General features: G+C 47.6%; 198 protein-coding genes, 5 tRNA genes, 1 other RNA gene, 1 pseudogene and 1 riboswitch (2 of these 206 cut by a window edge). Of the genes and pseudogenes, 98 read left to right on the top strand and 107 right to left on the bottom strand.

Translation table 11 applies throughout. The annotated features are described in order from the left end of the window. From HHX48_RS00970 to HHX48_RS00990, 5 genes are all read left to right on the top strand, one after another. Positions 1-196 carry the final stretch of a DUF3019 domain-containing protein gene (locus tag HHX48_RS00970; protein WP_191021775.1) on the top strand. Its footprint begins 197 nt before the window's first position, so the window shows 196 of its 393 coding nt (coding positions 198-393); the start codon falls outside the window, past its left edge; its stop codon occupies positions 194-196. Beyond that, positions 196-894: a response regulator transcription factor gene (locus tag HHX48_RS00975; RefSeq protein ID WP_191021776.1), complete on the top strand. Its 699-nt coding sequence runs from the start codon at positions 196-198 to the stop codon at positions 892-894. The genes HHX48_RS00970 and HHX48_RS00975 overlap by 1 nt, the downstream gene beginning before the upstream one ends. Further along, positions 887-2,098, top strand: coding sequence for a sensor histidine kinase (locus HHX48_RS00980; protein ID WP_191021777.1), 1,212 nt, complete (start codon positions 887-889; stop codon positions 2,096-2,098). The genes HHX48_RS00975 and HHX48_RS00980 overlap by 8 nt, the downstream gene beginning before the upstream one ends. 77 nt (positions 2,099-2,175) lie before the next feature. Continuing rightward, positions 2,176-3,141 (top strand): ribonuclease Z, encoded by a 966-nt coding sequence (locus HHX48_RS00985; protein ID WP_191021778.1) that lies wholly within the window; start codon positions 2,176-2,178, stop codon positions 3,139-3,141. A 176-nt stretch (positions 3,142-3,317) separates the two neighbouring features. Continuing rightward, positions 3,318-3,404: riboswitch (cyclic di-GMP riboswitch) on the top strand. A 79-nt stretch (positions 3,405-3,483) separates the two neighbouring features. Then, on the top strand, positions 3,484-6,531 hold the full coding sequence (locus HHX48_RS00990) for an NEW3 domain-containing protein (RefSeq protein ID WP_191022570.1): 3,048 nt from the start codon (positions 3,484-3,486) through the stop codon (positions 6,529-6,531). Between the two features lie 108 nt (positions 6,532-6,639). On the opposite strand, the gene HHX48_RS00995 is transcribed toward HHX48_RS00990, so the two are convergent. The 5 genes from HHX48_RS00995 to ssrA form a co-directional block, all read right to left on the bottom strand. Beyond that, positions 6,640-8,958, bottom strand: coding sequence for a DUF7507 domain-containing protein (locus HHX48_RS00995; protein ID WP_223857955.1), 2,319 nt, complete (start codon positions 8,956-8,958; stop codon positions 6,640-6,642). 516 nt (positions 8,959-9,474) lie between these two features. After that, positions 9,475-10,281, bottom strand: a complete 807-nt coding sequence (locus HHX48_RS01000) for a DsbA family protein (protein ID WP_191021779.1) — start codon at positions 10,279-10,281, stop codon at positions 9,475-9,477. Between the two features lie 33 nt (positions 10,282-10,314). Further along, positions 10,315-11,655 carry a sigma-54 dependent transcriptional regulator gene (locus HHX48_RS01005; RefSeq protein ID WP_191021780.1) on the bottom strand — a complete coding sequence of 447 codons (1,341 nt, stop codon included), beginning with the start codon at positions 11,653-11,655 and terminating at the stop codon, positions 10,315-10,317. 251 nt (positions 11,656-11,906) lie between these two features. Next, complete coding sequence (locus HHX48_RS01010; protein ID WP_191021781.1) at positions 11,907-12,152, bottom strand: DUF4235 domain-containing protein; 246 nt, start codon at positions 12,150-12,152, stop codon at positions 11,907-11,909. 345 nt (positions 12,153-12,497) lie between these two features. Continuing rightward, positions 12,498-12,854: a transfer-messenger RNA gene (gene ssrA, locus HHX48_RS01015) on the bottom strand. A gap of 278 nt (positions 12,855-13,132) precedes the next feature. Here ssrA and HHX48_RS01020 point away from each other — a divergent pair. Further along, positions 13,133-14,377 carry an NADH:flavin oxidoreductase/NADH oxidase family protein gene (locus HHX48_RS01020; RefSeq protein WP_191021782.1) on the top strand — a complete coding sequence of 415 codons (1,245 nt, stop codon included), beginning with the start codon at positions 13,133-13,135 and terminating at the stop codon, positions 14,375-14,377. Here HHX48_RS01020 and smpB read toward each other — a convergent pair. Beyond that, positions 14,374-14,847 (bottom strand): SsrA-binding protein SmpB, encoded by a 474-nt coding sequence (gene smpB, locus HHX48_RS01025; RefSeq protein ID WP_191021783.1) that lies wholly within the window; start codon positions 14,845-14,847, stop codon positions 14,374-14,376. The genes HHX48_RS01020 and smpB overlap by 4 nt on opposite strands. 207 nt (positions 14,848-15,054) lie before the next feature. On the opposite strand from smpB, the gene HHX48_RS01030 reads away from it, so the two are divergent. Continuing rightward, positions 15,055-15,483, top strand: a complete 429-nt coding sequence (locus HHX48_RS01030; RefSeq protein WP_191021784.1) for a type II toxin-antitoxin system RatA family toxin — start codon at positions 15,055-15,057, stop codon at positions 15,481-15,483. Beyond that, a complete protein-coding gene (locus HHX48_RS01035) occupies positions 15,483-15,830 on the top strand; it encodes an RnfH family protein (RefSeq protein ID WP_191021785.1) in 348 nt (115 codons plus the stop codon). Before HHX48_RS01030 ends, HHX48_RS01035 begins: the two co-directional genes overlap by 1 nt. Position 15,831: 1 nt before the next feature. Here the strand turns inward: HHX48_RS01035 and HHX48_RS01040 are convergent, their stop codons facing one another. Continuing rightward, positions 15,832-16,311, bottom strand: a complete 480-nt coding sequence (locus HHX48_RS01040; protein WP_191021786.1) for a MarR family winged helix-turn-helix transcriptional regulator — start codon at positions 16,309-16,311, stop codon at positions 15,832-15,834. 30 nt (positions 16,312-16,341) lie between these two features. Beyond that, positions 16,342-18,309, bottom strand: coding sequence for a BCCT family transporter (locus HHX48_RS01045; RefSeq protein ID WP_191021787.1), 1,968 nt, complete (start codon positions 18,307-18,309; stop codon positions 16,342-16,344). A gap of 305 nt (positions 18,310-18,614) precedes the next feature. Between HHX48_RS01045 and HHX48_RS01050 the strand changes: the two genes are divergently transcribed. Together HHX48_RS01050 and HHX48_RS01055 are read left to right on the top strand one after the other, a co-directional pair. Further along, positions 18,615-21,305: a TonB-dependent receptor gene (locus HHX48_RS01050; protein WP_191021788.1), complete on the top strand. Its 2,691-nt coding sequence runs from the start codon at positions 18,615-18,617 to the stop codon at positions 21,303-21,305. Between the two features lie 76 nt (positions 21,306-21,381). Further along, positions 21,382-23,343 (top strand): tetratricopeptide repeat-containing sulfotransferase family protein, encoded by a 1,962-nt coding sequence (locus HHX48_RS01055; protein WP_191021789.1) that lies wholly within the window; start codon positions 21,382-21,384, stop codon positions 23,341-23,343. Here HHX48_RS01055 and ppsR read toward each other — a convergent pair. Continuing rightward, complete coding sequence (ppsR, locus tag HHX48_RS01060; RefSeq protein ID WP_191021790.1) at positions 23,340-24,152, bottom strand: posphoenolpyruvate synthetase regulatory kinase/phosphorylase PpsR; 813 nt, start codon at positions 24,150-24,152, stop codon at positions 23,340-23,342. The genes HHX48_RS01055 and ppsR overlap by 4 nt on opposite strands. A gap of 188 nt (positions 24,153-24,340) precedes the next feature. Here ppsR and ppsA point away from each other — a divergent pair, with 188 nt between their 5' ends. Then, positions 24,341-26,713, top strand: coding sequence for a phosphoenolpyruvate synthase (ppsA, locus tag HHX48_RS01065; protein ID WP_191021791.1), 2,373 nt, complete (start codon positions 24,341-24,343; stop codon positions 26,711-26,713). A gap of 87 nt (positions 26,714-26,800) precedes the next feature. On the opposite strand, the gene HHX48_RS01070 is transcribed toward ppsA, so the two are convergent. Then, entirely contained in the window at positions 26,801-27,016 is a 216-nt protein-coding gene (locus HHX48_RS01070; RefSeq protein WP_191021792.1) for a PGPGW domain-containing protein, read from the bottom strand. Between the two features lie 183 nt (positions 27,017-27,199). Between HHX48_RS01070 and ydiJ the strand changes: the two genes are divergently transcribed. Next, positions 27,200-30,238 (top strand): D-2-hydroxyglutarate dehydrogenase YdiJ, encoded by a 3,039-nt coding sequence (ydiJ, locus tag HHX48_RS01075; protein ID WP_191021793.1) that lies wholly within the window; start codon positions 27,200-27,202, stop codon positions 30,236-30,238. Between the two features lies 1 nt (position 30,239). On the opposite strand, the gene HHX48_RS01080 is transcribed toward ydiJ, so the two are convergent. The 7 genes from HHX48_RS01080 to HHX48_RS01110 form a co-directional block, all read right to left on the bottom strand. Then, complete coding sequence (locus HHX48_RS01080; protein ID WP_191021794.1) at positions 30,240-30,698, bottom strand: GNAT family N-acetyltransferase; 459 nt, start codon at positions 30,696-30,698, stop codon at positions 30,240-30,242. Between the two features lie 62 nt (positions 30,699-30,760). Next, the gene (locus tag HHX48_RS01085) at positions 30,761-31,879 is read right to left on the bottom strand and encodes a cupin domain-containing protein (protein WP_191021795.1); all 1,119 of its coding nucleotides are present in this window, start codon (positions 31,877-31,879) and stop codon (positions 30,761-30,763) included. 103 nt (positions 31,880-31,982) lie between these two features. Further along, positions 31,983-32,789, bottom strand: a complete 807-nt coding sequence (locus tag HHX48_RS01090) for an adenylate/guanylate cyclase domain-containing protein (RefSeq protein ID WP_191021796.1) — start codon at positions 32,787-32,789, stop codon at positions 31,983-31,985. Positions 32,790-32,850: 61 nt separating this feature from the next. Next, positions 32,851-34,227, bottom strand: a complete 1,377-nt coding sequence (gene purB / locus HHX48_RS01095) for an adenylosuccinate lyase (RefSeq protein ID WP_191021797.1) — start codon at positions 34,225-34,227, stop codon at positions 32,851-32,853. A 12-nt stretch (positions 34,228-34,239) separates the two neighbouring features. Then, on the bottom strand, positions 34,240-34,869 hold the full coding sequence (hflD, locus tag HHX48_RS01100) for a high frequency lysogenization protein HflD (protein WP_191021798.1): 630 nt from the start codon (positions 34,867-34,869) through the stop codon (positions 34,240-34,242). Next, a complete protein-coding gene (gene mnmA, locus HHX48_RS01105) occupies positions 34,869-36,008 on the bottom strand; it encodes a tRNA 2-thiouridine(34) synthase MnmA (RefSeq protein ID WP_191021799.1) in 1,140 nt (379 codons plus the stop codon). The genes hflD and mnmA overlap by 1 nt, the downstream gene beginning before the upstream one ends. A gap of 100 nt (positions 36,009-36,108) precedes the next feature. Next, the gene (locus HHX48_RS01110; RefSeq protein ID WP_191021800.1) at positions 36,109-36,660 is read right to left on the bottom strand and encodes an rRNA large subunit pseudouridine synthase E; all 552 of its coding nucleotides are present in this window, start codon (positions 36,658-36,660) and stop codon (positions 36,109-36,111) included. A 375-nt stretch (positions 36,661-37,035) separates the two neighbouring features. Here HHX48_RS01110 and HHX48_RS01115 point away from each other — a divergent pair, with 375 nt between their 5' ends. Then, a complete protein-coding gene (locus HHX48_RS01115) occupies positions 37,036-39,258 on the top strand; it encodes an NADP-dependent isocitrate dehydrogenase (protein WP_191021801.1) in 2,223 nt (740 codons plus the stop codon). 673 nt (positions 39,259-39,931) lie between these two features. On the opposite strand, the gene cspD is transcribed toward HHX48_RS01115, so the two are convergent. Then, a complete protein-coding gene (cspD, locus tag HHX48_RS01120) occupies positions 39,932-40,150 on the bottom strand; it encodes a cold shock domain-containing protein CspD (protein WP_191021802.1) in 219 nt (72 codons plus the stop codon). A 204-nt stretch (positions 40,151-40,354) separates the two neighbouring features. Here cspD and clpS point away from each other — a divergent pair, with 204 nt between their 5' ends. After that, entirely contained in the window at positions 40,355-40,675 is a 321-nt protein-coding gene (gene clpS, locus HHX48_RS01125) for an ATP-dependent Clp protease adapter ClpS (protein WP_139756075.1), read from the top strand. A 27-nt stretch (positions 40,676-40,702) separates the two neighbouring features. Then, entirely contained in the window at positions 40,703-42,982 is a 2,280-nt protein-coding gene (gene clpA / locus HHX48_RS01130; RefSeq protein ID WP_191021803.1) for an ATP-dependent Clp protease ATP-binding subunit ClpA, read from the top strand. A gap of 74 nt (positions 42,983-43,056) precedes the next feature. Here the strand turns inward: clpA and infA are convergent, their stop codons facing one another. The 4 genes from infA to trxB all read right to left on the bottom strand — a co-directional run bounded on the left by infA (position 43,057) and on the right by trxB (position 45,894). After that, positions 43,057-43,275: a translation initiation factor IF-1 gene (gene infA, locus HHX48_RS01135; protein ID WP_108567227.1), complete on the bottom strand. Its 219-nt coding sequence runs from the start codon at positions 43,273-43,275 to the stop codon at positions 43,057-43,059. A 79-nt stretch (positions 43,276-43,354) separates the two neighbouring features. After that, positions 43,355-44,062 carry an arginyltransferase gene (locus HHX48_RS01140; RefSeq protein WP_191021804.1) on the bottom strand — a complete coding sequence of 236 codons (708 nt, stop codon included), beginning with the start codon at positions 44,060-44,062 and terminating at the stop codon, positions 43,355-43,357. After that, positions 44,059-44,808: a leucyl/phenylalanyl-tRNA--protein transferase gene (gene aat, locus HHX48_RS01145; RefSeq protein WP_191021805.1), complete on the bottom strand. Its 750-nt coding sequence runs from the start codon at positions 44,806-44,808 to the stop codon at positions 44,059-44,061. Before aat ends, HHX48_RS01140 begins: the two co-directional genes overlap by 4 nt. Before the next feature lie 117 nt (positions 44,809-44,925). Then, positions 44,926-45,894: a thioredoxin-disulfide reductase gene (gene trxB / locus HHX48_RS01150; RefSeq protein ID WP_191021806.1), complete on the bottom strand. Its 969-nt coding sequence runs from the start codon at positions 45,892-45,894 to the stop codon at positions 44,926-44,928. Positions 45,895-46,142: 248 nt separating this feature from the next. On the opposite strand from trxB, the gene yfbV reads away from it, so the two are divergent. Next, entirely contained in the window at positions 46,143-46,592 is a 450-nt protein-coding gene (gene yfbV, locus HHX48_RS01155; protein ID WP_191021807.1) for a terminus macrodomain insulation protein YfbV, read from the top strand. A 4-nt stretch (positions 46,593-46,596) separates the two neighbouring features. On the opposite strand, the gene HHX48_RS01160 is transcribed toward yfbV, so the two are convergent. Together HHX48_RS01160 and sppA are read right to left on the bottom strand one after the other, a co-directional pair. Further along, positions 46,597-47,124, bottom strand: a complete 528-nt coding sequence (locus tag HHX48_RS01160; protein ID WP_223857956.1) for a SprT family zinc-dependent metalloprotease — start codon at positions 47,122-47,124, stop codon at positions 46,597-46,599. After that, entirely contained in the window at positions 47,100-48,962 is a 1,863-nt protein-coding gene (gene sppA, locus HHX48_RS01165; protein ID WP_191021808.1) for a signal peptide peptidase SppA, read from the bottom strand. The genes HHX48_RS01160 and sppA overlap by 25 nt, the downstream gene beginning before the upstream one ends. A 300-nt stretch (positions 48,963-49,262) precedes the next feature. Here sppA and HHX48_RS01170 point away from each other — a divergent pair, with 300 nt between their 5' ends. Then, on the top strand, positions 49,263-49,814 hold the full coding sequence (locus HHX48_RS01170; RefSeq protein ID WP_191021809.1) for an NAD(P)H nitroreductase: 552 nt from the start codon (positions 49,263-49,265) through the stop codon (positions 49,812-49,814). 48 nt (positions 49,815-49,862) lie between these two features. Here HHX48_RS01170 and pyk read toward each other — a convergent pair whose 3' ends face one another. Beyond that, a complete protein-coding gene (pyk, locus tag HHX48_RS01175) occupies positions 49,863-51,299 on the bottom strand; it encodes a pyruvate kinase (protein ID WP_191021810.1) in 1,437 nt (478 codons plus the stop codon). A 323-nt stretch (positions 51,300-51,622) separates the two neighbouring features. Beyond that, a complete protein-coding gene (locus HHX48_RS01180; RefSeq protein ID WP_191021811.1) occupies positions 51,623-52,471 on the bottom strand; it encodes a MurR/RpiR family transcriptional regulator in 849 nt (282 codons plus the stop codon). 268 nt (positions 52,472-52,739) lie between these two features. On the opposite strand from HHX48_RS01180, the gene zwf reads away from it, so the two are divergent. From zwf to HHX48_RS01205, 5 genes are read left to right on the top strand one after another with little or no spacing between them, the layout of a single operon-like run. Next, positions 52,740-54,233: a glucose-6-phosphate dehydrogenase gene (gene zwf, locus HHX48_RS01185; protein ID WP_191021812.1), complete on the top strand. Its 1,494-nt coding sequence runs from the start codon at positions 52,740-52,742 to the stop codon at positions 54,231-54,233. A 1-nt stretch (position 54,234) separates the two neighbouring features. Continuing rightward, positions 54,235-54,927 carry a 6-phosphogluconolactonase gene (pgl, locus tag HHX48_RS01190; RefSeq protein ID WP_191021813.1) on the top strand — a complete coding sequence of 231 codons (693 nt, stop codon included), beginning with the start codon at positions 54,235-54,237 and terminating at the stop codon, positions 54,925-54,927. A 9-nt stretch (positions 54,928-54,936) separates the two neighbouring features. Beyond that, entirely contained in the window at positions 54,937-56,766 is a 1,830-nt protein-coding gene (edd, locus tag HHX48_RS01195) for a phosphogluconate dehydratase (RefSeq protein ID WP_191021814.1), read from the top strand. After that, positions 56,763-57,722, top strand: a complete 960-nt coding sequence (locus HHX48_RS01200) for a glucokinase (RefSeq protein ID WP_191021815.1) — start codon at positions 56,763-56,765, stop codon at positions 57,720-57,722. The genes edd and HHX48_RS01200 overlap by 4 nt, the downstream gene beginning before the upstream one ends. Continuing rightward, complete coding sequence (locus tag HHX48_RS01205) at positions 57,719-58,363, top strand: bifunctional 4-hydroxy-2-oxoglutarate aldolase/2-dehydro-3-deoxy-phosphogluconate aldolase (protein ID WP_191021816.1); 645 nt, start codon at positions 57,719-57,721, stop codon at positions 58,361-58,363. Before HHX48_RS01200 ends, HHX48_RS01205 begins: the two co-directional genes overlap by 4 nt. 65 nt (positions 58,364-58,428) lie before the next feature. Here the strand turns inward: HHX48_RS01205 and HHX48_RS01210 are convergent, their stop codons facing one another. The 3 genes from HHX48_RS01210 to gap form a co-directional block, all read right to left on the bottom strand. Next, the gene (locus HHX48_RS01210) at positions 58,429-58,998 is read right to left on the bottom strand and encodes a hypothetical protein (RefSeq protein ID WP_191021817.1); all 570 of its coding nucleotides are present in this window, start codon (positions 58,996-58,998) and stop codon (positions 58,429-58,431) included. A 164-nt stretch (positions 58,999-59,162) separates the two neighbouring features. Then, positions 59,163-60,014 (bottom strand): D-hexose-6-phosphate mutarotase, encoded by an 852-nt coding sequence (locus HHX48_RS01215; protein WP_191021818.1) that lies wholly within the window; start codon positions 60,012-60,014, stop codon positions 59,163-59,165. Between the two features lie 132 nt (positions 60,015-60,146). After that, the gene (gene gap, locus HHX48_RS01220) at positions 60,147-61,142 is read right to left on the bottom strand and encodes a type I glyceraldehyde-3-phosphate dehydrogenase (RefSeq protein ID WP_191021819.1); all 996 of its coding nucleotides are present in this window, start codon (positions 61,140-61,142) and stop codon (positions 60,147-60,149) included. Positions 61,143-61,385: 243 nt separating this feature from the next. On the opposite strand from gap, the gene malQ reads away from it, so the two are divergent. From malQ to msrB, 5 genes are all read left to right on the top strand, one after another. Next, on the top strand, positions 61,386-63,590 hold the full coding sequence (malQ, locus tag HHX48_RS01225; RefSeq protein WP_191021820.1) for a 4-alpha-glucanotransferase: 2,205 nt from the start codon (positions 61,386-61,388) through the stop codon (positions 63,588-63,590). A 59-nt stretch (positions 63,591-63,649) separates the two neighbouring features. Further along, on the top strand, positions 63,650-65,818 hold the full coding sequence (glgB, locus tag HHX48_RS01230) for a 1,4-alpha-glucan branching protein GlgB (RefSeq protein WP_191021821.1): 2,169 nt from the start codon (positions 63,650-63,652) through the stop codon (positions 65,816-65,818). A 3-nt stretch (positions 65,819-65,821) separates the two neighbouring features. Then, positions 65,822-67,918 carry a glycogen debranching protein GlgX gene (glgX, locus tag HHX48_RS01235; protein WP_191021822.1) on the top strand — a complete coding sequence of 699 codons (2,097 nt, stop codon included), beginning with the start codon at positions 65,822-65,824 and terminating at the stop codon, positions 67,916-67,918. A gap of 149 nt (positions 67,919-68,067) precedes the next feature. After that, entirely contained in the window at positions 68,068-69,618 is a 1,551-nt protein-coding gene (gndA, locus tag HHX48_RS01240) for an NADP-dependent phosphogluconate dehydrogenase (protein ID WP_191022575.1), read from the top strand. Positions 69,619-69,636: 18 nt separating this feature from the next. Beyond that, positions 69,637-70,038, top strand: coding sequence for a peptide-methionine (R)-S-oxide reductase MsrB (gene msrB / locus HHX48_RS01245; protein ID WP_191021823.1), 402 nt, complete (start codon positions 69,637-69,639; stop codon positions 70,036-70,038). Positions 70,039-70,164: 126 nt separating this feature from the next. Here msrB and HHX48_RS01250 read toward each other — a convergent pair whose 3' ends face one another. Beyond that, positions 70,165-71,037: a DUF2989 domain-containing protein gene (locus HHX48_RS01250; RefSeq protein WP_191021824.1), complete on the bottom strand. Its 873-nt coding sequence runs from the start codon at positions 71,035-71,037 to the stop codon at positions 70,165-70,167. A 130-nt stretch (positions 71,038-71,167) separates the two neighbouring features. On the opposite strand from HHX48_RS01250, the gene HHX48_RS01255 reads away from it, so the two are divergent. From HHX48_RS01255 to HHX48_RS01295, 9 genes are all read left to right on the top strand, one after another. Beyond that, entirely contained in the window at positions 71,168-72,613 is a 1,446-nt protein-coding gene (locus HHX48_RS01255) for a glyceraldehyde-3-phosphate dehydrogenase (RefSeq protein WP_191021825.1), read from the top strand. 110 nt (positions 72,614-72,723) lie between these two features. After that, positions 72,724-73,323 carry a TlpA family protein disulfide reductase gene (locus HHX48_RS01260; protein ID WP_191021826.1) on the top strand — a complete coding sequence of 200 codons (600 nt, stop codon included), beginning with the start codon at positions 72,724-72,726 and terminating at the stop codon, positions 73,321-73,323. A 151-nt stretch (positions 73,324-73,474) separates the two neighbouring features. Beyond that, entirely contained in the window at positions 73,475-74,602 is a 1,128-nt protein-coding gene (locus tag HHX48_RS01265) for a M14 family metallopeptidase (RefSeq protein ID WP_191021827.1), read from the top strand. Positions 74,603-74,661: 59 nt separating this feature from the next. Further along, on the top strand, positions 74,662-76,323 hold the full coding sequence (locus HHX48_RS01270; protein WP_191021828.1) for an alanine/glycine:cation symporter family protein: 1,662 nt from the start codon (positions 74,662-74,664) through the stop codon (positions 76,321-76,323). 132 nt (positions 76,324-76,455) lie between these two features. Then, positions 76,456-76,785, top strand: a complete 330-nt coding sequence (locus tag HHX48_RS01275) for a zinc ribbon domain-containing protein (RefSeq protein WP_191021829.1) — start codon at positions 76,456-76,458, stop codon at positions 76,783-76,785. After that, positions 76,782-77,066, top strand: coding sequence for a YeaC family protein (locus HHX48_RS01280; RefSeq protein WP_191021830.1), 285 nt, complete (start codon positions 76,782-76,784; stop codon positions 77,064-77,066). The genes HHX48_RS01275 and HHX48_RS01280 overlap by 4 nt, the downstream gene beginning before the upstream one ends. After that, positions 77,056-79,851, top strand: a complete 2,796-nt coding sequence (locus HHX48_RS01285; protein ID WP_191021831.1) for a DUF349 domain-containing protein — start codon at positions 77,056-77,058, stop codon at positions 79,849-79,851. The genes HHX48_RS01280 and HHX48_RS01285 overlap by 11 nt, the downstream gene beginning before the upstream one ends. Then, positions 79,848-80,066: a hypothetical protein gene (locus HHX48_RS01290; RefSeq protein ID WP_191021832.1), complete on the top strand. Its 219-nt coding sequence runs from the start codon at positions 79,848-79,850 to the stop codon at positions 80,064-80,066. Before HHX48_RS01285 ends, HHX48_RS01290 begins: the two co-directional genes overlap by 4 nt. Before the next feature lie 61 nt (positions 80,067-80,127). Continuing rightward, positions 80,128-80,481 carry a Fis family transcriptional regulator gene (locus HHX48_RS01295; RefSeq protein WP_191021833.1) on the top strand — a complete coding sequence of 118 codons (354 nt, stop codon included), beginning with the start codon at positions 80,128-80,130 and terminating at the stop codon, positions 80,479-80,481. Positions 80,482-80,703: 222 nt separating this feature from the next. On the opposite strand, the gene HHX48_RS01300 is transcribed toward HHX48_RS01295, so the two are convergent. Together HHX48_RS01300 and HHX48_RS01305 are read right to left on the bottom strand one after the other, a co-directional pair. Further along, on the bottom strand, positions 80,704-82,164 hold the full coding sequence (locus tag HHX48_RS01300) for a phospholipase D-like domain-containing protein (protein ID WP_191021834.1): 1,461 nt from the start codon (positions 82,162-82,164) through the stop codon (positions 80,704-80,706). Positions 82,165-82,591: 427 nt separating this feature from the next. After that, positions 82,592-82,930 (bottom strand): hypothetical protein, encoded by a 339-nt coding sequence (locus HHX48_RS01305; RefSeq protein ID WP_191021835.1) that lies wholly within the window; start codon positions 82,928-82,930, stop codon positions 82,592-82,594. A gap of 276 nt (positions 82,931-83,206) precedes the next feature. On the opposite strand from HHX48_RS01305, the gene HHX48_RS01310 reads away from it, so the two are divergent. Then, a complete protein-coding gene (locus HHX48_RS01310; RefSeq protein WP_191021836.1) occupies positions 83,207-83,683 on the top strand; it encodes an aspartyl protease family protein in 477 nt (158 codons plus the stop codon). 356 nt (positions 83,684-84,039) lie between these two features. Further along, a complete protein-coding gene (locus HHX48_RS01315) occupies positions 84,040-88,881 on the top strand; it encodes a PAS domain S-box protein (RefSeq protein ID WP_191021837.1) in 4,842 nt (1,613 codons plus the stop codon). Positions 88,882-89,050: 169 nt separating this feature from the next. Here HHX48_RS01315 and HHX48_RS01320 read toward each other — a convergent pair whose 3' ends face one another. Further along, positions 89,051-89,890, bottom strand: a complete 840-nt coding sequence (locus HHX48_RS01320) for a DUF2797 domain-containing protein (RefSeq protein WP_191021838.1) — start codon at positions 89,888-89,890, stop codon at positions 89,051-89,053. Between the two features lies 1 nt (position 89,891). Further along, positions 89,892-90,899 carry an asparaginase gene (gene ansA / locus HHX48_RS01325; RefSeq protein ID WP_191021839.1) on the bottom strand — a complete coding sequence of 336 codons (1,008 nt, stop codon included), beginning with the start codon at positions 90,897-90,899 and terminating at the stop codon, positions 89,892-89,894. 169 nt (positions 90,900-91,068) lie between these two features. Between ansA and HHX48_RS01330 the strand changes: the two genes are divergently transcribed. The 3 genes from HHX48_RS01330 to HHX48_RS01340 are packed head-to-tail and all read left to right on the top strand — an operon-like array spanning position 91,069 to position 93,805. Beyond that, a complete protein-coding gene (locus tag HHX48_RS01330) occupies positions 91,069-91,851 on the top strand; it encodes an SAM-dependent methyltransferase (protein ID WP_191021840.1) in 783 nt (260 codons plus the stop codon). 2 nt (positions 91,852-91,853) lie between these two features. Beyond that, positions 91,854-92,072, top strand: a complete 219-nt coding sequence (locus HHX48_RS01335; RefSeq protein WP_191021841.1) for a hypothetical protein — start codon at positions 91,854-91,856, stop codon at positions 92,070-92,072. Between the two features lie 5 nt (positions 92,073-92,077). After that, positions 92,078-93,805, top strand: a complete 1,728-nt coding sequence (locus HHX48_RS01340; protein ID WP_191021842.1) for a GGDEF domain-containing protein — start codon at positions 92,078-92,080, stop codon at positions 93,803-93,805. Positions 93,806-94,133: 328 nt separating this feature from the next. Here HHX48_RS01340 and fadE read toward each other — a convergent pair whose 3' ends face one another. From fadE to purM, 4 genes are all read right to left on the bottom strand, one after another. Next, on the bottom strand, positions 94,134-96,584 hold the full coding sequence (gene fadE / locus HHX48_RS01345; RefSeq protein ID WP_191021843.1) for an acyl-CoA dehydrogenase FadE: 2,451 nt from the start codon (positions 96,582-96,584) through the stop codon (positions 94,134-94,136). A gap of 178 nt (positions 96,585-96,762) precedes the next feature. Further along, positions 96,763-97,515 (bottom strand): DUF3108 domain-containing protein, encoded by a 753-nt coding sequence (locus HHX48_RS01350; RefSeq protein ID WP_191021844.1) that lies wholly within the window; start codon positions 97,513-97,515, stop codon positions 96,763-96,765. Beyond that, the gene (purN, locus tag HHX48_RS01355) at positions 97,475-98,122 is read right to left on the bottom strand and encodes a phosphoribosylglycinamide formyltransferase (RefSeq protein ID WP_191021845.1); all 648 of its coding nucleotides are present in this window, start codon (positions 98,120-98,122) and stop codon (positions 97,475-97,477) included. The genes HHX48_RS01350 and purN overlap by 41 nt, the downstream gene beginning before the upstream one ends. Positions 98,123-98,125: 3 nt before the next feature. Further along, positions 98,126-99,166, bottom strand: coding sequence for a phosphoribosylformylglycinamidine cyclo-ligase (gene purM / locus HHX48_RS01360; protein WP_191021846.1), 1,041 nt, complete (start codon positions 99,164-99,166; stop codon positions 98,126-98,128). A 195-nt stretch (positions 99,167-99,361) separates the two neighbouring features. Between purM and HHX48_RS01365 the strand changes: the two genes are divergently transcribed. Then, positions 99,362-100,765, top strand: coding sequence for a DUF2066 domain-containing protein (locus HHX48_RS01365; protein ID WP_191021847.1), 1,404 nt, complete (start codon positions 99,362-99,364; stop codon positions 100,763-100,765). Continuing rightward, positions 100,753-101,505, top strand: a complete 753-nt coding sequence (gene hda, locus HHX48_RS01370; protein ID WP_223857959.1) for a DnaA regulatory inactivator Hda — start codon at positions 100,753-100,755, stop codon at positions 101,503-101,505. The genes HHX48_RS01365 and hda overlap by 13 nt, the downstream gene beginning before the upstream one ends. Here hda and HHX48_RS01375 read toward each other — a convergent pair. Genes HHX48_RS01375 through arsC form a run of 4 tightly spaced genes read right to left on the bottom strand, consistent with a single transcriptional unit; the run spans position 101,502 to position 104,773 of the window. Beyond that, a complete protein-coding gene (locus HHX48_RS01375) occupies positions 101,502-103,397 on the bottom strand; it encodes a hypothetical protein (protein ID WP_191021848.1) in 1,896 nt (631 codons plus the stop codon). The two genes, hda and HHX48_RS01375, sit on opposite strands and share 4 nt — an antisense overlap. Before the next feature lie 13 nt (positions 103,398-103,410). Further along, positions 103,411-103,827 carry a DUF2069 domain-containing protein gene (locus HHX48_RS01380; RefSeq protein ID WP_191022579.1) on the bottom strand — a complete coding sequence of 139 codons (417 nt, stop codon included), beginning with the start codon at positions 103,825-103,827 and terminating at the stop codon, positions 103,411-103,413. Next, positions 103,827-104,420, bottom strand: a complete 594-nt coding sequence (gene wrbA / locus HHX48_RS01385) for an NAD(P)H:quinone oxidoreductase (protein ID WP_191021849.1) — start codon at positions 104,418-104,420, stop codon at positions 103,827-103,829. Before wrbA ends, HHX48_RS01380 begins: the two co-directional genes overlap by 1 nt. Then, positions 104,420-104,773: an arsenate reductase (glutaredoxin) gene (arsC, locus tag HHX48_RS01390; RefSeq protein ID WP_191021850.1), complete on the bottom strand. Its 354-nt coding sequence runs from the start codon at positions 104,771-104,773 to the stop codon at positions 104,420-104,422. The genes wrbA and arsC overlap by 1 nt, the downstream gene beginning before the upstream one ends. Before the next feature lie 84 nt (positions 104,774-104,857). Between arsC and HHX48_RS01395 the strand changes: the two genes are divergently transcribed. Further along, positions 104,858-105,379, top strand: coding sequence for a TlpA family protein disulfide reductase (locus HHX48_RS01395; protein WP_191021851.1), 522 nt, complete (start codon positions 104,858-104,860; stop codon positions 105,377-105,379). Here the strand turns inward: HHX48_RS01395 and bepA are convergent. Further along, complete coding sequence (bepA, locus tag HHX48_RS01400; RefSeq protein WP_191021852.1) at positions 105,365-106,828, bottom strand: beta-barrel assembly-enhancing protease; 1,464 nt, start codon at positions 106,826-106,828, stop codon at positions 105,365-105,367. The genes HHX48_RS01395 and bepA overlap by 15 nt on opposite strands. A 266-nt stretch (positions 106,829-107,094) precedes the next feature. On the opposite strand from bepA, the gene HHX48_RS01405 reads away from it, so the two are divergent. The 4 genes from HHX48_RS01405 (at position 107,095) to HHX48_RS01420 (ending at position 111,599) form a co-directional block, all read left to right on the top strand. Beyond that, positions 107,095-108,165 (top strand): AI-2E family transporter, encoded by a 1,071-nt coding sequence (locus HHX48_RS01405; protein ID WP_191022581.1) that lies wholly within the window; start codon positions 107,095-107,097, stop codon positions 108,163-108,165. A 161-nt stretch (positions 108,166-108,326) separates the two neighbouring features. After that, positions 108,327-108,791 (top strand): (2Fe-2S)-binding protein, encoded by a 465-nt coding sequence (locus HHX48_RS01410; RefSeq protein ID WP_317983463.1) that lies wholly within the window; start codon positions 108,327-108,329, stop codon positions 108,789-108,791. After that, positions 108,788-110,938 carry a xanthine dehydrogenase family protein molybdopterin-binding subunit gene (locus HHX48_RS01415; RefSeq protein ID WP_191021854.1) on the top strand — a complete coding sequence of 717 codons (2,151 nt, stop codon included), beginning with the start codon at positions 108,788-108,790 and terminating at the stop codon, positions 110,936-110,938. The genes HHX48_RS01410 and HHX48_RS01415 overlap by 4 nt, the downstream gene beginning before the upstream one ends. A 10-nt stretch (positions 110,939-110,948) precedes the next feature. Beyond that, on the top strand, positions 110,949-111,599 hold the full coding sequence (locus tag HHX48_RS01420) for an Isoquinoline 1-oxidoreductase subunit (protein ID WP_191021855.1): 651 nt from the start codon (positions 110,949-110,951) through the stop codon (positions 111,597-111,599). Positions 111,600-111,651: 52 nt separating this feature from the next. On the opposite strand, the gene bcp is transcribed toward HHX48_RS01420, so the two are convergent. Together bcp and HHX48_RS01430 are read right to left on the bottom strand one after the other, a co-directional pair. Then, the gene (bcp, locus tag HHX48_RS01425) at positions 111,652-112,116 is read right to left on the bottom strand and encodes a thioredoxin-dependent thiol peroxidase (RefSeq protein WP_191021856.1); all 465 of its coding nucleotides are present in this window, start codon (positions 112,114-112,116) and stop codon (positions 111,652-111,654) included. Beyond that, positions 112,094-112,654, bottom strand: coding sequence for a glycine cleavage system protein R (locus HHX48_RS01430; protein WP_191021857.1), 561 nt, complete (start codon positions 112,652-112,654; stop codon positions 112,094-112,096). The genes bcp and HHX48_RS01430 overlap by 23 nt, the downstream gene beginning before the upstream one ends. A gap of 160 nt (positions 112,655-112,814) precedes the next feature. On the opposite strand from HHX48_RS01430, the gene dapA reads away from it, so the two are divergent. From dapA to HHX48_RS01450, 4 genes are all read left to right on the top strand, one after another. After that, positions 112,815-113,699, top strand: a complete 885-nt coding sequence (gene dapA, locus HHX48_RS01435) for a 4-hydroxy-tetrahydrodipicolinate synthase (RefSeq protein ID WP_191021858.1) — start codon at positions 112,815-112,817, stop codon at positions 113,697-113,699. Positions 113,700-113,711: 12 nt separating this feature from the next. Then, a complete protein-coding gene (gene bamC, locus HHX48_RS01440) occupies positions 113,712-114,824 on the top strand; it encodes an outer membrane protein assembly factor BamC (RefSeq protein WP_191021859.1) in 1,113 nt (370 codons plus the stop codon). 13 nt (positions 114,825-114,837) lie between these two features. After that, positions 114,838-115,551 carry a phosphoribosylaminoimidazolesuccinocarboxamide synthase gene (purC, locus tag HHX48_RS01445; RefSeq protein WP_191021860.1) on the top strand — a complete coding sequence of 238 codons (714 nt, stop codon included), beginning with the start codon at positions 114,838-114,840 and terminating at the stop codon, positions 115,549-115,551. Positions 115,552-115,613: 62 nt separating this feature from the next. Continuing rightward, positions 115,614-116,465: a DMT family transporter gene (locus HHX48_RS01450; RefSeq protein ID WP_317983464.1), complete on the top strand. Its 852-nt coding sequence runs from the start codon at positions 115,614-115,616 to the stop codon at positions 116,463-116,465. 11 nt (positions 116,466-116,476) lie between these two features. Here the strand turns inward: HHX48_RS01450 and yfaE are convergent, their stop codons facing one another. The 4 genes from yfaE to ubiG all read right to left on the bottom strand — a co-directional run bounded on the left by yfaE (position 116,477) and on the right by ubiG (position 121,414). Further along, on the bottom strand, positions 116,477-116,749 hold the full coding sequence (gene yfaE / locus HHX48_RS01455) for a class I ribonucleotide reductase maintenance protein YfaE (RefSeq protein ID WP_191021861.1): 273 nt from the start codon (positions 116,747-116,749) through the stop codon (positions 116,477-116,479). Between the two features lie 8 nt (positions 116,750-116,757). Next, complete coding sequence (nrdB, locus tag HHX48_RS01460; protein ID WP_191021862.1) at positions 116,758-117,888, bottom strand: class Ia ribonucleoside-diphosphate reductase subunit beta; 1,131 nt, start codon at positions 117,886-117,888, stop codon at positions 116,758-116,760. Between the two features lie 56 nt (positions 117,889-117,944). Continuing rightward, the gene (nrdA, locus tag HHX48_RS01465; protein ID WP_191021863.1) at positions 117,945-120,266 is read right to left on the bottom strand and encodes a class 1a ribonucleoside-diphosphate reductase subunit alpha; all 2,322 of its coding nucleotides are present in this window, start codon (positions 120,264-120,266) and stop codon (positions 117,945-117,947) included. A gap of 446 nt (positions 120,267-120,712) precedes the next feature. Next, positions 120,713-121,414 (bottom strand): bifunctional 2-polyprenyl-6-hydroxyphenol methylase/3-demethylubiquinol 3-O-methyltransferase UbiG, encoded by a 702-nt coding sequence (gene ubiG / locus HHX48_RS01470; RefSeq protein WP_191021864.1) that lies wholly within the window; start codon positions 121,412-121,414, stop codon positions 120,713-120,715. A 360-nt stretch (positions 121,415-121,774) separates the two neighbouring features. On the opposite strand from ubiG, the pseudogene gyrA reads away from it, so the two are divergent. From gyrA to pyrF, 10 genes and pseudogenes are all read left to right on the top strand, one after another. Then, positions 121,775-124,216: pseudogene (gene gyrA, locus HHX48_RS01475) on the top strand (DNA topoisomerase (ATP-hydrolyzing) subunit A); the annotation flags it as partial. 260 nt (positions 124,217-124,476) lie between these two features. Next, positions 124,477-125,562 carry a 3-phosphoserine/phosphohydroxythreonine transaminase gene (gene serC, locus HHX48_RS01480; protein WP_191021866.1) on the top strand — a complete coding sequence of 362 codons (1,086 nt, stop codon included), beginning with the start codon at positions 124,477-124,479 and terminating at the stop codon, positions 125,560-125,562. Between the two features lie 4 nt (positions 125,563-125,566). Further along, positions 125,567-126,856, top strand: a complete 1,290-nt coding sequence (gene aroA / locus HHX48_RS01485; protein ID WP_191021867.1) for a 3-phosphoshikimate 1-carboxyvinyltransferase — start codon at positions 125,567-125,569, stop codon at positions 126,854-126,856. A 125-nt stretch (positions 126,857-126,981) separates the two neighbouring features. Then, complete coding sequence (gene cmk, locus HHX48_RS01490; protein WP_139756148.1) at positions 126,982-127,662, top strand: (d)CMP kinase; 681 nt, start codon at positions 126,982-126,984, stop codon at positions 127,660-127,662. A gap of 112 nt (positions 127,663-127,774) precedes the next feature. Then, the gene (rpsA, locus tag HHX48_RS01495) at positions 127,775-129,445 is read left to right on the top strand and encodes a 30S ribosomal protein S1 (RefSeq protein ID WP_191021868.1); all 1,671 of its coding nucleotides are present in this window, start codon (positions 127,775-127,777) and stop codon (positions 129,443-129,445) included. Between the two features lie 85 nt (positions 129,446-129,530). Then, the gene (ihfB, locus tag HHX48_RS01500; RefSeq protein ID WP_018981830.1) at positions 129,531-129,818 is read left to right on the top strand and encodes an integration host factor subunit beta; all 288 of its coding nucleotides are present in this window, start codon (positions 129,531-129,533) and stop codon (positions 129,816-129,818) included. Positions 129,819-129,975: 157 nt separating this feature from the next. Next, positions 129,976-132,327, top strand: a complete 2,352-nt coding sequence (locus tag HHX48_RS01505; protein ID WP_191021869.1) for a PilZ domain-containing protein — start codon at positions 129,976-129,978, stop codon at positions 132,325-132,327. 103 nt (positions 132,328-132,430) lie between these two features. Further along, positions 132,431-132,691 (top strand): LapA family protein, encoded by a 261-nt coding sequence (locus tag HHX48_RS01510; RefSeq protein WP_317983465.1) that lies wholly within the window; start codon positions 132,431-132,433, stop codon positions 132,689-132,691. Between the two features lies 1 nt (position 132,692). Further along, complete coding sequence (gene lapB, locus HHX48_RS01515; RefSeq protein WP_191021871.1) at positions 132,693-133,862, top strand: lipopolysaccharide assembly protein LapB; 1,170 nt, start codon at positions 132,693-132,695, stop codon at positions 133,860-133,862. Further along, positions 133,852-134,562, top strand: coding sequence for an orotidine-5'-phosphate decarboxylase (gene pyrF, locus HHX48_RS01520; protein ID WP_191021872.1), 711 nt, complete (start codon positions 133,852-133,854; stop codon positions 134,560-134,562). Before lapB ends, pyrF begins: the two co-directional genes overlap by 11 nt. Before the next feature lie 69 nt (positions 134,563-134,631). Here pyrF and ald read toward each other — a convergent pair whose 3' ends face one another. Continuing rightward, a complete protein-coding gene (gene ald / locus HHX48_RS01525; RefSeq protein WP_191021873.1) occupies positions 134,632-135,762 on the bottom strand; it encodes an alanine dehydrogenase in 1,131 nt (376 codons plus the stop codon). Positions 135,763-135,889: 127 nt separating this feature from the next. On the opposite strand from ald, the gene lrp reads away from it, so the two are divergent. The 6 genes from lrp to serS all read left to right on the top strand — a co-directional run bounded on the left by lrp (position 135,890) and on the right by serS (position 142,773). Then, entirely contained in the window at positions 135,890-136,375 is a 486-nt protein-coding gene (gene lrp, locus HHX48_RS01530; RefSeq protein WP_191021874.1) for a leucine-responsive transcriptional regulator Lrp, read from the top strand. Positions 136,376-136,555: 180 nt separating this feature from the next. After that, positions 136,556-139,126, top strand: a complete 2,571-nt coding sequence (locus HHX48_RS01535; RefSeq protein WP_191021875.1) for a DNA translocase FtsK — start codon at positions 136,556-136,558, stop codon at positions 139,124-139,126. Positions 139,127-139,136: 10 nt separating this feature from the next. Beyond that, positions 139,137-139,772: an outer membrane lipoprotein chaperone LolA gene (lolA, locus tag HHX48_RS01540; protein ID WP_191021876.1), complete on the top strand. Its 636-nt coding sequence runs from the start codon at positions 139,137-139,139 to the stop codon at positions 139,770-139,772. Further along, on the top strand, positions 139,772-141,082 hold the full coding sequence (locus HHX48_RS01545) for a replication-associated recombination protein A (protein WP_191021877.1): 1,311 nt from the start codon (positions 139,772-139,774) through the stop codon (positions 141,080-141,082). Before lolA ends, HHX48_RS01545 begins: the two co-directional genes overlap by 1 nt. Before the next feature lies 1 nt (position 141,083). Beyond that, positions 141,084-141,467, top strand: a complete 384-nt coding sequence (gene crcB, locus HHX48_RS01550) for a fluoride efflux transporter CrcB (protein WP_191021878.1) — start codon at positions 141,084-141,086, stop codon at positions 141,465-141,467. A gap of 10 nt (positions 141,468-141,477) precedes the next feature. After that, positions 141,478-142,773: a serine--tRNA ligase gene (gene serS / locus HHX48_RS01555; RefSeq protein WP_191021879.1), complete on the top strand. Its 1,296-nt coding sequence runs from the start codon at positions 141,478-141,480 to the stop codon at positions 142,771-142,773. A gap of 129 nt (positions 142,774-142,902) precedes the next feature. Here serS and HHX48_RS01560 read toward each other — a convergent pair whose 3' ends face one another. From HHX48_RS01560 to HHX48_RS01580, 5 genes are read right to left on the bottom strand one after another with little or no spacing between them, the layout of a single operon-like run. Next, positions 142,903-143,247 (bottom strand): TusE/DsrC/DsvC family sulfur relay protein, encoded by a 345-nt coding sequence (locus HHX48_RS01560; RefSeq protein ID WP_191021880.1) that lies wholly within the window; start codon positions 143,245-143,247, stop codon positions 142,903-142,905. A gap of 2 nt (positions 143,248-143,249) precedes the next feature. Then, entirely contained in the window at positions 143,250-143,504 is a 255-nt protein-coding gene (locus HHX48_RS01565) for a hypothetical protein (RefSeq protein WP_191021881.1), read from the bottom strand. Further along, the gene (locus tag HHX48_RS01570; protein WP_191021882.1) at positions 143,504-143,851 is read right to left on the bottom strand and encodes a DsrE family protein; all 348 of its coding nucleotides are present in this window, start codon (positions 143,849-143,851) and stop codon (positions 143,504-143,506) included. The genes HHX48_RS01565 and HHX48_RS01570 overlap by 1 nt, the downstream gene beginning before the upstream one ends. Then, positions 143,851-144,240: a sulfurtransferase complex subunit TusD gene (gene tusD / locus HHX48_RS01575; RefSeq protein WP_191021883.1), complete on the bottom strand. Its 390-nt coding sequence runs from the start codon at positions 144,238-144,240 to the stop codon at positions 143,851-143,853. The genes HHX48_RS01570 and tusD overlap by 1 nt, the downstream gene beginning before the upstream one ends. Before the next feature lie 50 nt (positions 144,241-144,290). Beyond that, positions 144,291-144,956, bottom strand: coding sequence for a Bax inhibitor-1/YccA family protein (locus HHX48_RS01580; protein WP_139756164.1), 666 nt, complete (start codon positions 144,954-144,956; stop codon positions 144,291-144,293). 249 nt (positions 144,957-145,205) lie between these two features. Here HHX48_RS01580 and HHX48_RS01585 point away from each other — a divergent pair. The 12 genes from HHX48_RS01585 to HHX48_RS01640 all read left to right on the top strand — a co-directional run bounded on the left by HHX48_RS01585 (position 145,206) and on the right by HHX48_RS01640 (position 154,690). Continuing rightward, a tRNA-Ser gene (locus HHX48_RS01585) sits at positions 145,206-145,297 on the top strand. Between the two features lie 99 nt (positions 145,298-145,396). Beyond that, positions 145,397-145,488, top strand: a tRNA-Ser gene (locus HHX48_RS01590). A gap of 253 nt (positions 145,489-145,741) precedes the next feature. Next, complete coding sequence (gene ovoA / locus HHX48_RS01595) at positions 145,742-147,838, top strand: 5-histidylcysteine sulfoxide synthase (protein WP_191021884.1); 2,097 nt, start codon at positions 145,742-145,744, stop codon at positions 147,836-147,838. Continuing rightward, positions 147,835-148,959 (top strand): aminotransferase class I/II-fold pyridoxal phosphate-dependent enzyme, encoded by a 1,125-nt coding sequence (locus tag HHX48_RS01600; RefSeq protein WP_191021885.1) that lies wholly within the window; start codon positions 147,835-147,837, stop codon positions 148,957-148,959. Before ovoA ends, HHX48_RS01600 begins: the two co-directional genes overlap by 4 nt. A 102-nt stretch (positions 148,960-149,061) precedes the next feature. Then, positions 149,062-149,760, top strand: a complete 699-nt coding sequence (locus HHX48_RS01605) for a pirin family protein (RefSeq protein ID WP_191021886.1) — start codon at positions 149,062-149,064, stop codon at positions 149,758-149,760. A gap of 360 nt (positions 149,761-150,120) precedes the next feature. After that, positions 150,121-150,765, top strand: coding sequence for a UvrY/SirA/GacA family response regulator transcription factor (gene uvrY, locus HHX48_RS01610; RefSeq protein ID WP_191022585.1), 645 nt, complete (start codon positions 150,121-150,123; stop codon positions 150,763-150,765). Positions 150,766-150,772: 7 nt separating this feature from the next. Then, a complete protein-coding gene (uvrC, locus tag HHX48_RS01615) occupies positions 150,773-152,590 on the top strand; it encodes an excinuclease ABC subunit UvrC (RefSeq protein WP_191021887.1) in 1,818 nt (605 codons plus the stop codon). A 58-nt stretch (positions 152,591-152,648) separates the two neighbouring features. Next, positions 152,649-153,215, top strand: coding sequence for a CDP-diacylglycerol--glycerol-3-phosphate 3-phosphatidyltransferase (gene pgsA / locus HHX48_RS01620; protein ID WP_191021888.1), 567 nt, complete (start codon positions 152,649-152,651; stop codon positions 153,213-153,215). 272 nt (positions 153,216-153,487) lie between these two features. Next, positions 153,488-153,563, top strand: a tRNA-Gly gene (locus tag HHX48_RS01625). 164 nt (positions 153,564-153,727) lie between these two features. Further along, positions 153,728-153,801: transfer RNA gene (locus HHX48_RS01630), tRNA-Cys, on the top strand. Positions 153,802-153,857: 56 nt separating this feature from the next. Beyond that, positions 153,858-153,944: transfer RNA gene (locus HHX48_RS01635), tRNA-Leu, on the top strand. Between the two features lie 212 nt (positions 153,945-154,156). Continuing rightward, a complete protein-coding gene (locus HHX48_RS01640) occupies positions 154,157-154,690 on the top strand; it encodes a hypothetical protein (RefSeq protein WP_191021889.1) in 534 nt (177 codons plus the stop codon). A 29-nt stretch (positions 154,691-154,719) separates the two neighbouring features. On the opposite strand, the gene HHX48_RS19005 is transcribed toward HHX48_RS01640, so the two are convergent. From HHX48_RS19005 to HHX48_RS01655, 3 genes are all read right to left on the bottom strand, one after another. After that, entirely contained in the window at positions 154,720-156,672 is a 1,953-nt protein-coding gene (locus HHX48_RS19005; RefSeq protein ID WP_191021890.1) for an acyltransferase family protein, read from the bottom strand. Positions 156,673-156,680: 8 nt separating this feature from the next. Continuing rightward, positions 156,681-157,106: a hypothetical protein gene (locus HHX48_RS01650; RefSeq protein ID WP_191021891.1), complete on the bottom strand. Its 426-nt coding sequence runs from the start codon at positions 157,104-157,106 to the stop codon at positions 156,681-156,683. A gap of 104 nt (positions 157,107-157,210) precedes the next feature. Beyond that, on the bottom strand, positions 157,211-158,080 hold the full coding sequence (locus HHX48_RS01655) for a glycosyltransferase family 2 protein (protein WP_191021892.1): 870 nt from the start codon (positions 158,078-158,080) through the stop codon (positions 157,211-157,213). 381 nt (positions 158,081-158,461) lie between these two features. Here HHX48_RS01655 and HHX48_RS01660 point away from each other — a divergent pair, with 381 nt between their 5' ends. The 6 genes from HHX48_RS01660 to HHX48_RS01685 are packed head-to-tail and all read left to right on the top strand — an operon-like array spanning position 158,462 to position 162,874. Further along, positions 158,462-159,307, top strand: a complete 846-nt coding sequence (locus tag HHX48_RS01660; RefSeq protein WP_191021893.1) for a sulfurtransferase — start codon at positions 158,462-158,464, stop codon at positions 159,305-159,307. Next, positions 159,304-160,008 carry a Sir2 family NAD+-dependent deacetylase gene (gene cobB / locus HHX48_RS01665; protein WP_191021894.1) on the top strand — a complete coding sequence of 235 codons (705 nt, stop codon included), beginning with the start codon at positions 159,304-159,306 and terminating at the stop codon, positions 160,006-160,008. The genes HHX48_RS01660 and cobB overlap by 4 nt, the downstream gene beginning before the upstream one ends. Before the next feature lie 6 nt (positions 160,009-160,014). Continuing rightward, on the top strand, positions 160,015-160,641 hold the full coding sequence (locus tag HHX48_RS01670) for a LysE family translocator (RefSeq protein ID WP_191021895.1): 627 nt from the start codon (positions 160,015-160,017) through the stop codon (positions 160,639-160,641). Between the two features lie 58 nt (positions 160,642-160,699). Next, the gene (locus HHX48_RS01675) at positions 160,700-161,440 is read left to right on the top strand and encodes a DUF2189 domain-containing protein (RefSeq protein WP_191021896.1); all 741 of its coding nucleotides are present in this window, start codon (positions 160,700-160,702) and stop codon (positions 161,438-161,440) included. Continuing rightward, on the top strand, positions 161,433-162,239 hold the full coding sequence (locus HHX48_RS01680) for a glucosaminidase domain-containing protein (RefSeq protein WP_191021897.1): 807 nt from the start codon (positions 161,433-161,435) through the stop codon (positions 162,237-162,239). Before HHX48_RS01675 ends, HHX48_RS01680 begins: the two co-directional genes overlap by 8 nt. Further along, positions 162,236-162,874 (top strand): DUF2987 domain-containing protein, encoded by a 639-nt coding sequence (locus HHX48_RS01685; protein WP_191021898.1) that lies wholly within the window; start codon positions 162,236-162,238, stop codon positions 162,872-162,874. Before HHX48_RS01680 ends, HHX48_RS01685 begins: the two co-directional genes overlap by 4 nt. A gap of 4 nt (positions 162,875-162,878) precedes the next feature. Here HHX48_RS01685 and rssA read toward each other — a convergent pair whose 3' ends face one another. From rssA to ccoN, 12 genes are all read right to left on the bottom strand, one after another. After that, a complete protein-coding gene (rssA, locus tag HHX48_RS01690; protein WP_191021899.1) occupies positions 162,879-163,775 on the bottom strand; it encodes a patatin-like phospholipase RssA in 897 nt (298 codons plus the stop codon). Between the two features lie 5 nt (positions 163,776-163,780). Continuing rightward, positions 163,781-164,710, bottom strand: coding sequence for a tRNA 2-thiocytidine(32) synthetase TtcA (ttcA, locus tag HHX48_RS01695; protein ID WP_191021900.1), 930 nt, complete (start codon positions 164,708-164,710; stop codon positions 163,781-163,783). A gap of 77 nt (positions 164,711-164,787) precedes the next feature. Continuing rightward, positions 164,788-165,717 (bottom strand): universal stress protein UspE, encoded by a 930-nt coding sequence (gene uspE / locus HHX48_RS01700; RefSeq protein ID WP_397541058.1) that lies wholly within the window; start codon positions 165,715-165,717, stop codon positions 164,788-164,790. A gap of 82 nt (positions 165,718-165,799) precedes the next feature. Further along, entirely contained in the window at positions 165,800-166,534 is a 735-nt protein-coding gene (fnr, locus tag HHX48_RS01705; RefSeq protein ID WP_191021902.1) for a fumarate/nitrate reduction transcriptional regulator Fnr, read from the bottom strand. Between the two features lie 20 nt (positions 166,535-166,554). After that, the gene (locus HHX48_RS01710) at positions 166,555-167,229 is read right to left on the bottom strand and encodes a sulfite exporter TauE/SafE family protein (protein ID WP_191021903.1); all 675 of its coding nucleotides are present in this window, start codon (positions 167,227-167,229) and stop codon (positions 166,555-166,557) included. After that, complete coding sequence (ccoS, locus tag HHX48_RS01715; protein ID WP_191021904.1) at positions 167,222-167,413, bottom strand: cbb3-type cytochrome oxidase assembly protein CcoS; 192 nt, start codon at positions 167,411-167,413, stop codon at positions 167,222-167,224. Before ccoS ends, HHX48_RS01710 begins: the two co-directional genes overlap by 8 nt. Before the next feature lie 6 nt (positions 167,414-167,419). Continuing rightward, entirely contained in the window at positions 167,420-169,795 is a 2,376-nt protein-coding gene (locus tag HHX48_RS01720; protein ID WP_191021905.1) for a heavy metal translocating P-type ATPase, read from the bottom strand. Beyond that, positions 169,795-170,274 (bottom strand): FixH family protein, encoded by a 480-nt coding sequence (locus HHX48_RS01725; protein ID WP_191021906.1) that lies wholly within the window; start codon positions 170,272-170,274, stop codon positions 169,795-169,797. The genes HHX48_RS01720 and HHX48_RS01725 overlap by 1 nt, the downstream gene beginning before the upstream one ends. A gap of 94 nt (positions 170,275-170,368) precedes the next feature. After that, entirely contained in the window at positions 170,369-171,328 is a 960-nt protein-coding gene (gene ccoP / locus HHX48_RS01730; RefSeq protein ID WP_191021907.1) for a cytochrome-c oxidase, cbb3-type subunit III, read from the bottom strand. 4 nt (positions 171,329-171,332) lie between these two features. Beyond that, on the bottom strand, positions 171,333-171,506 hold the full coding sequence (locus tag HHX48_RS01735; protein ID WP_139756190.1) for a cbb3-type cytochrome oxidase subunit 3: 174 nt from the start codon (positions 171,504-171,506) through the stop codon (positions 171,333-171,335). A 1-nt stretch (position 171,507) separates the two neighbouring features. Continuing rightward, positions 171,508-172,116 carry a cytochrome-c oxidase, cbb3-type subunit II gene (gene ccoO, locus HHX48_RS01740; protein WP_191021908.1) on the bottom strand — a complete coding sequence of 203 codons (609 nt, stop codon included), beginning with the start codon at positions 172,114-172,116 and terminating at the stop codon, positions 171,508-171,510. 14 nt (positions 172,117-172,130) lie between these two features. Next, positions 172,131-173,564: a cytochrome-c oxidase, cbb3-type subunit I gene (gene ccoN, locus HHX48_RS01745; RefSeq protein ID WP_191021909.1), complete on the bottom strand. Its 1,434-nt coding sequence runs from the start codon at positions 173,562-173,564 to the stop codon at positions 172,131-172,133. A gap of 187 nt (positions 173,565-173,751) precedes the next feature. On the opposite strand from ccoN, the gene HHX48_RS01750 reads away from it, so the two are divergent. Further along, positions 173,752-174,180 (top strand): hypothetical protein, encoded by a 429-nt coding sequence (locus HHX48_RS01750; protein ID WP_191021910.1) that lies wholly within the window; start codon positions 173,752-173,754, stop codon positions 174,178-174,180. A gap of 13 nt (positions 174,181-174,193) precedes the next feature. Here the strand turns inward: HHX48_RS01750 and bfr (HHX48_RS01755) are convergent, their stop codons facing one another. The 4 genes from bfr (HHX48_RS01755) to HHX48_RS01770 form a co-directional block, all read right to left on the bottom strand. Next, positions 174,194-174,661: a bacterioferritin gene (bfr, locus tag HHX48_RS01755; protein WP_191021911.1), complete on the bottom strand. Its 468-nt coding sequence runs from the start codon at positions 174,659-174,661 to the stop codon at positions 174,194-174,196. After that, entirely contained in the window at positions 174,658-175,137 is a 480-nt protein-coding gene (bfr, locus tag HHX48_RS01760; RefSeq protein WP_191021912.1) for a bacterioferritin, read from the bottom strand. Before bfr (HHX48_RS01760) ends, bfr (HHX48_RS01755) begins: the two co-directional genes overlap by 4 nt. Positions 175,138-175,254: 117 nt before the next feature. Beyond that, complete coding sequence (locus HHX48_RS01765) at positions 175,255-176,847, bottom strand: cation:proton antiporter family protein (protein ID WP_191021913.1); 1,593 nt, start codon at positions 176,845-176,847, stop codon at positions 175,255-175,257. 45 nt (positions 176,848-176,892) lie between these two features. Beyond that, positions 176,893-177,840, bottom strand: a complete 948-nt coding sequence (locus HHX48_RS01770; RefSeq protein WP_191021914.1) for an alpha/beta fold hydrolase — start codon at positions 177,838-177,840, stop codon at positions 176,893-176,895. A 255-nt stretch (positions 177,841-178,095) separates the two neighbouring features. Here HHX48_RS01770 and HHX48_RS01775 point away from each other — a divergent pair, with 255 nt between their 5' ends. The 3 genes from HHX48_RS01775 (at position 178,096) to HHX48_RS01785 (ending at position 180,625) form a co-directional block, all read left to right on the top strand. Further along, a complete protein-coding gene (locus tag HHX48_RS01775; protein WP_191021915.1) occupies positions 178,096-179,733 on the top strand; it encodes an FMN-binding glutamate synthase family protein in 1,638 nt (545 codons plus the stop codon). Positions 179,734-179,757: 24 nt separating this feature from the next. Further along, the gene (locus HHX48_RS01780; protein ID WP_191021916.1) at positions 179,758-180,183 is read left to right on the top strand and encodes a universal stress protein; all 426 of its coding nucleotides are present in this window, start codon (positions 179,758-179,760) and stop codon (positions 180,181-180,183) included. 82 nt (positions 180,184-180,265) lie between these two features. Beyond that, positions 180,266-180,625 (top strand): diacylglycerol kinase, encoded by a 360-nt coding sequence (locus HHX48_RS01785; protein ID WP_191021917.1) that lies wholly within the window; start codon positions 180,266-180,268, stop codon positions 180,623-180,625. Positions 180,626-180,644: 19 nt separating this feature from the next. On the opposite strand, the gene HHX48_RS01790 is transcribed toward HHX48_RS01785, so the two are convergent. From HHX48_RS01790 to HHX48_RS01810, 5 genes are all read right to left on the bottom strand, one after another. Next, positions 180,645-181,001 (bottom strand): hypothetical protein, encoded by a 357-nt coding sequence (locus HHX48_RS01790; protein ID WP_191021918.1) that lies wholly within the window; start codon positions 180,999-181,001, stop codon positions 180,645-180,647. Positions 181,002-181,153: 152 nt separating this feature from the next. Beyond that, complete coding sequence (locus tag HHX48_RS01795; protein WP_191021919.1) at positions 181,154-182,401, bottom strand: DUF945 family protein; 1,248 nt, start codon at positions 182,399-182,401, stop codon at positions 181,154-181,156. Positions 182,402-182,478: 77 nt separating this feature from the next. After that, positions 182,479-183,285 (bottom strand): EAL domain-containing protein, encoded by an 807-nt coding sequence (locus tag HHX48_RS01800; protein ID WP_191021920.1) that lies wholly within the window; start codon positions 183,283-183,285, stop codon positions 182,479-182,481. An 88-nt stretch (positions 183,286-183,373) separates the two neighbouring features. Beyond that, positions 183,374-183,904 carry a DUF421 domain-containing protein gene (locus HHX48_RS01805; RefSeq protein WP_191021921.1) on the bottom strand — a complete coding sequence of 177 codons (531 nt, stop codon included), beginning with the start codon at positions 183,902-183,904 and terminating at the stop codon, positions 183,374-183,376. Positions 183,905-183,962: 58 nt separating this feature from the next. Further along, positions 183,963-185,018, bottom strand: coding sequence for a tyrosine-type recombinase/integrase (locus HHX48_RS01810; RefSeq protein WP_191021922.1), 1,056 nt, complete (start codon positions 185,016-185,018; stop codon positions 183,963-183,965). Between the two features lie 984 nt (positions 185,019-186,002). Between HHX48_RS01810 and HHX48_RS01815 the strand changes: the two genes are divergently transcribed. From HHX48_RS01815 to HHX48_RS01825, 3 genes are all read left to right on the top strand, one after another. Beyond that, the gene (locus HHX48_RS01815; RefSeq protein WP_191021923.1) at positions 186,003-186,479 is read left to right on the top strand and encodes a hypothetical protein; all 477 of its coding nucleotides are present in this window, start codon (positions 186,003-186,005) and stop codon (positions 186,477-186,479) included. Positions 186,480-186,794: 315 nt separating this feature from the next. Beyond that, positions 186,795-188,186, top strand: a complete 1,392-nt coding sequence (locus HHX48_RS01820; protein WP_191021924.1) for a S8 family peptidase — start codon at positions 186,795-186,797, stop codon at positions 188,184-188,186. Positions 188,187-188,417: 231 nt separating this feature from the next. Continuing rightward, the gene (locus tag HHX48_RS01825; protein WP_191021925.1) at positions 188,418-188,729 is read left to right on the top strand and encodes a hypothetical protein; all 312 of its coding nucleotides are present in this window, start codon (positions 188,418-188,420) and stop codon (positions 188,727-188,729) included. Here the strand turns inward: HHX48_RS01825 and HHX48_RS01830 are convergent. From HHX48_RS01830 to HHX48_RS01840, 3 genes are read right to left on the bottom strand one after another with little or no spacing between them, the layout of a single operon-like run. Continuing rightward, on the bottom strand, positions 188,723-188,875 hold the full coding sequence (locus HHX48_RS01830; protein ID WP_191021926.1) for a DUF2256 domain-containing protein: 153 nt from the start codon (positions 188,873-188,875) through the stop codon (positions 188,723-188,725). The genes HHX48_RS01825 and HHX48_RS01830 overlap by 7 nt on opposite strands. Next, positions 188,862-190,403: a cryptochrome/photolyase family protein gene (locus HHX48_RS01835; RefSeq protein WP_191021927.1), complete on the bottom strand. Its 1,542-nt coding sequence runs from the start codon at positions 190,401-190,403 to the stop codon at positions 188,862-188,864. The genes HHX48_RS01830 and HHX48_RS01835 overlap by 14 nt, the downstream gene beginning before the upstream one ends. Positions 190,404-190,405: 2 nt before the next feature. Beyond that, positions 190,406-191,833 (bottom strand): cryptochrome/photolyase family protein, encoded by a 1,428-nt coding sequence (locus HHX48_RS01840; protein ID WP_191021928.1) that lies wholly within the window; start codon positions 191,831-191,833, stop codon positions 190,406-190,408. 79 nt (positions 191,834-191,912) lie between these two features. Here HHX48_RS01840 and HHX48_RS01845 point away from each other — a divergent pair, with 79 nt between their 5' ends. Beyond that, positions 191,913-193,184, top strand: a complete 1,272-nt coding sequence (locus tag HHX48_RS01845) for a DASH family cryptochrome (protein WP_317983466.1) — start codon at positions 191,913-191,915, stop codon at positions 193,182-193,184. Next, positions 193,181-194,647 (top strand): cryptochrome/deoxyribodipyrimidine photo-lyase family protein, encoded by a 1,467-nt coding sequence (locus tag HHX48_RS01850; protein WP_191021930.1) that lies wholly within the window; start codon positions 193,181-193,183, stop codon positions 194,645-194,647. Before HHX48_RS01845 ends, HHX48_RS01850 begins: the two co-directional genes overlap by 4 nt. A 4-nt stretch (positions 194,648-194,651) precedes the next feature. Here the strand turns inward: HHX48_RS01850 and HHX48_RS01855 are convergent, their stop codons facing one another. Then, the gene (locus HHX48_RS01855) at positions 194,652-194,912 is read right to left on the bottom strand and encodes a hypothetical protein (RefSeq protein ID WP_191021931.1); all 261 of its coding nucleotides are present in this window, start codon (positions 194,910-194,912) and stop codon (positions 194,652-194,654) included. A gap of 236 nt (positions 194,913-195,148) precedes the next feature. Here HHX48_RS01855 and fabA point away from each other — a divergent pair, with 236 nt between their 5' ends. Further along, entirely contained in the window at positions 195,149-195,667 is a 519-nt protein-coding gene (gene fabA / locus HHX48_RS01860; protein WP_191021932.1) for a 3-hydroxyacyl-[acyl-carrier-protein] dehydratase FabA, read from the top strand. Positions 195,668-195,712: 45 nt separating this feature from the next. On the opposite strand, the gene rmf is transcribed toward fabA, so the two are convergent. From rmf to HHX48_RS01965, 21 genes are all read right to left on the bottom strand, one after another. Beyond that, the gene (gene rmf / locus HHX48_RS01865; RefSeq protein ID WP_139756215.1) at positions 195,713-195,889 is read right to left on the bottom strand and encodes a ribosome modulation factor; all 177 of its coding nucleotides are present in this window, start codon (positions 195,887-195,889) and stop codon (positions 195,713-195,715) included. A 290-nt stretch (positions 195,890-196,179) separates the two neighbouring features. Beyond that, positions 196,180-197,931, bottom strand: coding sequence for a DUF3466 family protein (locus HHX48_RS01870; protein ID WP_191021933.1), 1,752 nt, complete (start codon positions 197,929-197,931; stop codon positions 196,180-196,182). Positions 197,932-197,943: 12 nt separating this feature from the next. After that, complete coding sequence (uup, locus tag HHX48_RS01875) at positions 197,944-199,884, bottom strand: ATP-binding cassette ATPase Uup (protein WP_191021934.1); 1,941 nt, start codon at positions 199,882-199,884, stop codon at positions 197,944-197,946. Then, positions 199,881-200,126, bottom strand: coding sequence for a glutaredoxin family protein (locus HHX48_RS01880; protein ID WP_397541053.1), 246 nt, complete (start codon positions 200,124-200,126; stop codon positions 199,881-199,883). Before HHX48_RS01880 ends, uup begins: the two co-directional genes overlap by 4 nt. Beyond that, the gene (gene rlmKL, locus HHX48_RS01885; protein ID WP_191021936.1) at positions 200,102-202,201 is read right to left on the bottom strand and encodes a bifunctional 23S rRNA (guanine(2069)-N(7))-methyltransferase RlmK/23S rRNA (guanine(2445)-N(2))-methyltransferase RlmL; all 2,100 of its coding nucleotides are present in this window, start codon (positions 202,199-202,201) and stop codon (positions 200,102-200,104) included. The genes HHX48_RS01880 and rlmKL overlap by 25 nt, the downstream gene beginning before the upstream one ends. Before the next feature lie 33 nt (positions 202,202-202,234). Then, complete coding sequence (gene pyrD, locus HHX48_RS01890) at positions 202,235-203,242, bottom strand: quinone-dependent dihydroorotate dehydrogenase (protein WP_191021937.1); 1,008 nt, start codon at positions 203,240-203,242, stop codon at positions 202,235-202,237. Positions 203,243-203,304: 62 nt separating this feature from the next. Next, the gene (locus HHX48_RS01895; protein ID WP_191021938.1) at positions 203,305-208,143 is read right to left on the bottom strand and encodes an NAD-glutamate dehydrogenase; all 4,839 of its coding nucleotides are present in this window, start codon (positions 208,141-208,143) and stop codon (positions 203,305-203,307) included. 190 nt (positions 208,144-208,333) lie between these two features. After that, entirely contained in the window at positions 208,334-210,655 is a 2,322-nt protein-coding gene (locus HHX48_RS01900) for an efflux RND transporter permease subunit (protein ID WP_191021939.1), read from the bottom strand. Positions 210,656-210,664: 9 nt separating this feature from the next. Then, a complete protein-coding gene (locus HHX48_RS01905) occupies positions 210,665-211,699 on the bottom strand; it encodes a WD40/YVTN/BNR-like repeat-containing protein (protein WP_191021940.1) in 1,035 nt (344 codons plus the stop codon). 63 nt (positions 211,700-211,762) lie between these two features. Continuing rightward, positions 211,763-213,130 (bottom strand): DUF1329 domain-containing protein, encoded by a 1,368-nt coding sequence (locus tag HHX48_RS01910; protein WP_191021941.1) that lies wholly within the window; start codon positions 213,128-213,130, stop codon positions 211,763-211,765. Positions 213,131-213,142: 12 nt separating this feature from the next. Next, entirely contained in the window at positions 213,143-215,209 is a 2,067-nt protein-coding gene (locus tag HHX48_RS01915; RefSeq protein ID WP_191021942.1) for a DUF1302 domain-containing protein, read from the bottom strand. Positions 215,210-215,395: 186 nt separating this feature from the next. Further along, on the bottom strand, positions 215,396-215,638 hold the full coding sequence (locus HHX48_RS19120; protein ID WP_191021943.1) for a DUF2835 family protein: 243 nt from the start codon (positions 215,636-215,638) through the stop codon (positions 215,396-215,398). Continuing rightward, positions 215,613-218,222, bottom strand: coding sequence for an aminopeptidase N (gene pepN / locus HHX48_RS01925; protein ID WP_191021944.1), 2,610 nt, complete (start codon positions 218,220-218,222; stop codon positions 215,613-215,615). Before pepN ends, HHX48_RS19120 begins: the two co-directional genes overlap by 26 nt. Before the next feature lie 13 nt (positions 218,223-218,235). Then, positions 218,236-219,711, bottom strand: a complete 1,476-nt coding sequence (gene nhaC / locus HHX48_RS01930) for a Na+/H+ antiporter NhaC (RefSeq protein ID WP_191021945.1) — start codon at positions 219,709-219,711, stop codon at positions 218,236-218,238. Positions 219,712-219,728: 17 nt separating this feature from the next. Next, positions 219,729-221,063 (bottom strand): sodium-dependent transporter, encoded by a 1,335-nt coding sequence (locus HHX48_RS01935; protein WP_191021946.1) that lies wholly within the window; start codon positions 221,061-221,063, stop codon positions 219,729-219,731. A gap of 87 nt (positions 221,064-221,150) precedes the next feature. Continuing rightward, a complete protein-coding gene (gene prc / locus HHX48_RS01940; RefSeq protein ID WP_191021947.1) occupies positions 221,151-223,190 on the bottom strand; it encodes a carboxy terminal-processing peptidase in 2,040 nt (679 codons plus the stop codon). A 3-nt stretch (positions 223,191-223,193) separates the two neighbouring features. After that, positions 223,194-223,859, bottom strand: coding sequence for an RNA chaperone ProQ (gene proQ, locus HHX48_RS01945; RefSeq protein ID WP_191021948.1), 666 nt, complete (start codon positions 223,857-223,859; stop codon positions 223,194-223,196). 15 nt (positions 223,860-223,874) lie between these two features. After that, the gene (locus HHX48_RS01950) at positions 223,875-224,165 is read right to left on the bottom strand and encodes a hypothetical protein (protein WP_191021949.1); all 291 of its coding nucleotides are present in this window, start codon (positions 224,163-224,165) and stop codon (positions 223,875-223,877) included. Further along, complete coding sequence (locus HHX48_RS01955) at positions 224,162-224,620, bottom strand: GAF domain-containing protein (protein ID WP_397541059.1); 459 nt, start codon at positions 224,618-224,620, stop codon at positions 224,162-224,164. The genes HHX48_RS01950 and HHX48_RS01955 overlap by 4 nt, the downstream gene beginning before the upstream one ends. After that, positions 224,617-225,351 (bottom strand): SIMPL domain-containing protein, encoded by a 735-nt coding sequence (locus HHX48_RS01960; RefSeq protein WP_191021950.1) that lies wholly within the window; start codon positions 225,349-225,351, stop codon positions 224,617-224,619. The genes HHX48_RS01955 and HHX48_RS01960 overlap by 4 nt, the downstream gene beginning before the upstream one ends. A gap of 93 nt (positions 225,352-225,444) precedes the next feature. After that, entirely contained in the window at positions 225,445-226,674 is a 1,230-nt protein-coding gene (locus HHX48_RS01965; protein WP_191021951.1) for a nucleoside recognition domain-containing protein, read from the bottom strand. A 152-nt stretch (positions 226,675-226,826) separates the two neighbouring features. Between HHX48_RS01965 and HHX48_RS01970 the strand changes: the two genes are divergently transcribed. Together HHX48_RS01970 and HHX48_RS01975 are read left to right on the top strand one after the other, a co-directional pair. After that, the gene (locus HHX48_RS01970) at positions 226,827-227,456 is read left to right on the top strand and encodes a hypothetical protein (RefSeq protein WP_191021952.1); all 630 of its coding nucleotides are present in this window, start codon (positions 226,827-226,829) and stop codon (positions 227,454-227,456) included. Then, entirely contained in the window at positions 227,457-228,185 is a 729-nt protein-coding gene (locus HHX48_RS01975) for a DUF3307 domain-containing protein (RefSeq protein ID WP_191021953.1), read from the top strand. A 50-nt stretch (positions 228,186-228,235) separates the two neighbouring features. On the opposite strand, the gene HHX48_RS01980 is transcribed toward HHX48_RS01975, so the two are convergent. The 3 genes from HHX48_RS01980 to tesB form a co-directional block, all read right to left on the bottom strand. Next, on the bottom strand, positions 228,236-229,354 hold the full coding sequence (locus HHX48_RS01980) for a pyridoxal-phosphate-dependent aminotransferase family protein (protein WP_397541054.1): 1,119 nt from the start codon (positions 229,352-229,354) through the stop codon (positions 228,236-228,238). A gap of 431 nt (positions 229,355-229,785) precedes the next feature. Beyond that, the gene (locus HHX48_RS01985) at positions 229,786-230,325 is read right to left on the bottom strand and encodes a gamma carbonic anhydrase family protein (RefSeq protein ID WP_191021954.1); all 540 of its coding nucleotides are present in this window, start codon (positions 230,323-230,325) and stop codon (positions 229,786-229,788) included. A gap of 5 nt (positions 230,326-230,330) precedes the next feature. Continuing rightward, on the bottom strand, positions 230,331-230,686 hold the end of the coding sequence (gene tesB / locus HHX48_RS01990; RefSeq protein ID WP_191021955.1) for an acyl-CoA thioesterase II. Its footprint extends 505 nt past the window's final position; 356 of the gene's 861 nt are visible here — the last part of the coding sequence; its start codon lies off the right edge, out of view; the stop codon is at positions 230,331-230,333.

Below are 230,686 nucleotides of genomic sequence, written 5' to 3' on the forward strand. Positions count from 1 at the left end.
GCCTCTGACCTGGGAACAATGCCAGCAGGAAGCGCGGCGACACGAAATAGATGTAGCGGTGCGTACCCGTCAGAATTTACAGGTCACCGCATTAGATGCACAGGATCGCCGGATACTGAGCGAAGCAACACTGATCCTGGCGACGTTTAAACCCGATGCGACACGCAAGCGCCGCCGCTTTTCCTGGAGTTACTGATGGCCAGCCCGGGTAAAAAAATCTTACTTGTTGAAGATGATATCCCGTTATCAGAACTTATTGCCGATTACTTACGGGAAAAGGGGCTGATTGTTATCAACGCCATGAACGGGGCCCAGGCGATTCAATATAGCCACGAGCAGGAATTTGATTTAATCGTGTGCGATCTGATGTTGCCAGACACTCATGGTTTTAAACTTGCCGAGCGAATTTGTGGTGACCAGCATTGCCCGCTGATCTTTCTTACCGCTGTCAGCGATGACGATACGCATATTTATGGCCTTGAGCTGGGTGCGGTGGATTTCATCGCAAAGCCGGTCAGACCGCCTGTACTGCTGGCCAGAATAAACGCGCAGTTACGCAAGCAACCGGTGGTAGAGGATGCCGCTATTGTCGAATTAGGAGATTACAAACTCGATTACCGGGCAAAAGGGTTATACCAGGCCGGACGCTCGATCGCGCTGACAAATCAGGAATTCGATATTTTATGGTTGTTTATAAAATATTCCGACAGTCCCATCAGTCGCGAATTTATGTTCCAGCAAATTGTTGGCAGACCGTATGATGGCAGTGACCGCGCGGCCGATCTGAAGATCAGCCGGTTACGCAGAAAACTGGCACAATCAGGCTGTAACGACCTGCATATAAGAACCATTCGCGGGCGTGGTTATATACTGAGTCTGGATAACCATGCGTAAGCAATTAGTCAGAGTGTATGCGGTGCTCATTCTAACGGTAGCCGGCCTGCTTGCCGGTGCCGGTGCGCTGTTTGAAATGCTGATGGTAAACCAGAACAGCTACCAGTTGTCGTTACCCCTGGTCTTTGAACAACATGTACAAACGCCGGATGCTGCCCGCGTTCGCGAGGTTAAACCGGCCACTGTCCAGTTTCCGCCATCACTGAGCGAAAAGCTTAATAAGGGCGAGATAGTGCCGGTTGTTCGTCATGACAATCACATTACTTACTATAAATTGCAAAGTGATAAGCTGCTGGCAATCGGCCCCATAAAGGACGACAGCGTACACTGGGAGCAGGCAGACCAGACATTTTCGCTGATGTTTTATATGATGCTGGCCCTGGTACTTTTGATCTTGCTGTTCCCGGTTGGCAGAGATATTTTGCGCGTTCAGCGCGCCGCTATTCGCTTTTCCCGTACGCCGCAGACTTTAAAGCTTGACGTAAAGCCTTCTTCAAGCGTGTATCCGCTTGCACAGGCGCTGGAAAATATGTCCGCACGAATTGTAGAGCTGCTGCAATTGCAGCGGGATTTATCTAACACGGTGGCCCACGAAATACGCACACCGCTGTCCCGAATGGAATTTGTGCTTCAGCAGATAGCTCCGGACATTGCGGTGCGTTATCGTCAGCGGCTGCAAAAAGATATTGAAGAGATAAACTTGCTGGTCACCGACTATCTGCAATATGCACGCAGTCAGCATCAACAACCCCCGCTGAATATTCAGGCGCAGTCTGGCGACGTATTGATGCGCGTGCTTAATGACAAGTTTGCATTTTATCAGACCCGGATCATGATTCATTACGACTGGGATGATACGGTTTGCCAGTACGATCTGGGTTTAATGCAGGTGGCAGCGCAAAACCTGATAATGAACGCACTGCGATATGCACATAAGGATATCCGGGTTACCTGGCGGGTTGGTGCACAATACTGCGAACTATGTGTAGCGGATGATGGTGCAGGTTTGAAGGGTAAGCACGCGGCCCTGAAAGACGCATTTAAACAGGGAGAGAATGGGACCGGTGACATGGGGTTCGGACTCGGATTGTATATCACCCATCAGATCGCGCAGCAGCACGGCGGTGAGTTGCATATCAGTAATGATGACGGGCTGGGAGGGGCACGGTTCACGCTAACCTGGCCATCTGGTGCCGCGGGTTGAGATGGCGCATGCGGACGATTACGCTTTTTAGCACATGACGTAGTATGAAGCAGAATAGGCAAAACAGGAGTGCGTCCATGCAGGTACAGATTCTGGGAAGCAGTTCAGGAACACCGACAAAACAGCGAAATGTATCGGGGTACGCGGTGTCTCGCGAGGATCTCAAACCCTGGTATCTGGTGGATTGTGGCGAGGCGACACAGCATCAGATCCTGAAAACCCGGTTGTCGCTTTTTCATCTTGAGGCAATACTGATCACCCACAAGCATGGCGACCACTGTTATGGTCTGCCGGGGCTGATTGCCTCGGCAGGACTTAGCGGGCGAACCCATCCACTAATTGTTGTAGCACCGGCTGAGGTACTTGCGTTTATTCGCGCCGCCATGGCGATGAGCGAATGGAATTTGCCATTTCAACTGCAGCTAAGTACACCCGAAGCACTGCGTGAGCATTCATTTAGCTGGGTGGCAATCCAGAGTTGCCCGTTGCAACACCGGGTGCCCAGTTTCGGCTATAAATTTACTGAAACGCACATTTCACGAAAATTAGATATCGAAAAACTTCAGGCGCAACAAATCGCCAGCGGGGCTCACTATAATCGACTCCAGCGGGGCGAAGATGTTGTATATAACGGGCAGCAACTTCTTGCCAAGACCTACAGCTATCTGGCCTGGCAGCCCAGAGTAATGGTTATTTGCGGCGACAACGAGACACCGTCATGCCTTGATCCTGTTATTGATGGCGTGCACCTTCTGGTCCATGAGGCCACATTTCTTGCTGATGACCTGCATAAGGTGGGAAGTCATACCGGACACAGTGATGTCAGACGCATCAGTGCTTATGCACAGGAAAAAGCGATCCCGGCACTGCTGCTCACTCACTTTAGCGCGCGTTACGCCCCTGGGGAAGGGATGCAGCGCCTGATTGATGAAGCAACAGAACACTACACCCATCGTTTATTTTTTGCCGCCGATGGGATGCGTATCAAACTCAGCAAAACTCTGGAGGCGGAATGCGTTCAAAATGACTTTAATGACTGTTGAGTTTTAACAGCGTCTATCTGTTTTCATGATTATTCGCTTTCTGCCTGTTGATTTATAAATACTTTTTTATATAGCTTAAATAGTAAACAGTTTTGTCATTGAGTGCTTGAAATCCAGATTGCTAAGATGCGCCTTCGCATGGACCTTAACAGGCCATGATGTAGGATTCGAAAGCACTCTCGAAACGGCAAACATTACGGAATTAAGGGACGCAAAATCACAGGCCCTGAACTGGTAAAACAGTGGGCAGCTGGATTACCGAAAGAGGCGCGTTGATAGAGCTCGGTCGCAATACCGGGAGCTTTCGAAGTGTTGTATAAACTTTGAGAGGTTCCCGTAGTGATGATAAGTAAAGGCGATGTAACGCCTGAAAAGCGTTTGTCTTTTTTCAAAGCCTGTGGACTGGCACTGATAACCAGCACACTGAGCTTCCACACCACGAGCATTAACGCCGCCGACAAAAATACAAAACCACAGCAGCATGTAGCCATCGGGGCCGGACAAAAACATGCCGGTCCTGACGAGCTAAAGGTGCAACTGGAACGGCAAACTGCCACGCTTGCTAAAAGGGTGCAACGCCGCGAAGCAAACAAAACCGCTCAGGATTATGAGCAGCAGCTTGATGCACTGATCACCGAGCGACAGCAGAACCAGTATGCTGTGCTGCAGCACGACCCCAATGCTGCGCTTCGCACCATCCTGCCTGCAGCTAAACGCAAGGGCATGCCAGCACCCATAAAGGCAAAGTTAGCGCAACAGGCTGAGCTGGTGGGTGAAGTGGATGTGGTGTATGAAGATTCAACGTTGCCGGGCCGAACCCGCTTGAAATACTACCTGACAACGAGTAAGCAAAAATTACGACTTTTCCTTCCTGACGACCAAAACCTACCACAACTACAAACCGGCAACACAGTGCGCGCCAAAGGGTGGCTGTTTAAAAATGGCGATCCGGCACGCCCGGAATCATCATTAGTGTTGGGGAACAAACACAGAGCTATTGATGTGCTTGCGGCCGGAAGCGATGTTGAAAACACTGCTACCTCTTCAGATGCCGCGCTAACAGGTACCACAGGAGAACAAAAAGTACTGGTACTGATGCTGAATTTCCAGGACAACACCAGTGCCCGCCCGTGGGCCATGCAAGAAGTTGAAAACATGGTATTTGGTCGTGTAAATGATTACTACCAAGAGACCTCCTATGGGCAAACCTGGCTCACAGGCGATGTGCGCGGCTTTTACACCTTACCGATCAACACTACTTGTGACTATTTTGGTTTGGACAGATATGCCCAGCAGGTAGCCGAAGACAATGGTATCGACCTGAGTCAGTATCAGCGCCTGGTCTATATGCTTCCAAAAAACGAAAACTGTACGTGGCGCGGGCAGGGCACCGTGGGCGGAAACCCCTCGCGCGCCTGGCTAAACGGTGAGCTCAACCTGTTGACCATCGGTCATGAGCTGGGGCACAACCTGGGGCTCAAGCATGCTAAAGAGTTAAATTGTGGTAGCGGCTATATAAGCGATGACTGTGTTGCGATTACCTATGGCGATACATTAGATATCATGGGTAAATCCGAGGGGCACTTTAACCTGTTCAATAAAGAGCGACTGGGCTGGTTGACGGCACAGCGCGGTGAAATCATCACTGCCGATGTTGATGGTAGCTATCAGCTGGAGCCCTATGAGCAGACCTCAAAAGGTTATGCCAAAGGCTTAAAGGTTCGCCGGGGCACCGATGCGACTACCGGCGATCCGCTATGGTATTACCTTGAATATCGTCAGGGCACAGGCTTTGATAGTTTTCTGTCAGGCAAGGCGGTGACTGACGGTGTGCTGGTGCATCTTAATAGTCCGCAGGAGAACCTGGCCAGCAGTCTGCTGCTGGACATGACGCCACGCAGTTCTATCTACGATCTGGATGATGCGGCGCTGACCAGCGGCAACAGTTATCATGATTCCGAGGCCGGCGTCACTATGACCACCGAGTGGGCCGATAACCTGAGCGTGGGCGTTAATATCAGCTATTCAGAACAGCAAAGCTGTGTTGCAGCGCAACCAGATATTGTACTGGGTTCAGACAGCAGTGTATGGGCCGCGCCGGGGGAAACTGTTTCCTACAGTGCAACACTGACCAATAACGATAGCGCTGAATGTGGTAACAGTGAGTATAACGTGTCTGCGCAGGTGCCACAGGAATGGAGTAATAGTCAGGAATTGGCAAGTCTGGCGCCAGGCGAAAGTGCGACGGTTACCGTCAATGTAACGTCAGATTCCACGGCTACAGAGGGGTTTTACGATGTCACTATCGTTGGTGTGAATACCAGCGATAGCGGTTATCAGGCGAGCACGACAGCATCCTATGTGGTCGAGACGCCGGTGGCTGAGTGTGTATCAGCAAATCCACAGTGGACACTGCATGACAACAGCTCAGCAGAGGTGGCCGCAGGTACTGCTGTGACTTATTCAGGCACGCTAATCAATCAGGACGATGCCAGTTGTGCCGCGTCCACCTTTGATATTAGTGCAAGTTTGCCTGCCGATTGGGGGGCTACCAGTCCCAGTGTAACGCTGCAACCGGGTGAATCACAGGCAGTAAACATTGATGTCGCCTCAGCGGCGGATGCCAGCGCCGGCGTGTATGATTTTAGCCTGATTGCACTGAATCGTGATAATAGCGGCTATCAAAGCTCTGCCAGCGCCACTTATAAGGTGGCTGCGCCCACATCCAGCTGCCAGTTGGCAGTTCCAAAGCTAAGCGTCATTGATGAAACAGGCGCTGAAGTTGAAGCCGGCGCTGAGCAGCTTTACCGCATCGACATCACTAATCAGAATCAGGACTGTGACGATGCAACCTATGATATAAGCATTGCGTCGCCAGACGGTTGGAACGCCAGCAGTAGCACCGTGACACTGGCCAGTGGCGCCACCAGTATCGTGGACGTGAGAGTGGTGTCATCGACCAGCGCCAGCGCTGGTAGCTATAATCTTGTGTTATCGGCCACCGATGTTGTGAATACAAGCTATAGCAGCACCAGTGAGTTGGTCTACCGCATCACAGAGCAGCAAAATACGGCGCCGCAAGCCAGGAATGACACTGCAATTCTGCCATCCAAGATCGCTATTTACATCAATGTGCTTAGCAATGACACGGATAGTGATGGTGATAGTCTGATTGTGAAAAGTGCGACACAGGGCAGCAAGGGCAGTGTGCAGATCCTCAGCGATGGCAGGATTCAATATACCCCGGCAAAGAACTTTAAAAATGGCGATAGCTTTAGCTATACCATCAGTGATGGCAATCTACAGTCTTCAGCGACCGTGACGATCAGTCTGGATGGCGCAGGTGGTGGCAACGGCGGTGGCGGCAACAAGGGGAAGGGAAAAAACTAATCCACATCTGAAGATCTATTCATTCTATTGGCGGTTGATAAAAAAAACCGGGGCATTATTGCCCCGGCTTTTTCATCTACACTATTAAGATTTTCCTTTGTCCTGTGACTATTCTACTGTCACAACCTGAATTGATACGTCGTTAGACGACGCGTCACCTTCATCATCTTCAACGGTAGCAATTACGTCTTCCAGGAAGTTGATTGGGTCGGTGTTTTCCAAACCAGGGATAAACTCAATGGTAAAGGCACAGGCGTATGTATCGCTGGGCCCGCCATTATAAGACAGTTCTTCGCCTTGATTACAAGCTGGATATCCAGTGCTGTCAAACGTACCGCCTGTATTATACAGCCTGAAATCTGCAGTTGTGTCTTCGGTGAATACACTAGGACCAGCAATACCTAAAGTAAGTGCAGTCAGCGTGACATTTTCGATACCGGCATTTTGCAGTTCAATTACGACCAGCATGCTGGCGGCAAATTTCATGTCTGCTGCGGGATCGCCGGGAAGGAAGGTCACAGTGGCATCATCTACTGCCTGTACGGCCTGACCATCTTCATCGGTACCGTCGATTGTAGCAACGTTGACATGGATATCGCCGGCATTACCAGTCAGATCCTGCGTAATTGTACAACTGGCGCTTTCACCGGGATAAAGTATGAAGCCTGCAAGCGATTCCTGCGGGATCGGTTGAGGGCCCACGGTACCATTACCATCATCACCGTCATCAAACATATCTACCATACATGCCCCGGTAAGGTTACCGAAGACATCATCGGTTAGCGTAGCAAACGTCACGCTATCCACCCCGGCATCATCAACGCTGAATTCAAAGGTAAAGTCGACAGCACGAACCTGGCTGGGATCATCACCTGTTTCAAGCACTTCGATAGGGTTGGCGGTTTTTACCAGCGTGATAGCAGATGGAATATCATTAATCAGCACCGTTTCAGACTCTGACGCCATGGCTTCATCCAGCTCATTATCCGTCGCTTTCGCAGTAACAGTGTTGGTATGTGAACCGGCACCGGTACCACTGATAAACTGCGTAAAGGTACAACTGTAGGTGCCGCCCAACGCAATCGTGCCGCCGGTACTACACGTGCCCTGACCATCCAGGTTACCGAACTGGTCATCCATCAGTTCAGTTAACAGAACAGGAGAATCCCATGCTTCGGACGTATTGGTAACATCGATGGTGTAGGTAACATTCGCACCTGCCTCTGATACCTGCGTGGGACTGGCAGTTTTCAACACGCTGATAGTGGGTGGCAGGTTAGTCACGTTGACCTGTTTTACGTTGCTGCAATGTTCACCATCAACACCGCCCACCGCGGCACAGCTATCGCTGTCGATGACAGGTGAGCCATTTTTGTCTTCCAGGGCCAGTTTGATCAAGTCGTCGTATAGCTCTGGGCTCTGATCATCCGGCAAGTCGGAATCAACAATTTGCACCGTGAACTGACAGCTATAAGTCGCACTGGGGGCTATCTCACCAATACCGTTTCCAACATTGGGTGGCTGGCTACAGTTGCTGGCGGTCAGATAAATACCATCGGCAGAACCTGCAGCACCTGTGGGGCCCCAAAGGTTTAGTGTGGTCTCATAACTGCCGTCTGCACTGGTGTCTACCAGATCTTCCAGAGAGGTAATAAATAACGCGCTTTCAGCATTGGGGTTGGTCAGACTAAGATCAAAGGTATAGGTGCCACCTGGCTCTGTGCGGGTGTTGGTGGTGACCAGATTTTTTTCTACAGTTGGTGGATCAGGTTTGATAAATACATCGATATCAAAGGCATCACAACGACATTTAGACGGTGTACCCGGTGCAGCGGGATCCAGCTCGGAACAATCGGCCCCATCTTTGTTATGCCAGGCCGCACAATAATTAAACTCGGCCTGTCCCGAATTATCGTCATCACGACAGAACATGGTAATGGTTTCACCAGTATACAGGTGTGTAGGGCTAAAGCCCGCGGCCTTACTGATATCGGCGCACGCATCCAGGCCCTCTTCCAGGTCAACACCAGGCCCATCGGTACGCCCGATCAGGACAGAGCAGGTATTGTCGGTATTAAAGTCCTGCGCGCTCCAGGAGCCTTCGGGCAAATATACCGAATAGTCGTAACGCTCGTTAGCGGTCGTGGTAATAGTCACATCGGCCTTAAAAGTGAACAGTTCACCCAGTACACATTCTACCGGCGTAGTACCATCGGTATTAGTGACATTATCGACCTTACTGACCCTGACATCATTCGCCGTACAATTAAGGCCAAAGCCCGCTTGTTCGGCCATACAGGCAGAATTATTCTGTTGCGGGAAAAAACTGGCGTAGGCGGGTGTGGTGCTGGTGGCATATATGCCGGCTGTGCTTACCAGAGCGACACCCATGGCTCTGACAAGCTGCTTACAGTTAAAAAGTTTCATAATCGTCCTCTGTCAATCGCTTATATTGATTTAACATCAGGTAAATTCAGCACTTTTAACCGCGGAAGAAGTTATCATTTTCAAAAAGTGAGTACCTTGCTTTGCAGCAGACCCCGGCATGTTCGCCGTGTTCAGATACTGTGAATGGCCGGTCGCTCCCTGATGGTGTCCATCGCGCAGAACCTTATCCGGTTTAATAAGGGGCAATGACCGTACCAGTTGTTTATGTGTATGTTTTTAAATTATTTTTATGGAAGTGAAGGGTGTGACTAAATCCAAGTGTTACATCTATGTAACACTTCTAACGCTTAATTAAAGAGCCATAGCGCATCAGATTTTTGGTTTTTTATCGTACTATCAATTGCTTAAAAGAAATTTTGGTGTGATTACCTGATGATATGAACAACCTGAACACTTAATAACACATTGAGTAGGCTGCAGATTGTAGATTAAGGAATAGGAAGGCGTAGCGTAACGCAGCGACAAGGTACTGCGTCACGCCGGGTAAAAACGCAATTATTCTCCCGCCTCCTGAGCAGGGGCACTGGCAAGTTCGTTTAACAGCGCTGCTAGCGTTTCATAACTTTGGGCGCCAACTAACAATTTAGGGGTCACCAGATCATTGCCTTCTACTTTACCAATAAGAAAGCTTGGGGTACCACGTATGCCCAGAGATGTGCCGTATTCAATATCCTGTTCTACCTTGGCAAGCACTGACTGATCTTCCAGACATTCCGAAAATTTGGTCATGTCCAGCGAAAGCTGTTGTGCACTGGTTCGATACAGTTCTTCGCCCAGCTTTTTCATGTTGCTGAACAGCTGTTTGCGCATTGGCCAGTAAGCATCCTGTTGTAAACTGCAATTGGCAGCAACCGCCGCACCTTTAGCCTTTTTATGAAAGCTTAAGGGGAAATCCCGGGTGATGTATATGACCTTTCCTTTGTCGATAAAATCGTTTTTAAGCCTGGAGAAGGTGGTATCGACAAAGTGCTTGCAGTAAGGACACTGATAATCAGAAAACTCAACAATAGCAAGCTGGGCCGTTGTATCGCCAAGCTGTGCCAGATTACCGTTACCTGCAAAGTCCTTCTGGGTAGATACCGTTCTGTAGTTCGGGCGTTGCGATTCGATGGCAATATTGTGAATATCCTGAACCTGACTGGCGATGGTGGCAAGCTGCTCTTTTAGCGCGGAAACTTCCTGTCTGAGTCCGCTGAGCTCCTCTTCAAGGTTGCCATCGTTGCTAGTTTGCGCGTTCGCTTTGCCGCAGACCATTAATAACGCAAAGAGTAAAAGGGTTAGTTTTGTGGGGTGGGTTAACATTGTGGTGTCCTCAGGGTTGTAACTTCGGGTTAGTTACAGCTTTATCTTGCACTTCTTAATCAAACGATAAAATGTGGTTCTTGAAACACTTAGCTCCCTTGCTGCTGCTGAAATGTTGTAGTTATTTTTTTTGATTGCGGCGAGGATAACTTCGGTGTCGACTTCTGCACGATGTTTAACCAAGTCAATCACGTCAGAATCCGGCAATGAGGATTTTGGCGGTGTAATAGCTAGGTCGGTTTCGGTAATTACATCGCTGTCACTCATAATAATGGCGCGTTGGATGCGGTTTTTGAGTTCGCGTACATTGCCGGGCCATGAGTATTGCTCCATTGCCAGTAACGCTGACTTGCTGAACCGGTACAGATGGCCCGCAGGCGTCAGTTTTTGTAAGCAATCGTTGGCAAGTATCGGAATATCACTGATATGATTTCGTAAACTGGGCAGTTCAAGTTGAATGATGTTGATGCGGTAATATAAGTCTTCTCTGAAAAGGCCCTCATCAACCGCATTTTCCAGGTTTACATGCGTGGCAAAAATGATTCGGCAATCTACCTCGGTAGGCTGGTTGCCCCCCAGACGATCAATATAGCTTTCTTCAAGAAAGTGCAGCAGATTAATCTGTAACTCCAGTGACAGGTCACCAATTTCGTCAAGAAATAGCGTGCCCTTGTGAGCACGTTCTATGCGTCCGATATACTGCTTGCTAGCCCCGGTAAATGCGCCTTTCTCGTGACCAAACAGCTCTGCATGTATCAACGTCGGGGGCAGGGCACCACAATTGACCGTTATGAAGGGGCCGTCTTTTCTGGGCGATAGTGAATGTATATACTGGGCACATAAGCCTTTGCCCGTGCCGGTTTCTCCACCTATCAATAAGGTTTCGTCGGTACAGGCAACTTTATCTAAATCCTCTTTGAGGCGTTGCATCTGTTCAGACTCCCCGAAGCAAAAGCCGTTGGCTTTTGCAGAGGAAGATTCATGCATCGTACGACGTTTTAACTGAGCCATGCCGTAGATATGGCCCAGTGTATGATCAAGCCTTGCCCAGTCGACGGGGAGGTGGTGGTAATCAAGAAAGTAATCGTTGAAACAATAGCTGATATCATCAAGCAGGCTGTCGCCATCACGAAAAAGGGCAAGCCAGAGCAGCGACCCCTGGCTCGCCGACAGCTGTTTGACAGCTTTCAATACAGATTGCTGTTCACTTTGACCCACCAGCGCAACAGCGACAAGACAGTTGTGTTTTTTCAGAATTTTATAAGCACAACAAACACTGCTGGCATGAATGAAATGCCAATCTGACAGATTTACCGGTGAATTGTTAAAGCATGTATCGTTAGTAAAATTTAATACTAATACATCACGTTCCATAATGGCCCTTGTGTATTGTATTAACGTTACTCACTCCATGTCCTATGCGATGAATAATGTTATTAAGAATTTATTAATATAAAGTCTAGAAGAGAAGAGCGTATTCGCAAGCACGTAATGGATTATGCGCTACACCGAACATAAAAGTTTAGCGCACGTTACGTGACGAACATTAAATGGCTGCGTTAATTATTGGAAACGAAACAAGTTTTAGACGATGCCACCTGAAAAGAAGTATCAATTATCAAACGTTACCTTGATTTGCGTTTATCTATAGCATATTGAACGGCCATGCGGGCAAGCCCGGCACCGATGCCTGACACCACCGCCCACGTCACGGCCTCTTTAAGGTCGGTATTTTCACTGACCTTGTCTTTAGGGGCTGGCTCATTGGTAACCTTTTCCCAGGACTTTTGTAACGATTTCCTTGCTAACATGCCTGCAGAGGCAGCGGCAAGTCCAACACCTACTGTCGCAATTAACTGTTTATTACTCATATTGTTCTCCATTGGTTAATAATGGGCGAGTTATCCTTTTGTTACGCTCAGGATTCGCAGAAGGTAAACCGTAATTACTCAGCAATTTGTGTACCGATAATAAACATGTCGTCTGGTAATTGTAGTGATCAACAAAACCGGTAGACCTTTTGAGTTAAACCCTTCATGTGGAAGTGACGTGCTAATCCTATTGGCGGAATTGTCCTCTAGGCTATCCATGGCCTTGACCCTTCGCTCGCTTGCGGCAATTCAGATTGTTCCAGACGTTTTGTGAACCCGTTACGCGTATACAAAGTCAGCAACTTCAAGACAAAAAAAACCACGCTAATGCGTGGCTTTCTTGTTTGGTGGAGCTGGCGGGATTTGAACCCGCGTCCAGAAAATGTCTACTTTTGGTACTACATGCTTAGTTTGTCTTTTGTTTAACTACTTCAGACCCCGACAAACAGGGTTCTTGGTAGCGGTCCTGATACTATTTCGCGGTTCAACCTCAGGAGAGTTTCCCTCGCTAGTTTGCTTATATGACCTTCCGAATCCACGCTAGCAAACAAAGCTGTGGTGGAAGGGCCTATACCGGTTATTAAGCGGCTAGTGCGTAGTTTTCGTCGTTTGCGACTATTTAAAGCGGATTTTTTAAGAGGCAATCCGCACCTCTGCATGCACCTCCAGCGTCCTAGATCCTGTCGAATCCTAATCAGCCCCTGAAGCGTGTTGCCATTAATCAGTTTACATCTACTTAAACTAACAGCGAACGGTCATTCTATCGCGAACGGGTACACCAGACAAGCGCTATAACCTGTGGTTCGCCTAAATTTCAGGCATTTAAACCTATTGTATTAACGATGAATGACTGTCTGTAAACAGATATGGTTATGTTTGTAAAAAAACCAACAGCCAAAACAAAATATCTTCTTCAAAGATGCAATTTATTGTATTTGCAGATAAAGTAAGCGGGCATTTTGAACTGACAGTTTTTATTTATGAGTGCCCATCAGATGTTATTCACGCCACTTACCCTGCCATGTGGCAAAGTCCTTCCCAACCGGATCGTAAAAGCCGCAATGGAAGAGAATATGTCTGGTGCCAACCTTTTGCCGGACCATAATCTTTTTTCACTTTACCGGTACTGGGCACATGGCGGGCTTGGCGCGATAATTACCGGTAATGTCATGGTGGAGAGACACGCCATGACCGGCCCGGGTGGTGTAGTGTTGGATGAAAACAGTCCGCTTGCACCGTTCGTCGAGTGGGCCAGAGTGATGCGCTCGGGCGGCAGCCTGGCGATTATGCAGATTAACCATCCTGGTCGTCAGGTGTTTAGGTCGGTTAATGACTACGCGCTGGCGCCCTCAGCAGTCAATCTTCAGCTTGGCAGATATTCTAAGCAGTTCGCGCAAGCCCGGGCAGCCAGTTGTGAGCAGATTTACACTATTATCCGACAGTTCGTCACCACTGCTGCGCGAGCAAAAGAAGCCGGCTTTGACGGTGTGCAAATTCACGCGGCGCACGGCTATTTGCTGTCTCAGTTTTTATCCCCGCGGGTAAACCAGCGTAACGACCAGTGGGGAGGCCGTCTTGCCAATCGTGCAAGGCTTTTAATTAACATCGTCAGTGAAGTGAAAGCCAAATGCGGGAATGATTTTGCTCTGTGGGTTAAGCTAAACGCATCAGATTTTCAGCGCGATGGCATGTCGCCTGAAGAAGCCAGGGAAGTCGTTGCCCACCTAAATAAACTCGGTGTTGATGTAGTGGAAGTGTCAGGCGGAAGTTATGAGTCTCCGGCTATGCAGGGGCGGACGAGCGACGACGCACCATTATCAAAAGAAGCGTACTTTGCCGATTTTGCCGCACAGATAGCCGCAATTGCTGACATGCCGGTGATGACAACGGGTGGCATTAGTCGGTTGCCGGTGGCTGCATCTGTCATTGAGTCGGGATGTTCATTGGTAGGGATGGCCAGTGCACTGGCTACCACACCGGATCTGGCTAAAAAGTGGCAGGAAAACCCGGAGTATCGCGGCGTTATTTTACGCTGTAACCGCAAAGATAAGACGCTCGCAAGCCTTATTACCATGTCGATGGTGCGAAGACAGTTACGCAGACTTGGCAATGATCTGTCGACACTTCGTAACCCGTCTGAACTCTGGAGTCTTGTACTGGACACTGCCCACCGGGCCAAAATGACCCGGCGGTACAAATCTATCGTTGAAAGCCGAAACGATTAAACGCTGTGTTTCATAACGCGTTCTTTCTGACGCTGCCAGTCACGCTCTTTCACGGTGTCGCGCTTATCTTTGGTCTGCTTACCTTTCGCCAGGTGTATTTCTAACTTGACCCAGCATTTTTTCCAGTACATTGCCGTTGCGACAATAGAGTAGCCTTGTCGATCGCGAGCACCAATGAGTCGATCAAGCTCCCGCTTATTCAGCAATAGCTTTCGGGCGCGCTCCGGCGCACAGATTACGTGCGTAGAAGCTTGTTGCAAGGGCGTAATACGACTACCTACCAAATAAGCTTCACCATTTTGGATGATGACATAGTTATCGGTAATGTTTACCTTACCCTCACGGATGCTTTTGATTTCCCATCCCTGCAGCGACATACCGGCCTCAAACTTATCTTCAAGGTGATAATCATGCCGTGCTTTTTTATTCAGCGCGATAGTCCCGCTGTTATTTGCTTTATTCTTTTTCATGCCCGCCATTATACTGATTGCGTTCCTGTTGTCTTTAGTTTCAACCGCGTTGAGACATCGTTATTACGCGAAGAACAATGATATGGGGCATTTCGACTAAATTTCAAAGGACAGAAACGGAATTTTAAGTCGTTGCTAAACGGTAGGTAAGCAAAATATCTCGTGGTAAACTAACGCTATAAGATTAATGTTGTTAGTGAATTTTTAATGCCGATTATTCAACGAAGCGCACTGGTAAATTACAGTGCTAAAGCGATGTATGACTTAGTCAATGATGTGAATGCTTACCCGGAATTTCTGCCTGGCTGCAAGGACAGTAAAGTTCTGGCACGTGAGCCAGATATGATGGAAGCATCGCTACTCGTGGCGAAAGCGGGGGTCAGACAGTGGTTCACGACCAAAAACACCCTTGAGCCGGCCCGACACATTCACATGCAATTAATAGACGGGCCTTTTAAACGGCTTACCGGTGGCTGGACATTTTCAGCACTGTCTGATGAAGCCTGTAAAATTGAATTAAATCTGGAATTCGAATTTACCAGTAAACTAACCGAACTTGCGTTTGGGAAAATTTTTAATGCGCTGGCGGCCAGCATGGTGAAAGCATTTACAGAACGCGCCAAGCAGGTGTACTGATGTCGCGTATTCTGAATACCGAGGTTGCGTTTGCCTTGCCCGGGCGACAATCAATTATTGAGGTCGCAATTGGTGAGGGGGCAACGGTTCGTGAGGTGATTGAAGCCTCTAAGATTGCGCAGATTTATCCTGAAATAGATTTGGATAATTTTAAAGTCGGGATTTGGAGTCGGGTTGTTAAATTAGATGCAACGGTATCAGATGGCGACAGAATTGAAATTTATCGCCCGTTAATTGCGGATCCGAAAGAAGTTCGAAAGCGTCGGGCTGAAAAAGCGAAAGAAGAGGGAAGGGCTGATAAGGTCACCGGCGGGCGACCTAATCAGGTAAAGGCTAAAGATAATTAATCTACAAATGCTTATCTGAAATACTGCCCACCTCTAGAAACGGCGAGGCATCAATCTTCTCTGCATCCATCATGGTAGCGATGCGCTGCATCGTCGCTACCATCTGACTTTGTTCCCACTCTTTTAACTGGTTAAAGCGGTTGATAAAGTGTTCCTGTAACGGGCGCGGGGCATGCTCCAGTGACTCATACCCCTTGTCTGTCAGATGAACACTTACCTTACGCTTATCCTTTGTGCTGCGTATACGCTTGGCCAGTCCCCGGGTTTCAAGTCTATCCAGAATATTGGTAATAGTCGCAGGGCTAAGATTAATACTATCTGCGATTTCCCGCACCATCACGCCCGGATGGGCTTCAATATTCTGCATTACCATAAGCTGTGGGCCGGTGAGGCCCACATCTTTGCTCAGTTGTTTGCTACGCAAATCAACTGCCCGGATAACGCGCCGAAGTGCTACCAATAATTCTTCTTCTTTACGCATGCACTCTTCCTAATCGCTCCTTACTAACTGTTACATCAGATGAAGGAAATGCTGGTGTTTATGATAATGGTCAACGATATCGTTGATTATTGCCAGTTTTGACCAACCCATTATATCATAGTTCTGACCACCTTCTCCCAGGTGCACTTCTGCCCGGCAATAGGTTTCTTCACTAGGCTTGGCATCTGCTTCTTCTGAAGGCAAGAATTCCGGCTGATCTTCGTGCGTGAGGTACACAGCATAAATAAAGTCAGTTTTGCCGGTCATATGCACCGTCATCCGTAATGAATCGTCTTGATCTAACAGTTCCACATCAAATCCTTGCGCTGTAAACTCCTCTTTTACGTCGCGAAGTGCAGGCTCAATGACTTTTTGCATAAAGCGGCGAACCGTTTTCTCATCGGGAAAACTGATGATATTTTCCAGACGCTCCTGCCAGTTACGATCAGCACCAACCGTAGGCGGTTGCATCGCAGTGATCTGTAAACTTTCTCGCTTATAACCGTCCAGGCGAAGTGCTTTCAACAAGCCATACATCGCAATAAGTAATATGACAGAGAAAGGCAGGGCCGAGATGATGGTCATCGTTTGCAATGCGCTGAGACCCCCGGCGTACAACAGGATGGAGGCAACTACGCCGACACCAATCGCCCAGTAAACACGCTGCCATAGCGGGGTGTCATTACGGCCATGTGAACACAACATGTCCACGACCATGGCGCCGGAATCACAACTGGTTACAAAGAAAATAATGATCATGAGTACGGCTAGTACACTGAGCACGGAGGACATCGGAAAGTTTTCAAGGAATACAAACAACGCCACTGACTCATCCTGATCAACCATGGTAGCGAGATTGGTTAATCCTTCAGTGAAAACAAGATCAATAGCGGTATTGCCAAAGATGGTCATCCATAACAGCGTGAACATAGTAGGGATAAGCAATACACCAAAGATAAATTCTCTGATAGTCCGGCCGTACGAAACCCGCGCTATAAACAAGCCAACGAAAGGTGCCCAGGCTAGCCACCAGCCCCAATAGAAAATTGTCCAGCCGCCAATCCAGTCGGTTTTTTCATAGGCGAAAAGATTCAGCGTATTTCTAACAATATCCGACAGGTACGCCCCCGTATTTTGTAAATACGCCTGTAACAAAAACACTGTTGGACCTAAGACAAAGATAAACAGAAGAAGCAGTAATGCTAAAACCATGTTTGTCTCAGACAAGCGACGAATGCCTTTTTCCAGCCCTGTGGCAACCGAAACGATAGCCATCAGGACGACAAACGCCATGATACCAATTTGAACTTCGTTATTGTTTGGCAGGCCGAAAACATAGTTCAGGCCAGCATTAATTTGTGCAGCGCCCAATCCCAGCGAGGTTGATACACCAAAGATGGTGGAGGTTACAGCAAATATATCAACCAGATCGCCTGGCCAGCCATAAATTTTATCACCGATTAAAGGATGTAATGCTGAACGCAATGTTAAAGGCAGATTATGGCGAAACGCGAAGTATCCCAGAACCAGTGCCACGATGGCGTAAATACCCCACGCGTGTACGCCCCAATGGAAAAAGGTCGTTTTCATCGCCTCTCTGACAGCCTCAGTAGTGCCGGGCTCTGCAGAAGGCGGGTTTTGAAAATGCATGATGGGCTCGGCAACGCCGAAGAACATCAGACCGATACCCATGCCGGCAGCAAATAGCATAGAAATCCATGTCGGCATGGAAAATTCAGGCTTGGCGTGATCGGGTCCTAAACGCAGCTCCCCAAAGCGGGAAACGCCCAGAAAAACCACAAATATCAGTATCAACGCTACCGTCATAATGTAGAACCAACTGCCGTTGGTGACTATGCTGTTCTGTGCATCCTGAAATATCTTGCCTGCCCGGTCGGGCCCAGAGGCGGCAAAGATCATTAACACGAATATCACTAGAGAGGATGAGATGAATACTCTTTTATTTAGTGGGCTGTCATTAGTGTCGTCACTGCTCACTTCTATATCCTTCTTTTGGTTAGCTTTTCAGCAAAAAACTGTCGGTGGACCTAAATACGACGCAATATACGTTATGGTGCATTCGAATTAAACTTTTGTCTTAATCGTTAGAGTTCAATTTGATTTTTTACTTTGAATAAGGCCAAATGGTAGGAATTGCAGTAAAAGATCAGCTAATGGTTCTGAAACCATCAGAAAAACAATAATAAATATTGCTGACATTAAGAACGCTGTAATCACTCTAACGGTTTTTTTCGTTAGAGCAATATCAAAAAATCAACGCTAAAACAGGAAACACACTAGCCATGAAAAAATCACAGCTAAGCTGCGCCATCCTGGCCGCGTTAGCCTCTACGCCAGTGCTGGCACAGGAAGAGAGCGCTAAAGCAAAAATTGAAACTATTGAAGTTACCGCGACCAAGCGAACAGAATCAATCCAGGATATTCCCGTCGCAGTTACCGCGCTAAACGGTGAGGCATTGGAAAACCGTGGTATCGATAGCTTCCAGGATTATGTCGAATTCCTGCCAAATGTGACTTTCCAGGGCACGGGCCCGGGTCAAAATGAAATATATATCCGTGGTGCGGCAACCACACAATCGAACATTATGTTGTCTTCTGTTCAGGCTCTGCAGCCTTCCGTTGCCTTTTATTTAGATGAGCAGCCAGTTTCCATGGCCGGTCGTAATCTTGATGTTTATGCGACTGATATCATGCGTGTAGAGGTTCTTCCGGGACCACAAGGTACATTGTTTGGTGCCAGCTCACAGGCCGGTACTGTGCGTATGATAACCAACAAGCCTAGTCACAGTGGTTTCTCTGCCGGTGTGGATACCAACATTGGTTTCACCAAAGGTGGCGAGATGAGTAATGCTGTTGAGGCATTCTTCAACATGACACTTACCGATAAGCTGGCCGTGCGCGTCGCTGCTTACAATGATCGCCAGGGTGGCTGGATTGATAATGTATTAAACGATCCGGGCAATGGTGGTTACATCGGCAGCGCGCAAGTGATAAGCCGTATATCCGGCGGTGTGCTGTCTGATCCTGCTGCGATGGATGCTAACCGAGTCAATAGCGACGGGGTTAGTTCTACTGATGCATCTGTGGTTTCACCAAAAAATGACTCCCTGGTTGAGGAAGACTTTAACGACGCAATTTATTCAGGCGCCCGGGTTGGTCTTTCTTATATCTTCAACGATCGCTGGGACTTGCTGGTTCAGCACACGCAACAAACATTGGATACAGAAGGCGTATTTTCTTACGACCCCAACCTGGAAGGTGAAAGTTCAACCAACCGTTTTCAGCCTGAAGAAAACAAAGATGAATTTGGTTTGACGACCTGGACCCTGGAAGGGCGGATGGACAAGCTGGATATGGTATATACCGGTGGCTATCTGGATCGTGAAATTGATACGCTGGCTGATTATACAGGCTATACCAATGGCGGTTTGTTCTCGGCGTACTATGTATGTAGTTACGACGGTGGCGACACAATTTCGGCAGAAGACGAACGCTGTCTGGATCCAACTAAATTCTATCGTGAAGATACCACGACTACCCGTTCTACCCATGAATTACGCTTTAATACCACCATGGATACGCCATGGCAGGTAACTGCTGGTCTGTTTTATGATGATCAGGAAGTGGCGACTGTCGGGCAGTTTAAAATTCCCAACACCGAACTATATCCGGACATGGCGCGCACGCTGGTAGGTAACGAAGGCATAAATTCTGATGACGGTCCTTTCCCCTCAGAAGTTGGCTTCGTTAATGATATCACGCATACCATCGAGCAAATTGCGGTGTTTGGTCAGTTCGAATATGAGTTGACTGACTCACTAACTGCCAGTGTTGGCGCGCGCTGGTATCAAATTGATGATGAGTATAAGGGGTCAACCTCTACCGTAGATGTTTCTCGTCGGGTTAAAGCCTTTGGAAGCCAGAATCCTGACGAACTTGCAGCCGTGGGCGAAGATCCGGACGCTGTGCTTGCAGCTATTGAGAGCGGGCAGCTTATCGTCGACGATCTGGGCAGTGATGGTGTACTTACCGTCGATGACACCATTTTCAAATTTGCTTTGGACTGGAAAGTGAATGACGATTTACTGCTATTTGCCAATTACTCAGAAGGTTTCCGCCCACCGGTCACTAACCGCGTTGGTGGTGGTCTTGCCTCCAGCCAGACAGGACGGTTCGAAAACTTCCGAATTCCGGTTTATTCATTAACGGATACGCTGGACAATTACGAGCTGGGCATGAAAGGTGACTTCCTTGACGGCATCCTGCGTGTTAACGCGACTGCTTTCTATTCTGAAATCACGGATTTGCAAACATCACGCTTTGACCCCACCAATATTTCGTTCCTAGTCTTCACGGATAACGTAGGCGATGCCGAAATCAAAGGTATTGATGCAGATGTTACCTGGCTGGCAACAGATGACCTGGTGATCAATGCCGCGTTCAGTGTGCTGGATACTGAGCTGGTCAGCATCAATGAAGAATTACGGGGTATTTCTGCCGGCGTTGGCGCTGAGTTGCCTTACTCTGCTAATTTCTCGGGCAATATCAATGCACGTTATTTCTTCGAAATGGACGAGGGGCGCCGAGGGTATGTAAACGGGTCGGTTAGCTACACTGGCGATCGTTTAGCCGGAATGGTGATGGATGCCTACGTGGTAGAAGATGCCACGCAGCTTATCTATGGCACTGGCTCTGGTCTTGAGATTCAGGAAGAAGCCGCCGTTTACGAAGGTGTAACTTATGCTGACCGTAATGGTGAAACATTTAAAGGCGGGCGTTATGTGCAGGAGTCTTACTTCCTGGCCAACGTCGCTGTTGGTGTGACAAACGATGAATGGAAAGCCGAACTGTATGTTGATAATGTGTTCGACGAAAGCGCCATTTTGAACATCGATACTCAGCAGTTCACGCCAAAAGTGGTCACCAACCGTCCACGTACAGTGGGTGTCAGACTGTCTTACGATTTCTATTAAAAATGATAGAGTAACGTGATGCAAAACGGCAGCCTGAAGGTTGCCGTTTTTTTCTGTGTAACAAAAAAGACCCGACATGCAACAAACCAATACATCCATGCAGATTAAACAGGCTATTCAGGCATCAGATTTTGACCGCGCGATAAGCCTTGCCCAAGAGCAGTTAAACGACGCTCCGCCTGAAAAGCAGGTTGAATTTCTTTATTTGAAAGCTGTTGCCCAGCGATTATCAAATGATGCTCAAAAAGCCACCCAAACGCTTGATAAGTTGCTGGAACTGAAACCGGATCACGGACGGGCCTACCAGGAACAGGGTTACTGCTTTATAGCGATGTCACTGCCGGATAAAGCGGCGGCTGCATTTTATCAGGCAACACGATTTAACCCTGCTTTGCTGACCAGCTGGCAACAACTACAACGCCATTACGCAAAAACTAACAACACTGCCGCGCTTAACATCGCCAGTGAGCAGTGCCGATTTTTGCAGCACCTGGACAGGCCCCTGGCTGGCGCCATGGATCTGATGTACGAAGGGCAACTGCATAAAGCTGAGCAAGTGTGCCGTCAGTATCTGCAAAAAAATAAACATCATTGTGAGGCGATGATGCTATTAGCAGAAATCGGTATCAGGCTGAAAGTGTATCATGATGCTGAGTTTCTTCTGGAAAGCTGTGTCGAACTGTACCCGGATGAACCCAGAGCCGCACAGGCGTATCAAAGTCTCTTACTGAAGCTGGGTAAATATCCCCGGGCACTACAGATTATACAAAAGCAACTTGACGCAGGTAAATCGGACCGGTCGTTACATCTGGCGTGGGCCAGTGCACTGTCAGGCGTTGGTGAACTGGAAAAAGCGATAACGGTTTATCGGGATGTGTTGTCGACTAATAATGATCAGCCCGGCGTGTGGCTGGCACTGGGCCATGTTTACAAGTCAGCCGGTCAACTTGAAAACGCTATTGATGCGTATCATCAGGCCGCCAGATTCAGACCTGACTTCGGTGATGCTTACTGGAGTCTGGCCAACACAAAAACATACAGATTCAGCGAATCAACGATAGCGGCTATGTATGACATAGTGCAGCAGGAAAGTACCCATCTGGATGATCGAATCCATTTATATTTCGCGCTGGGAAAAGCGTATGAAGATAGTGGCAATAACGCTTCAGCCTTTGCCTGTTATAACAAAGGTAACCAACTTAAGTCGCGCACACTCGATCTGGATATCCGTCGTGTAGAGCGAGCCATGCAAAGTCAGCAGGAAGCGTGCGCTGCGTCCTTATTCAGTCAACCCGTCGGCTATAAGGCGCCAGACCCGATATTTATCGTAGGGTTACCCCGCGCAGGTTCAACACTGCTGGAGCAAATTCTGGCCTCGCACTCGCAGGTGGATGGTACCATGGAACTGCATGATATTCTGGGCATCGCGTCACGTATCAGCGGGCAGAAAACCAGCTACCCCTATAATCTTGAGAGCCTGACAGATACTCAGTGCCAGCAATTGGGTGAGCTCTATATCCGTCAGACAGAAGCGTACCGACAGGGGGCACCGTATTTTATTGATAAAATGCCCAATAACTTCATCCATATCGGCTTAATAAAACGCATTTTACCCAACGCGAAAATTATTGATGCACGCCGCGATCCGTTTGCCTGCTGTTTTAGTGGCTTTAAGCAGCTATTCGCTGATGGGCAGGAGTTTACCTATTCGCTGGACACTATCGGTCGTTACTATAAAGGCTATGTTGCGCTGATGGACCACTGGCATCAGGTTTTACCCGGTCAAATCCTTACTGTGCAACATGAAGATGTACTGGACAATCTGGAAGTACAGGTCAGGCGAATGCTGGATTATCTTGAACTACCGTTTGAATCAGCCTGTCTGGACTACCACAAGACAAAAAGAGCGATTAAAACGCCCAGCTCAGAACAGGTTCGCCAGCCCATTTTCCAGACTGGCAGACATCAGTATAAAGCTTTTATTCCGTATCTTGAGCCGCTTTTCAATGCATTGGGAATGCGGCCCGAAGAACGTTAATACTTTCGCCGCTGAAGTCCCGTTTCAGCCAGAATCTTCGCCGATATTTCTTCCACAGAATATTTGGTGCTGTTAAGAAACGGGATTTTTTCGCGCCTGTAAAGATTTTCAACTTCCCGTAATTCCATACGGCATTGCTGCATCGATGCATATTTGCTGTTGGCCCTACGCTCAGAACGGATCTGGTGCAGACGCTCAGGATGAATAGTCAGCCCGAACAGTTTATCTTTAAAGCGACGTAGTGCGGGCGGTAACTTCAGCATGTCACCCATATCCTCTTCAGTGAACGGGTAGTTGGCAGCTTTAATACCGTACTGAAGAGCCAGGTAAAGGCTGGTCGGTGTTTTGCCCGACCGTGATACGCCCACCAGAATAATATCGGCGTTATGGTATTCCTTTAAATTAGAGCCATCGTCATTGGCCAGCGCATAGTTAACAGCCTCAATACGAATATCATAAGTGGTTTCATGAATGCTGTGAGTACGATGCTTTTCTGGTTTAGAAGGCACGCCCAACACTTTTTCCAGCGGGGCCACAAATTGGTCCAGAAAATTATAGTTGATGCCCACCGAGCGAGAGATAACTTTACGGACATCTACGTTCACAATTGTATAAAAAACGAGCGGCCTTTCACCGCTGTCTTGAAAACTTTCAGAAATTTCCTCTAAAACCTTGTAAGCATGTTCTTCAGTTTCAACGAACGGAATGGTCTTATGATTGAATTGCATGGGGAATAAAGATAGTAATGCGTGGCCAAACACCTCTGAAGTGATGGCAGTACCGTCGGAAATATAAAATGCTGTGCGCACAACCGGTCCTTTCTTTATGTTGTAATTTATTTACAAGGTTAATAAATATTTTACTTTCAAATTTTGCCCATTCTATGATGGTTCTGTCGAAAAGCCAGTACAAACAATAAATTGAAGCGTTGTGCTGGTGCAAGCATTTCGGTCCGATAAAGCGGACACCTACATAGACAAAGCTGGAGGCTCAGGCTGTGCAAGAACATGTACTTTGGTATCAAGAATTGGGGATGCAGGATGTGGGTCGCGTTGGCGGCAAAAATGCATCGTTAGGTGAAATGATTTCAAACCTCGCCAATGCCGGTGTTCAGGTACCCGGAGGGTTCGCGACAACTGCTGAGGCATTTAATGAATTCTTACTGCAAAGCGGTTTAGACGAAAGAATTCATAAAGTGCTTGATAGCCTTGATGTGGATGATGTTGACGCACTGGCTGCTGCCGGCAAAGATATCCGCCAGTGGATTGTGGACACGCCATTTCAGCCTGAATTTGAAAAAGCCATTCAGTCCTCCTTTGAGACCCTTCGGGGCGGTGCAGGCAATGAAGCATCATTTGCCGTTCGCTCATCTGCTACCGCCGAAGATATGCCAGACGCATCATTTGCTGGCCAGCAGGAAACCTTTTTGAACGTTAAAGGTTACGAGTCGGTGCTGGTTGCAATCAAACATGTTTTTGCTTCGTTGTTTAATGACAGGGCCATTTCCTATCGCGTACATCAGGGGTACGACCATAAAGGTGTTGCACTGTCAGCTGGCGTACAGCGCATGGTGCGCAGTGATATCGCTTCATCCGGCGTCATGTTTACGATCGATACGGAGTCAGGATTTGACGATGTTGTTTTCGTGACCAGCTCAGTAGGCTTAGGGGAAATGGTAGTGCAGGGCGCTGTAAACCCTGATGAGTTTTACGTGCATAAGCCTACACTGGCTAACGGAAAGCCGGCCATTGTTCGCCGTAATCTGGGTAGCAAGTTAACGAAGATGATTTACTCTGACGATGCTGCACATGGCAAGCAGGTTTCAATCGTTGATGTCGAGCGTGAGGACAGCATGAAGTTCTCGTTAACCGATGACGAAGTACAGGAGCTGGCAAAGCAAGCGGTCATTATTGAGAAGCATTATAAGCGCCCGATGGACATTGAATGGGCGAAAGACGGTATTGATGGCAAGCTCTATATCGTCCAGGCACGTCCCGAGACGGTGAAAAGCCGTGAAGACAGTCAGACCATTGAGCGTTATCAGCTTAAAGGCCAAAGTAATGTGATTGTTGAAGGTCGTGCCATTGGTCACAAGATTGGTGCGGGAACAGCGAAAGTGCTGGGATCTATTGAAGAGATGAACAAGATCCAGGCCGGGGATGTGTTGGTCACAGACATGACCGACCCTGACTGGGAACCAATAATGAAAAAGGCGTCTGCGATTGTGACTAACCGCGGTGGTCGTACTTGTCATGCGGCGATTATTGCACGTGAACTTGGCATTCCGGCCGTGGTGGGCTGCGGTAATGCTACCGACACACTCAAAACAGGCGATAAGGTAACGGTTTCCTGCGCAGAAGGTGACACCGGTTATATTTACGGTGCTGAGCTGGAATTTGATGTTAGTACCTCGCGCATTGATTCCATGCCGGATCTTCCGCTAAAAGTCATGATGAATGTGGGTAACCCGGACCGCGCGTTTGATTTTGCCCGTCTGCCCAACGAAGGGGTGGGACTGGCACGTCTGGAGTTTATTATTAACCGTATGATTGGCGTGCATCCAAAGGCGCTGCTTAATTTTGACGATCAGCCTGAAGAGTTGAAAGAAGAAATCTCAGACATCATCGCAGGCTATGATTCGCCCACTGAGTTTTATATTGAAAAACTGGTTGAGGGTATTTCAACAATTGGCGCCGCGTTCTCACCCAAGAAAGTGATTGTGCGTATGTCAGACTTCAAGTCTAACGAGTACTTCAATCTGGTTGGCGGTTATCAGTATGAACCGGATGAAGAAAACCCGATGCTGGGTTTCCGGGGTGCCAGTCGCTATGTATCTGAAGAGTTCCGCGATTGCTTTGCGCTGGAATGTGAGGCAATCAAGCGCGTGCGTAATAAGATGGGTCTGACCAACGTTGAAATTATGATCCCGTTTATTCGTACCGTTGAAGAAGGGCAACAGGTTATCGACCTGCTTGCAGAAGAAGGGCTTAAGCAGGGCGAAAATGGTCTGCGCGTCATTATGATGTGTGAACTGCCGTCTAATGCACTGCTTGCTGATAAGTTCCTTGATATCTTCGATGGATTCTCAATCGGCTCAAACGATTTAACGCAGCTGACGCTGGGTCTCGACCGTGACTCTGGCCTGATAGCCCATCTGTTCGAAGAGCGTAACGAAGCGGTAAAAGCCTTGTTGTCAATGGCCATACAAACCGCCAGGAAGCGCGGGAAATATGTAGGCATTTGTGGTCAGGGACCTTCGGATCACGAAGATTTCGCCGCCTGGCTGGTAAAAGAAGGTATTGATTCGGTCTCGCTTAACCCTGATACCGTAGTTGAAACCTGGCTTTATCTGGCTGAAAATCACCAGTAACACCAACATAAAAAAAAGCCGCGAAAGCGGCTTTTTTTATACAACAGACAAGAAATCAAAATTGATTTATACGTGTTTGTTAAACGCCTAACGAAGCTTTCTTGCCAGCAAAAATGCATCTGCCTTACAGGCACTGCGACGCATTCCGGTCTGAAAATATTTGAGTAAGGTCCGCGCTTTCGGCCAGTCATAACTGAGTATCAGCAGACCACCAAGCACCAGTAAAATTGAGCCTGGAAGAAGCGTGAGAATAATACCGGCGGCAAATAACGTTGCACCTAAGGTAAGTCTGAGTGTTTTCATATTATTTTATCCTGCCATTTTCTGATTTAATGATAATTAACTGGGCGCAGAAAGCTACACCCGGTATGTAAGAAGATGTAACAGGCGTATTTGTGTTTGGTCGAGGCCAATACCAGATCGCGCTAGAGCGAAGTATACACAACGGGTATACTAGTCATCTGTTTGTTGTAAGGAGTCACGCCATTGAAACTGCCACGCATAGCCCCGGAATCGAGCCCTGCAGAACATTATCAGGCTTATCTGAAGGCGCTTTCGGCTTCACGGTTTAACGGAGATATCGAGTATAGTTATGCCAGTCGCATGGCTGTGGCTACGGATAATTCGGTTTACCAGAAAGTCCCACAGGCAGTCATATTTCCTACCAGCGTGGAAGATTTAAAGTGTGCCGGGGAACTGGCGAATCAGCATAAAAGTGTGACGTTTTCTGCTCGTGGGGGCGGCACGGGCACCAACGGTCAGAGTCTGACAGATGGTATCGTGGTCGACTTATCACGCCACATGAACCGCATTCTCGAAATCAATATTGAACAGGGCTGGGTACGCGTGCAAACGGGGGTTGTAAAAGATGCACTAAATGATGCGCTGCGCCCTCATGGTTATTTCTTTTCGCCTGATCTGTCCACCAGCAACCGGGCAACCATTGGCGGTATGATTAATACTGACGCTTCAGGACAAGGGTCGCTAAAGTATGGCAAGACCAGCGATCATGTGCTGGGGCTGACCACGGTTCTGGCAAACGGCGAAACGCTGAAGACCACGCCACTTTCTGTCGAAGATGCGCAAATAAAGGCGCAGGGAAGTGATACACACGCCAGAATTTTACGTCAGGTATTAAAAACCTGCATTGAAATGCGAGAAGCGATTCTGGAAAAGTTTCCGCGGATGAATCGCTTTTTGACCGGCTATGATCTAGAGCATGCTTACGATGCAGAAAACCAGAAAATTGATGTTAGCCGTTTAATCGCAGGCTCTGAAGGGTCGCTGGGCTTTGTGGCCGAGGCGACACTGTCTATCACGCCTATTGCCAGGCATACCGCGCTGGTGAATATAAAATATGACAGCTTTGACTCAGCACTGCGTCATGCGCCTAAAATGATTGAGGCCGATGCAACTTCAGTTGAGACAGTGGACAGCAAAGTACTGAATCTGGCAAAAACCGATATTATTTGGCATTCCATCTCCGATTTAATTACTGATGTTCCCGACAAAACACTGCTGGGTCTCAACATGGTTGAGTATAACAGTACCAGTGTTGATGAGATAAAATCGCGTATAGCGGAGCTGGAAAATGCCTTAAATGCAGATATTAAAAGTGGTCAAAATGGTGTCATCGGCTATCAGCTGACATACGAACGTGCGGATATTCAGAAAATCTATGCGATGCGTAAAAAGGCCGTTGGCTTACTGGGAAAAACCGATGGCCCGCAAAAGCCTATAGCGTTTGCCGAAGACACCGCTGTACCGCCACAAAACCTTGCTGATTTTATTCGGGAATTCCGCGCTCTGCTTGACGGACATGGTTTGCAATACGGTATGTTCGGTCATGTCGACGCTGGCGTACTGCATGTAAGGCCAGCGCTGGATCTGTGTGATCCCAAGCAAGAAGCGCTGATGCATCAAATCTCAGACGAAGTTGTGGCACTGGTTGCCAAATACGGCGGCCTGATGTGGGGCGAGCATGGAAAGGGATTTCGCAGTGAGTATGGGCCAGCATTTTTTGGGGACAAACTGTTTGCCGAGTTGCGCAAGATTAAACGCGCTTTCGATCCGTTCAATAAAATGAACCCCGGTAAGATTTGTACGCCTCTCAATAGCGATGATGAGCTGGTAAAAGTGTCTGATACGAAGCGGGCCACGTACGACAGAACTATACCTGTGACGTTCAAAGCCTCGTTTGAACCGGCTATGAGTTGTAACGGTAACGGCTTGTGTTTTAACTATGACACCACATCACCGATGTGCCCGTCGAGCAAAATTACCCGTGACCGGCGTCACAGTCCGAAGGGGCGAGCAGGTTTGATTCGGGAGTGGCTGCGGCTACTGGCTAAAAATGGCGTCGATACGAATCAGCTTGATGCGTCGGCGTTTACTTCATCCTGGCTGGATAAGTGGCGCAATGCCCAGCGCAAGGACGACGATTTTTCACATGAGGTGTTTACCGCAATGGAGGGCTGTCTGGCCTGCAAATCGTGCAGTAGTCAGTGTCCGGTCAATGTGGACGTGCCCGATTTTCGGGCTAAGTTTTTGTCTATCTATTATCAGCGCTATGCCCGCCCGCTGAAGGACCACTTGGTCGCCAATATTGAGCGTATGGCACCGCTGATGGCTAAAGCACCCACCGTCATCAACTTTTTCCTGAAACGTAAATGGATGAACGGGTTAATGCGACAAACCGTGGGGTATGTCGACACGCCATTACTGTCGGTGCCCGCTTTAACCGAACGTATGCCTGCATCTGCGCAAACTTTCGATCTGATGGCGCTGCGTACCATGGATGCCACAGAAAAAGCTAAAAAGGTATTGATTGTCCAGGATCCATTTACCAGTTTTTATGATGCCCAGGTGGTGGCGGATTTTGCGGCGCTGGTAAGCAAACTTGGTTATGAACCGGTGTTATTACCCTTTAAACCTAACGGCAAGCCAGCACACGTGAAAGGCTTTTTAAAGGCTTTTGCTCACACCGCGGCTGACACAGCGCAGTTTCTGAATCAACTTCACGAACTTAATATGCCGATGGTGGGAGTGGATGCATCACTGGTACTGTGCTATCGGGATGAGTACACCAAGACTCTGGGCGAGCAACGCGGTAATTTTACCGTCAACACAGTGCATGAGTGGCTTGAATCGTTGCCAGAAGGCACTATTCGTCCCGGCCGACAGACGGATACGTCGCCGCTGGCATTGTTCAGTCACTGCACAGAGAAGACCGCTATGCCCACCAGTGAGAAAAAATGGCAGTCGCTATTTAAGCAGGCGGGCAGGCAGGTAGATATCGTTGCAGTGGGATGCTGTGGCATGGCAGGTACGTATGGTCACGAAGCAAGCCAGAAAGAAAAGTCACTGGGCATCTATGCGTTGTCATGGGAAACGGCTGTTGCCCGATATCCTGAACACGCCGTTATGGCAACAGGGTATTCGTGCCGAAGTCAGGTCCATCGCATCGACGGTTTTAAACCAGCGCATCCGCTGCAAAAATTGCTGGAAGAAGTACAGGCTCAGTAATTCAGTGCAGGTGATCAGCGTCAGGTAGTTTAAAGGAAGAAAGCGGGCAACTCATTGGTTGCCTGGCTATTCCCGCTTCCATAAATGCCGGACCGCTGCATACAAAGCCAAGACTTTCGTGATGACTAACACTGGTCAAATCGCAATTCATGGTCAACGTGGTGATATTAAGTGAATAAGCCAGGGTAACGAGGGCACCGAAAAGTTGTTTATACACCGGAAGGTTGCGATAGCCGATGCGAATAGCGACCCGGCCAATCTCGCCAGTAGGTTTTAATCGCGCGGTGGCAATGGCTTTGTGCTCGCCATCACTAATAATAATATGTAACGCGCTTTTATCGTCTTCATCGAACTCAGCATCCCGGGGAAGCTGCCATTCAAGCACAAAGACCTGTTCACGTAATTCAATAAGACGCTGACTCGCACTTTGCCAGTCAACCTGCTCAACCTGAAATGCCATAGTTTTGATCCGTATTCTGCAAAATTTAGAAAACTGTAGAATCCGGCTCACCGCAGGGAAAATCACTCCATTGCCCAATAGCCCTTATTAATAAGTGTAGCTAAAAGGTCGAATATTGTACAGTCCGGGTTGTCCGCCAGCGAAGCGGGGAGGGGCTGTCCGGCAAAGTTAGCCAGCATCATTTCTGTGTGCTTTTCCTGACATTGAAACGCTTCACCGTTGACGTAAAAAGTGAAAGGATCGCTGGTATGAGCATAGACGGGCCGGCACCCCGGGGCGGGTAAGATAGCGCATCCTTGATGAAGGTTAGCCACAACGTCGCTGCGGTTCACCAATTCATCAGGTACATCCTCAGGCAGGTATTGGTTGCTCAGAAAGCGGAGAAGGGCAGTATTACATGCGTCTGTTTCCAGCGCATTTTTTATCATTGCTTTAAGCTGGCAGAGATCTGCATCACTCACCAGAGCCGCATCGGATGTGGCCGCACGCATCGGGTCAGTGTACCGGATATTCTTAAGGTCGCTTTCATCAAACATGTCAGGCAGAACATCGAATAACTGTGACTGGTCTGGTGCTCGAAAACCGACAGAGTAGGTAAGACAATCTTCCAGTGCAATACCGTCGTGGGGCCATCCGGGCGGAATATAGAGCACATCACCAGGCTTGAGCACAGTATCTATGACCGGTTCAAAAGCCTCTATTTGTGCCAGCAAGGGGTGTGGGAATTGGGTCTCATAGTTACCCGGCTCGCCGACTTTCCAGTGTCTTTGTCCCTTTCCCTGAAGCAGAAAGACATCATACTGGTCAAGGTGGGGACCAACGCCGGCCCCGGCGTTGGCAAAACTGATCATTAAATCATCCATACGCCAGTGTGGAATAAATGAGAACGCGCGCATCAAGTCGCTGGCGTCTTCAAGATACTTGTCTACTCCCTGAACCAATAATGTCCACTTACCCGTGCATAAAGGGGCAAAATCCTCAAACGGGCCTTGCGTTACCTGCCATGTCCCTTCGACATTCTGAATGATTCTGCTATCAACGTCATCGTCTTCACTAAGGCCCGCAAGATCATGCTCATCCAGAAAGTCGGTAAAATCCGTAAATGCCTGTCTGAGAACGACGGGTTTTTTCTGCCAGTAAGTTGAGAGAAATTCGTTGATGTCAAAGTTGACTTTTTGCAAGGCTGATATCCGTAAGATTAAAAGGCAGAGTGTACCAAAACCTTTCGATGCACAGGCAACAAATTAAGGCGCGTCAGGTCGTTTTGTCACTAAAGCCAGGTTGTCAGCTTATTTCAGACATTAAGCGGCGCGTCACCGGGCAAACAGAGATGGTGCCCGGAATCGTTGCTTGCTCCAGACAAGCGGCACAATTTACTGTATTGCCCCAGACATCCAGATGCTTATTAAATCGCCCCAGACTATCAACGATTATCGGTCCCGTAGCGATACCGATACGCAATTGCAGCACCAGTTCGTATTGTATAGCCAGCGATTCAGTAACGCTGAGTATTGCGTGCGCAAAGTCAATACTGTTTCGAACGTGACGCCGGTCTGACTGGTTAGCAAAAGACAGACTTTCACAGGAAGAGTCTATGCCGCTCACAGCCAGATAGCCGTCACCGGTTGTCTTAATTTTCTGAATACCATAATGCAGACATTGTGTGTCCAGTTGCCAAAACAGTGCGTCCAACAGGTTAACAGTGACAGCATCGCCTAATTGCCTGCACAGCTTTTTATAACCCGCCAGGTCAGCAAAAATGACGGTAGCATTGTGTAAAAAAAGGCGCTGTGGTTGGCATACTGAAACGTGGGGCGCCGCCATCGTTATCTGTGGATATTCAGTCGGTCCAGTCATTTTGCGTGCAGATAAAGGCGTGTCCGGGGAACCGAAATAACGCCGGTGAATAATCGAGCCTGATATAACGCAAAGCCAGATAAGTGCCAGCCACGGCATGATAAAGCTGAGGGGCGCATTTACAATTAGCAGCATCAAGGTCAGGACTGAGGCAGCGACGATGTAATGCTGATGGTTACGAAGACTCGCCTTTAGCTGGCGAGCAAATAGAGTGGATTGTATCTGTAAGTTCATGGCGACTAGTCATACCGGCGAAAGAAAATAGTTCCGCCGGTATAAGTATCGCCCGAAACGACTACGCGTTGAGTAACTCGTCTACCAGTCGGATTGCATCACCAATATACGAGGCAGGTGTCAGGGCTTTCAACTCGTCTTTAGCACTGTCTGGCATATCCAGTTCGTCAATGAATTCGCTGATTGCCTGAGCATTGACCTTTTTACCTCGCGTCAACGCTTTTAACTTTTCGTATGGCTTCTCAATGCCATAGCGACGCATAACAGTCTGGATAGGCTCTGCCAGTAATTCCCAGTTGTTATCCAGTTCGTTCAACAGGCTTTGTTCGTTCACTTCCAGCTTACTGATGCCTTTCAACGAGGCCTGATACGCGATAACTGAGTAACCCACACCCACGCCTAAGTTACGCAATACCGTTGAGTCAGTTAAATCACGCTGCCAGCGTGAAATAGGAAGCTTGGTGGCAAGGTGATCAAAAATAGCATTTGCCAGGCCCAGGTTACCCTCAGAGTTTTCAAAGTCGATAGGGTTAACTTTGTGGGGCATGGTGGATGAGCCGATTTCACCCTCAACGGTTTTCTGTTTGAAGTGACCTAACGCAATGTAACCCCAGACATCACGATCAAAATCGATAAGAATGGTATTAAAGCGGCCCACTGCATCAAATAACTCAGCAATATAATCGTGAGGTTCAATTTGGGTAGTGAATGCATTCCAGCTAAGACCAAGACTGGTAACAAAGCGCTGTGCAGTTTTATGCCAGTCTATTTCAGGATAGGCAGACAAGTGTGCATTATAATTTCCCACAGCCCCGTTTATCTTACCCAACAGGGATACCGCAGCAATTTGATCGCGCTGACGTTGCAGGCGAACTGCAACATTCGCCATTTCTTTACCCATCGTGGTGGGCGATGCCGGCTGACCGTGTGTTCTTGCCATCATGGCGACGTCGCGGTTTTCTCTGGCAAGGCGCTTGAGCTCATCAATCAGCTTATCGCAGTAAGGCAGAATAACCTCGTCTCTGGCCTCTTTTAACATTAATGCGTGAGACAGGTTATTGATGTCTTCGGACGTACAGGCAAAGTGGATAAACTCGCTGACGGCGTGCAGTTCACTATTATTGGCAACCTGCTCTTTTAAAAAGTACTCAACCGCTTTTACATCGTGATTTGTGGTGCGTTCAATGTCTTTGATCCGCATAGCATCGTCAACAGAAAAGTTCGCCACGATATTGTCCAGCAACGCACTGGACTCAGCACTGAACGCCGGTACCTCTTTAATTTGCTCTTCGTTTGCCAGCATTTGCAGCCAGCGAACCTCTACCTGAACACGGTATTTCAGCAATCCATATTCGCTGAACATACCGCGCAAAGATTCACTCTTACTGGCATAACGTCCATCCACCGGGGAAATAGCGGTTAACTGGGTCAGCTCCACCTTACTTGCTCCTCAACTATTGATTAATTTAAGTGCCTGCGAAGCACTTCCTACAATGCGTTTACGATTAAACAAAATCTGACGGCGTCGTCCGCCCATCTGGCGCCACATTACCGCCGCCCTGACACCGGCCAGTAATAACGCGCGAACTCGTTGCTGATTGACAGGCTGGCGCAGGTGATCAGGGTTACCCGCTACCTGAATGCGTGGTGCCAGCGGGCTGATGATATCGGAATATATACTGGCCAGCGATCCGGCAATCTGACTGTCTTCAAAACTAACATGGGCGAGCTGACGCTGGACGTGAGAAATCCGGTTTCCCAGTTCTGCCAGCGCATCAGGTTTTGCCGCCAGTTTTCGTTCAAGGCCAAGCAGGCTGGCGATATAGCGGGTCAGCTCGGTATCTTTTGACGTAGACTTGTCAGATAATTGTGCCAGCAGTGTCTGATAACCGATTTTAAGGTTATCCAGACTGCCGAACACATGCTGTGGACTTTCCGGATCGGTAACCAGAATGCTCGACAGACTGGCCTCAAAAGCAACGCTATCGACGCTGCCGTTGCGAGCAACCTGCTTAACCAGTGCCGCAGCCTGACATACGCCGGCAAGCGCAAGATACTGTTCTATTTTCGGTTCTATCATCAGCGAATATAACTCTCGATAATGGCGCCACCCAAACACACCTCGTCCTGATAAAAGACGGCGGACTGTCCGGGAGTAACTGCTTTTTGCGGCTCATCAAATATTACGCGAACGGTATCGTCTCCCGCTGGTGTGACTGTGCAGGGAATATCATGCTGACGATAACGGGTTTTGACCGCTGCGCGAATCGGGCCGGTCAGAGGCTGACGGCTTACCCAGTGCAGTTGGTTGGCGACTAGTCCATCAGAATAAAGCCGCGGATGATCAGCACCCTGGCCAACGATCAAAACATTGCGCTGGACATCTTTGTCGACCACATACCAGGGTTCATCACCATAGTCTGCCAGCCCGCCGATATGCAAGCCTTTGCGTTGTCCTAACGTATGGTACATCAGGCCTTCGTGAGTACCGATTTCCTCACCTTCCGCGGTTTCAATTTTGCCGGGTTGTGCAGGCAGGTAGCGCGCCAGAAAATCTTTGAATTTGCGCTCGCCAATAAAACAGATGCCAGTAGAATCTTTTTTATCAGCGGTGACCAGACCTTGTGACTCAGCAATACGTCTGACTTCAGGCTTTTCGAGTTCGCCGACGGGAAACAGCGTTTTTGAAATATGCGCTTCGCTTAAGGTGTAGAGGAAGTAGCTCTGGTCTTTATTGTTGTCCAGGCCGCGCAGCATCTGCCACTTTCCATCCACAAGCCGACGCTGAACGTAGTGGCCCGTTGCAATAAAGTCGGCGCCAAGGTCCTCGGCGGCAAACTCCAGGAACGCCTTAAATTTGATTTCCTTATTGCACATGATGTCCGGGTTAGGCGTGCGACCCGCTTTGTATTCAGCAAGAAAGTACTCAAAGACATTATCCCAGTATTCAGCGGCAAAATTAATCGTATGCAGATAAATGCCCAGTTTATCAGCAACGGCCTGTGCATCGGCCAAATCATCTGCCGCTGCGCAATACTCATCGTTGTCGTCTTCTTCCCAGTTCTTCATAAACAGGCCTTCAACCTGATAGCCCTGTTGCTGTAACAGGTAGGCTGAAACCGACGAGTCGACGCCGCCGGACATACCGACGATCACTTTTTGCTGCGCAGGAGGACGCTGGGATGCTACTGGATTGGTCACCGTATTCTCTTTACTCATCATCATGTCTGTTGGAGGTCGCGGATTCTAACAAAAAATACCGTTTAAAGCACGGCTTTCGGGCTATCTCAGTGGGGATCGCCGTCGCTGAATTCAACCGTTATCGATCCAGTTTCAGAAAGCTACCGTTCTCGATTCCGTCAATGGTCCAGCTGCCTACGCGATAGCGGATCAGTCTGAGGGTGGGGAAGCCTACATGAGCGGTCATTCGCCGGACTTGCCGGTTGCGCCCTTCACTGATGGTGATGCTAAGCCATGACGTAGGAATGTGCTGCCTGAAACGCACAGGCGGATGCCGCTCCCATAATGCAGGTTCATCAATGCGTTTGACCTTAGCCGGCCGCGTGGGACCATCCTTAAGCGTTATGCCCTGACATAGCTGTTTTATGGCAAGGTCATCGATCTCTCCCTCGACCTGGGCGTAATAGGTTTTGCTGGTTTTTTCAGCCGGGTTAGCGAGTTTGTGCTGCAATTTCCCATCGTTGGTAAGTACCAGTAGTCCTTCAGAATCACGGTCAAGACGTCCCGCTGGATAGACATCCGGGACATCAATATAGTCTTTAAGCGTTGCCCGCCCATCACCGTCGGTAAACTGTGACAGCACATTGAAGGGCTTATTAAATAGCACCACACAGGATGGCTTTTTGGTCATTTAAGACTCCGGAGCATTGTAAAATATTGGCGTTAATGACCAGCAGTGTATCGAAAGCGAGGCCCATATGTCTGTTTGTGAATGGTCAAACCATCGCCGGTCAATTACAATCGAATGATCCTTGACCAGCATGTAATGGTAAGACTTGTAAGTAAAATATTCGTCCATATACTATTGAGCGCGGCATGTATTGCTCGGGTATCTGACTGTCATTTTTTGCTTGCTGGTCATGGGTCGAGTCGGGCGTTAACAGCGTTTAGCCCTGCAACAATATTACCATGCCTGTCGAGGCGGGGGACGAATTTTTGTCAATTTCATCTTTCGTATTCAACGGATTAAAACGGTACGGACGTACCGAAAACATTGAGGTATATAATGACTAAAGCCAAGTCGACTATCGTCTATACCAAAACTGACGAAGCGCCAATGCTGGCGACCTATTCGTTACTTCCTATTATTGAAAAATTTGCTGGCGCAGCAGATATCGACATCGAATTGAGTGATATCTCGCTAGCGGCGCGTATCCTGGCAAATTTTTCTGATTATCTGAATGACGATCAAAAAGTGCCGGATGCATTAGCGGAGCTTGGTGAGTTAACCCAAAATCCTAATGCTAATATCATCAAACTGCCAAATATCAGTGCCTCAATTCCACAGTTACGCGCAACTATAAAAGAACTGAAAGCGCAGGGCTTTGATATTCCGGAATTCCCTGATGACCCGAAAACGGATGAAGAAAAAGATATCCGCGAACGCTACGGCAAAGTTCTGGGTAGTGCTGTAAACCCCGTATTGCGTGAAGGTAACTCCGATCGTCGCGCGCCTACCGCAGTAAAGAATTTTGCGCGTAAGTATCCCCATTCAATGGGCGAGTGGAGCCAGGCGTCCCAGTCTCACGTTGCGCACATGCGTGGCGGCGACTTCTTCTCAAGCGAAAAGTCTACCACCATCGAAAAAGACGGTTACGTTTCCATTGAGTTTACCGATAAGCAGGGTAATAAGAAAACGCTGAAGCCAAAAGTTGATTTGCTTGCCGGTGAAGTGATTGATGGTATGTTCATGAGCAAAAAAGCGCTGTGCGACTTTTTTGAGGAACAAATTGAAGATGCCAAAAAGAACAATATTCTGTTCTCCCTGCACGTAAAAGCAACCATGATGAAGGTGTCTCACCCCATCGTATTTGGTCACTGTGTCAAAGTTTTCTATAAAGAATTGTTTGATAAATATGGTGAGTTGTTTGACGAGCTTGGCGTAAATCCAAACAATGGATTAGGTAGCGTTTACGATAAAATTGAAAGCCTGCCTGAGTCGAAGCGCTCTGAAATTCAGCGTGACATCAATGCCTGCTATGGTAATCGTCCACCTATTGCGATGGTTAACTCAGACAAAGGTATTTCTAATCTGCATGTACCCAGCGACGTTATCGTTGACGCCTCTATGCCAGCGATGATTCGTAATTCAGGACAAATGTGGGGACCGGATGGAAAACCACACGATACTAAAGCGGTTATCCCTGAAAGTACCTACGCCACGATTTATCAGGAAGTCATTAACTTCTGTAAAACGCATGGCGCGTTTGACCCGACAACGATGGGTACAGTACCTAACGTCGGCCTGATGGCACAAAAAGCAGAAGAGTATGGTTCGCACGATAAAACGTTCGAAATGGAAAGTGATGGTACCGTACAAATTGTCGACCAGGACGGTAATGTCCTGATTGAACATCAGGTAGAAGAGGGCGATATCTGGCGCATGTGTCAGGTAAAAGACCTGCCAATTCAGGATTGGGTGAAACTGGCGGTAACCCGCGCTCGTCAATCTGGTATGCCTGCCGTATTCTGGCTGGATGATGAGCGCGCTCACGATGCGCAGCTGATCAAGAAGGTAAATAAATACCTTCAGGAACACGACACCAGCGATCTTGATATGCAAATCATGTCGCCGGTACGCGCTATTCGTTACAGCATGGAGCGTGCGATGCGTGGTTTGGATACAATTTCTGTAACCGGTAACGTACTGCGTGACTACCTGACGGATTTGTTCCCTATTCTTGAGCTGGGTACCAGTGCTAAAATGCTGTCTATCGTTCCACTGATGGCCGGCGGCGGCTTGTACGAAACCGGTGCAGGCGGTTCAGCGCCTAAGCACGTTCAGCAGTTCGTTGAAGAAGGGCACCTGCGCTGGGATTCACTGGGTGAATTTTTAGCGCTTGCTGTATCGTTGGAAGATGTTGCTATCAAAAACGATAATGCCAGAGCAAAGATTATCGGCAAGTCGCTGGACAAAGCTACCGAGACGCTGCTTAACAACGGTAAATCACCTAAGCGTAAAGCCGGAGAGTTGGACAACCGCGGCAGTCACGTTTGGCTGGCACTATACTGGGCACAGGAAGTGGCTAATCAGTCCGAAGACAAAGAACTGGCTGCTCAGTTTAAAGACATTGCTGACAAACTCGAAAAGAACATCGACAAAGTTCTTGAAGAAATTGATGCAACACAAGGCAAAGAGCAGGATATCGGCGGTTACTACTACCCCGATCCTGAGAAAGTCTACAATGCAATGTCACCAAGCAAAACACTGCACGATATTTTAGGTTAATCCTGAAACACACAGCAAAAACCCGGCAACAGCCGGGTTTTTTTTAGTGTACGGACGTCTCTGACACTTTCGATGTGCTACGGTCAAAGCACTTACATGCCCTGAAAGCGGTCAACTAAGCGCTTCACGAGTCTTACAGGCTGCATCCAATGATTGCGGGTGGGATACTCGTTAAGTATGCAGTCAGGTGTTGTCCCGGCCTTTGTAATCACCATGCATTTACACAAAGGGCCTGAAAGGGTAAACCCTGGCAGATAACTTAGCCATCAATCATGTACCTGATTTACCGCTTTGGAACTAAAAATCAGCGTTGTTAGTGAAATGGGATGCTTTGCCGCGAAGCAGGGCAGTAGTTTTCACCGTGTCGATAATTAAAACACAGATACGCTTGTAGCCCGAAAGGCGCACGTAGGGATAAAGCGGAAAATTACGCCTCAGTTAATCGCAAACACGGGAAAGATAATTACACGCGCTGTGGCATTCGTTGTCTGTACTTACGCGTCAAATAGGAGTAAATAACGACGCGTGCTGCGGTTAAAAAGTGTAAGTGATAAGAGGTAGGCAGATACCTGTTTAAATTAGATGTTTGGAGTAAAAAAAGATTTTGAAACAGACATAAAAAAGCTTTTACTGTTATATGCAGTAAAAGCTTTTTGGCGTTTCTTTGCGGATTTTAACGCTCTGGTTCGTCCATTAAGCCGATGTTTTCAGCGTGAAGTCCTTTAGGGCCTTGCTGAACATCAAAGGTCACTTCCTGACCAGCTTTTAGAGAACGATAACCTTCCATTTGGATGGTTGAATAGTGAGCGAATATGTCTTCACCGCCATTTTCTGGCACGATGAATCCAAACCCTTTTGCGTTGTTAAACCACTTAACTTTACCAACCGCCATACTTCGACTTCCTCTTAATCCTTGAACTCACACAGTAATGCCCCCACAATAGATTTGAAGGGCAAAGTGTACAGTCATGCGTCACTTCACAACGGTACATCAGAAACTGTAGATATTTTAACCACTCAATGTCAAGCGTATTTTGAAGAATTAATCTTATTAAAAAATTCTGCGTAATATACGCTTAAGCACTATCCTATTACTATGAGCAAAGACAACGCGATCAGTATTGAAAGAGAAAAACTCAGAGAAGCGCAGCGTAAGAAGACGCAACCGCCTCCCATGTATAAAGTGTTGTTAAACAACGATGACTACACGCCTATGGATTTTGTCGTCGAGGTACTCACACGTTTTTTTAATTTGGATTCGGAGAAGGCCAATCAGATTATGTTGACCGTACATTATCAGGGGAAGGCAGTCTGTGGCATTTTCACTGCAGAAATTGCTGAGACAAAGGTCATGCAGGTCAATCAGTACGCAAGAAAGAATCAACATCCGCTTATGTGCACCATGGAACCGGCGTAGTAAGTGAATTAAATAGGGGCGAGCAATATGTTGAACAAAGAATTAGAGCAGACGTTAAACGACGCATTCGTGTTTGCCAGAGAGCATCGACACGAGTTTATGACGGTTGAACATTTGCTATTAGCATTAATGGACAATTCATCAGCGCAGGAAGCCCTCAAAGCCTGTGGCGCAGATATCGATACGATTAAAAACGAACTGATTGAGTTTGTTAAAGACACGACGCCTCTTATTCTTGAAGAACAGGTAGGCGAAAGAGAAACCCAGCCCACGCTTGGTTTTCAGCGTGTGTTGCAGCGTGCTGTATTCCACGTTCAGTCCTCAGGCCGGGATGAAGTTACCGGTGCCAATGTTCTGGTCGCTATCTTCAGCGAGCAGGAATCCCAGGCTGTATATATTCTCAAAAAATCCGACGTAACCCGTCTGGATGTTGTTAATTTCATTAGTCATGGCGTCAGTAAAGCGGATGATGAAGCGCCGGGTGCAACAGGTGAAACCAGCGAAGAAGCTGCTGAAGGGGAAGAGAGCGGCTCAGCACTTAGTAAATACGCCACAGATCTAAACCGGCAGGCTAAAGACGGTAAGATTGATCCGCTTATTGGCCGCGATTCTGAGCTGGAAAGAACGATTCAGATTTTGTGTCGCCGTCGTAAGAATAACCCATTGCTTGTGGGCGAGGCCGGTGTGGGTAAAACAGCCATCGCTGAGGGCCTTGCTTATAGGATCGTGAAGGAAGATGTGCCGGAAGTTATTGCAAAAAGCACCGTATACTCACTTGACCTGGGAGGCTTGTTAGCCGGCACAAAATATCGTGGTGACTTTGAAAAACGGCTTAAAGCGATTTTAAAAGAGCTCAGTGCAGATGAGCATGCGATTCTGTTTATTGATGAGATACACACAATTATCGGTGCCGGCGCAGCTTCCGGTGGCGTAATGGATGCTTCTAACCTGCTTAAGCCGAAATTAAGCAGTGGTGAATTACGCTGCATCGGTTCTACCACCTTCCAGGAATATCAGGGCATTTTTGAAAAAGACCGGGCATTGGCCCGTCGTTTCCAGAAAGTCGATGTCACTGAGCCAAGTGTCAGTGATACCACCAAGATATTGCTTGGACTGAAAAACCGATACGAAGAGCACCACAGTGTTCGCTTTACGCAAAAAGCGCTTCAGGCTGCTGCTGAATTATCCGCTAAATATATCAACGAGCGGCATTTACCCGATAAGGCCATTGATGTGATGGACGAAGCCGGTGCCAGCCAACGGTTGTTGCCACAATCTAAGCGTAAGAAAACCATCAATGTGTCTGACATTGAACAAATTATCGCGAAAATGGCCCGGATCCCGGAAAAATCGGTTTCCGCTTCAGATAAAGAAGTACTGAAAAATCTGAATCGTGATTTGAAAATGGTGGTATTCGGACAAGATAAAGCCATTGAGTCACTGACTGACGCGATCCATTTGTCTCGCTCAGGATTGGGCAGTGAAGAAAAGCCTATCGGCAGTTTCCTGTTTGCCGGTCCTACAGGTGTAGGTAAAACAGAGGTCACTCAGCAACTTGCTAAAATTATGGGCGTGGAACTGGTTCGCTTCGACATGTCAGAATACATGGAGCGCCATGCGGTAAGTCGTTTGATCGGCGCGCCTCCTGGCTATGTAGGCTTCGATCAGGGCGGGCTACTAACTGACGCTGTCATCAAAAATCCATACTCCGTAGTATTACTGGATGAAATGGAGAAGGCACATAGCGATATTTACAATATTCTGTTGCAGGTGATGGACCACGGTACCCTGACGGATAATAATGGTCGCAAAGTTGATTTCAGAAATGTTGTTCTGGTAATGACAACAAATGCTGGCGTACAGGAAACGGTGCGTAAATCGATTGGCTTTAAGCAACAGGATCACAGTCACGATGCGTTGAGTGAGATCAATAAGGTATTCTCGCCAGAGTTCAGAAACCGTCTCGATGCCATCATCTGGTTTAATCACCTTGAGACCGACATCATTCTTCAGGTGGTTGATAAGTTCATTATTGAGCTTCAGGCGCAACTTGATGTGAAAGGCGTATCATTGGATGTTACCAGTGACGCCAGGGCGTATCTGGCTGAAAAAGGTTATGATCGCTCAATGGGAGCCCGTCCGATGTCCCGGCTTATCAAGGAAGAAATTAAGAAAGAGCTGGCTAACGAGCTTCTGTTTGGTGAATTGAGCAAAGGCGGAAGTGTCAAAGTAGATTTAGGCGATAATAAGCTGGTGTTTACGTACACGGGGGTTGAATCTCAAAAAACCCAGGCTGAATCTAACTAAACAACATGACAAGAAACAAAAAACCCGGCAATTGCCGGGTTTTTTCTTATCGGTGAGATTCTTACTTACTGATATTATCTTGCACGATACACAATACGACCTTTAGTCAGATCGTAGGGTGTCATCTCAACAGTGACTTTGTCACCTGTCAGAATTCGAATATAGTTTTTGCGCATTTTTCCGGAGATATGCGCAGTGACCACGTGGCCATTTTCCAGTTCAACGCGGAACATCGTGTTAGGCAGGGTATCAAGTACCACGCCTTCCATTTCAATAGAATCTTCTTTTGCCATGTATAGCAGTTACCTCAGTAAGTCAAAATTTTGCCGCGCAGACCTTAACCAATCTAGCCTGATAAGTAAAGGTAAAACGCTATTTTTTATCAAAACGATGCCAGTCGTTATTGTAAAAACGTTCATTAGGCATGAAACGGCGCTTGTAATTCATTTTAGCACAATCATCTATCTGATAGCCCAGATAAAGATACTGCTTGTTATTCGCCTTCGCATGCAACAGTTGTTGAAGTATCATCCAGGTTCCCGGTGAATGCTGGAGTCTGTCCGGTGCATAAAATGTGTAAAGGGCGGAATAGGCCTGATGCTCATTACCGTTATCGATACTATCAGTTACGGCGACGGCAACCAACTCATCTCCATCGTAAGCTTCCACAAACAGGGGAGACTTCCACTCACATAGTACAAAACTCTCAAATTGTTGGCGGTTGGGCGGGTACATGGAACCATCTGCGTGACGCTTGGAGATATAGCGCTCGTAAAGCGTATAATACGATTCACGCGGTGCAAAACTTAAAGAAGAAGTGAGGTGGGCATTTCGGGACAAAACACGTTTCTGGCTTCTGGATGGGGTGAATTCATCCACCAGAATTCGAATTGACTGACAGGCTGAACACGAAGGGCAGTGCGGACGATAAATTTGTGCGCCACTACGCCTGAAACCTGCCTGAATAAGCTGACCATATCGCCATGCGAAGTTTTGGTCTTTTTCTGCAAACACCAAAAGTTGCTCGTGCTCATCCGGCAAATAGCTGCAACTGAATGTCTGGGTAATTCCGAATTTCATAGGGCAATCACCTGCTTCTGCCAACACTGTCGATAAGTGGGCATACGATCCCCGGTTTCATCTAAAGTCTGTGAGTGATCCTTCAGGCGCGAGATAAAATCCTCACGGCTAACAGTAATCGCTCCCAGGCTCGCCAGGTGTTCTGTAGGCATCTGACAATCTATAAAGGCCAACCCATGCGTTTGCATGTGTTTTACTAATGCGTACATAGCAAGTTTAGACGTATTTGGCTTTTTGTGGAACATAGATTCGCCACAAAACACGTTACCTACGGCGACACCATATAACCCTCCTGCCAGCTCGCTATTGGCATCCCATACTTCAATTGAATGGGCAAAACCCGCCTCATGCAATTGTATATAAGCGTTTTTCATAGCGTCTGTAATCCAGGTCGCTGACGAAGCATCGCTGCTGTGAAGATCCTGCCTTGGAATCGTGGCACATAGGTTTATAACGTCGCTGAAACATTGGTTTAATGTAACGATGTAGCGTTTTTGGCGAATGAGCTTGCGCAGGCTCCTGGCACAGTGAAATTGGTTTAGCTCTATGATGGCACGGGGATCCGGTGACCACCACAACAAGGGCTCATTATCACTAAACCATGGGAAAATGCCCTGACTGTAAGCACTTAACAGGCGTCGTACCGATAAATCTCCGCCAAAAGCCAGCAAGCCGTTAGGCTCAGTCAGTGCGGAGCTAACTGGAGGGAAGGGGGTATATTGGGTCAGGTAGGGAAGCTCAATCATAATAATAAGCGCAAGTCATTCTCAAAATAGTTATAGCAAATCCGCCGGCGTTCACTTTAAATTTAACTGTGGCATTAAAAAAGGGCCCGTCGGGCCCTTTTTAACAGATAAAGAAATTTACCACTGTGCGGCAGCCCTGACACCGTCAAGATACTTTTCTGCATCCAGCGCCGCCATACAACCGGTGCCGGCAGAAGTAATTGCCTGACGATAAACGTGGTCACTGACATCACCTGCAGCAAAGACGCCTTCAACTGATGTTTGGGTCGCGTTCCCTTCCGTGCCACTGTTAACTTTGATATAGCCATCTTTCATTTCAAGCTGACCTTCGAAGATGTCTGTATTAGGCTTGTGACCAATCGCAATGAACAAGCCCATTACATCAAGCTCTTCTTTGGCATCACTCTTCGTATCGGCAATGCGAATTTTCGTGACGCCCATCTCATCGCCCAATACTTCATCCAGCGTGCGATTCAAATGAAGAACGACGTTTCCATTTTCCGCCTTCTCGCGAAGACGCTGCTCAAGAATTTTCTCCGAGCGGAAGGTGTCGCGACGATGAACGACGTGCACTTCAGACGCGATATTAGATAAATAAAGGGCTTCTTCAACAGCCGTATTCCCACCACCCACGACAGCAACTTTCTGATTACGGTAGAAAAACCCATCACAAGTAGCGCACGCAGATACACCTTTACCTTTAAAGGCTTCTTCTGATTCCAGCCCCAGATATTTTGCCGAAGCGCCCGTTGCAATAATCAGTGCATCACAGGTATAGGTGCCGGAATCGCCATGCAAGGTGTAAGGCTTTTTCGACAAATCTGTTTTATTGATATGATCAAACACAATCTCGGTATTGAATTTTTCTGCATGCTTTTGCATCCGCACCATCAGGTCGGGGCCGGTAAGACCTTCTGGATCGCCAGGCCAGTTTTCAACATCCGTTGTTGTTGTTAACTGACCACCCTGCTGAATACCGGTAACCAATACCGGGTTCAGATTCGCCCGCGCTGCGTATACCGCTGCTGAATATCCTGCCGGGCCAGAACCCAGTATTAGAAGAGGCACATGCCTGGTCTCTGCCATTATAATCTCCAATCAAAACCTGCTGAATACAGATTTGTACAAACAATGAGTGTCTTTATTAGGGCAAAATTCTTACATTCAATAGTGAACGATGCAATCACCAACTAGAATGAATAATTTTTCAATATGGTTACCCGTATTGATGAGCTATAATCGAAGAGTCTGAGTATTAAATGTAAACAGCGCCAGTTAAGCAGTAATGACAGTGGGACAGGGTGATTACTGGCATGCGTCAAATGAGGTGATTTATGTCACAATCCGTATTGTCATTATTTCGCGACGGTCATGCGTACATGAGCACTTGGCCGGTTAAAAAAGAACTGTACCCTCACTTTCCCGAGTGCAAAGTCATCAGTGCTACACGATTTTCTATTGCCGTTATGCCGCCTGTGGCGGTGGTGTGCAGCGCTATGCTGATTAACACGCTTGGCAGTGATTATCTGCCCCAGACACTGGCTATCGGTGCTTTTTTTCTGAGCCTCCCTTTGCAAGGCATCTTGTGGTTGGGTCACCGGTCTAACCAATCTTTGCCCCCGTCGCTTAAAAATTGGTATCACGAAATTCACGGGAAACTACAGCAGGAAGGTTGTGACGTTCACAAACGTCAGTCTGAACCTAAATACCGGGAGTTGGCAGCGCTATTAAAATCAGCATTTGAGCAACTTGATAAGGTATTTACCCGTCGCTGGTTCGAATAACTGGCTATCGCTGCTGCCCCGTGTAAGCTAGTACGCTGTTGCATCTCCTGCATAAATATTGTTGCCTTTGGCGCATCACCTTATTGTGCCGACGAACTGATAAGTTAACGTCACCGCACTGGCAACGATAAATATATTCTTTCAGCCCTAAAGGCGTAAGGTCAAAACTGTGTGTGGTTCTGGCTGGCGCATCAAAAAGGTTATGCATAACCCACTGCCAGTGTTTGCCGTGAGGCGAAACCCGTCCATAAACCTGAAAGGTAATAAGATGACTGACTTCGTGCGGAATAACTTCGTCAAAATACGCCTGACGGTTATGCGTGAATAAAACGGGGTTAAAATTGATTTTGTTGATGGTGAGGTTGGCTGTCCCTGCATTTTTACCTGATTTTCGCCAGCTGACAGCAGGCCTTCGCAAGGGAGCTTTAAAATGCGCTTCTGCTAAAGAGAACAGCGCGAAAACGCGCTGTTCAACTTCATTTTTATCCTGCTGAGATATCACGTCTGTCAGTGCACCTGACACTGCAGGCATAAAACGTATACACCCATCGGGTCATTAAGCTGGTTAACGCTGTTGTAGTGCGACAGCAGTTGCTTAACCATTCCCATCATTGGTGTGTCGTTACCGACAAACTGACTCTTTGCTGCCCAGACCATGGCTTGTCCAAAGAACTCACGCCAGAACATCTCCTGCGGGCTAAGTTGTCGCTGGACGTAGGAAACTTCATATTCTTCCAGGCCAGCCAGGTCTGCAGCTGCAACAACCGCATCGTCGAGCTCACCCAGTTCATCCACCAGCCCTAGTTCCTTGGCTTTAGTGCCAATCCAAACGCGCCCCTGTGCGACGTTATCCACTGCCTCCGGCGTCATTTCACGGTTTTCTGCAACCATAGTGATAAAGCGTTGGTAGCTGCTCTCAACATTACGCTGCAATATATCAGCAAAACGCGGATCAAGTTCCCGGGCAGGGGACAAACCGGCAACTTCGGTTGATGCTACGCCATCACTGGATACACCAATGTAATCCAGTGTTTTTTCATATGTCATGAACATACCAAACACGCCAATTGAGCCGGTAATTGTGCTTGGAGACGCATAGATTTTATCTGCAGGGGCAGAAATCCAGTAACCGCCGGATGCAGCATAAGTACTCATCGAGGCAACAACTGGCTTACCGGCTTTTTGCAATTCCAGTACTTCCTGGCGAATCACTTCAGATGCGAAAGACGAGCCACCCGGGGAGTCGACCTGCAGTACGACTGCTTTAACGTTATCGTCAATGCGAGCCTGACGTAAAAGGCGTGCTGTACTGTCGCCGCCAATGGTTCCTGCCCCCTGTTCACCATCCAGAATCTGGCCTTTAGCAACGACAATAGCGACCTGGTCACCGTCTTTTTCAATTGATGGCATGGGGGGATTAATTACTTTCAGGTAGGCACCAAGCGTCGTTACATTCACACCCAGCTCAGAATCATCGCGACCAACCAGTTCGGCCAGTTCCTGACGAATATCTGTGCGGGTTTTCAGAGCATCGACCCAACCATTTTCAAGCGCATATTGTGCGAAGTCTCCGCCCGCGTCGTCGAACTTTTCAACCAGTACATCTAGCTTCTCATCAAACTGACTTTCCGGAATAGCACGCGCCGCCGCAACATCTTCTTTATATTGTTCCCAGTAGGTATCCAGCCATTCACGATTGGCTTCTTTTGCGGCATCAGACATATCGTTACGCAAAAACGGCTCAACCGCAGACTTGTAAGTGCCAACACGGAAAATATGGGTTGTCACCTGAAGCTTTTCCAGTAGATCCTTGAAGTAAAGTCCGTAGCGACCATAACCTTCAAGCAACAAGGCTCCCATCGGGTTTAAGTAGATTTTGTCGGCATGTGCCGCAAGATAATACTGACTTTGAGCAAAGTAATCGCCGATGGCATAAACGGGTTTGCCGGATTCTTTAAATGCATCAATGGCTTGTGCTACCTGACGAAGTTTGTCCAGGCCACCACCTTCGAATTCACCTAAATCAAGCACCAGTGCTTTTATGCGGTTGTCATCTTTCGCATTATGTAATGCCTTTTCCAAATCCCTGACTAACAGTTCAGGATTTTCAGGCTCATCACCGAATGCTTCTTGCATGAATTGTTCAAAAGGATCCACGGATTCTTTTTCAATTACCAATCGCCCTTGTAAGTTCATATATAAGGCGCTATCAGGGCTAACAGCCACCGGATCTTTATCGGCAGACACTGCTAAAATAATTGCAACCAGGATGAAAATGAAAATTACGTTAAAGAAAAGCTTTCTGCAGAAGTTTAATACTGTCCACAGTCCGACAAAAAGGGATTTCGTCCAGCTTCCGTTTGCTGCCATAAACTATTACTACCTATGAGATCTGTTGTTATTATGGTATCGAATCATAACTGATTCGCTACTTAAAATTGTAATCAATTGTTACGTCCTATCCACTGTACGAAATTACGGGCCTCCCAGACAAGCTATGAGAGCTGAATGGCGGTTATTCAGGACTGGCTTCGTACTGTGTTATTGGGTGGTTCAATTGTTTGATTTTCAGCCCGCAACGACAATATCATTGTACCTGATTTTAGGCTGGTCTTTTTGCATTGCGCCTCGTAGGATACAAGTTCTAATAATTATTAACGGGAGATGTCTATGGACGCTTTGTCCCTCTTACTGACACGTCGCTCACAGCCAAGGTTGAGTGCGCCGGCACCAGCAGGAGATGCCCTTGAAAATATCAAACAGGCCGCATTGCGGGCACCGGATCATGCAGCGCTGACACCCTGGGAATTTATTGTGTGTGAAGGAGAGGGGCGCGCCAGGCTGGGCAGTATATTTGAACAGTCCGCTATTCAAAATGACAAATCGCAAAAAGAAATAGAGCGGGCACCTCAGCTTCCTCTTCGCGCTCCAATGGTCATTATCGCAATAGCGAAGTTTACCGATCACACTAAGGTACCGCGTGTTGAGCAAATTGCTTCAGCAAGCTGTGCTGTGATGGCAATGCAAATGGCAGCCATCGCCCAGGGCTTTAATGGAATCTGGCGAACTGGTGCTTATGCCCAGTGTGACTATGTAAAATCGGAACTTGGGCTGACTGATGACGATGAGGTGGTGGGGTTTCTATATCTGGGTACACCGACGATGGATACCCCGCAGGCGCCTGCCCGCGACAGCAGCGAATACTTTTCTCACTGGAATTAAAAAAGCCGGTGTCAAAAGACACCGGCTTTACAATGTTGCGTTCGTCAACTAGTCAACTTTTACAATTTTCATTGCGTTGGTTGCCCCGATCTTTTCCATTTCATCACCATAAGTCATAACAACTGTATCACCCGGTGCAATTTGACCAATCGCTTTGAGAGCATCCATCACATCGGTTTTAAGTTTACCGGGTTCACTGTTGCGCGAATCAAAGTAAACCGGTTTTACACCGCGATACAGCGCCATCATGTTCAAGGTATCCTGATGACGTGATAGCGCTACAATTGGCAGGCTTGTTGTCATTCGGGACATTAACTTGGGCGTATTTCCGCTTTCTGTCAGAGCAATGATGGCACGTACGCTGGGCAGATGGTTTGCTGCATACACTGCCGATAAAGCAATGGTTTCGCTGACAGTAGAGAACACATCATCCATACGATGTTTCGACAATTTCACACTGGGGTGTGTTTCGGCACCTTCACAAACCCGGGCCATCGCCTGTACCGTTTCCACCGGGAAGTTTCCGGCAGCAGTTTCTGCCGACAACATAACGGCATCCGTACCGTCGAGAACGGCATTGGCAACATCCATAACTTCTGCCCGCGTCGGCATTGGGCTGTTGATCATCGACTCCATCATTTGTGTGGCGGTAATAACCACTTTGTTAAGCTGGCGAGAACGAGCAATAAGCTTCTTTTGCTTGCCGACCAGCTCGGCATCGCCAATCTCTACACCTAAATCGCCTCTGGCGACCATGACGGCATCCGAAGCTGTGATGATGTCGTCTATCGCTTCATCGCTTGCTACGGCTTCTGCGCGTTCGACTTTGGCACAAATTTGTGCATGACAGCCCGCCTGTTGCGCCAGCTCTCTGGCGTAGTTCAGATCTGCACCACAGCGCGGAAAAGATACCGCCAGATAATCAACACCAATTTTAGCAGCGGTTTTAATATCTTCTTTATCTTTATCAGTGAGTGCTTCTGCTGATAATCCACCGCCCTGGCGATTTATTCCTTTATTGTTCGACAGTTTGCCGCCTACCGTGACTTCTGTATGCACTTTGCGACCTTCAACCCGGATAACCTTTAGCTGAATGCGGCCATCATCAAGTAACAGAATGTCGCCATCGCTGACATCATCCGGCAATGCTTTATAGTCGATACCTACAGCGTGTTTATCACCCGCGTCACGATCCAGTTCGGCATCCAGAATAAATGCGTCACCGACAGCCAGTTCAATGGCGCCTTCCTTAAAACGGGCCACACGAATTTTGGGGCCCTGAAGATCGCCAAGGATAGCGACATATTTTTTCAGGTTTGATGCTGCTTCTCTGACACGCTTAGCACGCTCAATGTGGTCTTCTGCCTGACCGTGAGAGAAATTCATGCGGACAACATTTGCCCCTGCCTTAATGATGGCTTCGATTTTTTCTATCGAGTCGGTTGCAGGGCCCAAAGTGGCAAGGATTTTTGTTCTTCTGCTCATAATATTCGGTCGCTTCGTTGCTTAAATGAAAAAGACAGGGTGATCGTAACGCAACACCATAAAAATGTCGCCTTATTGTAATCACTTTTCGTAATTTTATTACAGAATAGTATGTGAATTTGACGTTATTGTGAATGCCGGAAAGTGTAAATTGCTACTGAGCATACCAGTAAAGGTCATTATTCATTCAGTCAGAAGGTAATAATAGATCATATTCTTCAGAACATGGAGGCACTTGTTGAGGGACTGGCGAAATGACGCCAGCTGAAAAGGCATGCCCGGCGGCCCGGGCATAGTCAGAATGAGGGGAGTAATAATGCGTGTCAGTCGCGCTTTTCGTAACGTGAATTGCGCAGCGTATCTTTTACCCGCTTCAGGTTTTCACGGAATTTGTTGCCTCGGCGAAGCGTAAATCCTGTTGCCAGTACATCGACCAGCGTTAGCTGAGCAATACGAGAGGCCATTGGCATATACATATCGGTATCCTCAGGCACTTCCAGTGACAGCACATAGCTACACTCATTGGCCAGTGGACTATCTGCCGACGTAATTCCCACAACGGTCGCATCATTGTTTCTGGCAATCTGGGCGATTTCGACAAGGTTCTTCGTTCTTCCTGTATGGGAAAATAGCACGACCACATCACCATCGTTACAGTTCATGCAACTCATACGCTGCATCAGTATGTCTTCAAAATAAACCACGGGGACGTTAAACCGAAAAAACTTGTTCAGCGCATCGTGTGCAACGGATGCTGAAGCCCCCAGACCAAAAAAAGAAATCTTTTGTGCCTGTGTGAGCAAATCCACAACCCGATTCACTACGTTTACGTCTATAGACTGACGTGCAACTTCCAGTGAAGCCATGGTGGATTCGAATATCTTGTTGGTATATTCCTGAGGACCATCGTTTTCATCAACATGACGGTTTACATACGGCGTGCCATTTGCAAGGCTTTGTGCCAGGTGCAATTTAAAATCAGGAAAGCCTTTTGTGTCTAAACGACGGCAAAAGCGGTTAACCGTTGGTTCACTCACATCGGACATTTTCGCCAGTGTTGCAATACTGGAATGTATCGCCGTTTGCGGGTTGGCAAGAATAACATCTGCCACCTTTTTTTCTGATTTACTGAAAGCAGATTTGCTTTGGGTGATTTTCTCGAGAATATTCATACGGCGTAAGCACTTAAAATAAGAGTCAGTCCCTTTTGATAGGCCTATACTACTTGATGTGCAGCCTGTGACAAGAGGAATGTAATTTTTTAACAACCGGGTAACGGGCGCGATTATCGGGTAATATTAGCTGCAACGATACACCAGTACGTGTAGAAGTTGTAATTTTACTACATTTGATGTTAACTATGCGCAATACCATCAGTGGAATGCCTGAAATGACTGCCTGGAAGTAGGGCATTCCCGCTATCATAAAAAGGTCGACAATATGGTAATGGATAATTCTTTTGAACCCTGTGATTTTGTGCTTTTCGGCACGATGGGGGACTTGTCGCGGCGTAAATTGCTGCCTTCACTGTATCAGCTGGAAAAAGCTGAGCTGATACACCCGGATACCACCATTATAGGTGTTGCCCGTCAGGAAATGTCTAAAGAAGACTATATCGCTGAAGTGAAATCTAATATTGAAAAGTTCAGTGATAAAGCATTGTGTGAAGATACCTGGAATCGTCTCTGTGAACGACTGGATTATATCTGTGTGGATATGAAAGATATCAACAGCTATAAAGCGTTTGATGACGTGGTTGACCCTAACCGGGTCATGGTTTGTTATCTGGCCACGCCGCCTGCTATTTATGGGGACATCTGTCGGGGTCTGCACGGTTGCGACATCATTGATAGTAGCGTAAGAGTGGTACTGGAAAAGCCAATCGGCCATGATCTGGATTCTTCTAAAGTCATCAACGATCAGGTTTCAGAATATTTTAATGAGTCACAAATTTACCGTATCGACCATTATCTGGGTAAAGAAACGGTTCTGAACCTGATTGCGCTTCGCTTTGCCAATAGTATCTTTGCGACGAACTGGGATCACAACTGTATCGATCATGTCCAAATCAGCGTAGCTGAATCGGTAGGTATCGAAGGGCGCTGGGGCTATTTCGATGACGCCGGCCAGATGCGCGATATGGTGCAAAACCACTTATTACAGATTCTGAGCCTGGTCGCTATGGAGCCGCCGGCCACTCTGGATGCAGACAGTATTCGGGATGAAAAACTGAAGGTGCTTAAAGCGCTACGTCCTATCGATGTCTCAAACATTAATGATGTCACAGTGCGTGGGCAATATACCGCCGGCTTTGTCAAAGGCGAGGAAGTGCCCGGGTATCTGGAAGAAGACGATGCCAATACGCGCAGTAAAACTGAGACATTTGTAGCAATCAAAGCTGAAATAGATAACTGGCGTTGGGCGGGTGTGCCTTTCTACCTGCGTACAGGTAAGCGCATGCCGACCAAAGTGTCTGAAGTGGTTATCTATTTCAAGCGTCAGCCACATAATTTGTTTGGTGACAGCTTTAACAGCCTGCCACCTAATAAGCTGGTTATTCGTCTGCAACCGGATGAAGGTGTGGAAATCACCGTGATGAATAAAATTCCGGGTCTGACCAGTTCGGGTTCCATGGATCTGCAAAAGTCCAAACTGGATTTGAGCTTTTCTGAAGCCTTCTCTGAGGAACGCATCCCGGACGCCTACGAAAAACTGTTATTAGAAGTCATGCTCGGTAACCAGGCATTGTTCGTTCGTCGTGATGAAGTTGAGCAGGCCTGGAATTGGGTGGATTCTATTCTTGATGCATGGAATCACACTGCTGAGCCGCCAGAGCCTTATCAGGCGGGGACATGGGGACCGGTTGCATCTATTGGCCTGCTGGCCCGCGAAAATCGTAGCTGGTATGAAAGCAAACTAACCAAGAAGAGATAACATGGCACTGACACAACAACATTTTGAATCACCTGAGGTACTGACATCGTCATTTGCAGCATCGTTAGTGTCTATTCTTGAAGAAGGTATCAGCACCCGTGGGCGCGCCAGTCTGGTGGTAAGTGGAGGCCGCACCCCGGTGGGCTTGTTTCAGACATTAAGCAATGCGGATATCGACTGGTCAAAAGTCGATATCACACTGGCTGATGAGCGCTGGGTTGATGAACAGGATGATGCCAGCAATACGAAGCTCGTCAAACAACACCTGTTACAGAATAAGGCCAGTCAGGCGCATTTTGTCTCGCCTTTAACCGACGATAAAGACGCCGATAGTGCAATCGCTGAAGTTGAATCACGCATTTCAAGTATGGCTCAGCCGTTTGATGCGCTGATTCTGGGTATGGGAGAAGATGGCCATACCGCGTCATTGTTTCCTTGCTCCGAACAAATTGAAGACGGACTGAATATGTCCAGCGGCAAAATTTGTATTGCCGTACAACCGACCACTGCACCCCATCAACGTATTTCACTCACGTTACCGGCATTGCTTCATAGCCGTAATATTTTTATCCACCTGACAGGGGATAAGAAAAAGTCCGTGCTACTGGATGCACTGGAAAATGATACTGAGATTCAAAAGCCGGTTACTGCAGTTGTAAACCGGGCACCGGTTACATTGATGTGGGCACCGTAGGAGAACCTTATGAATAATCAAATCGCCGAGATTACCCAACGTATTATTGAGCGCAGTAAGCCAACGCGTAAGGCCTATCTGGAAAAAATCGAAAAAGCGCGCCGTCAGGGTCCACACCGCGGCGAATTGTCTTGCGGTAATCTGGCCCACGGCTTCGCTGCATGTGGTGCTACGGAGAAGTCAGATTTACGTAGTATGACAAAAGCCAATGTGGCAATTATTTCTGCTTACAATGACATGTTGTCAGCACATCAGCCTTATGAAAATTATCCGTCAATCATTAAAGATGCGGTTAAGGAAGTCGGCAGTGTTGCGCAGTTTGCAGGTGGTGTGCCTGCGATGTGTGACGGGGTGACTCAGGGCAATGCAGGCATGGATTTGAGCCTGATGAGCCGTGATGTTATTGCCAAGTCTACGGCTGTAGCATTGTCTCACAATATGTTCGATTCAGCGATGATGCTGGGGATTTGCGATAAGATTGTGCCCGGGTTGCTGCTGGGTTCACTGGCCTTTGGCCATCTGCCTACTATTTTCGTACCTGCCGGTCCTATGCCGTCAGGGCTGCCCAATAAAGAAAAAGCGCGCGTTCGTCAGCAATTTGCAGAAGGCAAAGTTGGCCGTGAGGAGCTACTGGAAGCTGAGTCTCAGTCCTACCACTCGGCAGGCACGTGTACGTTTTACGGTACCGCAAACTCAAATCAGCTGGTTGTAGAGACGATGGGGCTGCATTTGCCGGGATCATCATTTGTGAATCCGGGCACGCCGTTACGTGATGCACTGACAAAAGCCGCAGCTGTTCAGGCTACCCGACTGACTGATTTGGGCGATGATTATATGCCAATCGGCCATATTGTCGACGAAAAGGCAATTGTTAATGGTCTGGTCGCGCTACTTGCCACAGGTGGTTCAACTAACCATACCATGCACTTGGTGGCAGTCGCTCGTGCCGCTGGTGTCATTATTACCTGGGATGATTTCTCAGAAATTTCAAATGCAGTGCCACTGCTTACCCGGATTTATCCTAATGGCTCAGCAGACATTAATCACTTTGTTGCTGCAGGCGGCATGGCTGTATTGTTTAAAGAGTTGCTGGATAATGGCCTGTTGCATAATGATGTAAATACAATTTGCGGTCGTGGTCTTGAGCGTTATACACAAGAGCCTCGTCTTGAAGATGGCGAGCTGGTCTGGCGCGATGGTGCCGGAGTCTCTGCTGATAAAGAGGTCTTGTCATCCGTAAAAGCACCGTTCAAACCTGATGGCGGACTTAGCGTACTTGAGGGAAATCTGGGACGCGCGGTTATAAAAACATCGGCGCTGCGCTCGCCTCACTGCCATATCAAAGCGCCTGCTGTGGTATTTGAAGACCAGTTTGAGCTTGATGAAGCCTTCCGCGATGGCGACCTGAACAAAGACTGTATCGTTGTTGTTCGTTTCCAGGGGCCTTCAGCTATAGGCATGCCGGAACTTCATCGTTTAACACCACCACTGGGTGTGCTTCAGGACCGCGGTTATCAGGTTGCTCTGGTTACCGATGGTCGTATGTCGGGTGCTTCAGGTAAAGTGCCTGCCGCAATTCATGTCACACCGGAAGCCTTTAATGGCGGCTTACTGGCTAAAGTACAAAATGGTGACATGGTAGAGCTGAACACGCAAACCGGTGAATTAACGCTGTGTGTTGAACAAAGTGAACTGGATGCACGCGAGCCGGCGAAAGCCGACCTTGCAAACCATCATGAAGGGATGGGGCGCGAGCTGTTCGCCGGAATGCGTTCTGTGATGACAGGGGCCGAAGAAGGCGCTTGTTCTCTGTTCTATACCCAGGAGCAGGCGCTATGAGTGAAAAATTCGTTGCCGATGTCGGGGGGACAAACATCCGCCTCGCCAGGGTGACTGAAGCCGGTGTTACAGATATCAAAAAATACATGTGCCAGGACTTTGCCAGTATTGATCTGGCAATTCAGGCATATTTTAAAGACTACAGCGACTATATGTTTTCTGACGGGTGTATCGCTATTGCTTGTCCTGTTCTTGGTGATCAGGTCGAAATGACTAATCACAGCTGGGCATTCTCGCAAAAAGCATTACGCCAGCAACTTAGGCTGACAAACTTATATGTCATTAATGATTTCACCGCCGTCGCGCACTCATTGCCTGGTTTATCTGATGACCAGGTTATACAGATAGGCGAGGGGACTGCGCAGGAAAACGGCAACATTGCGGTATTCGGTCCTGGGACCGGCCTGGGTGTTGAGCACATTACGATGACCGCAGCTGGTTGGCAGACGCTGGACGGAGAGGGCGGGCATGTGGATTTTGCGCCGGTTGATGAAACAGATATTGTTATCTGGCGTCATCTTCAGATGCTGCACGGTCGGGCGTCGGCCGAAGAAGTTATGTCAGGCCGCGGCATCCTTAACATTTATAATGCGCTGTCCGCTCAGCAGGGCGTTCCGGCGACAATTACCGATCCGGCTCAGGTCACTGAACAGGCCCTGGCAGGTACCTGTGCCATTTGCGAATCTGCGCTGACACAATTCTGCCGCATTATGGGTAGCTTTGCCGGTAATCTGGCGCTGAATATGGCCACAACGGGCGGTGTTTTTATCGGCGGCGGTATTGCCAGCCGTTTTGCTGACTTCATTCAGGACAGTGATTTTCGCGCGCGCTTTGAAGCAAAAGGTCAGATGAAACATTACGTCAAAAATATCCCCACCTTTCTGATAGCAGAGCCAGATCACGGGCTTTTAGGGGCGGCGGCATATCTACAACAACATATTGCGAGTGAATTATGACAACAAATTGGACTCTAACTCCGGCTGAGATTTTTGCTTCTGGGCCGGTAGTTCCTGTACTGGTAATCAAGGATGCGGATAAAGCCGTTCCATTAGCCAGGGCGTTGATGGCAGGCGGCATTAAAGTGCTGGAAGTAACGCTGCGTACTCCAGCGGCGCTGGATGTCATAAAGCGGATCGCGCAAGAAGTGCCTGATGCCCTTATCGGTGCCGGTACGGTGACAAACGCACAGCAACTTAAAGAAGTGATTGATGCCGGTGCGAAATTCGCCATCAGCCCGGGAATGACTGCAGACCTGCTTAAAGCGGGACAGGCATGTAGTATTCCATTGATTCCCGGAATTTCTTCTACTTCAGATTTAATGAAGGGTAAAGATGCCGGCTATACACATATGAAATTTTTCCCGGCAGAGGCTTCGGGTGGTGTGAAAGCTATCAAATCCATCAGCGGGCCGTTCCCGGATGTGACCTTTTGTCCAACTGGCGGTATTAGCCTGGATAATTACAAAGATTATCTGGCACTTAAAAATGTTGCTTGCGTGGGTGGTTCCTGGGTGGCGCCTGATGATGCCATTGAGGCAGGAGACTGGGATCGCATAACAGAATTGGCTAAGGCCGCTGTCGAAGGTGCCAACGCCTAATTTAAGGTGCTGAATTTGCCTTAAACAGAAAAGACCGCGCCGGCATAGCTGGCGCGGTCTTTTTATTATTCAAAAGTAACTGAACCCTGAAAAGGGATTACCTCGAGAACATTTTTGCCAAATTCCGGCTCGCTCGGACAGTTGTTGATTACACCATTTAGCATAATGGTGCCTTCACTCAGGTTGGCATATTTGCCCGTGCCTTTGACAAGATTAATCTGTTCCTGAATAACCAAAGGTGTACCTGTTGAACAAAACATATCGCCTGATTGAGGAATGAAAAAATCATTCTCTGATCGCAATGTATACTGATGATCATCATCCAGTAGTTTATGCGACACAAGCATTGTCGCCGGATCGATCTCACCTGCGACCAGGCCTTCTACTTTTATCAGATATTGCGTAGCGGCGCGTTCTCCCGCGCTCATGCTTCGCCATGCACTGTTAATCAGATAAATTTTGTATCTGCCAAGTTGCTGCGGTGCCTCACCCTGACTCGGGTCAGAAACTTCGAATGTTTCTACCGTTCCCTTAACTGGTACGTATGTACCCTGAACGACCTTAACCGATGCATGGGAGGTAAATGAGGCAGTAAAGAGGGCAGCAAGTGCAAGTAATTTAATCTGTGTTTTCACGGAGAGTTTCCCTACATAATAATTTGGTATATTTGTAATGCCTGAAGCAAAACTTATACGCAGGGAAACATGAAAAAAGGCTAATTTTATTTAATTATTTAATTATTCTTCTGAACAATAAGCTGTAGTGGCAAAACTGCTACTACAGCCTGGTTGGCGAATCGTTAAACCGGATGAATAATCTGGGTGAGCGTATGGCTCTGTTCCGGTGACAAGGAGTGGCCCTGAGTGCACGCCGTTTCAACACAAATCATTTGCTTGTAACCAAATGCATCCATATCTGAAATGGATGCTGCGCCTTGCCATGGATTCCATACGACGATGGAATCGTGACCGGAAGAGTTAACCCGGGTCAGCGCTTCGCCATTCTCATTGATAATAACTGACTTGGCAGCGTCCAGGTGAATACGATCAGTTTCCTGTTCAATTTTGTAATCAGCCGGCGTCGATTTAACGGCCCAGTTATCAGTTTTATCTTTGTAGTCGCCGATTAAACCTTCCAGCTGAACATTGTTAATATTGTTCACTTCAAAATATGTGTGCAACGCAGCATTGAAGGTGAATGGAACCAAGCCTTTATTTACAGTTTGTAAAGTGACTGTCAGTGTCTCACCTATAAATATTGTCAGACTGACATCACAATCATATTCAAAGCCGTCTGCGCGGGTAAATGATGGTGTAATGACAATTTCTGTCCCCTCTGACGTATCCTCACTGCTAACCAGCTTCCACACCTGAGAGCGCAAAAAGCCATGGGAAGGAAGCTCACCTTTTTCTCTGCCGTGATCGTCACTGAACCATGGCCAGCAAACCGGAATGCCGCCACGAATGGGTTTTTCACCTGTTTTAACCGCATGTGGGCTTAACCACAAACGTTCTTTGTTATCGATTTTAGGAACGTATGAGAGCACATGTCCACCATATAAACTGACTTGTGCGCAGGCGAATTCGTTATCGATGTTCAGATAAGTAATACCTGAAGATTCGTCTACATTAATACTGCTGGCAATGCTCATAGTTAAATCCTGTTTAAACCACTATTTACGTTTACGGACAATACTATACGGAATCCAATAAAAAAGGTGCGATTAAATCGCACCTTTTTATCAATCACTAAGCGCTATTTAAGGCGCCTGATTTTATAATCATTATTTGCTGATATGTTGAACCAAATCCAACACTTTATTCGAATAGCCCCATTCGTTATCGTACCATGCTACCACTTTAACGAAGGTGTCAGTCAGTGCGATACCTGCATCGGCATCAAAGACTGACGTGCGCGCATCACCCAGAAAATCATTCGAAACTACCGCATCTTCGGTATAACCAAGAATGCCTTTCAGTTCGCCTTCAGAGGCTTCTTTCATCGCCTGACAGATGGCTTCATAGCTGGTCGCTTTTTCAAGATTAACAGTCAGATCAACAACAGACACGTTGGGTGTTGGAATTCTGAATGCCATTCCTGTCAGCTTACCGTTAAGCGCAGGAATTACCTTGCCTACAGCTTTAGCCGCACCGGTCGAAGAAGGAATAATGTTCTGACCGGCACCACGGCCACCGCGCCAGTCTTTCATTGAAGGACCATCAACCGTTTTTTGGGTTGCTGTGGTAGCGTGCACGGTGGTCATAAGACCATCGACAATACCGAATTTGTCGTTCAGCACTTTCGCCAGCGGAGCAAGACAATTTGTAGTGCAAGAAGCATTGGACACGATGGTCTGGCCGTCATAGCTTGCGTGGTTAACGCCCATTACAAACATGGGTGTATCGTCTTTGGACGGTGCCGACATGACCACTTTTTTAGCGCCGGCATCAATGTGCTTCTGAGCTGTTTCTTTGGTCAGGAATAAACCGGTTGATTCAACCACTACGTCAACGTTCACATCGCCCCAGGCCAGATCAGAAGGGTCTTTTTCAGATGTAACGCGAATGGTTTTACCATTTACAACTAGCTGATTGTTATCAACACTGATACTGCCATCGAACATACCGTGAGTTGAATCATATTTAAGCAGGTATGCGATATAGTCTGTATCAAGCAGGTCGTTAATTGCTACAACTTCAATATCATCGCGCATTGCGGCTGCGCGCATAACCAGGCGGCCGATTCGGCCGAAACCGTTGATACCGATGCGTACTGTCATGACGTACCTCTACTTTTTTAAATGGTTTGAAATAAAATTACGTAAAGTATGGATCAAAATGGCATACTAAGCAAAAGAAAAAGATAAAATGTTGCAAAATTACGAAATGTAATCTATGCAATCGTATTCACTTTCGCTACACCACCGGTTTAAACAATAATGTTAATAGTTTGTAGGAAAGCGTCGTATATACTTTTTTCAATACTTACGCGCTAGAACCGCCAGATACAGGAATACGAATCAATGTCGAATCAAGTTTTGCAGAAACTGGTAGAGATGCGTGGCATCGAATCCAATTATGTCGATGCATGGGGTAAGCCCGCCACAATTGCAGATAGCAGTAAAGCTAAACTGCTCAATGCGCTGGGGTATGAAACAGAAAACGAGGCAGCGGTATTAGCGCAGGTAAAACACGATACCGCGGCATACTGGCAATCTGTCCTGGATCCCGTTCAGGTGCTTCGTCAGTCTCAACGTATTCATTTTACTGTGCGATTACCAATTGAATTGGTTAACGACACGTATACGTTGCTTTTGACCACTGAGTCAGGCAAACAGTTCAGCGAGGATTTGGTCCCGGTCGATACGCAGCTAATTAATGTCGCTGAAATTGATGAAGTGGAGTATCAGGAATACGCCATCGCGTTTGATCATGCGTTGGAAAACGGATATCACACGCTGCAGTTACTGGTAGAAGGCGATGATGAACCCGTGGGGCAGATGCGCGTGATTATGGCCCCTGATGCTTGTTATATGCCAGAGCAGGTTGTTGAGGGTAAAAAAGCGTGGGGACTGAGCGTACAACTTTATTGTGTGCGAAGTGAAAATAACTGGGGAATCGGCGATTTTTCAGATTTAGCCCGCCTGGTTAGCGATGCTGCCGGCACCGGTGCTGATTTTATCGGACTCAATCCAATTCACGCGCTTTATCCGGCAAACCCGGATGCGTGCAGTCCTTACGGGCCGTCTTCTCGTCGCTGGCTTAATTACCTGTATATTGATGTAACGAAACTTGATGATTACGATCACCCGGATGTTCAGGCATTGGTGAATACGGCTGAGTTCAGGGAAAAACTTGAACAGGTCAGACGCCAGGAATACGTTGACTATGCCGGTGTAGCAGAGCTCAAGCTTAAGGTGTTAGCCACGTTGTTTGAGGTTTATCATCAAAAATATCTTACCCAGAAAACACCACAACGTACGGCCTTTGCTGAATTTGTGGCTGAAGGCGGTGAAAGTCTCGATATGCTGGCAGTGTACGATGTCATGCAGGAACACCTCAAAGAGTTAGGTGAACCTTCCTGGGGCTGGCCAGTTTTTCCCAATAAGTTCAAAGAATATCATAAACCGGAAGTTGCGAAGTTTGCTAAAAGAAACAAGCAGCGCGTTCAGTTTTATCAGTTTTTACAATGGCAGGCGGCGCTGCAACTTGAACAGGCTAACCAGGTTGCGGTGGATGCAGGTATGACTATCGGATTGTATCGGGATCTTGCTGTAGGTGTCAGCGAAGGCAGTGCAGAGATTTGGGGTAATAAAGATCTTTACTGTGTTGATGCAAGTGTCGGTGCACCACCTGATGTATTAGGCCCACTGGGTCAGAATTGGGGACTTCCACCGATGGATCCCAAGCGCTTATATGAGCAGGCTTACCAGCCTATTGTTGACCTGTTTTCCTCGAATATGGCCTCCGCTGGCGCGCTGCGCATTGATCATGTCATGGCCCTGCTGAGACTATGGTGGGTACCCAAAGGCGATCATGCACGCGATGGCGGTTATGTTTATTATCCGGTTGACGATTTACTGGGCATACTGGCGCTGGAGAGTCACCGCAACAAAAGCCTGGTCATCGGTGAAGATTTAGGCACGGTTCCAGAGGAAATCCGCGGTAAATTAGCCGATAACGGCATTTATTCTTATCGTGTATTTTTCTTCGAACAGGCAGAGGACGGTGGTTTCTTCTCTCCTTCACATTATCCAGTCCAATCCATGTCGACGCTGACAACGCATGATATGCCAACACTTATCGGTTACTGGCACTGCCTGGATTTGGAACTGGGTAAGTCATTGGGCTTGTATCCCACCGACGAAATTCTGGAGACCCTGTACACCAGCCGGCACGAAGATAAGCAGGAAATACTTAATTCGTTGCACGGCCACCACGCGGTCGGCGACGATGTTGGTCATGACGTGAATGTTACCGGCATGAATCAGGCTCTGAACTTTGGTTTGCAAACGCACATGGCCACCGGTTCCAGCGCATTATTTAGTTTGCAGCTTGAGGACTGGCTGCAAATGGATAAACCCGTTAACATCCCGGGTACGTTTGACGAATATCCGAACTGGCGCCGCAAGTTAAGTCGTAATCTTGAGGACATTTTCAGCGATGGCGATATTCTTCATTTAGCGAATCGACTGACCCAGGCACGGCGTTCAGCCAGTACTGATTAAAAGCAAATAAAAATCAACAGGGTGTCTGAGCCGCTCAGGCACTCAAAAAGGAGTTGTCTATGCACGTTGAACAGCAGTTGGCCCGGGCGGGTTGCACCCATCCCTTTTCTGTTCTGGGCCCCGTTGAAACGTCTGAGGGCGTGCAGATAACGGTATGGAGACCCGATGCCGAATCTGTAACCGTGTGTAAAGTCGGTGATACCAGCTGCAGAACAACCCTTGAGCGCACGGGCGAGCAGGGACTTTTCAGTGGTGAGGTTAAAGGTTGTTCAGCAGAGGATATCTATCAGGTCATAGCACACTACGGGCAGCATGAATCGACAAGCCTTGATCCCTACCAGTTTCAGGATCTTGCTTATCATGCGGTGCACTTTATCGACCATGCACCGCAAAACCTGTACCAGCAAGCGGGCGCTCACTGTGTTCAGGCCGGTGACGATAATGCGGTTCGCTTTTGTGTTTATGCCCCGAATGCCTCTGCGGTTTCAGTCATTGGCGATTTCAACCAGTGGGATGCACGATTGCACCCAATGGAAAAGACAGAGATGGGCTATTGGGTATTGGTAGTACCACAGCTGTCTGTAGGAGAGCGGTACAAATTTCAGCTGAAGGATAATCAGGGCAACGATTTGCCCCACAAAGCGGATCCGATGGGGTATCTGGCCGAGCAGTATCCTTCCCATGCCTCAGTAATCTATGACCACAGCACCTATGATTGGCACGATGAAAACTGGATGAAACGCCGCGGTGAAAATCGTTACCATCAGCCAATGAGTATCTACGAGGTGCATTTGGGCTCGTGGCGTAAGCCCGATGATGGACGACGCTATCTTACCTACCATGAACTTGCCGATACGCTAATCCCTTACGCAACAGATATGGGGTACACCCATCTGGAATTGCTGCCGGTGTCAGAGTTCCCCTTTGACGGCTCTTGGGGATATCAGCCAGTCGGGCTTTTTGCCCCAACCAGTCGCTTCGGCAACCCCGATGACTTTAAATATTTTGTAGATAAGTGTCACCAGGCAGGACTGGGCGTAATTATCGACTGGGTGCCGGCGCACTTTCCCGAAGACGGACACGGTCTGGCGCGCTTTGATGGTAGCCATGTTTACGAGTATGACGATCCGCGTAAAGGATGGCATCCGGACTGGAATTCCTGCATTTACGATTTTGGTAAGGACACCGTCAGGCAATTTCTGGTCGCCAATGCACTATTCTGGCTGGATAAATTTCACATTGACGGACTGCGCGTAGATGCCGTTGCCTCCATGTTGTATCTGGACTATTCACGTAACGACGGAGAATGGATCCCCAACGTAGATGGTGGCAACCAGAACTATGAGGCAATAAGCTTACTGCGCTGGATGAATGAAGAAGTGTATCGTCACTATCCGGGCGCAATGACCATTGCTGAAGAATCAACATCTTTTCCGGGAGTGTCTCGCCCAACTGATGCTGGAGGGCTTGGGTTTGGCTTTAAATGGAACATGGGGTGGATGCATGATTCTCTGCACTTTATGGCCAAAGACCCAGCCTACCGGCGTTATCACCATGATGAAATGACATTTTCCATGGTCTACGCCTTTGATGAGAATTTTGTCTTACCGCTATCCCATGATGAGGTCGTGCATGGAAAAGGCAGTATTCTGGGTAAAATGCCCGGCGATGAGTGGCAGGCGACCGCCAATCAGCGCGCTTACGCGGCATTTATGTTTGCCCATCCAGGAAAAAAACTGAATTTTATGGGTATTGAGATTGCACAATACCGCGAGTGGAACCACGATAGTTCGCTCGACTGGCATCTTCTGGATTATCCGAAGCATCAGGGAATGCAACGTTTATACAAAGCGTTGAATAGTGCGTACACCAGCACGCCAGCGCTCTACCAGCTAGACCACGAACCGTCAGGCTTTCACTGGATTGATCATCATAATGCACAGCAAAGCGTGCTTTCTTTTTGCAGAAAAGGGGAGGCTGATAACGCGGTGGTAGTCGTGGTTTGTAATATGACGCCGATGCCCCGGGAGCAATTCAGAGTGGGCGTACCCAAACCAGGAACCTATTCGCTACTAATCAATACGGATGAAAAGAATTATTGGGGGAGCGGTTTTTCTGTGATGCAGGAGGTCGCTTCTCAGGATGAAGGCTGGAATGGACAGCCTCACTCAATTGAAGTGACACTGCCGCCACTGGCAACGGTTTACTGGCAGTTAAAATCAGATTAAATCATGCAGAATACCATCATGAGACAAACTGCCGGTACGGCAGAGCCGCTTGGGGCAACAATTACCGATTCGGGGGTCAACTTCGCGGTTTTTTCGCCAGAAGCCACCGAAGTGATTTTGTGCTTGTTTAGTGCAGATACTGAAGAACCGGTGAACGAATTTATTCTGGAAAATAAAACCGGCGATATATGGCACGGGCATATCAGCGGGATTGGGCATCATCAGCATTATGCATACCGTGTCAACCGCGGAGAAAATGCATTACTGGCGGCGCCAACCGATAAACTGTTGATTGACCCTTATGCGAAAATGCTCAGTCGGCCGATACACTGGAATGCCCGCCAGTATCAAAATGATTCTCACTTTATGATCCCCAAGGCGCTGGTTATTGATGAGCGAGCTTATCAGGTGCCCCGGCCTCCGAAACCGGCTATAGCGGACCACCAGCGCATTATTTACGAGACCCATGTAAAGGGGCTGAGTAAAGCACATCCGGATGTGCCGGAAGAGCAGCGCGGAAAATATACCGGCGCCTGTCACCCGGCTATTATCAAACATCTTAAGCAGCTTGGCGTGACATCGGTGCAATTTATGCCCATGGCAGCCTTTATGCCAGAACCTTATATTACCGAAAAAGGCTTAACTAATTACTGGGGCTATAACCCGGTGAGTTTTTTCGCACCGGAACCTCGCTACGCAATATCTGATGCATTAGGTGAGTTGCAGTATATGGTGGATCGGTACCACGAGGCCGGGCTTGAGGTTATTGCCGATGTGGTTTTCAACCATACTGCAGAAGGGGGCAAGGGAGGACCGGTACTCAGCTTTAAAGGATTTAGTCCTTATCATAGCTACCTGTTTGAACAGGCCCCGAATGGTGAGCTGGTGTATAGCAACCATTCAGGGTGCGGAAATACGGTGAACACTGCGTCACCATCTATGATGCAACTTGTCATGGACGCAATGCGCTACTGGTTAGACATTATTGGCGTTGATGGTTTTCGGTTTGATTTAGCTGTGTCGCTGGGCCGAAGTCCGCAGGTATTTTCTGCTCATTCAGCCTTACTACAGGCCATGCGCCAGGATCCGGTTGTAAAAAACGCTGTTTTAATTGCTGAACCATGGGATATCGGACCTGACGGCTATCAGCTTGGACAGTTTGGCCATGAATGGCTGGAGGTCAACGATAAGTTCAGAGATACCGTGCGAGCATTCTGGCGGGGTGACGAGGGGACTGCACCCGACTTTGCCACAAGGCTGATGGGATCTGATGATGTGTTTACCCGTGGTATCAGGCCGATTTACACATCAGTGAACAATATCACCTATCACGACGGCTTCTGTTTGCAGGATTTGGTGAGTTACGCCAAGCGACACAATCGCGCTAATGGCGAAGAAAACCGGGACGGGCACGGGCATAACTTGTCAGCCAATTATGGTATCGAAGGTGAGACAAAAGATGCTGATATCAATGCGACACGCGAGCAGCAAAAGCGTAACTTATTTGCCACACTGATACTCGGCCAGGGCACGCCACATGTGCTTGGTGGTGATGAGCTAAGCCGCACCCAGCAGGGCAACAATAATGCCTATTGTCAGGACAACGACATCAACTGGTACGACTGGAGTCTGAACAAGCGTAAGCAGGACTTTCTTGAGTTCTGCCAGTACATCATCGCGCTTCGGCAAAACAGTGACTTATTGTCACACCTGTTAATGGAAGGTGACGATTGGCAACAACAGGTCAATGTAAAACGAATTACCTGGTTTGTTCCTGATGGTTCGGAAAAAGAAATCGGCCACTGGCACGCATCAGATAATCGCTCATTTGCATTAGAAATTGTGGGTAAAGCACCCGGGCGCGGGCATGCTGAGCATTGGTATATTTGTTTTAATGCAGATACAGATGCTGTTCAGTTTACATTGCCAGAAACAGCGCAGCATTCAGGCTGGCGGTTAAAACTTGATACACACTATTCGTCTGTTCGCGAACAGCCTGAGCTATGCGTGCAAAAAGTGTATCACGCAGCAGGTCGCACAATGGCGATTTTTCACATTGAGAAAAACGTCCCCAATGTTGATACCTTAACCACTGTTTAAACAATGCTCATGTGAGAAAAAACACAGGCTGTACATAATCGAATACGATCCAATAAGCACTTTTTTTCGTTGAGAATCTTCCTTTAATAGTGTTGTGGCGCGCATCGGGTGATATCATGCGCAGCCATCTGCAACATAGGGTGGAAACCATGCAAAACGAAGATGGAAAGCAAGACGCACAACAAAAGTGTGATATCGGATTTATTGGTCTGGGCGTAATGGGCGCGAACCTGACGCTCAATCTGGCTGATAATGGTTATCGGGTCGCGTGCTTTGACCTGGATCAGACTAAAGTTGACGCTATCCTGGCTAAAGATAACGCTGAACGTGGTGATAAACCTGCACGCCTTGAAGGCTGTAATTCCTATACTGAGCTACTCAGCAAGCTCAAAGCTCCTCACCTTATCATTCTTTCAGTGCCTGCCGGCGATCCGGTTGATCATGTTTGTAACCACCTTATTGACGCAGGCATTAAAGCTGACGATATCGTGATTGATACCGGTAACAGTCTCTGGACAGACTCTGTTGAGCGCGAAGAACATTACAAAAGTAAGTTTATCTTCTTTACCACCGCCATATCCGGCGGTGAGGTAGGCGCGCGATTCGGTCCCTCGCTGATGCCATCTGGTAACCCTTACGCCTGGACCCGCATTGAGCCAGTCCTAAAAGCCATCGCAGCGAAAGTTGATCCGGAAACCGGCAAGCCGCTGGAAACATATACACCCGGCCAGCCTGTAACTGAAGGCGAGCCTTGCGCGACTTACATCGGTACCATGGGCGCCGGACACTATGTAAAGATGGTCCACAACGGTATTGAATATGCTGATATGCAGCTTATCTGCGAGACCTATCAGATAATGCGTACCGCACTTCACATGTCTGCTGCTGAAATTGCAGAAGTGTTTCGTCGCTGGAACGACGGAAAGCTTAACAGTTACCTGATGGAGATTAGCGCAGAAGTGCTTGAACAGGCGGACCCTGAAACCAAACAGCCTCTGGTTGATGTGATCCTTGATAAAGCCGGTCAGAAAGGCACCGGCCTGTGGACGGCGGTTAGTGCGTTGCAGGTGGGAAGCCCGGCGCAGACGATAACGTCAGCGGTTTTTGCCCGTAGCATTTCCGCGCTTAAAGAAGAGCGCGTGGCCGCCAGTGAAATTCTTAAAGGACCGCATGCACCAGCAATGTCTGATGAAGAAAAAATGGAAGCGGTTCATAAACTGGAGCAGGCGCTTTACTGCTCGAAGATTTGTGCTTATGCCCAGGGCTTTCAGCTTATGGCGACGGCGGCCAATGAACATGGCTGGGATCTGGACTTTGGTGAAATAGCCAAAATCTGGCGGGCCGGCTGTATTATTCGCGCGGTGTTCCTGCAATCCATTGCTCAGGCGTATGAAAACAACGAAGGTCTCAAAAATCTGTTGCTGGATCCGTTTTTTGCTGACCAGATAACAGAAATGCAGTCGGACTGGCGTACATCTATTGCTGATGCCACGATGGCTGGCATACCCTGTCCGGCAATGATGTCAGCGTTAAGCTATTATGACTCTTACCGTTCAGCAGTATTGCCGGCTAACCTGCTGCAGGGCCAGCGGGACTACTTTGGCGCGCATACTTTCCAACGCGTGGATAAACCTGCAGGTAAGAAGTTTCATCTTAATTGGAGCGATCCGGATCGTCCCCAGGTTGCTATTAAAAAATAAGCAAAGTGAGGAGGCAGTATGCGAAAAGCCAATCAGACTGAACTAACAGATGAAGAGTACAAAGTTATTCGTCAATCTGGTACCGAGCGGCCGTTTTCGGGTGTGTTACTTGATGAAACCCGCGATGGCGTGTACGTGTGCAAGTCGTGCGGTGCGCCTCTGTTTCCTTCAGACACGAAATTTGATGCCGGGTGTGGCTGGCCCTCGTTTTATCAACAGGCTGAACAGGATAACGTGGGTTACCGTGATGACAGCTCTCACGGCATGTCACGTACAGAAATTTACTGTAAGCAATGTGATGCGCATTTGGGCCATGTTTTTCCAGATGGACCGCAGCCTACTGGTCAGCGATACTGCGTAAATTCAATATCCATGAATTTTAAAGCAGAGGGCGATGAGGATAATCCGGTAAGAGGATGATGCCTTCACATCTGGTTATTATTTAAACTGGTCAGACCGATAAAAAAAGAGCGTACAAGATGTACGCTCTTTTTTTATGGAATATTTGCTGAATATTCAATATGAAAACTGAAAATTTGTTACGGCTTACAGGTCATTAATGCCGGCCCGGTACGCATTAAATTTTCCCGCTTCCAAATCATCAATCACTTTTTCTGCCATCGTTTCTATCGCATCAATGTCTACATCTGAAGCGATAGCCATTTGTTGATAGGCAGGTAAATCAACCGGGGCGTCAAAATGATGTGCGACATTTGCCCACAGGTAGGCTGCAGCCAGATTATTCTGATCAATCGCCAACGTACTCAGGCTTAAAAAGACAGCACTTTCGACCATATTGTTCTCATCGACACGCTCAAGCGCATCGTAAAGGGTGTGTCTGGCAGCCTCTTCATCGGTTTTTATCTGCAAACTTGCAAGTGCAACCAGTAACGCAGGATCGTTGTGCAATTCACCACTTTTCGCATACTGCATAAAGCGATCTCTTGCTTCAGCATCGCTGAACCTTGACCAGTGATAATACGCCAGATAGGGGTTATCCGCGTTTTGAGTTTTCCAGGCCAAACGTTTTAACTCACGTTCTGCCGTCAATAAACCTTTCATTCTGCCGGCTTCTTTTTCCCGGTGCTTGATGTGACGAATTCCCGCCGCTTTGGCGATACACACCTTATACGCTTCCCACTTGAGCAGCATTTCATAGCGCTGCTTATCAGTAGCTTCACTTTGGTGATTGAACCGGTGCCGGATGATTTCAGCTTTTTCTGATCGACACCAGGCATCAGGATTGAGATCGTCACACATCGCCGGTGAATCCTCGCAGATTTGAGCGATACTTTTCTCACCCCAGTTATCACAGCCGCTCAGAGACAGAGCAATGCTGCAAATCAGAATTGACGAAAACTTACCAAAAGAACAGAGGCGGGGAAGGGAAAATGACTGTTTATTGTAATTTATCAACAATTTGGTGTTCCTTACTACCTTATCTAGAATACCAGCGTTCATAACCGAGCGACTTACTCACCTAGTGTACCCTAAATAACAGTTCGGTATGTTCACTTTCTAAACTATTTTAGTCGATGAAGGCAAAGGCATGAATCAACAGTTCGAACAGGAATTACAAAGTAGCTGGCAGGAACGTCAGGAGTATGCAGAAAAAATGCTACCGATTATAGGTAGCCTCTACCGCAAATTCGCCGTAGAGATTTCTGTATATGGTCGTCCACTTCTTAATGCCAGCGCTATTGATGTGATTAAGGCGCACCGGATGGTGCGGTTACATGAAGGCATTAAGCTGCGTCTTCGGGAAAGCTGGCCTATTCTGGAAGCGCTTAATAAGATGACGCTGGCACCTGCACAAATTGATATTGGTAAGCTTGCTTTTGACTTCCACTATGGTTCGGCTGTTGATGAGACTGATCTGGACGCCTATCTGCGCCAGCAGTTACAAAGTGTTGTCGATAAAGAGGACAATCAGAAGCCTCGCGACGTGGTTTTATATGGTTTCGGCCGTATTGGTCGACTGATGGCTCGCCTGTTGATTGAACGACAGGGCATGAACAACAAATTGCGCCTACGCGCTATTGTTGTGCGTGGCGGCCGTGAGGGAGATCTTGAAAAGCGCGCCAGTCTGCTGCGCCGCGATTCAGTGCATGGCCCCTTCAATGGCAGTATCACGGTCGACGAAGAACGCCAGGCAATAAAAGCCAATGGTGCGTTCATTCAGGTTATTTACGCCAATAGCCCTGACGAGGTTGATTACACGCAATATGGTATTGAAGATGCCATTGTGGTTGATAACACAGGGATCTGGCGGGATCGCGATGGCCTGGGTCTGCACCTGAAGGCAAAAGGCACCGAAAAGGTCATTCTGACGGCGCCAGGTAAGGGTGATATTAAAAATATCGTCCACGGTGTTAACAGCGACAGTGTCACTGCGGATGATAAAATTCTGTCTGCTGCCAGCTGTACAACAAACGCCATCACACCGGTGTTAAAAGCGCTGGATGAAGAATATGGCATAACAGGTGGACACGTTGAAACCGTACATTCGTACACCAATGACCAGAACCTTATTGATAACTACCACAAAGCTGAACGTCGTGGACGCAGTGCACCATTGAATATGGTGATCACGGAGACTGGCGCGGCTAAAGCCGTGGCTAAAGCGTACCCGAAACTAGAAGGTAAGCTTACAGGTAACGCTATACGTGTACCGACACCCAATGTTTCTTTGGCTATTCTGAACTTGAATCTGGAAAAGCAAACGGACAAACTGCAACTGAATGAGTTTTTGCGTGATACGGCATTATTCTCACCGCTGCAACATCAGATTGACTTTACTGCCAGTAAGGAAATTGTTTCCAGTGACCTGGTCGGCTCACGTGCCGCCTCAGTGGTAGATTCACAGGCTACAATTGTGGCGGATAATCGAGTTACGCTGTACGTGTGGTATGACAACGAGTTTGGTTACAGTTGTCAGGTAATGCGGGTGGTTCGCGATATGGCAAATCTTGCTTTCCCTACGCTTCCTGCTTGATCGTCAGAAGAATAAAAAGCCGACATTGTGGATTCAATGTCGGTTTTTTTGTACCTTGATGGAAATAACACGTAGTAAACAACGTGTTAAACATTTCAAGGGAATAAAGAATGAACAGAAATAAATCCCTGCCATGGTACAGACGCTCGCTGGTGCGCTGGATTCGCGACATCGCGATTATTGTTGCGGTTATCTACGGAATCAGCCAGTGGCAAATGCGCGGGATGCTATCCACTGATGGGGATGTTGCCCCTTCAGTGACGTTTGTCAAAACGTTGAACGGCGAACCCTACACAATCTCTGCCCGGGCAGGGAAGCGTACCCTCATCTACTTTTTCGCTCCCTGGTGTGAGATTTGTAAAATGAGCATCAGTAATACCGATGTGGTGGATAAATCACGTTATCAGGTTTTCAGAATTGCACTGGACTATGACAGCGTTGCGGATGTAAAACGCTTTATCGAAGAAGCTGACGTGACGGGTCCTGTTTATCTGGGTAATGCGCAACTGAAGTCCAATTTTCAGGTCCAGGGCTACCCCTCCTACTATTTGTTAGATGAGCAGTTTAACGTGGTCGACCGGGCACTGGGATACTCTTCGGCCGCTGGATTACGGGTTCGTACCTGGCTGTCTTCGCCGGGGCCGGATGTACCTGGTGCTAAAAAATCGAAACCGGCAAAAAACGTTCCACAGGTTGAGGCCGGTGACTAACGTGGTGATTCGGTATACAGGTGTCACTTTCTTTGAACACTTTTGCTTTCAATGCGCCTGTTATCAGTGAAGTAATACGGTTTAAACATGGTATTAACCAAACACAGTATGCTAAATTACCGCGCAAACGCATCTGAGGAACATCGACGATATGCATATTTCCAGTCAGTTTGACAGTGGTAACATTCGCGTAATTAACGCAGATTCACCAGAAAATATTACCCTGGCAATAAATAACGATAATCAATCTGATTTTTACCAATGGTTTCACTTCAGACTTTTTAGTGAAACCTTCGTAGCCCACAAAATCACCATTACTGAACTTGCCAAATCGGCGTATCCGGATGGCTGGAAAGATTATAACGTGCTGGCATCGTATGACCGTCAGACATGGTTCCGCGTAGACAGTGAATTCGACGGTGACAACCTGTCTTTTGAGATAACCCTTGAACAGCCATCTATTTATTTTGCCTACTTTGTACCGTACAGCTATGAGCGTCACCTTGATTTGGTAGGCGATGCGCAGATGTTTTTAGATTGCGAGCATCGATTGTTAGGTCAGACGCTAGACGGACGCGATCTCTCACTGTTGGTTATTGGTGATGAAGCCGAGCATAAAAAGAAAGTATGGATCACGGCGCGTCAGCATCCCGGCGAGTCAATGGCCGAGTGGTGTGCAGAAGGGTTAATCTACCGTTTGCTGGATGAAGAAGACGGTCTGTCGAGACAACTTCTGGAGCAGGCCACCTTCTATATCATTCCAAACATGAACCCGGACGGTTCTGCCCGAGGCCACCTGCGCACCAACGCGGTGGGTACAAACCTTAACCGGGAATGGGCCGAGCCAACAGAAGAAAAGAGCCCTGAAGTTCTCTACACCCTCCAGGCAATGGACACCATTGGCGTTGATATGTATCTGGACCTGCACGGTGATGAGGCTCTACCGTATAATTTTGTCGCCGGCAGCGAAGGCATTCCATCTTACGATGATCGCCTGAAAAAGCTGGAAGACAACTTCAAACAGGCATTGCTGACAGTGACACCGGAGTTTCAGGATGAGCACGGCTACCCTAAAGATAAGCCGGGCGAAGCCAATCTGACTGTGGCATCTAATGCGGTAGGCGAACGATTCCATTGTCTGGCCTACACGTTTGAAATGCCATTTAAAGATAATGACAACTTACCTGACCCGGTATTCGGCTGGTCGGCGCAGCGCTGTCAGCAACTTGGCGAAGATATTTTGGTGGCAATCAGAGCGGTTGTGCCGGATTTGCGCTAACGCAAAAAATAATAAAACACACAAAAAAATAAAATAACAAATATATAGGGGAACCTGTTTTGGAAGGGTTGTATAATTTTCTAACGTCGTTAGACGGCGTGCTGGGAGGCTCGCCGTGGTTTCCGTTCGTCTTACTTGGCGTCGGTCTGTTCTTTACCATTTACCTGAAGTTTCCTCAGGTCCGATACTTCAAGCATGCCTGGAAAGTCGTCTTTGGTAAGTTCGATAAAGGCAATGAACCGGGCGATACTACGCACTTTCGTGCCTTGACCACAGCGCTTTCCGGTACTGTCGGTACGGGTAATATCAGTGGTGTGGCGTTTGCACTTTATCTTGGTGGTCCGGCAGCGCTGTTCTGGATGTGGGCAACCGCGTTTTTTGGTATGACAACAAAATTTGTTGAAGTTACCCTGTCGCACAAATACCGGGTACAGACCGAAGACGGCACTATGGCCGGCGGTCCCATGTATTACATGGACAGACGTCTGAATATGAAATGGCTGGCTATCGCGTTTGCGGTAGCAACAGTAATCTCTTCTTTTGGTACGGGTAACCTGCCGCAAAGTAACGGTATCGCACAAAGCATCGAAGCGACCTTCGGGTTTGATCCCGCTATTGTTGGTAGCGTGCTGGGTATTCTGCTGGCGTTGGTTATTCTGGGCGGTATACAAAGAATCGCAGCCTTTACAGCGCGTGTCGTGCCGCTAATGGCCGTCATTTACATGATAGGTGCTTTGGCGGTTATTTTTGCAAACCTGGAAAATATCGGTCCTTCATTCGTTGCGATTGTCAGTGATGCCTTCAGTGGTTCAGCAGCAGCGGGTGGATTTTTGGGAGCCTCGCTAGCTTACGCGTTTAATAAAGGGGTGAATCGCGGATTATTCTCCAACGAAGCTGGTCAGGGCTCTGCGCCGATAGCGCACGCCGCTGCAAAGACCAAAGAGCCAGCATCAGAAGGCATGGTGTCATTGTTGGAGCCTTTTATAGATACCATCATGATTTGTACGATCACAGGCTTGGTCATACTGTCTTCCGGTGTCTGGAAAGAAAAGCATGAGAACAACTTCGATCGTTCAGACATGTACTTTGTGCAGGGAACGTACGATGACCAATCAGCCGAAGATGTTGGTAAGCTTTATAACTTCCTGAATGAAATCAAAGACCACGATATCCAGCCCTACAGCGGTGATATTCGCATCGTCAACGGCACAGCGGTTTCAGATGGCTTTACCCTCATCAACGCGCGTTCAGTTGCCGAGGATGTGAAGTACTCTGTCAGTGGCGAAGATCCCTTCACCGGCACTCTGAAAATCGTAGATGGTAAGCCGGTTAAGGATAATCTGGAGGTATCCGGTAAATCATTGGTGCATTCAGCGGCACTGACGACAATTGCCTTTACCCGTGGCTACTTTGGTCATTGGGGACAGTACATTGTCTCAGTAGGCCTCATGTTGTTTGCATTCTCCACTGCGATAGCGTGGTCATACTATGGCGACAGGGCAATGACTTACCTGGCTGGACCGCGTTCTGTCATGCCGTACCGGGTCATTTATGTGGCCGGTTTTATCTGGGCAGCATTTTCAGATACCACGTTGGTCTGGGCACTATCAGCTGTCGCAATTGTAATTATGACTCTGCCTAACCTGTTTGGTATATTAATGCTAAGTAAGGAAATGAAGCAGACAGTAAATGATTACTGGGCAAAATTTCACAGTAAATAACTAGCCTGCTAAAATGCGTGTCCGCGTGGATAGGGATGTTAATTCCATTTTACGTTGACACGTTTTTTTTATCTGGTGTATTTGGACCAGACACACGCCTGCTTTCCCATAATTTGTAACCGTGGAGTTTTCATGGCACTAATCGATTGCCCATCCTGTAGTAAGAAAATCTCTGACAAAGCTGACAGTTGCCCTCACTGTGGTTTCGGACTGGCTGATGCCTCGTCAGAAGATATTTTGCGTAAACAGCAACTGAAAAAATTTCAGAAGCTACAAAGCATTCAGAATCAATCAATGTTTGCCATGCTGCTATTTGTAGCCGGTTTCGGCTTTATGTACTGGGGTGGCGCTGCAAAGGGTGATTTACAGTATAATCTAGCGGTGCTTTCCGTCGTAGTCGGATTTATCTGGTACATCGTCAACCGTGTTCGTATTTTAATTATCAAACGATTCTCCTCATGAATATAGAAGCACTTCTTGATGCCATGACACCTGAGGTGTATGAGCGTCTGCGCCAGGCCGTCGAAACCGGAAAATGGCCGGATGGTACCCCCCTGACTGCTGAGCAGCGTGAAAGTACTATGCAAGCTGTTATGTTGTATCAATCCAAAATTGAGCGTTCAACAGAACATATGACCGTCAATGAACAAGGTGAAATTGTTCATAAAAGTAAGCGGGATTTTCAGCAGTCACTCAAGCAGTCCGATCAGGAAATAGCGCGGTTTAAGCAAAATGATATTTAAACGTTTATTTACGCCTTCCCACCAAAGCGCCGAGCCCGAAACACGGCTGGCCGCGGTTGATAAGCTCTCTCCCGACAAGTCTCAGGATAAAGCAATTCTGCATGAACTTGCTTTCAATGATGCTGACGCTGATGTCACGCTGGCCGCGCTGCGTAAACTGGATAAGTTTGCGCTGTGGCAGAAAACGGCACAACTGTCACGCTCTGAGAAGGTAAAGCGTATAGCCCGACAAGAGGTCGAAAAGGCTGTGCTGGCAGAGCAGGGAAGAGCGCTTGATACCCAGCAACGTATTGATTATCTCAAAGAATCTGCAGACAGTGATTTGATCCGCCGTGCGCTAGTGAAACCAGTTGAAGGGCTGGACGATAGCACAATATTACAACTGGTCGCTAAAGTCGGACAGGACAACTTTACCCTTCAGTATTATCAGACTCAGGCGTCTGAGCACGTTCGCAAAGCGTTAATTCAGGCAGCTTCGGATGCACAGTTAGACAAGTTTTCGCGCAAAGAGTCCAGTGACTCACTGATTCGCATCATTGATGAGCAAAAACAGATGCGAGAAGCGCTAAAGCGCAAGCCTGAGGCAGTGCGTCAGGCGTTAACGCTCTTATTTTCGAAACTCAACGCGTTATCAGATAAGGCGGATTATGCGGAAATTAAGCGTCGTCTGTTATTGCTTAATGACGAATATCATCAGTTAAGCAATGAATTCAGTTGGCTGGATGATGCGTCACGTGCACTAGCCAGTGACAAGTTTAAAACGCTGAGTGCGCGTGTAGATGCGCATCTTGAAAAGCTTCGTCCTGCATGGGAAGAAGCGCAGCAGTCTGAACAATATCAAGCCTTGCTGGCAGACGCGCACACAGCTTCAAACGCTGCTGAGAATGCAGTTATGGCATTATATGGCCCTGATCGTACGTCGGTGGCAATGGCGTCCGTTGAGCAAGCTAACTCCTGTTTAGAGGCGCTGGAAAGTGCAATCAGGCAATTGCCACAGCATACAGGTCAGTCACACGAGCGCACGTCACTGAATGAAAATCATGAGCGTCTTAGTCACCTTATCGCGGTCTTTCCTGCGCAGCAGCATCTTGCTCAGCAATTTGAAGCATTTTTGCAATCTGCCGATGAATTGCCGGTTGTGTCACAGCAATCACTGAACACACTTGAGGAAGAGTACAAGGCATACACGCTGAAAATAGCGCAGATGCCGGATGCCTGGTCATCTGCATGGCGTGATATCAGAAAGCGTCATAAGCAAGCAATTAAGTCGGCAAAAGCAGCGGACGATGAAAAAATAAAATCGGTCAGACGTTTAGTAAGCATCGTGGGTAGTTTAATCAGCGAGGGCCGGTATAAAGCAGCGCTGTCACGCTATGCAAACCTTAAGGCGCAATTTGACGCACTCAGTGAAAGTGAACAAAATCGCCTGCGTCGCCGGTTTGACGATATTCAATCACAAGTCGAACGCCTGGAAGGCTGGCAGACTTATCTGGCAGCGCCTCGTAAGCCCGAACTGCTGGCGCAGGCTAATATGCTGGCCAGTCAGCCCCCCGATAGCATTAAACAGCGTGCAAAGCAGATTAAAATACTGCGTGAACAGTGGCAAAGCTTAACGCAACCCGGTGACAACAGTGAAGAAGCAAAGCAATTCGATACTGCGTTGGAGCTGGCTTTTGCGCCTTGCAGAGCCCATTATGCAGAACAGGAAGAAGCACGGGAAAGCGCCAGACAGGACCGGTTACGTCTGATTGAAGAAGTAAAAGAGCTTGGAGAGTCACAGGATGATGTAGCGGCGACCGCCAAACGTTATGAGCAGCTTAAGCAGGCGTGGCGTAATGCCGGCCAGGTTGAAAAGTCAGTCTATGAGCAGCTTAGGTTGCGTTGGGAAGATGCATCGTCCAGTGTTAATAAGCGAGTATTGCAATGGCATCAACAAAACCGCGAGCAGAAGCAGGCGTTAATCAATGCAGCGAATGCGCTGTTGGATATGTCAGAACGACAGGAGGCCGCAGCCCAGGCCCAGCACCTTCAAAAAGAGTGGAAGCAGATAGGCCATGCCGGTCCTAAATATGAAAATAAGTTGTGGCGGGCATTCAAGCAGGCTAACGACACATTGTTTAACGCGGTTAAATCTCAGCAGGCTGACCAGAAAGAAAAGCAGCGCGCAGAAGCGCAGCAATATCTTGATAAGGTTGATACGTTATTGTCACAGGTAACTGAAACCGAACCAGCAGAAGCGAAACGTCTACTTAGCGAAATTAAAGCTGATGCGAGCCCGTTTCGTAAATCCGTCCCCAGGCTGGATAAAAAGCTGAAACATGCTGAGGCTGTTTTGCGTGATGCCAGAGATACTGAGCAAAGCAGGAACAAAAAAGCACAGTATCGTGCGTTGATTAAGGGATTGGACGCGTGGAAGGATTTCACTTTACCAGCGTCAACGCAGATGTCGGATGAGATCTGGCAGGCAATGAATAAGCAACATCAGGCAGTGATGCTCAAACCCATAACCGTGGATAATGACCGTGAATGGTTTACTACCCAACTGGAATTGCTTGCTGATTGCCCCAGCCCTGAATCAGCCCTCGCGCAGCGGCAGGATATTCAACTGGCAATGATGATGGATAAGTTAGAAAGTGGCGAATCATATTCAATTGAAGACACGCTACTTAAGTGGATTTCATGTGGTCCGGTGACTGATAACGACGCTGCGTTGTATTCGCGTTTCTGTGAAGTTGTTGAGCACCGATTGATTAATTCAAAACCAGATAAGGGCATTGAGCAGTGAAAGTTCAGATTGAATACGAGTTTCAGACTGAGCAGTATGCGTATCGTTTCTTAAATACGGCCATGCATATGGAGGCCGAAGCACTGAAAGTAAAACTTGGGCGTACAGATCACCACGTGTCAGTGGCTTACCAGTATGCAGATCATGCCTTTGACTCTACCGCAGCAGATCTGGACGATCTGGCCCGAGAATTAGGCGGAGAAGAGGTCAGATAATAGCCAGCGCATACGCGTTTTGCTTTTCAGACCTCAACAGAATCACAGTCTCGGATAAGCGATGACAAAAACGATAAAAAAGCGGGAAAAAGCCATTGTCAGTGCGTTGACACTGGCTTGTGAAACTGCCAAATCATGGGATATCGGCTTTTTATGGCTGACGCATACGGTGCGTCACGATAATTTTCCGGATAGTTTGTTAATCACCTGTGTTTTCAGTCTGGATGCTGAGCTTGTGGCAGTCAAGAAGCAGGGCAACGACAAGAAGCTTCGTCAGGTCATTCGCGAACAACTGGAAAAGGCCGGCTTTAAAATCAAAAATAGTCAGCATCATGTCCGACTGGATAGTGAAGAAAGCTGTTTACGAGACGATGCTGGCAGCTGGAAAAACCGCCTGAAAAAATCCCGTGATTAAAGATGTCGTTTCGACATCGTGAACATAAATAAAAGGCGAGGGTTTGTGAAAGACTGTTTAAGCGCAATAGCTGCATCCCGTCACTGCTTCGTTTTTAATAACGTTTCATCCACTGGCACTTTGTATTACTTCAGGTATCGTTAACTGTGACTGGAAGGTATTTGAAAAAAAGTGAGATAGTGATGTTTTTATCGACACTACCTCATCTTTTAATTCTGAAAGCTATAGTGCTTGCCAGACAGGCATGTAGTTGAAGAGATCAGTCATTGCCGCATTTCCGACATAAGGTACGGCTTCCAGTTCGTCCATGTCTGCAATTGGTCTGGCACTGATAATATTTTCTGCGGCCCGTTTATTCAGTGCCGCATCAACGTCCAATTGCTGCATGCTGGCATTGTTGACAATATCCAGCACTGTGGCAACTTCCTCACCGGTAAATGACACCTCTTCCCATGTACCGCCCTGGTAAGTGGTTCCGGTACAATTTTGTTCACTTCCGGCCAGGCAGAACGCCATATCGAAGTGGCCTTTAAACTCCGCGGCAGTCTGTGCGTCATGAATAATCAGTATAGTTTCATCGTTGGTGAACGAAGCTGCCCCGGATGCATTGTGTGAGCCGGTTAACACTTTGTCATCAACCCGAATGTATTTATGATGCCACTTATCACCACCCTGTAAGTGGGAAGCTACACGCATATCAGCGGGAGTGGCCCAGGGGTTATTAGTTGCGCCGGTGAAACTGTCAACTTCTTCAGTGCCGTCATCTTTAAGAATCACATTACCCAACATATCCTGAAACTCACTGTAATACCGATAGAAAAAGCTACTATCACCAATTCCTCTGACAATGGCCCCATTATTATTCGGCATTTCAGCGGCATCTGCGATGTCCTGCGCCGAGATAACAAATTGTGCAATATCAATCTCTGTAAGTCCGGCACTCACAAAGTTGACGGTGGTATCTATACCCGATCCCTGATAATTACTGGCTGACTGAGGCGTAAACTGAACATCAATGCGGATATTGTCATTGGTGGTATACACGGTTGTTAAAGCATGGTCAGGTTTGCTTAAACCGAACAACGAATTGCTTAAGCCTCCGGGACCATCTCCCCACATCATGTCCATTTGAACGGTAACTTCGGTAGCCAGCTCAATACTGTCTATCACCAGGATATGGTTGTCATTACCGTCAGAGACTAAATTGCCCTGGGCATCTAAGTCGCCGTGAATACCTGACTGAGTGAAATTAGTACTGCCGGCCAGTACATATCTGTTGTCCACCACGATAAGCTTATTATGTTGCAGGCCCGAACCGGCCGAGTTGTCAGCAGTATCATTAATAAAGGGCACGCCTCCCGCTGACAAGATGCTGTAGGCTTCTTCATTCTCTGTGCCAGTATTATCGTTATCGGTGATAAGCCTGACAGACACGCCACGTTTTTGCGCCTCGACAATAGCGTTTGCGACGCCCGGTAAATCCAGATCATAAACGGCAATATCCAGTGTTTGCTGGGACCGGTTAATTAAATCGATAATTTTTGATTCAAGGTTCGCCTGAACCGCTGGAGGGTTCACCTGAGCGTTAAAATATACCTGAATATCATCTGCGCAGACAGCAGGGGCGAATAACACGCCAAAAGTACAGGTGATGAGGGTTTTTTTTAAAGTTATAGTGCGCATAGAAAGCCTATTATTTTGGTTGGCCGTTAACGCTGGCGGCGTTAACGGTGTGGCCAGCGTATAGCGGAAAATAGCAGGTTACATATGCTAAACCTTATTTGTTACACCTTTAAGACGACGCTTCACACTGTTGTATCATTTTGGGTACCTAAACCATATTGTCCACGTCGTTCAGCCTGCAAAGGTTGACGTTGTCACATCATTATGAGAATAAATCTAGCGTAAATTCAGTGGGTTAATGATGAGCACCCGTGGTGGTTGGTAAAATACGCGTTAAGAACGAACATAAGATTCGCATGCCCACAGATGTTAAGCGAGGCACTTATTTGTATGTTACAGGGGCGGTGAGCGGGTAGGGGAAACTACCGTCTGGCGTTGCCTTTTTCATGAAAAGCAGCCACACCCGCACATGTGGCTGCACAGTATCTTAGCGTTTAAAGGGGGGACGACCGGTACGCACCTGCTGCTGCACCTCTTCAAGCTGGGCAATATCATAAACCGGCAGCTTTTCTACCTGGCGGCGATAAGGGGGTTTTCCACGCATCTCTACCGTGCGTACTTCCACGTACTCTGTGGGCTCCCCGTTCTGGGAAATTGCTTCAAGTTTAGCAACGTCCTCTACCGACACCGCTAGTGTCGTTCTCTTAAACGGTGGTTTGCCAGAGAAATCGGCGACCTGGATGTTTACAGTTTCATTAGCCTGTGCGACCGACCAGCCACTGATAAAAGCAAGTGGGACGAGTGCAATTTTTGTCAGCTTTTTCATCGCGTTAACCTCATGTAATTGATGATGTAATTATAAACGGCATCAATATTGGTTGTAATAAACACTGGTGATACATAAAAGCTATCAGTGTTCGTTGTGCTCTCTGCTACCGTTCTTTTCTGATGCCCCAATTCAGGGCTTTAACAAAACCTAATGCGCCGTTATTGTGCAGGTGAGTTTGCCCAATATCTTAAAACAGACGCTATTTCAGCGTGTTAACTAATGGTGCTTTTCTTGCGATGTTTGCTGATAATCTTTTTCATCTGGCAAATTATCATGTTCACACGCCCGCTTTCTAAGAAGGTTTACGCATTACTTCTGATAGTCATTTCATTGTCGTTTGCAGTCCGTGCTGAACAACAGGGTGTCACATTGACTAAACATGGTGCAGGAACACTGTATGTTCAGGCAACATTGGATGATTTTTTAAGTACATCTTTTTTAGTGGATACAGGTTCAGGCCTTGTCACTTTGAATAAAAAGACGTTTTCTGAGTTGGCGAAAAAAGGCAATGTCACATCATCAGGGTATATTGCTGCGCGCATGGCAAATGGTCAGATTCAAAAGTTGCAGCGATTCAGTGTGGGCTCGATAAATATTGGCGGCAATTGTGACCTTGGACCGGTAGAGATTGCAGTTATTCCTCAGGGAGCGAACATTCTCGGCATCAATGCATTATTAAAAGCGGCGCCGTTCACTATCAGTGAAAGTGCGTTGACGCTAAGCGGATGCTTAGTTAAGGAGTCAGTTTAAAACGTCGCAAAATGCGTATTATCCACGGTTAATCTGTCAGCGCCTGAACAATCAAAAGGAGGATGCGTTTTTTGTTCGCATTAGTTTATTCCATGCGCCATATATAACACTATCGTAGTCTCATCGTAAGCCGGCCACAGTTCCCTCATTCAAAAACGTATAAAAGTTCAGACGGTCTTAAAAATTTGATCAAAAACTTCCTGCCGCCGTGCATGTACACTCAGGTATGTCACTGGAACGACCTGGTTATACTTATGTCTGTCAATGTTCGGCTATCCATGCCTGCTTTTTTGTTTTGTGTATTTTGTCTACTGGCACCTTCACACGCCTGGGCGGTGGCAGCTCAGGTGCAAGCTATGCCTGCGACTGTGTTTGCCATCGGGTTCTGGAGTCTGGTGAGTGTGACAGTGCTTTTTATCATATTATTTATCGCCAAGATTATTGCTAATAAACGGTTAAAGCGCGTCAACCACACAAGTCAGGCTGAAATAAATACGCTGATTTCGCGCAGTGATAATTTGCCAACAGGCATTATTTATCTGGATGAGTCGCAATTAATTTCGGGAGTAAATCGCACTGCCGCTGCTGTTTTAGGACAAAAGCCAGACTTACTGGCAGGCAAGGCGATAACCGATGTGTTGCCAGAGAGTATTCGTGCATCGCTAAACGCCGCGTTAGCGTCTGATTGGGAGCAGATACTGGTCTGTAGACTTCCCGCACGCGACCGCTATTTTCGTATCCGCGTGATCCCCAATATGCCAGATACCACGGACTGTAATGGTCAACTGGTGATTGAAGATGTGGATCAGTACGAGTACAAGCTTAGCAATGCTGCAGCGATGCAGGCTCATCAGTATGCGTTGTGGAATCAACCAAGACTGGGGCTGCTGCAATTACGTCCTGCCACCGGCGATTTAATTGTAAACGACAGCCTGGCTGCATGGTTACAGCAGTCACCGCAAGAGATAGAAAGCATCGAATCTTTATTTTCGGATAAGAGTAAGAACGCTGTCGTACAGCTGTTGTCGCGAGCCGCAGAAGGCCACAGTGATAGCATTGACGTTGATATAATAACCGCAGATAAGTCTGTACCGGTTACACTGCATGTCAGTGCCGTCGACTATACGCTGGAAGATGACCCCCTTATTCATCTAACTTTTATCAATCGTCAGGCAGAGTGCGAATTTGCAAAACAGGCCGCAGCGCACAAACGTCATTTCCAGTCATTAAGTGCGATGGTGCCTCATGGTGTTTATCTGCTGGATAACGAACTGACTATTGAGCATTACAACCGTGAGTTTACCAAGACATTTGATATTGAGTCAGGTGTTGTCAAAGGCCAGAAAATTACTGAACTTACCGGGTTAAGTGACACAATTAAAAAGCTGCACAGCACCCTGCAGGGCACGATGCTGAAACAGGAAGTTGTCACTGTGCAAAGCCCGCAAAATGAAACCCGGACACTGAAGCTGTTTTTGCAACCGGTCAGTGAAAATAATCAGCGTACCGCTGTATTAGTTGTGGCGCAGGATATGACAGCGCAGATAGCGCTTGAAGATGAACGTAATCATGCCAGACAGCGCTTATTAAGTTTCATGGACCAGGCGCCCATGGGTATTGTGATGTTTGATGAGCATGACATTATCAGAGAAAGCAATCATACCACCTCCAGACAGCTGGGTCTGTCAGGCGATGAACTGCGCGGTAAATCGTTTTACGATTTGTTTTCCCATACTGAGGATGCTGGAAAAGCCGCCAAAAAGCTCAAGCGTCATGACCGTTTTGTAGAACTCCCTGCGCGCCTTAATGGCGCATTGAAACCGGTTTGCGCGACGCTGCACGCCAGCAAAATCAGTGAGATCCCCCAGGAGTTTGTCTGCTGGATAGGTGGCAGAGAGGAGCAGGAATTTCTTAACACCCGGTTTGAAAAGCTGATTAAATACGCCAGTGTCCCGGTGGGTATACTCTCAGATGACGGGTTTTCTCATCTGAATTCCGCCGCGTGTGCTTTCTTCGGGTTGGATGACGAAGACGAGTTGCTGGGTAAAAGCCCTGATTTCAGGCCGCTTAATGTCAGTGATGCCGATAGCACGTTGATTGCAGAGAAACTGGAGCAGGCCAAATCACAAGGGCAGGTACTAACGTTCAACTGGCAGCATGTACACAATGGCGAAGAATTACCCTGTGAAGTCACACTCATCCCGATCCATCGCGACGGTGAGCTTCAATCCGTTATCTGTATCTGGGTCGATTTGCGTGCCATTGAGCAATCAAATGCAGCCCGAATGGAAGCTATACGTTTAAGAGAAGCGGCACAGCGTGAAGTGGAAAAGAAAGAACAAATGCTGGCGACCAGTGAAGATAAGCTGTTGCGTCAGTCTGCCACGCTGGCAGAGACCGAGCAGTCACTGGCTTCTACTGCAAAGCGTCTGAACAGGGCTGAAGAGGACCTTTCTGAAAAACTTGAAACCATTTCAGATCTTCAGCAAGCACACAAAGACATCAGTGAGCACCTTGCCAGTCTGCAAAATGACTACGCCAGTAACCGCGCTCTACTGGCTGAAAGTCAGCAAATCAATACCGAGCTAGAGGAGCAGCTAAGTCGTTCCAGTGCAAAGGTCGGAAGTCTGGAACAGCAGCGCAGTCAGATAGCTGACGCACTGCAATACAGCGAGAAAAAATATCGTCAGGCGCAGGCACAACTTGATGAAAGCCGGAAAGAAACCGACCGCCTTAAGGATGAACAACAAGCGCAACAACGCGAAGTGCAGCAGTATGTTGAGCAGATTGACTCCCTGAAATCTTCTATACAAGAGAAAGATCATGAACTGACTGCAGTAGGCAGTAAGATTCAAACATTACAGTCTCAGTTAGTCAGCTCAGGCCAGACATCAGAAAAACTGCGTGAGCAGCTGTTAAATCAACGCAAGGCCAGTGAAGAAGCAGAAAAGCAACGTCGACAGATCGAACTGGCTTGTCAGGCGGCCGAGGCAGAGCTAGCCGCAAAAGCCAGAAATATCGACCATCTACAGCATGAAATGGACATGCTCGAAAAAATGTCGCAGCAGGAAAAAGGGGACATGGAAGCCTATGCCCGTCAGCTTCAGCAGGAACTGGAGCAGAAACAGTCCCAACTAAGCCAGACCGAATCTGCGCTGGTGGATATTCGCGCGCAGGCCGAAGCGGATCGGGAGGAAAAAGCCAGACAACAGGATACATTGGCTCGTCTGCAACTTGAGATGCAAGAAGCAGAGGCTCAGGCGCGCATACGTCAGGAAGAGATGGCAAAACTGAACCAGACCCGTGAAGAAGAGCAGGCCCGCCTGCAGGAAGCATTAGATGCCAAACACGCCTTACTGACCGACACTGCGCAAAGTCTGGAAGAAGCCAAGAAACAAAATGAAGCTGCGGCGCAGGAAAAAGCACGACAGCAGGAGATTGTCAGTAAGTTGCAGGAAGATATGCAGCAGACGCGAGCGGAAGCGGAAAGCAATCAACAGAAACTGGCAGAGCTTAATGCTGAGCGGATGGAAGAGCACGCAAGGCTACAGGAAGATTTGAAAGCTAAGCAGCAACAGCTTCAGGAAGCAAAAGCCACGCTGCAGGATAATCAGCAGCGTACTGAGTCCGATAAAGCCGAACGGGTGAAGCAACAAGCTGTTTTTGAAAAATTAAAATCAGAGCTTTCATCCATGGAGTCTCGTTCTGCGGAGCAGCAGGCCGCCATTGAGCAGACTGAGAAAGATCGTCAGCATGAGCAGGAAGAGATGGAAAAAGCGCTTGCTGCCCGTCAGGCCCAGTTAGACGAAACTAAAGCGGAGCTGCTGGCGCGCCAAAAACAAATGGATGAGGAGAAACATGCACGTGAGGCCCAGCATTCACTGCTGGAGCAGCTGCAACGTGAGATGGCAGAGATGCAGGCGCAGGCACAGGAACAAAAAGAGGTAATGGCGTCCAGCGAAAAAGCGCGTCAGGAAGAACAGGCGCGTCTCACCCGGGAGTTACAAACTAAGCAGGAGCAGCTTAGCGCGGCACAAAGCGAACTTGAAGCCCGACAACAGCAAATGGAAGATGAAAAGCTGGCCCGAGAAGAGCAACAGGCGATGTTGGAGCAGCTTAAAGCAGAACTTGAGGATGTTGCCCAGCGCGCGTCTAAGCAACAGGAAATGATGAGTGGCAGCGACGAGCAGTGGCGCAAGCATCATGAGGAAATCGAGGCACAAAAAAAACAGCTTCAGCAGGCACTGAGTCAGGCTGAGAACCAGAATAGCGCGATGCAGTCACAACTCGAGCAGAGTCGCGAAGCACTGACGCAGGCTAACTCAAAGGTCTCAAAAACTCAGAGTGAAGAGCAAAAACTGCAGGCAGAACTGGACGCAGCCAGAGACAAAGCGAACGCCCTGAATGAGAAGCTTCGCCAACAGGAAGCCCAGGAAGCGGAACTGAAATCGCAGGTAGAGCAACAGCAATCAGCCCTTGGGGAGCGCGAGCAGAGTATCAACGAGTTAAAATCCAGCCAGCAGGCATTGACGGAAAAGCTCGCCGCGGTAGAAAAAGAATATGCACAAACCAAAGCGTCATTGAAGCAACAGGACTCTAGTCAGAGCGAACTGAGTGATTCATTACGACAGCTGGAAGAAGAGTTAAATCAAAGCAAAGCCCAGCTTACCGGTAAAGAAGAAGCCCTTGAGAAAGCGCAGGCCAGGTTAAAGGAGAGTGAAAGCAAACTGGCCGAACAGGAAAAAGCGCTCATAGATGCGCAAAAAGCAGAGTTACAATCTGCTCAGGATAATACCGGTAACGACGCACCTGCGACGCGGGAGGTGCCCGACTTTGCTAAAGAGCCGGTTCCTGACGATCCGCACGTGTGGTTCGATTTACTGCCATATCTGCAACAAAACGAGCAAGTAGGCTCATTGGCGCAATCGCTGACGTCCTTAATGGACACCATGAGTGACGCGGTTAAGGATATTGATGAGGCAGTAGCAGAAGATAGGCATGGCAAAATACTTCTGACCAGCAGAAACCTGGTGAAGCTGTTACGGACTATTCATTCCGAGCCGCTAAATGATATGGCAGAAAGATTTGAAACAGACCTTGAATACAATAATGTCGATAACATTTCAATATTCTGGCCCATCGCGCGTCAGAACCTGATGAAAACCCAGCGGGTAATCTACTCACACCTGTATCAGTAAATACTTTTCAGGAAGTGTGCATGCCAGGCGATGGTATGCACACTCAGTGCTTATTCTATAGATTGCTATCGGGATCGGTGCAACCGGTTAATTAGTAATGTATTACACGCTTACCATCAGGGATAAGGCAAGCGGGACGTTCAGCGAGACAAATAGTAAACTTACAGGATCAATAAGAAACAGTCAGTTCGTACCCGGCGTACTTACGCATATTAATCACTCTGTTGCCATCCAGCAGCCAGTATTGGCCCTTAATTCCCTGCAGCGTTCCGGAAAAGGATGGCGTTTTGTCCAGGTTGATCGATTTGATCTTATCCGGATATGCCGTCACCGGATAATCGATGTCCACGGCAGATGAGTCCGTTTCAGAAATTGCCTGTAAGCCCTTTTCCTCGCGTAGCTTATCAAGCTCTGGCTGAAGTTCCGCCAGCAGGCGCTGCTTTTCTGCTTCAAGATCCTGTTTATCCGGCGCGCCTTTGAGCATGGTTCGCCAATTTGTCTTATCCGCTATATGCGCTTTGAACAGGGTTTCTACCTGTCCGCTGGTCAGGCGGTCAGGCACTCGCAGCATAACCAGTGCCTGACTGGCGCCCTGATCCATCCAGCGGCTAGAGATACTGTCTTTCACATGTCGGGTAATACCTACCTTTAAGTTGCCGGTATTTGCCAGATAGACAAAATGATCACTCATACAGTGCGCTTCCCCCCATTCTGGCTCACGGCAGGTTCCTTCGTGATAGTGACACTTCTCTGGTTTGATAATACAGCTGTCACATTGCGCCAGTGTAATCAGGCAGCGGTAACAATAACCCTGATTAAAGCTCTTTTTAGTTTTACTGCCACAGTGAACACAATGAATCAGCCCGGAGTGACTGACCTCCACCTCACTACCAATCAGTGCGTTCATCTCCACAAGCTGGTCACCCACCGGCAGAGAATATTGTACGGTGTTATCATCTGGCGTGGCGCTGACGCGCATCTTTGCGATATTTCCGGTTAACGAAGGCATATTACTGACTTAATTCTCCACGTAGGTTTTCAGATAGCATCTTTGTGAGCTGTTCAAAGGGTAACGACTTGGATAACAGATAGTGAAGCTTAGCAAGCGCGGCTTCTGGTGTCATGTCACTGCCCGGTAAGACACCGGCTTCAGCCAGACCATGACCGGTAGCATAGCCACCCATATTTACCCTGCCGCGCATACACTGAGTACAATTGAGAACCGGGATTTGCTTGTCACGGGCATGTCGAAGCTGCTCCAGCAACGCCGGGTGCTGGGGCGCGTTCCCCACACCGTAGCTCAATAAAATCAGTGCATTGACAGGCTGCTGCAATGTGTTTTTGATGACTTCATGAGAGATCCCAGGGTATAAGCTTACCAGGCCTATCGGTTGTGCCACGACCTGACTGACAACAAGTTTAGAGGGTGGGGCGGTCGCCAGAGTGCCGGCATTCAGCCGGATATTGATCCCCGCTTCAAGCAGAGGAGGGAAGTTAGGCGAATCAAAGGCATTAAAGCCATCGGCGTCGACTTTTCTGCTGCGATTACCCCGCAACAGGCGGTTGTTAAAGAACAACCCGACTTCAGCAATCGGATAATTTGCCGCAATGAACAGCGCATTAAGTAAGTTAACCTGACCGTCGGAGCGCAGCTCTGCCAGCGGTATCTGAGAACCGGTGACGATAACCGGTTTTCCCAAATCTTCAAGCATAAAACTCAACGCGGATGCGGTGTACGCCATGGTGTCGGTACCATGCAAAATGATAAAGCCATCATAATCGTCGTAATTATGTGCGATGTCATCGGCGATACGTTGCCAGTCGGAAGGATTCATATCTGACGAATCGATCAGGTTATCGTACTCGTGCAGGGTAAAACGGGGCATCTCTTCGCGATGAAACTCCGGCATTTTCTTCAGTGTTTCGCCAAGAAAGCCTGCCGCCGGCACGTATCCCTGAGACGATGGTTTCATACCAATCGTGCCGCCCGTATAGGCAATATAAATATGTTTTTTCATGTTCACCCTGGATGGAATAACAGCCATGAATGCGACGCAGTGAAACCGTTGCGCTAATGGCACGTTATGGCACTAGTCAATGATAGTTAATGAAATTTTTGTTTGCGCCTGTGCTTATGGGAGGCATAATAACACTCATTGGATAAAGAGGTAAAAGGATGCACCTTTAATGGGCAGTTTGGTTTGTGTAGGACCGGGTATGATTGTTGGTGCGCATTTATCAGCACGGTGCCGCAGCCATATCGTCAATGCCGATATCATTTTTAGCAGTTGCCATCCACTGATGGAGGACTGGCTTAAAACCCTCAATAATAACTATCATTCATTGCAGCCGCTTTACGGCGAAAATAAAAACCGCCGGATTACCTATCAACAAATGGTTACGCGAATGATCTCAGCGGTGCGAGAGGGCAAGCGCGTTGTAGGCGTATTCTACGGCCACCCCGGCGTGTTCGCCCAAGTGCCTCACCAGGCGATTGCACAGGCTCGTGAAGAAGGTTTTACCGCTTCGATGGAGCCCGGAATATCTGCCGAGGATTGCCTTTACGCAGACCTGGGAATCGATCCCGGTGCCTATGGTTGCCAGCATATGGAAACCACGCAGTTTATGATTTATCAGCGGGTGCTGGACACCTGCGGTTATGTCATTTTGTGGCAAGTGGCGCTGGCGGGCGATATCAGCCTGTCCAAACGAATGAGCAGCAGCGCTGAAAGAAAAGTATTAGTTAAACTACTGATGAATTTTTACCCATCAGATCATTCTGTTACATTGTATGAATGCCCGACGCTGATTACTGACACTTTTCGGGCTGAAACCATACCACTGGAAAAATTGACAGAGGCTAAACTGTCACAGGTGACGACGCTGGTGATCCCTCCGGCCAACCGACTAAAAAAGAATGAAGTCGTAAGCGCTGAATTAGCCGCTATTTCTGAGTACACCGGAGACTAAATATGAACGCAGCAGAGCTTTGTGCAATGTTGGGCGAAAACACTGAAATGGACATCGCCAACTTAAGCAAATCACAACAAGCAGCCATCGAACAATGGAAAGCCCAGGCAGAGATAATGAATGCCTCTCTGTCTGTCGCAGAGCCTACCGACCCGTCAGACCCCGTGCCGGATCCGGTTCCGGAACCTGATGACTACCCAAAGGATCCTGAGTTTTTCTGACGTTCATGCGTATCTTCCTGCTCCTCATTTTCTTAAGCACAGTGATACCCGCTTTTGCTGATACCAACGCGATGTTAGAAGAGGCTGACTCGCTAAGGCTGGCTGATCCTAAAAAAGCAAAACAGATATTGGATGATCTTGACCGAGAGTCATTGGGCATCGAAGAACAATACACCTATGACTATATCACTATCTATATCAGCACATTTATGGAGCAGAACTTAGGAAAGACCATCAAACGCTATGAAGCGTTTATTAAGCGGATACCGGATAGCCCGGCAAAAGTGCGGGCGATGACATCTTTGTTGGGATTGTCAGCATATAAAGGTCACTGGCCCAGGAGCTTTGCGCTGGTGTCCGAGTTGACGTCGCTGATGAATCGTATCGACGCGCATGAAGTGGAGCCGGATGCTTATAATGGCCTGGTGCTATTTTACAATGAAGTCGAGCAGCCAGACATGGCAATCTCTTACGCGCAAAAAATCTTCAGTCATCCCGCTGCGACATCTTATCATCAATGTATAGCGCTAACCGAGCAGGCGTTTAACCTCGCTATCTCAGAGCCAGCTAAAATATCGGATGACGATTTTTATGATGCCATTGAGCTTTGTGGCGCGGTCCCTTTGCCTTACTACGTCGCGGTTAATTATAACAATTTGCTTGATTTTCTGATTGATAAACAAGCTTACACCGAAGCATCCTTAATTGTAAGCGAAGCGACTAAACATGTCGAAGCCATCGACTTTAAATATCTGACCGCCAGTTTACTTCTCATTAAAGCGAAATTAAAGGTTGCCGCTTCTGAACCCGAACAAGCCAAACAGTACGCCTTGCAGGTCCTTGAGGCTGATGCAGATAAAGAATACCGGGAGTCATTGATTTCCGCCTATTCAATTTTGGCCAACATTGCCGCTGAACAACAGCAATATGAGCAGGCTTATGAATATGAAAAAAAGCATCGCGAACTGTCAGTTTCCTTATACAATCAAAAAGTAACAAAATCCCTGGCGATCCAGGAAGCGCGGTTTGATTTACAGGCAAAAGAAAGTCAGATCGACCTACTGGATAAAAAAAATCAGTTGCTTTCTACAGAATCGAAGCTGGTTAAGGAACAAATCAGCAGCATGCTGTTGGTGATTGGCCTGGCATTGCTGGTGGTAGTTATGTTGCTGTTCTGGTCTTATCGCGCCCGGAAAACCCAAAAGCGGCTTCACTATCTGGCCAGCACCGACCATCTCACTGGCATCAATAACCGTGGATACTTTAGTGAGAAGAGCAAAGCGATTCTTACTAACGCTGAAAAATCGGAATCCTCTGTGTCGCTTATATTTATCGATCTTGACCATTTCAAGACGATTAACGACGCTTATGGCCATAAAGTAGGTGACTGGGTATTAGTGAAAGTGGTTGAGTCCCTCAAAGCACTCACAGCAGCAAAAGGTATGCAAATAGGCAGAGTAGGCGGCGAGGAATTTGGCATCATCTTGCCTGATACTGACAGCATTGCAGCAAAAGATTTTGCTGAGCAGTGCAGAGAAACTATTCAGAAAATTGACACCTTTGATACAGGCTCACATTTCCAGGTTACCGCCAGTTTTGGTATCGCTGATACGGGTGAGGCCGGCTATAATTTGGATAACCTTTTTTCAGCGGCGGATTTAGCGCTGTATCAGTCGAAAAAGTACGGGCGAAATCGGGTGTGTTGTTACCAAAGCGATAAAATCGATTTATAGCTCAGTGTAGTGCAACAAGTAAATGCCGTGTTTATTAGCATACCACCAGCCTGGCTTAAGTGCAGTAAACGGGGCGCTTCATTTCTAATCCCATCGATACGCGTCGGACTACGTACAAGAATACTCAGTCTGCTATCAATTTATTTAATACTACCAGTGTGCAGGCAAATGTATCTACTGGCGAGTATCGGAATGCCGCAGTGATAGGCGTAGAGGATGAAAGGTGAGGGGAGCGAAGCGTATCCTGCATGAACATCGGCGGGCGTTACAAAATGATATGTAATCGTTTGTATTAAAAAAGCCACCCGAAGGTGGCTTTTTAGTTATTTCAGGCAGCTGATTTGCCTTTTTGTTTTTTAGCCGACGCGGCGATCAGCTCCTCATGGTCGAAGTCATCGACATTGATGGTACGCAGTCGACCGGCTTCTGTTTCGCGCATTAACGCGGCTTCATCGTCATTGATGATGCCATCGCTGAGCGCTTCATCAGCAAGTTTGTCCAGACGGGTGAACGGAAGCTTTTGGCCTTTTTCCTTACAAATGCGCTCAAAGACCGGCTCGCATTTGAGCACATTGTCCAGCGTCTGCTCCAAATCGCCAAACAGACTACCTTCCTCGCGCGATAGGTATTGACCGTCGCCAAGGCGAGCTCGTGCTGCAGAAGGCTGTTGCAGTATGTTAGCTATCTTATGCTCCAGACGATCAGACGGTTTCTCGCAACGACGACCAAACGGAATGATGATGGCTTTCATTGCCAGAGCAACAGGTCGCGACGGGAAGTTATCCAAAAAATCGATGATGGCTGTTTCAATATCAAACAATGTTGTCTGAAGCGCCCAGTGCATCATTGGTGCATCTTCCTGCAAGCGACCTTCCTCATCGTAGCGTTTAAGCGTTGCGCTCGCCAGGTAAATACCTGAAAGCACATCACCTAGTCTGGCTGATAAACGCTCTTTACGTTTCAAATCACCGCCCAGTACACCCATAGACACGTCTGTCATAAAGGCCAGGTTAGCACTATAGCCTTTCAGTAACTTGTAATACCGCGCAGTGTCGTCTGAAAATGGTGCAGAGCTGAAATAGTTGCTGGTAAATGCGAACCACAAACTGCGTACCTTATTCGATAACGCAAAGCCGATGTGACCAAATACCGCCTTATCAAAATCATCAAGCTGCTCCTGACGATCTTCTTTGGCTGCCGCTTCTATTTCTTTCAACACATAAGGGTGGCAACGCATCGCACCCTGTCCAAAGATCATCATATTGCGCGTCAGGATGTTCGCTCCTTCCACCGTGATGGAAATCGGCGCACCTTCATATGCGCGGCCCAGGTAATTATTTGGCCCAAGCATGATGCCTTTACCGCCATGCACATCCATCGCATCGTTAATTACCTGACGCATTTTTTCGGTCAGATGATATTTACAGATGGCTGATACGACAGAGGGCTTCTCGCCCAGGTCAACGCCCACGGTAGAAAAGCGGGTAACCGCATCCATCAGATAAGCATTACCGCCAATTCTGGCCAGCATTTCTTCAACACCTTCCATTTTACCTACCGGTAAACGGAACTGACGGCGAATACGGGCATAGGCGCCGGTCGCAAGGGCACAGGTTTTGGCACCGCCTGCAGCCGTGGAGGGCAGGGTAATACAGCGGCCAACAGACAAACATTCCACCAGCATACGCCAACCCTGGCCAGCCATTTTTTGCCCGCCAATGATGTAATCCAGTGGAACAAAGATATCTTCACCACGGATAGGACCATTCTGAAATGGTGTGTTAAGAGGGAAGTGGCGACGGCCAATATCCAGGCCTTTTGTGTCACGGGGGATCAGTGCGCAGGTAATACCCAGGTCGGCGTTATCACCCAGTAAACCATCAGGATCCTGTAACTTAAATGCAAGGCCAATAACGGTGGCTACAGGCGCAAGAGTGATATAACGCTTATCAAAGGTCAAACGCATACCAAGAATTTCTTCGCCTTTCCATTCACCTTTGCATACTACACCAACATCAGGAATGGCCCCGGCATCAGAGCCCGCTTCAGGTCCGGTTAGGGCAAAACATGGAATTTCTTCGCCACTGGCCAGACGCGGCAAGTAATAGTCCTGCTGCTCTTTAGTACCATAGTGGCCCAGCAGTTCACCAGGACCTAACGAATTGGGCACGCCGACAGTACTGGAAAGTACCGCACTGGTACCCGCAAGCTTTTGTAACACGCGCGATTGCGCATACGCTGAAAATTCCAGACCACCGTATTTTTTCTTGATGATCATGGCAAAGAATTTATGCTTTTTCAGGAATTCCCAGATTTCAGGCGGCATATCGGCCAGTTTATGGTTTATTTCCCACTCATCCACCATGCCGCAGACTTCCTCAACAGGACCGTCAAGAAACGCTTGTTCCTCGGGTGTTAAGCGGCCCTTGGGAATACCGTGAAGCTTATCCCAGTCAGGCTTGCCGCTAAAGATATCACCGTCCCACCACACTGTACCGGCATCAATAGCTTCTTGCTCAGTGCGAGACATCTCTGGCATGACTTTCTTATAAAATGCCAGTAACTTCTTCGTAATATGTGTTTTTCTGATGTCAGAAACACCTAGCGGAATAGCCAGCGCTAAAAATACCAGCCAGCCGAGCCAGCCAATATCACCAAACAGGGTACCGATAATCATGACACCCGCAGTAAGCGCGATGGTGTTGACCAACCCCAAACGTTTATAGCTGGCCACGCATAGGGTCAGCAATACAATTAAAAACCAGACGAACTCTGCCATTTTTACACTCCTGATAAATGTGGCGTTACTCCAGTCAGATTAGTACGGGAAAAGTATTACCCGGAGATTTGAGGTCTGACCAGCTTTCATAAAGCTATAATCTCAGTGGTAAAAGATCAAGAAAAAAGCGCCTGAAAGGCGCTTAGGATAGGGTAAACAACAGATTACAGATCACGAATTACAATCGCCTGAACGCACTGAGCCTGAGGTCACCCTGCTCATCGCCATCTTTAAATTGCTGTAATCTTACCAGTTGATAATCCAGTGATGGCGCATACCAGGCAAATGTCTCGCGTGTTTTAGTATCTCTGACCAGCTTCACCTTGATGGTTTGCAGTTTGCCATAGGGCAGGGACAGGGTTTCTTCGCCAAGAATGTTAATGCCGTAGTTTCTTTTCTGGCCGCGGTAATTGATAAAGTCATAGGCAAGATTATCATTCCCCGCTGCCAGTTGCCGCCCCAAATCAATGCGGTAAAGCTGATTATCCAACTCATCATTCCATTCAAGATTTTCCTCATTTTGCACCACAACAACAGGCTTCGGATTTTTCTTGAAGGTTATTTTAATTGAATCATCAGGGCCGGTTCCGGTGCGTGTATAGTTATACTGTGAGGGTATAAGTTCGTGGTCACTGATAAAAAAGATAGAGTGCTCAAACCGTTCATCGGAAAGAAAGAATTTTGAGACTTTGGATGAATACGTTAATGAAAACTGTTTATCCGCTAACGGCTCAAGTTTCATTTTAGCGGTACCGACATCATCGCCCCATTTAAATGCAATATAGATTGCTTCAAAGGGCACAAGATCGGGCAGGGCAGCAGAGTCATTCTCTTGCTGTTGTGCAGAAAAAGACAGAGGCGATGCAATAAACAGCATCGCCGCAGACAACTTAATCGCTCGCGTAACCGGTTTCCGGAAGAATCTCATCATCAAATACCGCCTTATTTTCCTTCATTGCTAAACGACCTTCGCAAAACCATTTAACCACAAGGGGATAAATTCGCAATTCCTGTTCGCTTACACGTTCAGCCAGATCCTCAACTGTATCCTCTTCAAATACCGGAACGCGGCTTTGAACGATCACCGGCCCGCCGTCAAGTTCGGGGGTAACATAATGTACACTTACGCCATGCTCAGCGTCCTTATTCTCGATAGCCCGCTGATGGGTATGCAGTCCCCGGTACTTGGGTAAAAGTGAAGGATGAATATTTAGCAGCTTTCCAGAAAAACGCGCCACAAACTCTGGCGTCAGGATACGCATGAATCCAGCCAGCACGATACAATCAGCGTCATATTGAGCGATCAAGTCGCCCAGGGCGAGGTCGTACGCTTCCCGGGACTCAAATTGTTTGTGACTCAGACAGTGCGTTGTAATATCGGCGTTACGTGCACGTTCAAGCCCGAATGCATCTGCATTATTAGCAATTACCGCAGAAATAGTGCCATTAATTCTGCCGGCATCGCAGGCGTCCATCAGCGCCTGCAAATTCGAGCCATTACCGGAAATCAGCACACAGATATTTTTTTTACCTGTCATCACTTAAATAATCTCGACCTGATTTTCGTCATTATTGCGATCTTCAATGTGCCCCAGTAACCAGGCATTTTCCCCGGCATCCTTAAGCAGCGACAGCGAGGCTTCGACATCCTTTTCGTCAACGACCAACACCATGCCTACACCGCAATTAAATGTGCGGTACATTTCGTGGTCGGTGATATTACCGTTTTGCTGTAGCCAATTAAAAATCTCAGGCCACTGCCAGCTGTTTTCTTCCACAACTACCTTCGTGGTATCGGGCAGAACGCGGGGGATATTTTCCCAAAAACCACCGCCGGTAATATGCGAAATCGCCCGCACCTTAACATTTTCCAGCAGCGCCAGTACCGATTTTACATAAATTCGGGTTGGCTCAAGCAGATGCGATTTAAGCGTGCCGTCACCCAGCGCATCGTCAAGATTTGCACCACTGACTTCCAATACTTTGCGGATCAGTGAATAACCGTTTGAGTGGGGGCCAGAGGAGCCGAGCGCGATGAGTTTTTGTCCGGCGGCAACCTGACTGCCGTCAATCACATTGTCAGCTTCTACCACCCCCACACAGAACCCAGCAATGTCGTAATCACCATCATGATACATACCGGGCATTTCGGCCGTCTCACCGCCTATCAGTGCACAACCAGACAATTCACATCCTTCACCGATTCCGGTAACTACCGAGGCAGCGGTATCTACATCAAGCTTACCGGTGGCGTAGTAATCAAGGAAAAAAAGTGGTTCAGCACCCTGTACAATTAAGTCGTTAACACACATTGCGACCAGATCTATACCTACTCCCTGGTGGGCATTAGCGTCCATCGCCAGCCGCAGCTTTGTTCCCACGCCATCAGTACCTGACACCAACAAAGGCTTTTTGTACTTAGAAGGAATTTCACACAGCGCTCCAAAGCCGCCCAGGCCACCTTTTACTTCCGGACGGTGAGTCCGTTTTGTGACGGATTTGATTCGATCGACCAACTGGTTTCCGGCATCAATATCCACGCCGGCGTCTTTATAGCTAAGAGAGGTTTTTTTGTCGCTCACGGTTATAGCCCTGATGCAAAAGGATGGAAAAACGCGGATTCTACCAGTAAGTGACTTTAAGTCCAATCAAGTCCTGTCAAACCAGCGACATCGATTAAAAATAGTGGTGAAAAAAATGCCCAGATGGACCACAATGTGTGCCTGTTTGCGAAATGCCATAACAACGAAGGCGAAACGGAGTACCGGATCCTGTTGATGTTTACTCGTAAAAATAATGATTTAAAGGCTGCACATACGCTAGCAAAATTCTGTACTTTCATTGTCCCCCTTGTATTTGCCGTGGGGAGTATCGGGACAGCGACGGCCAGTACCGTTATAAAAACTAACGCTGCGAAGGTCCCGGTGGCAGATCAGTCTGCTCAGTCGCGCCGCACTGCGTTGCGCCAGGCTATGGAGCAGGTGTTGGTGAAAATGAGCGGGACTGACGCAGTATTAGCTCATCCTGCGATACAAACTGCGCTGCAGTCCCCCGCACGGTATCTTAGCGCTTACCAGTTTGATTATGAGGATGGTCGCCAATATTACGCGGGTGAGTTTTCTCGTAAAGTGCTGGTCGATTTGCTCAGAGACGCCTCATTACCTGTTTGGGGACAACGCCGCCCGGACACGCTGATTTGGCTGGCCAATCAGGAAGACCGTGATAAATGGATATTGCGAGAGGGGCAGCCCGGTGAACTGACCGCTGTTATCCGCACAGCCTCTGAACGATACGGTGTGCCTGTTACGCTTCCTTTGATGGACTTAACAGACAACAGTGCTATTTCAGTTTATGACGTATGGGGACAGTTTGGCAGTGTCCTCAACCAGGCTTCCGAACGTTATCGTCCGGAGTTTATCATCGGTGCCAGGCTGCACCGTAGGCCTGAAGAGGCTACGCCGGAATTTCTCAGCACCGAAGAGAAGCTGGAACAAGCGCTTTCGGACAGTAACCTCGCCTTTGCTTACAGCGCTGAAGAAAACACAACACAGGAAGAGGAGAATACGTCGCGTTTTTCTTCATCTTCAACCCTTCCCGTGCAGGACGCGACGCCAGGTAACAGGCTAATTGAAGATAGCAAGACCGCTGGAGGAGAGTTAGCTCAGCAGGAGATAACCGCAGACAATGGGGTTGAAGACGCGGATCCCGCTGTAGATACTGCCGGCGAACCTACAATGCCAGCACGTGCCGGAAGCGGTGAATATGCGCTGGAATGGACGCTACTGGAGGGGGCTGATACACAGTTTGGCGTCGTTCGGGCGAGCACCGCTGAAGGCGCGCTATCAGAATTCATGCATGTGTACAGTCAATACCTGGGGCAACGCTTTGCGGTTTCTGTAGATGCAGATGCCAATACCACGGGTGAGATTGTGTCTATTTCAGTTGCAAATCTGGATGGTCTGGAAAAATATGTGCACGCGCAACGCTTTTTAAATGACATGAGTATTGTTAAACAGGCGATGCTGTCCCAACAGAACGGGTCGGTGGCTACTTTTGAAGTGAAGCTGGTGGGCACAGTGTCCGATTTTGTTAATGCACTGTCGCTGGATTCACAGCTTCAGCCCGTGCGGGACACATTCGGCAGGCCGCTTGAAGGACATAATTTCTATTGGAACGAATAGCAAAACAGCTGTCGCTACCGGTTTCACTACCGGCGGATGAAACATTTGAAAGTTTTGTTGCTGCCCAGAACCAACAGCTTGTTGCGCTGCTGACAATGATCAGTCGGGAAACACCTGACTGGTCAGCTACCCGCTCTTTACAATTTCTTACTTCTCAACCTTTACCCCTGATAAACATTGTAGGGGGTGAAGGACAGGGTAAAAGCCACTTACTGTTCGCGCTTGCCCATCGACTAAGTGCCCGAGGTGTGAGTCACATCTACCTGAACTGCCGTCAGCTCAGTGCTCTTGAGTCTCAGGTGCTGGAGGGATTAGAAAACCTGAGTGTCATTGCCCTGGATAATATGGAATCAATCAGCCAAAACGCAAATTGGGAAGAGGCCATATTTGATTTGTTAAACCGGGTTACCGAAAAAAGAAAGACAATTGTGATTTGCAGCAGCCGGCAACTGCCTGCCAATACAGGTTTTCGGTTACCCGATCTGGAGTCGAGACTTCAGTGGGGGACAACATTCACGCTGCAGCGCCTCGATGATGAAGCGCGTAAGCAGGCGGTCAGGTATCGGGCAGAGCAAAAAGGGCTGATGTTCTCTGACGCTGCACTGAGCTTTGTGCTCAATCACTATGACAGAAACCTGAAGAGCCTGATGCATCTGCTTGAGCGTCTGGATGCACGCTCGTTACAGGAACAGCGTAAAATCTCTATCTCTATGATTAAGCGTGAGTTAAATCTGGATTAGTTTTTCTCGTCTGGTAACGGAAGCCAGCGCTCAAAAGCTGGCTCTCCAGTTACGCGTAACCCTTTAAGTGTCTGGTTTTTAACATGTTCTTTGCTGGTAGATACTGCCACCGTATCACGCCAGCTGGCTAACGCCGGCAGCATCACAGGGGCAGACATTTGTGTTTGTATCTGGCCTGCATTAATGGCGGGAAGGACCTGGTCGACAACAAAAGCAGCACGGGGCTGAATAAACGGTTCATTGACGCGGTTGCGTTGTGCCCAGGTGATGAGCAGTTCACCATTTTTAATGGTTTCTTCGGTAAAGATACCCACATCAGCCTCTGCATTCATACGATACAGCATCATAAAGCGCTCGAATAAGGTCGCGAAATCTTCCCGGTAGGTATAAAAACCATACATGGATACAGCGTTGTCCTGCTCAAACCAGGTTGCAATATCCTGCGCCGTGTAGTCTCGCTGTGTCTGGGTACTTTGTGCGCCGCCATAACTGACCTGGGCCAGTGCCAACAAGCGATCTGATATGAGCGGGTAGTCACGGGCCAGGGTATCTGAAATCATCGCATGATTGTTAGCATAACGAAGCGGAGAATCACTCCCACGCAACGTCGCCCAGCGAGTTGCAGGAAACACATCATTAGCATGGGCCAGCTCATGATAAAGCAGCCAGGTCAAAGAGGCTTCAAGCTGTTGCTCACTGCGTGTGGCCCGGTTCGCGCGGGACAAACCAGGTTGCGGGTAATAATACTCGCCGTCTTTTACATATCGCCAGCTGGTACGATACGCCAGTTCATCATCGAACCCGCTGCGATAGTCAGGCTCAGTATTGAGTGTGTCCCTTTGAGCGGACGTTAACCATATATTGCTGGCATCCAGGTATATGGCACCGGTAGCACTCCAGTAAAACGAAGGGCGAATATCGTAACTGATCACCACTGCCGTGGTGGCGCGCAACAGGTTAATGATATCCGGTCCGGCTTGGGATGAATTGAGAAATTGTTCGAATGCTTCGCCCATCCAGTCATGAGAAACCAGAACTCTGTCCATAATATCTGAGGTGGAGGGCGTATCTGTTTGCTGGCCTAATAGCGGCAGTCTGGCAAATTCACATGATCGGGCAATGGTGGCGGTATAAATACACTCTTCCAACGCCTGCTTCCACGGACTTTGGGGATTATAGGCGTGAATAAGTGATGTGGGATAAAGATCGCTGCCCGGGAAAAAGGCATCGCTATCCACCGGCGTATCATTAACCACTACCCACACCGTATCGATACCAGAAGTGCCATCGTCATAGCTAACCTCGGCATCAAATGCCAGTAACGTATCCCGGGTTACTGCAGGGGCCTGAAAAAATACATCATTATGAATAGAGTGGCCCTGACTGTATTTAAGATCAACCTCGGGTCCGGAGGTTTGCTGCCAGGTGATACTGTCGACGGTTTTATCTGGCAAGGTATCGACACGTAATGATACTTTACCCAATTCAACTGCCTCATGGGTTAACCGAGCCACAGCTGAGGGTGCAGGCCCTTGCGAGACGGCTATTTCGCCACTGGTCGATAGCGCCTTGCCCTGTGCGCTTAACGCATCAAGCTGCCAGGTGATAACACCGGCATCTTGTGCGGTGAACCCGATTGCCTGACTGTGTGGAGCAAGCGGTTGGTCGGCGCCTGAAATCGTCCAGGTAACCTGTGCTAACGCGCTGCCATCACTGGCAATGGCAGCAAGCCCCACGCTGTCGCCAGCATCAACCACACGGTCACCGGTCACAGTCAGGGTAACAGGTGTTGTCGTCGGCGAGCCTGAGCCCTTGTTCTCACCGGATGGCGTGTCGCCACCGCCGCCGCATGCGCTGAGAAAAAATGCTGTTGTAAGAATTGACCATCTCATCTGACTGCTCACTTTACTGCTTCTCGAACCGGGATTTTTCTTTTTTCATTTCCTGTTTGAGCTTAGGCAGAGACAGACCCAGTTCTCTGCCTCTGAATCGGGCAAACATACTGCATCCGATAAACATAACGCTGCTCAGAGCAATTTCGACACAGGCAAACCATCGCTCTGAGGGAACGGCGTACGCTACGGTAATACCGTGAATAATATAGAACAAGGTGATGAAGTTTGCCCACGCATGCGTATAGGGCTTACCCTTGAAAATGCCATGCATAGGTAATAACAACGGCACTACGTACAGCAAAAAAATAAATAACGCAGAATACGGCTGCGTATCGGTAAGCGCGGTGTGCCAGAGTATTACCCATACCAGCAGTAGCAAATAGCTGACCAGCGCAATATTGCGGTACAGACGCGTCGTGGCGTGCATCATTTAGCGTTTTCCAGCTTAAGCGTCAGTGCTGCCAAACGTTCACCCTGGGCTATTGCCAGTTGTTTTTCATGTTCACTGAGACCGTTATTAGCCAGGCCACTAACGTGGCTGACGCCGTAAGGGGTACCGCCTGTCTGCGTGTCATGCAATGCTGATTCGCTGTAAGGAACGCCACAAAATACCATACCGTGATGGATAAGCGGGATCGCCATTGTTAACAGCGTTGTTTCCTGGCCGCCATGCATACTGGCGCTTGAGGTAAATACTGAGCAGGGTTTATCGATTAAAACGCCTTTAAGCCATTCTTCACTGGTACTATCAAGAAAATGCTTCAGTGGCGCAGCCATATTACCAAAACGGGTAGGGCTTCCCATTGCCAGTGCCGCACATTCATTCAGGTCAGCTTTTGAAACATAAGGCGGACCATCATCTGGCACATGCTGCACCTCAGCTGATTGATAGTCTCTTAAGGGGGGCACGGTACGGATCCTGGCCTGGCAAGCTGTTTTTTCAATGCCTTTGGCAATCTGTCGGGCTAGCGCCTCGGTGGTACCATGGCGACTATAATAGAGCACCAGAATGTCAGTCATTATACAATGTCCAGTACAGATTCAGGCGGTCTGCCGATTCTTGCCTGGCTTGCGGTGAAGACAACAGGACGTTCAATCAGTTTGGGATATTGCACCATGGCGGCCAGCCCCTGTTCTTTACTCACTTCGCCTTTTATGAGGCCGGCTTCTTTAAATTCTGGCTCCTTGACGCGCATCATCTGTTCGATGTCATCAACGGGCAACTTGTCAAATAAGTCAGACAACGACTGTTTATCTAACGGGGTCTTCAGATACTCAATAACGTCAGGAGTAATTCCTCTGTCCTGAAGTAATTGCAGGGTTTGTCTGCTTTTGGAGCAGCGAGGGTTGTGCAGGATACTTATTTCAGACATATACATTCCGTATTGTTTTTGTACAGCGATAGAGGCAAGCTATGTGCAAGCAATACACAGTCACTGATTTTGAAAAGTAAGTATATGACTATGCAAGGCAAAAAGAAAAACTTCAAGTTCACCGGAATAGGCAAAAAGTTACTTTTCTTTACAGTGGGACTGATTGCCCTGACGGGCGGCGTTCTCATGAGTAGTAAACCTGAGCCGGATTTTACCACGTTATCCGGAAATGACGTTAAATGGCAGGCTTTAAATGGGCAATGGGTGGTACTAAATTACTTTGCGCCCTGGTGTGCGCCCTGTCTAAAGGAAATGCCTCAACTGAATCAGTTTGCCCGTGCATTACCGCCAAACACCAGGTTATTTGTCATCAACTACGATCCGGCAGACAGTCATAAAACCGCTTTGCTTAAACAACAATACAATATTGAAGCAGAGATGATTGTCTCGCTTCCGGCACCGCGCATGCCCATGCCGCCGCCGCCTGCCTTACCCGCTACATATATCATTAACCCGCAGGGTCAGGTAGCAAAACAACTTCGGGGCGAGGTGAGTGAAGATGCGCTGCGCCAGGCACTGGCACAGCTTAAATCACAAGCGCTTTAGCCGTTCCTCATCGTCACGAAGCTGTTGGATACGCGCGCGGATTTTTTGTTTTTCCAAATGACTGTCGCCAGTGTAATTATAGGCAAACTGCAGCTCATCGATGGCTCGCTGGTATGCGCCGTTGAGGGCGTATATCTCCGCTTTACTCTGATGCATATCCTTACGATCACGGGCGCGTTTATAAGCTTCGGTAAGAAGCTGATAGGCCACCTCGTAATCTTCTTTAACCATCAGGAAGTCTTTTAGAATCAGAATAGCCTGCTGATACTGGCCGCTCTCAATTAACGCATTTGCCTGGTTAAGCGCGAGCACCTGATTGCGAGGCGTCCGACTCAGATGAGGCGCCAGTCGCTGGATCGCCTCCTCATATTTTTCTTCAGCCAGAGAAATATCGGTGGCCGCATCCAGATAAAACAAATTTTCGTGATGCTTTTCAAGCAACGATTCTATGATAGGCCGAGCCAATTGCGGTTTATTGTTTCGCAGGTACGCCAGCGCCAGTCCATACTGCGCGGCTTCAGCCATCGGAAAATCTTTTTTCTCAACAGCCGCCTGAAAATATTCCAGACTGAACTTCTCATCAAAGGTATAGCGCGCCATTACCCGTGCACGGGCAAGATGAAATGCCAGATTTTTGGGCAGATTGACGCGCTCATAATTAGCGGCCCGTGCGCGGGCATCCGCGATCCTTGATTCAGTCAGCGGGTGCGATAAAAGCCGCGCAGGGGGCCGGGAAACTAAGCGATACTGTTCATTCAGTGTTGAGAAAAAGCCTGCCGCAGCGTTAGGATCAAAACCTGCGCGGGCTAACATGGTAATACCGATCCGGTCGGCTTCTTCTTCGTTTGAACGGGTATAGTCAATCGCCATTTGTGCCGATGCGGCCTGTGAGCTTGCCAGCGCAGCCATACCTGCTTCAGGGCTGGCAAGTGCCAGTAACAGGCCACCCACCATAGATGCCAGCGCTAGTGGCGCGGACCGCTGCTGTGCCTGCATTTTTCTGGCGAGGTGACGTTGCGTTACGTGGGCGACTTCGTGCGCAAGCACGGATGCCAGCTCACTTTCAGTCTTGGCATTGTGAATAAGGCCGGAGTGCACCCCGATGTGCCCGCCGAAAAAGGCAAAAGCATTGATTGCACCGTTGTTAACCCAGAAAAAACGGAAGGGGAACTTGGCATTATCTGCATGAATCACCAGGCGGTTGCCCAGATCCTGAAGATATTCGTCCAGCACCGGATCCATGATGAGCGGAGCCTGACCACGGATTTGGCGCATCATGACATCGCCGAGAATCTCTTCTTTATCCAATGACAGGGCATTAGACGCGACAACGCCAATTTCCGGTAAAGCATTTTTGTTTTTATAGCTTGCATCCTGCGCCACCACAGACAGACTGCACGTTAATAATAACAAGCCTGCCGTAATGCTTTTTTTCACTAATGATCTCATTACGCCCTTTACAGTGAGTACCGCCTAAGTGATTATCAGCTTAGAGCAGTGATATATCCATAGAGTTTCATTTTTCTTGCGTTTTATCATTTTGCCGCAGCATTACCCGATTTGCCACCGCAAACCCACACGACATCAAATTAATTGACACTAAACAGTTGTCGGTCCTGAATTTTCTGCCACCGCTATATTGCCAGTTGCTCTGATTTACGGCATAACCTATGATGCGTGCTTTAGTCGTTCATACCCGAGTTTTTTACATGAGTTTGATAAGCGTCTTCGGACGTTGGTACCGCCGTAAATTTTCTGATCCGGATGCAGCCATGCTGCTGATTCTGATAATCCTGACCACCGCAGCCTTATTGCTGTGGGGCGAGCTTATCATGCCTGTGTTGATAGCTGCAGTTATCGCTTATTTGCTCGACTGGCCGGTCAGTCGGATGGTCAGATTCGGGTTGGGGCGAACCATATCCTGCGTACTGGTGCTTATGGGATTTGTCATTATCAGCATCCTACTGCTGGTGGGGCTGATGCCGGTAATTTCACGGCAAAGCATCAATCTCATTCAGGAAACCCCGCTGATCTGGCAAAAAGCGCAGGACTGGATTCTCACCTTGCCCGAAAAATACCCTGATTATGTGCAGGTTTATCAGATTCATCAGATGATGGAAGGGTTGAACGATAAGCTGGTAGAGGTGGGTGAACAACTTATCTCCGCGTCAGTCAGCTCATTGGGCGATGTGGCTGCATTGTTGGTGTATCTGATCCTCGTCCCGCTAATGGTGTTTTTTATGCTCAAGGACAAGATGTTTTTTGTCCATAGTATCTCCTCTGTACTTCCCCGTGAAAGGCGTCTGATTACGCAGGTCGGTCAGGAAATGAACACACAGATAGCCAACTACATTCGCGGCAAAGTTATTGAAATTGTTATCGTCGGCGCTGTGTCCTGTATTACCTTTGTGCTGATGGACTTGCGTTATGCCATGTTACTGGGCGTGCTGGTGGGGCTTTCGGTGCTGATACCATATATCGGCGCAGCCGTGGTAACCATTCCGGTTGCCGTGGTCGCCATGTTTCAGTGGGGGATTACGCCTGACTTCTGGTATCTGATGATCGCCTACAGCATTATTCAGGCGCTTGATGGAAACTTACTGGTGCCGTTATTGTTTTCTGAAGCGGTCAGCCTGCACCCACTCTACATTATTGTCGCAGTGCTCTTTTTCGGTGGGCTATGGGGCTTCTGGGGCGTGTTTTTTGCCATTCCGCTGGCGACACTCGTCAAAGCCTTAATTACTGCGTGGAGCAGCAATCCTCCGGCGCAACATCATCCTGCCTGACCTGTTTGCTTAATGACTCATCCTTGGGAGGGTCATTAAGCAACATGCCAACTCGTCTTCTCAGTAAATCTATCTTTATGTTTCGTCAGTATAAACCTTGATTTAATCAAGGTTATTCCCTTTTTCTGATGTATTGGGGCATGCCAGATAAGGAGAATTCCGTGATCGCATTTACGCTCAATAACCAGACCATTCAGTTTGATGGCGACCCCAAAACCCCATTGTTATGGGTAATCAGAGACCGCGCCGGACTTACCGGTACAAAATATGGCTGCGGAATCTCGCAATGTGGTGCGTGTACCGTGCATGTTAACGGCATGACCAAACGAAGCTGTGTCACACCCGTATCAACGATTGCAGATCAGCGTGTCACAACCATCGAGGGCGTTGATGGTAAAGAAGCTAACGCAATTCACACCGCCTGGATAGAGACAGACGTCCCGCAATGTGGCTACTGCCAGTCCGGTCAGGTCATGTCTGCGGTTGCATTGCTTAAGCAAAAGCCAAATCCCACAGATGAAGATATTGATGGCGCGATGGCGGGGAATATATGCCGTTGTGCCACCTATCAGCGTATTCGTCAGGCTATTCATACTGCGGCACAGCAGATGGAGGAAAGCGAATGAATTCGGTCGAAAATCAATCCAGAAGGCATTTTCTGGCTGGCAGCAGCCTGGTTATCGGGTTTGCGCTGGCTCCCAAAGCGATGGCATTAAGCGGCAAAACCTCGCTGGCCCAGGGGGCTAAGACTGATCAGAAACAATTGAATGCTTTTGTGATCGTGTCACCGGATAACACTGTTACCGTTTTATCAAAACACCTGGAGATGGGACAGGGGCCGTATACCGGGCTGACCCAGCTGGTGGCTGAAGAACTGGATGCCGATTGGTCTCAGATGCGCGCCACGGCGTCGCCTGCAGATGATACAATTTACGCCAACAATGTCTTTGGTATGCAAGGTACGGGTGGTTCTACGGCTATTGCCAATTCGTACGAGCAGTTTCGTCGCGCCGGTGCCACTGCAAAGGCGATGTTAGTTGCTGCTGCCGCTGCGCGGTGGCAGGTGCCCACCAATAGTCTGAAAGTCGTTGGTGGTATTGTCAGTGATCCTGCCTCCAATCGTCAGGCAACTTATGGTGAGTTAGCAGAAGATGCGGCGATGCTCACGCCGCCGACAGATGTCAAACTTAAGGATCCCGCTGACTTTACTATCATTGGCGCGAAAAAAACGCGCCTGGATACGCCGGACAAAACCGATGGAAAAGCGCTTTTTACCCTCGACCATTATCCTGACAATGTATTGGTGGCCGTGGTCGCACGGGCACCCTACTTCAACGCCAGCGTAAAACGGGTGGATGATAAAAAGGCCAGAAAAATTAAGGGCGTTGTGGATATTAAGCCCGTTTCCCAGGGTGTAGCTGTATTTGCAGAAGATACGTGGAGTGCTTTGCAGGCAAAAGCGACGTTGGATATTGAGTGGGACACCAGTAACGCAGAGCAGCGCTCTTCTGATGAAATCATTGCAGATTACCGTGAGCAGATGAAAAAAACGGGTTTTGAGGCTACTAAACGTGGCGATGTCGCCGGATTAGCTGCCCGGGATGATCTGGAGGTTATCGAGGCTGAATTTATATTTCCTTATCTTGCTCACGCGCCGATGGAAACCCTTGATGCTGTGCTGCAAAAAAATGAAGATGGCAGTATTACCTGCTTTAATGGTGCCCAGTTTCCCGGTCAGGACAAACAGGCAATCTCCGAAATTACAGGTGTTCCTGCTGAAAATGTTCACATGGAAATACAGCTGGCCGGTGGCAGTTTTGGTCGCCGGGCACAGTTCGGTTCGCCCTATATGAGAGAGGCGGCAGAAGTATTTAAAGCGTCGGGGATGCAGCGACCGGTCAAGCACCTGCATACCCGTGAAGACGACATTCAAGGGGGCTTTTATCGCCCGTTGTTCATTCATAAAATCAAAGGGTATCTCGATAGTAATGGGGAAATCGTCGGGTGGGATCAGGTGATCGCCGGCCAGCCGTTGATGAAAAAGGATGAACTGGATGAGACCAGTGTGGAAGGCGCATCAGACCTGCCATACAAAATCGAAAACCTGAATGTTTTTTCTCATAACACGACCGCCAAAGTGCCTGTACTGTGGTGGCGCTCGGTTGGTCATACCCATACCGGCTTTGTGGTAGAAGCCTTTTTGGATGAGTTGTTACAAAAAGCGGGTAAAGATCCCATTGACGGACGACTAGCACTGCTGCCAAAAGAAAGTCGCGAGGCGGGTGTATTGAAGGCTGTTGCGAAACTGATAAAAGATAAGCCGCTTGCACAGGGACGACAACGTGGTATCGCTGTGCATAAAAGCTTTAGTACCTATGTTGCCGAGGTGGCAGATGTGTCTGTGGGTGAGGATGGTTGCCCGCGTGTACACAATGTCTATGTCGCAGTAGATTGTGGCGTTGCGGTCAATCCGGACACAATCCGGGCACAAATGGAGGGCGGCGTAGGATTTGGCCTGGGCGCGATACTGTTTGACGAAATTGAACTGGACGAGGGCGGCAAAGTAAGACAATCGAATTTCCATGATTACAGAAGCCTTCGGATTAATGAAATGCCGCACGTGGAAGTTGATGTAGTGATGTCCGGTGAATCGCCGACCGGTGTAGGAGAGCCTGGTGTGCCACCAATTGGACCTGCTGTGGCCAATGCATGGCGCAGGCTGACAGGCAAGCCCGTCAGACGTCTTCCAATCAACCGTTATGAAAAAGCCTGAGGGGATTAGCATGAAAACACTACAATGGTTAACCGTTGCGGGCATCCTGTCACTGCCTCTTATTGCTTACTCCGGGCAGGATTCGTCATCAGAATCAGCGGCGGGCACACCAGCCGAATCTTTGCGTTCAGCACAAGATTTTGCGGATATTAATAACGAAGAGAAGCGCTCTGCCGCAATGTTTGAAGAACTGGGCAAAGTGATACAACATCCCAGATGCATGAACTGTCATCCGGCTGGCAACCAGCCGCTTCAGGGGATGGACATGACGGTGCATGAACCGCCGGTTGAGCGCGGACCGGCCAACTTCGGTACACCGGGCATGGAATGTAACACATGCCATCAAAGTGAAAATGTGACATTAGCGGCCCAGGCGAAGGATATTAAGTCGGTGCCCGGCAATCCCAAGTGGCATCTGGCGCCCATTGAGATGGCGTGGGTCGGTAAATCGCTGACGCAAATATGTGAGCAAATTAAAGATAAAGAAAGAAACGGCAACAAAACGATGGAAGAAATGATTCACCACATGGCAAAGGACGATTTAGTCGGTTGGGGTTGGAAACCGGGCGAAGGACGCGAACCTGCGCCGGGTACGCAGAAGTCCTTCGGTGAGCTATTTGAGGCCTGGGTGCATAGCGGGGCACATTGTCCTTCCGCGTAAACAACGACTGATAACCATCAGGCGCCCTGAAACTTTCAGGGCGCCTTTTTTACTATTGGTTTAGATAGTCCAACACCACATCATGATGTTCTTTGGTCTTAAATTTATCAAACACATGTTCAATGTTGCCTTTCTCATCAATCATGAAGCTGGTGCGATGAATGCCATCATACTCTTTGCCCATAAATTTCTTCGGACCCCATACACCAAACGCTTCAGCTACCGCATGATCTTCATCCGATAGTAACGTAAAGTTCAGGTTTTCCTTTTCGATGAACTTAGGCAGCCGCTTTACCGGATCAGGGCTGATACCCAGAACCACAACATTGTGTTTGTCCAAAGCGTCCTTAGAATCACGCAGGCACTGCGCCTGAGTTGTGCAGCCAGGAGTCATCGCTTTAGGGTAAAAATAAACTAATACTTTTTTTCCCTCAAAAGACGACAGTGAAACAGCGTCATCGTTTTGATCCTGAAGGGTGAATTGTGGTGCTTTATCACCAGCCTGTAGCATTTTCATAAGACTCCTTATTTGATTTATCGACCACTTTTCCGGTTAAGGATAAAGAGTCAAATAAGGCCATTACATCAGATTGCAACTGTGCAAAGTCAATTTCTGTCGAGGCATTAACCACAAACTTACATCGCATCGTTTGCTGACCGCTGTCAGGATCTGTACTAACCCGTTGCCTGAACGCACTAATGGAAAGGTGACGATCAGCGAAAAAGCCTGTTACTGCTTTTATCTGTCCTTCTGCATCAGCACCGGTAAATTCAACATCGAAAAGGTGCTCCAGATTTTGTTTTTCATGATGACTGGTGCGCTTCATCATTGACAGAAGATCCAGTCGCTGACAAAGAGGAGGTAAAAGACATTCGGTTTTCGTGATGGCGGTATGATTGCCCTCAAGAATCATTGTAAGTGAAAACTCTTTTCCATAGATGGCCTGACGGCTATCCAGGATATTGCATCGGGTTTCACTCACCAGCGATGAAATCTCGCTGAGAATGCCGCTGCGGTCAGTACCTAAAATGGTGACGATAAGTTGCTGCTTCATAGACAGTGTATCTGAATTTTTTATGCATCGATGTTAGCACAGAGGTTTTTTATGTTACCAGTACAAGCCGGCAGGTAAATAGTCTAAATAAACCCGGCTATATGCTTGTTTTTAGCAGGGTGAATAATTAACATGTGCGCTCACCAAACGCGGAGACACTATGTTTAAAGGCAGTTATGTTGCACTAATTACGCCGATGCATGATAACGGCGACGTTGACTATCCGGCGCTTGAACGTCTGATCAATTTTCATATTGAGCAGGGGACGCATGGTATTGTTGCGGTAGGCACGACCGGTGAGTCGCCTACGCTGCCTTTCGATGAGCACGTTGAGGTTGTACGCCAGACGGTGAAAATGGTCGATAAAAAAATTCCGGTCATGGCCGGCGCGGGCGCCAATTCCACTGCCGAGGCAATCTTTTTAAGTCAGCAAATGGCCGGTGTTGGTGTTGATGGCTTTCTCAGTGTCGTTCCCTATTACAATAAACCTCAACAAGCGGGAATGGTTGCGCATTTCAATGCCATAGCTGATGCCACGGATATACCGGTTGTGCTGTACAACGTGCCGGGACGTACGGTCGCCGACATGCAACCTGAAACGGTAGCTGAACTTGCTAAACATAAAAATATCGTTGGGATTAAAGATGCCACCGGCGATATGGAGCGGCTAAAAGACATGCAGGCGCTGGTTGACAGTGATTTTGTCTTTTTAAGTGGCGATGATGCAACCAGCTGTGAGTTTTTATGTCAGGGCGGACATGGTGTTATCTCTGTCACGGCCAATGTCGTGCCAAATGCAATTGCAAAAATGTGCGAAGCGGCATTAAATGACGATCAATTACGTTGCCGCGAAATCGACAAACCTATTAATGCGCTTCACACGGCGTTGTTCATTGAGCCTAATCCGGTTCTGCCAAAATGGGCACTGTATAAAATGGGTATGATCAACAGCCCTAATTTACGCTTGCCGATGGTTTTACCGGAACTTGCCAGTCAAAAACATATCGAAGAACTATTAAAACAACACGCCCTGTTAAAAGGTTAAGAAGGAATATCAATGAGTAAATCCCTGGCTTTGGTAAGTGGTCTTGTTGTGCTGTCCCTTGCCGGATGTTCAAGCCAACTGGAAAAGAGTACTGCAACCGGTAGTTATAAGTATCTTAAAGCGCAACAGCACCCTAAGATGCAGGTGCCTGAGGAATTGAATCAGCCTGAGTTTTCAGATGAGTATGCTTTGCCTACGTTGGGGAATGGTGCTGATAAAGGCCTGGTTGGTCGTGATTTACGGATAATCTCTCCAGCGCTGGTTCATCCGCTGGTAACCGGCTCTCATGTTCAGGAGGGAAGCGAAGGCGCGGTGGTGACATTCGATCAGGTCGATGATCGTCAACCACTGAATCAGGCAATATGGAATGCAGTGAAAAGCTTTCTGGATAAACAAAATGTGGGCATCAGCCAGTTTAATGAAGCCCAGAATGTTCTGATTACGGAGTGGTTTGTTCTGTCTGAAGAAGTCGAAGACGAAGACAGCCCCTGGTATGCGTGGTCATCAGATATCGATGCTGAGAAAAAGCGTCGGTTCAAATTTATTCTGGATGTCAAACCCCATGGCCGCACCGCCTCACTTCGTACCGAGCTGGTGGAATTTGAGCAGCAACGTGGTGATAACACCGTAAGAGATATCAATGATTTTGCGCGCCATCGTGAAGAAGTCGATATCCTTAATGAAGTCATTTCGCATTACGAATACCAGATTCAATTGGACAACAGCCGCCGGATTGCAGAGATTCGTCAGGGACTGCAAACGGAAATGAGCTTTAACAAGGACGGCGAACCGGCCATTCTTGTCAAAGGACAGTATGATGTTGTCTGGCCTCGCATGTTGCTGGTTCTGCGCAAACTTGGCTTTGATGTAAAAGATTTGGATAAATCTACCGGCTTGCTTTTCGTCACCTTTAACGGCGATGACGATGGATGGTGGAACAATTTATTTTCTGGCGACAGCGAGCTGCTTGATGAAGGTGATTATCGATTGCAGCTAGCGCGTAGCGGTGAGAATACTGTCGTGACATTCATGAATGATGAGAGTCAGCCATTTACCGCTAAAGAAGTGACTGATTTGTATGACCCCTTTTCTGAGGTTATGACCCAAGATAACCTGGACATTTAAGACTGAGACTAAGATGGAAAAGCGCGAAGAACTTTATCGTGGTAAAGCCAAAACCGTATATCTGACTGACGACGCTGATAAGTTGATTCTGCATTTCAGAAACGACACATCGGCCTTTGACGGGCAGAAAATTGAACAACTGGAACGCAAGGGTGAGGTAAATAACAAGTTTAATCATTTTATTATGAGCAAACTTGAAGATGCCGGTATTGCTACGCAGGTTGAAGCATTGCTGTCTGACAACGACTCTTTGGTTAAAAAGCTCGACATGATCCCTGTTGAGTGTGTTGTCAGAAATGTCGCGGCAGGTTCGTTAGTGAAACGCCTGGGCGTGGAAGAGGGCACATTACTGGATCCACCGGTATTTGAATTCTTCCTTAAAAATGACGCGCTTCACGACCCAATGGTCAATGATTACCATATAATTTCGTTTGGCTGGGCGTCGGAAGATCAGATTGTCCAAATGAAAAGCCTGACCTTCCGTGTCAACGAAGTTTTAAAATCTCTGTTCGACGAGGCAGGGATGATGTTAGTTGACTATAAACTTGAGTTTGGCGTTGATGGCGAGGGTAACATCGTGTTGGGTGACGAATTTACGCCTGACGGCTGCCGCCTGTGGGATAAGGAAACCCGGAATAAAATGGATAAGGACCGTTTTCGTCAGGGGCTTGGCTCTGTAGTTGAAACGTATATAGAAGTTGCTGAGCGTCTGGGTCTTAAACTGTAGCCTTGATGTGATTACACCGAAAAGGGGAACTGTCGTTCCCCTTTTTTAATGAGGAATTTGCAGTGCATCTTACCCTGGATATTCGAGTCGCCTTGCTGACCACTATTGCAATGCTGGCGTTTGCTGCGAATTCATTACTTTGTCGTATGGCATTGGTATCTACCGGTATTTCTCCCGCCGCCTTTACCGCCATCAGGCTGGTCAGTGGTGCTGCTTTTTTATTTTTGTTGGTGGCGCTCACCCGTCAAAGACGAGACGTACAAGGGTCCTGGATTGGCGCTATCTGTTTGTTTATCTATGCTACCGGGTTTTCGTTTGCCTATGTCTCGATGAACACCGGCACCGGCGCGCTTTTACTTTTCGGTGCTGTCCAGATCACCATGCTTTTACAGGCGATAAGAAAGGGTGAGACCTTCTCGGTGCTGCAATGGCTGGGCTTTTTTATGGCAGTAGCGGGTCTTTTTATTCTCTTTTTGCCCGGTGCCACAGTCCCACCTGTTATCCCCGCGTTATTGATGGTAAGTGCAGGTATTGCCTGGGGCGTTTACTCGCTCATCGGAAAATCGGCGAACCGGCCTTTACTGATGACGGCGGGCAACTTTGTCAGATGCGTACCGCTTATTGCGTTACTTATTCCTTTTGGTATGTCTGAAACATTGCCTGTTGGTGGGATTGTTCTGGCAATACTTTCAGGGGCCGTGGCGTCAGGGGCGGGTTACGCGATCTGGTATACCGCGTTGCCTTCGCTAAGCGCGTCGCTCGCTGCCACTGTTCAGCTAAGTGTGCCTGTTATTGCGATGATAATGGGGTGGCTGGTACTGGATGAATTACTGACCGTGCAGATGCTGCTCGCTGCAACGGTTACGCTCAGTGGTATAGGCTTGGTAATTTACTTTCGCAGTAACGCGAATTAAGCCAATAAAGGCTATCGGGGTATATCAATTTTTAGCGCAGAAGTAGGGATACAGCAACAAGGAAGTATTTCATCGTCGTCAATGTATGCCAGGGGATCAGTCGTGTAACTTACCTTTCCGCACAGTAACTTGGTTCTGCATGCGCCACAAAATCCTTCCCGACAGTGAAAATGCACATCGATATTGTGTGCTTCTATTGTCTCTAATAAGGTTTTGTCTGTAGACGCTGAGACGGGCCCCACATCGACAATATCGATGTGGAACCGTTCATCAGAGTTGGACATGAAAGTGTTTAAAGCTCGAAGTCGGCAAAATCATCTTCGCTGACACTGGAGTCAATCTGACCGACCAGGTAAGAGCTGATTTCAGATTCCTGCGGGGCAACCTGAACATTGTCGGAATTCAGGTAATTGTTCATCCATGGTAGCGGGTTGCTTTTCACGTCAAATGGGGTATCCAGTCCGATTGCCGCCATACGCTGATTAGCAATGTATTCTACATACTCACACAGAATTTGCTTGTTCAGACCAATCATCGAACCATCTTTAAACAGATAGTCAGCCCATTCTTTTTCCTGGGCAACGGCACACATGAAGATCTCTCGCGCCTGGTCTTTGCATTCCTCTGCAATTTCAGCCATTTCAGGATCGTCCTTACCTTTAGCCCAGATATTCAGAATATGCTGGGTCGATGTAAGGTGAAGGTTTTCGTCACGGGCAATCAGACGAATAATTTTAGAGTTACCTTCCATCAGCTTTCGTTCTGCAAAAGCAAAGGTGCAGGCAAAGGACACGTAGAATCTGATCGCTTCAAGCGCATTCACAGAGTTCATGCACAGATACAGCTTCTTTTTCAGCTCACGCTGATTAATGACATGGGTTTCACCATCAACCGTATGCGTTCCTTCGCCCTGTGTTTGCCAAAGCTGAGTGGCAAATATCAAGTCGTCGTAATAACGGGAAATGTCAGAGGCACGACGCTTTATCTCGTCATTAACCACGATATCATCGAAGATATCACTGGGATCAGAGAAAAGATTTCGCAGAATATGCGTGTACGAGCGAGAATGAATCGTCTCAAAAAATGACCAGGTTTCTACCCATGTCTCTAGCTCAGGCAAAGAGATAATAGGTAGAAAGGCAATATTCGGGCTACGGCCCTGAACGGAGTCCAGCAGCGTCTGATACTTCAGATTTGAAATAAAAATATGCTTTTCCGGATCGGTCAGTTTTTGAAAATCGACACGGTCACGGCTGACATCCACTTCCTCAGGACGCCAGAAAAAACTAATTTGCTTTTCTATCAGCTTTTCAAAAATAGAATGTTTTTGCTGATCATACCGTGCCACATTAACCGGATTCCCGAAGAACATTGGCTCAGAAAGCGAGTTAACGCTTTGTTGGTTGAAAGTGGTGTATTTCATAAGTCCCGTTTTACCTAATTCTGTAGTGATACATCAGTCCCGGCCGATGGAGCGTGCTATATTTTGCACGCACCACCTGCACAATCATCATCCTCAACCATTACAGCTTCCTGTGCCTGAGGCTTCTGTTGTTGCGCTTTGGCTTCAACAGAGCTGGCATCAGAAGCGCCATCACGGGTGTTGTGATAATAAAGGGTCTTAACGCCCAGTTTGTACGCGGTAAGCAAATCTTTTAACAGCAATTTCATCGGAACTTTGCCGCTATCATATTTGCCCGGGTCATAATTAGTATTGGCCGAAATCGTTTGGTCAATAAACTTCTGCATAATACCAACCAGTTGCAGATAACCATCATTCGAAGGAATATCCCACAACAGCTCATATTTATCTTTGAGTGTTTCGTATTCAGGCACAACCTGCTTCAGAATGCCGTCTTTACTTGATTTAATGCTGATATGTCCGCGCGGTGGCTCAATACCATTGGTTGCATTTGAAATCTGAGACGATGTCTCAGACGGCATAAGTGCAGACAACGTTGAATTGCGCAGGCCATGCGTTTTAATATCTTCGCGCAATCCATCCCAGTCCATATGCAAAGGCTCATTACATACCGAATCCAGATCCTTTTTGTAAGAATCAATCGGCATGATGCCCTGTGCATAAGTGGTCTCATTGAACTTAGGACAGGCCCCTTTTTCCTTCGCCAGATTGTTGGACGCTTTAAGCAGGTGGTACTGCATGGCTTCAAAGGTGCGATGAACCAGGCCGTTTGCGCTGTGGTCAGAGTATTTAACGCCATTTTTCGCCAGGAAGTAGGCAAAGTTGATAACACCAACACCCAATGTACGACGGTTCATCGTCGCGTTATAAGCAGCGGGTACCGGATAATCCTGGTAATCCAGCAGGCTGTCCAGTGCACGAACTGCCAGGTCTGAAAGCTCTTCAAACTCATCAACCGATTTTATTGCACCTAAGTTAAATGCAGAGAGGGTACACAATGCAATTTCGCCTTCTTCATCGTTAACGTGCTGAAGCGGCTTGGTTGGCAGTGCAATTTCAAGGCAAAGATTGCTCTGGCGCACTGGGGCAACTTTAGGATCGAACGGGCTGTGAGTATTACAGTGATCAACATTCTGCAGATAGATACGGCCGGTAGAGGCACGCTCCTGCATAAACAAGCTGAACAGCTCCATCGCTTTGATCTGCTTCTTACGGATAGAAGGATCATTTTCGTACTGCACATACAATGCTTCGAATTTTTCTTGATCGGCGAAAAACGCATCATAAAGACCCGGCACATCAGACGGGCTGAATAGTGTGATGTAGCCATCCTTCATCATTCTTTGGTACATCAGCTTGTTGAACTGTACGCCGTAATCAAGATGTCTGACCCGGTTTTCCTCAACACCACGGTTATTTTTAAGTACCAGCAGTGACTCAACTTCCATATGCCATAGCGGGTAAAACAGCGTAGCGGCACCGCCACGTACGCCGCCTTGTGAGCAGCTTTTTACCGCGGTCTGGAAGTACTTATAAAACGGAATACAGCCGGTATGGAACGCTTCACCGCCACGAATGGGGCTACCTAAAGCACGAATACGGCCCGCGTTTACGCCAATACCCGCACGCTGACTAACATACTTAACAATCGCAGAGGCTGTGGCATTGATGGAATCCAGGCTGTCGCCGGTTTCAATTAATACACAAGAGCTGAACTGACGGGTTGGGGTGCGTACACCAGACATGATAGGGGTAGGCAGAGAAAGTTTAAATGTCGACGCTGCATTATAAAAACGACGAACATAATCCAGTCGCGTGTCTTTTGGGTAATTAGCAAACAGACAGGCTGCAACAAGCATATAAAGAAACTGGGCGCTTTCGTAAATATCGCCGGTTACGCGATTTTGTACCAGATACTTGCCTTCCAATTGTTTAACAGCGGCGTAGCTGAAATTCATATCACGCCAATGGTCAATGAACGTGTCCATCTGCGCAAATTCTTCAGGCGTATAATCTTCAAGCAGGTGTGTATCGTATTTGCCAGTATCCACCATTTTAGCTACGTGCTGGTATAACGCTGGCGGTTCAAACTGCCCATACGCTTTTTTGCGCAGGTGAAATATTGCCAGACGTGCAGCAAGATACTGGTAATCGGGCGCATCAGTAGAGATGAGGTCTGCAGCTGACTTGATCAGCGTTTCGTGAATTTCGCTGGTTTTAATACCATCGTAAAACTGAATTTGCGCTTTTATTTCTACCTGCGAGACCGATACGTTATCAAGTCCTTCTGCCGCCCAGGTGATGACTTTATGAATTTTTTCTAAATCAATGGGCTCTTGTTCACCGTTACGTTTGGTGACGAGTAAATCGTTATTCATTTGTACTGGCCGTTGTGTCTGTTAGCGCTTTGTGCGTGGGCAAAGCCCGTGAGTTTGAGATTTTTATTATTCACGCATGTGAATAAACAAATGGTCACACTTGCTATTCACTATCATCCATCTTTTTCCTGCTACCACATATCCCTGTTCGCCCTGGACAAAGCCCAGTGACGCTGATAGCCAAGAGAATGAGAATAAGCACAAGATAGTGAGGTTTAAGCCTTAATGCAACCCAATATCTGGTGCTTAAAACAGCGATCAAACCGATAACATTTTTAGGTTAGTGATGACTAACCTAAAAGGATTTTACAAGCGTAATTTATCCAGAATGCAAGCAATTTTGAACGAAAGATCCGTAACATAAATTTATTATTCTATTTTTGCTTTATATTATAATTTTACGACATATAGTGCTAAAAATTGCACAACCTACTACATGTAGTGTTTTATGCAAGTTGCGTATGCAACATGTAGTTGACGTCAATATTCTTATCGGACAGATAAAAACGTTGCGTGAGCGGGTTCATGTGCAAACCTGTAGCATGGCGCGTGGTCAGGTTACTTTGGTCCGTCATTGTCATCAGCTCTGAAGGCCGGATGAAACGGTTGTACTGATGGGTCCCTTTAGGTACCAACCCAAGAATATATTCAGCGCCCAAAATGCCCATCAGATAGGCTTTAGGATTGCGGTTAAGTGTTGAGAAGAAAACATGGCCACCAGGTTTTACCAAAGTAGCGCAAGCCTGTACGACGGAGGCCGGCTCAGGAACATGCTCAAGCATTTCCATACAGGTAACCACATCAAATTCGCCTGGGTGCTGACTGGCGAGGGCCTCAGCGGTAATACATTGATAGTCCACCGAGACGCCAGACTCCAGACCGTGTAAACGTGCGACCTCAAGGGATGCCTCTGCCATATCGATGCCGGTAACACTGGCGCCCATCCTGGCCATTGATTCGGCCAGAATACCGCCACCACAGCCAACATCGACCACCTTTTTATCGTAAAGACCGTCAGTATGTTGAGCGATAAAGTCTACTCGCAGAGGATTAATCATATGCAGAGGTTTGAACTCACCTTCTGTATCCCACCAACGAGAAGCGAGTTCGCCAAATTTTGAAATTTCCTGTTCATCAACATTAGACATGGTGCAGTCCTTTCGGCAAATAAGTTGGCATAACATAGCGTAAATGACCGGTAATTGGCATCGTTAAGTGCAGTCGGCCGACCTGTGTGGATGAAAAATAGCCGCTTAACATCAGGCTTGTCTTTTGAGATGATTAACCGCTACATTATTTGTCCCGGCGGTGGTACACTCGAGGATTGTTCTACCGCCCCAATAATAAGAATGTGCGCGTTCAGCCTGTTGCTGTTTCTGGGGCTTATTGAAAATAAGCGCACACTAAACCTAAGTTAAGGGAAAAAGCAGTTTATGTCTGATAACGCTAAAGAAATTCTCCCCGTCAATATAGAGGAGGAACTGAAAACCTCCTATCTCGACTATGCGATGAGCGTTATTGTTGGCCGTGCACTTCCGGATGTGCGTGACGGCCTGAAGCCGGTTCATCGTCGCGTATTGTTTGCGATGAACGAGCTGAAAAACGATTTCAACAAACCATATAAAAAGTCAGCCCGTGTAGTTGGTGATGTAATCGGTAAATACCATCCTCATGGTGACTCCGCGGTATACGACACAATCGTTCGTATGGCGCAGTCATTCTCACTACGTTATATGCTGGTTGACGGGCAGGGTAACTTCGGTTCAGTCGATGGTGACTCAGCAGCTGCTATGCGTTACACCGAAGTACGCATGGCCAAAATAGCGCACGAATTGCTGGCTGATCTGGATAAAGAAACCGTCGACTTTGTGCCTAACTACGATGGTACCGAACAAATACCGGAAGTATTGCCGACCAAAGTCCCTAATCTTCTGGTTAACGGCTCATCAGGTATTGCGGTAGGGATGGCGACAAATATCCCGCCTCACAACCTGACTGAAGTTATTAATGGCTGCGTGGCATTGATTGAAGATCCGGATATTTCCATCGACGATTTGATGCAGCACATCCCGGGGCCGGATTTTCCTACCGCGGCGCAAATCAGCGGTCGTAAAGGTATTGAAGATGCGTACCGTACTGGTCGCGGCAAGATTTATTTGCGTGCTAGAGCGGAAATTGAAACCGAAGACAACGGTAAAGAAACCATCGTTGTTAATGAAATTCCCTATCAGGTCAATAAAGCCCGCCTTATTGAGAAAATTGCCGAGCTGGTAAAAGAAAAGCGTATTGAGGGGATTTCTGCACTGCGCGATGAGTCAGACAAAGACGGCATGCGCATTGTTATTGAAGTTAAGCGTAACGAGTCCGCTGAAGTTCTGCTTAATCACCTGTACGCCAATACGCAGTTACAGACTGTTTTTGGCATAAACATGGTGGCGCTGGATAATAACCAGCCAAAAGTATTCAACTTAAAAGAAGTGCTTGAATGCTTTGTGTTGCATCGCCGTGAGGTAGTGACTCGCCGTACTGTCTATGAACTGCGTAAAGCCCGTGACCGCGCTCATATCCTTGAAGGCCTGGCAATCGCGCTGGCCAACATCGATCCGATTATTGAGCTGATTAAAGCGTCGCCAAGTCCGGCTGAAGCTAAACAGGCATTGGTTGCACAGGGCTGGAACCTGGGGGATGTTGCTGAAATGCTGGATCGTGCCGGTGATGATGCCGCACGTCCCGACTGGTTATTGCCGGAATTCGGTATTCGGGATGGCAAGTACTTCCTGACCGAGCAACAGGCCCAGGCCATTCTTGATTTACGTCTGCATAAGCTGACCGGCCTGGAGCATGAAAAAATTCTGGGCGAATATAAAGAACTGCTGGAGCAGATCGCAGAGTTACTTTATATCCTTCGTTCTCCTGAACGTTTGATGGAAGTTATTCGTGAAGAACTGGAAAAAATCCGCGAAGAATTTGGCGATGAACGTCGTACTGAAATTACCGCAGCCAGCCATGATATTGATATAGAAGATCTGATCGAACAAGAAGATGTGGTGGTAACCCTGTCGCGCGAAGGCTATGTCAAGTATCAGAAGTTGTCTGATTACGAAGCCCAGCGCCGTGGTGGTAAAGGTAAATCAGCAACCAAGATGAAAGACGAGGATATCATCGAGCGCTTGCTGGTCGCTAACACCCATGACCACATTCTGTGTTTCTCCACTCGCGGCCGTCTGTATTGGCTTAAAGTGTATCAGTTGCCGTTTGCCAGCCGTAACGCCCGTGGTCGTCCCATCGTGAACATTCTGCCACTAGAGGCCGATGAACGAATCACCGCCATCTTGCCTATCAAAGAGTTTGAAGAGGGTAAGTATGTATTGATGGCCACTGCTAACGGTACCGTGAAAAAGACAGATTTGAGCCTTTATTCACGTCCTCGTTCAAGCGGTATTATTGCGGTTAATCTGAATGAAGGTGATGAGCTGATTGGCGTTGCGATTACCCACGGCGACGACGATATCATGCTGTTCAGTGATGAGGGTAAAGTTGTGCGTTTCAACGAGAAACTGCGCGACTCAGAAACCGGCGAAGTGAAACGTGATCCTGAAACCGGTGATGAACTGCTGGCGCTGCGCCCGATGGGCAGAACAGCCACAGGGGTTCGTGGTATTAAACTTCAGGAAGGCCAGCGTGTGGTGTCACTGATTGTCCCTCGGGGCGAGGGTGCTGTACTGACCGCTACGGAGAACGGCTTCGGTAAACGTACCCCTCTGGCAGACTACCCTGCTAAGAGCCGGGCGACCCAAGGCGTGGTGTCGATCAAAGTTTCCGAGCGTAACGGTAAGGTTGTAGGCGCTGTTCAGGTCGATGATTCTGATGAGATTATGCTTATCAGTAATCAGGGGACACTGGTGCGCACGCGTGTTGGTGAAGTATCTGTGGTTGGTCGTAATACGCAGGGCGTAAGGCTGATTCGCACAGCACAGGACGAGTTTGTCGTAGGTCTGCAGCGAATTGAAGAAGTCGAAGATAAAGTTGTGCTGGATGAAAATGGTGAGGTCGTGGCAGTAGAGACTGCTGAAGATGCGCCATTATCAGGCAACGATGAGAAGCCAGCACAGGAGTAGGTGCGTTATTCTGCCAGTCAGGATAATGTATTGATCTTTTAGTTAACAAGCGGCTTCGTGCCGCTTGTTTTGTTTATAGGTATGAATAATTAATGAATCGGGTTTTTAATTTCAGTGCCGGTCCGGCAATGCTTCCGCCTTCGGTCATGTTGCGCGCGCAAGACGAACTGATTAACTGGCGTGACGGAGGAACATCTGTCATGGAAATCAGTCATCGTGGAAAAGACTTTGTTGAGATGGCTGAAAAGTCAGAACAGGATTTACGCGATTTGATGGCCATTCCCGATGATTATAAAGTCTTATTCATGCAGGGTGGCGGTCGCGGACAATTCGCCGCAGTGCCCCTTAATATATCTTCCTCAGCGGATACATCACTGCATATGGTGACAGGCTCCTGGTCAAAAGGGGCCGTTGACGAAGCCAACAAGTTCAACAAGGCCGTGGTGATTGGTGAAACCACGCAAAAGGACGGTAAAGCGTATGTTGCCCAGCCTGAACCATCAGACATTGACCAGCGCGCTGCCTATTTGCATTTTTGCCCTAACGAAACTGTCGACGGTATAGCATTTGACTGGTTGCCAGAGGCGGGAAGCGTGCCGCTGGTTGCTGATATGTCTTCGACAATTTTGTCACAGCCCATCGATGTAAGCCGCTATGGAATTATCTATGCCGGTGCACAGAAGAATATTGGTCCGTCGGGCCTGGCAGTGGTGATCGTTCATGAGTCTTTACTTGGCAAGGCACAAAGTGTCACCCCATCTTTTATGGATTACACCCAGACTGCAGATAATAATTCAATGTATAACACGCCGCCGACATTTTCCTGGTATCTGGCCGGGCTGGTTTTTGAATGGCTTAAAGAGGAAGGCGGGGTCGAGGATATTGCAAAACGCAATAATCACAAAGCGCAGCTGTTATACGGTGCCATTGACCAGTCAGACTTTTACCGCTCGCAAGTGCATGCGTCTTGCCGCTCTAAAATGAACGTTCCTTTTCAGCTGGCTGATCCTTCACTGGATGATAAGTTTCTGGCGATGGCTGATGAAGCTGGGCTGAAAGCGTTAAAAGGCCACCGCTTTGTCGGCGGCATGCGCGCGAGCATATACAATGCGATGCCGCTTGAAGGTGTACAGGCGCTGGTCGACTTTATGTCTGAATTTGAACGTAAACACGGATAATCATATGGAACAACTTACTCTGGATCCAATTGCAAAGGTCAGTGGCGAGGTAAATGTTCCGGGCTCTAAAAGCCTGTCCAACCGGGCGCTTCTGCTTGCCGCGCTAAGCGAAGGCACCACGACTGTTACCAATCTTCTGGATAGTGATGATATTCGTCACATGCTCTCTGCACTGAAAGAATTAGGTGTGACCTTTACGCTTAGCGACGATAAGACGGTGTGTGAGGTGCAGGGCCTGGCCGGCGGTTTTTCAAAAACAGGGCATTTATCACTCTTTCTGGGTAACGCCGGAACAGCCATGCGTCCGCTTTGTGCGGCGCTGGCTGCCAGCGATGTGCAGGTAGAATTAACCGGCGAACCGAGAATGGAGGAGCGCCCGATCAAAGATCTGGTCGATAGCCTTCGTCAGGCCGGGGCAAATATCACCTATCTTAAAACAGAAGGATACCCACCACTATCCATTGAAGGCAAGTTGCTTCAGGGCGGCACCATTGATGTTGACGGCAGTGTGTCCAGTCAGTTTTTAACGGCGTTGTTAATGGCCGCGCCGTTGTTTGGAGACGCCACCAGAATACGCATAAAGGGCCAACTGGTTTCCAAACCGTATATTGATATCACGTTAGACACCATGGCTAAATTTGGCGTGATAGTTGAAAACCATGATTATGCTGAATTTTATATTTCAGCGGGTCAGCGGTATCGATCACCGGGTAAATTCATGGTTGAAGGTGATGCATCGTCCGCTTCTTATTTTTTAGCCGCCGGTGCTATAAAAGGCGGTACAGTTAAAGTGACAGGCGTGGGTAAAGATAGCGTTCAGGGGGACATTCGCTTTGCCGAAGTACTTGAAAAGATGGGCGCAAATGTCACCTGGCATGAGCAATACATTGAAGTAACCGGCGCGCCGCTGCAAAGCGTTGATATGGATTTGAATCATATACCCGATGCCGCCATGACGATTGCTACGACAGCGCTGTTTGCCAGTGGCACAACCTGTATCCGCAATATTTATAACTGGCGGGTGAAAGAAACTGACCGCTTACATGCCATGGCGACTGAACTTAAGAAAGTTGGCGCCGTCGTTGAGGAAGGTGAGGATTACATATGTATCACTCCACCAGAATCACTTAAGCATGCGCAAATTGATACCTACAATGACCACCGTGTAGCGATGTGTTTTTCACTGGTCGCGCTAAGTGATACACCGGTTACTATCAATGATCCGGGTTGTACCGCGAAAACATTTCCTGACTATTTTGAAAGATTTAAGCGGTTGTACAGTAATATCGGCTAGAATATAAACAGACCGTAGGTATCTGTTTAATGGCAGGTGCATGTTCATCTGCCATTGCTAAAGCCGACTAACCGCGTATAATTGCCGCCGATTTTTAACCTTTTATTAATATAACTGGAGCAGGTATGCATCCGATTCCCGTAGTCACGGTTGACGGCCCGGGCGGGGCAGGTAAAGGGACGCTTAGTAGTTTGCTTGCTGAGAAACTTGGTTGGCACTTTCTTGATAGCGGCGCCATATACCGCGTATTAGCCGTAGCCACCTTACATCATGATTTACCGGATGATGACGAAGAGTCTATCGTCCCGTTAGCCACCGGCCTGGATGTCAGTTTTGAAACTGATAAAGAGTCTACCCGCATTATTCTGGAAGGTGAGGATGTTACTGATGACATCCGCACTGAGCAGATTGGTGCAGTGGCCTCAAAAGTCGCCGCGCTGCCGCGCGTTCGCGAAGCGTTACTTCGTCGCCAGCGAGCTTTTCAGGATGATCCTGGGTTGGTCGCGGACGGACGAGACATGGGGACAGTAGTTTTTCCTGACGCACCGGTTAAAATTTTTCTTACCGCCAGCGCACAGGCAAGGGCGCAGAGACGTTACGACCAGTTGAAAGAAAAGGGTGCAGATGTTAATATTGCGCGCCTTTTGAGCGATATTGAGGCTCGTGATAAGCGTGACACACAACGTTCTGTTGCGCCACTGGTGCCTGCTCAAGATGCAATTGTAATAGATTCGACGGATCTGGATATTGACCAGGTCTTTGAAAAAGCGATGGAAGTTATCTCCTCCCGCCTTAAAACCGTGTGAGTGCATAGCCCCCAGAGCAGCTAGTCGCAATATGGATGTAGTGACAAATTTTAATAACCCCACATTAGCCGGAATGTAGTGTGGATTTAACTATTTAATTATTATTGACCTTATGACTGAAAATTTTGCACAACTTTTTGAAGAAAGCCTACAGGAACTAGAGACTCGTCCAGGTTCTATCGTTAAAGGTACTGTTGTTTCTATCGATAAAGACATCGTACTGGTAGATGCAGGCTTAAAATCAGAAAGTGCTATCCCAGCAGACCAATTTAAAAACGCTGAAGGCGAGTTAGAAATCGAAATCGGCGATTCTGTTGATGTTGCACTTGATGCGGTTGAAGACGGTTTCGGTGAAACTATCCTTTCTCGTGAAAAAGCCAAACGCCATGAAGCGTGGGTTGAGCTTGAAAAAGCGTATGAAGAGAAAGAAACCATCACAGGTGTTATCAACGGTAAAGTTAAAGGCGGTTTCACTGTTGAAGTTAACAGTGTTCGCGCGTTCCTGCCAGGCTCTCTGGTAGACGTTCGTCCGGTACGTGATACTACTCACCTTGAAGGTAAAGAGCTTGAGTTTAAAGTTATCAAGCTTGATGCGAAGCGTAACAACGTTGTTGTTTCTCGCCGTGCTGTTATCGAAGCTGAAAACAGTGCTGAGCGTGAGTCTCTGCTGGCTAACCTTGAAGAAGGTCATGAAATCAAAGGTATCGTTAAGAACCTTACAGACTACGGTGCATTCGTAGATCTGGGTGGTGTTGACGGCCTGCTGCATATCACTGATATGGCTTGGAAGCGTGTTAAGCACCCAAGTGAAATCGTGAATGTTGGTGACGAAATCAACGTTAAAGTCCTGAAGTTCGACAAAGAGAAGCAGCGCGTTTCTCTGGGTATGAAGCAGATGGGCAACGATCCTTGGCAGGATATTTCTCAGCGTTACCCAGAAGGCACTAAGATCTCTGGTCAGGTTACTAATCTGACTGACTACGGTTGTTTCGTTGAGATCGAAGACGGTGTTGAAGGTCTGGTTCACGTTTCAGAAATGGATTGGACAAACAAAAACATTCACCCTTCTAAGGTTGTTAACCTGGGTGACACTGTTGAAGTTATGGTTCTTGAAATTGATGAAGAACGTCGTCGTATTTCTCTGGGTCTTAAGCAGTGTATTGCTAACCCTTGGGAAGAGTTCGCTAAGTCACACGAAAAAGGTGACAAAGTTACTGGTAAGATCAAGTCAATCACTGACTTCGGTATCTTCATCGGTCTTGAAGGCGGCATCGATGGTCTGGTTCACTTATCTGACATCAGCTGGAATAAATCTGGCGAAGATGCGGTTCGTGACTACAAGAAGGGCGATGAAATCTCTGCAGTAGTCCTTCAGGTCGATCCTGAGCGTGAGCGTATCTCTCTGGGCGTTAAGCAGATTGAGGAAGACCCGTTCAACCAGTATCTGGCAACCAACAAGAAAGGCACTATCGTAAACGGTACCGTGACTGCTGTTGACGCGAAAGGCGTTACAGTTAATCTTGCTGAAGAAGTAGACGGTTATATCCGTGTTGCTGATTTAGCACGTGACCGTGTAGAAGATGCATCTGAAGTTGTTAATGTTGGTGAGTCTATCGAAGCGAAGTTCATGGGCGTTGATCGCAAAAACCGTACAGTAAATCTGTCTGTTAAAGCGAAAGATCAGGCTGATGAAAAAGAAGCTATCGAAAAAGTTAACCAGCAAGACGATGGTGGTTTCGGAAGCGCAATGGCAGAAGCATTTAAAGCTGCTAAAGGCGAATAATGCAATAAAGGTGCGCCAGATTAGTTAATCTGGCGTATATTGATTGAAAGTAGCTGTTTAAACATTTAATGACAAAGAGGTTTTTATGACCAAGTCGGAACTGATTGAGCGGCTCGCGGATCAATATCGTCACCTTCCTGCCAAAGATTTAGAGCTGGCGATCAAAGAAATCCTCGAGCAGATGGCGCAAACGCTGCAAAAAGGCGAGCGTATAGAAATTCGTGGATTTGGGAGCTTTTCTTTACATTATCGGGCACCAAGAACAGGCCGCAATCCCAAAACGGGAGAAACCGTCGAGCTAGACGGTAAATACGTGCCTCACTTCAAGCCTGGTAAAGAGTTGCGGGAACGTGTTGACGCCTCAATTGCTTAAATAACCGAACTTAAAAAAGCCGCAATTACGATTGCGGCTTTTTTGTATCTGAAAGATACCAGTTGATTAGACTAATGGTCAGTCGTATATCTGTTGACCACTCTAATGAAAGGGTTATATATTTAGTAGGCTACGACCAAAATATTAGTATTGCGTCATGCCTGGTGAAGAAGAAAAAATTATAAAGCAATATCAGGCTCTCATTCGGGCCTTGATACCTTACGAACAAGATAACCGATTGCTGGAAGGACTTAACCGTTTCTCTATGCGGATTCCCAGCAGCGTCAGAAAAGTTATTCGTGACGAGGTCGTCAGGCTGTCTTCCCTAACCGATGCCCCGGCAGATAATTCTGCTTTTGCACAGTTTCCCGTTATTAAATTCAAGCATTTTGGTGTAGATATGCGTCTGGATAAAGTGGGCGCGCATATATTAAAAACCGAGTCGACGCTCTATCAGAATCGCTACACAGTCGGTGTTTTTGAATCGATTACCAATTCCGACTTTTATCAGGCCCATATTAAAAAAGAGCAGTACAAAAAAATTGTCGATGCGTTTACGGTAGAAACGCAATCACTAAAAGATATCCAGTTTGGCGATGACATCGCGATTGCCCCTAACTTTCAGGTTGCTTGTACTGAGTTTGAGAAAGGACGTCACTTTACGGTGGGTGCACTTTCAAGTGATACAATGATGCTCGAAAGCAAGCGACCGCCGAAGGTAGAAAAAGGTAAAGTTTATCAATTTCAGTTGCCAGAAGTGTTTGGTTCAACCGGAAAGGAAGTACCTCTTCATTATATGCTGGGCAAAGTCTGTTTTAATAAGGAAACAGAAAAGTATGAGACGCATTTTGAATTAACTGAAGATAACGACGACAAGATACCGGGTCAGTTAACGCGGTATATCAAAAATGCAGCCTATCAACAGCCGCTCAAAAGAGAGCTGGAAGTAGAGCGCGCCCTGCAGGATTTGGAACGCGATCGCGTACTTCTGAATAGTCCATGGGTAGCTATAGCACTAAAAGCCGGTAAGCGCGGCCTTGAGCCTGCTTTGGCCCTTTTTACAAATGCTAATAGCAAACAAAATAAAGGTTACGCCTCTTTGCAGGCGTTTGAAGGAAAAACAAACTTCGCAGCACTTCTGGATGAGCTGACAATATTTTCAGAAGCATTCTTTTTCCGTGGCACTATCAAGACCAAACAGGGTGATCTGAATATCGAGGCCACACACCGTCAACTTCTGGAATTCAATTTATTTACGCCTGTTATGTATCTGTTATGCCGGGATAAAAATATGCAGTGCTTTCACTGCCGGCTTACCGAACTGGATGCGTCAAATAAAAAGGTAGCATTTGCGACGCACGATATATCACGATCAGAATATCCGGATTTGGATAACCTGAGCCATATGCTTTTTTATACTGATATCACCAGCCGACTTGGTCCTCAGGTACTGCTGGATCCCTGTCAGCTTGGGCCTGTTCATAGCAAGTTACTCGCAGATACGTGTCGTAGTAAAATTGATTTTGTTGTAGAGGATGGCCTCGAGAGAAGACAGGAGCCGCGCTATGATATTGATAAACCCGCATCACTTAAGCTCGGTTTATTGAGTTCTGTAAATGCCAGATTAACGGATATTTCAGGCCACGGAATGCGCCTTCATCTTACCGAACCACCGGGCAAGGAAAAACTCGCGCTACAGGTTAAAGTCAGCGTGCCGGAATTCCGAATTAAAAATGAACGCTACGATGTCATTTATTATTGCGAGAAGAGTGGGTTATTGCGATTAAAGCTACCTGACGGGGCGAAAGTTGAGCAAACGATCGTTCAGTTTTTAGAGGCGAACGCCAGTTATTTTCGCAACAAAGATTCTGGCCGGCGTCAGCGTATGATGCAACGGTTTATCTGGGAGCTGGCGATGCGTCATCACCCCTCTGCCAGTGTTATTTGCGTTGCCAATCGCTTTTTACTAGACAGAATTAAAACCCTCTATATTGACGAATCGTCGCAGGATTTGTATCCATTTACGCAAGAACAAAATATTGCACCGTTGCACGGCTTCTTCGCCGATCAGGGCCAATCTAAACCGAAGTCTGCTTTGCTGCAGTCCTTGTTGAAAACAAAATCTGCGCAGCGTGGTGTTATACATTGTCAGCGAAAGTCAGACAGAAAGCTGGTGTTTATCAATGAAAAAGATTTTTTGTACAAATCATTGCGTCAGAACATTGCCGGCCATCTGCGTGAAGAGAAAACCGAGTTATGCGTAACGCGGGTGCAGTCAGTAAAATGTGATAATACCGTGTCTTCAATGACAAAAAAGCGCCTGGCTCAACTATCTAAGGTAGACAAAATCATGTATGAAAAGATGCTGAACATGCAGGCTTCTTATACACATGTCATCTACCTGACGAATGAATCCGCACTTCAGGCGGCACTTGCCTGTGCGAAATTGAAGCCAGTCATGCCAAAAAAGACAGGGCCTGAGACGCCTGTACAGAAAGTCGCCCAATAGATACGATTTTCTTAGTGTTTTTACGCCAAATACACTAACAATTAATATCAACGCGCCCCTCAATTTGCTATGCTCTTGAGTACCTTAGGTAGACAAGGCTTGCGTGTTGAAAGGAATTATCTCACTTCTCATTATCGTTTTTTTGTTGGCACTGGCATTTGCTATAGGCTCGCAGAATGAGGCCGTTGTAGCGGTCAATTATCTTATTGCGAAGGCGCAGCTCAGAATTTCCACGTTGATTGCAATATCACTGGCGGTGGGTGTGATCATCGGCTTGTTAATCATGTTAACCAGCTGGTTATCATTGAGAGTTAAACTGACCAGTACCCGTAGCCGACTTAAAAAGGCGCTGAAAGAAAACTAGTATGCTTGAGCTGCTGTTCCTCCTTTTACCCGTAGCAGCCGGATATGGTTGGATTATGGGCCGTAATAGTGTTCGCCAGGCGCAACGGGAACAGTCAAGTATTCTGTCGCGTCATTATTTTCGCGGTCTGAACTTTCTGCTTTCTGATCAACCCGATAAAGCGGTTGATACACTGATTAAAATGATCAACTTAAACAGCGATACCGTGGAAACGCATATCGCTATGGGTAATTTTTTTCGCCACCGGGGTGAAATAGACCGCGCCATTCGTGTTCATCAAAACCTTGTCTCCCGCGAAGAAATACAGCCAACACAAAGAGAAAATGCATTGAAAGAGCTTGGCCTTGATTATGTTCAGGCCGGCTTTCTGGAGCGTGCAGAAAATGCATTTCTGCAGCTGCTTAACAGTGACAAACATTATGTTATAGCTCAACAGCAACTATTTAATATTTACCAGACGACGAAAGAGTGGAACCGGGCTATAGAGCTGGCAGCGCGAATGGTAGATTGCCATGGTGACAATGATGATGTTAGTGAACGCCTTGCCCATTTTTATTGCGAACAGGCACTGCTAGAACGCAAAAATGAGAATGATGGTGCCGCCTTGGCGTTGTTGGAAAAAGCCGTTAATGCAGATGAACGAGCAGTGCGCCCGTGGTTATTGTTGGGCCAGATGGCGATGGAACAGGCACGTTACAAAGATGCCACGGCCTACTTCCTTCAGGTGGCAGAGCGCGATATCAGTTGGTTCAGCGAAGCAGTCCCCAAACTGGAAGCCATTGCAGAGCAAACAGGAGACTGGGATGCGTTTGCACGTCAACTTGAGTCACATTGGCAGGAATGCGCGACATCCTATCTGGCAATGGTTGATGTGTTAATGAGAAAGGGCGAAACCGGGCAGGCTGCTGAATATTTGCTTGAACAGTTACATAAGCGGCCTACGATGAAAGGCTTTAAGACGCTGATGGGCCTTTATATTGATCAGATTGAAGATAAGGCATCAACGCAGAGCTTGCAGCTTTTAAAAGATCTGGTAGAAAACCAGCTAGCGCAGAGGCCTCAGTATCGTTGTGTAAGTTGTGGTTTCTCAGGAAGGAAGCTTTATTGGCTGTGTCCTTCCTGTAAGAAGTGGAATGTGGTTAAACCAATTAAAGGGTTAGATGGTGAATAAGAAGGGTGTGGATCCCAAAGTTATCGTAGCGCTGGATTACGATAATCAGGAAACCGCTTTGTCGTTTGTCGATGAGCTGAATCCTGACATTTGCAGGCTCAAGGTTGGCAAAGAGATGTTTACTCTCTTCGGTCCCGCTTTCGTGACGGAGTTGGTAAACAGAAAATTTGATGTATTTCTCGACCTGAAATTTCATGATATTCCCAACACTGTTGCCAAGGCATGCAAAGCAGCCGCAGAGCTTGGTGTCTGGATGATCAACGTGCATGCCAGCGGTGGTAAACCGATGATGGAAGCCGCCAGAAAAGCAGTGGCCGAAAGTGCTCACCCGCAAACCAAGCTGATAGCGGTAACGGTATTAACAAGCATGGATGATGCACAGCTTCAGCAGGTTGCCGGTGATGTTACCACGGCAGAGCAGGTAGGCCGTCTGGCAAGCCTGACGGTAGAATCCGGACTGGATGGAATCGTTTGCTCTGCCAGAGAAGCGAGCACGCTGCGCAAGGTTGTACCTGATGACTTTTTACTGGTTACGCCAGGAATACGTCCCGCGGGTAGTGATGCGGGTGATCAGAAGCGGGTAATGAACCCCGAAGATGCCATGAAAGCGGGTGTCAGTTATCTGGTGATGGGCAGACCTATTACCCAGGCATCATCGCCTCTGGCGGTGTTAGAGCAGGTAAATCAGTCAATCGTTTAACGTCAGGTCGGTTATAAACAAATATAAAAAAACCATCCTACGGGATGGTTTTTTTATTTTGAGACATTGTTAGCCTTTAAGCGCTTCTGCAGCAGGCACATAAGTAAGGTTGAGCTGGTCACCCAGCGCATCGACTACGGCCTTGTACGTCACCTTTCCTTCATGGACATTCAGACCAGCCAGCAGATGCGGGTCGTCTAACATGGCTTTTGCAGGCCCTTTGTTTGCCAGCGCCAGACCAAAAGGCAGCGTTGCATTGTTAAGTGCCATCGTGGACGTACGCGCCACACCACCAGGCATGTTCGCCACGCAGTAATGTACCACGTCATCAACAGTGTAAACCGGATCCTGATGTGTAGTCGCCATGGAGGTTTCAAAACAGCCACCCTGATCAATGGCGACATCTACCAGTACTGACCCTGGCTTCATTGCTTTGATGTGTTCACGATTAAGCAATTTAGGCGCAGCCGCGCCCGGAATCAGTACGGCACCTACCACCAGATCCGCTTTAGACGAATAATGCTCAATAGCATCAACCGTAGAAAATACGGTTTTAAGACGCCCGTTGAAAATATCATCCAACTGACGTAAACGCGGCAGAGAACGATCCAGGATGGTGACATCAGCACCAAGACCAAGGGCCATGTTTGCAGCATTGGTACCCACGACACCACCGCCAATAATCAAAACCTTGCCAGGTGCAACACCAGGTACACCGCCTAACAAGGTACCAGAGCCGCCATGGGCAATTTCAAGATAGTGTGCGCCAGCCTGAACTGACATACGACCGGCAACTTCACTCATCGGTGCAAGCAGGGGCAGGCCACCACGGTCGTCAGTGACTGTTTCGTAAGCGATACAGGTCGCGCCTGATTCCACCAACAATTCAGTTTGCGTAGGGTCCGGTGCAAGGTGCAGATAGGTGTACAGTGTCTGGCCTTTGCTCAGCATTTTACATTCGTTGGGCTGAGGCTCTTTCACTTTCACGATCATTTCGGCTTCGGCAAATATCGCTTCAGGTGATGATGCAATAGAAGCACCTGCTGCGACATACATCTCATCTGTAAAGCCAATAGCCTGGCCAGCATTTGTCTGGACCATGACCTGATGCCCGTGGGTAACGAATTCTTTAACTGCTGCCGGAGTCAGGCCAATCCGATACTCGTGGTTTTTAATTTCTTTTGGTACACCAATAAGCATAAACGCCCTCTGTGTTAACGACTGATTAAGATCGCGCAGTATACTGACAAATAAAGCAAACTGTGTGCTGAAAACAGGCGCGGCGCAGTGTAATATAGTGTAAAAATAAGTTTTTGCGGAATTTTGTATGCTGGTAAAAACACCGAAAGATCTTGACAGAATTGACAGAAATATCCTTAACGAACTGCAAAAGGACGGACGCATTGCCAATGTCGACCTGGCCCGCAAGGTTGGTTTAAGCGCAAGCCCGTGTCTGGAGCGTGTAAAAAGGCTGGAATCACAGGGCTACATTACCGGTTATCGTGCAATGGTCGATCCGACAAAACTGGGTGCTGCCATGCTGGTCTTTGTGGAAATCACACTAACAAAAACCTCCGTCGATATTTTTGCTGAGTTTTCAAGTGCAGTACAGGAGCATGAAGATATTCAGGAATGCCATCTTGTCTCCGGCGATTTTGATTTTTTGCTCAAAGCCAGAGTAGCAGACATGTCCAGTTACCGCCGATTGTTGGGTGATACATTGTTGCGCTTACCGGGAGTTAGCGAATCACGCACTTACGTTGTTATGGAAGAAGTAAAAAGTACGACCAGAGTAAGAATTAATCTGAAATAGTAAAATCTGTGTTTTTGTACAGCTTAAGATAGGTGATGGCGAAATCTTTGTGGTAGTCTTAGTTTACAACAAAAAACCGAAGCCAGTTTCATCATCCGGCGCAATGACCGGTGATGAATACATGGATGCTGATTACAACAGTGCGTAGCTGCACAGAACGGTTAAAAGAAATTTAGGGTTATGGCGCGACTTTCCGGGATTCAGCGGTTGCTGGAAGCAGGTATGATCATTGCCTGCGTGTTTGCTTTTTATTTATTACTGGCACTGGCCTCATTTCATCCGGGGGACCCCGGTTGGAGTCAGGCTGGGCTGCAACTTAATGTCCACAATTGGGTAGGGGCGACGGGTGCCTGGATCGCAGACCTGCTCCTGTTCAGTTTCGGCTATCTGGCCTATCTGCTGCCTTTCTGTTCGGCTTTTCTGGGGTGGTTTTTATTTCAACACATCAAGCATCTCGAACAGTTTGATTATCTGACAATCGGATTACGGATTATTGGTGCCTTGCTCATCAGTTTGGGCGCCAGTGGTATTGCCAGTATTAATTTCAATGACTTATTCAATTTCTCAGCCGGTGGTTTTGTTGGCGATGTGATTAGTTCGGCACTGATCCCTTATTTCAATACGCCGGGCACTATTTTGCTGTTGCTGTGTTTTTTCTGTACCGGTTTCACGCTGATGACAGGCATCAGCTGGCTGACCATCATTGATGCGATGGGCCAGCTCGTGCTGTGGTCGGGTAAAAAGGCGTGGGAGGCACCGCAACAACTGCTTGATTTTGAAGCACCGCGCCTGAGTCTGCCTACATTTGGCAGACGGTCTGCCGCGACGACTTCTGATGAGCTGGATATCACCAGTATGCGGGCAGAGCCACCTCCTGAATCGTCTTCTTTCACCGCCAGAACGGATAGTAAAGGTCAGGATAATTCACGGCCCCGCCAGGAAGACCAGCCATCAGGTGGATTTCAGGAGCGTGAAGAGCCCACGTTCGGCATACCGGATGAAATTTTTGATATAGAAGACGAGCCCCCCTTCGATATTGGTGATACGCAACAGAAAAATGCAAATGCATCGACGACTGACGTTCAAACGGCAGAGACACCCCAGCAGGAAAGTAAGCCTAAGTCCCGATTCTCTATGTCGGCAATAAAGGAGAAAGTTTCGTCGTCCAGGAACGATGGGGGAGGGCAGTCCGAAACACCCACATCACCACCTGCCAAGGCGTCTGGTCTGGCCGATACTACAGATGAAGAGAGTCAGGAGCCGATGCCTTCGTTCGATTTACTTGAACGGCCGGACAAACATGAAAATCCGATAACGCAGGAAGAGCTGGATGCGGTATCGCGACTGGTGGAAGAAAAGCTGGCTGACTTTAATATTGAAGCGAGTGTTGTTGGCGTGTTCCCGGGCCCGGTGATTACCCGCTTTGAACTTGATTTAGCACCGGGTGTAAAGGTCAGCAAAATTACCGGGTTATCGAAAGATCTGGCCCGGGCAATGTCAGCAATTTCTGTACGCGTGGTAGAGGTTATTCCCGGTAAATCTGTCATCGGACTTGAATTACCAAACAAAACCCGTGAGATGGTGCGCCTGAGTGAAGTTATTAGTTGTGAAACCTTCCAGAGCAATCCGTCTCCTTTGACGATGGTATTGGGCTCGGACATCAGCGGTAAACCGGTGGTTGTTGATTTAGCCAAAATGCCCCACCTGCTGGTCGCAGGTACTACCGGCTCCGGTAAATCAGTCGGGGTCAATGTAATGATTTTGAGCCTGCTGTACAAATCGACACCTGAAGATGTCAGGATGATCATGATCGATCCGAAAATGCTGGAATTGTCTGTCTACGAGGGCATTCCGCATCTTCTGGCTGAAGTTGTGACAGACATGAAAGAGGCCGCTAATGCCTTGCGCTGGTGTGTTGGCGAGATGGAGCGGCGGTATAAATTGATGTCGGCGCTTGGGGTCAGAAACCTGAAGGGCTATAACACTAAGGTCATGAAGGCAATAGAAACCGGAGAGCCGATTAAAGACCCGTTATGGCGTTCAGAAGACAGTATGGAACCAGAAGCGCCGGATTTGGGTAAGTTACCCAGTATTGTTGTTGTCGTCGACGAATTTGCTGACATGATGATGATTGTGGGTAAAAAGGTTGAAGAGCTGATCGCGCGAATCGCACAAAAAGCCCGTGCCGCAGGTATCCATCTTGTACTTGCAACGCAGCGTCCTTCCGTGGACGTGATTACCGGTCTGATTAAGGCGAATATTCCGACCCGGATTGCATTTCAGGTTTCCAGTAAAATAGACTCCAGAACCATTCTGGACCAGCAGGGTGCCGAAGCGCTGTTGGGAATGGGTGATATGTTGTATCTGCCGCCGGGCAGTCCTGTGCCGACCCGGGTACACGGTGCATTTGTGGATGATCATGAAGTGCATGCTGTGGTGGCTGACTGGCAGAAGCGCGGTGAGCCTGAATACATTGACGAAATTCTCAATGGTGAGGCGAGCGCCGAGGTGCTGTTACCGGGCGAGCAACCAGAAGGCGGTGACCAGGAATTTGATGAATTTTATGATGAAGCCGTGGCATTCGTCACGGAAAGCCGACGCGCGAGCGTCTCGGGTGTACAACGAAAATTCAGAATTGGTTACAATCGTGCAGCAAGATTAGTGGAACAAATGGAACAAAGTGGCGTCGTAAGTTCACCGGGGCACAACGGGAACCGAGAGGTTATAGCGCCCCCACCACCGAAGGATTAATGAATTGAGTATGACTTTACGTGCAACCCACATTCTGACCGGCATTACTGTAACCTTGCTGAGTCTTTCTTTTACTGCCCTGGCAGGCGGAGAAGATGCTGCCAAAACTGCGCTCAAGCAGACATTATCCAATATGCAGCAGTTTAAAGCGGACTTCACGCAAACCGTTAAAGATATGGACGGTGACGTTATCCATGAGGCCAGCGGAAAGCTTATTATGGCACGGCCTGATAAATTACGCTGGGAAACGCTGCAGCCGGATGAAACGCTGCTCATCGCTGACGGACGCGCTGTGTGGAACGTCGATCCCTTTGTAGAGCAGGTTACCATTATCGACCAATCCAGAGCGATACAGGATAATCCCATGGTTTTACTGACCACTGGCAGCGATACTCAATGGGATAAGTTTGATATCGCACGCAAGTCGGACGGCTCTTATATGATTACACCGGTCAATGGCACTGGTCAGATTCAGGCGTTGCAGCTGTTTTTTGAAAACGCGCGTTTATCACGTCTGATTATGCAGGATGCCCAGGCACAACATAGCGAACTTGATTTCGACAACATCCAGACTGATTTTTCCCCTGCGCTTAATCAGTTCGAAGTGACACTTCCAGATTCGTACACAATCGACGACCAGCGTTAATGTTATTTGAAGACTCCGAACCTTTCGCACCGCTTGCCGCACGAATGCGGCCTCGCACACTCGATGAATACACCGGTCAGGAGCACTTAGTCGGCGAAGGGAAACCGCTGCGAAAAATGCTTGAGGCCGGTCACTGCCACTCAATGATTTTATGGGGGCCACCCGGCACCGGTAAAACTACACTGGCTGAACTTATTGCCTCCTACACCAATGCTAATGTCATCCGACTTTCCGCGGTCAATGCTGGTGTGAAGGATGTGCGTGCAGCGATGGAAAAGGCGCAGGCAGATGCCCGATATCAGCAGCGTACCCTGCTTTTTGTTGATGAGGTGCATCGATTTAACAAAAGCCAGCAGGATGCGTTTTTACCTTATGTGGAATCAGGAACGGTCACATTTGTAGGTGCTACTACTGAGAATCCTTCATTTGAGCTAAATAAAGCTCTGTTATCCCGTGCCAGAGTTTATGTTCTGAAGGCTCTTGAGGATTCAGCGTTAAGCGACTTGCTTGACAGAGCATTACGTGAAAATGAGAAAGGCCTGGGTGAGCGACAGCTTACCTTGGAAGATGATGCACGCCGTGCGCTGATTGGGTTAAGTGGAGGCGATGCGCGCCGTTTACTTACCTATCTTGAGCTTGCCGCAGATTTTACCAGTGCCTCCCAGATTAGTCTTTCTGATATCGAACAGGCAGTAGGTGAGAAGGTGGCCAGCTATGATAAGCAGGGTGATGCTTTTTACGACCTGATCTCTGCGTTTCACAAATCCGTCAGGGGCTCAGACCCGGACGCGGCACTGTACTGGTACGCCAGAATTTTAAACGGCGGTGGGGATGCGCTCTACGTGGCCAGACGACTGCTCGCTATTGCCTCAGAAGATATCGGCAATGCAGATACCCGGGCCATACAGCTTTGTGTCAGTGCATGGGATACCTTTCATCGCGTCGGGCCGGCCGAGGGTGAGCGAGCGATAGCGCAAGCGGCTGTTTACTGTGCACTGGCGCCCAAAAGCAATGCGGTATATACCGCGTTTAAATCTGCAATGCGGCTTGCAAAAGAAGCGCCGGATTATCCGGTTCCCAATCATCTAAGAAATGCGCCAACCGCGCTCATGAAAGAGCTGGGTCACGGTGAGGGCTATCGGTACGCGCATGATGAACCGAATGCATTTGCCGCTGGCGAGGTATACCTGCCCGAGGCGTTAACCGGCACGCGCTTTTATCATCCGAATGAACGGGGAATGGAAAAAACCCTGAAAGCGAAGCGTGACTACCTTGATAACCTCAATCAGCAGAGTAACAGGAAGCGGTAGCATGATGCCGGGATGGCTTGTCTATGTTTATATAGCGACCGGTGGGGCAATAGGCGCCTGTCTGCGTTATTTTCTGACCAATCAGGTAGATTCCTGGTTTGGAAAACCAATCCCCTTTGGTACACTTGCGGTAAATATCGTCGGGTCGTTTTGTCTGGCGTTGCTTTATGCAGCGATTGAACATCATGATTTAGCCGAAAACCCATACCGCGCGCTGATTGGCGTAGGATTACTGGGTGCACTTACCACATTTTCAACATTTTCAATTGAAACACTGGCCTTGCTGGAAAACGGTTTGTGGATGAAAGCGCTTATCAATGTATTTTTGAATGTGGCGCTGTGTCTGCTGGCCAGCTGGTTTGCCATAGTAATGACGAAAGGATAAAAAGAAGCACATGTTAGATCCAAAGTGTTTGCGAAGCGACATTGAAACCACCGCCGAAAAGCTGCAGCGTCGTGGTTTTACTCTTGATGTGGATGCGTTTAATGCACTGGAGGAGCAACGCAAGTCGTTGCAAATCAAAATGCAGGATCTGCAAAACGAACGAAATGTGCGAAGTAAATCGATTGGTAAAGCCAAGGCGCAGGGTGAGGACATCGCTCCGCTGCTCGCTGAAGTAGGTGAGCTGGGTGATGCGTTGGATAAAACAAAGGCGGAATTTGCTGATGTGCAGGAACAGGTTACGGCTCTGACACAAGGCATTCCTAATCTGCCGGATGATTCTGTTCCGGTAGGAAAAAGTGAAGATGATAATGTAGAGGTCTCCCGTTGGGGGACGCCACGTACCTTTGATTTTGAGATTAAAGATCATGTCGATGTGGCTGAAAATCTTGGTAAAGGCGCTGATTTTGAGCTGGCATCGAAGTTAACCGGTAGCCGCTTTGTGGTGATGCGCGGCAAGATTGCCCGGCTGCATCGTGCGCTAGCCCAGTTCATGCTGGATATTCATACCGCTGAACACGGCTATGAAGAAACCTATGTGCCTTACCTGGTTAATCATGACAGTCTTTATGGTACCGGCCAGTTACCTAAGTTTGGCGAAGATCTCTTTCATACACAGCCTGCAACGGAAGAAGGCCAGGGGCTGTCTCTGATCCCAACTGCAGAAGTCCCGCTTACTAATATCGGGCGTGACGAAATATTTGAAGCGAAGCACCTGCCGCTTAAGATGACCGCTCACACACCTTGCTTCAGAAGCGAGGCGGGTTCGTACGGACGTGACACCCGGGGCCTGATTCGCCAGCATCAGTTTGAAAAAGTTGAGCTGGTACAACTCGTGAAGCCAGAAGAGAGCTTCGATGCGCTCGAAGCGTTAACCGGCCACGCAGAAGTTATATTACAGCGCCTGGAGCTACCATACCGTAAGATGCTGCTGTGCACCGGTGATATGGGTTTTGGGGCGTGTAAAACGTACGATCTTGAAGTCTGGCTTCCGGCTCAGGATACATACCGTGAGATTTCATCCTGCTCTAATATGCTGGATTTTCAGGCGCGCCGTATGCAGACACGTTTTCGGAATCCTGAAACCAATAAGCCAGAACTTCTGCATACACTAAACGGCTCTGGTCTCGCGGTTGGACGAACCCTTGTCGCTGTACTTGAAAATTACCAGCAAGCAGATGGCAGTGTGACTGTCCCTGCTGCGCTGGTGCCTTACATGGGCGGCGTTACGCAGATAACGGCCGATTAAGTAATCAAGCCCGTTCAGTTGGAGAAGCCCGAGGCATGTGCGTCGGGCTTTTTAGTTGAACGGGCTTCATATTTCAGGAATACGGCTGCAGGGCAGCAGGGTACTTATTATTCTTTCACTGTCTCTGATTCAGAGACATTTTGCTGGCTTGGGTAGACCTGCCAGCTTGGTCGCTTGCTTTGCCGGCCCTCTGGGAAACAGGCGCTGTAAGTATCTGCTATTACCCTTTTCCGGCCCATAGACTTGTTTCATGGCATTGACCAACGCCCGAATAGCCGGGCTGGTGTCGTATTCCAGGTAAAACTCACGAACGAACCTGACCACCTCCCAGTGCGCATCGGTCAGGCTGATACCTTCCTGCTCAGCAAGATGGGGAACCAACGCTTCATCCCAATCTGCTGTATTGAGCAAATAACCGTTTTTATCTACAGGGATTTTCTGTCCCTGCCATATAAATGAAAACTCATCAGTCATAATTACCAGCTAACCCATGTTTTGTTTTCAGCAGACAGACTCACCAAGCTGGCAGTACTCAGTGTTTTGAATACCGAGGTGTCAACCCCCCGAGTTTGCGCATCAGGTTGATAAACCATTACATCAATCCCCAGCGAGCTTAGACGGTGCGCCAGATAAATGCCGTCACCGGTCAGAACTGCTGAGACATTACTTATACTGCGCAGTATAGAGATCCTGCTGTCGCTCAGACTACTTTTTGAAATTGAAATAAGCATCAGAATGTCACCACATGCTCTGCGTGCTCAAAAACAGCAGCGATTTGTTTGCCAGTGAGCTGCTCAAACCTGTTGTGATCAGCATTTACAGCGCGTAATCGAAGAGACGATTCGCACACATACAGCTTTTCAACGTCGAACAGAGGTAGCGCTTTCAGCCGCTTAGACACAGATTTAATACCGTCCGGAGTATGTTGCTCTGACTGCCACATCCATACTGCATCATCAGAGAATAAAGCGATAACCTGGTGCCCGTAATTCGTGGCTGAAATAGCAAAATCGAGACCTTCGCTTATGAGACCGGAAGCGTAGGGCGATGAGGTAAAGTGAACCAGAATCGTCGCCATCAGAATTGCACCAACTGATCACATTTGTGTAACTGCGTGAAAAACTCGCCCAGTCCGGCCTGTTCGAACGGTGATGTTATGGTAGCCATATCAATGCCGGCTTCGTTGGCTTCGATCTCACTGAGTAAGCCCCGTTTAACTGCTGCAGTCACACAGACCAGTAAAGAGCATTGTGCCATTGTCTGAATACGCTGCCAGCGATGATGCCACTGATATTCATCAGAAGGAAGCTGTACCAATGCGTTGGCATGATGCGTTCCTTCGCCGTAGAAAAAGATATTCTTAAGCGTTTGTCCCTGCGCTATTAACTCACTGGCAAATGCCTGAGCAGCGACAGTTTTGGTGATTTCAAAAGGGGAATGCGTAATGAGTAACGAATAGACTGCCATAAAAATAAAAACACCCCGACGAAGCGGGGTGTCTTCCTTAACTGTAACGATTAATCGTCGCCACCGAAGGCACCGAGTAAGTGTAGCAATGATGTGAACAGGTTATAGATGTTCAGGTACAGTGCTACGGTCGCACGGATGTAATTTGTTTCACCACCGTGGATGATTCTGCTTGTATCAAACAAAATCAGACCAGACATGATAAACACTATAGCTGCATTAAGCGCCAGGCTTACAGCTGGAACAGCAAAGAAGATGTTTGCTATACCGGCGATAATTACCACAACTAACCCAACCATTAAAAAGCCACCCATAAATGAGAAGTCTTTCTTAGTGGTTAGCGCATACCCCGACAATGCAAAGAACACCAGTGCTGTTGCACCTAATGCCTGCATGATCAGACCCGGACCACCAAACTGGAGATAATACTGTAATGTATAACCCAGTGAAGCACCCATCAAACCTGTAAAGGCAAATACCCAGTAAATGCCTGAGGCTGATTCAGCTTTTTTCTGAACGACAAAAAGCGTTATGAAAGCACCTATCATCATACCCAGCGACGCCATCGGGCCAACGCCCACTGCCATCGCCACGCCAGCACAGACCGCACTGAATGCCAGTGTCATAGCCAGTAGCATGTAGGTATTACGAAGTACCTTGTTTGTTTCCAGCACCGACGGCTGAGATGTATTAGCATACATCGAACGGTTGTCCATCTTTTCCTCCAACAGGATTAACTATCAACTAAATCAGTCAATTGATTCTTTGAGTCCTTTTTATGGGTTTTGGTTCCCGAATTCAAGTGTTTGTCACAGATAATTGTACGAAAAAGGGCGCTGGCCGGATGTAAATTAAAAAATTGTTTACTCCGTCAACATTTTGCCTAAATCACCAGCAGTTAACCCTTTTTTTTTAATTAACGCTTTACAGCCCTAAAAATTTCATTAAGATACGCATCACTTCTCGGAGAGATGGCAGAGTCCGGTTGAATGCACCTGACTTGAAATCAGGCGAAGGGTCAAACCTTCCGGGGGTTCGAATCCCTCTCTCTCCGCCACATTTTGTATGTGGTAGTGACAAGCATAGTATAGCAACACTACGGCATACCCGATACATGAAGATGTATCTCTCACTGTTGTGAGGCACAATCAGTTCTGGAGAGTTGGCAGAGTCCGGTTGAATGCACCTGACTTGAAATCAGGCGAAGGGTCATACCTTCCGGGGGTTCGAATCCCTCACTCTCCGCCATTATACGAAACCCACCTCTTGGTGGGTTTTTTGTTTCTGGTTACATCACACTTCTGGTTCCTGATGGTGGGACATGAACGAATCTTCATACAATTTTGCCCCCCTGCTACTAAACTGATTCGTAAGACAAAACGTAGTCTTAGCAATCACACCTATAACTAATTCTGACCCCATCACATCAGCACATTACGCCGTTCAGGCTTTGCGCATAACGATGGTGGTGATAAGCGGATGATTGTCGAGAGGAAGTTGCATGAGACTGTTGCACACCCCACACCTGCGCGCGGGCTCTGTTGAGAAAAAGCGTGAAGAGATACTGGCCTACTTTGAAAACACCAGTGACACCTATGAAAGCCTGTTCAGTAATTTAAAGAATGATGATGCGTTTTATGAGCGTCCCGAACCGCTGCGTCATCCGCTAATATTTTATTACGGTCATACTGCTACCTTTTTTATTAATAAACTAATGCTGGCAAAGCAGTTAAATGATCGGGTAAATCCTGACTTTGAATCGCTGTTCGCAGTGGGTGTTGATGAGATGAGCTGGGATGATCTTAATGATGAGAATTATCACTGGCCAACGGTAGATGAGGTCAGGACGTATCGGCAGGCGGTCAGACAGCTTGTCACCGATCTTATTAAAACACAGTCATTCACCATGCCCATTGACTGGGATAGCCCGATGTGGCCAATTCTGATGGGTATTGAGCATGAACGTATTCATCTGGAGACCTCCTCAGTGCTGATTCGTCAGCTGGCGCTTGAACATATTAGTCCTCAGCCGGCATGGCGAGCCTCGCAGGTCCATCACGATGCACCACATAACAACTTATTGCCTGTGGATACCGGCGTTGTTGAAAACAACAAACATACCCAGTCAGAGTATTACGGATGGGATAATGAATATGGTGAGCAGCGCGAAGAAGTGTCTGCGTTCAAGGCGTCGCAGTACCTGGTCAGTAATGCTGAGTTTCTTAGTTTTGTGGAGGAGGGGGGTTACGCCACAGATAAGTACTGGGAGGAAGAGGGGTTAGCGTGGCGCCAGTATACACAAGCTACGCATCCTGTATTCTGGCGTAAAACCGACAACGGGTTTCGCTATCGGGCTATGACTGAAGAAATGCCACTGCCACTTTCCTGGCCGGCAGATGTTAACTATCATGAAGCAAAAGCGTACTGCCACTGGCTATCAGAAAAACAGGGCAAACCCATACGTTTGCCTACCGAGAACGAATGGCAGCGTTTGCGTGATACTGCCGGGTTTGATGAAGCCCTTTTTGATGAAGGTATGAATATCAACCTTAATAAAGCAGCGTCGAGCGAACCGGTAGATATCAACCGTCACGGCGAGTTTTATGATGTTGCCGGCAATGTATGGCAATGGACTGAGACGCCTATTTATCCGTTTGACGGCTTCCGTGTTCATCCTTTGTACGATGACTTCACTACACCGACGTTTGACAATAAGCATAATTTAATTAAAGGCGGTTCGTGGGCGTCAACAGGCAATGAGGCCACCTGCAACAGTCGCTATGCATTTCGCCGTCACTTTTTCCAGCATGCAGGCTTTCGTTACGTAGAGTCACCTGAATCCATTACGGTGAATGATTTTGACTATGAAAGCGATACCCAGGTCTCGCAGTACAGTGAATTTCATTATGGTGATAGTTACTTTGGCGTACCAAATTTTGCCAAAGCTTCTGCAGAGCGTTGTTTGTCTTACATGGACGGCAAGCCTGCTGGTAAAGCATTAGATCTGGGCTGTGCGGTAGGGCGCAGCGCCTTTGAGCTGGCACGAAGGTTCGAGCATGTTGATGCCATTGATTTTTCTGCTCGCTTTATTAAAACCGCATTCACCATGCAGGAACGCGGCGAGATACGCTATCACCTGATTGATGAAGGCGAACTGACGACATTCAAATCACGTAAGCTCGCTGATATGGGGCTAGCCCCATACGCAAAAAATGTCCATTTTGCACAGGGTGATGCTTGCAACCTTAAACCACAATATACCGGCTATGATTTGATATTTATGGGCAACCTGCTCGACAGAGTTTATTCGCCCCGTAAGCTGTTAAAAGATATTCAGGAAAGACTGAATGCTGGCGGTATATTAGTCATAGCATCTCCCTTTACGTGGCTGACGGAGTACACTGAACGTGAAGAGTGGCTTGGCGGATATAAGGAAAGTACAGGAGAGTCACTCAGCTCTACTGATGCGCTGGACAGAGTTCTGGATAAATGCAAACGTATTGACGGTCCACAGGATGTGGAGTTTGTGATTCGGGAAACGAAGCGTAAATTTCAGCACAGTGTGTCTGAGTTCAATATTTTTGAAAAACATCCATGAGCATATTCATCGAGCGGGAGGGAACCGGCTCACTGAAATATGAAGGTGTAAAGCAAAAGTTTGGCGTCAGTTATCCGGACATGGTTTCGATGTGGATTGCGGACATGGACGTTGCACTTCCACCGGCAGTGCAGGGGGCTATTAATCACTGTATCGCCTCATGTGCGGTAGGTTATCAATCTGTGCCCATTGAACCGGCCGTCGTCAAGTGGCTGGCAAAGGAGGGGACGTATATTGAGCCTGATTGGATTGTGCCCTGCAGTGGTGTGCTCAGTACACTCTATCTGACGCTGACGCTTTACAGCAAACCGCACGCTAAGGTCGCGGTGATATCACCAACCTACAGCCCCCTGTACGATGCGGTGCGTGATACAGGGCGAGAGCTTCAGGTAGTGCCTGCACATCAGGATATTGCAGGCAGATGGTCACTGGGGGTCGAAGATATCGACCCGGATTGCAGTATGCTGTTGTTGTGTAATCCGCAAAATCCTACCGGCCACGTATGGCGAAAAACACAACTTTCTGCCATTGCAGATTATTGCCGGCAGCACGGTATCATGATTATCTGCGATGAGATTCATGCCGATTTTGTGTTTGAACAGCCGTTTTTTTCACTTACCACCAGCATGACGGCGTGTTGTGACAACATCATTGTTTTACGTTCAGCGTCAAAGTCCTTCAATCTGGCTGGAATCGACAATGCAGCTTACGCGGTCAGTGCCAGTCCGCAGATAAGAGATACGCTTCGCAATGCATTAGGTCGCCGTCACCTGGTGCCAGCACCATTAGCGTGTCATGTATTAAATACAGCGTACAACGCCTGTGACGACTGGTTTTCGGCAATGCTGGCCGCTATTAGCAGCAATCGAAAATTGGTGGCTGACGCCAGTTCAGAATTGCCTGAAGCACTGGCGCTGCATTTGGGAGAAGGAACATATTTTGCGCTTTTGGATGCGCGACGGTTATCCGACGACCCCGCGCGGACAATATTAAACAACTATCATCTTGCACTGGGTCAGGGCGATGAGGAATTTGCGCCCGGTTTATTCAGGCTGAATCTGGCCACATCACCAGGCAGAGTACAGGAAGTCATGGAGCGTTTGGCTGGTCATTCTGTTTAATAGAATGATTTGTGCAATATATCGCAATTTTCATTCTACGAATCTGGCTCTACACTTTGGTTATCGCATGTTGCTATGCACCTAATTGAGCAAGGGGGAAGGATGGAATATATCAGACGCGCTGAGTCACGGGGGAATGTTGAAATCGACTGGCTGAAAAGCCGACATAGTTTTTCGTTTGGTCACTATTACGACCCGGCGCATACCGGGTTTTCTGTACTCAGGGTCATAAACGATGATGTTGTGAAACCGGGCTACGGCTTTGATACGCACGGCCACCGGGATATGGAAATTATCACGTATATTATAGACGGTGAGCTTGAGCACAAAGACAGTCAGGGCAACCAGGCCATTATACCAGTGGGCGACATCCAGAGAATGAGTGCCGGTAAGGGCATTCTTCATTCTGAGTTCAATCCGTCAGATACGGTACCCACGCACCTGTTGCAAATCTGGATCATGCCGCAGCATCACGGCATCCGACCTTCGTACGCACAAAAGACGATTACGCAGGAGGGAAAATTGTCACCTATAGTGACGCCAGAGGGCAGTGATACGGCGATTTCAATAAATCAGGATGTTACATTGTACAAAATGGTCCTGGATGACAAAGAAGACGTCACAATTTCGACCAAAGGCCGCAGTGGGTATTTGCATGTTATTAAGGGGCAGCTGGCAACCGCTGAACATACTTTTTCTGACGGCGATGGTTATGGCGTCTATCAGGTCGATGATGTTACGTTTACAGCCTCTGAGCGCGTTGAAGCTTTATGGTTTGACTTGCCGCCGATTGGGCAATAAAAAAACAGGCTGATGATGTGATGTCATCAGCATTTCCTCTGTATCACAACTTCACGAGTGTAAAGCTCTATTACCAAAGGCGGGCATGCGCTGTGTTTCTGTTACCGCCAACCACTTCCAATTCTGCATCATGATTTACTATACTGGGTAGTCAATGCAGATAATGGTTGTTACACCGAACAAAAAAGCAGGTTTAGCTTGTTACAAATTGGCGTTTTTATCTGTGTCTCAAATACGGCTGTGGTTAATTAAAGAAACCACCTAAGTACTTCACACCATAGTGAACCGTGGTATGATGTTTTCGCTGTGAACCTACGCGGCGCACATCAATGATTATATAGACTGTCGGTGAGTAAGAATTTGATAAAAATTATTCTGGTAGATGATCATGAGTTAGTCAGAACAGGTATCAGGCGTATACTTGATGATGTTAAAGACTTCTCGGTGGTGTCAGAGGCAAGCAGTGGCGAAGATGCAGTTGCGCTTTGTCGTCGCAATGCGCCAGATGTTGTTCTGATGGATGTCAACATGCCCGGTATGGGCGGTCTTGAGGCGACCCGTAAAATTTTACGGATGGCAGAGAGCACCCGTGTTATTTGTTTGTCGATGCACAAAGAGCATCCCATTCCAGCCCAGGTTATGCAGATTGGCGCGTTCGGCTTTTTAACCAAAGATGCTGAACATGAAGAAATGATCCGCGCGATTTATAAGGTTGCCTCGGGCCAGAAATACCTGGCACCGGACATCGCACAAACTATCGCCATCAGCAAATTATCTGCAGATTCAAATAACCCCTTTGACGCTTTATCTACCAGAGAGCTTAATATTGCCATGCGTCTGACGCGCGGCCAGCGTGTACCTGACATTGCCGAAGAGCTTTGCATTAACGCTAAAACGGTAAATACCTACCGGTACCGGATGTTTGAAAAATTGGGTGTAGCAACGGATGTAGAGCTGACACATCTGGCTTACCGGCACAAGCTCATCGATCCTAACGCGTTTTAAGGCTGTAATGGCGACCTTTGACTCTGCTGAATTTTTAAAACATCTGACTAATCAGCCCGGCGTTTATCGCATGTATAATGATCAGGCTGAGGTTATCTACGTCGGTAAAGCCAAAAACCTGAAAAAGCGGGTATCCAGCTATTTCAGGATGCAGGTGGATAATGCCAAAACCCGATCGCTGGTGAATCAGATCGCGGATATGGATGTCACGGTGGTTAACAGCGAAACCGAGGCATTCCTGCTTGAAAACAATTTCATAAAGAAATACAAGCCTCGCTACAATGTGGTGTTGCGAGACGACAAATCTTACCCCTTTATATTCTTATCTGATCACGAGCACCCCCGCTTATCTTTTCATCGGGGGCCACAAAAACGCAAAGGCGAATACTTCGGCCCTTATCCCAGTGCCTGGTCGGTGCGTGAAAGTCTACGCTCAATGCAGCGTATTTTTCCCGTTCGACAATGTGAGGACAGCTATTACCGCGCCAGAAGCCGGCCTTGTTTGCAATATCAGATGCAACGCTGCAGTGCACCGTGTGTAGAGGGCTATGTTACCGATGAAGAATATAACGAACAGGTGAATCTTGCCCGCCTCTTTCTTAAAGGAAAGAACCAGCAGGTAATTGGTACGCTGGTAGAGCGAATGGAACAGGCTTCGATTGATTTGAACTTTGAAGCTGCTGCACGCTACCGGGATCAGATTGGCGCATTACGTAAAGTGCAGGAACGTCAGTGGGTAGCAGGGACGCAAGACGAAATGGACGTTTTCGGCTTCGCTGTAAAAGGCAATATGGCCTGTATCCAGTCAATGTTTATTCGTGACAGACAGTTGTTAGGCAGCAAGGCGTTTTATCCCAAAGTGCCACCCACCGCCACCGAAGATGAAGTTTTTGAGTCTTTTTTCCTGCAATTTTATCTGGCAGGTAATAAAGTGATCCCCCGACAAATTGTCATTCCTAATACGTTGAGTGATGAAGCAGCAATCATGGATTTGCTCAGTAGTGAAGCGGGTCACCGGGTAAAACTTTTCAAAGGTGCGCGCGATGAAAAACGCCGGTATCTGGAGCTTGCGCAAAGTAATGCACAAAGTGCGTTAGATGCGCGCTACGTCGAACAGAAATCCGTGCATGCCAGATATCTTGATTTAGAAGAAACCCTTGAACGAGAATCGCCTATTCAGCGTATGGAGTGTTTTGATATAAGTCACACATCGGGCCAGCAAACTGTGGCATCATGTGTGGTGTTTAATCGGGAAGGGCCGTTAAAGGCAGATTACCGGCGTTATAATATCGAAGGAATCACGCCCGGTGACGATTATGCGGCGATGGCACAGGCGCTCAAGCGTCGCTATAAGACAGTCAGTGAAGTCGCCAAAATTCCGGACATATTATTCATTGATGGCGGCAAAGGGCAACTAGCCCAGGCGGAAACCTTTTTTGAAGAGTGGCCGGATGAAAAGCGACCGATGTTAATTGGTGTGGCTAAAGGTACAACGCGTAAGCCGGGCCTGGAGACGCTTATTCTGGCGGATAGTCACGAAACTATCCCGATGGAGAGTCATGCACCGGCACTGCATTTAATACAGCATATCCGCGACGAATCGCACCGGTTCGCCATTACCGGGCATAGAAATCGTCGACAAAAAGTTAAGAATACTTCTACATTAGAAGGTATTCCGGGGATAGGGGCAAAACGCAGACAGGCACTCCTGAAATTTATGGGGGGCTTACAAGGCCTTAAAAAGGCAAGTAAAGAAGAAATTGCGAGTGTTCCGGGCATCAGTCGGGATCTGGCTGAGACAATATACGACCATTTGCATAGCTAACGCTTTGTATTGAAATGGCTTTGCCGCTGCCATAAGTGGTGTTAACAGAGAAGTTATTATGTGGACAGTACCCAATATCATCACTCTATTCAGAGTTGTTCTTATTCCCGTTTTTGTGATTGTGTATTTCCTTGATTGGCGCTGGGCACATGAAACCGGTGCATTTATATTCTGGCTGGCCGCCATTACCGATTGGTTCGATGGTTATCTGGCACGCAAGCTAAAACAGTCAACACCGTTTGGTGCATTTTTGGATCCGGTGGCTGATAAACTGATTGTGGCCGCTGCGCTGCTGATGATTACGCATACCTATGCCACGCTTTGGATCACGATCCCTGCCATCATTCTTTTAATCCGCGAGGTATATGTCAGTGCCCTGCGAGAGTGGATGAGTAGCCAGGGCGTACGTGAGCTGGTGCAGGTCTCCTTTATAGGTAAAGCCAAAACGATGACACAAATGCTGGCGTTGATTGGATTATTGTCGGGGCTGGAAACGTTTATGGGCTTTCCTATTTTCTGGGTAAGTCTTGGCTACATTCTGTTGTATGTCGCTGCCATTTTGTCGTTATGGTCAATGTGCAGCTATACGATCGCCGCATCGAAACATCTGTCTGGAAAGGTTTGATTTAAAACATTGTTTGTTCAATGTGCAAAATGCATAAAAAACTAGCAAACGGTTATAAATCTAAGAATTTACTGCTATTTAATATTGACAGTTGATGAGGGGGCGGTAGAATGCATCCCACTGTTTCGGGGCAGCACAACACGCTCACTGAGACAGTGTTAATTATGCGGGAATAGCTCAGCTGGTCTAGCACATACCTCGTCACGAAGTGATTGCCAAGTTTGGCAAGTGACGAAGAGATAGATCAGATAAGTTAAAAAACGCAAAAAAGCGCGGGAATAGCTCAGCTGGTAGAGCACAACCTTGCCAAGGTTGGGGTCGCGAGTTCGAATCTCGTTTCCCGCTCCAAACTTTAAATAGTTTGGTTGGATTCAGATGTAGGGTAAACATTTCATCGCGACGGGTCGCGACAACGTGGTTGCCAGTTACGCATCTTGTTTCCCGCTCCAAACTTCAATGTGTTTGGTTAGATTCAGATGTCAGGATTACATCTAAGCTAATCCTTACAATATGGCGGAATGGCAGAATGGCTATGCAGCGGATTGCAAATCCGTCTATCTCGGTTCGACTCCGGGTTCCGCCTCCATATCGCTGTTAAAGCACACAGGTACCATACCTGCACCAGGCGAAAGCCGACCCAATGCCCGGGTGGTGAAATTGGTAGACACAAGGGATTTAAAATCCCTCGCTCGTTAGAGTGTGCCGGTTCAAGTCCGGCCCCGGGCACCATTTTTATTTCTTATCTTTTTATTATTCTTATCTGAAGTTCGCCTCAGTATTGCGTTTTCCGTATTTTAATAACCTCCTGACTACTGTATTTCAAATAACGGCGTACTCCATTCATAAGTGTAACTCGCTCTATATTTGCAATCTTCTACTGTCTGTGGAATCTTTAAAGTAAGTTGTCTTTGGATGGACATCTTTACTCAATGGAGAGAGTGATGAGGCGTACAGTAACGATACTTCTCACATCGATAACTGCCTTGTCTTCGCCTGTAGCCGCGCAGCAAGCTGATGATGACATCGAAAACATCGAAGTCATCGGGCAAAAGCCCCTGAGTCTTTATTTCGAGATAAGAAACGAAAAGCGCGTTGCTTTCATGCAAATGTTTAACAAGCTTGTCGATAACAAAGATTTAGCATTTACCTGTAAGCGACGGACTCGCAGAAATTCGCACATTAAACACGAAGTGTGTAAAAACAATTATGAGTGGCGTATCTATCAGGAAATCATGCAGGATGAGATTAATCGCGGAAACGTAATGGGCGCCAGCGCGGTAGCCGAGATGGGTAACGCTGAGCAGCGAAAACTAAAGAAAAAGCTGGTTATCAAAATTCAGGAAACGCTGGCCTCGGACGCAGCGTTCAGAGAAATTTATCGTCAGTTTAAAGCTGCTGACAGGACGTATAAAAAAGCGCACGTGAGAAAGTTTGGTGTGTTAAGTCCCGCAGCGTCAAAAGACAATGAAGACTAAATTTTCCCAGCACGAACTTATCGACGTAGCTAATCCACGATCGCCTGTTCTTTCAGGTGCGTCCAGAGCCTTTCACCAAACACCTTTTCTCCGTGCTGACTTAAATGCCGTTTGTCTGAGTAAGTCAGGGCCCCATCAATGACGAGATCATCCGGGTATTCAAGCTGCATTCCCTCAAACTTTGAAATATAGCGGATGCCAGCGTCACTTAGCTTATTGCCAAGTAGTGTGTCCAGCTGCCTGGCACGTTCTTCGGCAACCGGTGATCGGTATTCTGCCGCCTGCTGCTTCAGTGATTGCCGATAATCCCAGTCTACAGGATTTTTCGTGATTGGCGGCAACATGCCTATCACAGCAACATTCAGATTGTAATCAACGTTGAGCGATGTCAGATAGCGCACGAGATCACTGACATATTTTTTATTAATTTCATTGCCGTTTTTATCGTGAATATCATTGTTCACAAACAAACGGTCCGGCGTTTGAGTATATAAAACCAGCTTAATTGCATTACCGTAATTAGTGGCAAACTGACGAAAATCTTCGTATTGGCAATGGGGAAGATCCCTTGGGTTCCCGTTATAGCCGTGTGCTCTACACAAGCCCCGGGAAACGCTGACAATGAATTTGTGCGGGCTGTTTACGGCAATCGCATTATATAAATCCATGCCGTGACTGCCGCCTATAATAAAAATAGCCTGCCCGTGTTGCTGACGGCACTGTTCGAACTTCTTAATAAATGCTGCATCCAGTACAGGCGACCAGAATTTGCAGGGTTTATCGACCATCGGCTGACTGGTATGCGAGGCGTAGGCGGTAGCAAGCGTTTCAAACCTCGCCATGTTCTGCGGTTCACTATATTTTCGTATCTGAACATTGTTTATGAATAGCACTCCGATGATACCTGCGACAAAGAGTCCTGCTGTGGCCGCTTTAAATACCTGAGGGCGGATAAACCGTTGTCGATTACGAAAGGGGGTCTCAATAAACCGGTACGAAAGCAAACTCAATATGCTTGTAAGTACAATACCCACCAGCGCCATTGGTACACTAAGATGACCATCGGTATAAATTCGTGTCAGAGCAAATACTGGTTGGTGCCACAGGTATAAACTGTAACTGATAACACCGATTTGGATGAATACCGGGATGCTTAAACACCGGCCTGTCAGGTTGTCACTGTGAGCAAATAATAAGACTAACACAGTGCCTGCGACCGGCAGCACGGTAAGAAAAGAAGGATGAGCGGTCTGAGGGGTAAATCCGATATAACTGGCAATAATCAGGAAAACGCCAAATACCGCCAGTAGATTCGATACGTTTTTACTTATTTTATCGATATAGCGGCCCGAGAACATGAGACTGGCCAGCGAACCTGCCATCAATTCCCAGGCCCGGCTGGGTAAAAGATAAAAATTGCCGGATGGGTCTGCTAGCTGCCACACCTGTGCTATAACCAGTGAAACCAATAATATCAAGGCTATCGAACATGCAAACCATCGTCTGCCCAAAGGCGCTATCCATAGAGCTAGCAGCGGGAAAATAATATAAAACTGTTCCTCTACCGCCAGGCTCCAGGTGTGTAACATGGGGCTGAGTTCTGAGGTTGTGCCAAAATAGCCTGATGTTTGCCAGAAATAGAAGTTTGAAACAAACGTGGCGACACTGACGAGACTGGCACCATAGTTTCGTAATGTCTCCGGGGATTGGGTGACAGCCACTAAAACCGGTGTCGTTAGCGCAGCAACAATAAACAGGGCTGGCAGTATTCGGCGTGCTCGCCGTTCATAGAATGAGGTTATTGAAAATGTGCCGCTTGCAATCTCTTTTAACAAAATAGATGTGATGAGAAAGCCACTAATAACAAAGAAGACATCAACGCCTAAAAAGCCGCCTGATAATCCACTGAAGCCTGCGTGTAACCATATGACCGGGACAATCGCAAGCGCACGCAGTCCGTCGATTTCATGCCGATATTTCACAGAAAAATTTATTCACCGATAAAGTTGAGGACAGCCGGCGAGCCAAGCAGTTGCTGCGCTTTCTGGCACAAGTTTTCAATGGATTCAGAACCGGTGATCTGTAACCCGTCTGTATCATCAGCATCGTCCAGTGCATGGGCAAATATTTTGGCATTAACGGTAGAAGTCAGTATCAATAATCCTTTACATCCGTGTTCACTGAGCCTGGCAAGGTCTGTTTTCATCTGACGGGCAGCACTTTGTGTGATGGTGTGACTTATGTCCGGAATACTCAAAATAACCCAGTCATCCAGCTCCCGGGCCGTTTTTAAAATTGCCTGGCTCCATTTGTCGACTTGACGCGGGCTATACACGTCACTGGGAATATCGAAAACGACGTTATCTTTAACGAAGAATCGATACTTTTCAGGCTTACTTTTGTTGTTACCTGCCATCTACAGCAACCTCTTAGGCAAATAGTAAAGTCTATGCATGTTTATTAATAAACATAACAATTGGATCAACGGCCCGCTCAGAATCCGAGCGGGCATGGAAGTCATTATGCAGTCATGCGTGACGCATTGGCAGGTGTATTATGGTCAGATTCTTCACTAAGCGTTTCTACAACTTCCTCACTGGTAGGCAGTCGCAGCACAGAGAGGCCCTTTGTTTCATAATCTTTATTAACAAAGCCATTTTTTACAAACGCCGCGAGCCAGTGTGTTGCGGGATAATAACCCCACTTGCTATGAAACACATTCGCATTGGTGACAATATCCAACAAATGGTTGATAGGGTAGTCATAATTTGCACGATGTTGGGTATAAACATCAAAATTCAGGATCTCAAGTTCAATGCCGGCAACATTGCTACGGGTGGCAAAGTCAATATCGCCAATACCAAAGCCATGATATTGCTCATCGAACCCGCCGATACGGGTAAAATCAGCCTTGCTGATACCGAATACAGAAGAGCGGAATGCGGTATTGGCAGGAATGGGTTGATGATTCCCATGCACATGCTGCTTTTTATCCCGCTCAACCCGCGAAAAATCTGCATTTTCCGGCATATCCTTAACCTGTACGACCTTCGCGGTATACAACTTATTGGGTTGCCACTGTTCGATGGCGTGAGAGAAGAATGCTGGATGACACAGACAGTCGACATCGAGATGAAATATCAATTCATGCGAACAGGACGAGAAACCTTTATTTCTTGCTTGTGCAATAGGTAAATCTTCTGATGTCACAAAGCGATGATGAATCTGAAAGTGCGGGCTTTGAATCAGAGAGTTATCAGAGGGCGGCGCCATCCAGACAACAATCAGCTCTGCCGGCTTACGTTCAGCCTGCTCAAGATTGTTAATTAAGTTGGCGAGTTGCTGCGTCCGGTTTTTTACGATGGTCACAACACTAAAACGGTTTGACATCCGATTATCCTCTTTTGTCTGGTTTGAATGGAAACAACTGGTGTCCAATCGATCTCAACTGCTTAAAAGCAAAATACAAACCAAAAGGCAGACTGGCTAACCTTCTGTTTTAACAGGCAATGTAAAGGATAGTATTGTTATTATATGCAGTGGTTACTGAAAGAATTACATTGATTCAGTACAAACGCTGCGTTTTTTTCAGGCATTACTGAATAAGTATTATTCAGTAATGAATATATATTACAGGATGAGATAAGGATCACCAGCTTTTTATCTCATCGTGAATATTGGGTAACGTACAGCGATTTATTTTTATCACACTGACACGTATTATCAACGCATAAGAAATACGTTTACCACATCGTCGAAGGAACACTCGCTATGGCCCGGCTCTCAGATAATGCGCTTATTCAGCCTTCAAAGGTACACAGTCTTATGTCTGAGCAGCGGATATCGCTGGTGCGGGTAAAGATGAAAAATCCGGCTGATGCCTCTGATGATGATACATCAGCGTACTTGCCTGATTCTGTCAGTTTGGATTTGGACAAGCAGGGTAGCGATCATGCCTCTGCACTGCCACATATGCTGCCCGATACCCAAACTCTTGCAATTTTATTTGGGGAGTCAGGCATAAGTATGCAAACGCCTGTAGTGGTTTATGACAACAGAGGGCAGTTTTGCGCAGCAAGGGTCTATTGGATGTTAAGGGCCCTGGGTCATAACAATGTGAGTCTGCTTGACGGTGGCTTGCCGGCATGGCGCAATGCCGGCTATCTGATCAATTCAGAACCTGTTATACCCACGCGTCGACCGTTTGAACCCGCGCCGAAACCGGAATGGTTCGTAGATGCTGAAGCCGTATTACAAGCAATGACAGGGTCAGGGCAGATCGTTGATGCACGAAGCCCGGGCCGTTTCAGTGGACGCGAAGCTGATCCCAGACAGGGCGTCAGAGCAGGTCATATTCCAGGCTCGATCAATTTGCACTACCGTGAAGTGTTGAATGATGATGATACATTTAAATCGGTGCCGACATTAAAAACACTGTTACACAGTAAATCTATCGATCTCAACCAGCCAATAATCTGCTCCTGCGGCTCGGGGATAACAGCATGCATTATTGCTGTTGCACTGACATTATGTGGCGCCACCGACGTCAGTGTTTATGACGGAAGCTGGGCAGAGTGGGGTGCCGATCCCAGCCGACCGGTGGAGACGGATGCATGAAGCCTTCTGTAGTGGTACTGACAGGTGCAGGTATTTCAGCCGAATCAGGGCTTAAGACATTTCGTGATAATAACGGCTTGTGGGAAGAGCATCGTGTTGAAGACGTCGCGACGCCTGAAGCGTTTCATCACAATCCCGAACTGGTCTACCGCTTTTATAATTTGCGCCGGGCACAGTTGCAGCAAAAGGAGGTTTATCCGAATCCGGCCCATCAGGCACTAGCCCAGCTGGAGGCGGAACTGGGAGATCAGTGTTTGATCGTTACTCAAAATGTAGACAATTTGCACGAACGGGCTGGTAGCAAACGCGTATTACATATGCACGGCGAACTACTATCAGCACGGTGCCAGCGCTCTGGACGATCGCAATCGTTTACTGCTGCATTTGATGCAACAACACCCTGTGGATGCTGTACACCCTCAGGTACGTTGCGTCCGGATATTGTGTGGTTTGGCGAGATGCCGCTATACATGGATGAAATTGAACGCGCCTTGTCCAGTGCGGATATATTTATCGCTATTGGTACCTCCGGACAGGTCTACCCTGCTGCAGGTTTCGTTCAGGTAGCCAGACAATATGGCGCTAAAACGGTTGAGTTAAATACTGAAGCGCCAACCCGACCTGATGCATTTGACGATTATCGCCAGGGGCCGGCATCTGAAGTGGTGCCAGCCTATATTCAAACGTTGCTGGGTGAGTAAAGAAAAATGCAGGAATTTCTGACCATCGCCTTAATTCATTTTGTGGCAGTTGCCAGTCCGGGACCGGATTTTGCCATTGTGGTTCGCAACAGTGTGAGCTTCGGACGTCGGGCTGCCATGTATACCAGTATTGGTATCGGCCTGGCCATTTTCATTCATGTCACTTATTCCATTGTCGGATTAAGCGTGTTGATCAAAACAACCCCGTGGCTGTATACCGCAATCAGTTATCTGGCCGCTGCCTATCTGGTTTATCTCGCCGTTGGCGCGCTTAAGAGTGGTCCGCCGAAGGACGGCGCGCATGAAGTGCAAAACGGCGCGATACCGCAGGCAACATTATCGGATAAAAAGGCGTTGTGGGTTGGGTTTCTTACCAATGGACTCAATCCCAAGGCGACGTTGTTTTTTCTTTCGCTGTTTACAGCGTTCATTGATGTAAACACGCCGCTTAACGTTAAACTCGGTTATGGTATTTACCTGGCGGTGGCAACAGGCGCGTGGTTTTGCTTTTTATCCTATCTGCTCAGTACCAGCAAAGTCGCACAGTTAATAGGCAGTAAAGGATACTGGTTGGATCGGACAATGGGGGTTTTGTTGATAGGGCTTGCGTTGAAGCTGGTCTGGTCAGCCTGACACATGCTATATATTTTAGCGTATACTAGCGATGTAAATAATAAACACCGAGGTTCGCTTGTCTGATTCTTCATCGACTCAAAACGAAAATAAATTACAACGGGCACTGGATGGTAATTATGACTTTTCAGTGAAGGAAGTGCTGTCACGCGCGAATAATCTGGTACGTAATCATTATTCACTGTTACTTAGCGGCTGTGGCATCGTCTTTTTAATCTGTGCGCTCTTAATTTTTATTCTGATTTCTCAATACCCTTTGGATGCCCTGGCTGAAATTAGTCAGGGACAACAGTTTATGATCAATCTGGCAATTATTTTTCTGCTGACTCCGATTACCACAGCGATGACGGTACTGATGGCGGAAGCTGAAGAAGGGCGATCCGCATCTTTTTCAGAATTGCTTCGCTACGTCCCGGCTGTTTTACCGCTGGCGGTGGCCCAGCTACTAATGAGTATCCTCACGCAACTGGGAATGTGGTTACTGGTATTACCCGGGCTGTATCTTTTAGTGGCAACGTCTTTTACGCTGCCGTTAATTGCTGATAAAAAGCTGCCGATCACTCGTGCACTGGTGCTTTCCTGTCGTGTGGTGAATCGTTACCTGCCTGCCTTTGCACTTTTGTTTGTTATCTTTGTAGCATTAGGGTTTATTGCCTTATTTACGCTTGGCCTGGCGTTATTCTGGATTATGCCATTTTACTATGCGACGCTGGGATTACTGTACAGTGATTTATTTGGTATTGAACCCGCAGCGGCAACCGTAAGCAACACAAAGGATGAGTCTACTTTCGATGCATAAACGTGAAACCACTAAAATTGTTCTGATTACGATAGGCGTATTGGCGGTTATTGTTATAAATGCGTGGATACTGGCAACCCGTGAACCCGATATTCTGGATGTGCCGGAAACAGAGCAGGCATCAGAGCCGGTTCCTGATTTTGCCTCCTATGATGATGTAAAAAGTCGCAAAGAAGCATTTTACAATTACCTGCGTCCGGAAGTAGAAAAGCAGAACGACTATCTGTTATCACTTCGTCACTATCTTCAAACGTTGCAGCGAAAACGCAGTAGCGGTGAATCACTGGATGAAGACGACATTGAGCGTATCGACTGGCTGGTGGATGAATACAAGGTAAAGCCGGAAAAGGATACTGCCGGGCGTTTGACGACATTGCTCAACCGCATTGATATTTTACCTGTTGAACTCGTCCTGGCGCAGGCTGCGAATGAGTCTGCATGGGGCACAAGTCGTTTTGCTCAGGAAGGGTATAACTTCTTCGGATTATGGTGTTTCAGAAAAGGGTGTGGCTTTGTACCGTCTAAACGCACCCGCGGTGCTTCTCATGAAGTCGCCAAGTTTGATAACTTATCCCGCGCCACCTATACCTACATGCGAAATATTAACCGCCACAATGCCTATAGTGATTTACGCGATATTCGAGCGCGCTTACGCCGTAATCAAAAAGAAATTACAGGTATGGCCCTGGCAGAAGGCCTGATGAACTATTCGCAACGCGGGGCGGCTTATGTCGAAGAGCTTCAGTCTATGATGCGGTTCAACCGTGAATACCTGACGGAAGAGCAGGCCTCAGAATGAAAAACTGGATAACCGGTGCATTATTATTATTTTGCTCACAGCCTGCTTTCGCTGAACTGCTGGAGGTTGAGTACAGCCGCTTTTACAGCCATTTGCGTAAATTAAACGGTGATGATGTACAGGCACTGGAATTTGCCTTTGGTTTCAGCCGGGTGGGAGAAGGCCGCCTGTGTGAAATTCAAAAAGCTGAAATTGTGACTGATAAAAAGACGATGCCGATAACGGTCACCAGTGAGCAACGTTTTACATTGCCACAGGAAAAAGCGCTAAAGCTGGCCAGTGCGATGATCCGGATTGAATTGGAAGAGGCGGCAAATGTCTGTGATATGTCGGTACAGTTACAAACTAAACCTGAATACCTTAAAACATATTACAGCGCTGATGAGCTGGCGATGCTGATAGAACAGTATGAAGCGTTTTTTAACGAAATGGGAAGCTTTCTGTCTTTTATGATGCCATCGGTGAAGGGACTGACTTTTCAGTTTGACGATGACAACATGAGTCGACCGGTAAAAAATGCACCGAATATCAACGCTGGTTATCTGCAACTGCCTAAAGCCTGGTTAAAGCAGAAAAAGGCGCTGACGCTACCTGAGAAACCGTTACGCGTAACTGCTATTGCATCACGCGACTAAAATGTCAGCCTAAAACCAACTGGTAGCGGATCTGCTCCGCCAATCTGTTTACGGTCTCTTCGCCTTTTTGACACAGCTCTTCTGCGCGATGGAATTCAAGCAGCCCCACATCGGCAAGGTTTGGCTCAATCAGCACATCGGGGGGATCGCCTGCCAGCCTGGAGCGGGTCACTCTGGCCTGTAAAATCTCTAATGAACTGCTCATGACGCTTAAAATACCAGGCGGTGTTGTTTCGTCAGGGCCTTTGTCCGGCGATAACCACTGACGAATGGCACTGGAACTCTTTTGTAGAAAATGGTCGGTCTTACGCTCATTTTCCTCGTGTTCTTCTTCCTGCTTTTCCAGCCGCTGAGGCTTGAAATCAGCATTAAGGTTGATAGCAATGACAAAATCAGCGCCCATCTGACGACATAAGTTAACCGGAACCGGATTAACCACTGCGCCATCGACCAGCCAGCGGCCCTCATAGGCAACCGGGCTAAACAGAGCAGGAATGGCACAGGAAGCCTGAATAGCCTCACTTGCCGGGCCTTGGGTAAACATGACTTCCCGCCCGGAATGTAAATCCGTCGCAACCACAGCGAACTGCTTTTCCATCTCTTCAAAGGTGGGTGCGCATAGATCGTCCTGCAGTTTTTTAAACACCTTTTGCCCACTGGCCAGGCCGCCGCGGCGGATCCCTATGCCCATCAGTGACAGCACCTGCCATTCGGTGAGTGAGCATGACCAGGTTTTCAGTTCATCCAGCTTACCGCTGGCATAGGCAGCACCCACATACGCACCGATGGAGCATCCTGCCACGATGTCTATTTTGACACCCAACTTCTCCAGCGCTTGTATTATCCCTATATGTGTCCATCCGCGGGCAGCACCCGCACCCAGTGCTATTCCTATCTTCATAAATCCTAATCCGCTAAGTTTACAACCTGCACCACGCCAGATTTTTGCTCACTTTCCTCTGAAAAAGTCGGGCTGTCAAACGCCGTATCGCCATCCGCGACGGCAGAATCAGAACGTTCGATACCATTAAAATCGTACAGTGACCTGTCAAGGAGATGCGAGGGCGCAATATTTTGCATCGCCTTGAACATTGACTCAATTCTACCCGGGAAACGACGATGCCAGTCCTGCAGCATATGTTTAATATTCTGGCGCTGTAGATTTTCCTGCGATCCGCACAGGTTACAGGGGATGATCGGAAACGCGACGGCGGTAGCATATTTTTCAATATCCGCTTCATTACAGTATGCCAGTGGGCGAATAACAATGTGCTTACCGTCATCACTGACCAGTTTTGGTGGCATCGACTTCAGCTTTCCGCCATGAAACATGTTCAGAAACAATGTTTCGAGCATGTCATCACGATGGTGGCCCAGCGCAATTTTCGTCGCACCCAGTTCGGTCGCTGTACGATATAAAATCCCACGACGAAGTCGTGAGCATAGCGAACAGGTGGTTTTACCTTCCGGAATTTTATCTTTTACAATGGAGTAGGTGTCTTCCTCAACAATCTGATAGTCCACGCCCAATTCGTCAAGGTACTCGGGAAGAATGTGTTCAGGGAAGCCTGGCTGTTTCTGATCAAGGTTTACCGCGACAAGGTCAAAACGAATCGGCGCAATTTTCTGTAAAAACAGAAGTATATCCAGCATCGTATAACTGTCTTTACCACCAGACAGGCAAACCATCACTTTATCGCCGTCTTCTATCATCGAGAAATCGCCGATGGCTTTACCGACATTTCTGCGCAGGCGCTTCTGTAATTTATTAAAACTGTATTTCTGCTTGCTCTGCGCGCTGTGGCTAGAGATTTTATCGCTGGCTGACTGACTCATAGTTTACAACTTGGAATACAAAACCCCGATTATACAAAAGCCAGGCCCCTGACGTCATCCCGTACACCAGGTTTTTATCAAACCAGTTGGATCGGCGATTCAAACCCGTCGGGCTTAACAGCCAGTACGTCACAGTGCAGTGTGTCGATAACATGTTCTGCTGTATTGCCTATAAACGCAGCAGACAAGCCAACCCTGCCTACCGTGCCAATAACCACAAGCTCGGCATCAAGTTCATGGGCTTTTCTGGCGACAACCTGTTCTGGCAGCCCTTCTTCAACATGGCAGCAATGCGGATCGATTTTAAATTTCTTTCGGTGTGCCGTCATTTCCTGCATGTGATGGTCGTGGACGGAGCGATGATAGGCTTCGGTATCAAATTCGGGAATTTCAATAGCAATACTGATAGGTGCACGCGGGTAGGCGTTTACCAAGTGGACAGTCCCCGTCAGGAGGGTTCCATAATCACGGGCAATCTCCGTGAGTTTGTCATTCAATCTGGCGTGTTCTAAATCGTCTGTACCGACATTCACCGCAGCAAGAATATTACCCTGAGGCGGCCAGGCATGATCTTTTACCATCAGCACCGGCATCGGCGCTTTTCTCATCAGGTGCCAGTCAGTAGGTGTAAAGATAACAGACACTAAATCATCTGCTTTTTTACTGGCTTTGATAATAATGTCCGCGTGATGTGCCATTGCCGTGCGAATTATCGCCTCAAAGTCACGACTTTCCCATTTAACGACAATTTCTATTTCAATATCACTGTTGTGCGAGTCGATAATGTCCTGTACCCATTGCGTGCGATCCTTGATTACCGCATTGCGCATTGCTTCGCGCTCGTCTGAAGACAGCATCGTTGTCATTTCGTAGGAAAAATCGTAGGCCACATACAGAGCAGTTATCTGAGCTCCGGTTTTCGCTGCAAGTTCAAGGGCCCGGGACAGGGCAGGCTGAGTGGAAAGATCGTTGTCGATCACCACCAATAGGGAGTTGTAATTAATCACCGTCGCCTCCGACATTTGCATCAATACCTCTATTGAGTGTAGTTCGCAAAAGCCGGAAGAACCTTGTTTTAAATCAAAAAAGTTAGCGGCAAGCGGTTGTCAGCGTAATGCCTTTAAGTTTTTCGTTTACTTTGTCGAAATCTAGAATTGTGATCAGCTTTCCTGACACTTCAATGACGCCTTCCTTTTGGAAACGGGTGAGAAGCCGGCTGATTGTTTCTACGGTCAGCCCAAGATAATTGCCGATTTCGCTGCGGGTCATAGACAGATTAAACTGACGATGAGAGTAGCCACGCTCTTCAAACCTGTTGGACAAGCGAGCAATAAAATACATCAACCGTTCTTCGGCCGTACGCCGGTTTAACAGCATCATCATTTCATGATCATGCTTTATCTCTGCACTCATAAAACTCATGATTTGCTGACGAAGTTTCGGAAAAGAGACCGACATCTCATCAAGCGTATCGTACGGTAGCTCGCAGACCATTGCCGTTTCCAGTGCCTTGGTATAAATCTGGTGCTGCTGCTCGCGCAAACCATCAAAACCGATGATGTCTCCGGGCAAATGGAACGCCACAATTTGCTCTTCGCCTTCAGGATCACTGATAAAGGATTTGAATGAACCGGACCTGACTGCATAAAGGGCATGAAATTTATCACCGGCTTGGATAAGCGTATCGTTTTTATGCAGCGGCTTCTTACGCTCCACAATGTCATCCAATGATTCGACTTCGGTTTTATTCAATGCAACGGGCAGACACAAGTGACTGAAGCTACAATTTTGACAATGGATTGAAAATTCAGATGGCGCAGCCATGTCTGCTTCCTTTTTCAGCGCTAAATAGTTAACCACATACGAAATGCGTTAAATAACAATAGTGTAGCAAATGCAGCCAACAGAGCAGAGATGATTTGTCTGATTATTGGCTTTTGCAGGGCGTTGACCAGCCAGTGCGCCCCGACACTTGTTGCAATGAGTGCAGGCAATGTACCCAAACCGAAACACAGCATGATTTGCGCACCGTTGAACGCGCCGCCACTGGCCAAAGACCATGTTAATACTGAATAAACCAGCCCACAAGGTAGCCAGCCCCATATAATACCATAAGGTAATGCCGCTAAGGGGGAGGAGAATGGAACCAGTTTGCGGGAAAGCGGTTGTACTCTTTTCCAGACGTGTTGCCCGATGCGTTCAAGACGGGTCAGGCCCATCCACCAGCGCCCCAGGTACGCCGCCATTGCCAGCAGCATGATACCGCTTAGCGTTGCCAGTATTGGGCCCGCGACAGGTATAAAAGACGACGACATCTGGCCAAGGCCACCGGCGATGGCGCCAGCGACTGTGTAACTGCTTATTCGGCCAACATTGTAGCTGACAGTATAAGGCCAGTGGCTTTCATGAGAGGGCGAAGCCAGGCGCAATGCTGATGCGATACCGCCGCACATGCCGAAACAATGTAATCCGCCGGCCAGGCCAATGAGAAATGCTGAGAACCCGGAGAATTCAGTCATTCATTTTCTTTCGCTCATCGGCCAGCTTTTTTTCTTCTGGTGGTAAATCATCATCAAATAAAATGCTGTAACCCTGCCGATCGAGATCTTCAAATTGATTACTGCGCACTGCCCAGAAGAATATTCCTATAGCGATCGCGACAATGAGTATGGCCAGGGGGATAAGTACATAAATAATGGACATAACCGGTCACCTGAGTAATCGAGTGGAATTGAATACAACAATCATACTACTAATTGACATGCCTATCACAGCCATCCAGGGTGCCAGTAAACCACTGATCGCAAGAGGCAGCACTAACAGATTGTATCCCAGAGCCCACGCCATATTCTGGCGGATTACTGATTTCGTTCTTTTGGCCAGGTAGAAAACCGTATGCAGCGCATCGAGCCTTGGTGAGAGTAAAATGATATCCGCCGAGGTTTTTGCAATATCAGTAGCATTTCCCACAGCAACAGAGATATCAGATTGCGCCAGTACCGGCGCGTCATTTATGCCGTCGCCCAACATCATTATACGCGAGCCGGAGGATTGTATCTCGCCGACCTTTTGTCGCTTTTGTGCCGGGGTCAGAGCAAAATAGCATTCATCAATTTCCAGCTCTGCGGCGACGCGTTCGACGTTCGCTCGTGTATCGCCACTTAAAATTACTTTTCTCAAAGCATTAAAATGCCTAAGCGTGTCTTTGACACCGGGCTTGATCGCATCGCTGATTTGCCAGGCCGCAATGATCGTGCTGTTACAGGCTAAAAAGACGTTGGCAGAAAACCCGACCAGCGGTACCTCATTATCAAAAAAAGACGATGAGCCGACTTTGTACTGATTCGCATCAATGGTGCCACGAATGCCCTGACCCGGTATAATTTCAAACTCTTCCAGCGCTAACAGATGATCAGCACTAAACAGACTGGCGATAGGATGCTCAGAGCGAGCCTCCAGTGTAGCCATGATGTGATCAATATCATGGCCGGTCCAATTTTCTGCGTGCCAGCGATTAATGATGGAAAATTTACCGTCTGTCAGTGTGCCGGTCTTATCCAGTGCCAGTACATCGCAGTCTGCCACAGCCTCCAGTACATCGGCCCGTTTTACCAGGATACCCTGTTTATTCAGACTGGCAACGGCGCAGGTTAGTGCGGTCGGGGTGGCTAGTCCCAGCGCACAGGGGCAGGTGGCTACAAGCACGGCTACCATAATCCATAGCGCGTCCTGAGGTTGTTGGTGAAACCAGTACCAGTACGTCAGGGCAGCAACCGTCAACACGGCAAGGACAAAGTACTGTGACAGCTTATCTGCTGCAAGCGCAAGGCGGGGGCGGGCGGCCATCGCTTCGCTTTGCATTCGTAGAATTTGATTGACCAGGGAATATTTCAGCGGATTTGTTACGCAGACATAAATTGTCTGTTGCTGAGTGACGGTACCACCAAACACCTGATCGCCCGGGCGCTTGAGAACGGGGGTAAATTCACCGGTCAGCATCGATTCATCTATCGTAGCCTGGCCTTTAACAATGGTTCCATCAACAGGGATGACTTCACCAGCTTTAACCATAACGGTCTGACCAGCCTGAAGACGTTTGGCAAGACAACTGGTGAGCGTATCGCCGTCTACAACGGTTGCGGTCATGGGAATGTACTGCAGCATATTCGCCGAAATTTGCATTGCTTTGTGTCGACTGCGGTGTTCTGCATAGCGGCTGAGCAGCAGCAGGAAGATAAACATACAGATAGACTCGAAATACACTTCATTACCTGCGGTAACGGTCGTATATACGCCTGCGAAGTAGGTAACACCGATTGCCAGTGTCACCGGTACATCCATGTTTACCGTACGGGCCTGAAGTGCATTTATCGCACCTAAATAGAATGTCGAGCCAGAATAGAATACAACGGGCGTTGTCAGTACCAGTGCAACCCAGTAAAAATACTGTTGCATCTGTGATGACATGTTATCCAGCAGGTCGAAGTACATGGCCGCCATCAGCATCATTACCTGCATTGTCATCAGCCCGGCCAGCCCCAGCTTTTTTATAAACCGTTTTTGCTCAGCAGCATAAGATGCCTCATGCTTATCAGCCTGAAACGGAAAGCCGGTATAGCCAATTTTTCGCAACCGCTGGATGATAGCACTGAGTGAGACTTGCTGATTGTCCCACTTTATCCAGGCACGACGCTGTGCGATATTCACCGAAACCTGACATATTCCTTCCAGCCGGGAAAGCTGTTTTTCGATGAGCCAGCCACACGCCGCGCAGGTGATCCCCTCTATGGTAAGCTGAATTTCATGGGTTGTTTCGTTATGAACGACAAAATCGTCCTGCAGTTGTGGATCATCATACATACGCAGACGCGATAATACCGCCGCATCTGGCAACGATGCCTGCTCTGCATTTTCGGTTCTGAACTGGTAATAATCTTCCAGACCGTTATCAACGATAGCCTGCGCCACAGCCTGGCACCCCGGACAACAAAAGTTGCGACTTTGTCCCAACACGTCGGCTGTAAAAGGGTTGTTCAGCTGATTAGGCTGGCCACAGTGATAGCACTGCTCACAAGGATATTGCATCAGGGTTTAAGATAAATCGTATCTTGCGCCGGTAACCATATCTGCTTTTGGATTTTCCATGATTCATCAACGGGCTCCAGTGTCATGCGCCACTTCCCGGCGACCATAGCGTCACTATAACCACGGTATAATCCATTTGCATCCCGGCTTAGCAGTATTGCGAAATCTTTCGTCTGCTGAGTTGTGTGATAAAACGACAGCCTGATGGCAGTACCTTCCTGAGGAATACCGGAATGAAACTCCAGCGCGACGGCGCCCTCTGTAATCGTTACATCGGCGGTGATATTACGGCGCTTTGCTTCATGTTCGCGGGCCAGGCTCGCATTGATTGCTTTACCTTCTTTGTAATAATCATCAACCACCAGACTGTCCTGTGTTGATACCGCCAACTTCAACAATACACCGCCCATCACCATCGTGATCACCGGCACGGCAATTAAAAACCAGGGCCAGAATTGCTTATACCAGGGCTCTTCCATATGAATACTCTATGACAACGTATAAAAAGGCGAAAATTGAGAAAAGTACGAGTGGAGTAAAACGCAGCCCTGTCGCCAGGACAGGGCATGCACGCTATTCAGGTTGATGAGATAAGCTGTAAACGTATGCAGCAACAACGTGGATTTTATCCTCACCCAGCGTTTGTTTAAAGGATGGCATAACGCCGTTTCTGCCATAGGTCAGGGTTTCGGTAACAGCGCGTTTACTGCCGCCATACAGCCAGATATTGTCGGTCAGGTTAGGCGCGCCAAGCGCCTGGTTGCCTTTACCATCCGGACCGTGACAAGCAGCACACACGGCAAAACGGGCTTCGCCCTTATCCGCGAGTTGCTGATCCACCTTACGGCCGCTTAAGCTCAGCACATAGGCAACAACTTCTTCAATGCCTTGTTCACCCATGGCATCAAGCCAGGCAGGCATGGCAGCCTGTCGGCCGTTAATCAGCGTTTCCTTTATTTTCGCGCCGCTACCGCCATACAGCCAGTCGTCATCGGTCAGATTAGGGAACCCGCCATTCTGGCCACGAGCATCCGAGCCGTGGCATTGAGAACAGTTTTGTAGAAATAAGCGTCGGCCAATTTTTACCGCATCTTCATCAAAGGCGAGCTCTTCTACGGGCACTTTTGCGAAGGCTTCGAAAATAGGATCAAAGCGTTCTGCAGCTTTTGCCAGCTCAACGTCATACTGCACATAATCGCCACTTTCCATGGCATCCTGACGAGCCTGTCTGGACTCTTCCATTGACTGGATATTCTGATTTGAGCTTTTCCAGTCCCACAAACCTTTGTAACTGCCCAGTCCCGGATAGAGCGCCAGGTATACCAGACCAAAAACGATGGTTACATAAAAAAGAATGGTCCACCACTTTGGCAGGGGATTATTGACCTCTTCGATGCCATCAAACTGATGACCCATGCTTTTGCCTTCTTCTACACCGGCAAAATTCTTCAGGCACCAGCGTAGCAAGAAGAAGCAACCTATTATGCTGCCCAAAGTTATGACTGAAATCCAGATTGTCCAAAACATGCTCATGAGCTCAAGACTCCCGCTTATCTTTTTTTATGCGCTCTTTGTCTTCATCTGCAAAGGGCAGGTTGGCTGCATCGTCAAATTTCTTTTTATTGCGGCCGCTAAATGCCCACCAGACTACGCCGGCGAAACAAACAAAAACAACAATTGTAAAAATCGTGCCTATTAATCCCTGATCCATATTATTTCAGATGTGTGCCAAGGGACTGTAAATAAGCGACCAGAGCGTCCATCTCGGTTTTACCCCGAACGGCTGCCTGCGCGCCTGCAATATCTTCGTCTGTATACGGCACGCCAAAGCCACGGAATATTTCCATTTTTTCTGCTGTTTCGTCGCCGGTAAGTGTATTTTCCAATAGCCATGGAAAACCTGGCATATTTGATTCAGGTACCACATCACGTGGGTTGCGAAGATGGGCAATGTGCCATGCGTCACTGTAACGGCCGCCCACTCTGGCCAAATCAGGTCCGGTGCGCTTGGAACCCCACAGGAACGGGTGCTCCCAAACGGATTCACCTGCCACGCTGTAATGACCATAGCGCTCGGTCTCTGCACGAAACGGGCGAATCATTTGTGAATGGCAGCCAACACATCCTTCTCGTATATAAATGTCACGGCCTTCTAACTCCAGCGCCGTATAAGGACGCAGGCCTTCCACTGGTTCCATTGTCTGTTGCTGAAACATCAGTGGCGTAATCTGAACCATCGCACCAAAGCTGATAGCAACCAGAATCAGCACGGTCAGTAAGCCAACATTCTTCTCAATAATCTCGTGGACATTTCTTTTCACGTGACGACTCCTTGTTATGCCGGCTGTGTGGCAGGATCAGCGGCAATACTGCCCTTAGGCGCTTTAATGGTGCGATACGCGTTGTACGCCATCACCAGCATACCAGCGACCACAAAACATCCACCGATAAAGCGAACCACGTAGTAGGGTTTAGACGCTTCCAGTGATTCCACAAAGCTGTACGTCAACGTGCCATCGGCGTTTACTGCACGCCACATCAGGCCCTGCAGTACACCCGAGAACCACATTGCTACGATATATAGCACTACGCCGATGGTTGCCAGCCAGAAATGCACATTCACCAGGCGCGTGCTGTACATGGCGCGCTGTCCGAACAGATGCGGAATAAGGTGATACACCGAGCCGATAGAAATCATCGCGACCCAACCAAGTGCACCGGAGTGAACGTGGCCGATTGTCCAGTCAGTGTAGTGGGACAGGGCATTAACCGTCTTAATCGCCATCATTGGTCCTTCAAACGTGGACATACCATAGAAGGTCAACGAGACGACCAGAAAGCGCAGCACCGGGTCGGTGCGTAACTTATGCCATGCACCCGAAAGCGTCATAATACCGTTGATCATGCCGCCCCATGAGGGGACAAATAAGATGATTGACATCACCATGCCCAGCGATTGTGTCCAATCAGGCAGGGCAGTGTAATGCAAGTGGTGAGGACCGGCCCAGATATACAAAGAAATCAGTGCCCAGAAGTGAACAATGGATAAACGATAGGAGTAAACCGGGCGACCTGCCTGCTTGGGTACAAAATAATACATCATGCCCAGAAAGCCAGCCGTCAGGAAAAAGCCAACTGCGTTATGTCCGTACCACCACTGCATCATGGCATCTACGGCACCGGCGTATAATGAATAGGATTTAGTGAACGAGACCGGAATGGCCATACTGTTGCCGATATGCAGAATCATAACGGTTAATATAAAAGCGCCATAAAACCAGTTAGCCACGTAAATGTGAGAAACTTTACGGATGACAATCGTGCCGAAAAAGTTAATGCAGTAGGCAATCCAGACCAGCGCGATAAGAATATCAATAGGCCATTCCAGTTCTGCATACTCTTTGGATGAGGTCATGCCCAGTGGCAGCGTGATAATCGCGGCAACAATGACAGCCTGCCAGCCCCAAAAGGTAAACGCAGCCAGTTTGTCGCTGAACAGTCTGACCTGAGACGTTCGTTGAACCACATAATAAGAGGTGGCAAACAACGCACTTCCGCCAAAAGCGAAAATAACCGCGTTAGTATGCAGTGGGCGTAACCGGGAAAATGTCAGCCAGGGAAGGTCGAAATTAAGCGCAGGAGCGAATAACTGGGCAGCAATAAACACCCCCAAACCCATCCCTATGATTCCCCAAACGATCGTCATAACGGTAAACTGACGTACAACCTTATAATTGTATGTCGGTTGTGCTTGGCTTATGTCACTCATTTTATTGAATCTTCCACATCAATGAACACAGGCACAGTCAATCGTGCAAAAAGCGCCCAAATTGGTCAATTGGTACGCGATGATAATGTTTTTATATACAAAAAGATAGCACAAGAATCATCAGTTTGATTCAGGTCAATAAATCAGCATACTAAAATGATAGTAAAGTAGTAGTTACACAAAATTCATGAATAAATTAAGCCGTTCTTCCCGAGTCATCATCAGCGTTTTTATTGCCGCTGCAGCATTATCCGTCATCGCAATGTGGATGCTTTCCTCAAAGGCGCCGGTAAGCAGTTGTGTTGTAGATACTACTTCATGTGGTATCGATACAGCGGGTGGTAGCCTGAATATTGAACTTGATATGCAGCCTGCACCTGAAGAGCAAATTAATTTTACGCTAATAACACCAGCGCCTTTTCACGTGGAGGATATCGTGCTCGAAGGTGACGAAATGTATATGGGCAAGGTGCCTGTGTTTGTTAAAAGTAACGAAGATAACGTCATCGAAGGGTGGTTCATGCTGGGCAGTTGCAGCCAGGTTTCTATGCGATGGCGGATGCAGATAAAAATAAAGGGCCACAAAGACCCTTTTACCGTTTATCTGGATGTATGAATGCTGTCTGCGATTACATTTGAGATTGCAAATAGTTGGGCAGCCCCAGCATTTTTATTAGCCTGAGCTGTTGTTCCAGCCAATGGGCGTGGTCCATTTCAGTATCGTCAAGCAACTCAATAAGCATATCCCGGGTAACAAAGTCGCTTTCCTGTTCACACAGAGCGATCACTTCACGTAACTTCGCATCCACTTCATACTCAACGCGCAAATCGCTTTCAAGCATTGCGGGCACATCTTCACCCACTTTGAACCCGGTGCGGGTTTGCATATCCGGGGTGCCTTCCAAAAACAGCATGCGTTCAATCAGCTTTGTAGCATGACCACGCTCATCGTCAAATTCGTGATCAATCCGCTCGTACAGTTTGTTCAGACCCCAATCAAGATACATCTGTGAGTGAATGAAGTATTGATCCATGGCTGCCAGTTCGTAGGCAAGCAGCTCATTAAGTCCAGAAACTATTTTTGCATTGCCTTTCATTCGTCATCTCCGATTACCTGGGTTTGAAGATAATTTTCCAGACCCAGCGCACCAATCTGATACTCCTGGGTTTCAAGCCAGTCCAGGTGCTCTTCTTCATATTCTAAAATGGATTCAAGCAGATCACGACTGACGTAATCCTGCTTCTGTTCACACAGTGCAATACTTGTCTTTAACTGCGGGATTTGTTCCAGCTGAAATTTCGTATCGCAGGCCAGCATTTCTTCAGGGGTTTCACCGATATACAGTTTTCCCAGCGCCTGAAGATTAGGCAGACCCTCAAGAAATAAAATACGCTCGATGAGATCGTCTGCCTGCTTCATGTCCTTGATGGATTTTTTATAATTACGTTCGTTAAGATTGTGAATGCCCCAATTTTTGAACATTCGGGCATGCAGAAAATATTGATTGATGGATGTCAGCTCACTGGTCAGAACGTCGTTCAGTGAGGCGATTACCTGCCGATCACCTTGCATGGGGAATCCTTAAAAAAAATGTGGTGTAGAGTATAATTCATTAAAGGCTAGACGTCAAAAAAACCTTTTAAAACAGACACATACAAATGTGAATGATTATCAACGCTAACTTTGTTTTCATTTGGCTGGAACGACAACATCCTGATTTGCATGAACATATGCCAGGCTTTCTTCAGCAAAACCCAATCCGGCTTCAGTAAAGAAGTTGAAAACTTTGTCTACGCCGTTCTCCAGCAAAGCATTCACTTCATCTTCGTAGCGGGCAATAGCAGCCACTTTGCCGTTAAAACCAGCGTGTTTTAGTTGACCAGTAATATTTATTGCATCCTCAATGGAGGGTAAGGCGAGTAAGATAAGCTCCGCATTTGAGATATCCAGGTTATCCCATAGGTCGATATCTTCACCATCGCCGCAAATTACATTGAGCCCTTGCGCTTTGAGACGTCGTATTTTGACCCGATCAGCATCCATGCCGACCACTCGGCTGTTTACCAGTTTGCTGAGCGACTGGAATGCGCCCATACCGACGCGACCCATACCGATGACGATAAATTGCGCGTCATTCAAGCTCGGGTAGATATCTTCCGGTAAGCGTTTGTCACGCTCAAACCGGGTGATCTTATCTTTAATGCGGATATAGCGGCTATGGGAATTTCTGTACAGCAAACTGGTGATGACAAAAGAGAGCGATACGCTCAAGGCTAATACCACCAGCCATTTATCACTCAGTAACCCCAACGATACGGCTAACGATCCGACGATAAGCCCGAACTCACTGAAATTACTTAGCACCAGACTTGTAAGGTAACTTGTCCGGGCGCGAAGCTGTAGAGTGGTCATCAGCGCAAAGAAAAGAAAGGCTTTGAACGGAAGCATCAGGCAGACAATCACCGCCATTGTCAGCATGGGCCCATCGGGGAGGGCGGTCAGGCCAATAGATAAAAAGAAGCCAATCAAAAACAAATCTTTGAATGCCAGAAGCGATTTTGACAGTTCAGTGGCTTTGGCGTGTTTGGCTAATAACATGCCGATGAGCAGCGCGCCTAAATCTCCCTTAATACTCACCAGTTCGAACAACTGATAAGCACCCAGTGCCAGAATAAAACCCGTCAGCGGCAGCAATTCGCCGTGCCCCGATTTATTCAGCACTTTATTAAGAAGGGGTAACGCCGGAAAAACCAGCAGTAACGCCAGAGCCCAGACGGAGGGCAATTTTCCTGTTGCAGCGACCATGAACACAACAGCGAAAACATCCTGCATGACCAGTACGCCAATAGCCAGCCTGCCATGGCGGGTTTTGCCTTCACCGGCTTCCTCAAGAATTTTGACAACACATACCGTACTGGAAAAGCTCAGGGCAAAGGCGATAAGTGCAGCGCTTTGAAAATCGATAGTGCCGGTGATATTGCCCATTATCGCAGCGATACTGTATAACGCACCGGTGACGACCATGACCCAGATTACTGTATGAGAGACACTGCCGGCCCAGACTTCCCGCCGGCTCAGGTCTTTTACGTTCAGTTTTAAACCGATAGTAAACAGCATTATCGTGATGCCGAGATCAGCGATTTGCTGAAGCTGAACAGATGCGGTGAAACCCATCGCATTAAGAATAAAGCCTGCCGCAAGATAGCCAACCATGGGAGGAATGCCTGCCATTTTTACCGTCAGGCCGCATAAAAAGGCAAACAAAAGAAAGATATATTCCATAAAAACACTAATTCCTACAACACGGTTGGTAAAATGATGTCGTTATCAGGCAGCCTGACGCAATTTGTTGGTATGCATAAAATTCTGGATCCGCTGATAGGTGCGAGCAGGGGCTTCAGCCATTGGCATGTGTCCGACATCGTGAAAAATTTCCCAATCGCAGTGAAGACACGCTAACCAGTTATCAAGGGAGGATACATCCAGTAAGCCGTCTTTTCCGCCCCAGATGATCAGTACAGGGGTTGAGGTGGTTGCCAGCTCTTTTTCGTCAATGTATCCAGAGGCCACGAAATCGTCAAAAACCTGCTGATACTCGCTCACTTTGGCAATATGCTGATCAGCCAGAACATCTTTAACGATACGAGGTATGTAGGGTCCACTGGCCATGGCCATAGACAACAGGCGGTAATAGCCTCGGCGGCGGGTGATAAAGAACGGGTTCTGCCCCTTATCAAGCATCGCATCCAAACGACTTTTTCTGGGGGCAGGCATGCCTGCAGGACACAGCAATACCGAGGACGAAACGGCACTAGCCTGATGTTTTGCCATCCAGGCAGTGATATAACCGCCCATTGAATTACCGATTAATGTCGCTTTCTGATAGCCCAGACGCCAGATTAACGCGGTTAATAACTTGCCGTGATCGCTGACTTTATAGTTCCACTCAGTGGAAAAACCGGTCTGACCATGACCAGGCAGATCTGGAATTACGATGTGATATTCGTCTTTGAATAAATTCGCCAGAGAGAGCCAGATGTTATTGTCGCCGGCAAATCCGTGAACCATCATTAATAGCGGCTTGTGTTTATTCCGACTACCTTCTGTCTCAAGAACACTCAGGCTGATGCCATTTATCGAATATCTACGCCGGACCAGTCGCGCCTGTTGCATCGCGCGCTTTACATAAGCAGCCAGCAGGATCTCGCCCAGTCGCGGATAAGTATACCAGTAAAGAAAGCCAAGTAGCGCCAGAAAAGCGAGCAAAATCCACATTTGAAATGATGACTCCGATGAATCCGTTTACGAAAGCGTAACTGGGTATAAAAATATGATTTGCCAGAAAAATCTGGCCTGAAACGCTGCACACCAGTTTACCGTCTTTTTACCATATGCCCGGAAGTGATGAAAGCTGATGACAGGGAAATAATAATTTGTCATGACTGTTCACCTGGCCTGCGAAGCTGTCTGTTTATGATCTTACACTACGAAAAAGCCATATAGCTGTTAAAGAAAACTGATGCAGCACTTATGAGAAATACCATACTAATTACTTCCGTTGTCGTTGTGATAATCAACATCGGATTAGGCTTTCTCTGGCCCCCAGCCTGGCTGTTTCTGCTACTGTCGCTTACATTACTGATTTTTACGGTAAGAGATGCGTTCCAGCGTCGTCATTCTATTCTACGTAATTTCCCGCTGCTTGGTCGTATTCGCTGGACGGTTGAAGGTTTACGGCCCTACATTCAGCAGTATTTACTGGAGAGTGAGACAGAGGGCCGTCCTATTCACCGTATGTTTCGTTCTATTGTCTATAAACGTGCAAAAGACTCGCTCGACAGTATGCCATTTGGTACACAGATGGATACCTACGCAAACGGCTATGAATGGATTGGTCATTCGCTTTCCGCGATGGAAATTAAAGAGATGGATGAAGATCCGCGGATTTGGGTGGGCGGGCCTGATTGCCAGCAACCCTATCTGGCCAGCGTGCTAAATATTTCAGCAATGAGTTTTGGCAGTCTGAGTGCGAACGCAATAATTGCCCTTAATAAAGGCGCCGCAAAAGGGCGTTTTTACCACAATACCGGGGAAGGTGGGCTGACACCGTATCATTTGGACAATGGTGGAGACATCGTCTGGCAAATCGGTACAGGTTATTTCGGTTGCAGAAATAAAGATGGCTCGTTTAACGAGCTGGAGTTTGAGGAAAAAGCGAGCCACGCCAATGTCAAAATGATTGAGATAAAACTTAGTCAGGGCGCAAAGCCAGGTCATGGCGGTATTTTACCGGCTGATAAAAACAGTGAGGAAATTGCCAGCATTCGTGGTGTTGAGCCCCATACTCAGGTGGATTCTCCGCCACGGCATACCGCATTTAATACGCCCCTGGAGATGATGGACTTCATTAAGAAACTGCGCAGGCTTAGTAATGGTAAACCGGTAGGTTTCAAGCTTGCACTTGGCAGAAAAAGTGAATTTATTGCCATATGTAAAGCGATGAAGAAAACCGGCGTAAAACCTGATTTTATAACAGTAGACGGAGGCGAAGGTGGGACCGGTGCTGCGCCGTTAGAATATACGAATTCTGTCGGTTTCCCGTTACGGGAAGCGCTTGCCTTTGTGGACGATGTCCTTACCGGATTTGACCTTCGTTCAGATATTCGCGTTATCGCATCCGGAAAAGTGTTCACTGCATTTCATCTGGTACAGAACTTAAGTCTTGGCGCAGATATGTGTAACAGTGCTCGGGGCATGATGCTGGCACTAGGCTGTGTGCAGTCACTATCGTGTAATACCAATCGTTGTCCGACAGGCGTAGCGACCCAGGATCCCAAGTTGGCCAGCGGCCTGGACCCCCAGGATAAGTCAGTCAGGGTATTTCAATACCATAAGAAAACTGTGCACGCACTGATGGACATCTTGTCTTCCACAGGTCATCAGTCAACCAGTGCACTGAACCGTACCCATGTTTTCAGACGCGTTAATCAAGAGCACGTAAAGCGCTACGACGAAATTTTTCCGTTGGTTAAACGGGGAAGTCTGTTAGCTGAAAATGAGGACGAATTGCCCAAGGCATTTAAACTTCACGTAATGGAAGCCAGTGAGAATAGCTTTATGCCTGCCAGTCATTTAGCTGATATTGAGGAGGAAACCAAAGCAGTCTGATTGAACCGGATTAGGAGAATGCACATGTTTCAATACAAAGTTATCATGGTTGCAGTGGATATCTTCTCACCCTGTGAGCGACTATTTACAAGACTGGACCACCTGGCCAGCGACGACAGCGAAATACATCTTGTTAACGTTGTCCAGCCTCAACAGACAATAACCTCATACGGTGCCTACAATGCACAGGATGATTCTGAAAGTATTAAAGCGCAGGCTGAAAAGCGAATGACAGCGCTTGCCGAGTCATTGCGATTTACCAATGTCACCATTCACTGTGCGGTTGGAAAGGTGGCAGATGAATTGGAATATGTTGCGCAACAGAGAAATGTAGAGCTTATTATCATTGGCGCGCAGGAAGGCAAGGGCGTATTCACAGTGTTAGGCTCTGTCGCCAGTGCCATTGTGCACAGAGCTGATGCCGATGTACTTACGGTTAAAATGCGCTGAAAATTCTGGTAGTTGCACCATTTTCATAAGGGTGTCATATTGCGTTGGCAAGCTTCTATAAATTGTCAGGCAATGCCATAAAATGAAAACAAAAAATACCGGCTTTATCAGACTTTATTTTGCCACTATCTATTCCTGCAAAGGACTCAAAGCCGCATTTTTAAGCGAGCCTGCTGTACGCCAGGAACTCGCTGCCATCTGTGTGCTTGTTCCAATTGCATTCTGGCTAGACATCTCTGTCGTTGAACGCTTATTACTTATACTCTCTTTATTTATTGTGCTGATTACAGAGCTGCTTAATTCCGCCGTTGAGGCGCTGGCGGATCGAGTCAGTACCGAAGTCCATGTTTTAATTGGTAAAGCTAAAGATATCGGTTCGGCAGCGGTTTTTGTCAGCCTGATTTTAGCGATGCTGGTCTGGGGCATGATTCTGCTCACCTGACCAGCATCGTTTTTCTGCTTTAAAATGAAGAGACTTTTGTTCCTTCGGGCAGTCGCTCATTCAACATTTCTGTTACGGTACTGGAAATAAGCTTCAGATGAGAAGAGTGAACCTGTTTTTCAATAGGTTCTTCAAAGCTAACATTTGAAAACACCATATCTTCACCGCTTGAGGTTACCTTTACTGTCAGATGATCATCTGCGCCGGCGATAGGTACGCGAATGCATAATGGTTCATTGTGGCTTTCTACGTATTTTTCAGCTTCTTCGGTACTGGCAAATGCGCGCTTTTTCTCCGGATGCAGCTTCCAATTAGAAGATTGGTCGATGACCTGAATAAGCGTTTTTGCATGCTTTTCGCTAATCTGGTTACTCATTAAAAACTCCTTATGCATGATGATACCTTTGCTTACGAAATCACACATCAAACAGTTTTCATATACGACTAATCACCCGTTAAAAGTGACAAAGCCCGGCTTTAACCGGGCATTGTTGAATCACTTTTACAGTAGCAGATAACGCACTACCGTCACATCTGATAAACGGGAACGCCATTTGCCAGGATATTGCCGTTATCCAGGCTGACGTTGACCTTATAGCGATCATCGTCTTCACTCAGCAAGCCCTGGTCCAGGTATTGCTGAATGACTGGCTTTGAAGCGGGAAATGCTTGGGTAACCGCCTTGCCGATACTGATATCAATTGCACCTGCTAATTTGTCAGAAAATACACCGCTTTGCAGATCGCTTTCATCGTAGGGGGACAGCATAAGCGAGCCCGCGCTGTTTACTGGTACATCTGACAATTTAAAATCAAACGCTTCAATATCAATACTATGTTTTGATTTGCCAAATTCGGCCAGCATCTGGGTCACTTGTTCCGTGCTGTCTTCTGTATCTTCAGCATTCAGGTAAGCCATTGTTTTGCGGCTGATGTTGTCCAGGCTGATATCCAACACAAAGTCTGAAATCATCATTTGCTGGGCCTCTGCATTAACATCATCAATAGCAACCCGGTATTCAAGCTCAAACGTTTCGCTGGTTTCTTCTTCGAACTCGGTAGTAAAGCGCGCGTTGTTGATTTTGACGCTGGAGCCATAGGTGGCAGAGGAAATGTCGATGTTGGCAATGGTAAATGTTGCTTCACTGGCATAAACATTACCAAAAACACGGGATGATTCAGCGGTGGCATCAACCGTCCCCAATGTGATATCGGTTCCGCTGGATGATCCTTTAAGCGTGGTGCCTTGCCAGTTCAGCGACGCATTCACTTCATCAAATGCCAGATCCGTATCGTACGACAGGGTGAGTGGATGGACGGTTAACGTACCGTCGTTTTCTTCAATCACGGCTTCGTCCAGAGACAGGTTACCGCTTATAGAATCGAACAGAATATTCACGGAATAATCCATGACTGGCGAAAATTCACCCAGGCTGGGTAGGTCGTCCGATGGTGAGCTCAGGTCAGAATCACACATCACATAAAAAGGAAAAAACCGACAGTCATTGTCAATTTGAACGCTAAGTGACGACGAATCAGTTAAACCGTATTGAGCCAGGTAGTCCTGTGTGAGTGTTATAGTGACAATGTCCTTTGCACCCACAAAATTTTCTTCAGAAATCTCTCTGGATAGCTCAATACCCTGCAGCTGGTAAGCGCTTTTTAACGCATCAAACTGACTTTCCATGACTGCTGAATAGCGAGATTTTGTCAATATTTGCCCGCCTACCGCCAGCACGGCCAGACCACCCACAATCAATACTAATTTTTTTCCCATGTAGCCATGCTCCTTTTTGACTGACTTCAGTTATCTAAAATGAAATTGCTCAATAACTATTGGTGAAGGCAACCAGTTTACCGAAGGCAATCAGGATTGACAGGCTCAAACGACTCAAATGCGGGTTTTCCGAAAAAATAACCTTGCTGGCGGGTTACGCCTAACTCGTACAGATAATCTCTTTCTTCTTTTGTTTCAACACCTTCCGCCATTACAACAATATCCATCTGTTCAGCCATGGTTTTAATGGTAGAAACGATAAGTTGTTTTTTTGGAAGGTAATTAATACCCCGGATAAGCGCCATATCAATTTTAATTTTATCCGGTGACAATTCAGCCAGCCAGTCAAGATTGGCGTAGCCAGAGCCAAAGTCGTCAATGGCTGTAGAAAATCCGATATCCTGATAATGGTTAACGACATTTCTAAGGTGATTGAGATCACTTACATGGTCAGTTTCCACAAGTTCAAAAGTAATATTTTTAACTGGAAAACCATAATTCTCTGCAGCGACAAGCGTGGTACGTATGCAGATATCCGGCCGATAAACCGCGCCGGGTAAAAAGTTGATATTTAATCCGGCGGTCAATCCCTTTTCCGCGGCTAAAGCGATAGCTTTCACACGACATGTCTGATCGAATTTGTAAATATTCGTGGCATTGACCTGACTTATAACAGAGCCAGCGGACTCATTATTATTACCGCGCACGAGTGCTTCATAACTAAATACTTCGCTGGTATCTAAGTCAACCAGCGGCTGAAATGCCATGGTAAAATCGAAATCCAGTGCCTTACCGCTCCGGCAACCCTCACATGAGAGCGTACGGGCATTTTCTTCAATGACATAAATGGGCAGCGACTTTGCGGAAACGTTATCGAACTTCACTTAAAACATGCCTAACTACTTAATAGGTAAAATTAATTGTGTACAAAAATGCTTTTATTGCAAGTGGATTCGATGAGTTGCTTGCGGTTTATCCGTCGCGTTTCAGCACATTTTTTATTACTTCATCGTTCCGGTCATCACACCGATGAAATGATGCCGGAATCACACTCAATTCACCATTAGGCTCAAGGATGACAGCACTGACATCTTTTTCGTCAATAAGCCCGCGACTCCGAATGCTTGTTCTCACCTCGTCGCGGGTCACCCGTTCGTGTTGAAGTGCCTTATCGATATACTCTCCATTAAAATAGAGCAGGGCGGGTGATTTTTTCATTACACGTCGGGAAACTTCAAAATAGGCGGAAAGCTTATTAAACAGAAACTGTAGGCCGAGCAGGATAAAAAGGCCCAGCAACACCTCTGCCAACACCACTTTCTTTAAGAGCACGGATGAACCCAGAATAGAGCCCATGGCAACAGTTACTATCCAGTCAAAATTGTTCATCTTAGCGCTGGCACGCTTGCCAAAAAATGAAATAAGTGCCACGCACAGTATATACGTGAGCACCGCGGTCATAGCGACTCGAGATAATTCGTCCCAGCTTTGAAAGAAAATCATAGATAACCTAAAGATGCTTTTAATGTTCAGAAGGTTACGTTCTACAAAAATGTGTGGATTACCGTTCTTTTCGTTTTAAAAGCTTGGCCATTCCGCCTTTACTGACTGCAGCCTGCTGGCCATAGTGTCCGGGCATTTGTGCAGAGCGCCAGCCGCCGGCCAGCTGCATCTCGGGTAATGTTGCGCCGTTTTCCGCCAGAGAAACCGCAGCGCCAACTCGCCCACTATGAGGTGTGATATTTTCATTAATATCAGCAAGAACGGCAATGCGCTTCCATATCCGATAAATACTGGAATATTCAAGTCGTACAGCCTGATTACCAGAAAGACGTTCATCATAGGGTAATAATGCATGCCCCTTATTAGAGAGGCGCCGAAACAAAATACCTTTATTTAAACGTCTCGGGTCGCTGCTATCTCGTTCGTTGCCGCTAACGGGATCAACATTAGCCATAGAAATGTACTCGTCAATCATTGTGATGGTGCTGGGGGAGATATAGCGGTACTGGCCTTTTCCGCTTTGATCATTTTTGGAAGTGAGGACGAGCAGGGCGCTGTTACGTTTATCAATGTCCTGGATACAAACACGTACGACTTCATCTGCACGCAGCAGCGCATCAAACATAAGGTTAATCATGGCCAGATCACGCATTTCCAACAATGTATCAGGAATAATCGTATCATTAATCTGTTCGAGCAAATCGATGGTAAGGGGAACAGCCTGATGACGACTGAATTGAAATTTTTCGTTTTCCTTTAAAGCCAGCTTTATAAAGTCTTTCAGATAAACAGACTGGATAATCGGATTGGGTAACTTTGCTATGCGCAGAAATTTACTCAATGCACTCAGCCTGCGCTTGATAGTGCGATAAGCCAGCGGCGACTCACACAGTATTTCTACATACTGCTTGATACATTGCTCGTTATTTTCAAAAGACGTATTGAATCCGGGTAGAGAAGCCTGTTCACAGAAAATAACAAACTCATTGAAATCACTCATGTAAGCACGTTGTGTGTTTCTGGGTAATCGCGAAAATATTTCCTCAAAATACTGATTTACAGCATCTCGATATTTATGCGTAAACGCGGTGGTTGCCGATACAGGTAATTTCATTTAAGTCATTGTTTTTAGGTTATTAATTTCTTTATCACGCATGATAACTGGAATTATCATGCGTGATAGATCAGCCAAGATCCGCACATAATAAATTAATCTCATAGATATGTACACCCATACAGTATTTAGTGTTTCCTGTATTAATCAGGCCTGTGAAATTTTTATAAGTATATGATTTTCAGCAATATTCATATTTATTAGCAACATGCATGTCACCAGTAAATATGCTGTCCGGGCTATTTTTTGAATGCTATTGCGGTGTTAAAAACAAATGTATTATTAACGCGACGATTTGGGTGAAATGTTATCGATAACCGCTGACAAGCTAAGCCAGATTTTGCCAGACGCCATGTATTACCTCATGTAAACGCTCAAATGGTAGATTGGCAGCAAGAAGCGCTACACGAACAATGCTGCGCTGTGTGAAATCTGAAGTAAAATCAGGGGCTATGTACTATAGAATTCACGTAGAACAATATTGCAGAACTCATCTAGCAGTATATTGATTTACAATAACCGATGTGGAAATGCAGTTGAGGCGTACAGTCCTGATTACGTAATAATTGGTGTGTGTGAATGCTCATGCTGATAAACAGAAATTGATTCTGTTATCAGGGCGCAAGCATGTGTCAGAATTAAAGCCTGAAGTAACTGAAACAAATAGTGAATTGATACCAGTTATAACTAACGCTTGTTGCATCAAATTGGCGAGACAAGCTGATGTCATGAAGGTGCAAAATAAACGATGTTATTGGAACAGCCTGGTGAATAGAGTCTCTCCGATGCCTGTCAGTGAAGCGGGTCACGGCATATTAAGAATAATAGTATATTTAACATAATATACATTATGCGCAATTAGCTATTGTGATGGTATGGGGTGTCTGGCTGTTTTCATGACGCTTCTGCTGGCTGCGCGTTGGTGAGTTTTAAGATAGTTTTATATCTATGTTGTCCCTGTAATTCAGTGTTTCGAGAACAGCTGTGGCATGGATTAATCGAGAAGAAATTCTGGCTATTTTGCTTACTGTTATTTACCTGCGTTCATCAGGTTTCAACATTACGTTGAGTAAGCAACGTTACATCCAGACGCTCTTCGTCTTCGCCCCAGGAAAACGCAGCTATCAAAGTAGCTGCTTTAAAACTTGCCCATTGTGTTCATTTATCGAAGATCCTGATTGTACTGGCCGTATGAGATTTTACTGGTTTATTCCAAGAGCCTTCGCCAATGTTAAATCTACGCATATCACTAATCTGTCTGTTGATATCAAGCGCATTGGCTGCGGTATCTTCAATAGCGTCTTTTCTAAGTTAATGCTGCATATGGCCCGCCTGAACTGTAGCAGTAATTGTGACTCGCTGGTAAATGGTATGGTTTTTCCCTTCAGTCTCACTGGTCAACAAAAATCAACGTTGGCGACACTGTATTTAGTTTGCTGCTTCTTTATTGTTGTGGGCTGAGTGAACGCCTTAAATATAGCTATCTGAATATGATGCACTTGCAGTAGATATTTGCTACCACACATTCCTGATCCCAACTCTGAACAGGCAGGATCTCGCCTTTAGCATTATTAATCTCAGGGTTAAGCCCCCTACTTTACCCACTTATCTTTCACCATTCCCATAAGATGAAATTTTATTAACACATGCATTTTTAATTAAGTATTTTGCGTCGCATTGTTGACATAGTTGTTGGATTATTGAACGATGGATTCAGCCTCTCCCAACATTAAAGAAAAAGAGGCACTCTACTATAATAATTAAGGAACCCATGTTATGAAGAAGACCATGCTATGTCTTGGCTTGTCCCTTGCGTTTTCGCAAGCTCAGGCGGTCGATTTTATTCTAGATACAAATGGTAAGTTCAATCAGAGCAAAATAGAGAAACAAGTCGCCAAAGCGGGCGGAACGTTAAACAGCTGTATTCCGCAAATTGGCGTGTGTCAGGTAAGTTTTGACAGTGTCGATACTGCACTGAATTCAGGTCTGACGATGGTGCCGGATGCGACTGCTTATGTACCGAAAGTGGATGTTGCTAAAAATGCATCTATGGCAGTCACCGATGTTGAATATTCCAACCCACCTTCAAGCGGTGAAGATGATGGCTTCTTCGATTTACAATGGGGTCATGAATCTGTAGGCGCAGTAGACGCCTGGAATGCTGGCCACCGCGGCTACGGTGTTCGCGTTGGTGTAATAGATAGCGGTGCTGATGCCACGCATCCTGATCTGCAACCCAATATCAATGTAGCGCTTAGCAAATCTTTTATTGATGAGCCCTGGGACTACGCTGGACCAGACGCTTTCAACCATGGAAGTCACACTGCAGGTACTATCGCTGCAGCAGATAACGGTGTCGGTACCATTGGTGTAGCGCCAGAAGCCGAGCTGGTTATCCTCAAATCACTTTCTGCCGATACAGGCTCCGGTAGCTCCTATGCCACCATGCAGGCCATGGTTTACGCAGCTGACAATGACGTGGACGTCATCAACATGAGTCTGGGTTTGTCTATACGTCGTAACGGATTATTTGATGTTAACGATACCCCTTATGACACGTCTGATGATATTCGTTATGCGCCGGGCGGCAAAGACGGCATTGCGCAGTTTATCGCAAGCTACGGTAAAGCTGCGGCATACGCTAAAAGAAAAGGCGTGACGCTGATTGCCTCTGCAGGTAACGATGCCACTGATTACGACAAAACTGACAGCCTGGTACACTTGCCATCAGGCCTGCCTTCAGTGATGTCAATTTCGGCAACGGGCCCGGTTTTGTGGGGTAAAAATCCGGATACTGACCTGAAAAATCTGGCAATTTACTCAAACTATGGCCAGTCAGAAATTGAATTTTCTGCTCCAGGTGGTGACTACACCTCGCTATACGTCCCAGGTGGCATGGATGCATGTACCGTTGCCGGCCTGACCCGCGTTTGCTATGTATTTGATTTCGTATTCAGTACTGGTAACGGCGGTTACTACTGGTCAGTGGGTACTTCAATGGCATCACCACATGCAGCTGGTGTTGCAGCGCTGATTATCGGCGCGAATGGTGGCCACATGGATCCTGCACAGGTTGAGGCTGAAATGCGTAAACTGTCTCAGGATCTGGGCAAACCTGGCCGTGATGACATACACGGTCACGGTGCAGTATATAGCCCGACTGAATAATATAGCTAAGCATAAGAAACCGGCTTCATTGCCGGTTTTTTTATGCTTATCAAAAGGTTGCCAAAGTAGTATTTACCTTTCCAAAAGCTTACTTATAGGAGGTGATACAGATCAATAAGTTAGCAAAAAAGTACGAGAAAATTGAATTTTTATTGGCTTTTGAAAGTATCGCAAACTACACTAAATTTTGTTGAGCCGTGTAGTACAACTTCTTACAACAAGGAGCAGTACATGCACGTTCAAACTTCGCATCCAGAAAGCTTTTGTATTCATTGTTCAGAGAATGCCAGTACGACAACTGATGCCATCAGTTTGTTCTGCAAGCTATTTAACTATCTTATACGCGATATCTGGTTCCCCAGCGAGTCAGAACAAATCGCTACCCGCTTGTCCAACGGTGCTACACTCCACTGTCATCGTATCAATGCTGATATTGTTAAACTGGAGTTGTCTCCACAATCGCCCCGCCCTGTCCAATTATTTGAAATGCGCTTTCGGCACGGTCATTGGTACCTCTGCGAACAGGCAAAAGTAATTCACTGAACCGCGTTTTTTTTGCCTTTTCGCTGCCCTGCACAGCGTTTCGAGCAATACTTTACGTCCTGCCAGTCTTTTTCCCACTTCTTACGCCACGTAAACGGCCGTTGACACACCGGACAGATTTTTTCAGGTAAATCAGACTTCTTCATTGTTGCTGATCTTTCTTAAAAATATGGCTCCATCATCGCGCATAGCCTGAATTTTTGTGTCATCCATGCGCTCATAGCTTTTATAAACCAAACCCATTCGAGGGTTATCTTTAAGCTTATCTTTGTTTTTATCCAGAAATCGCCAGTACAGGTAATTAAACGGGCAAGCTTTCTCACCGGTTTTTTTCGATACGCTATAGCCACAATTTTTGCAATAGTCGGACATTCTGTTGATATAGCTTCCGCTCGCCGCATAAGGTTTGCTGGCAAGATTACCGCCATCAGCAAAAAGAATCATGGCAGATACATTTGGCAGTTCTACCCACTCATAGGCATCAGCATAAACCAGCAAATACCACTGCTGGACCTGCACGGGATCCAACTCTGTTAACAACGAAAAGTTACCTATTACCATTAAACGCTGAATATGATGTGCATACGCATTGTTTTTAGTGTCAGTAATGCACTGGCGCATGCAATTCATATTGGTGTAACCATCCCAGAAAAAATCGGGAAGGTCGCGGTCTGCATTAAAGTAATTGTCAGTGGCCAGTCCGGGCATGTAATGCCAGTAAAATCCCCTGACGAATTCCCGCCAACCAAGAATTTGCCGGATAAAGCCTTCGACTGAATTCAGTGGTGCAGTGCCAGCATGATAAGCGGCTTCAGCTTGTTCTATAACCTCGCGAGGCGACAGAAGCCCGCAGTTGATATAGAACGACAGATGCGAATGAAAAAGCCAGGGAGCATTGTGTCGCATAGCATCCTGATATTTACCAAACTCAGGTAACCGCTGTTCGATAAACTCCTCAAGTACGGTAAGTGCTTGTTCACGCGTAACTGCAAAATGAAATGGCGAAAGATCGCCAAAGTGCCCGGCAAATTCGTTTTCTACCAGTGCTATTACTGATTCGGTAATATCATCAGGCGAGAACGTTGTCGGCTCAGGAACAGATTTAGAAGCTGGCAATGACTCACGGTTTTTTTCATCATAGTTCCATTTTCCACCTACAGGATTGCCATCTTCCATAAGCACGCCTGTCTTTTTACGCATTTCACGGTAAAAGAACTCCATGCGCATGGTTTTTCGATCCTGCGCCCACTCATCGAACTCCGCGGTAGTTGAATAAAAGCGGCTATCTTCCAGTATTGTAACAGGTACGCCAAGCTGATTTTCCCACTGCTCCATACTCTTTAGCAGCCGATACTCACCGGGAGCGGTGACAATAACCTTGTTACAACCGGTTTGTTCAAGCGCAAGCTGGACTTCTTTTAACAAGCTGCCCTGATTTTCTTCATCGTCATAGCAGCGATACCGAACCTGATAATTGTTCCTTTTTAATCCTTCTGCAAAATGTCGCATGGCCGAAAATAAAAAGGCGATTTTCTTTTTATGATGTTTTACGTAGGTCGCTTCTTCTTTGACTTCCGCCATCAGAATAATGTCTTCACTGCGCGCTGCATCCTGCAATATCGGCAGGGTCTCAGTTAACTGATCGCCCAAAATCAGGCGCAATGTTCCGCTCATCGCTAGCCTCCCTTGATTTCATCAAACGCTTCAAGCGCACGTTTGCGACTAGCTTTAAGATCTACCAATGGCTCAGGATAATCCTCTCCCAGGGTTATACCAGCATCCTTTAAAATATCATCAGGCGCTTCCCATGGTTTGTGAATATACTTTTTAGGAAGGTCCTTTAACTCCGGACAGTACTGACTGACATATTCTCCTTCTTTATCAAATTTTTCGCCTTGCAGGACAGGGTTAAACACTCTGAAATAAGGCGCGGCGTCGGCACCAGAACCCGCTACCCACTGCCATCCCGCCGTATTATTCGCTAAATCGGCGTCCACCAGGCAATCCCAGAACCACTGTTCTCCCTGATGCCAGTGCATAAGAAGATTTTTTACCAGAAAAGAACCTACAATCATCCGAACCCGGTTATGCATCCAGCCGCGTTGCCAGAGCTGGCGCATTCCGGCATCAACAATAGGGATGCCGGTCTGGCCTTTTTGCCAGGCCTTCAAGTCCTTCTCGCTGTATCGCCAGTTGAATTTGTCAAACTTGTCATTAAAGTTTTTATCCACCATGTCCGGAAAGTGGTACAGCAGATAATAACTGAATTCCCGCCACCCCAGCTCACTGAGGAAGGTATCAATATCTTTATTTTCACTATCGCCAAACTTGTCTTTGATAGCGTACCAGACCTGATTAGGAGACATCTCCCCCCAGTGCAAGTGCGGTGAAAGGCAGGAGGTGCCTTCTACTGCAGGCAGATCGCGCTGCTCGTCATATTGCTGCGCGGCATCGTTAATAAATGTGCTCAGCCGATCGGCGGCGCCATCCTCGCCAGGTTTCCAGGTTGCCTGAATATCCTCGTGCCAGTTAATGTCTGGCAGCAGCTCAAGGGCATCCAATCCGTCACTTTTATCAGGCACGTCGGCATAGGTAATACGGGCCGGTGGGGCTTTGGGATAACGAGGCTCTGCCGCCTGCAGGCAGCCTTTTTTATAAAACGGCGTATATACCTTATATGGCGTACCACTTTTCGTTTCAATTTTCATTGGCTCCCACAACAGGCTTCCATTGAAACTGTGTACCTTAAAGTCATTGTCCTCAAGTTGCTTTTTCAGCGCCTTATCGCGACGGATAGCCCAGGGTTCATACAGGCGGTTCCAGAATATATGCCTGGTGCCGAAAGCATCCATTAACTCAGGGATAATATCCTTTGCTTCCCCTTTGAATATTTGCAGATGCCCATTAAGCCGTTCATCAAGCTTTTTCAGTGATTCGTGCAACCACCATTTGCTGGCCGCTCCCGGTAGTCTGCCGTCGGGCGCGCTCGTGTCGAATATATAGACAGGTATGATTTTACCCGCATCACAGGCCGCATTCAGCGCCGGGTTATCTTTTACGCGCAGGTCCTTTTTGAACCACATTATACTTACGGGTACGGTCACGGTAGCCTCTTCTTTTTATGGTCTTTGTTTTGCTCGTATACGTAGCTAGCCATCAAATGATCTAAAATTTCAATGGCCTGTGACTACGACTCAACGTACCGGATTATACTGGTTCACGCGTGATCTGCGCTTGGATGATATGCCTTCGTTAATTAAATTAAATTCAGTTGTCGACAGACTGATTTTAGTTTATTTCGATAACATGAGTGCGTTGACGCCAAATGCTTTCGGGTGGCCCGCAGTTGGTGAGCACCGGCAGCAGTTTATTCGCCAGGGCCTTGATGACTTGCAGGCACAACTATCAGCATTGAAACAGCATCTGGTTATATCAGATGGTGAGCCTGAAACGATACTGCCAGCGCTGTGTGCAAAATACGAAGTCACCGACATTGGTATGACCTGCCTGGATGGTGTTTATGAAACAAGACAACGTGAACAGCTAATACAGAATCTTGGCCATATAAACTGGCACATCGATACGAAAGAGACATTATTTGATGAGCACTCTTTACCCATGGCACTTGCTGACGTGGATAACACCTTTACGCCGTGGCGCAAGAAAATAGAAGGTAACGTTGATGTCATTACGCCAACAGCACCGCCTGCCCACCTTAAACCCTCGCCGGAACACATCCATGCCGCTGCCCTGCCCGACACGTCGGACGGTAGCATTGCAAAGACCTGGTACGGTGGTGAGCGTTCTGGTCTGGCACAACTTGATTATTATTTCGAGGAGACAGAAAATCTCTCCCATTATAAGGAAACCCGCAATGGTCTGATGGGATGGGACTTTTCAAGTAAGTTATCGGCCTGGTTAGCTGCCGGAATGCTGTCGCCCCGGCGTGTGGCGTACCGAATCAAAAATTATGAGCAACATGTTGTTAAAAATGACTCCACCTACTGGTTGTATTTCGAACTACTCTGGCGCGAGTTTTTCCGGTTGCAATTAAAAAAGCATGGGCACTTACTGTTTGCTGCCGGCGGCTATAAAAAGCATAAGCCCAATAACAACTTCGAAAGCGATATTTATCAGGCTTGGTGCGCGGGCAAAACCGGGTGTGACATAGTGGATGCGGGAATGAGGCAGCTCAACGCTACCGGCTTTTTGTCCAACCGGGCTCGCCAGTTGTGTGCCAGCTTTTTTATTCACGAACTCAATCAGCATTGGCGTTATGGCGCTGCGTATTTTGAATACATGCTCATCGATTATGACGTTGCCAGTAACTGGGGGAACTGGCTCTATCTGGCCGGTGGCGGCAGTGATCCCCGAGGACAGCGCAAGTTTGATATACAGGCCCAGACTGAGCGCTATGATCCCGATCGCGCTTATATAACTCACTGGCTGCGATGACTAACGCAGCCATCGATATCGTCTGGCTCAAACGCGATTTACGATTGCGGGATCACCAACCGTTAATAGAAGCGGCAAAAAGCCAGAACCCGGTGCTTCTGGTTTATCTGTTTGAGCCTGAGTTACTCAAAGACCCGCATTTTTCTGCCCGACACTGGCAATTTGTTATCGACAGTATTACCAACCTCAATGCACAGCTCAGGCCAATGAGCACACAGGTCTGGCTGGGATTTGATTCTGCAGTATCCGTGTTTGATTATCTTCATAAACGATTCACAATACGTTCCCTGTTTTCGCACATGGAAACAGGCCTGATGAATACCTATACGCGCGACAGAGCAATCGCTCAATGGTGTGAACGTCATTCAGTAAAATGGCAGGAATATGCACAGTCGGCAGTGATCAGGGGGTTAACCCATCGTCATGACTGGCAAAAACAATGGCAGGCATTTTATCATCAGCCTTGTAGCGATATACCGCTGGATACTATTAACTGGCAGTATATATCCCAGCCAGAGCCCATGACCCATCCCTTACCGTTGTCTCAGCTGCAGCGTCAGCCAGGTGGTGAACAGCGCGCCTGGTCGGTGCTTAAGAGCTTTTTTAAAACCCGCTACACCCGCTACCACACCGACATTTCTTATCCGGAGGCCGCCAGACGTAGCTGCAGCCGTTTAAGCCCCTATATTGCTTTTGGCAACATAAGCACACGACAAATCTATCAGTACGTGAAGACGATCAGTGGTCGAAATCCTGACCACAAGCTTGCCATTAACGCCTTTTCCGAGCGTATCGCCTGGCATGATCATTTTGTGCAAAAGTTTGAAAGTGAGCATGCCATGCAATGGCGCAGTGTAAACAAAGGATACAGCGATTTTGCCTATGAAGACGGTCCTGTGGCGCAGTGGTTGTTTGAAAAATGGCGAAACGGGGAAACCGGCTTTCCACTTGTTGATGCCTGTATGTGCGCGCTAAACATAACGGGTTACCTCAACTTCAGGATGCGGGCGATGATTGTTAGCTTCGCCTGTCACTGGTTAAACCTCGACTGGCGACGCGTTGCAGAATATCTGGCAGGACAGTTTCTTGATTTTGAACCCGGTATACATTATCCGCAGATTCAGATGCAGGCAGGCATAACCGGCACCAATACCATCAGGCTGTATAACCCGGTAAAGCAATCTAAAGTGCTGGATAGCGACGGTCAGTTTATAAAAAAATGGATCCCGGCACTCATGCACGTACCTGGCGCCTACATTCATACACCCTGGAATATTCCCGCCCTGATCCTTACCATGGAGAATATTCATATTCCTGAACGCTATCGACAGCCAATTATTGATATGGATGCGCGCGGGCCGATGATACGGAACACATTGTGGGCTTACAGAAAGCGACCAGAGGTTATTGAAGAGTCAGCGCGAATAATTAATCGGCATAGCCTGCCAAAGGATAAGCACTGAAGCGTTATCGTTTGTGGTCTTTAAGCCATTCATTGAGAAGCTTTATCTGACCACACTTATACGCCGCATACATGACCCGAATTGAGTTTGACAACATTTCGTTATCACTCCAGCCGGTCTTGTCTCTCATTTCATCGTAACAACGCATAGCTTCAGGCGACACGTAGCCACGTACCATCTTTCGTCCAGCTTCGCGCTGCTTTTCCCGAAAGCGGCGCTGCTTGTCGGCATTTGCCTTAGGATTCGCTTTTTTCTTTTCTACCATGGGTCAACGTTAAACACTCATCAGGCTGATGTCTATACTACAGGTAAAATTACGCTCGCCCAGCCTTAATTTTGCGTTTGTCTTTGTGAAGCTTTCGTTAAACAACACAGCAGCTGCTAAAAATACAGTATAAACGGGCGTAGAGTAAAAAAATTGAGAAAATCACTGTTCAGAGTTGTTTAGCGTACAAGTGTTCGCTAAATTATGCCGCTGAATCCATAATTAGAAGAGAGAATATGTCTCAACAACAAAATAGCTTTAGTCGTGACGACCTTTTAGCCTGCAGCCGCGGTGAAATGTTTGGCCCTGGCAACAGTCAGTTGCCCGCCCCTAATATGCTGATGATGGATCGAATCGTTTCCATTAAAGACGATGGCGGTGAATACGGCAAAGGAGAGATTGTTGCTGAACTGGATATCCATCCTGATTTGTGGTTTTTTGAATGTCACTTTCCCGGCGACCCGGTCATGCCCGGATGTCTTGGGTTAGACGCCATGTGGCAACTAGTCGGATTTTTCTTAGGCTGGAGTGGCGGCCCCGGGAAAGGCAGGGCTCTGGGCGTGGGTGAAGTCAAATTCACCGGTCAGATTTTGCCTACCGCGAAAAAAGTGACCTACCGGATAAACCTGAAGCGCGTAATCAAACGCAAATTATTTATGGGAATGGCTGACGGTATCGTAGAAGTCGATGGCCGTGAAATTTACTCGGCGAAAGATTTGAAAGTCGGGCTGTTCCAGGATACATCGAATTTTTAAAAAAAAGCCCCGAACTCGGGGCTTACTTAAACGTCAAAGAGATTTTTAACGTACGGCCAGACCGACACTGCGGTCTTCTACGGCTTCACGCCATCCTCCCAGCCAATGTGAACGTGTATCAAACGATTGAAATGGACAGTTTTCTTTTGAGCGACCGCTGATACCAGCCTGATACCCTTTCGCATGGGCGCGAGTCAATTTGTCTCTTTTTTGTCGTTTCATTGATTAGCCTCTTTTGTCAGATTATGCACACAATCAATGCAGTCACTCCTAAGCTGTTTGGTCGGCGAGTGCTGTTTTTGAATGCGTACCTTATTGTGATAGTCACTCGATGCTGAAGGTTCAAGTAAATTTCACAAAAAATTCTCTTGACAGATAATAACCAAATGAAAGCTGGTACTATTTTTTTTTACGGTTATTTTTCAAATGTATAAATAATAAGCGAAACAAAAAAGCCCCGGGGATTTAAATTGTCCAACGGGGCTCTTTAACAGGTTAAATTACAACCAATATTATCGACGCTGGTAGCGTCTGAAACCAGCAAAACCAAATAATGCTAAAAGTGCAGATACAGAGAATGCTGCACCACTTCGCTCAAATTTTTCACCTTCAATATCACCGGCATCACCTTCTTCACAGGTTTCTATTTCGCCATTCGGATTCGGTGTAAGCTTGACAGCAACAACGCGATCTTCAAGATCCTGCTCGCCGTTTTCATCAAGCATCAATTCACCATCAATATATTGCGCAGGACGGCGAATCAGTGCGTTCGCGATAATTTCGTTGTTATCATTGATATCAATCGCATCGACAAGCAAATATTCACTGTCGCAGCTGGTTAGCCTGTTCAGGTCAACTATCTCTTCGTCACCGATGGTGTACATAAAGGCGTGGTTTTCAGGATCGCGCCCGGAGATTTGCGGTTCAAACTGTGAAGCGCCCACAATAATATTGTTATTATTGATGGCGGCAGGCTCCGTTTGTCCGTTTTCAAAAAAGCCCTGCGGGTAGAATGACTCATCGGTATCCAGGTTATAAGCAAACAGGAAGTTACGGGCCACACTGTTAGGTTCGCGTGTGACATACCCGGTAACCCAGTTCTGATCGTTAATCGACAGAGCGCGGCTTTGGGCATTGTCATCACGGTTAAGTAACTCGGTCGTTTCCCCGTTGGCGAATACCGCGGCGACTTCACCGCGTTCCCGGACATTGTTTGCGCCTAAGCGCGCTAGTGTCAGAGTTTTATCGGTCGCAGAGAGACCAACAGCAATACCGTTGTTATTGATGTCATATGCCCGTCCGTAGTTATAAGCATTTAACTGGTCACCCTCTGGCTCATAAACAAGTGGGTAGCTGACGGTGTCCACAATTTCACCAGAAGCATTGAGGGTCCAAATGACCGGTCTTATCTGTGAGGAAATCTTTAGCGGATAAACTAAAGTGATATTTCTTCCGGACGGGCGGCGCTGATAAATGATGTTTTTCAGACAAAGTTCCAGAGGCGTATCGCCGCGAATCTCTTCATCATAGCAATCGTCGATATCTTCTCGTATGGCCTCATTGAAATCCGTCGTACCGAACCCGGCTACCTGAAACGCGTCATTTACGGCATACGCGGTGGCATAGCCGTTTAACAAGTCATCGGGAGGCGGCAGTCGGATAGCCTGACCATTCACCTGTGCATACGCTTGCTCGAGGCCTTCACTGATATAAATGTAATCGTCTTCTCCGTCTTCATTGACGATAGGCACTCGAGTAAATGGCAGTTCAGATGAACCGACAATAAAGTCTCTGCTGATACTGTCTCTGGCTATTGACTCAGCGGTTTGCGTGTAACTGTCCTCACCATCGACCAGGGTGTCGAGCCCGGGAACCAGCTCTGCGTCGACCGTATCGGTTACGTAGGAACGAAAATCTGCCAGCGCCGGGTAGACCATACTGCCCAGGTTATTGTTACTCTGTAACGTGTTCACGATGATTTGATAGTCGATGGAGGTAAAGACACCTTGTCTGGCATCTTCAGGGTTCTCAAGTGTAGTCACCGCATCAAAAAAGCCGCTTTCCTCAAGCAATGCCACATCGATGCGTGGGCTAAATTCCTGTGATACGGCAGTAAGCATCGTACCTGTATTATCAATGGATTTACCAAAATTACTTTTAGCAATATCGGTTACCGGTAAAGGGGTGACATCGTAAGTGGCAGCCAGTGCTGATGCACTGCCCGTAGCCATTACCATGGCGGCGGCAAGCTGTTTTAATTTCATGTACTATCCTATTTACTGCTGAGTCTCTTCCAGCATGCTTTCTAATTCGTCCCAGCGCGCGTATTTCTCAGTTAACGCGGCCTCGGTTTCTTCCAGCGTTTTGAGCGTACTGGCAGTGCTATCACTGTCCTGCTTAAAAAATTCGGGAGAGTTTACTTCTTCCTGAAGCGCACTGAGCTTATCTTCCAGCGCCTCTATTTGTTGCGGAAGTGTTTCAAGTTCTCTCTGGTCTTTGTATGATAACTTTTTCGGTTTGCTGACAGAAGACTTTGCCTTAGAACTTCCTGATGTCGATTTAGTTTCATCAGTACGTTGTTTTTGTACTGATTTTTTCTGCGCACTGCGCTGCTTTTCCTGCGCTGTATACCACTGCTCTACATCGGAAAAGCCACCCACAAATTCCCTTACCTGCCCGTGGCCTTCAAACACGAGGCAACTGCTTGCTACATTATCAACAAACTCCCGGTCGTGACTTACCAGCAACACTGTGCCCTGATACGATGACAGCAGTGTCTCGAGCATTTCAAGGGTTTCGACATCGAGATCATTGGTCGGCTCATCCAGAACCAGTACATTACTGGGTTTTAGCATCAGCTTGGCAAGCATCAGTCGGTTTTTTTCACCACCTGAAAGCGACTTTACAGGGGCATTGACGCGATCAGGTGAAAATAAATAATCCTGAAGATAGCTGATAACATGACGGGGATGGCCATTCACCATCAGATCCCGTTTGCCGTCACCGACGGCATCAATCACGGACTTTTCTAAATCAAGTCCGAAACGATGCTGGTCAAAGTAGGCTACCTCAAGATTGGTCCCCTGCCTGACCTGCCCATTGCCGGGCGTAAGCTGTCCCAGCAATAATTTTATCAGCGTTGTTTTACCACTGCCATTGGGGCCAACAAGCGCTATCTTGTCTCCCCGTAACACATTTAAATCAAGATCAGTAACAATGGTTTTGTCTTCAATCTGATAGGACAGATTACTCACCTCGAACACCATTTTTCCGGAGCGAACTCCCTGATGCTGGGCGGCAACGACATTGCCCTGCAGTTCACGCCGGGATTTGCGCTCGTCCCGTAGCTTTTTCAACGCCCTGACGCGACCCTCATTACGCGTCCGTCTGGCTTTGATGCCCTGTCTGATCCAGGTTTCTTCCTGGGCCAGCTTTTTATCAAACTCGGCGTTATGCGTCGCTTCTACTTCTAAATCGTCCTGCTTTTTTTCCAGGTAACTGTCGTATTCACCCGGATAACTGGTTAATGTGCCGCGGTCCAAATCCACAATTCGCGTTGCCATATTGCGGATAAATGCCCGGTCATGACTGACAAAAACAATCGCGCCCTGAAAGTTTACGAGACTTTGTTCCAGCCAGCGGATCATTTCAATATCAAGGTGGTTGGTCGGCTCATCCAGCAATAACAAATCCGGCGAGCGGACTAACGCTCTTGCCAGTGCGGCTTTTCTTCGCCAGCCGCCTGATAGCGCGGTCAGTGAAACGTCCGGGTCAAGCTTAAGCATAGTCAGCGTCTGGGCTATTTGTTGCTCGATCTGCCAGGCATCACGGGCATCAATCTCAGCCTGGAGCTTTTCCAGACGAAGCAGGTTTTTATCACTGGGATCGTCGGTGATAAGCCTGGTCAGGTGGTAGTAATCTTTCAGTACCTGACCTATGTCGGCAAGACCCTCTGCCACATAGTCATACAATGTTACATCTGTGGTCTGCGGCGGATCCTGTTCCAGTCGGGCAACCACAGTTTTATTATCAATGATGCGCTGACCATCATCAGCCATAATGTCGCCGGCAATAACCTTCATCAGTGTTGATTTGCCGCTACCATTTCGACCCACCAGGCACACGCGCTCGCCGGGCTGAACGACCAATTCCACGCCATTAAGCAGCGGCGGATTGCCATAGATGACAGTGATATTTTTAAGTTGCAAAATGCTCATTCAAGAAACCTTTTCAATGCCTGCTGATCAAACGGCCAGCCCAGCTCTTGCTGTGTATCTGTGCGCTTCAGTACCGGGATACGGGCGCCATACTCATGATACAAAGTGGTGTCGTCACGGACATTGACCAGTGTCACCTGTGGTGGCGTATCCATACTACGGATCATTGTTAATGCTTTTTGGCACAACGAACAGGCAGGGGCTGTATATAATTCGATTAGCATTTCTTCATTATCCAGCATTTGTGTATATTCGGGTGGCGTGAAAAATCGCCGGGAATCGTTTGCGCGCTGATGTTTTCGCAGCTCAGTCCCATGTCGCTGATAGCCTGTTCATCCAGTTTGAAGCCGCGCTTATTATTTGAAAACACAATTGTGCCGCCGTCATTGAGACACTTATTTGCATCCCGCAACATCGCAATATGATCGCGCTGGACATCCCAGGTCGCCTGCATTCGTTTTGAATTTGAGAAAGAAGGCGGATCGATGAAAATCAGATCGTATTTTGCAGTGTGAGTAGCAAGCCACTGTGTACAATCAGCCTGGATAAATGCATAGGGACCACCCAGCTTGTTTAAACGAAAGTTTTCCCTTGCCCAGTCCAGGTAGGTATTAGACATATCTACTGTACATACAGAACGCGCCTTACCCAGCGCAGCGGCGACAGACACACTACCGGTGTAAGAGAATAGATTTAACACATCTTTATTCTGTGACAGCTTTTTTATTAGCTGGCGGGTTTCGCGGTGATCCAGAAACAGGCCTGTGTCCAGATAATCAGTTAAATTCACCAATAAGCGCGCGCCATTTTCATAGATGACTTTTTTAACCCCTTTCTGGTCCATCTTCTCATACTGAGAAGTCCCCTTCTGGCGGGTTCTGACTTTCAGAGAAATGTTAGAAGACGGTACGCCCGTGACCGCCGGTAAGTGCAAAAGCACTTCCTGCAGTCGGCGTCGGGCTTTGTTTTCGTCGATATCTTTGGGCGGCGCATATTCCTGCACAACCAGCCAGTCATCATAGCGGTCAATGGCCACATTGTAGTCTGGCAAATCGGCATCATAAATGCGATAGCAGTTGGTATCCTGTTGTTTGACCCAGCTTTTCATCTTTTTGAGATTTTTACGCAGCCGATTGGCGAACTCATGGTTCTCAGCATCGTCTGAAAACTGCTCGCAGTTTTGCTCATCGAGTCGATAATTGACCAGACGACACTCCAGTTTGCCGTTGTTCATAGCGTAATCTTTTGCTGCGCGCAGTTTCAGAACTCTTAACAGGTCACGGTTACTTGACAGTAACGTGACGTGCCAGCCTTTCCAGGCGGTCTTTAACTGTTTTCCCCATTGAGAAAACAAAGGTAGCAAATCAGTCAGTTCTCCCAGCCGTTCACCATAGGGGGGATTGGATACCAGATAACCTTTTTCTTTTTCCGGTGGCGCGGCTTTGGTCGCATCCTGACAGGCAAACTGAATATCGTGAAAAACGCCCGCTTCATCGGCGTTTTTACGTGCAATACTAATCAGTTTTTTGCTGACGTCGCTGGCAAATATTGTACCTGATGCAGGCTGTTGTTTGGCCAGGGCATCACCAACCAGTTTATCCCAAAGCGTTGCATCGTGACCCAACCAGCCGTTAAAGCCCCAGTAAATGCGCTTTATCCCCGGGGCGATATTTCTGGCGATATAGGCAGCTTCAATGGCTACGGTACCCGAGCCACACATCATATCAGCCAGTGGTTTGTGCATATCGCTAGTCCAGCCAGATCGCATCAACATCGCGCAGGCAATATGCTCCTTAAGGGGGGCATCGCCGGTTTGCTGACGATAGGCGCGCTGATGCAGGCTGTTTCCGCTTAGATTAATCCCCAGTGTGACCTGATCACGCTGGCACTTTGCATAAATGGGCAAGTCGGGTTGTCGACGTTCCACTGAGGGGCGCTGTGTACCCTCTTGCATAAACTGATCGACAATCGCATCCTTAATCTTTACCGCACCAAACTGGGTATTGTTGATAGCCCGATTGGTACCTGAAAAAAGAACACTCAGGCTGTCTGTGGCACGAAGCTGCTGCTGCCAGTCGATACCATCAGCAATGGCGTAAAGATCGTCGGCTGAATCACATTTTCCCGAATTTAATACCCAGATGACGCGATTGGCCAGACGAGACCACAAACACAGCGTGTACGCTTGTTCAAGTGTGCCGGCAAAACTCAGCGCGCCGGGCGACATCTTTATCTCAGCACCCGGACACAAGGTAACGATTTCTTCGCGAAGCAATTCATCCAGTCCGCGACTGGTTGTAACTAAAATGGTGTTCATAATGATGCCTTGCCGGCCTGAACCGGCTGTAAACTAGATTGCGCGGGCAATTGACTTTATCAGTGAAGGACCCTGATAAATAAATGCAGTATAGACCTGGACCAGCGACGCGCCGGCATTGAGCCTGTCCTGCGCCGCCTTGGCGCTATCAATGCCACCCACGCCAATAATAGGAATTTCTCTGCCTAACGCCTCAGCCAAACGTTGTGTCACTCGCTCTGCCTGTTGCGTTAATACAGCACCGCTTAAGCCCCCTGCTTCATCAGCATGCTTCAAACCTTCCACCGCATCGCGGCTAAGGGTGGTGTTAGTGGCAATTACGCCATCCATCTTAGCATTAAGCAGGGATGCGGCGATGCTATCTATTTGTTCGTCCGACAGATCCGGCGCAATCTTGATGAATAAAGGCACATAGCGTCCGTGTGTTTCGGTGAGCTTTTTCTGAGCGTCTTTGAGCCCTTTTAACAACGCATCTAACGCATCACCATATTGCAGGTTTCGAAGTCCGGGTGTATTCGGTGAGGAGATATTGACGGTAATATAGCTGGCGTAAGGATACACCTTGTTCAGACAAATCAGATAATCCTCAAGCGCATTCGCCTCTTCAGTATCTTTATTTTTCCCGATATTTATACCGATGACGCCTTTAAATTTTGCTTTTTTGACGTTTTCGACCAGGTAATCTACACCTTTGTTATTGAAACCCATGCGGTTGATAATCGCCTGTTTTTCTTCAATGCGAAATAAACGGGGCTTCGGGTTCCCCGGTTGAGGACGCGGTGTAACCGTACCTATTTCGATAAAGCCAAAGCCCATCGCCGCGAAGGCATCAATACAATCGCCGTTCTTATCCAATCCTGCGGCCAATCCAATCGGATTAGGAAAGGTCACACCCGCGACGGTCACCGGCTTTTCCAGCACCGGCTGGCTATACAACAATTTTGCCGGCGTGTGTTGGGTACGCTTAAGCCACTTTAGGGCAAAGTCATGACTTTTTTCGGGATCACATTTAAGAAGCAGATTTTGGGCAATGGTCAGCATATCACTATAAGCTATAAAAAAGCCCTGTCAGACAGGGCTTAGTTTCGTCGAATAGCGCTATTCTAATGGTTAGACTTCACGCTTAAAAGCATCAATTCACGTAATGCCACCGAAAACTTCGCAAAGTCATGTGCAGAGCTGGTCTTAAACTCCGACATCATGTGGTACCAGCGCTTAAGTAATGCTTTATTATTGTCCATCCAGTTGGACAGAATATTGTCAGCATCAGTGGCGTCCGGTCTGCTTTGCAGCAGGTTTGCAGTGATAGAACGCTGCTGCCAGTCAAGCTCTTCACGATAGGAAGCCCGGGCTAATGCCTGCCAGTGGTTACTGACTGCCTGATTGTTTATTTGATCCAGGAACCAGTGAAGCTCAAGCTGATTACCTAGCTGGAAGTACAGCTTGGCAATTACAGACGTATCATGATCATCGGCCTCATCAATCTGTGCGATATCAAGACTTGAGAACAGGTTAGAGAAACTGGCCACCTGATAAGCGATGTCATCCGGCACACCTTGTTTGGTCAGCGACTCCGTATTCTGGTTGAGCATAGCAAATTCATCTTCAACCAGATATTGCTCAAGATTCTTACGCAGATCCTCACAGGTGCCACGGTATGCATCAATGGCTTCCTGTATGCCCAGCGACTGGTTACCATGACGAATGTACCAGCGCGCAGTACGACGCATGATTCGGCGGGCTTCTTCAAGCATTTTCAGCTGCAAATCGGCATCAATGGCAGTATCCAGCTGTTCAATGCGACGCCACAACGGACCGATATCAAATATACCTTTGACGATGCTATATGCATTGGCAATCTCATCCACCGTTGCACCGGTTTCTTCCTGCATACGGAAAACGAAATTCAGCCCCATGTCGTTAAGCATATTGTTGGTCAGCTTAGTGGCGATGATCTCACCGCGCAGTGGATGCTGCTCCATTTGCGATTTGAATTTATCACGCAGGACAGAGGGAAACGCTTCAACCAGTAGCTTCTCATGGTAAGGGTTCTCTGTAATGGCCGGAATGTTCAGTTCGTCTTTTAAGACCATTTTGCCATAGGCAATCAGAACGCTTAGCTCTGGACGTGTGAGGCCTTTATCTTCGGCAACGCGATCAGAAATCTCATCATCAGAAGGAATAAATTCCAGCTCGCGGTTGAGTCGTCCTTCACGCTCAAGACCATGGATAAACCGCAACTGCTCCTTGAGTGCAGAATTTCCCGCGCGCTCCGTTATAGAGATAGATTGTGTCTGACGGTAACAATCTTCCAGAACCAATTGCGCCACATCATCGGTCATTTCATACAGCAAATTATTGCGCTGCTTGGTGGTCAGGTCACCATTGTTGACCAGACTATTCAACAGAATCTTGATGTTGACTTCATTATCCGAGCAGTCAACGCCGCCGACATTGTCGATAAAGTCGGTGTTTACTCTGCCGCCGTTCGCCGCGTATTCGATGCGACCAAGTTGAGTGAGACCCAGGTTACCGCCCTCGCCTACAATCTTAGCCTGCACATCACGCCCGTTAACCCGCAGATCATCATTCGCTCGATCTCCCACTTCAGCATGGGATTCTTTCTTACTTTTTACATAAGTGCCGATGCCGCCATTCCAGATAAGATCAACGGGCATCTTCAGAATATTGTGAATAAGCTCGTTTGGCGTCATGGTCATTTGACGGGTGCCAAGGCACTTTTTCATCTCTGGCGTAAGCTTGATGGATTTATTAGCGCGGCTGAATACACCACCACCTTTAGAGATGAGCTCTTTGTTATAGTCATCCCATGATAGCCGTGGATTTTCAAACAGGCGCTGGCGCTCTTCATAGCTTTTTGCCACATCCGGCTCAGGGTCGAAGAAAATATGCAGGTGATTAAAGGCAGCAATTAATTTGGTGTGTTTTGACAGCAGCATACCGTTACCAAATACGTCGCCAGCCATATCACCGATTCCCACACAGCTGAACTCAGTTGTCTGGCAATCAATACCTATTTCACGGAAATGACGTTTTACAGATTCCCAGGCACCACGGGCGGTAATACCCATCTTCTTATGGTCGTAGCCGATGCTACCACCAGATGCAAACGCATCGCCCAGCCAGAAATTGTATTCATCAGAAATGCCATTGGCAATATCAGAAAATGTTGCCGTGCCCTTATCTGCCGCAACGACGAGATACGGGTCGTCATCATCCAAACGGACCACTTGTTCTGGCGGAACAATTTCACCATTTACAATGTTGTCTGTGATATCCAGCAGGCTTCGTATAAACGTGCGATAACACGCCTGACCTTCCGCCTGTATTACTTCGCGACTGGCACCGGCGGGTAAATCTTTACACACAAAGCCGCCTTTCGCGCCGACCGGTACGATAACGGTATTTTTAACTTGCTGCGCTTTAACCAGACCCAGGATTTCAGTACGGAAATCCTCCTGACGATCTGACCAGCGCAGTCCACCACGTGCGACTTTGCCGCCGCGAAGGTGGACCCCTTCAACCTTGGGTGAGTAGACAAATATCTCAAATTTAGGCAGTGGCAATGGCATCTCGGGGATTTTTTCCGGCGCCATTTTAAATGATACATAAGGCTTATCGTTGCCGTTTTCATCATTCTGGTAGAAGTTGGTACGCAAGGTTGCCTGCATCATATCCAGATAACGACGAATAATACGGTCATCATCAAGGTTGCCAACGTTATCCAGCTGCGACTTAATTTCGTTCAGTACTGTCTCTTCGCGCTTTTTGGTGCGTCTCTTGTTCGGGTTGTAACGAAGCTCGAAATACGTGACAAGATGCTTGGCTATCTGCGGATAATTAGAAAGCGTATTGGCAATATAATCACGGCTGAATGAGCTGCCGGTCTGACGCATATACTTTGCATATGCTCGTAAAATGGTAACTTTACGGCCGGTTAGTCCGGCTCCTAGTACCAGGCGGTTAAACGCGTCGTCTTCCAGCAGCTTAGACCAGACTTTGGCAAAAGCATTCTGAAACAGGCTTTGTGCCTTTTCCATGTCAAGCTTGTCACCCGCTTTATGCAGCATGGTGAAATCCATGACATAGTTCAATTCACCTTCTGAACAGGTAATCTTGAACGGGCTTTCATCAATAACACGCAGCCCGAAGTTTTCCAACATTGGCAAAACATCCGACAAATGAATAGGCTCGGCTTTGTGAAACAGCTTAAGCTTAACAATGTCGCTGTCCTTGCCTTCTTCCTGCGGACGGTAAAACAACATATCCAGCTTATGCTCGTCATTCAGCGACTCGAGTTTACCGATATCCACCAATGCGGCGCTGGGCAGGTTTTGCTCCATATAACTGCGACTGAAGGCATTGTTGTATTTTCGCTCGAGTGCCTTACCGGTTGCTTCGCCATGGGCTTGACTGATTGCCGATGCCAGCCTGTCGTTCCAGGTCTTGGTCAGCTCAATAATATTCTGTTCAATTTCTTTCACATCATATTCCGCATTGTTGTCTTCTACCCGGGCTATGTAATGGGTTCTGGCATAAACAGACTCTGAGAAGAATGTAGTAAATTCAACTTCTTCGGTAGCGCCAAGAGATTCTTTAAGTAGCGCCTGCGTCTCTTTTCGAAGCTGTGTGTTGTAACGCTCTCTGGGGACAAACACCATGCAGGAGAAAAAGCGTCCGAAGATATCCTTGCGGATAAACAGACGGGTAATACCCCGCTCCTGCATCTGAAAAATGCCCATTACGATTTGTTTGAGTTCTTCAGATGGGGTTTGCAACAATTCGTCTCTGGGATAGGTTTCGACAATATTTACAAATGCTTTATAAGCATGTGTGCCAGGCTCGAAACCGCTTAAATCACAAATTTCCTGAATCTTTTCTCGTAAAATAGGTAATTGCGTTACGCTGGCGTTATAAAATGATGCAGAGTAGAGCCCTAAGAACCGGTGCTCACCAACAACCTGACCACTCTTGTTGTATACTTTAATACCGACATAATCCATATAGGCCGGACGATGTACGCGAGAACGTGTGTTCGTTTTAGTCAGCATCAACGGGGAATCGCTCAACGCCTCTTCACGGGCAGATGCCGGTAATTTGGACAAGAGTCTTTCGCGCTCGCTGATTGAGTTTTTCATCAACCCCAGGCTGCTGTCATTATCCGGGATCCAACGATGATCACCTTCAATCGCCTTCACATTGTAATAGCGGTAGCCCATCATGGTGAAGTTGTGGTCGGCCAGCCAATCCAAAAACTGTTTGATTTTTTTCTCGCCGGTTTTGCTGGTGGGCCAGTTAAGTTTGCCGGTGTCGTCTTTGACAGCCTGTAAACGATTCGCCATTTCCTGCCAGTCATTGACGGCCAGAGACACTTCATCGACAACCGAATGTAGCTCTTTCGTCAATGCCTCAACTTCTTTGCGCGACGTCTGACGATCAATTTCAATAAACAGAACCGTTTCTTTCTGGGTATCCTTGCCGTTTGTGCCCGGCTCCATAAATTCGACGATTTGATTATCCTTATCACGTTTCAGACCGATTGGGCTGTGCAACAATAAGTGCGACGTGATCCCCATGCGATTCAAAGACATGCGGACAGAATCAACCAGAAACGGCATATCTTTTACCACTATTTCGACAATAGTGTGACTGGAATGCCAGCCATGCTTGGCGATCTCCGGGTTAAAAACTTTTATGTAGGGTTTACTCTCATCGAAATCATAGAGAATATTCCAAAGACTGAGTGTGGCGCCATAGAGGTCGCTGTCGTTACGGTGCTCCAGATCTTCGTTAGATATATTCTTATAAAGAAGCTGACCGAACTGTTTCACCAGCGCCTGTTGGTTCGCATCCACCTTTTTATCTATCAGCGAAAAAACGTTATCAAGAAGTACAGAGTGTCGCTTGGTGGTGACTGTCATGTATAAACCTTAAGTTTGTCGTAAGTGCGGAAAAACCTTGACCATTTTCGCTAAAACAAACGCGTATTGAAAGACCTGTTTTAACGTTAAATTAACAGCATAGATAAGTATGCACGAAACACCTATAAAAAAGGCCCTTCCGGGCCTTAAAAGTGCTTACCTATGCAAAAATAATTTTGCTTTCGGGTGTCTAGTCTTCATTACGCTTAAACCAAAGCACCCTGGCCAGTGCCGGTAATACGATAATTGCGCCTAACATGTTCACCAGGAACATAAAGGTTAGCAGGATCCCCATATCCATTTGGAATTTAAGCGAGGAAAAGACCCAGGTACTGACGCCCACGGCCAGCGTAATGCCTGTGAAAAGCACTGCGCTGCCACGCTCACGTAGTGCAGACAGATAAGCTTGCTGCACAGTGTCGCCCTGTTTAAGTCGATAATTCATCGTAGACAGAATGTAAATACCATAATCGACACCAATACCAACGCCCAATGCGATAACCGGCAGCGTGGATACGGTCAGCCCGATTTCAAGGAAGGTCATCAATGCCTGTGCCAGTACCGAAACAACATAAAGTGGAATAACGACAGACAAGGTTGAACGTAATGACCGGAACGACAACAGGCATAGCAAAATGACCGCGCCGAAAACATATCCCATCATGGGTAGCTGGGCCGATTTAACCGCTTCGTTGGTTGCAGCCATTACCCCCACCGGACCGGACGCCAGACTGAACTTAAGATCGTCGGTTTCATATTGCTCGCGGTAATCTTTAACCGCGTCAACAACCCGCGTAATGGTTTCTGCTTTGTGGTCCTGCATAAATAAAATTACAGGCATAACAGAACAGTCTCCATTGAGCAGCCCTGAGGATGTAGGCACTCTGGCTATCGCTTGAACCAGTGTTTGCTGGTTACGTGGCAGCACCTGCCACTTTACGTTTCCTTCGTTATAGCCAGCATTTACTACTTTCGCGATAGACGCCAGTGATGCAGCAGACTGTACGCCCGGTACATTCTCCATTTTCCACTGAAAATCATCAATTGAACGCATCACGTCATAACTGGTACACGCATCGCCGCTGGTTTCAACCAACACTGACAAATAATCCACAGTAACTTCATACTTATCGGTGATGAGGAATGTATCCTGGTTGTAGCGTGATGATTCATGCAGCGCCGGCGCACCGGCATGCAAATCACCAATCTTCATTTGCTGTGACTGATACAAGCCAAAGACTAACAGCAGCGCAGTGATAACAAGAATACTGTATGCCGCTTTTTTGTGAGAGCACTTGGAAACGAATTGCCAGAAACGCAGCGAATGTGCTTCTTTGCCTTCGAACTTGGCCACATACTTATGGTCAAGCTTCAGGAAGCTCATAAGCACCGGTAGCAAAATCAGATTTGTCAGAATGATCACCGCCACACCGATACTGGCGGTAATGGCCAGTTCTCTGATTATACCAATATCAATCACCAGCAGGGTCATAAAACCTACCGTGTCAGATAACAGCGCGATACCGCCGGGAATCAGCAGGCTTCTGAAGGCAAACATTGCAGCATGTTTTGCCCCCGCTCCACCGACTGCTTTTTTCTCAACGGCGTTAATCATCTGCACACCGTGAGAGACACCGATTGCAAAGACCAGGAAAGGGACCAGTATAGACATAGGGTCGATACCAAAGCCCAGCACCGACAACAGTCCCATCTGCCACACAACAGCGATAAAAGAACAGGTAAGCGGTAACACTGTCAGCATGATACTACGGGAAAAGAAGTACACCATGATTGCGGTAATCGCCAGAGCAATAGCGAAGAACAGCACCACATCTTTTGCCCCGTCTGCTACATCACCTATCATTTTGGCAAAGCCGATGACGTGAATAGAAATCCGGTCATTTTCGAACTGACCGCGAAGCTTCTCTTCTAGTTGTCCCGCCAATGCAAGTGTATCAAGAGGTTCACCGGTTTCAGGATCAAGCTCAAGCAGTTGTGCAGTGACCATCGCACAACTGTAATCATTTGACACCTGACGACCAACGATATTTGCCTTTTCTATATTTGCCGCAACTTTGTCCAGCGCTGCTGGATTTTTAGCATCAAAGTCGGCAGGGATCACCGGTCCGCCGGCGAAGCCGCCTTCCACAATTTCCGTAAATCGCGTAGATGGTGAAAATAAAGAGATTACTAAAGACCGGTCTACTCCATTAATGAAGAAGAGTTGGTCGTGAACGTTTTTCAGTGTATCGAAGAATTCAGGGTTAAAAATGTTGCCTGTTTCGTCGCACACAGAAACATACACACTATTTGCACCACCGAAATCCTTACGATGCTGCATATAGGTCTGCATATATTCGTGATTAAGAGGAATATTCTTTTCAAAACCGGCATCCAGCCGAATTTGGGTTGATTGGTACCCAAGAAAAATGGTCGCGATGGCGAATAAGGCGATGACGATGATCCGATTAGAAAATATCAGCCTTTCAAAAAAAGTGGTAATACCCGACATGACAGCTTCTTATTGTAAATTTAATTGTTCGATACCATTAGCGGTAACAGCAATGACTTTATCATTAAACGCTTCTGCATTTACGATGGCAGCTTTGTTGGCTACCTGCCTTACCGATACGCCTTGTGCAGGCTTACAGTCTGCTGGATTTGCATAGGGGTCATGCTGACTCACTGGCAATGGTCTTGACAAAGATACGACCATGCCATTGTTCCCTAGCGCATAAACCGTATTTTCATTATCGAGATAAATGGAATTCAGTGTACTGGTTGAACATGTTTTAACATATTCCCAGGTTTCATTGTCGCGCATGACAAAGATGTTTCCGCGTAACCCCACCGTCAGCAATGTCGAATCGTCTAATGGCTTGATATCAAAGAACGAACCGGTGTAATCAACCTCGAATCGTTGCCAATTTTGACCAAAGTCATTGCTATGCGCTAACGTACCAGCCTCACCGGCAAGGTAAAGCTTGTCGCCCACCTGCGTAACCCTGTTTATGTGAGGAAGAATAGAGTTAAGTTCCTGCTCGTAAAAATCCGGGTCTTCTTCTTTAACCTGTTCAAGATACTCTCTGTCATAAGGGTCAAGAAGCGAAGCATGAAGTTCGGCGTTCCAGCTTGCACCGCCATCTTTTGTTCTGAAAAACATACCGTATGCGCCAACTGCAATGCCGTGTTCTTTGTCAAAAAACGCGATATCCAGGAATGGGCGCTGTTTTTCTGGTGATTCGAACTGTATTTCCCAGGTATTTCCGTTGTCTGCAGAGTGAATAATGGTCGCATCATGACCTGCCGCCCAGATATGATCGTCTACAGTAGCCACAGCTGTCAGCGTCGCGGTAGTGGGAACCTTAGCCTGTGTATAGGTTTCGCCATCAGAGGAGAGCAAGATATGACCCCGCTCACCCACCATGACAACCTGCTTATCTGCCGTTATATCAAGTAATAACGACTGCTCAACGAGAGGCGCCTGATACGCATCCTGAGCGAAAATAGCAGTATTGAATGCCAGTGCAGCAAATGCTGCCAGTGGTTTTTTCATAGGAGAAACTTCCTGATATAAGAAGTGAAAAAGCAACCGCTGGTGCGGTTGCTTTATTAGGTTTTAACGCATGCCTTCGCGACGAAGGGCTTGTGGCGTGAATTCAACATCACGTGGACGGATGGTGAAATCATAAATTTGCTCTTCGTTATCCAGACCGATGGCTAGGTAACGGCGAGAGTTTAAGTCATGATAAACGTCCAGCGTAGACCATTGGGTAGGCACATCGTAATAGTTTACGCCGTAAGCAAAAGCTACACGATATAACTCACCACGGTTGTCATACATGTCTGCAACCTGGATCTGCCAGCTGTCTTCGTCGATGAAGAAGACTCGTTTTTGATAGACGTGACGAAAACCGTCTTTAAGGGTTGCTTCTACAACCCAAACCCGATGCTTTTCCCAACGGGTCAAATCAGGGTTAATATGGTTTGGCGTCAGGATGTCATCGTAAGAAACATCGTTGCTATGCAACTTGTAGTTGTTGTACGCAACGTACATTTCTTTTTTGCCTTTCAATTCCCAGTTATAGCGATTAGGCGAACCGTTGAACATATCGAAGTCATCGGTGGTTCTCAGGCCATCAGCCGCTGTTCCCGGTGTATCATAGGCGATATTCGGTGCAGCCCGCACACGGCGCTGACCGGTATTGTAGGTCCATGCACGACGAGGCTCTTTTATCTGATCGACAGTTTCATGCACAAGCAATGCAGTCCCAGCCAGACGCGCAGGCTTGGTCACCTTTTGCTTAAACATAAACAAAATGTTGTCTTCCAGCAGCTCTTCGGGTGTCATTTCAGGCTGCGCATATTTGATAAGCAACTGCTCATCGAAGCCGATAACATTATAATCACCGGATGATGTCACAGCAGCCTGACCGCCATAACGCTGCACAGCTTCACCACGATAACGAAGTATATGGTTCCAGATTGCTTCCAAACCATTCTGTGGCACAGGAAATGGAATGCCCATTACTGCACCTTTTAAGCCATTACCACCCTCAATCAGCTCAGCACGTGTTGCGTTCTCTTTGGTTGCCTCATACACAGACTGTGGGTTTGAAGCAGATCGACGTGTTTCATAAACAGGCATCTTGAAGGTTTCAGGGTAAGCTTCAAACAGCTTTTTCTGACCTTCTGATAAAAACTCAGCATATTCTTTGTAGTTATCAGCAGTGATAGTGAACTTAACGTTGTCGCCTTCAAATGGATCGGGATGATGGTCGCCCACTTCAAAACCAGAAGGTGCCTGCGTAATACCACCTGACCAAGCAGGAATACTGCCGTCAGCGTTAGCGGCTTTCTCACCACCAAGTGGTGTCAATGAGTTACCCAGCTTATCCGCCTCTTCCTGTGATATTTTTGCCATCACATTAGCACTGGCCAGTGACAGGGAAACCGCTGCTGCAATAAAGCCTAATTTTCTAATCATAGTAAGCGCCCCTTAAATTGCGTACTTGATATTGAATGAAACAAAATCGCGATCAGACAACTGATTAGTGGTTCCTACGCCTCCGAAGAAGGTGTTGTAGGACGCTGTTGCTGACCATCTGTTCAGGTAGTCAAATGTCAGTGAAAGATTGGCTGACTTTCTGTCCTCGATGAACAAGAACAGTGGATCCGGTGTTGTACCGTCAACATCGTGGGAAAAAGTCGCTCGGGCACGCAGGTTAACGCCTGCCATGATGTTATTGTAATCAGCCACTGCCAGTAGGCGATAACCCCATGCCGAATCTGTAGCAAATGGATTTTCTTCAGGACCGTCTGACAACCCTTCATGTAAACCGGTACGCGGGTTGCCACTCTCAGTAGGCTCAAGAGAAGGTGTTCTGGCCGTACCTGGCGCATTCAGACGAATAACATTCGGATCAGGGAAGTCCATCACGTCCACATAACCGGCCTCGCCCAACAGTACAAAGTTATCACTGCCCAGCATCGGGCCGAAAACGTGAGATACCGTAAACTGTGCCTGCCAGGTGTCGGAGAAGACAAAGCCTTGTGCTGTCTCGCCCGGCCCGACATTCTGACCAATATTATTCAGCTGCGAAATACCCGCTAAATCCGGGCGTAGCCCCGCATTTGCCAATTGCTCAGGCATCCCCATATAAAGCAGCTCAACGTCATCAATCTGGAGAGGTTCATCCTGACGGTAAGCAAATTCACCGGCCAGGGCTGTGGTACCAATGTTGGTATTAAAGCTTAAGCCGTACAGTTTGATATCTTCAGGATAAAAGAAACGAGACTCAGTAAAAGCGCCAAGCTCCGTAATGTTGTCGCGTGTGATCGTATTTTGCTGGATAAACGCGATATCCTGCGCAATACCTTCTTGCGTAAAGTCAGAAGTCACACCGGATATGAGCGGTCGCTGGCTGTGATAGTTGATATGATAAAAGCTGAACTCTGTTTCATTCAACGCTTCGGCAAACCAGGTAAAGCGTACGCCGTATTGTCCCTGATCATCGGCATCGTAATGTGCCTGATCAGAATAGGCGCGAACAGCGACTTTTGTGGGATAAGCCAGATAAGCCTGAGAAATTTGTGCCGGATCAGCGCCATTGTTCAGCGCTGCGCCCAGCTGGTTTAATTGTGTTAACAATGTATCAAGGTTGATATCCGGGTTTCCGCTGAAACCTAACTGGATATTGTTAAACTGACCACCTTCTCCGGCAAAATCATTGGTGGCAAAGTAACTTCCTGCAACAGGCAGCCAGCTTCGTTCCCATTCATACTGATAGTAACCGGAGATACTGACGTTCGGAGTCAAACCCAGTGATGCGTACACCATTCCCACCGGAATAAAGACTTCTTTCAGTTCGGCGCCGGGGGCCTGTGCACGTGTTACATCTACCGGGTTGGTGGTATTGATACCATGTTGAATAAACGTGCTTTCTCCCCAACTGATTACCTGCTGACCAACACGAACCGTCAGTGGCTTGTCGCCTACCCACCAGTCGCCGTAGAAGAAAGCATCAAGTAAACGGATGTCAGCACAGAGAAGATCCTTTGCATCAGGATCCTTGCACAAGTCATATTCTTGGCCGGTAATGGGATTAGCGTGAGCCGATGTACCATTCTCTTGTTCAAAATCATAAAACCAGAAACCACGGGCAAAAAAGCCGTAGTCACCGAAATTAACATCCAGCTCATGGCTGCCAGCGATTTGCGTAGAAAATGCCTCGCCCGGATCATTGGCCAAATTGCCCAGGTCACCGTTAGTAGAATAGGAACCATCGCCTGAAAGTGCCCACACGTCGGCACTTGGGTAAATTACGTTAGTAGCAGCGTTATATCCTGACCAGTTAAACTGCGGATGATTGCTGTTACCAATTAGACTGTAATCCCTGTCTTCTACACGAATACTCGTGGCCAACGTAAACGTTGAATCGAGTGTGACACTCGCATCGCCAATCTGCCAGCTCGCAGCCTGTGCAGGCACTGCTGCAATGCCTAACAGAGCAATTACGCCAGCCGCGACAGGTGACTTTTTAAATGCGCGTAACCTTGTTGTCATAGTTTTTATTCTCCCAAGTTGACGTTGTGGAGGCGCTGAAAGGTTAACCTACCATAACGATTAACAAAATCATTACATCATTTTCAACGAATCGCAAGAACTAATCGTACCAGTTAACAATTTGATTACGAGAGAGGTTTATTGGAAAGAGACAGGCAAGCTTCTGAATAATATCAAAAAGAAGAATTAGCTGATTTTTTCGAAACGAACAAGCTTATTAGCCTCATTCACCGTCAGCCGGAAACGGCCGCGTATGCCAGAGGAAGTTACGAAGGGTCGAAGGGAATGACAAGGCACCTGAACACGGTGCCCGCTTTCTGCAGTGAGGACGATATTAACTCCCGGGCCGCGATACAGTTTTTCGCATTCCTGATAGTCCGCAGCCAGGGAGAAAAAATAGTAGTTATGCGTGCTCACCTGATGTCTCATAGGCAAGACTTTTAGAGACTTTCTCGAACATATCGCGACTGAGCCCTTTGTGCCCAAGTAGACGATTAAGCTGAGCTTTCATTAATGACTGATGTGCCGGGGCATAATTCTGCCATTGAGTAAGAGGCGTTACGACTCTGGCAGCGACCTGCGGGTTAACGGCATCTAACTCCATTAAGTAATCAGTGACATATTTATAACCAGCGCCATCGGCCCGATGAAAGCCTGCAGTATTAAAGAAAGCAAAACTCCCCATTACCGCACGCACCCGGTTGGGATTATTAATCGTGAACTGGGGATGCTGTTTGAGCAGCGATAACTGACTGAGAATATTTTCTCTTTCTGTTGTGGCATGCAGGCCAAACCATTTGTCCAGTACCAGAGGATCAACATTCCACTGTGATTCGAAGTTTTGCATCAATACTTCAAAAACTTCTGGCAAGATACCCTGCGCAGCTTTCAGTGCTCCCAGCGTATCGGTCATATTGTCCGCATCTGCATACTGTTGCCTGACCAGCTGCTCGCCATCGTCGGTGCGCGCCAGGTGATTAAGCAGGACATTTTTGCATCGTCTGGCATTTACTGATCGCTGGTCGTACTGGTAACTACCTGTCTCAATAGCATCGAATACACGTTTGAGCGCTGGGGCAAGCTTTGCTGAAAATGCATCGCAGAATGCTGCGCGCGCTGCGTTTAAGCTGTTCGGATCTATGTGCTGACGAGTCTGACACAAGGTTTCAAATGTCGGAATCACCAGACACTCCCCCAATAGCTCATGATTTTGCGCTTCATCGTTAATAACAGCATTTAACGCATTCCACACCGAATCATTGATATTCTCGCCCTGCCCCTTTTCAAACTCGCCGATACACCAGTTATAGACAGATTGCATTGCATCCCAACGATTGAATGCATCTTTGGCATATCTGAATACTTGCAGCATCTGCTGAACACTCAGATTGTTGTTAACCTTTGCCGGCGCTGAAAAATTGCCCAGAACAACTGGGATTAAGGGTGTGCTGACGCCGGTAAAGTGCAGTGTTATCGATGGCGCATCCAGTAGCAGCATTCCATCTTTTATCTTGCCATCTTCATCGGTGTAGTGGTTCCCGTTTTCATCAATACAATCAAACGCAACAGGAATAAACAGCGGCACTTTGGTTGCCTGGTCGGCAGTTGCAGGGGTATGTTGGGTAACGGTAATATCCATTGCCTTCTTTTGTTCGTCAAACATTGTGGTAAGTGAAATGACGGGCGTTCCTGACTGCGAGTACCACTGGGCAAAGTGGGATAAGTCAATGTCTGTGGCAGTTTGCATTGCAGCGACAAAATCATCACAGGTCACTGCCTGACCATCGTGGCGGCGGAAATATTCATTCATGCCCTTTCTGAAGCCTTCTTCGCCCAGCAACGTGTGGAACATTCGAATAACTTCAGCACCTTTGTCATACACCGTAACCGTATAGAAGTTATTCATTTCAATGACTTCTTCGGGTCGAATGGGATGACTCATGGCGCTGGCGTCTTCGGCAAACTGGTGTTCACGCATCACTCTGACGTGCTTAATACGATTGCTTAGTTCACTGGTCATATCGGCACTGAACTGCTGATCCCTGAATACCGTTAAGCCTTCCTTCAGGCTCAGCTGAAACCAGTCCCGGCAGGTTACGCGGTTACCGGTCCAGTTGTGAAAATATTCGTGGGCAATAACAGACTCAACATTGAAAAAGTCTTCGTCCGTCGCGCTGCGCTGGTCAGCAAGCACAAATTTGCTGTTGAAAATATTCAGCCCTTTGTTTTCCATCGCCCCCATATTGAAAAAATCAACGGCTACGATCATATAAATGTCCAGATCGTATTCCAGACCGAATGTGTCCTCATCCCACTTCATTGCACGTTTTAAAGATTCGAGCGCGAACTCCCCGCGGGATTTCTTGCCTTTATCAACATACAATTCCAATTTAACCGGCTTGCCGCTTGCGGTTGTGTAATCGCCCTCTAAAAGGTCAAAATCACCTGCCACCATGGCAAAAAGATAACTGGGCTTAGGAAACGGGTCCTGCCAGGTTACCCAATGCGTGCCATCATCATTATCGCCACGGGCGATGGGATTACCATTAGCCAGAAGCGTTGGATACTGGGTTTTATCGCCGTGTAGTGTGACTTCAAATGTCGCCAGAACGTCGGGCCGGTCCAGATAATAGGTGATGCGTCTGAACCCTTCTGCTTCGCATTGCGTGCAATAGGTATTCTGGGAAAGGTACAGGCCTTCCAGGGCCTGATTGTTCTGAGGATCGATGTCATTAACGATGGTCAGGGTAAAATTGTCAGGAACATTTCTGACAATCAGCTTCTCGTCAAGCTGCTCAATGTCATCATACGGTTCGCCGTCCAGATTAATGCTGATAAGCGACAGCTTATCGCCGTCCAGTTCCAGGTGACGGCTTTGCTCAGTCACTCTGCTTATCTGAAGTTCGCTGGTAATGCGAGTTGCGGTAGGATGCAAGCGCACATCCATTTTTACATTAGAAATAGTAAACGCGGGCGGCTGATAGTCCGCCCGTCTCTTAGCCTGCATACTCATTCTTCCTCCCGGATTATGCGTTTGACTCCTTTGTTTCTGTGTCAAAAGGAGGTTTAATTCGAAGAATCTTTATTCCCACGTAGGCGTATATCACGGCCAGCACAGGGCTTACTACGTTGAAAACGGCATAGAAGATGTACTCAAACGGGTGGACACCCAGCACACCCTGCATGTAAGCACCGCACGTGTTCCAAGGAATCAATGGTGAAGTGAGCGTACCGCCATCTTCAAGACTGCGAGACAGGTTGAGCTGATGCAGTCCGCGTTTTTCAAATTCCTGCTTATACATACGACCTGGCATTACAATGGCCATGTACTGATCAGCGGTAACTAAATTGGTACCAATACAGGTCAGAATTGTGCGACTGATCATATCGCCTGCTGATTTCGCCCCGCGCAAAATGGTCGTTACACCACGTTTAAGCAGACCAACCTTTTCAAGTACAGCCCCGAAGGACATGGCGCAGATAATCAGCCATATTGTATTTAGCATTGACGACATTCCGCCCCGGCTCAACAGACTATTTAAATTGTCATCACCGGTAGAAAACGTTACCCCGTCATACAGCGCCTGCCAAACCACCTTTAGCATACCAATGGCTGGCGCATCACCCTGTGCCGCCATTTGCACTACGACATCACTTTGAAAAATGACTGCCCAGATTGCGCCTATCAATGCACCGATTGAGACTGCCGGGAATGCGGGCATTTTCTTAACCGCTAATGTTAACAGAACAATCAGTGGAACCAGTAAGTGCCAGCCCAGGGTAAACGAATCATCCAACAGCGACTGCATCTGAACGATGCGCTGTGCTGACACATCCCCTGACTCGTTAAAGCCGAGAAAAACAAACACCACCAGTGCGATGAGAAAGCTGGGGATTGTTGTCCAAAGCATATAACGAATATGCTCGAACAAATCTGTACCGGCCACTGCCGGAGCAAGGTTTGTGGTTTCCGATAACGGGGAGATTTTATCGCCAAAATATGAGCCTGATATAACCGCGCCAGCAGCAATGGCTGCGGACATTCCCATGCCCGACGCAACACCCATAAGCGCTACCCCCACCGTGGCTGCCGTCGTCCACGAACTTCCGATGCTCATTGCCACCACCGCGCAAATCAAGCAGGTTGCGGCGTAGAAAAATGATGGGTTAAGCAGTTCTAGTCCATAGTAAATCAGTGTTGGCACTGTGCCTGCCAGCATCCAGGTACCTATTAATGACCCGACGGCGAGCAGAATCAGACAGGCGCCCAGTGCCATCGAGATACCGTTGACAATTCCCTGCTCGATATCTTTCCATTTATGGCCATTTTTCATGCCGATGATAGCTGCCAGCCCCGTACCTAATAACAGGGCTATCTGGTTGGGGCCAAACGATGAGTTATCGCCAAATAAGTAGACGGCAGATCCCATCATAATGATGAGGGCGATAACCGGCAGTAAGGCGTCTGTTAATGAGGGGGCTTTTACTTCTTTATTGTTCATTTTTATTAAATCCCGGTTTAAAGCACCGAACGTGCAAACATAACAGCAATAACCACCGGGCAGACAAACCGTACATACCATGGCCATATTTTCCAGAACAGACTATTTTCTGCTCCGGGACTGCCAGACTTAAGCTCCTGCAAAATGGCATCGCGGCGCCATACCCAGCCCGCAAAGATACAAAGCACCAATCCCAGCAGTGGCTGGCTCCACTGGGTAGTTGCAGCGATGACCAGGCCAAACAAGCTATCAAAATTCAGAATAATGACAGTACTGCAACCAAATATTATTGCGGTCATTAACCAGACTGCTTTACTTCTGGCGATAGAGTGACTCTCTACCATGTAGGCGACGGGAACTTCCAACATGGAAATAGATGATGTTACCGCTGCGATGACCATCAGTGCAAAAAAGGCAAAAGCTATAAATAATCCGACACTGCCAATTGAATCAAACAGCGCTGGCAATACGGTAAAAATGAGCTTATCACCTTCAATAAGCGCACCGTCTGGTGAGAAAATCTCAACACCATTGTGCAGTGCTACGTACATCGAAGGAATGATAAGCATACCCGCAATAATTGCCACACCAATGTCAACTAAAGCAACAGATGCACCAATAGACGGCAGGTTTTCCTCTTTACTGACATAGGAACCATACACCAGCATGGTACCCACACCTAAAGACATTGAGAAGAAGGCCTGTCCCATCGCGCTTATTAATAGATCCGGCTCCATCACTCTGGAAAAATCCGGCACCAGGTAAGCGCTCCATCCGTCCACAGCGCCTGGCTGAAAGCTCACATAGACAATCAGTAATAAGATAATAATTACCAGTGTGGGCATCAGGCGAACGGACCATTTTTCAATGCCAGACTTCACGCCACCAAGTACAATCATCGATGTCAGAGTCAGAAAAATTGCGCAGAAAATCATATTGCGTGGGACAGAAAAGCCCATCAGCCAGTCTGATACTGCCTGAGCGCCTACCATAGAAACGCCCGCATCCGCAAAGTAAGCCAGCATCCAGCCGCCGACGATGGCGTAAAAAGCTAAAATGAGTGAGACCGTCACACAGCCCCAGATGCCTGTAGCCCGACCAAGGCCGCTATTAGATATCTTGCCCAGTGCATCGACCATGTTGGAGCGCGTTGCACGACCGATAATCAGTTCAGCCATTAATACCGGGTACGCCAGTACAAATGCCAAAAGCAAATAGACCAGTACAAATGCCGCGCCGCCATTGCTGGCAACTTGTGTCGGAAAGCCCCAAATATTCCCTAAGCCAACGGCAGAACCCGCAGCGGCTAATATGAAGCCGATACGCGACGAGAATTCACCTCGCATAGCCATGATAATGTTCCTGTTTATTATTGTTTTGAGTGTGCGTAGCCCATAAAAAAGGCTGGCTCAACACCAGCCTTTCATGACTATTATTTTCTAATTATTGTTAATGGCATACTTGCCTGTATTAAGCATATCAAACGTGATATTTGCCGCTTCATCCAGGAAAGGATCCAGTTCTTCAACATCGTCCGGTATATCTTCAAGCGACTCAACAGGCTTTTTGCCCATTCTGGCCAAACGCTCGTTCGCGCGGGCTAAATTATGCTCTTCTTCTTCTTTTTTCTCAGCAAGGCGCTCTGATTTTACCAGCGACACAAAATCGCGATTCTTCTTCTCTTTATAGTCCTCAATATCTTCGTAGATATATTTGAACTCAGGGTTTTCCATAATTCGTTTATTATGCTTGGCAGTCAGCACATCAACAGCACTCTGGTCTGCACCGAACGTCGCATAATTAGCACGATCAATACTATCCCATGGTAACGCTGTCTCTTCCTGACTTTCGCCCCACTCAGCAGGGTCTATCGGCGATGGGTATTTTATATCCGGCACGACACCCTTATGTTGCGTGCTACCCCCATTTATTCGATAAAACTTAGCAATAGTGAACTGTACGCTACCAAGCGGATTCTCGTAAAGGTCATAGATGCGACCCAGTCCACGGTGTTGCTGTACAGTTCCCTTTCCAAATGTCTGTTCGCCGATGATCAATGCACGGTTATAGTCCTGCATTGCTGCTGCAAAAATCTCTGAAGCCGACGCGCTGTAACGATCGACCAGAACGGTCAATGGTCCTTCATAAGCCACTTCACCATCGGTATCACGGTTTACGCTGACCTTGCCCTCGCCGTAGCGAATCTGTACAACGGGCCCTTTTTCTATAAACAAACCGCTCAGCAACGTGGCTTCGGTTAACGAGCCGCCACCGTTACCACGCAAGTCTACGATGATACCCTTGACGTCTTGCGCATTGAGTTTATCGATTTCCTTACTGACATCAGCGTGAAGGTTGTTATAGAAACTTGGAATAGTTATAACACCCAGTTTTTCACCTTCATGCGGACCATTATCAGGGACGTAGATTTCTGATTTTGCAGCACGGTCTTCAAGTTTTATCTTGTCACGAGTAAGGTTCACCACAGACATTGATTTACTTTCACTGGCCCCTTTTTGAATTTGCAACCTAACCGTTGAGCCCTTAGGCCCTTTGATAAGATCAACAACTTCATCAAGTCGCCAGCCTACAACATCCACAAACTCTTCGTCATCTTGTGCAACGCCAATGATTTTATCTTCAGGCTTTAATGCCTTGGATTTATCTGCAGGGCCACCGGGAACGATGCTTTTAATAACGGTGAAGTCTTCTTCACTTTGCAATACCGCACCGATACCTTCAAAAGACAGGTTCATCTCCATTTGAAAACGATCGGCATTGCGCGGTGAAAGGTAACTGGTGTGCGCCTCAATACTTCTGGCGAAACTGTTCATGACAGTCTGAAAAACATCTTCGCTTTGAGTCTGTTTAATCCGTTTGATTGCACGGTTATAACGCTTGGTCAGCAGCTCTTTCGCTTCATCCCAGGTTTTATCCGCTAAAATCAGATTCAGCGCATCGTATTTAACACGCTGACGCCATAATTCATTCAGCTCTTTTTCTGATGTTGCCCAAGTGGCGTCTTCTCTGTCGTAATAGAATTTGTCATCCGATTTCTCAAAGTCAAACTCTTCATCCAAAAGCGAAAGTGCATATTCATAACGCTGCATTCTGCGTTCGGAGGCCTGATTGAAAATATCGTATGCGACTTTCAGATTTCCGCGAGACAGTGCCTCGTCAAAATCATCCTGGTAGCGCTTAAAATTTTCAACATCAGACTTCAATAACACCTGTTTATTGTTGTCGATTGCTTTGAGAAAACGATTGAAGATTTTTTCAGACAGCGCATTATCCAACGCAATTTCCTTGTAGTGCGCTCTGGTAAACAGTGCACTCACCCTCTTCGCAGCAACGCTATGCTGAGTTTCCTGTTGGAGAATGGGTAACTCTTCAACGTCAGGCGTAGTGGTGACAGCCCCTGCTCCAACACCCATAGTCAGAAATGCAGTGGCAATGGAAATACGAAGGATATCTTTCATGTATTACGACCTCTTGGAGCCAGCCAAACGTAAAGCGTCCGAATTCACTTTTACTACCATCCCGGTATCTAGCTGAACATGGATGCCATCTTTGGCTACTTCAGTAATGACGGCAGGCATTGGCGCCTTGCCCAACTTAACCGTAACTCTTGTCCCGGCATGAAGATCTGATTCGGACAATTTTGCCGGGGGAGTCTTCATTGGTCTATCAGATTTCGGTTTAGTTCCCTTTTTTGCTTCGCCAGTACGCTTGGTTGACGTGGCACCTGGCTTAGCGTTGTTACGACGCGGCGGGCGTTTTTCACCGTCCTGCTGTTGCCTCGCTTTGCGTTTCTCCGCTGCTTTTGCTTTGCTCTCGTCAAGTTGCTGCTTGGCGTGGTCAGCGTGCTCTTTTTCAATCTGAGCATCCTGATTGCCATCCAAGTCAACGCGATATGCGCCTTCTTTGATGCTATGCAGATAACGCCAACTGTTAGTGTAGTGTCTTAATGTAGAGCGTAGCAGAGTTTTGCTGACTCGCTCTTCATCTTCTAATCTTGTTGCCAATTCCTGAAAAATACCAATTTTCAGTGGACGCGCTTCGCCCTCGGTAGAAAAACAGTGTGGGAAACGTTCCGCCAAAAAGGCAATCACTTCTTTACTGTTAGAAAACTTTTCTGCTGATTCCATTAAATTTAACGCTAGTTAGTAAAAATCCGAATTATCCGCATCATCCCAAGTTGCCAGCGTGTGGTCAACCCAATCCAGCAATTCATCATCGTCAATGTCCAATAAACTGGCATTTTGGTGCCACTCTTCCCATGTGTAGTGTAATATTCGTTCAAGCCTGCCTGTATCGATGTCTTCATCGGCTTTATCATACATGGCATGCAGAATGAAATTTAAACGCTCCGCCGCCTCATGAGGATCTGAATGGTGGTCATCCATATCTTCGGGGGTAGCCAGTACCACATGAATGTCTACATTATCTTTCATGCCTGGGTTGCTTCCAGCGTATGTGCTATTTTCTCAAGTCCGGTTTTATCCACATCAGTAAAACGTCCATATTCAGGGCTGTCTATGTCCAGTACGCCAATCAGTTGGTCATTCACAATTAGAGGAATAACAATTTCTGAATTCGACGCGGCATCACAGGCAATATGGCCATCAAATGCATGGACATCCTCAACCACTAGCGTATTTCGTTTTGCCGCCGCGGTGCCACAAACGCCCTGATTCATTGGGATGCGAATGCAGGCAGGCTGCCCCTGAAACGGACCAAGCACCAACTGCTCTTCTTTATAAAGGTAAAAACCGGCCCAGTTTACTTTTTCAAGATGATTAAACAGTAGCGCACTGATATTCGCCATGTTGGCAATCAAATCTTTTTCACCACTCACTAGCGCTTCAGCCTGTGCGGCTAACCGTTCATACTCATTTTGTGACACTATTGTTCTCCGTTTTTAACTGCATCTAACGCGAAAATCACATTCACATTTGCTTCAATCTGTTGCTGCCCCGGCATTGCCGCAGATTCGTCAGCCATCGCCATTCTTGTCTTTGCCGAGGAAAATACCATACCACCATGCTGCTGGGTAACGCTGATTACACTGCCAACACGTACATCCAGCTCAGCAGCTATCAGGCCTGCCCGTGATTTGGAATCACTAATGGCATTTATCAAGGCTTGTTGATAGGCATCCTGCTGACTTTGTGAAACAAGTTCAAATTGGCTTATCCGTGTTACGCCCCGCTTGAGCGCACCATCAATAATACGATCATACTGGTCAATCTGGTTATGCGTAACCGAAACCTCTCTGGAAAGAACAAAGCCCTCCTGCTTACGCCCCTGCGCACTATTCTCATACCAGGGCGAAAGCCTTATCTGCATGGACTGAATATTTTTGGCAGGCACACCCTGGTCCATTAAAAACGTGGTTAGCTGATTCAGGTCATTCTGAAGTTGCGTATTGAGTTTACTGACAGTTTCACCTTTTTGCTCCAGGATAAAAGTTACGCTAAAAGCATCCGGGGTAACTGCAACACTGCCGGTGCCCTGCACCTGAATCTGCGCTACGGGCTGCATTGTATTTTGCTGTTGCGCGATACTGGCTGCAGAAAATACCATCGTCATGATTGCCAGTGCGCTGTTAAGAATGTACCTGATAGCCGGCGTTCGCATATGTATTGCTCCTGTTTTATTTAACTACGTGTTTTCGCATTGGTGCGATTGGTACTATGCCGTTACCAATGTGAACAATGTATGAATGAACACTTAACCAAAAAACCAGTAACTGACTGTTATTGCAGTAAGTATACCGGCAGCGTCGGCGGCCAGACAGCAAACTACCGCATGTCGGGCATGTTTTATCCCAACAGCGCCTAAATAAACGGCCAGTACATAAAACGTGGTTTCAGTGGAGCCCTGAAGTACTGAGGCCAGGCGACCTGCAAAGGAATCTGCACCCTGAAACTGCATAGTTTCTATCATCAGCGCTCTGGCACCACTCCCGGACAGCGGTTTCATCAACGCTGTTGGAATGGCTTCAACAAAGCGTGTATCGCCGCCCAGCATAGCAACCAGTGTAGCAAGTATATCTGAAACATAGTCCAGCACACCGCTGGCACGCAACATACCAATTGCAATTAGCATCGCCAGCAAATAAGGGATTAGGTAGACGGCAACCTCGAAACCCTTTTTAGCGCCATCAATAAATAACTCATAGGTATTGAGTTTCTTCCGGTAGCCCGCCAGCAGCACGGTAATCACAAAACTTAACAGTAAAAAATTAGCCACAACGGAGGACTGGCTGGCTAACTGGTCTGCCGCAAGTGTTGAAAAGTAAAGCACTACCGCCGTCAGGGCGGCAAATATGGCGGCGGCGTACAGCACAATAACTTTATCAAAGAGGTTGATTTTCTGTACCATGGCCGTGACCAGCACGCCGGCAAGTGTCGATGCACTGGTAGCAAGTAATATAGGTATAAAAACATCGGTTGGCTGCGCTGCGCCCTGCTCCGCACGATATAAAAAGACAGCAATCGGAAACAGCGTCACAGAAGACGTGTTGAGGACCAGAAATAAGATCTGGCTGTTTGTCAGTGTATCAGGCTTATTATTGAGCTTTTGCATATCCTGCATGGCGCGAATGCCGAACGGCGTTGCAGCGTTATCCAAGCCCATTACATTGGCTGACAAATTCATGGTGATACTGCCTAATGACGGATGGTCACGGGGGATCTGCGGCATAATCCTGCATAGTAGTGGCGATAGCAGACGTGCAAACTTCTGAATCATTCCTGATTTTTCAGCAACCTCAAAAATGCCCAGCCAGAAAGCGAGCACACCGATAAGCCCAATCGCAATATCTACACTGAGCCCTGCCATACTGCTTACGGCTGTCATGACCTGTTCAAACCCGGCACTGCCGGCACCGGTCAAGGCCTGAGCACAGGTTGCGATAAATGCCGTAAGAATAAAGGATAGCCAAATTTTATGAATCATTACTGCTTGTTGTTCATTGTTCTTTTGGGCAGTGTATCAGAAAGTGCACAAAACCCTATGACCCTCTCAGCAGGGGCAACCTCTGAGGCTTGCAAAGATTAAAGCAAGTATATAACCTTGCTTTGTAATGAGTGAAAAGGAAAAGACAGGCAATGATTGCGGTGATGAATGTCGATTTAGTGGGGTCGAGTCAGCTGACACCCGCTAACTACGCCAGCATGCTTCAGGCACTGGAAAATTATCTGGAAACGATAAAGCAACAGTACAACGTTATCTATTCTGTTTACAGGGGCGATGAGTTTCAAATTGCCACGCGGCAAGCAGACATTGCGGGAAAGCTTTTACTGGAAATCAAATTATGGCTCGCCAGCGAGCGCGCCGGCTTACCTTTGCAAAGTACCATCAGTCTTGCATTTGGTCCTGGTACAGTTACCGGTAACGACCCGGGTAAAAATAATGGTGATACTTATATTTTAGCCGGCAGAACGCTTGATTCGCTTAAAAGTGGTCAGCTCATGATTAATGTGGCTGATAAAAAAATGTCTGCCCTGACGATTATATGTCACCAGCTCAGCTATATATTAAACCGGTTAAACACCAGTCAGATGAGTTTGTTGTATGACTACGTGACCAATGACTTTCCCACACATCAGTCTCTGGCAGAAAAATTATCTACTTCACGTCAGAACATCAGTGAGCGACTGCGCGCGGCCGGCGCAGAGCTGTTGCCGGAATTTATAGCCTATACCCAAGAATTAATCTGCGAGGATGGATCCGTATAAATGACAGTTTTATTGTTATTACTCACCGCCCATTTTATCGGCGATTTTTACTTACAGCCGCGCGCATGGATAGAAAACCGACACGCCAGAGGTATCAGAGCCAGCGCGCTATATAAGCACAGCGTAATTCATTTTGCGTTAGCAACACTGGCGCTATGGATAGCAGATGCCGGCTTTGTAGCTGCCATCGTGTGGGGGCTGTTTATTGCGCTGACCCACTGGTTGATTGACTGGGCAAAATCCGGCCATCACAGTCTCATCGCGTTCATTATCGACCAGCTGGCACATATTCTTGCAATCCTGACAGTGACTGTGCTGCTAACAGGTGTTACCAAAGCACAGCTAAGTGCAATGGCTGCTATGTTGATAGAGCCTGACACACTACTATGTATGCTTGGCTATATTATTGTGCTTAATCCCGCCAGTATTCTTATTGCTCAGGTGCTGGCGCGACACACAAAAGTTCTCGCCACCGGTGAAAATCAGAGCCTGGGAGATGCTGGTCGCTGGATTGGCTATGTAGAACGCGTACTGGCGCTGTCTTTTATACTGGTAGGTCAGTATACCGGGCTCGGATTTCTGGTTGCCACGAAAACCGTCTTTCGGGTAGGTGATCTCTCTAAAGCCAAAGACATGCGATTGACAGAGTACATGATGCTGGGAACATTATTCAGTTTTGCACTGGCACTGATTGTTGGCTGGATTATCATCGCTATCGTACCCGCCTGACAGGAGATTGCGGGTACGACACTTCAAGGCATTATGAAAACAACCCGGCGTTAGCGGATAACCTTGCTAATACTGGCCACACAATGATCAATGTTGCGGTCCTTACAGGCAAACCCCATCAACCCTATTCGCCAGACTTTACCGGCAAGGTCGCCCAGCCCGGCACCAATTTCAAGATTAAATTCATCAAGAAGCTGCTTTCTGACTGCTGCATCGTCAACCCCGTCAGGAATAGTAACGACATTAAGCTGTGGCAACCGATACGCTTGATCAACGGCAAAGCTGATGCCTAAATCAGTCAGTCCCTTGTACAGCTTTTCATGCCCCTGTTGATGGCGTTGCCACGCCTGAGATAACCCTTCTTCTTTCAACATTAGCAGTGACTCATGCAACGCGTACAGGCTATTGACAGGTGCAGTGTGATGATAGGCCCGCTTACCTCCCTTGCCCCAATATCCCATAATAAGGTTCATATCCAGAAACCAGCTTTGCACCGGCACCTGACGATTCTGAATACGCTCTACAGCACGCGGACCAAATGAAACTGGCGATATTCCGGGCACACAGCTCAGACATTTTTGCGAACCTGAATAAATCGCATCAATGCCCCATCCGTCCACATCAACCTCGATACCACCCAGCGACGTCACCGCATCAACAATACTCAGGCAATCATATTGCCGGGCCAACTGGCACAACTGCCGGGCATCGTTTCGCACGCCTGTTGAGGTTTCAGCATGAACAAATGCTAAAATCTTTATATCCGGGTGTGCGTTTAGCTCATCTTCGACCTTTTGCAGGTCGGTCTGCGTGCCCCAGTCGTCTTCAACAACCAGCGCCTGACCACCACAGCGAGTCACATTCTCAACCATGCGCTGGCCAAATACGCCATTTACACACACCAGCACCTTATCACCGGGTTCGACCAGATTGGCAAAACAGGCTTCCATCCCTGCCGAACCCGGCGCCGACACCGGCATGGTAAGCGGATTGTCAGTTTTAAAGGCGTATTGCAGCAAACCTTTAATATCATCCATCAGGTCGATAAAAAGCGGATCCAGATGCCCGACCGTTGGCCGCGCCATGGCATTAAGTACCCGTTGACTGACATCGGAGGGACCAGGGCCCATCAGTGTACGTTCAGGTGGGATAAAAGTGGCGTGATCCATAACGGTTCCTTAATACGTTCATGTGAACGTTGATTGTGACAACATATGGGAAAAAGCTCAATGCGCCTATTGTGACTATCAATCGAATGAATACCACGATAAAACAACATGTTGATCCATAAAGACAGATACGCGTAATGGAATTTGTGAATAAATTTTGTGCTTCTTGAATATGGATTTGTAAAGTGATCGGACCGGCTTAGAAAACGCTTGTCGCGGTTCACGATTTGAAATACATTTGACGCAGTTGGGTGTAAAAAAAATTCATAAAAATTTGTTTATAAATTGAGCAATTTTGGTCTACTATTAATAGGCTGTAAACAATTGCATGTACTTCTCCCTTTGCAAAAGTTAGCGCACGGCTCAGCAATGAGCCATTCCCCTAGGCCCAGAACGCAAGTTCTGGGCATTTTTTATGGGCGACAAAAACGTTATAAATAAGCAGCAGGATCTCTGGCAAGTTGCAAATTTTCTACAAAATTCTGACCGTTTTCCACATAGTGCTCTGCCGATTTTTCAAGCATACCTTCCGCGTCTTTTCCCAGCGTTTTAATCACTTTTCCTGGTGAGCCAACGACCAGCGAATAGTCAGGAATCTCCATATTCTCAGTAATCAGCGTATTGGCCCCAATTACACAATACTTTCCGATTTTTGCGCCGTTTAAAACCACGGCATTAATGCCTATCAGGCTGAAATCGTCAATGGTACAGCCATGCAGCATGACTTTATGCCCCACGGTCACCCCTTTGCCAATATGCATTTTTACACCGTGATCGGTATGTAACACACAGCCATCCTGTATATTGGTTTTTTCGCCTATAACGATACTGTCGCAGTCCCCACGGATCACTGCATTGAACCAGACACTGACATTGTTGTGTAACGTGACATCACCAATGACGTGCGCGCCGGGCGCAATATAAACCTGCTTTCCGATTTGAGGGGCTTTATCTTTAAGTTGATAGATCATAACAACTACTTATCCTTTTTACGAATCATGCCTTCTTGCATGGTGGTGGCAATAAGCTCTCCGGCCCGGTTGAAAATCTGTCCTTTCACGATGCCGCGGCTGTTGCCAGAAAAAGGACTGTCCATGGCATACAACAGCCAGTCATTTAAATTGACCGGGCGGTGAAACCACATTGCATGATCAATGGTAGCCATACGCAGGCCCTTATCAGAAACCGCAATGCCGTGAGGCTGAAGTGCAGTACTTAAAAAATGATAATCCGATGCATAAGCCAATGTAGCCTGATGCAACCCAAGGTTGTCGTCCATTTCATCCCGGACTTTCAGCCAGACATGCCGTACCGGCTCCCTGGCCTGCCCCT

The organism is Salinimonas profundi (genome assembly GCF_014750655.1).
Taxonomy (GTDB): Bacteria; Pseudomonadota; Gammaproteobacteria; order Enterobacterales; family Alteromonadaceae; genus Alteromonas; species Alteromonas profundi_A.

Excerpts from the sequence above, each read along its gene's own strand:
- HHX48_RS00975 (WP_191021776.1), top strand. The coding sequence starts at position 196 with ATGGCCAGCCCGGGTAAAAAAATCTTACTTGTTGAAGATGATATCCCG.
- HHX48_RS00980 (WP_191021777.1), top strand. The coding sequence starts at position 887 with ATGCGTAAGCAATTAGTCAGAGTGTATGCGGTGCTCATTCTAACGGTA.
- HHX48_RS00985 (WP_191021778.1), top strand. The coding sequence starts at position 2,176 with ATGCAGGTACAGATTCTGGGAAGCAGTTCAGGAACACCGACAAAACAG.
- HHX48_RS00990 (WP_191022570.1), top strand. The coding sequence starts at position 3,484 with ATGATAAGTAAAGGCGATGTAACGCCTGAAAAGCGTTTGTCTTTTTTC.
- HHX48_RS00995 (WP_223857955.1), bottom strand. The coding sequence starts at position 8,958 with ATGAAACTTTTTAACTGTAAGCAGCTTGTCAGAGCCATGGGTGTCGCT.
- HHX48_RS01000 (WP_191021779.1), bottom strand. The coding sequence starts at position 10,281 with ATGTTAACCCACCCCACAAAACTAACCCTTTTACTCTTTGCGTTATTA.
- HHX48_RS01005 (WP_191021780.1), bottom strand. The coding sequence starts at position 11,655 with ATGGAACGTGATGTATTAGTATTAAATTTTACTAACGATACATGCTTT.
- HHX48_RS01010 (WP_191021781.1), bottom strand. The coding sequence starts at position 12,152 with ATGAGTAATAAACAGTTAATTGCGACAGTAGGTGTTGGACTTGCCGCT.
- HHX48_RS01020 (WP_191021782.1), top strand. The coding sequence starts at position 13,133 with ATGAGTGCCCATCAGATGTTATTCACGCCACTTACCCTGCCATGTGGC.
- smpB (WP_191021783.1), bottom strand. The coding sequence starts at position 14,847 with ATGAAAAAGAATAAAGCAAATAACAGCGGGACTATCGCGCTGAATAAA.
- HHX48_RS01030 (WP_191021784.1), top strand. The coding sequence starts at position 15,055 with ATGCCGATTATTCAACGAAGCGCACTGGTAAATTACAGTGCTAAAGCG.
- HHX48_RS01035 (WP_191021785.1), top strand. The coding sequence starts at position 15,483 with ATGTCGCGTATTCTGAATACCGAGGTTGCGTTTGCCTTGCCCGGGCGA.
- HHX48_RS01040 (WP_191021786.1), bottom strand. The coding sequence starts at position 16,311 with ATGCGTAAAGAAGAAGAATTATTGGTAGCACTTCGGCGCGTTATCCGG.
- HHX48_RS01050 (WP_191021788.1), top strand. The coding sequence starts at position 18,615 with ATGAAAAAATCACAGCTAAGCTGCGCCATCCTGGCCGCGTTAGCCTCT.
- HHX48_RS01055 (WP_191021789.1), top strand. The coding sequence starts at position 21,382 with ATGCAACAAACCAATACATCCATGCAGATTAAACAGGCTATTCAGGCA.
- HHX48_RS01070 (WP_191021792.1), bottom strand. The coding sequence starts at position 27,016 with ATGAAAACACTCAGACTTACCTTAGGTGCAACGTTATTTGCCGCCGGT.
- HHX48_RS01080 (WP_191021794.1), bottom strand. The coding sequence starts at position 30,698 with ATGGCATTTCAGGTTGAGCAGGTTGACTGGCAAAGTGCGAGTCAGCGT.
- HHX48_RS01090 (WP_191021796.1), bottom strand. The coding sequence starts at position 32,789 with ATGAACTTACAGATACAATCCACTCTATTTGCTCGCCAGCTAAAGGCG.
- hflD (WP_191021798.1), bottom strand. The coding sequence starts at position 34,869 with ATGATAGAACCGAAAATAGAACAGTATCTTGCGCTTGCCGGCGTATGT.
- mnmA (WP_191021799.1), bottom strand. The coding sequence starts at position 36,008 with ATGAGTAAAGAGAATACGGTGACCAATCCAGTAGCATCCCAGCGTCCT.
- HHX48_RS01110 (WP_191021800.1), bottom strand. The coding sequence starts at position 36,660 with ATGACCAAAAAGCCATCCTGTGTGGTGCTATTTAATAAGCCCTTCAAT.
- HHX48_RS01115 (WP_191021801.1), top strand. The coding sequence starts at position 37,036 with ATGACTAAAGCCAAGTCGACTATCGTCTATACCAAAACTGACGAAGCG.
- cspD (WP_191021802.1), bottom strand. The coding sequence starts at position 40,150 with ATGGCGGTTGGTAAAGTTAAGTGGTTTAACAACGCAAAAGGGTTTGGA.
- clpS (WP_139756075.1), top strand. The coding sequence starts at position 40,355 with ATGAGCAAAGACAACGCGATCAGTATTGAAAGAGAAAAACTCAGAGAA.
- clpA (WP_191021803.1), top strand. The coding sequence starts at position 40,703 with ATGTTGAACAAAGAATTAGAGCAGACGTTAAACGACGCATTCGTGTTT.
- infA (WP_108567227.1), bottom strand. The coding sequence starts at position 43,275 with ATGGCAAAAGAAGATTCTATTGAAATGGAAGGCGTGGTACTTGATACC.
- HHX48_RS01140 (WP_191021804.1), bottom strand. The coding sequence starts at position 44,062 with ATGAAATTCGGAATTACCCAGACATTCAGTTGCAGCTATTTGCCGGAT.
- aat (WP_191021805.1), bottom strand. The coding sequence starts at position 44,808 with ATGATTGAGCTTCCCTACCTGACCCAATATACCCCCTTCCCTCCAGTT.
- trxB (WP_191021806.1), bottom strand. The coding sequence starts at position 45,894 with ATGGCAGAGACCAGGCATGTGCCTCTTCTAATACTGGGTTCTGGCCCG.
- yfbV (WP_191021807.1), top strand. The coding sequence starts at position 46,143 with ATGTCACAATCCGTATTGTCATTATTTCGCGACGGTCATGCGTACATG.
- HHX48_RS01160 (WP_223857956.1), bottom strand. The coding sequence starts at position 47,124 with ATGCCTGCAGTGTCAGGTGCACTGACAGACGTGATATCTCAGCAGGAT.
- sppA (WP_191021808.1), bottom strand. The coding sequence starts at position 48,962 with ATGGCAGCAAACGGAAGCTGGACGAAATCCCTTTTTGTCGGACTGTGG.
- HHX48_RS01170 (WP_191021809.1), top strand. The coding sequence starts at position 49,263 with ATGGACGCTTTGTCCCTCTTACTGACACGTCGCTCACAGCCAAGGTTG.
- pyk (WP_191021810.1), bottom strand. The coding sequence starts at position 51,299 with ATGAGCAGAAGAACAAAAATCCTTGCCACTTTGGGCCCTGCAACCGAC.
- HHX48_RS01180 (WP_191021811.1), bottom strand. The coding sequence starts at position 52,471 with ATGAATATTCTCGAGAAAATCACCCAAAGCAAATCTGCTTTCAGTAAA.
- zwf (WP_191021812.1), top strand. The coding sequence starts at position 52,740 with ATGGTAATGGATAATTCTTTTGAACCCTGTGATTTTGTGCTTTTCGGC.
- pgl (WP_191021813.1), top strand. The coding sequence starts at position 54,235 with ATGGCACTGACACAACAACATTTTGAATCACCTGAGGTACTGACATCG.
- edd (WP_191021814.1), top strand. The coding sequence starts at position 54,937 with ATGAATAATCAAATCGCCGAGATTACCCAACGTATTATTGAGCGCAGT.
- HHX48_RS01200 (WP_191021815.1), top strand. The coding sequence starts at position 56,763 with ATGAGTGAAAAATTCGTTGCCGATGTCGGGGGGACAAACATCCGCCTC.
- HHX48_RS01205 (WP_191021816.1), top strand. The coding sequence starts at position 57,719 with ATGACAACAAATTGGACTCTAACTCCGGCTGAGATTTTTGCTTCTGGG.
- HHX48_RS01215 (WP_191021818.1), bottom strand. The coding sequence starts at position 60,014 with ATGAGCATTGCCAGCAGTATTAATGTAGACGAATCTTCAGGTATTACT.
- gap (WP_191021819.1), bottom strand. The coding sequence starts at position 61,142 with ATGACAGTACGCATCGGTATCAACGGTTTCGGCCGAATCGGCCGCCTG.
- malQ (WP_191021820.1), top strand. The coding sequence starts at position 61,386 with ATGTCGAATCAAGTTTTGCAGAAACTGGTAGAGATGCGTGGCATCGAA.
- glgB (WP_191021821.1), top strand. The coding sequence starts at position 63,650 with ATGCACGTTGAACAGCAGTTGGCCCGGGCGGGTTGCACCCATCCCTTT.
- glgX (WP_191021822.1), top strand. The coding sequence starts at position 65,822 with ATGCAGAATACCATCATGAGACAAACTGCCGGTACGGCAGAGCCGCTT.
- gndA (WP_191022575.1), top strand. The coding sequence starts at position 68,068 with ATGCAAAACGAAGATGGAAAGCAAGACGCACAACAAAAGTGTGATATC.
- msrB (WP_191021823.1), top strand. The coding sequence starts at position 69,637 with ATGCGAAAAGCCAATCAGACTGAACTAACAGATGAAGAGTACAAAGTT.
- HHX48_RS01255 (WP_191021825.1), top strand. The coding sequence starts at position 71,168 with ATGAATCAACAGTTCGAACAGGAATTACAAAGTAGCTGGCAGGAACGT.
- HHX48_RS01260 (WP_191021826.1), top strand. The coding sequence starts at position 72,724 with ATGAACAGAAATAAATCCCTGCCATGGTACAGACGCTCGCTGGTGCGC.
- HHX48_RS01265 (WP_191021827.1), top strand. The coding sequence starts at position 73,475 with ATGCATATTTCCAGTCAGTTTGACAGTGGTAACATTCGCGTAATTAAC.
- HHX48_RS01275 (WP_191021829.1), top strand. The coding sequence starts at position 76,456 with ATGGCACTAATCGATTGCCCATCCTGTAGTAAGAAAATCTCTGACAAA.
- HHX48_RS01280 (WP_191021830.1), top strand. The coding sequence starts at position 76,782 with ATGAATATAGAAGCACTTCTTGATGCCATGACACCTGAGGTGTATGAG.
- HHX48_RS01285 (WP_191021831.1), top strand. The coding sequence starts at position 77,056 with ATGATATTTAAACGTTTATTTACGCCTTCCCACCAAAGCGCCGAGCCC.
- HHX48_RS01295 (WP_191021833.1), top strand. The coding sequence starts at position 80,128 with ATGACAAAAACGATAAAAAAGCGGGAAAAAGCCATTGTCAGTGCGTTG.
- HHX48_RS01300 (WP_191021834.1), bottom strand. The coding sequence starts at position 82,164 with ATGCGCACTATAACTTTAAAAAAAACCCTCATCACCTGTACTTTTGGC.
- HHX48_RS01305 (WP_191021835.1), bottom strand. The coding sequence starts at position 82,930 with ATGAAAAAGCTGACAAAAATTGCACTCGTCCCACTTGCTTTTATCAGT.
- HHX48_RS01310 (WP_191021836.1), top strand. The coding sequence starts at position 83,207 with ATGTTCACACGCCCGCTTTCTAAGAAGGTTTACGCATTACTTCTGATA.
- HHX48_RS01315 (WP_191021837.1), top strand. The coding sequence starts at position 84,040 with ATGCCTGCGACTGTGTTTGCCATCGGGTTCTGGAGTCTGGTGAGTGTG.
- HHX48_RS01320 (WP_191021838.1), bottom strand. The coding sequence starts at position 89,890 with ATGCCTTCGTTAACCGGAAATATCGCAAAGATGCGCGTCAGCGCCACG.
- ansA (WP_191021839.1), bottom strand. The coding sequence starts at position 90,899 with ATGAAAAAACATATTTATATTGCCTATACGGGCGGCACGATTGGTATG.
- HHX48_RS01330 (WP_191021840.1), top strand. The coding sequence starts at position 91,069 with ATGGGCAGTTTGGTTTGTGTAGGACCGGGTATGATTGTTGGTGCGCAT.
- HHX48_RS01335 (WP_191021841.1), top strand. The coding sequence starts at position 91,854 with ATGAACGCAGCAGAGCTTTGTGCAATGTTGGGCGAAAACACTGAAATG.
- HHX48_RS01340 (WP_191021842.1), top strand. The coding sequence starts at position 92,078 with ATGCGTATCTTCCTGCTCCTCATTTTCTTAAGCACAGTGATACCCGCT.
- fadE (WP_191021843.1), bottom strand. The coding sequence starts at position 96,584 with ATGGCAGAGTTCGTCTGGTTTTTAATTGTATTGCTGACCCTATGCGTG.
- HHX48_RS01350 (WP_191021844.1), bottom strand. The coding sequence starts at position 97,515 with ATGATGAGATTCTTCCGGAAACCGGTTACGCGAGCGATTAAGTTGTCT.
- purN (WP_191021845.1), bottom strand. The coding sequence starts at position 98,122 with ATGACAGGTAAAAAAAATATCTGTGTGCTGATTTCCGGTAATGGCTCG.
- HHX48_RS01365 (WP_191021847.1), top strand. The coding sequence starts at position 99,362 with ATGTTTACTCGTAAAAATAATGATTTAAAGGCTGCACATACGCTAGCA.
- HHX48_RS01375 (WP_191021848.1), bottom strand. The coding sequence starts at position 103,397 with ATGAGATGGTCAATTCTTACAACAGCATTTTTTCTCAGCGCATGCGGC.
- HHX48_RS01380 (WP_191022579.1), bottom strand. The coding sequence starts at position 103,827 with ATGCACGCCACGACGCGTCTGTACCGCAATATTGCGCTGGTCAGCTAT.
- wrbA (WP_191021849.1), bottom strand. The coding sequence starts at position 104,420 with ATGACTGACATTCTGGTGCTCTATTATAGTCGCCATGGTACCACCGAG.
- arsC (WP_191021850.1), bottom strand. The coding sequence starts at position 104,773 with ATGTCTGAAATAAGTATCCTGCACAACCCTCGCTGCTCCAAAAGCAGA.
- HHX48_RS01395 (WP_191021851.1), top strand. The coding sequence starts at position 104,858 with ATGACTATGCAAGGCAAAAAGAAAAACTTCAAGTTCACCGGAATAGGC.
- bepA (WP_191021852.1), bottom strand. The coding sequence starts at position 106,828 with ATGAGATCATTAGTGAAAAAAAGCATTACGGCAGGCTTGTTATTATTA.
- HHX48_RS01415 (WP_191021854.1), top strand. The coding sequence starts at position 108,788 with ATGAATTCGGTCGAAAATCAATCCAGAAGGCATTTTCTGGCTGGCAGC.
- HHX48_RS01420 (WP_191021855.1), top strand. The coding sequence starts at position 110,949 with ATGAAAACACTACAATGGTTAACCGTTGCGGGCATCCTGTCACTGCCT.
- bcp (WP_191021856.1), bottom strand. The coding sequence starts at position 112,116 with ATGAAAATGCTACAGGCTGGTGATAAAGCACCACAATTCACCCTTCAG.
- HHX48_RS01430 (WP_191021857.1), bottom strand. The coding sequence starts at position 112,654 with ATGAAGCAGCAACTTATCGTCACCATTTTAGGTACTGACCGCAGCGGC.
- dapA (WP_191021858.1), top strand. The coding sequence starts at position 112,815 with ATGTTTAAAGGCAGTTATGTTGCACTAATTACGCCGATGCATGATAAC.
- bamC (WP_191021859.1), top strand. The coding sequence starts at position 113,712 with ATGAGTAAATCCCTGGCTTTGGTAAGTGGTCTTGTTGTGCTGTCCCTT.
- purC (WP_191021860.1), top strand. The coding sequence starts at position 114,838 with ATGGAAAAGCGCGAAGAACTTTATCGTGGTAAAGCCAAAACCGTATAT.
- yfaE (WP_191021861.1), bottom strand. The coding sequence starts at position 116,749 with ATGTCCAACTCTGATGAACGGTTCCACATCGATATTGTCGATGTGGGG.
- nrdB (WP_191021862.1), bottom strand. The coding sequence starts at position 117,888 with ATGAAATACACCACTTTCAACCAACAAAGCGTTAACTCGCTTTCTGAG.
- nrdA (WP_191021863.1), bottom strand. The coding sequence starts at position 120,266 with ATGAATAACGATTTACTCGTCACCAAACGTAACGGTGAACAAGAGCCC.
- ubiG (WP_191021864.1), bottom strand. The coding sequence starts at position 121,414 with ATGTCTAATGTTGATGAACAGGAAATTTCAAAATTTGGCGAACTCGCT.
- serC (WP_191021866.1), top strand. The coding sequence starts at position 124,477 with ATGAATCGGGTTTTTAATTTCAGTGCCGGTCCGGCAATGCTTCCGCCT.
- aroA (WP_191021867.1), top strand. The coding sequence starts at position 125,567 with ATGGAACAACTTACTCTGGATCCAATTGCAAAGGTCAGTGGCGAGGTA.
- cmk (WP_139756148.1), top strand. The coding sequence starts at position 126,982 with ATGCATCCGATTCCCGTAGTCACGGTTGACGGCCCGGGCGGGGCAGGT.
- rpsA (WP_191021868.1), top strand. The coding sequence starts at position 127,775 with ATGACTGAAAATTTTGCACAACTTTTTGAAGAAAGCCTACAGGAACTA.
- ihfB (WP_018981830.1), top strand. The coding sequence starts at position 129,531 with ATGACCAAGTCGGAACTGATTGAGCGGCTCGCGGATCAATATCGTCAC.
- HHX48_RS01505 (WP_191021869.1), top strand. The coding sequence starts at position 129,976 with ATGCCTGGTGAAGAAGAAAAAATTATAAAGCAATATCAGGCTCTCATT.
- lapB (WP_191021871.1), top strand. The coding sequence starts at position 132,693 with ATGCTTGAGCTGCTGTTCCTCCTTTTACCCGTAGCAGCCGGATATGGT.
- pyrF (WP_191021872.1), top strand. The coding sequence starts at position 133,852 with ATGGTGAATAAGAAGGGTGTGGATCCCAAAGTTATCGTAGCGCTGGAT.
- ald (WP_191021873.1), bottom strand. The coding sequence starts at position 135,762 with ATGCTTATTGGTGTACCAAAAGAAATTAAAAACCACGAGTATCGGATT.
- lrp (WP_191021874.1), top strand. The coding sequence starts at position 135,890 with ATGCTGGTAAAAACACCGAAAGATCTTGACAGAATTGACAGAAATATC.
- HHX48_RS01535 (WP_191021875.1), top strand. The coding sequence starts at position 136,556 with ATGGCGCGACTTTCCGGGATTCAGCGGTTGCTGGAAGCAGGTATGATC.
- lolA (WP_191021876.1), top strand. The coding sequence starts at position 139,137 with ATGACTTTACGTGCAACCCACATTCTGACCGGCATTACTGTAACCTTG.
- HHX48_RS01545 (WP_191021877.1), top strand. The coding sequence starts at position 139,772 with ATGTTATTTGAAGACTCCGAACCTTTCGCACCGCTTGCCGCACGAATG.
- crcB (WP_191021878.1), top strand. The coding sequence starts at position 141,084 with ATGATGCCGGGATGGCTTGTCTATGTTTATATAGCGACCGGTGGGGCA.
- serS (WP_191021879.1), top strand. The coding sequence starts at position 141,478 with ATGTTAGATCCAAAGTGTTTGCGAAGCGACATTGAAACCACCGCCGAA.
- HHX48_RS01560 (WP_191021880.1), bottom strand. The coding sequence starts at position 143,247 with ATGACTGATGAGTTTTCATTTATATGGCAGGGACAGAAAATCCCTGTA.
- HHX48_RS01565 (WP_191021881.1), bottom strand. The coding sequence starts at position 143,504 with ATGCTTATTTCAATTTCAAAAAGTAGTCTGAGCGACAGCAGGATCTCT.
- HHX48_RS01570 (WP_191021882.1), bottom strand. The coding sequence starts at position 143,851 with ATGGCGACGATTCTGGTTCACTTTACCTCATCGCCCTACGCTTCCGGT.
- tusD (WP_191021883.1), bottom strand. The coding sequence starts at position 144,240 with ATGGCAGTCTATTCGTTACTCATTACGCATTCCCCTTTTGAAATCACC.
- HHX48_RS01580 (WP_139756164.1), bottom strand. The coding sequence starts at position 144,956 with ATGGACAACCGTTCGATGTATGCTAATACATCTCAGCCGTCGGTGCTG.
- ovoA (WP_191021884.1), top strand. The coding sequence starts at position 145,742 with ATGAGACTGTTGCACACCCCACACCTGCGCGCGGGCTCTGTTGAGAAA.
- HHX48_RS01600 (WP_191021885.1), top strand. The coding sequence starts at position 147,835 with ATGAGCATATTCATCGAGCGGGAGGGAACCGGCTCACTGAAATATGAA.
- HHX48_RS01605 (WP_191021886.1), top strand. The coding sequence starts at position 149,062 with ATGGAATATATCAGACGCGCTGAGTCACGGGGGAATGTTGAAATCGAC.
- uvrC (WP_191021887.1), top strand. The coding sequence starts at position 150,773 with ATGGCGACCTTTGACTCTGCTGAATTTTTAAAACATCTGACTAATCAG.
- pgsA (WP_191021888.1), top strand. The coding sequence starts at position 152,649 with ATGTGGACAGTACCCAATATCATCACTCTATTCAGAGTTGTTCTTATT.
- HHX48_RS01640 (WP_191021889.1), top strand. The coding sequence starts at position 154,157 with ATGAGGCGTACAGTAACGATACTTCTCACATCGATAACTGCCTTGTCT.
- HHX48_RS01650 (WP_191021891.1), bottom strand. The coding sequence starts at position 157,106 with ATGGCAGGTAACAACAAAAGTAAGCCTGAAAAGTATCGATTCTTCGTT.
- HHX48_RS01655 (WP_191021892.1), bottom strand. The coding sequence starts at position 158,080 with ATGTCAAACCGTTTTAGTGTTGTGACCATCGTAAAAAACCGGACGCAG.
- HHX48_RS01660 (WP_191021893.1), top strand. The coding sequence starts at position 158,462 with ATGGCCCGGCTCTCAGATAATGCGCTTATTCAGCCTTCAAAGGTACAC.
- cobB (WP_191021894.1), top strand. The coding sequence starts at position 159,304 with ATGAAGCCTTCTGTAGTGGTACTGACAGGTGCAGGTATTTCAGCCGAA.
- HHX48_RS01670 (WP_191021895.1), top strand. The coding sequence starts at position 160,015 with ATGCAGGAATTTCTGACCATCGCCTTAATTCATTTTGTGGCAGTTGCC.
- HHX48_RS01680 (WP_191021897.1), top strand. The coding sequence starts at position 161,433 with ATGCATAAACGTGAAACCACTAAAATTGTTCTGATTACGATAGGCGTA.
- HHX48_RS01685 (WP_191021898.1), top strand. The coding sequence starts at position 162,236 with ATGAAAAACTGGATAACCGGTGCATTATTATTATTTTGCTCACAGCCT.
- rssA (WP_191021899.1), bottom strand. The coding sequence starts at position 163,775 with ATGAAGATAGGAATAGCACTGGGTGCGGGTGCTGCCCGCGGATGGACA.
- ttcA (WP_191021900.1), bottom strand. The coding sequence starts at position 164,710 with ATGAGTCAGTCAGCCAGCGATAAAATCTCTAGCCACAGCGCGCAGAGC.
- fnr (WP_191021902.1), bottom strand. The coding sequence starts at position 166,534 with ATGGCTGCGCCATCTGAATTTTCAATCCATTGTCAAAATTGTAGCTTC.
- HHX48_RS01710 (WP_191021903.1), bottom strand. The coding sequence starts at position 167,229 with ATGACTGAATTCTCCGGGTTCTCAGCATTTCTCATTGGCCTGGCCGGC.
- ccoS (WP_191021904.1), bottom strand. The coding sequence starts at position 167,413 with ATGTCCATTATTTATGTACTTATCCCCCTGGCCATACTCATTGTCGCG.
- HHX48_RS01720 (WP_191021905.1), bottom strand. The coding sequence starts at position 169,795 with ATGCAATATCCTTGTGAGCAGTGCTATCACTGTGGCCAGCCTAATCAG.
- HHX48_RS01725 (WP_191021906.1), bottom strand. The coding sequence starts at position 170,274 with ATGGAAGAGCCCTGGTATAAGCAATTCTGGCCCTGGTTTTTAATTGCC.
- ccoP (WP_191021907.1), bottom strand. The coding sequence starts at position 171,328 with ATGAGCATGTTTTGGACAATCTGGATTTCAGTCATAACTTTGGGCAGC.
- HHX48_RS01735 (WP_139756190.1), bottom strand. The coding sequence starts at position 171,506 with ATGGATCAGGGATTAATAGGCACGATTTTTACAATTGTTGTTTTTGTT.
- ccoN (WP_191021909.1), bottom strand. The coding sequence starts at position 173,564 with ATGAGTGACATAAGCCAAGCACAACCGACATACAATTATAAGGTTGTA.
- HHX48_RS01750 (WP_191021910.1), top strand. The coding sequence starts at position 173,752 with ATGAATAAATTAAGCCGTTCTTCCCGAGTCATCATCAGCGTTTTTATT.
- bfr (WP_191021911.1), bottom strand. The coding sequence starts at position 174,661 with ATGAAAGGCAATGCAAAAATAGTTTCTGGACTTAATGAGCTGCTTGCC.
- bfr (WP_191021912.1), bottom strand. The coding sequence starts at position 175,137 with ATGCAAGGTGATCGGCAGGTAATCGCCTCACTGAACGACGTTCTGACC.
- HHX48_RS01765 (WP_191021913.1), bottom strand. The coding sequence starts at position 176,847 with ATGGAATATATCTTTCTTTTGTTTGCCTTTTTATGCGGCCTGACGGTA.
- HHX48_RS01770 (WP_191021914.1), bottom strand. The coding sequence starts at position 177,840 with ATGTGGATTTTGCTCGCTTTTCTGGCGCTACTTGGCTTTCTTTACTGG.
- HHX48_RS01775 (WP_191021915.1), top strand. The coding sequence starts at position 178,096 with ATGAGAAATACCATACTAATTACTTCCGTTGTCGTTGTGATAATCAAC.
- HHX48_RS01780 (WP_191021916.1), top strand. The coding sequence starts at position 179,758 with ATGTTTCAATACAAAGTTATCATGGTTGCAGTGGATATCTTCTCACCC.
- HHX48_RS01785 (WP_191021917.1), top strand. The coding sequence starts at position 180,266 with ATGAAAACAAAAAATACCGGCTTTATCAGACTTTATTTTGCCACTATC.
- HHX48_RS01790 (WP_191021918.1), bottom strand. The coding sequence starts at position 181,001 with ATGAGTAACCAGATTAGCGAAAAGCATGCAAAAACGCTTATTCAGGTC.
- HHX48_RS01795 (WP_191021919.1), bottom strand. The coding sequence starts at position 182,401 with ATGGGAAAAAAATTAGTATTGATTGTGGGTGGTCTGGCCGTGCTGGCG.
- HHX48_RS01805 (WP_191021921.1), bottom strand. The coding sequence starts at position 183,904 with ATGATTTTCTTTCAAAGCTGGGACGAATTATCTCGAGTCGCTATGACC.
- HHX48_RS01810 (WP_191021922.1), bottom strand. The coding sequence starts at position 185,018 with ATGAAATTACCTGTATCGGCAACCACCGCGTTTACGCATAAATATCGA.
- HHX48_RS01820 (WP_191021924.1), top strand. The coding sequence starts at position 186,795 with ATGAAGAAGACCATGCTATGTCTTGGCTTGTCCCTTGCGTTTTCGCAA.
- HHX48_RS01825 (WP_191021925.1), top strand. The coding sequence starts at position 188,418 with ATGCACGTTCAAACTTCGCATCCAGAAAGCTTTTGTATTCATTGTTCA.
- HHX48_RS01830 (WP_191021926.1), bottom strand. The coding sequence starts at position 188,875 with ATGAAGAAGTCTGATTTACCTGAAAAAATCTGTCCGGTGTGTCAACGG.
- HHX48_RS01835 (WP_191021927.1), bottom strand. The coding sequence starts at position 190,403 with ATGAGCGGAACATTGCGCCTGATTTTGGGCGATCAGTTAACTGAGACC.
- HHX48_RS01850 (WP_191021930.1), top strand. The coding sequence starts at position 193,181 with ATGACTAACGCAGCCATCGATATCGTCTGGCTCAAACGCGATTTACGA.
- HHX48_RS01855 (WP_191021931.1), bottom strand. The coding sequence starts at position 194,912 with ATGGTAGAAAAGAAAAAAGCGAATCCTAAGGCAAATGCCGACAAGCAG.
- fabA (WP_191021932.1), top strand. The coding sequence starts at position 195,149 with ATGTCTCAACAACAAAATAGCTTTAGTCGTGACGACCTTTTAGCCTGC.
- rmf (WP_139756215.1), bottom strand. The coding sequence starts at position 195,889 with ATGAAACGACAAAAAAGAGACAAATTGACTCGCGCCCATGCGAAAGGG.
- HHX48_RS01870 (WP_191021933.1), bottom strand. The coding sequence starts at position 197,931 with ATGAAATTAAAACAGCTTGCCGCCGCCATGGTAATGGCTACGGGCAGT.
- uup (WP_191021934.1), bottom strand. The coding sequence starts at position 199,884 with ATGAGCATTTTGCAACTTAAAAATATCACTGTCATCTATGGCAATCCG.
- HHX48_RS01880 (WP_397541053.1), bottom strand. The coding sequence starts at position 200,126 with ATGCTGGATAATGAAGAAATGCTAATCGAATTATATACAGCCCCTGCC.
- rlmKL (WP_191021936.1), bottom strand. The coding sequence starts at position 202,201 with ATGAACACCATTTTAGTTACAACCAGTCGCGGACTGGATGAATTGCTT.
- pyrD (WP_191021937.1), bottom strand. The coding sequence starts at position 203,242 with ATGCTGACCATTGCCCAAAATCTGCTTCTTAAATGTGATCCCGAAAAA.
- HHX48_RS01895 (WP_191021938.1), bottom strand. The coding sequence starts at position 208,143 with ATGACAGTCACCACCAAGCGACACTCTGTACTTCTTGATAACGTTTTT.
- HHX48_RS01900 (WP_191021939.1), bottom strand. The coding sequence starts at position 210,655 with ATGTCGGGTATTACCACTTTTTTTGAAAGGCTGATATTTTCTAATCGG.
- HHX48_RS01905 (WP_191021940.1), bottom strand. The coding sequence starts at position 211,699 with ATGAAAAAACCACTGGCAGCATTTGCTGCACTGGCATTCAATACTGCT.
- HHX48_RS01910 (WP_191021941.1), bottom strand. The coding sequence starts at position 213,130 with ATGATTAGAAAATTAGGCTTTATTGCAGCAGCGGTTTCCCTGTCACTG.
- HHX48_RS01915 (WP_191021942.1), bottom strand. The coding sequence starts at position 215,209 with ATGACAACAAGGTTACGCGCATTTAAAAAGTCACCTGTCGCGGCTGGC.
- HHX48_RS19120 (WP_191021943.1), bottom strand. The coding sequence starts at position 215,638 with ATGAGACATCAGGTGAGCACGCATAACTACTATTTTTTCTCCCTGGCT.
- pepN (WP_191021944.1), bottom strand. The coding sequence starts at position 218,222 with ATGAGTATGCAGGCTAAGAGACGGGCGGACTATCAGCCGCCCGCGTTT.
- nhaC (WP_191021945.1), bottom strand. The coding sequence starts at position 219,711 with ATGAACAATAAAGAAGTAAAAGCCCCCTCATTAACAGACGCCTTACTG.
- HHX48_RS01935 (WP_191021946.1), bottom strand. The coding sequence starts at position 221,063 with ATGGCTATGCGAGGTGAATTCTCGTCGCGTATCGGCTTCATATTAGCC.
- prc (WP_191021947.1), bottom strand. The coding sequence starts at position 223,190 with ATGAAAGATATCCTTCGTATTTCCATTGCCACTGCATTTCTGACTATG.
- proQ (WP_191021948.1), bottom strand. The coding sequence starts at position 223,859 with ATGGAATCAGCAGAAAAGTTTTCTAACAGTAAAGAAGTGATTGCCTTT.
- HHX48_RS01950 (WP_191021949.1), bottom strand. The coding sequence starts at position 224,165 with ATGAAAGATAATGTAGACATTCATGTGGTACTGGCTACCCCCGAAGAT.
- HHX48_RS01960 (WP_191021950.1), bottom strand. The coding sequence starts at position 225,351 with ATGCGAACGCCGGCTATCAGGTACATTCTTAACAGCGCACTGGCAATC.
- HHX48_RS01965 (WP_191021951.1), bottom strand. The coding sequence starts at position 226,674 with ATGATTCATAAAATTTGGCTATCCTTTATTCTTACGGCATTTATCGCA.
- HHX48_RS01970 (WP_191021952.1), top strand. The coding sequence starts at position 226,827 with ATGATTGCGGTGATGAATGTCGATTTAGTGGGGTCGAGTCAGCTGACA.
- HHX48_RS01975 (WP_191021953.1), top strand. The coding sequence starts at position 227,457 with ATGACAGTTTTATTGTTATTACTCACCGCCCATTTTATCGGCGATTTT.
- HHX48_RS01980 (WP_397541054.1), bottom strand. The coding sequence starts at position 229,354 with ATGGATCACGCCACTTTTATCCCACCTGAACGTACACTGATGGGCCCT.
- HHX48_RS01985 (WP_191021954.1), bottom strand. The coding sequence starts at position 230,325 with ATGATCTATCAACTTAAAGATAAAGCCCCTCAAATCGGAAAGCAGGTT.